Source organism: Chitinophaga pinensis DSM 2588, from assembly GCF_000024005.1.
In the GTDB taxonomy this organism is placed as follows: domain Bacteria; phylum Bacteroidota; class Bacteroidia; order Chitinophagales; family Chitinophagaceae; genus Chitinophaga; species Chitinophaga pinensis.
In genome coordinates this window covers 1-230,686 of the sequence record NC_013132.1, presented here as the reverse complement: position 1 = coordinate 230,686, position 230,686 = coordinate 1, and the positions used below count along the sequence as shown (strand labels likewise).

The 230,686-nt window shown below is 43.5% G+C and carries 175 protein-coding genes, 3 tRNA genes and 4 pseudogenes; 88 read left to right on the top strand and 94 right to left on the bottom strand.

The window, feature by feature from the left end:
- Positions 1 to 46: 46 nt before the first annotated feature.
- The 5 genes from CPIN_RS00895 to CPIN_RS00875 form a co-directional block, all read right to left on the bottom strand.
- Entirely contained in the window at positions 47 to 1,009 is a 963-nt protein-coding gene (locus tag CPIN_RS00895) for a transketolase family protein (RefSeq protein ID WP_012787860.1), read from the bottom strand.
- Between the two features lie 45 nt (positions 1,010 to 1,054).
- Complete coding sequence (galE, locus tag CPIN_RS00890) at positions 1,055 to 2,083, bottom strand: UDP-glucose 4-epimerase GalE (protein WP_012787859.1); 1,029 nt, start codon at positions 2,081 to 2,083, stop codon at positions 1,055 to 1,057.
- Between the two features lie 146 nt (positions 2,084 to 2,229).
- Entirely contained in the window at positions 2,230 to 3,099 is an 870-nt protein-coding gene (rfbA, locus tag CPIN_RS00885) for a glucose-1-phosphate thymidylyltransferase RfbA (protein ID WP_012787858.1), read from the bottom strand.
- A 184-nt stretch (positions 3,100 to 3,283) separates the two neighbouring features.
- Entirely contained in the window at positions 3,284 to 4,288 is a 1,005-nt protein-coding gene (locus CPIN_RS00880; protein ID WP_012787857.1) for an inorganic phosphate transporter, read from the bottom strand.
- Positions 4,289 to 4,339: 51 nt separating this feature from the next.
- Complete coding sequence (locus CPIN_RS00875) at positions 4,340 to 4,993, bottom strand: DUF47 domain-containing protein (RefSeq protein WP_012787856.1); 654 nt, start codon at positions 4,991 to 4,993, stop codon at positions 4,340 to 4,342.
- A gap of 250 nt (positions 4,994 to 5,243) precedes the next feature.
- Here CPIN_RS00875 and CPIN_RS00870 point away from each other — a divergent pair, with 250 nt between their 5' ends.
- The 5 genes from CPIN_RS00870 to CPIN_RS00850 all read left to right on the top strand — a co-directional run bounded on the left by CPIN_RS00870 (position 5,244) and on the right by CPIN_RS00850 (position 12,712).
- The gene (locus CPIN_RS00870; protein WP_012787855.1) at positions 5,244 to 6,080 is read left to right on the top strand and encodes a UDP-2,3-diacylglucosamine diphosphatase; all 837 of its coding nucleotides are present in this window, start codon (positions 5,244 to 5,246) and stop codon (positions 6,078 to 6,080) included.
- 151 nt (positions 6,081 to 6,231) lie between these two features.
- Entirely contained in the window at positions 6,232 to 6,642 is a 411-nt protein-coding gene (locus CPIN_RS00865) for a hypothetical protein (RefSeq protein ID WP_012787854.1), read from the top strand.
- 204 nt (positions 6,643 to 6,846) lie between these two features.
- Entirely contained in the window at positions 6,847 to 9,621 is a 2,775-nt protein-coding gene (locus tag CPIN_RS00860) for a TonB-dependent receptor (protein WP_012787853.1), read from the top strand.
- Positions 9,622 to 9,717: 96 nt separating this feature from the next.
- The gene (locus CPIN_RS00855; protein ID WP_012787852.1) at positions 9,718 to 11,190 is read left to right on the top strand and encodes a beta-helix domain-containing protein; all 1,473 of its coding nucleotides are present in this window, start codon (positions 9,718 to 9,720) and stop codon (positions 11,188 to 11,190) included.
- Between the two features lie 376 nt (positions 11,191 to 11,566).
- Entirely contained in the window at positions 11,567 to 12,712 is a 1,146-nt protein-coding gene (locus CPIN_RS00850; RefSeq protein WP_012787851.1) for a M57 family metalloprotease, read from the top strand.
- 77 nt (positions 12,713 to 12,789) lie between these two features.
- Here CPIN_RS00850 and ppsA read toward each other — a convergent pair whose 3' ends face one another.
- Entirely contained in the window at positions 12,790 to 15,228 is a 2,439-nt protein-coding gene (gene ppsA / locus CPIN_RS00845) for a phosphoenolpyruvate synthase (RefSeq protein ID WP_012787850.1), read from the bottom strand.
- 177 nt (positions 15,229 to 15,405) lie between these two features.
- On the opposite strand from ppsA, the gene CPIN_RS00840 reads away from it, so the two are divergent.
- Positions 15,406 to 15,924 (top strand): Lrp/AsnC family transcriptional regulator, encoded by a 519-nt coding sequence (locus tag CPIN_RS00840; protein ID WP_012787849.1) that lies wholly within the window; start codon positions 15,406 to 15,408, stop codon positions 15,922 to 15,924.
- A 404-nt stretch (positions 15,925 to 16,328) separates the two neighbouring features.
- On the top strand, positions 16,329 to 19,562 hold the full coding sequence (locus CPIN_RS00835; protein ID WP_012787848.1) for a TonB-dependent receptor: 3,234 nt from the start codon (positions 16,329 to 16,331) through the stop codon (positions 19,560 to 19,562).
- Between the two features lie 540 nt (positions 19,563 to 20,102).
- On the opposite strand, the gene CPIN_RS00830 is transcribed toward CPIN_RS00835, so the two are convergent.
- From CPIN_RS00830 to CPIN_RS00815, 4 genes are all read right to left on the bottom strand, one after another.
- Complete coding sequence (locus tag CPIN_RS00830) at positions 20,103 to 20,510, bottom strand: hypothetical protein (protein ID WP_012787847.1); 408 nt, start codon at positions 20,508 to 20,510, stop codon at positions 20,103 to 20,105.
- 46 nt (positions 20,511 to 20,556) lie between these two features.
- On the bottom strand, positions 20,557 to 20,862 hold the full coding sequence (locus CPIN_RS37830; protein ID WP_044217559.1) for a YHS domain-containing protein: 306 nt from the start codon (positions 20,860 to 20,862) through the stop codon (positions 20,557 to 20,559).
- Between the two features lie 26 nt (positions 20,863 to 20,888).
- On the bottom strand, positions 20,889 to 21,122 hold the full coding sequence (locus CPIN_RS00820; protein WP_012787845.1) for a hypothetical protein: 234 nt from the start codon (positions 21,120 to 21,122) through the stop codon (positions 20,889 to 20,891).
- 174 nt (positions 21,123 to 21,296) lie between these two features.
- Positions 21,297 to 23,375: a M13 family metallopeptidase gene (locus CPIN_RS00815; protein WP_012787844.1), complete on the bottom strand. Its 2,079-nt coding sequence runs from the start codon at positions 23,373 to 23,375 to the stop codon at positions 21,297 to 21,299.
- A gap of 143 nt (positions 23,376 to 23,518) precedes the next feature.
- Between CPIN_RS00815 and CPIN_RS00810 the strand changes: the two genes are divergently transcribed.
- Together CPIN_RS00810 and CPIN_RS00805 are read left to right on the top strand one after the other, a co-directional pair.
- Positions 23,519 to 24,049 carry a hypothetical protein gene (locus CPIN_RS00810; protein ID WP_012787843.1) on the top strand — a complete coding sequence of 177 codons (531 nt, stop codon included), beginning with the start codon at positions 23,519 to 23,521 and terminating at the stop codon, positions 24,047 to 24,049.
- Between the two features lie 36 nt (positions 24,050 to 24,085).
- Complete coding sequence (locus CPIN_RS00805) at positions 24,086 to 25,345, top strand: replication-associated recombination protein A (RefSeq protein ID WP_012787842.1); 1,260 nt, start codon at positions 24,086 to 24,088, stop codon at positions 25,343 to 25,345.
- Positions 25,346 to 25,351: 6 nt separating this feature from the next.
- Here CPIN_RS00805 and pbpC read toward each other — a convergent pair whose 3' ends face one another.
- From pbpC to CPIN_RS00790, 3 genes are all read right to left on the bottom strand, one after another.
- Positions 25,352 to 27,745 (bottom strand): penicillin-binding protein 1C, encoded by a 2,394-nt coding sequence (gene pbpC, locus CPIN_RS00800; RefSeq protein WP_012787841.1) that lies wholly within the window; start codon positions 27,743 to 27,745, stop codon positions 25,352 to 25,354.
- Between the two features lie 171 nt (positions 27,746 to 27,916).
- Positions 27,917 to 33,418, bottom strand: a complete 5,502-nt coding sequence (locus CPIN_RS00795) for an alpha-2-macroglobulin family protein (RefSeq protein ID WP_222838177.1) — start codon at positions 33,416 to 33,418, stop codon at positions 27,917 to 27,919.
- A 143-nt stretch (positions 33,419 to 33,561) separates the two neighbouring features.
- On the bottom strand, positions 33,562 to 35,061 hold the full coding sequence (locus CPIN_RS00790; protein WP_012787839.1) for an ATP-binding cassette domain-containing protein: 1,500 nt from the start codon (positions 35,059 to 35,061) through the stop codon (positions 33,562 to 33,564).
- Between the two features lie 155 nt (positions 35,062 to 35,216).
- Between CPIN_RS00790 and CPIN_RS00785 the strand changes: the two genes are divergently transcribed.
- A complete protein-coding gene (locus CPIN_RS00785) occupies positions 35,217 to 35,675 on the top strand; it encodes a GNAT family N-acetyltransferase (RefSeq protein WP_012787838.1) in 459 nt (152 codons plus the stop codon).
- Between the two features lie 151 nt (positions 35,676 to 35,826).
- On the opposite strand, the gene CPIN_RS00780 is transcribed toward CPIN_RS00785, so the two are convergent.
- The 5 genes from CPIN_RS00780 to CPIN_RS00760 all read right to left on the bottom strand — a co-directional run bounded on the left by CPIN_RS00780 (position 35,827) and on the right by CPIN_RS00760 (position 42,896).
- On the bottom strand, positions 35,827 to 36,678 hold the full coding sequence (locus tag CPIN_RS00780; protein WP_012787837.1) for a DUF6048 family protein: 852 nt from the start codon (positions 36,676 to 36,678) through the stop codon (positions 35,827 to 35,829).
- Positions 36,644 to 37,123 (bottom strand): DUF6452 family protein, encoded by a 480-nt coding sequence (locus tag CPIN_RS00775; RefSeq protein ID WP_012787836.1) that lies wholly within the window; start codon positions 37,121 to 37,123, stop codon positions 36,644 to 36,646. The genes CPIN_RS00780 and CPIN_RS00775 overlap by 35 nt, the downstream gene beginning before the upstream one ends.
- Before the next feature lie 97 nt (positions 37,124 to 37,220).
- Positions 37,221 to 40,097, bottom strand: a complete 2,877-nt coding sequence (gene uvrA / locus CPIN_RS00770) for an excinuclease ABC subunit UvrA (protein ID WP_012787835.1) — start codon at positions 40,095 to 40,097, stop codon at positions 37,221 to 37,223.
- A 348-nt stretch (positions 40,098 to 40,445) separates the two neighbouring features.
- Positions 40,446 to 41,708: a beta-ketoacyl-ACP synthase II gene (fabF, locus tag CPIN_RS00765; RefSeq protein WP_012787834.1), complete on the bottom strand. Its 1,263-nt coding sequence runs from the start codon at positions 41,706 to 41,708 to the stop codon at positions 40,446 to 40,448.
- Between the two features lie 111 nt (positions 41,709 to 41,819).
- Positions 41,820 to 42,896, bottom strand: coding sequence for a fatty acid desaturase family protein (locus CPIN_RS00760; protein WP_012787833.1), 1,077 nt, complete (start codon positions 42,894 to 42,896; stop codon positions 41,820 to 41,822).
- Between the two features lie 147 nt (positions 42,897 to 43,043).
- Here CPIN_RS00760 and CPIN_RS00755 point away from each other — a divergent pair.
- Positions 43,044 to 43,132, top strand: a tRNA-Ser gene (locus CPIN_RS00755).
- Positions 43,133 to 43,289: 157 nt separating this feature from the next.
- On the opposite strand, the gene CPIN_RS39555 is transcribed toward CPIN_RS00755, so the two are convergent.
- Complete coding sequence (locus CPIN_RS39555) at positions 43,290 to 43,655, bottom strand: PDDEXK nuclease domain-containing protein (RefSeq protein WP_369126340.1); 366 nt, start codon at positions 43,653 to 43,655, stop codon at positions 43,290 to 43,292.
- A gap of 17 nt (positions 43,656 to 43,672) precedes the next feature.
- Positions 43,673 to 44,245, bottom strand: a pseudogene (locus CPIN_RS37820) (DUF1016 N-terminal domain-containing protein); the annotation flags it as partial.
- Positions 44,246 to 44,475: 230 nt separating this feature from the next.
- Between CPIN_RS37820 and CPIN_RS00745 the strand changes: the two are divergent.
- On the top strand, positions 44,476 to 44,685 hold the full coding sequence (locus tag CPIN_RS00745; protein ID WP_044217554.1) for a hypothetical protein: 210 nt from the start codon (positions 44,476 to 44,478) through the stop codon (positions 44,683 to 44,685).
- Between the two features lie 610 nt (positions 44,686 to 45,295).
- A complete protein-coding gene (locus CPIN_RS00740; protein ID WP_012787832.1) occupies positions 45,296 to 45,625 on the top strand; it encodes a hypothetical protein in 330 nt (109 codons plus the stop codon).
- Positions 45,626 to 45,763: 138 nt separating this feature from the next.
- On the opposite strand, the gene CPIN_RS00735 is transcribed toward CPIN_RS00740, so the two are convergent.
- Both CPIN_RS00735 and CPIN_RS00730 read right to left on the bottom strand, forming a co-directional pair.
- Positions 45,764 to 46,681, bottom strand: coding sequence for a HipA domain-containing protein (locus CPIN_RS00735; protein ID WP_012787831.1), 918 nt, complete (start codon positions 46,679 to 46,681; stop codon positions 45,764 to 45,766).
- 1 nt (position 46,682) lies between these two features.
- Positions 46,683 to 47,012: a HipA N-terminal domain-containing protein gene (locus CPIN_RS00730; RefSeq protein WP_012787830.1), complete on the bottom strand. Its 330-nt coding sequence runs from the start codon at positions 47,010 to 47,012 to the stop codon at positions 46,683 to 46,685.
- A 224-nt stretch (positions 47,013 to 47,236) separates the two neighbouring features.
- On the opposite strand from CPIN_RS00730, the gene CPIN_RS00725 reads away from it, so the two are divergent.
- The 3 genes from CPIN_RS00725 to CPIN_RS00715 all read left to right on the top strand — a co-directional run bounded on the left by CPIN_RS00725 (position 47,237) and on the right by CPIN_RS00715 (position 49,529).
- Entirely contained in the window at positions 47,237 to 47,581 is a 345-nt protein-coding gene (locus tag CPIN_RS00725) for a GAT domain-containing protein (protein ID WP_012787829.1), read from the top strand.
- A 68-nt stretch (positions 47,582 to 47,649) separates the two neighbouring features.
- Positions 47,650 to 48,405 carry a DUF2314 domain-containing protein gene (locus CPIN_RS00720; RefSeq protein WP_012787828.1) on the top strand — a complete coding sequence of 252 codons (756 nt, stop codon included), beginning with the start codon at positions 47,650 to 47,652 and terminating at the stop codon, positions 48,403 to 48,405.
- A gap of 143 nt (positions 48,406 to 48,548) precedes the next feature.
- The gene (locus CPIN_RS00715; RefSeq protein ID WP_012787827.1) at positions 48,549 to 49,529 is read left to right on the top strand and encodes an SDR family oxidoreductase; all 981 of its coding nucleotides are present in this window, start codon (positions 48,549 to 48,551) and stop codon (positions 49,527 to 49,529) included.
- 39 nt (positions 49,530 to 49,568) lie between these two features.
- Here CPIN_RS00715 and CPIN_RS00710 read toward each other — a convergent pair whose 3' ends face one another.
- Positions 49,569 to 50,549 (bottom strand): VOC family protein, encoded by a 981-nt coding sequence (locus CPIN_RS00710; protein ID WP_012787826.1) that lies wholly within the window; start codon positions 50,547 to 50,549, stop codon positions 49,569 to 49,571.
- A 258-nt stretch (positions 50,550 to 50,807) separates the two neighbouring features.
- Here CPIN_RS00710 and CPIN_RS00705 point away from each other — a divergent pair, with 258 nt between their 5' ends.
- Positions 50,808 to 51,869 carry an alpha/beta hydrolase gene (locus CPIN_RS00705; protein WP_012787825.1) on the top strand — a complete coding sequence of 354 codons (1,062 nt, stop codon included), beginning with the start codon at positions 50,808 to 50,810 and terminating at the stop codon, positions 51,867 to 51,869.
- A 196-nt stretch (positions 51,870 to 52,065) separates the two neighbouring features.
- On the opposite strand, the gene CPIN_RS00700 is transcribed toward CPIN_RS00705, so the two are convergent.
- Together CPIN_RS00700 and CPIN_RS00695 are read right to left on the bottom strand one after the other, a co-directional pair.
- A complete protein-coding gene (locus tag CPIN_RS00700) occupies positions 52,066 to 53,379 on the bottom strand; it encodes an alpha/beta hydrolase (RefSeq protein WP_012787824.1) in 1,314 nt (437 codons plus the stop codon).
- A gap of 191 nt (positions 53,380 to 53,570) precedes the next feature.
- Complete coding sequence (locus CPIN_RS00695) at positions 53,571 to 54,389, bottom strand: SDR family NAD(P)-dependent oxidoreductase (protein ID WP_012787823.1); 819 nt, start codon at positions 54,387 to 54,389, stop codon at positions 53,571 to 53,573.
- Positions 54,390 to 54,525: 136 nt separating this feature from the next.
- Between CPIN_RS00695 and CPIN_RS00690 the strand changes: the two genes are divergently transcribed.
- Complete coding sequence (locus CPIN_RS00690) at positions 54,526 to 55,215, top strand: DUF2461 domain-containing protein (RefSeq protein ID WP_012787822.1); 690 nt, start codon at positions 54,526 to 54,528, stop codon at positions 55,213 to 55,215.
- A 43-nt stretch (positions 55,216 to 55,258) separates the two neighbouring features.
- Here CPIN_RS00690 and CPIN_RS00685 read toward each other — a convergent pair whose 3' ends face one another.
- The 5 genes from CPIN_RS00685 to CPIN_RS36195 all read right to left on the bottom strand — a co-directional run bounded on the left by CPIN_RS00685 (position 55,259) and on the right by CPIN_RS36195 (position 60,223).
- Positions 55,259 to 56,296, bottom strand: coding sequence for a DUF6340 family protein (locus tag CPIN_RS00685; RefSeq protein ID WP_012787821.1), 1,038 nt, complete (start codon positions 56,294 to 56,296; stop codon positions 55,259 to 55,261).
- Between the two features lie 119 nt (positions 56,297 to 56,415).
- Complete coding sequence (locus CPIN_RS00680; protein WP_012787820.1) at positions 56,416 to 57,207, bottom strand: MOSC domain-containing protein; 792 nt, start codon at positions 57,205 to 57,207, stop codon at positions 56,416 to 56,418.
- A gap of 41 nt (positions 57,208 to 57,248) precedes the next feature.
- Positions 57,249 to 58,217 (bottom strand): SLAC1 anion channel family protein, encoded by a 969-nt coding sequence (locus tag CPIN_RS00675; RefSeq protein ID WP_012787819.1) that lies wholly within the window; start codon positions 58,215 to 58,217, stop codon positions 57,249 to 57,251.
- 263 nt (positions 58,218 to 58,480) lie between these two features.
- A complete protein-coding gene (locus CPIN_RS36200) occupies positions 58,481 to 59,626 on the bottom strand; it encodes a FecR family protein (protein ID WP_012787818.1) in 1,146 nt (381 codons plus the stop codon).
- A gap of 48 nt (positions 59,627 to 59,674) precedes the next feature.
- Entirely contained in the window at positions 59,675 to 60,223 is a 549-nt protein-coding gene (locus CPIN_RS36195) for an RNA polymerase sigma factor (protein WP_012787817.1), read from the bottom strand.
- Between the two features lie 782 nt (positions 60,224 to 61,005).
- Here CPIN_RS36195 and CPIN_RS00655 point away from each other — a divergent pair.
- The 4 genes from CPIN_RS00655 (at position 61,006) to CPIN_RS00640 (ending at position 71,306) form a co-directional block, all read left to right on the top strand.
- A complete protein-coding gene (locus CPIN_RS00655) occupies positions 61,006 to 64,332 on the top strand; it encodes a SusC/RagA family TonB-linked outer membrane protein (RefSeq protein ID WP_012787815.1) in 3,327 nt (1,108 codons plus the stop codon).
- Between the two features lie 26 nt (positions 64,333 to 64,358).
- The gene (locus CPIN_RS00650) at positions 64,359 to 65,840 is read left to right on the top strand and encodes a RagB/SusD family nutrient uptake outer membrane protein (protein ID WP_012787814.1); all 1,482 of its coding nucleotides are present in this window, start codon (positions 64,359 to 64,361) and stop codon (positions 65,838 to 65,840) included.
- A 53-nt stretch (positions 65,841 to 65,893) separates the two neighbouring features.
- A complete protein-coding gene (locus CPIN_RS00645) occupies positions 65,894 to 68,584 on the top strand; it encodes a sugar-binding domain-containing protein (RefSeq protein ID WP_148230488.1) in 2,691 nt (896 codons plus the stop codon).
- A 79-nt stretch (positions 68,585 to 68,663) separates the two neighbouring features.
- Complete coding sequence (locus tag CPIN_RS00640; RefSeq protein ID WP_012787812.1) at positions 68,664 to 71,306, top strand: alpha/beta hydrolase family protein; 2,643 nt, start codon at positions 68,664 to 68,666, stop codon at positions 71,304 to 71,306.
- A 277-nt stretch (positions 71,307 to 71,583) separates the two neighbouring features.
- On the opposite strand, the gene CPIN_RS00635 is transcribed toward CPIN_RS00640, so the two are convergent.
- Together CPIN_RS00635 and CPIN_RS00630 are read right to left on the bottom strand one after the other, a co-directional pair.
- Entirely contained in the window at positions 71,584 to 71,868 is a 285-nt protein-coding gene (locus tag CPIN_RS00635) for a hypothetical protein (protein ID WP_012787811.1), read from the bottom strand.
- 496 nt (positions 71,869 to 72,364) lie between these two features.
- Positions 72,365 to 73,159, bottom strand: a complete 795-nt coding sequence (locus tag CPIN_RS00630; protein WP_012787810.1) for a DUF4261 domain-containing protein — start codon at positions 73,157 to 73,159, stop codon at positions 72,365 to 72,367.
- 75 nt (positions 73,160 to 73,234) lie between these two features.
- Between CPIN_RS00630 and CPIN_RS00625 the strand changes: the two genes are divergently transcribed.
- From CPIN_RS00625 to CPIN_RS00600, 6 genes are all read left to right on the top strand, one after another.
- Entirely contained in the window at positions 73,235 to 73,534 is a 300-nt protein-coding gene (locus CPIN_RS00625) for a hypothetical protein (protein ID WP_012787809.1), read from the top strand.
- A gap of 58 nt (positions 73,535 to 73,592) precedes the next feature.
- Entirely contained in the window at positions 73,593 to 74,534 is a 942-nt protein-coding gene (locus tag CPIN_RS00620) for an AraC family transcriptional regulator (protein ID WP_012787808.1), read from the top strand.
- 99 nt (positions 74,535 to 74,633) lie between these two features.
- The gene (locus tag CPIN_RS00615) at positions 74,634 to 75,374 is read left to right on the top strand and encodes an SDR family oxidoreductase (protein ID WP_012787807.1); all 741 of its coding nucleotides are present in this window, start codon (positions 74,634 to 74,636) and stop codon (positions 75,372 to 75,374) included.
- A gap of 42 nt (positions 75,375 to 75,416) precedes the next feature.
- On the top strand, positions 75,417 to 76,169 hold the full coding sequence (locus CPIN_RS00610) for an SDR family oxidoreductase (protein WP_012787806.1): 753 nt from the start codon (positions 75,417 to 75,419) through the stop codon (positions 76,167 to 76,169).
- A 37-nt stretch (positions 76,170 to 76,206) separates the two neighbouring features.
- A complete protein-coding gene (locus tag CPIN_RS00605; protein WP_012787805.1) occupies positions 76,207 to 76,560 on the top strand; it encodes a hypothetical protein in 354 nt (117 codons plus the stop codon).
- 77 nt (positions 76,561 to 76,637) lie between these two features.
- Entirely contained in the window at positions 76,638 to 76,961 is a 324-nt protein-coding gene (locus CPIN_RS00600) for a nuclear transport factor 2 family protein (protein WP_052306952.1), read from the top strand.
- A 2-nt stretch (positions 76,962 to 76,963) separates the two neighbouring features.
- Here the strand turns inward: CPIN_RS00600 and CPIN_RS00595 are convergent, their stop codons facing one another.
- On the bottom strand, positions 76,964 to 77,524 hold the full coding sequence (locus CPIN_RS00595; RefSeq protein ID WP_012787803.1) for a flavin reductase family protein: 561 nt from the start codon (positions 77,522 to 77,524) through the stop codon (positions 76,964 to 76,966).
- Between the two features lie 154 nt (positions 77,525 to 77,678).
- Between CPIN_RS00595 and CPIN_RS00590 the strand changes: the two genes are divergently transcribed.
- The 11 genes from CPIN_RS00590 to CPIN_RS00535 all read left to right on the top strand — a co-directional run bounded on the left by CPIN_RS00590 (position 77,679) and on the right by CPIN_RS00535 (position 93,135).
- Positions 77,679 to 78,206, top strand: a complete 528-nt coding sequence (locus CPIN_RS00590) for a peroxiredoxin (protein WP_052306713.1) — start codon at positions 77,679 to 77,681, stop codon at positions 78,204 to 78,206.
- 214 nt (positions 78,207 to 78,420) lie between these two features.
- Positions 78,421 to 79,416 (top strand): hypothetical protein, encoded by a 996-nt coding sequence (locus tag CPIN_RS00585; RefSeq protein WP_012787801.1) that lies wholly within the window; start codon positions 78,421 to 78,423, stop codon positions 79,414 to 79,416.
- A 369-nt stretch (positions 79,417 to 79,785) separates the two neighbouring features.
- The gene (locus tag CPIN_RS00580; protein ID WP_272867910.1) at positions 79,786 to 82,017 is read left to right on the top strand and encodes a TonB-dependent receptor; all 2,232 of its coding nucleotides are present in this window, start codon (positions 79,786 to 79,788) and stop codon (positions 82,015 to 82,017) included.
- Positions 82,014 to 82,430: a thioredoxin family protein gene (locus CPIN_RS36190; protein ID WP_012787799.1), complete on the top strand. Its 417-nt coding sequence runs from the start codon at positions 82,014 to 82,016 to the stop codon at positions 82,428 to 82,430. Before CPIN_RS00580 ends, CPIN_RS36190 begins: the two co-directional genes overlap by 4 nt.
- A 123-nt stretch (positions 82,431 to 82,553) precedes the next feature.
- On the top strand, positions 82,554 to 84,827 hold the full coding sequence (locus tag CPIN_RS36185; protein ID WP_012787798.1) for a histidine kinase dimerization/phosphoacceptor domain -containing protein: 2,274 nt from the start codon (positions 82,554 to 82,556) through the stop codon (positions 84,825 to 84,827).
- Positions 84,828 to 85,019: 192 nt separating this feature from the next.
- A complete protein-coding gene (locus CPIN_RS00565; protein ID WP_012787797.1) occupies positions 85,020 to 87,344 on the top strand; it encodes a histidine kinase dimerization/phosphoacceptor domain -containing protein in 2,325 nt (774 codons plus the stop codon).
- 405 nt (positions 87,345 to 87,749) lie between these two features.
- Positions 87,750 to 89,846 (top strand): histidine kinase dimerization/phosphoacceptor domain -containing protein, encoded by a 2,097-nt coding sequence (locus CPIN_RS00555; RefSeq protein WP_012787795.1) that lies wholly within the window; start codon positions 87,750 to 87,752, stop codon positions 89,844 to 89,846.
- 1 nt (position 89,847) lies between these two features.
- On the top strand, positions 89,848 to 91,293 hold the full coding sequence (locus CPIN_RS00550; protein WP_012787794.1) for a sigma-54-dependent transcriptional regulator: 1,446 nt from the start codon (positions 89,848 to 89,850) through the stop codon (positions 91,291 to 91,293).
- Positions 91,294 to 91,801: 508 nt separating this feature from the next.
- Positions 91,802 to 92,287: a hypothetical protein gene (locus CPIN_RS36180; RefSeq protein ID WP_012787793.1), complete on the top strand. Its 486-nt coding sequence runs from the start codon at positions 91,802 to 91,804 to the stop codon at positions 92,285 to 92,287.
- Positions 92,288 to 92,314: 27 nt separating this feature from the next.
- Positions 92,315 to 92,611 carry a hypothetical protein gene (locus tag CPIN_RS00540; RefSeq protein WP_012787792.1) on the top strand — a complete coding sequence of 99 codons (297 nt, stop codon included), beginning with the start codon at positions 92,315 to 92,317 and terminating at the stop codon, positions 92,609 to 92,611.
- A 167-nt stretch (positions 92,612 to 92,778) separates the two neighbouring features.
- Positions 92,779 to 93,135, top strand: a complete 357-nt coding sequence (locus CPIN_RS00535) for a hypothetical protein (protein WP_012787791.1) — start codon at positions 92,779 to 92,781, stop codon at positions 93,133 to 93,135.
- 1 nt (position 93,136) lies between these two features.
- Here CPIN_RS00535 and CPIN_RS00530 read toward each other — a convergent pair whose 3' ends face one another.
- The 4 genes from CPIN_RS00530 to CPIN_RS36175 all read right to left on the bottom strand — a co-directional run bounded on the left by CPIN_RS00530 (position 93,137) and on the right by CPIN_RS36175 (position 98,829).
- A complete protein-coding gene (locus CPIN_RS00530; protein ID WP_012787790.1) occupies positions 93,137 to 94,198 on the bottom strand; it encodes an ATP-grasp domain-containing protein in 1,062 nt (353 codons plus the stop codon).
- Positions 94,199 to 94,266: 68 nt separating this feature from the next.
- Entirely contained in the window at positions 94,267 to 95,019 is a 753-nt protein-coding gene (locus CPIN_RS00525) for a hypothetical protein (RefSeq protein WP_044217534.1), read from the bottom strand.
- Between the two features lie 88 nt (positions 95,020 to 95,107).
- On the bottom strand, positions 95,108 to 96,349 hold the full coding sequence (locus CPIN_RS00520; protein ID WP_245552069.1) for a multidrug effflux MFS transporter: 1,242 nt from the start codon (positions 96,347 to 96,349) through the stop codon (positions 95,108 to 95,110).
- A 56-nt stretch (positions 96,350 to 96,405) separates the two neighbouring features.
- Positions 96,406 to 98,829 carry a PAS domain-containing sensor histidine kinase gene (locus tag CPIN_RS36175; RefSeq protein WP_052306711.1) on the bottom strand — a complete coding sequence of 808 codons (2,424 nt, stop codon included), beginning with the start codon at positions 98,827 to 98,829 and terminating at the stop codon, positions 96,406 to 96,408.
- Between the two features lie 151 nt (positions 98,830 to 98,980).
- Between CPIN_RS36175 and CPIN_RS00510 the strand changes: the two genes are divergently transcribed.
- Complete coding sequence (locus CPIN_RS00510) at positions 98,981 to 99,661, top strand: YoaK family protein (protein WP_222838176.1); 681 nt, start codon at positions 98,981 to 98,983, stop codon at positions 99,659 to 99,661.
- A 192-nt stretch (positions 99,662 to 99,853) separates the two neighbouring features.
- Here the strand turns inward: CPIN_RS00510 and CPIN_RS00505 are convergent, their stop codons facing one another.
- Positions 99,854 to 102,301, bottom strand: a complete 2,448-nt coding sequence (locus CPIN_RS00505) for a glycoside hydrolase family 2 TIM barrel-domain containing protein (RefSeq protein WP_012787785.1) — start codon at positions 102,299 to 102,301, stop codon at positions 99,854 to 99,856.
- A gap of 185 nt (positions 102,302 to 102,486) precedes the next feature.
- Between CPIN_RS00505 and CPIN_RS00500 the strand changes: the two genes are divergently transcribed.
- From CPIN_RS00500 to CPIN_RS38850, 5 genes and pseudogenes are all read left to right on the top strand, one after another.
- Positions 102,487 to 102,560, top strand: a tRNA-Pro gene (locus CPIN_RS00500).
- Between the two features lie 83 nt (positions 102,561 to 102,643).
- A tRNA-Pro gene (locus CPIN_RS00495) sits at positions 102,644 to 102,717 on the top strand.
- A gap of 87 nt (positions 102,718 to 102,804) precedes the next feature.
- Positions 102,805 to 104,436 (top strand): AAA family ATPase, encoded by a 1,632-nt coding sequence (locus tag CPIN_RS00490; protein WP_012787784.1) that lies wholly within the window; start codon positions 102,805 to 102,807, stop codon positions 104,434 to 104,436.
- A gap of 722 nt (positions 104,437 to 105,158) precedes the next feature.
- Positions 105,159 to 105,644 (top strand): annotated as a pseudogene (locus CPIN_RS39760) (DUF6934 family protein).
- Positions 105,645 to 105,669: 25 nt separating this feature from the next.
- A complete protein-coding gene (locus CPIN_RS38850; RefSeq protein ID WP_012787783.1) occupies positions 105,670 to 105,843 on the top strand; it encodes a hypothetical protein in 174 nt (57 codons plus the stop codon).
- Positions 105,844 to 105,972: 129 nt separating this feature from the next.
- Here CPIN_RS38850 and CPIN_RS00480 read toward each other — a convergent pair whose 3' ends face one another.
- The 4 genes from CPIN_RS00480 to CPIN_RS00465 form a co-directional block, all read right to left on the bottom strand.
- Positions 105,973 to 110,553: an NACHT domain-containing protein gene (locus CPIN_RS00480; protein ID WP_012787782.1), complete on the bottom strand. Its 4,581-nt coding sequence runs from the start codon at positions 110,551 to 110,553 to the stop codon at positions 105,973 to 105,975.
- Between the two features lie 224 nt (positions 110,554 to 110,777).
- Positions 110,778 to 111,308 (bottom strand): hypothetical protein, encoded by a 531-nt coding sequence (locus tag CPIN_RS00475; RefSeq protein ID WP_012787781.1) that lies wholly within the window; start codon positions 111,306 to 111,308, stop codon positions 110,778 to 110,780.
- Between the two features lie 72 nt (positions 111,309 to 111,380).
- On the bottom strand, positions 111,381 to 111,887 hold the full coding sequence (gene msrA, locus CPIN_RS00470; RefSeq protein ID WP_012787780.1) for a peptide-methionine (S)-S-oxide reductase MsrA: 507 nt from the start codon (positions 111,885 to 111,887) through the stop codon (positions 111,381 to 111,383).
- Between the two features lie 102 nt (positions 111,888 to 111,989).
- A complete protein-coding gene (locus CPIN_RS00465; RefSeq protein ID WP_012787779.1) occupies positions 111,990 to 112,751 on the bottom strand; it encodes a response regulator transcription factor in 762 nt (253 codons plus the stop codon).
- A 114-nt stretch (positions 112,752 to 112,865) separates the two neighbouring features.
- Here CPIN_RS00465 and CPIN_RS00460 point away from each other — a divergent pair, with 114 nt between their 5' ends.
- Positions 112,866 to 113,516 (top strand): DUF1349 domain-containing protein, encoded by a 651-nt coding sequence (locus CPIN_RS00460; protein WP_012787778.1) that lies wholly within the window; start codon positions 112,866 to 112,868, stop codon positions 113,514 to 113,516.
- A gap of 80 nt (positions 113,517 to 113,596) precedes the next feature.
- Here CPIN_RS00460 and CPIN_RS00455 read toward each other — a convergent pair whose 3' ends face one another.
- Positions 113,597 to 113,887, bottom strand: a complete 291-nt coding sequence (locus tag CPIN_RS00455) for a hypothetical protein (protein WP_012787777.1) — start codon at positions 113,885 to 113,887, stop codon at positions 113,597 to 113,599.
- A 218-nt stretch (positions 113,888 to 114,105) separates the two neighbouring features.
- On the opposite strand from CPIN_RS00455, the gene CPIN_RS00450 reads away from it, so the two are divergent.
- Positions 114,106 to 116,940 (top strand): outer membrane beta-barrel protein, encoded by a 2,835-nt coding sequence (locus CPIN_RS00450; protein ID WP_012787776.1) that lies wholly within the window; start codon positions 114,106 to 114,108, stop codon positions 116,938 to 116,940.
- A 129-nt stretch (positions 116,941 to 117,069) separates the two neighbouring features.
- Here CPIN_RS00450 and CPIN_RS00445 read toward each other — a convergent pair whose 3' ends face one another.
- From CPIN_RS00445 to CPIN_RS00435, 3 genes are all read right to left on the bottom strand, one after another.
- Complete coding sequence (locus tag CPIN_RS00445; RefSeq protein ID WP_044217528.1) at positions 117,070 to 117,342, bottom strand: Sir2 family NAD-dependent protein deacetylase; 273 nt, start codon at positions 117,340 to 117,342, stop codon at positions 117,070 to 117,072.
- 109 nt (positions 117,343 to 117,451) lie between these two features.
- Positions 117,452 to 119,647 carry a pyridoxal-dependent decarboxylase gene (locus tag CPIN_RS00440; protein WP_012787775.1) on the bottom strand — a complete coding sequence of 732 codons (2,196 nt, stop codon included), beginning with the start codon at positions 119,645 to 119,647 and terminating at the stop codon, positions 117,452 to 117,454.
- A gap of 44 nt (positions 119,648 to 119,691) precedes the next feature.
- Positions 119,692 to 120,423, bottom strand: coding sequence for a hypothetical protein (locus CPIN_RS00435; protein WP_187294732.1), 732 nt, complete (start codon positions 120,421 to 120,423; stop codon positions 119,692 to 119,694).
- A 529-nt stretch (positions 120,424 to 120,952) separates the two neighbouring features.
- Between CPIN_RS00435 and CPIN_RS00425 the strand changes: the two genes are divergently transcribed.
- Positions 120,953 to 121,510, top strand: coding sequence for a hypothetical protein (locus CPIN_RS00425; protein WP_012787772.1), 558 nt, complete (start codon positions 120,953 to 120,955; stop codon positions 121,508 to 121,510).
- Between the two features lie 164 nt (positions 121,511 to 121,674).
- Positions 121,675 to 123,708, top strand: coding sequence for a beta-L-arabinofuranosidase domain-containing protein (locus tag CPIN_RS00420; protein WP_012787771.1), 2,034 nt, complete (start codon positions 121,675 to 121,677; stop codon positions 123,706 to 123,708).
- A 227-nt stretch (positions 123,709 to 123,935) separates the two neighbouring features.
- On the opposite strand, the gene CPIN_RS00415 is transcribed toward CPIN_RS00420, so the two are convergent.
- Positions 123,936 to 124,850 (bottom strand): hypothetical protein, encoded by a 915-nt coding sequence (locus tag CPIN_RS00415; RefSeq protein ID WP_012787770.1) that lies wholly within the window; start codon positions 124,848 to 124,850, stop codon positions 123,936 to 123,938.
- 328 nt (positions 124,851 to 125,178) lie between these two features.
- On the bottom strand, positions 125,179 to 126,006 hold the full coding sequence (locus tag CPIN_RS00410; RefSeq protein WP_148230486.1) for a hypothetical protein: 828 nt from the start codon (positions 126,004 to 126,006) through the stop codon (positions 125,179 to 125,181).
- A 64-nt stretch (positions 126,007 to 126,070) separates the two neighbouring features.
- Here CPIN_RS00410 and CPIN_RS00405 point away from each other — a divergent pair, with 64 nt between their 5' ends.
- The 3 genes from CPIN_RS00405 (at position 126,071) to fusA (ending at position 130,966) form a co-directional block, all read left to right on the top strand.
- A complete protein-coding gene (locus tag CPIN_RS00405) occupies positions 126,071 to 127,225 on the top strand; it encodes an alginate lyase family protein (protein ID WP_012787768.1) in 1,155 nt (384 codons plus the stop codon).
- A gap of 285 nt (positions 127,226 to 127,510) precedes the next feature.
- Entirely contained in the window at positions 127,511 to 128,374 is an 864-nt protein-coding gene (locus CPIN_RS00400) for an SDR family oxidoreductase (RefSeq protein WP_012787767.1), read from the top strand.
- 513 nt (positions 128,375 to 128,887) lie between these two features.
- Positions 128,888 to 130,966: an elongation factor G gene (gene fusA / locus CPIN_RS00395; RefSeq protein WP_012787766.1), complete on the top strand. Its 2,079-nt coding sequence runs from the start codon at positions 128,888 to 128,890 to the stop codon at positions 130,964 to 130,966.
- A 57-nt stretch (positions 130,967 to 131,023) separates the two neighbouring features.
- Here fusA and CPIN_RS00390 read toward each other — a convergent pair whose 3' ends face one another.
- From CPIN_RS00390 to CPIN_RS00380, 3 genes are read right to left on the bottom strand one after another with little or no spacing between them, the layout of a single operon-like run.
- Positions 131,024 to 132,007 (bottom strand): Hint domain-containing protein, encoded by a 984-nt coding sequence (locus tag CPIN_RS00390; protein WP_012787765.1) that lies wholly within the window; start codon positions 132,005 to 132,007, stop codon positions 131,024 to 131,026.
- 12 nt (positions 132,008 to 132,019) lie between these two features.
- On the bottom strand, positions 132,020 to 133,192 hold the full coding sequence (locus CPIN_RS00385) for a pyridoxal phosphate-dependent aminotransferase (protein ID WP_012787764.1): 1,173 nt from the start codon (positions 133,190 to 133,192) through the stop codon (positions 132,020 to 132,022).
- A 35-nt stretch (positions 133,193 to 133,227) separates the two neighbouring features.
- Positions 133,228 to 134,811 carry a flavin monoamine oxidase family protein gene (locus CPIN_RS00380; protein WP_012787763.1) on the bottom strand — a complete coding sequence of 528 codons (1,584 nt, stop codon included), beginning with the start codon at positions 134,809 to 134,811 and terminating at the stop codon, positions 133,228 to 133,230.
- A 124-nt stretch (positions 134,812 to 134,935) separates the two neighbouring features.
- Between CPIN_RS00380 and CPIN_RS00375 the strand changes: the two genes are divergently transcribed.
- Entirely contained in the window at positions 134,936 to 135,934 is a 999-nt protein-coding gene (locus CPIN_RS00375; protein WP_148230485.1) for a tetratricopeptide repeat protein, read from the top strand.
- A 137-nt stretch (positions 135,935 to 136,071) separates the two neighbouring features.
- Here CPIN_RS00375 and CPIN_RS00370 read toward each other — a convergent pair whose 3' ends face one another.
- Positions 136,072 to 138,324, bottom strand: coding sequence for a right-handed parallel beta-helix repeat-containing protein (locus CPIN_RS00370; protein ID WP_012787761.1), 2,253 nt, complete (start codon positions 138,322 to 138,324; stop codon positions 136,072 to 136,074).
- 272 nt (positions 138,325 to 138,596) lie between these two features.
- Between CPIN_RS00370 and CPIN_RS00365 the strand changes: the two genes are divergently transcribed.
- Positions 138,597 to 139,148 carry a hypothetical protein gene (locus CPIN_RS00365; protein WP_044217521.1) on the top strand — a complete coding sequence of 184 codons (552 nt, stop codon included), beginning with the start codon at positions 138,597 to 138,599 and terminating at the stop codon, positions 139,146 to 139,148.
- On the opposite strand, the gene CPIN_RS00360 is transcribed toward CPIN_RS00365, so the two are convergent.
- The 5 genes from CPIN_RS00360 to CPIN_RS00340 are packed head-to-tail and all read right to left on the bottom strand — an operon-like array spanning position 139,145 to position 142,587.
- The gene (locus CPIN_RS00360) at positions 139,145 to 139,876 is read right to left on the bottom strand and encodes a metallophosphoesterase (protein ID WP_012787759.1); all 732 of its coding nucleotides are present in this window, start codon (positions 139,874 to 139,876) and stop codon (positions 139,145 to 139,147) included. The two genes, CPIN_RS00365 and CPIN_RS00360, sit on opposite strands and share 4 nt — an antisense overlap.
- A complete protein-coding gene (locus CPIN_RS00355) occupies positions 139,877 to 140,806 on the bottom strand; it encodes an ADP-ribosylglycohydrolase family protein (RefSeq protein ID WP_012787758.1) in 930 nt (309 codons plus the stop codon).
- A 5-nt stretch (positions 140,807 to 140,811) separates the two neighbouring features.
- Positions 140,812 to 141,354, bottom strand: a complete 543-nt coding sequence (locus CPIN_RS00350) for an RNA 2'-phosphotransferase (RefSeq protein WP_012787757.1) — start codon at positions 141,352 to 141,354, stop codon at positions 140,812 to 140,814.
- A gap of 1 nt (position 141,355) precedes the next feature.
- Positions 141,356 to 141,904, bottom strand: a complete 549-nt coding sequence (locus CPIN_RS00345; RefSeq protein WP_012787756.1) for a riboflavin biosynthesis intermediates N-glycosidase — start codon at positions 141,902 to 141,904, stop codon at positions 141,356 to 141,358.
- 5 nt (positions 141,905 to 141,909) lie between these two features.
- Positions 141,910 to 142,587, bottom strand: a complete 678-nt coding sequence (locus CPIN_RS00340) for an NUDIX hydrolase (RefSeq protein WP_012787755.1) — start codon at positions 142,585 to 142,587, stop codon at positions 141,910 to 141,912.
- Positions 142,588 to 142,778: 191 nt separating this feature from the next.
- On the opposite strand from CPIN_RS00340, the gene CPIN_RS37810 reads away from it, so the two are divergent.
- From CPIN_RS37810 to CPIN_RS00320, 5 genes are all read left to right on the top strand, one after another.
- The gene (locus CPIN_RS37810) at positions 142,779 to 143,045 is read left to right on the top strand and encodes a hypothetical protein (protein ID WP_012787754.1); all 267 of its coding nucleotides are present in this window, start codon (positions 142,779 to 142,781) and stop codon (positions 143,043 to 143,045) included.
- Positions 143,046 to 143,095: 50 nt separating this feature from the next.
- Positions 143,096 to 143,359: a DUF6520 family protein gene (locus CPIN_RS00335; protein WP_143087760.1), complete on the top strand. Its 264-nt coding sequence runs from the start codon at positions 143,096 to 143,098 to the stop codon at positions 143,357 to 143,359.
- 180 nt (positions 143,360 to 143,539) lie between these two features.
- Positions 143,540 to 144,373, top strand: a complete 834-nt coding sequence (locus CPIN_RS00330) for a hypothetical protein (RefSeq protein WP_012787752.1) — start codon at positions 143,540 to 143,542, stop codon at positions 144,371 to 144,373.
- 156 nt (positions 144,374 to 144,529) lie between these two features.
- Positions 144,530 to 145,018 carry a hypothetical protein gene (locus CPIN_RS00325; protein ID WP_012787751.1) on the top strand — a complete coding sequence of 163 codons (489 nt, stop codon included), beginning with the start codon at positions 144,530 to 144,532 and terminating at the stop codon, positions 145,016 to 145,018.
- Between the two features lie 11 nt (positions 145,019 to 145,029).
- Positions 145,030 to 145,989 (top strand): HTTM domain-containing protein, encoded by a 960-nt coding sequence (locus CPIN_RS00320; RefSeq protein ID WP_012787750.1) that lies wholly within the window; start codon positions 145,030 to 145,032, stop codon positions 145,987 to 145,989.
- Between the two features lie 78 nt (positions 145,990 to 146,067).
- On the opposite strand, the gene CPIN_RS00315 is transcribed toward CPIN_RS00320, so the two are convergent.
- Complete coding sequence (locus tag CPIN_RS00315) at positions 146,068 to 146,736, bottom strand: DUF1345 domain-containing protein (protein WP_012787749.1); 669 nt, start codon at positions 146,734 to 146,736, stop codon at positions 146,068 to 146,070.
- A 91-nt stretch (positions 146,737 to 146,827) separates the two neighbouring features.
- Between CPIN_RS00315 and CPIN_RS00310 the strand changes: the two genes are divergently transcribed.
- Entirely contained in the window at positions 146,828 to 148,072 is a 1,245-nt protein-coding gene (locus CPIN_RS00310; protein ID WP_012787748.1) for a DEAD/DEAH box helicase, read from the top strand.
- Positions 148,073 to 148,089: 17 nt separating this feature from the next.
- Here CPIN_RS00310 and CPIN_RS00305 read toward each other — a convergent pair whose 3' ends face one another.
- The 8 genes from CPIN_RS00305 to CPIN_RS36165 all read right to left on the bottom strand — a co-directional run bounded on the left by CPIN_RS00305 (position 148,090) and on the right by CPIN_RS36165 (position 158,910).
- Positions 148,090 to 149,289: a hypothetical protein gene (locus CPIN_RS00305; protein ID WP_012787747.1), complete on the bottom strand. Its 1,200-nt coding sequence runs from the start codon at positions 149,287 to 149,289 to the stop codon at positions 148,090 to 148,092.
- Between the two features lie 418 nt (positions 149,290 to 149,707).
- Complete coding sequence (locus CPIN_RS00300; protein WP_012787746.1) at positions 149,708 to 151,357, bottom strand: NAD(P)/FAD-dependent oxidoreductase; 1,650 nt, start codon at positions 151,355 to 151,357, stop codon at positions 149,708 to 149,710.
- Between the two features lie 178 nt (positions 151,358 to 151,535).
- Positions 151,536 to 152,537, bottom strand: coding sequence for a helix-turn-helix domain-containing protein (locus CPIN_RS00295; RefSeq protein ID WP_012787745.1), 1,002 nt, complete (start codon positions 152,535 to 152,537; stop codon positions 151,536 to 151,538).
- Positions 152,538 to 152,730: 193 nt separating this feature from the next.
- Positions 152,731 to 153,270, bottom strand: a complete 540-nt coding sequence (locus tag CPIN_RS00290) for a hypothetical protein (protein ID WP_012787744.1) — start codon at positions 153,268 to 153,270, stop codon at positions 152,731 to 152,733.
- Positions 153,271 to 153,391: 121 nt separating this feature from the next.
- Positions 153,392 to 156,031: a glycoside hydrolase family 2 protein gene (locus CPIN_RS00285; protein WP_148230483.1), complete on the bottom strand. Its 2,640-nt coding sequence runs from the start codon at positions 156,029 to 156,031 to the stop codon at positions 153,392 to 153,394.
- A 115-nt stretch (positions 156,032 to 156,146) separates the two neighbouring features.
- Positions 156,147 to 157,136, bottom strand: a complete 990-nt coding sequence (locus CPIN_RS00280) for a helix-turn-helix transcriptional regulator (protein WP_012787742.1) — start codon at positions 157,134 to 157,136, stop codon at positions 156,147 to 156,149.
- Positions 157,137 to 157,148: 12 nt separating this feature from the next.
- Positions 157,149 to 158,291 (bottom strand): FecR family protein, encoded by a 1,143-nt coding sequence (locus CPIN_RS00275; RefSeq protein ID WP_012787741.1) that lies wholly within the window; start codon positions 158,289 to 158,291, stop codon positions 157,149 to 157,151.
- Between the two features lie 70 nt (positions 158,292 to 158,361).
- On the bottom strand, positions 158,362 to 158,910 hold the full coding sequence (locus CPIN_RS36165; protein WP_012787740.1) for an RNA polymerase sigma factor: 549 nt from the start codon (positions 158,908 to 158,910) through the stop codon (positions 158,362 to 158,364).
- A gap of 152 nt (positions 158,911 to 159,062) precedes the next feature.
- Here CPIN_RS36165 and CPIN_RS00265 point away from each other — a divergent pair, with 152 nt between their 5' ends.
- The 3 genes from CPIN_RS00265 to CPIN_RS00255 all read left to right on the top strand — a co-directional run bounded on the left by CPIN_RS00265 (position 159,063) and on the right by CPIN_RS00255 (position 163,902).
- The gene (locus tag CPIN_RS00265) at positions 159,063 to 162,101 is read left to right on the top strand and encodes a SusC/RagA family TonB-linked outer membrane protein (protein WP_187294731.1); all 3,039 of its coding nucleotides are present in this window, start codon (positions 159,063 to 159,065) and stop codon (positions 162,099 to 162,101) included.
- A gap of 10 nt (positions 162,102 to 162,111) precedes the next feature.
- Positions 162,112 to 163,473, top strand: coding sequence for a RagB/SusD family nutrient uptake outer membrane protein (locus CPIN_RS00260; protein ID WP_012787738.1), 1,362 nt, complete (start codon positions 162,112 to 162,114; stop codon positions 163,471 to 163,473).
- A gap of 81 nt (positions 163,474 to 163,554) precedes the next feature.
- Positions 163,555 to 163,902 (top strand): hypothetical protein, encoded by a 348-nt coding sequence (locus CPIN_RS00255; RefSeq protein WP_012787737.1) that lies wholly within the window; start codon positions 163,555 to 163,557, stop codon positions 163,900 to 163,902.
- Here the strand turns inward: CPIN_RS00255 and CPIN_RS00250 are convergent.
- A complete protein-coding gene (locus CPIN_RS00250) occupies positions 163,896 to 165,821 on the bottom strand; it encodes a S9 family peptidase (RefSeq protein WP_012787736.1) in 1,926 nt (641 codons plus the stop codon). The two genes, CPIN_RS00255 and CPIN_RS00250, sit on opposite strands and share 7 nt — an antisense overlap.
- A 417-nt stretch (positions 165,822 to 166,238) precedes the next feature.
- Here CPIN_RS00250 and CPIN_RS00240 point away from each other — a divergent pair, with 417 nt between their 5' ends.
- Complete coding sequence (locus CPIN_RS00240; RefSeq protein ID WP_012787735.1) at positions 166,239 to 167,693, top strand: hypothetical protein; 1,455 nt, start codon at positions 166,239 to 166,241, stop codon at positions 167,691 to 167,693.
- 1,464 nt (positions 167,694 to 169,157) lie between these two features.
- The gene (locus CPIN_RS00235; RefSeq protein WP_012787733.1) at positions 169,158 to 169,724 is read left to right on the top strand and encodes a hypothetical protein; all 567 of its coding nucleotides are present in this window, start codon (positions 169,158 to 169,160) and stop codon (positions 169,722 to 169,724) included.
- A gap of 48 nt (positions 169,725 to 169,772) precedes the next feature.
- Here the strand turns inward: CPIN_RS00235 and CPIN_RS00230 are convergent, their stop codons facing one another.
- Positions 169,773 to 170,753, bottom strand: a complete 981-nt coding sequence (locus CPIN_RS00230; protein ID WP_012787732.1) for a hypothetical protein — start codon at positions 170,751 to 170,753, stop codon at positions 169,773 to 169,775.
- Positions 170,754 to 170,801: 48 nt separating this feature from the next.
- Entirely contained in the window at positions 170,802 to 172,274 is a 1,473-nt protein-coding gene (locus tag CPIN_RS00225; protein ID WP_012787731.1) for a hypothetical protein, read from the bottom strand.
- A gap of 154 nt (positions 172,275 to 172,428) precedes the next feature.
- On the opposite strand from CPIN_RS00225, the gene CPIN_RS00220 reads away from it, so the two are divergent.
- Positions 172,429 to 172,920: a thioredoxin family protein gene (locus CPIN_RS00220; RefSeq protein ID WP_012787730.1), complete on the top strand. Its 492-nt coding sequence runs from the start codon at positions 172,429 to 172,431 to the stop codon at positions 172,918 to 172,920.
- Here the strand turns inward: CPIN_RS00220 and CPIN_RS00215 are convergent.
- From CPIN_RS00215 to CPIN_RS00200, 4 genes are read right to left on the bottom strand one after another with little or no spacing between them, the layout of a single operon-like run.
- Positions 172,907 to 173,902 carry an AraC family transcriptional regulator gene (locus CPIN_RS00215; RefSeq protein WP_012787729.1) on the bottom strand — a complete coding sequence of 332 codons (996 nt, stop codon included), beginning with the start codon at positions 173,900 to 173,902 and terminating at the stop codon, positions 172,907 to 172,909. The genes CPIN_RS00220 and CPIN_RS00215 overlap by 14 nt on opposite strands.
- A 42-nt stretch (positions 173,903 to 173,944) precedes the next feature.
- Positions 173,945 to 174,487 (bottom strand): RNA polymerase sigma factor, encoded by a 543-nt coding sequence (locus CPIN_RS00210; RefSeq protein ID WP_187294730.1) that lies wholly within the window; start codon positions 174,485 to 174,487, stop codon positions 173,945 to 173,947.
- Positions 174,488 to 174,531: 44 nt separating this feature from the next.
- Positions 174,532 to 175,662 (bottom strand): FecR family protein, encoded by a 1,131-nt coding sequence (locus tag CPIN_RS36160; protein ID WP_012787727.1) that lies wholly within the window; start codon positions 175,660 to 175,662, stop codon positions 174,532 to 174,534.
- A 36-nt stretch (positions 175,663 to 175,698) separates the two neighbouring features.
- Positions 175,699 to 176,250 carry an RNA polymerase sigma factor gene (locus tag CPIN_RS00200; protein WP_012787726.1) on the bottom strand — a complete coding sequence of 184 codons (552 nt, stop codon included), beginning with the start codon at positions 176,248 to 176,250 and terminating at the stop codon, positions 175,699 to 175,701.
- Positions 176,251 to 176,675: 425 nt separating this feature from the next.
- Here CPIN_RS00200 and CPIN_RS00195 point away from each other — a divergent pair, with 425 nt between their 5' ends.
- The 4 genes from CPIN_RS00195 (at position 176,676) to tnpA (CPIN_RS39755) (ending at position 184,451) form a co-directional block, all read left to right on the top strand.
- Positions 176,676 to 179,903 carry a SusC/RagA family TonB-linked outer membrane protein gene (locus tag CPIN_RS00195; protein WP_187294729.1) on the top strand — a complete coding sequence of 1,076 codons (3,228 nt, stop codon included), beginning with the start codon at positions 176,676 to 176,678 and terminating at the stop codon, positions 179,901 to 179,903.
- An 11-nt stretch (positions 179,904 to 179,914) separates the two neighbouring features.
- On the top strand, positions 179,915 to 181,333 hold the full coding sequence (locus CPIN_RS00190; protein WP_012787724.1) for a RagB/SusD family nutrient uptake outer membrane protein: 1,419 nt from the start codon (positions 179,915 to 179,917) through the stop codon (positions 181,331 to 181,333).
- Positions 181,334 to 181,435: 102 nt separating this feature from the next.
- A complete protein-coding gene (locus tag CPIN_RS00185; RefSeq protein WP_012787723.1) occupies positions 181,436 to 184,084 on the top strand; it encodes an alpha/beta hydrolase family protein in 2,649 nt (882 codons plus the stop codon).
- 157 nt (positions 184,085 to 184,241) lie between these two features.
- Positions 184,242 to 184,451: an IS66 family insertion sequence element accessory protein TnpA gene (tnpA, locus tag CPIN_RS39755; RefSeq protein WP_411914125.1), complete on the top strand. Its 210-nt coding sequence runs from the start codon at positions 184,242 to 184,244 to the stop codon at positions 184,449 to 184,451.
- Positions 184,452 to 184,540: 89 nt separating this feature from the next.
- Here tnpA (CPIN_RS39755) and CPIN_RS39550 read toward each other — a convergent pair whose 3' ends face one another.
- Positions 184,541 to 184,687 (bottom strand): transposase domain-containing protein, encoded by a 147-nt coding sequence (locus CPIN_RS39550; RefSeq protein ID WP_083781045.1) that lies wholly within the window; start codon positions 184,685 to 184,687, stop codon positions 184,541 to 184,543.
- 126 nt (positions 184,688 to 184,813) lie between these two features.
- Here CPIN_RS39550 and tnpA (CPIN_RS39750) point away from each other — a divergent pair, with 126 nt between their 5' ends.
- Positions 184,814 to 185,155 carry an IS66 family insertion sequence element accessory protein TnpA gene (tnpA, locus tag CPIN_RS39750; RefSeq protein WP_044217497.1) on the top strand — a complete coding sequence of 114 codons (342 nt, stop codon included), beginning with the start codon at positions 184,814 to 184,816 and terminating at the stop codon, positions 185,153 to 185,155.
- A gap of 184 nt (positions 185,156 to 185,339) precedes the next feature.
- Here tnpA (CPIN_RS39750) and istB read toward each other — a convergent pair whose 3' ends face one another.
- The 4 genes and pseudogenes from istB to CPIN_RS38575 form a co-directional block, all read right to left on the bottom strand.
- Positions 185,340 to 186,080, bottom strand: a complete 741-nt coding sequence (gene istB / locus CPIN_RS00170; RefSeq protein ID WP_012787721.1) for an IS21-like element helper ATPase IstB — start codon at positions 186,078 to 186,080, stop codon at positions 185,340 to 185,342.
- A 20-nt stretch (positions 186,081 to 186,100) separates the two neighbouring features.
- Entirely contained in the window at positions 186,101 to 187,648 is a 1,548-nt protein-coding gene (gene istA / locus CPIN_RS00165) for an IS21 family transposase (RefSeq protein WP_012787720.1), read from the bottom strand.
- A gap of 328 nt (positions 187,649 to 187,976) precedes the next feature.
- Positions 187,977 to 188,281, bottom strand: a pseudogene (locus CPIN_RS00160) (transposase); the annotation flags it as partial.
- 756 nt (positions 188,282 to 189,037) lie between these two features.
- Entirely contained in the window at positions 189,038 to 189,388 is a 351-nt protein-coding gene (locus tag CPIN_RS38575; protein ID WP_012787718.1) for a hypothetical protein, read from the bottom strand.
- Positions 189,389 to 189,735: 347 nt separating this feature from the next.
- On the opposite strand from CPIN_RS38575, the pseudogene CPIN_RS39545 reads away from it, so the two are divergent.
- From CPIN_RS39545 to CPIN_RS00145, 6 genes and pseudogenes are all read left to right on the top strand, one after another.
- Positions 189,736 to 190,014, top strand: a pseudogene (locus CPIN_RS39545) (transposase); the annotation flags it as partial.
- Positions 189,899 to 190,135 (top strand): transposase, encoded by a 237-nt coding sequence (locus CPIN_RS39745; protein ID WP_411914124.1) that lies wholly within the window; start codon positions 189,899 to 189,901, stop codon positions 190,133 to 190,135. The pseudogene CPIN_RS39545 and the gene CPIN_RS39745, both read left to right, overlap by 116 nt.
- Positions 190,110 to 190,274, top strand: a complete 165-nt coding sequence (locus CPIN_RS39540) for a transposase (RefSeq protein ID WP_148230480.1) — start codon at positions 190,110 to 190,112, stop codon at positions 190,272 to 190,274. Before CPIN_RS39745 ends, CPIN_RS39540 begins: the two co-directional genes overlap by 26 nt.
- Positions 190,275 to 190,897: 623 nt before the next feature.
- On the top strand, positions 190,898 to 192,418 hold the full coding sequence (locus tag CPIN_RS00155; RefSeq protein WP_012787717.1) for a hypothetical protein: 1,521 nt from the start codon (positions 190,898 to 190,900) through the stop codon (positions 192,416 to 192,418).
- Positions 192,419 to 192,524: 106 nt separating this feature from the next.
- Positions 192,525 to 195,626, top strand: a complete 3,102-nt coding sequence (locus CPIN_RS37805; protein ID WP_012787716.1) for an FAD-dependent oxidoreductase — start codon at positions 192,525 to 192,527, stop codon at positions 195,624 to 195,626.
- A gap of 2 nt (positions 195,627 to 195,628) precedes the next feature.
- Positions 195,629 to 196,117, top strand: coding sequence for a TlpA family protein disulfide reductase (locus CPIN_RS00145; protein ID WP_012787715.1), 489 nt, complete (start codon positions 195,629 to 195,631; stop codon positions 196,115 to 196,117).
- Between the two features lie 131 nt (positions 196,118 to 196,248).
- Here CPIN_RS00145 and CPIN_RS00140 read toward each other — a convergent pair whose 3' ends face one another.
- The 3 genes from CPIN_RS00140 to CPIN_RS00125 form a co-directional block, all read right to left on the bottom strand.
- The gene (locus tag CPIN_RS00140) at positions 196,249 to 197,244 is read right to left on the bottom strand and encodes a DUF4407 domain-containing protein (protein ID WP_012787714.1); all 996 of its coding nucleotides are present in this window, start codon (positions 197,242 to 197,244) and stop codon (positions 196,249 to 196,251) included.
- 11 nt (positions 197,245 to 197,255) lie between these two features.
- Entirely contained in the window at positions 197,256 to 197,831 is a 576-nt protein-coding gene (locus CPIN_RS00135; protein ID WP_012787713.1) for a hypothetical protein, read from the bottom strand.
- Positions 197,832 to 198,659: 828 nt separating this feature from the next.
- On the bottom strand, positions 198,660 to 200,948 hold the full coding sequence (locus tag CPIN_RS00125; RefSeq protein ID WP_187294728.1) for an alpha/beta hydrolase family protein: 2,289 nt from the start codon (positions 200,946 to 200,948) through the stop codon (positions 198,660 to 198,662).
- A 513-nt stretch (positions 200,949 to 201,461) separates the two neighbouring features.
- Here CPIN_RS00125 and CPIN_RS00120 point away from each other — a divergent pair.
- A complete protein-coding gene (locus CPIN_RS00120; protein ID WP_012787709.1) occupies positions 201,462 to 201,800 on the top strand; it encodes a hypothetical protein in 339 nt (112 codons plus the stop codon).
- Positions 201,801 to 201,926: 126 nt separating this feature from the next.
- A complete protein-coding gene (locus tag CPIN_RS00115; RefSeq protein WP_012787708.1) occupies positions 201,927 to 202,265 on the top strand; it encodes a hypothetical protein in 339 nt (112 codons plus the stop codon).
- A 23-nt stretch (positions 202,266 to 202,288) separates the two neighbouring features.
- Here CPIN_RS00115 and CPIN_RS00110 read toward each other — a convergent pair whose 3' ends face one another.
- Together CPIN_RS00110 and CPIN_RS00105 are read right to left on the bottom strand one after the other, a co-directional pair.
- Positions 202,289 to 204,118 (bottom strand): glycoside hydrolase family 2 protein, encoded by a 1,830-nt coding sequence (locus tag CPIN_RS00110; protein WP_012787707.1) that lies wholly within the window; start codon positions 204,116 to 204,118, stop codon positions 202,289 to 202,291.
- A gap of 297 nt (positions 204,119 to 204,415) precedes the next feature.
- Complete coding sequence (locus CPIN_RS00105) at positions 204,416 to 205,420, bottom strand: helix-turn-helix domain-containing protein (RefSeq protein ID WP_012787706.1); 1,005 nt, start codon at positions 205,418 to 205,420, stop codon at positions 204,416 to 204,418.
- A gap of 217 nt (positions 205,421 to 205,637) precedes the next feature.
- Here CPIN_RS00105 and CPIN_RS00100 point away from each other — a divergent pair, with 217 nt between their 5' ends.
- Complete coding sequence (locus tag CPIN_RS00100; protein ID WP_012787705.1) at positions 205,638 to 206,915, top strand: PepSY-associated TM helix domain-containing protein; 1,278 nt, start codon at positions 205,638 to 205,640, stop codon at positions 206,913 to 206,915.
- A gap of 47 nt (positions 206,916 to 206,962) precedes the next feature.
- Here the strand turns inward: CPIN_RS00100 and CPIN_RS38845 are convergent, their stop codons facing one another.
- Positions 206,963 to 207,130: a hypothetical protein gene (locus CPIN_RS38845; protein ID WP_012787704.1), complete on the bottom strand. Its 168-nt coding sequence runs from the start codon at positions 207,128 to 207,130 to the stop codon at positions 206,963 to 206,965.
- 181 nt (positions 207,131 to 207,311) lie between these two features.
- Positions 207,312 to 208,355, bottom strand: a complete 1,044-nt coding sequence (locus CPIN_RS00090; protein ID WP_012787703.1) for a helix-turn-helix domain-containing protein — start codon at positions 208,353 to 208,355, stop codon at positions 207,312 to 207,314.
- Between the two features lie 120 nt (positions 208,356 to 208,475).
- On the opposite strand from CPIN_RS00090, the gene CPIN_RS00085 reads away from it, so the two are divergent.
- On the top strand, positions 208,476 to 210,116 hold the full coding sequence (locus tag CPIN_RS00085) for a M28 family metallopeptidase (RefSeq protein WP_012787702.1): 1,641 nt from the start codon (positions 208,476 to 208,478) through the stop codon (positions 210,114 to 210,116).
- Positions 210,117 to 210,200: 84 nt separating this feature from the next.
- On the opposite strand, the gene CPIN_RS00080 is transcribed toward CPIN_RS00085, so the two are convergent.
- From CPIN_RS00080 to CPIN_RS00070, 3 genes are read right to left on the bottom strand one after another with little or no spacing between them, the layout of a single operon-like run.
- Positions 210,201 to 211,067, bottom strand: coding sequence for a caspase family protein (locus CPIN_RS00080; protein ID WP_012787701.1), 867 nt, complete (start codon positions 211,065 to 211,067; stop codon positions 210,201 to 210,203).
- Between the two features lie 10 nt (positions 211,068 to 211,077).
- Positions 211,078 to 212,631, bottom strand: coding sequence for a hypothetical protein (locus CPIN_RS00075; RefSeq protein ID WP_012787700.1), 1,554 nt, complete (start codon positions 212,629 to 212,631; stop codon positions 211,078 to 211,080).
- The gene (locus tag CPIN_RS00070) at positions 212,621 to 213,712 is read right to left on the bottom strand and encodes a caspase family protein (protein WP_012787699.1); all 1,092 of its coding nucleotides are present in this window, start codon (positions 213,710 to 213,712) and stop codon (positions 212,621 to 212,623) included. Before CPIN_RS00070 ends, CPIN_RS00075 begins: the two co-directional genes overlap by 11 nt.
- 248 nt (positions 213,713 to 213,960) lie before the next feature.
- Here CPIN_RS00070 and CPIN_RS00065 point away from each other — a divergent pair, with 248 nt between their 5' ends.
- The 7 genes from CPIN_RS00065 (at position 213,961) to CPIN_RS00035 (ending at position 219,729) form a co-directional block, all read left to right on the top strand.
- Positions 213,961 to 214,545: a hypothetical protein gene (locus CPIN_RS00065; RefSeq protein ID WP_012787698.1), complete on the top strand. Its 585-nt coding sequence runs from the start codon at positions 213,961 to 213,963 to the stop codon at positions 214,543 to 214,545.
- 6 nt (positions 214,546 to 214,551) lie between these two features.
- Positions 214,552 to 215,226 (top strand): hypothetical protein, encoded by a 675-nt coding sequence (locus CPIN_RS00060; protein ID WP_012787697.1) that lies wholly within the window; start codon positions 214,552 to 214,554, stop codon positions 215,224 to 215,226.
- Positions 215,181 to 215,966, top strand: coding sequence for a sensor histidine kinase (locus tag CPIN_RS00055; protein ID WP_012787696.1), 786 nt, complete (start codon positions 215,181 to 215,183; stop codon positions 215,964 to 215,966). Before CPIN_RS00060 ends, CPIN_RS00055 begins: the two co-directional genes overlap by 46 nt.
- Positions 215,959 to 216,618: a response regulator gene (locus tag CPIN_RS00050; protein ID WP_012787695.1), complete on the top strand. Its 660-nt coding sequence runs from the start codon at positions 215,959 to 215,961 to the stop codon at positions 216,616 to 216,618. The genes CPIN_RS00055 and CPIN_RS00050 overlap by 8 nt, the downstream gene beginning before the upstream one ends.
- A gap of 39 nt (positions 216,619 to 216,657) precedes the next feature.
- The gene (locus tag CPIN_RS00045; protein WP_012787694.1) at positions 216,658 to 217,716 is read left to right on the top strand and encodes a DNA topoisomerase subunit B; all 1,059 of its coding nucleotides are present in this window, start codon (positions 216,658 to 216,660) and stop codon (positions 217,714 to 217,716) included.
- A gap of 176 nt (positions 217,717 to 217,892) precedes the next feature.
- Positions 217,893 to 218,924: a type IV toxin-antitoxin system AbiEi family antitoxin gene (locus CPIN_RS00040; RefSeq protein WP_012787693.1), complete on the top strand. Its 1,032-nt coding sequence runs from the start codon at positions 217,893 to 217,895 to the stop codon at positions 218,922 to 218,924.
- Complete coding sequence (locus CPIN_RS00035) at positions 218,914 to 219,729, top strand: nucleotidyl transferase AbiEii/AbiGii toxin family protein (RefSeq protein WP_012787692.1); 816 nt, start codon at positions 218,914 to 218,916, stop codon at positions 219,727 to 219,729. The genes CPIN_RS00040 and CPIN_RS00035 overlap by 11 nt, the downstream gene beginning before the upstream one ends.
- 98 nt (positions 219,730 to 219,827) lie before the next feature.
- On the opposite strand, the gene CPIN_RS00030 is transcribed toward CPIN_RS00035, so the two are convergent.
- The 6 genes from CPIN_RS00030 to dnaA all read right to left on the bottom strand — a co-directional run bounded on the left by CPIN_RS00030 (position 219,828) and on the right by dnaA (position 230,561).
- Entirely contained in the window at positions 219,828 to 221,660 is a 1,833-nt protein-coding gene (locus CPIN_RS00030) for an alkaline phosphatase (protein WP_012787691.1), read from the bottom strand.
- Between the two features lie 187 nt (positions 221,661 to 221,847).
- Positions 221,848 to 223,362, bottom strand: coding sequence for a RagB/SusD family nutrient uptake outer membrane protein (locus tag CPIN_RS00025; protein ID WP_012787690.1), 1,515 nt, complete (start codon positions 223,360 to 223,362; stop codon positions 221,848 to 221,850).
- 22 nt (positions 223,363 to 223,384) lie between these two features.
- The gene (locus tag CPIN_RS00020) at positions 223,385 to 226,777 is read right to left on the bottom strand and encodes a SusC/RagA family TonB-linked outer membrane protein (RefSeq protein WP_012787689.1); all 3,393 of its coding nucleotides are present in this window, start codon (positions 226,775 to 226,777) and stop codon (positions 223,385 to 223,387) included.
- 239 nt (positions 226,778 to 227,016) lie between these two features.
- Positions 227,017 to 227,973, bottom strand: coding sequence for a FecR family protein (locus CPIN_RS00015; protein ID WP_012787688.1), 957 nt, complete (start codon positions 227,971 to 227,973; stop codon positions 227,017 to 227,019).
- Between the two features lie 479 nt (positions 227,974 to 228,452).
- Positions 228,453 to 228,989: an RNA polymerase sigma factor gene (locus CPIN_RS00010; RefSeq protein WP_012787687.1), complete on the bottom strand. Its 537-nt coding sequence runs from the start codon at positions 228,987 to 228,989 to the stop codon at positions 228,453 to 228,455.
- 138 nt (positions 228,990 to 229,127) lie between these two features.
- Complete coding sequence (gene dnaA / locus CPIN_RS00005; protein WP_012787686.1) at positions 229,128 to 230,561, bottom strand: chromosomal replication initiator protein DnaA; 1,434 nt, start codon at positions 230,559 to 230,561, stop codon at positions 229,128 to 229,130.
- Positions 230,562 to 230,686 lie beyond the last annotated feature (125 nt).

Here is a 230,686-nt window from a genome sequence, read left to right as displayed (position 1 = left end):
CATCATTATGATGGCTTTTTTTACATAAAGTTTAATCCGATACAGATTATTTCTTCTTTCTTGCGATTGCTCTTTCAGCAGCAGCAACGATGTGCTCTGTATCCAGACCGTATTTCTTCAACAGGTCCAGTGGTTTACCACTTTCACCGAAAGTATCGTTAGTACCTACGTATTCGATAGGAATTGGATTGTGACGTGCAGCTACCTGTGCGATGCTGTCACCCAGACCACCCAGAACGTTATGTTCTTCGGATGTTACGGCACAACCGGTTTTCTGGATAGAGCGCAGTACTGCTTCTTCATCCAGTGGTTTAATGGTATGTATGTTGATAATTTCAACGCTGTAGCCTTTTTCTTCCAGGATCTTACCAGCTTCGACAGATAACCATACCATGTGACCGCAGGCAAACAGGGTAATATCTGTTCCTTCGTGCAGTATCTGGGCTTTACCTACTTCAAACTGCTGATCTTCCGGTGTGAAGTTTGGCCATTTTGGACGACCGAAGCGGAGGTAAACCGGACCTTCGTAGTCTGCGATAGCGATGGTAGCAGCTTTGGTCTGGTTGAAATCGCAAGGAACGATAACAGTCATACCAGGCAGCATTTTCATCATACCGATATCTTCGAGAATCTGGTGGGTAGCACCATCTTCACCGAGGGTCAGACCAGCGTGGGATGCACAGATCTTTACGTTTTTGCCGGAATAGGCAACTGACTGACGGATCTGGTCGTATACACGGCCTGTAGAAAAGTTAGCGAATGTGGTTGTATAAGGGATTTTACCACCGATGGTCATACCGGCAGCAATACCGATCATATTGGCTTCTGCGATACCAACCTGTACAAAGCGGTCAGGAAACTCCTTAATAAAGGCATTCAGTTTCATCGAACCCAACAGGTCGGCGGTCAGTGCTACTACATTCGGATTTTTACGCCCAGCTTCCAATATACCTTCTCCAAAGCCTGCGCGTGTCTCTTTCTCATTTAACGGTTTAATATCTTTTACCATAGCCTTTTATTAAGAATTGAGTCATAAATGTAAGAAATAAACTTTTTAATTACTAAGCACCCGGTCCCTTAAAGCAACTTCCCATTGCCATGCGGTGCGCATCATATCTTCGATGCCAGTGCTGGCTACCCAGCCGAGTTCTTCTTTGGCTTTGGTATTATTGGCATAGATGGCGATCACGTCGCCTGGACGGCGGGGGCCCAGTTCGTAGTTCAGTTTTACACCTGATATTTTTTCAAACGCCTTGATTGCTTCGAGAACGGTCACACCGTTACCGGTACCAAGGTTGAAAACCTCGCAATTATCCTTGTTCTTTTTAGCCAACAGGTATTGCAGGGCTTTTGTATGGGCATTGGCGATATCCATTACGTGGATGTAGTCACGGATGCAGGAACCATCGCGTGTATCGTAGTCGTGGCCGAACACGGTCAGTTTAGGTAATTTCCCGATGGCAGTCTGTGTGATAAACGGAACCAGGTTATCAGGACGACCGATCGGTAATTCTCCTATCAGGCCGGACGGGTGAGCGCCTACCGGATTGAAATAACGCAGCAGGATGGATTGGGTGTCATTCACCTTGCTATAATCCCGGATCATCTGTTCGCCCATCTGTTTGGTGCGCGCATATGGAGATTGTGCTTCCAGCAGCGGAGAGGTTTCCACTACCGGCAGTTCGGTGGCATTGCCATAAACGGAGCAGGAGGAGGAGAATACCAGGTTAGGAATGTTAAACTCTTTTACGCATTTCAGGATGTTTACCAGCGATGCGAGGTTGTTGTGGAAATAAAATAACGGATCAGCTACGGATTCAGGCACCGTTTTCAGTGCTGCGAAGTGGATTACTCCGACGATGTCCCTGTTTTCGTGAAATACTGCGTGTGTGTCTTCCAGGTTGCAAAGATCTACCTTATAGTTGCGGATTTTTTTGCCTGTGATTTTTTCTACGCCATCCAGCAGCTGAGTGGTGCTGCGTATGTTACTGTCTACCGATACTACGTCAAAGCCATTGTTAATCAGATCTACGATAGTGTGAGAGCCTATATATCCACAACCACCGGTAACTAGAACCTTCATATGTCTTGATTTAATTTATTTTTTTCAGGATTAAGTACAATCAGATGTCTGAAAATATGCCCAATGATGAATTACAAATAGTGAATTGAATGCTATGTTACGAATGTACGTTTCCATATCGATAATTCGTAGCCCATCTCCGATTATCAGCGCTTATGTTCAATAATTTTCTCCAGGTACTGACCATAACCGCTTTTCAGCAATGGTTTAGCGAGTGCCTGCAGTTGCTCACGGGAGATGAAGCCCTGTCTGTAGGCTATTTCCTCGATACAGGCTATTTTAATACCCTGACGTTGTTCTATTACCTGTACAAACTGAGAAGCCTGCATCATGGAGTCGAAGGTACCGGTATCCAGCCAGGCAGTACCCCGTGGCAGGATGGATACTTTTAGCTTACCCCGCTGCAGATATTCTTTATTAACATCTGTGATCTCATACTCACCGCGTGGACTGGGTTGCAGGTTAGCGGCGATCTCGATCACTTCATTATCATAGAAATAAAGACCGGGAACGGCGTAACTGCTTTTAGGCTGTTGGGGCTTTTCCTCGATGGAAACGGCCTGCATTTTATCATCGAATTCTACTACGCCATAACGTTCCGGATCGGATACCTGGTAAGCGTAGACGATACCGCCATCAGGTGTGACGTTATTAGCGAGCTGTGTACCAAGACCGGCGCCATAGAAGATATTATCTCCCAATACGAGGGCTACATTATCCTTACCGATAAATTCGCGGCCGATGACAAATGCCTGTGCCAGTCCGTTGGGTAGCGGTTGTTCCGCATATTCAAGGCGCAGACCGAGCTGGGAACCGTCTCCGAAGAGGCGCTGAAAGGCTGGCAGATCATGGGGCGTGGATATAATAAGGATCTCCCTGATCCCCGCAAGCATCAGCGTTGACAGTGGATAGTAAATCATTGGCTTATCATATACCGGCATGATTTGCTTGCTGATGGCATAGGTAATGGGGTGCAGACGAGTCCCGGAACCTCCGGCCAGTATGATACCTTTCATAGCATTTATTATAATTATGAATAATAGACTTGGTCTTTCAAAAAGCCCTACAAAAATAGGGGGCTCCGCGATAAAAAAAAGGAAAAACTAAAAAAGGAAGAGGTATAAAGAGAAAGCCCTCCGGACATTTCATCAGAGGATGAGGATGCCGGAGGGCTGATTATATCGCGTATTAGCGCTTTGTTTAGATAAAGAGGTCTGCTATAAAGTAAACGACAGCAGCCAGCAGTGCACTGATCGGGATCGTAAGTATCCATGCCCAGAGGAGGCTGACAGTTACCCCCCAGCGTACCGCAGAGAGGCGTTTCGTAGCACCTACACCGATAATAGAACCGGTAATTGTGTGGGTGGTACTTACAGGAATACCCAGTGATTCAGTGAGATAAAGCGTTACAGCACCCGCAGTTTCCGCAGCCACACCTTCTAACGGTGTTACCTTGGTGATACGGGATCCCATGGTTTTAACGATTTTCCATCCGCCGCTCATGGTACCCAGACCAATGGCGATAAAACAGGATAAAGGCACCCAGTTAGGAACGGAGGCAATATCTTTGATTGTACCATGTGCTACCAGGGCAGCAGCGATGATACCCATTACTTTCTGCGCGTCGTTACCACCGTGGGCAAGGCTCAATGCACCGGAGGAAACCAGCTGCAAACGTTTGAACCAGTTTTCCGCCCTGTATGGATTTGCCCTGCGGCATACGTTCATAATTATAATGGTAATCACAAAGGCGACGGCCATACCTATAAATGGCGCCAGCGCAATGAAGTATATGATTGGCATTACTTTAGCGTAGTTGATCACCGCAAAAGATCCGTGTGCAGCTGCAACGGCAGCACCAACGAAACCGCCGATCAGTGTGTGGGAAGAACTGGAAGGTATACCATACCACCAGGTCAGCAGGTTCCACACAATCGCAGCGATCAGGCCACACAAGATAACTTTCAGTGTGATAAACTGCTCAAATACAGATTTCGCGATAGTGTTACCTACCTTGAACTCGCCATAAACATATTTGGAGATAAAGAAGGCTGCAAAGTTGAAAACTGCCGCCCAAAGTACGGCCTGAAAGGGCGTGAGTACTTTTGTCGATACTATAGTCGCAATTGAGTTAGCCGCATCATGAAAACCGTTTATATAGTCGAAAATAAACGCCAGTATGATGATCGTGACAAGTAAGGTCATTAGAATGAAATTTGCATTAAAGAAGCTGGCTGAATATGTATAACCAATTGATTATGCATATTTTATTATGATCGACTCTATCACATTGGCGCAATCCTCACATTTGTCGGTTGCGATTTCCAATGCCTGATACAGTTCACGCATTTTCAGCAGTTCTCCTGCATTATTAGATTCTTTTTCGAATAGATCAGCGATTGCCATGTCGTAGATATCATCTGCGTGGTTCTCCAGACTGTTGATCCTTACGCAGGCATCTGTGATATTACGCATGTTGGACATAGTACGCAGTTCCGGGATTGCTTTGTGCAATTCCAGGGTACCCTGGTAGATCAGGTCTGCCAGTTTGCGTACACTATCATTGATTTCGTGTACTTTATACAGGTCCAGCCTTTTTGCAGATCCATGAATGTAGTCAGCCACATCGTCCAGCGTTGCTGCCAGATGGTGAATATCTTCGCGGTCAAAAGGAGTAATGAAGTTCTGCCCCAGTTCAACAAAAATACGATGAGTAAAATCGTCGTTTTTGTGCTCCAGTCGCTCAATAAGATGGGTTTTATCTTTACGTACAGCCATATCTGTGGAGGATACCAGCTCTACGAGCACTTTACCCATTTCTACCAGATTAGCCGCAACGTCTTCAAATAATGAATAGAAAACCCTGTCTTTCGGTATAAATAACTTTACAAAGGAATTGAAGCCTCCCATACTCTTTGTTTGAAAATTTGGCGCAAAAATAGCTTTCCGCGGGCAATACCGCCAAGAAAAAATTATCCTTAATGATTCCTTAACACTGGATTAATATAAAAGTAATATAGCAATTTTTTCTTTGTATTGTAAAAAAAGACTGACTGAATGCGGGGTGAACCCGCAATAGCAGCGCTTTTAAGCGAACTATACTATATTATAAACTAAACCTAACAACTGCCCGGTTTCTTCGGTTCAATTCTTAAAAAAAATGTCTGATAAGCGCCCTCTCGATATTGTAGTTATATCTGATGTTCATCTTGGCATCTACGGCTGTCATGCGAAAGAATTAGTCCAGTACCTCGACAGTATCGATCCTAAGATATTGGTACTGAATGGGGATATCATCGATATCTGGCAGTTCAGCAAGCGTTATTTCCCTAAAGCCCATACCAAAGTGATCCGTCGCATTCTGAAAATGACCGGAAAGGGGACTGAAGTATACTATCTGACAGGAAATCATGACGAAGCACTCCGCAAATTTGCCGGTTTCGGACTGGGTAATCTGACCATCGATAACAAGCTGATCCTGGAAGTAGACGGGAAAAGACACTGGTTTTTCCATGGAGACGTGTATGACGTGACCATGAAAAACTCAAAATGGCTGGCTAAACTGGGTGGAAAGGGGTATGATCTGCTGATTATTATCAACAGGTTGGTTAATAATATTTTAGAGCGAATGGGGAAGGAAAAGATGAGCTTTTCCAAAAAGGTGAAACATGGTGTGAAACAAGCTGTTAAGTTTATTTCAGATTTTGAGCAGGTGGTAGCTGAAATTGCTGTTGATAAGGGATTTGATGTGGTATGCTGCGGGCATATACACCAGCCGATTATCAAAGAAATGCAGCATAATGGTAAGAACGTGACCTATCTTAATTCCGGCGACTGGGTGGAAAGTCTCACCTCGCTGGAATATACCAGTGGTCAATGGAGTCTCTATCAGTATCCCGTATCAAAAGCGCGTGTTGTATTACCAGAAGAGGAAGAAGATGGCTCAGCCATGCCCTGGGAAGACATTTCCAAGGTCATCAGCTTCCCGCAACAATAACACATATATAAGTAGTTGTTATTTAACATTTATTTATGATATAATAACAACTGCTTAATATTCACTTAATACAGGCCCACTAAGTTTGCATTATTCTTTAATAGTCCAAACGTAAAAGTGACCGACTGGTAATGCTAACACATATAGTAAGATGAAAGTATTGAAGTTACATCCTTTAATGACAGTCTCCCTATTACAGATGCAGTTTCAACGACTGCTCGCCTGTAATATAGCCGTGTATATGCGTAACTCCCCGGCTAACGCATTTGACACTTTACAGGAAGCCGGTTTCCTTGAGCAGATGCTGATCGAATTCCCTATTGATGAAACATTGAGTCTGCGTGAGTTCGAAGAAGAACTGGAAGATAAGTTCAATTTTACCCTGGAACTTTGTAATAAGGATAACAAGCCGTTTACCAATAAGAGTATGCACCTGTTTCAGCTGATCTCTACCCTGAACGATAGTATGAAATTCAACTCAGAGTATAGCGCACAACTGGACATCACACTGGAAAGATTATTGAATAATAATCATCAGGGACCGCAGCAAATAGCCTGCTGACCAATGTTTTAGCATTACCATATCCCTATCCTGATTATACCTTATTATTTATCCTATGCGCCTACACTCTCCCGAATGTGTTAACTATTTTTTAATTATTCCTTAACAATTAACATTCTCGTAACCTTGCTGTAACACTGCGGTAACACGGCGATAATAGTTTTGCATCAGTAATTCAATCAAGTCACTGAATCAGCTTATATCGTGAAACATTCTCTTGCGTCTGCACTGTTATGTGTGTGCCTCCTTTTGAGTACCTTCCTCTCCGCGTTTGCCATGGATAATGGCAAAATCACCGGTAAAGTAACTGACCAGAAAACAGGTGAAGCCCTCATTGGCGTAACCGTTATCGTACAGGGTACCTCTACAGGAGCGGTTACCGATGTTGAAGGTCGTTACACACTGAACGTAGCTCCAGGTACTTACGTGCTGGAGTTCAAGTATATGGGTTATCAAACCAAAGCCGTAAGCGACGTAGTCGTGAAGTCCGGTGTTGCCACCCAGCTCCCCATCATTATGGATGAACCTAAATCCAAAGAATTACAAGAAGTTGTGATCAGAGGTTCATTCAAACAGGAAACTATCAACGCTTTATATACTGCTCAGAAAAATAACGTCGCTGTATCCAGCGGTATTTCTGCTGAACAGATAAGATCTTCCCCTGATAAAAATACCGGCGAAGTACTGAAACGTGTAAGCGGCGCCAGTATCCAGGATAACAAATTTGTTGTTGTACGTGGTCTGACTGACCGTTATAACAACGCCACCATGAATAACGTACTGTTACCAAGTACAGAGCCTGACAGAAAATCATTCTCTTTCGATATCATTCCTTCTGGTCTGATCGATAACATGGTGATCAATAAAACATCTACTCCTGATAAACCAGGCGATTTCGCAGGTGGTCTTATCCAGGTAAATACCAAAGACTTCCCGGATGAAAAGTTTATCACCGCTTCTGCTGGTGTTTCTGTGAATGGCCTATCTACATTCAAAGATGCAAAGACCGGTATGAGAGGTTCTACCGACTACTGGACATTTGATGACGGATCAAGAAAACTGCCTTCTGCTGTTCCTTCTTCTGCTGCATTCAATAACCTGGCTGGTAAAGCAAAAGATGATATCAACAGGTCTTTCAAAAATAACTGGAGAGTATCCAATACAACCGTAGCGCCAGGTACCAGCATTCAGATCACCGGTGGTAACACTAAATACTTTGGTGAGCGTAAACTGGGTTACATTTTCTCTGTAACACATAACCACACTGAGCGTAATCAGTTCGCAGAGCGTAACGATTTCGACATCGATAACAAAGTGTACAGACGTCATAACGTTGATACTTCTAACAGATATTCAAGTGCACTGGGCGCTGTAGCGAATCTGGCTTACAGCTTCAAGAATAACAAAATATCTTTCAAGAACCTGTACAACCGTATACTGGACAATAACACGCTGTTACGTGATGTAGCTGCGGATCCCAATCCTCCTTTCCACTATCTGACACAATCCATGATGCTGACGCTGACACAGCGTTCTATCCTGTCATCTACATTACAGGGTGAGCATAGTCTGAAAGGTGGAAAAGTAGAATGGTTACTGAACTATTCTAAAACTAAGAGAGATGATCCGGACATGCGTATCTCTAACTATACAGACAGTCACGCTATTATTGATCAGCCGGTAAATGGTGGTTCTTCCCGTGGTTTCTTTACTGTAAAAGATAACATCTACAACGGTGGGTTGTCTTATCAGTTCCCACTGCTTCAGAAGAGCAAAGACCATTCACTGAAACTGGGTGTGTTTGAACAATACAGAAAACGTTATTCTATCTACAGACCATTCTCTTACCACTCTTCTCCTGATTTCCCTTATGAGAAGCTGGCTTTATCTCCATATGAACTCTTCTCTAATGAGAACCTGGGAAGCAATGGTATCTATCTGAGAGATGATAAGGATAACACCGGTGAATACAATGCTACTTCTAATCTGAGTGCAGGATATTTCATGTTTGATAATTTTATCACAAAGAAACTGAGAGTAATCTGGGGGCTGCGTTACGAGCGCTACAACCAGCAGCTGAAACCAGTATCGACTGTTGCCAGCTATACAACAGATACTACTTTCAACAGCTTCCTGCCTTCAGCGAACTTTGTATATAATCTGACAGACAAGACTAACCTGAGATTGTCTTACTCTAATACTGTTGCGAGACCAGAATTCAGAGAGCTCGCAACGTTCAGCTTCTTTGATTTCCTGAATGCGGCAACCGTATTTGGTAATCCAAATCTGAAACAGACCCGTATCACCAACATTGATTTACGTTACGAATTATATCCTGCTGCCGGCGAAACATTCGCAGTAGCTGCATTCTACAAGAAGTTTAAAGATCCTATCTCTGAAACATGGTATAGCATCGATAACAACGACCGTACATACATCAACCTGAATGATGCAAATACATTCGGAATTGAATTGGAAGCAAGAAAGAACCTGGAGTTTGTAATGGGCAGATGGGGTAAGAATTCCTTCATATTCGCTAACGGTGCATACATCCACTCTTCAATCAAGAATCCAAACCAGACTGTACGTAACATCAACGGTGAAACGAGAAGTATGCCGGGTCAGTCTCCATACCTGATCAATGCAGGTTTGCAGATTAACAATCCTAACAACGACATGGGTGTAACCGTACTGTACAACAGAATCGGTTCAAGGATCAACATTGTGGGTGACGACAGCAGCAACAAACTGGACGTGTTCGAGAATTCCAGAAACCTGCTTGATCTGCAGCTCAGCAAACGTCTGTTCAAAAAGAACGGAGAAATCAAGCTGAACATTTCAGACATCCTGAACAATCCGTATCTGTTGTATCAGAACAAAGACGATAAAAGATCTTATAAGAAAGGGACAGATTATGTGTTCTATCAATACAAATACGGAACAAATTTCTCTTTAAGCTTTTCCTATACTTTCAGATAATAAAAGGTCAGGTAATAAGTTGACCATTTGTTAACATAGTGCTAATAATCAGCTAACATTTAATTCATTTTTTTGCCAAAAATTCAATTTAATTCTATGAGAAAAAACAAGACATCAGTTCTGCTTATGGCTGCTGCGCTGGCTACAACTTTCGTAGCTTGTAAAGATGATGACAAAGTTGAACCAACTCCTGAACAACCGAAGGCGACTGTTGAATTGAAAGGTAAAATCTCTGCCGACAGAAAGCTTTCAAAGGATACTTTCTATCTGATGAAAGAGTATGTTTACGTTACAAACAACGCTACTCTGACTATAGAACCAGGTACTACTATTCTGGGTGGAAACACAAGTCCTACCTCCGGTGGTACCCTGATCATCACAGCAGGTGCTAAGCTGATCGCTAAAGGTACTGCTGATGCTCCAATCGTATTCACATCTGCTAAAGCTCCAGGTGCACGTGCTAAAGGTGACTGGGGTGGTATCATCCTGTTAGGTAAAGGTTCTACCAACAGACCAGTTGACAAGAGAGTTGTTGAAGGTCTGGCTAACGTAGACGCAACTGTTAACCTGAACTATGGTAATGCAGCCAGCACACAAGGTGATGATGCTGATAACTCCGGTGTTCTGCAATATGTAAGAATCGAGTTCGGTGGTATCGCACTGGCAAGTACTGCGGATAGCGAAGTAAACGGTGTTACTTTCTACGCAGTTGGTTCTGGTACTACAGTTGATCACATCCAGGTTAGCTACTCCGGCGATGACGCTTACGAGTGGTTTGGTGGTAGCGTAAACTGTAAATATCTGGTAGCTTACGGTACACTGGATGATAACTTCGATATGGATAGCGGCTTTAAAGGTAAACTGCAGTTCCTCGTTGCCCTGCTGGATCCTAAAGCTTCTGACGTTGTGAGCCTGTCTAACGGTCTGGAAGTTGATAACCTGAACGGTGCAAACACTTCTACTCCTTTCACTCACCCGATCATTTCTAACCTGACCCTGGTAGGTCCTGGTGCTGCAACCGGTGCTGGTGATTATTTCTACTCTGGTGCAAGATGGAGAAGAGGTGCTAATTTCACTGTAGCAAACTCTGTATTCTCTGGTATGCCAGTTGCTACTGATGTTGAAAGTAAAGTTGCACAGGATTATCTGAGCGATGGTACTTCCAAAATCACTAACTCTATCTTCCAGGCTTCCGGTATCAGCCCTATCTCTACTCAGCGTGGTGCTGGTGCTACTGCAATCGGTCCGGTATTATTTGATGCTGATACTAAAGATGCAAGCTACCTGACTGGTAACGATATCAAAAACCTGATCATGGCTGAAGCGAACACTAACACTACTTACACTGCACTGGCTGATGTTTTTGCTAAGGTTCCTTCTGCTGCTTCTTATAAAGCTACCAACACTGAATTTGCGCTGAAAACTGCTAAAACTGCAGTCTTCTCTGCTGAATTCGATGCTTTCTTCGATAAGGTTAACTACGTTGGTGCGGTAGATCCTGCTAACCCATGGACTAATCAGGCATGGATTAACTGGACTCCAAACGAAACAGTATATGTAAAAGAGTAATTGTTACATAATATAACTGCTTGTCAGAGGGACAGACTTTATAGTCTGTCCCTTATTGTTTGTTAATATTTATATAACATAGTTTGTTCTTTTTTAATAGAAGATATTCCTATTATTGCACTGTCAGTTTTAAGTTGTATACCCGACCATATGAAGCCCGTATTGAGACATGTTACCCGGCCCGCATCAGGTCTTTTGATGATGCAAAATCCGTCTTCTATCTGCATTGACTATACGTGTCTGCCAAAAGGCAATCGTATTTGTATTACGCATTAGAGCCTATTTTATAAAAAATATACCTGTTGCATTTGTGTATAGACAAATGTGCTGGTAGTCTATTGTCCGGAAAATTTGTTAATTAAATCAAATACATCACATGAGAACCCGTATTGCCTCTTTAGCAGTTACCATTACTGCGATGTCTGCTTTTTTATTTGCCTGTAAAAAAGAGGATGCACAAACCCGCAGCCAAGTCCTGGTGAACCATGAAATTCAAGCGCGTGTAGATGAAAAGTATCTGCAGAAGATCCATGATCTCGGATTTGATACATCCGGCGTAAAAAATTATGATTCAATTTTTGTAGTAGAAGGAGATCGTGCTATTTCAAGAAAATTTCTGGATGAATACAACGTCAGAAAGGATGCAAATGCAAAGTACGCAACCGCTACTAATCTCTGGACACTCGGTACACAGATCAAAGTGTTTTTACCGTCAACTGTCCTTGGAGAATCCCGTTATTATAACGGCGCTGTAAAAGCGATCCAGGAATGGAACAGTGCACATTCTGCCCTGAGCTTTTATGCTACCTACTATGCAACTGATCCGGCATACAGTTTCCAGATCGTTTATGGTACCCTGCCTTCAGGTGTGTATGCAATGGGAGATTATCCAGGATTTTCTAACTTCAATGGTGTGAACGGTTATCAGATCATCCTGAACAAAACCCTGATCGATTCACAGAATCTTAGCGCTGACCAGATCGCCTGGCTGATCGCACACGAAATCGGTCACATGATGGGACTGCGTCACAGCGACTGGAATACACAAGGTGAAGGTGTTGCTGACAATGGTCAGGTGATCGGTAACGTCGATCTGCCTGCTTTTACCGAAGCTGATGCTGCCGGTTCAATCATGCGTAAGAACTTCGTACCTTCTACTAATGACGGATTTATACTGTTTAATGAAAGCGGTAAAGATGCTGAAGTAATCAGAGCATTATACCCAGGTTCTGCATGTAACCTTTATCCTCACATCAACCTGCCGGCATCTGGTACACAGGCTACCTATAACAACATTGGTACGCTGTATCCTTCTTACAGAGTAAAACTGTCTGAACTGATTGCTGTAGAGTGGGATATCAAAAACAGCGCTAATGTAAGCGTGGCTACATGGAACGATTCTGACATATCTTTCCATTTCCCTTCCAATCTGCCAAAAGGTACATACAATGTGTTCCACAGGGTAAGGACGACTACCTGTCCTAATGGTACTCAGATTGTAAAACTGATCCAGATTTTATAATATCTTGATTGACATATGCAAACAGAAAGCCGTTCCGCCTTTGGCGGACGACTTTCTGTTTTATTGTGGGCTATATATTATAAAATGTGTGCCGGTGTATGTAAGCTAAGCATTGCTTCTGCTTCATGGATGGCCTTCACTGTTTTCGTCAACGCATCTGGTGTGACTGATATACTATCAATTCCCTGTTCAACGAGAAACTTTGTGAAGTCGGGAAAATCAGAAGGGCCTTGTCCGCAGATACCTACTTTCACATGTTGCTTTTTAGCGGTACTGATCAGCATACTGATCATTCTTAATACAGCCGGATTGCGCTCATTATAGAGATTCGCAATCAGTGCAGAGTCGCGGTCGAGTCCTAATGTCAGTTGTGTAAGGTCATTGGACCCGATGGAAAAACCATCAATATGCGCGGCGAATTCTTCTGCCATAATGATATTAGAAGGTATCTCGGCCATCAGGTATACTTCCAGACCGTTTTCCCCTCTTTCAAGACCATACTGTTTCATGGTACTTAGTACCTTCAGCAGTTCGTCGACTGTTCGGCAGAAAGGGATCATGACGACTACATTCTCCAGTCCCATTTCCTCTCTTACCTTTTTGATGGCTTTGCATTCAAGCGCGAAGGCTGCGCTATATTTCTCAGAATAATACCTGGATGCACCTCTCCAACCGATCATAGGATTTTCTTCTGCTGGTTCGAAGTACTTTCCTCCCAGCAGATTGTAGTATTCGTTGCTCTTGAAATCGGAGAAACGTACAATCACTTTACCTGGATGAAATGCAGCGGCAATCTTCGCAATGCCATAGGCTAGCTTTTGTACAAAGTAGGCTTCTTCATTTTCATATCCTCTGATCAATTGTATGATCTCTGCGCTTAGTGCCGCATCGTTCAATGTTTTATGATGCAATAAGGCAAGCGGGTGTATTTTAATGTAGTTGTTAATGATGAATTCTTCCCTGGCTAGTCCGACGCCCTTGTTGGGAAGATGTGAATATTGAAATGCCATTGAAGGAGAGGCGACATTCAGCATCAGCGATGTATTGATCTCAGGCAGTTCCCGCAGATCAAGCGAAGTTTCTTTGAAAGGCACGATTCCTTCATAAATGATGCCTTCATCACCTTCTGCACAGCTGATGGTAATATCCTGACCGGAACTGAGTAACTCAGTAGCGTTGCCGCAGCCTACGATGGCGGGAATCCCCATTTCTCTTGCTACAATAGCAGCATGACAGGTACGTCCTCCTTTATTGGTCACAATAGCGGCTGCCATTTTCATGATAGGTTCCCAATCGGGATCTGTCATATCTGTAACGAGTACATCGCCGGGTTTGAATTCCGAACCTTCGGTAATACGTTTGTCCAGTGAGAAAAGGATATTCACTTTTCCGGACGCGATCTTATCTCCTACTGCAATCCCTTTTAATAAGGGCGTCGCTTTTTGTTCCATACTATAGGAGGTGATCGTATGATGTTCTTTCTGTGAGTGAATGGTTTCGGGGCGGGCCTGTACGATGAATAATTCGTTGCTGAGCCCATCTAAGGCCCATTCTATATCCATCGGACACCATTTTCCTTTGAGCTGCGAATAGTATTCTTCTATTCTGCATACCCATTCGGAAAGTTGCAAAATCTGTTTATCGCGTAATGAGAATCTTTGCTGATTGGCTTTGTCAAGCGGGATGATCTTGGTGCGTTGGTCATTACTTTCACCATACACCATCATTTTGTCTTTCACGCCCAGGCGTTTTTCAATGATGGGCGCGTGATGCCCGTTGAGCGCAGGTTTGAATACGATAAATTCATCAGGAGATACAGCTCCCTGTACGACCATTTCTCCCAGTCCGAAAGCGGCGTTGATGACAACCACATCTTTGAAACCTGATTCTGTATCCAGGGAAAAGGCGACGCCGGCAGCACCGAGATCTGAGCGGACCATCTTCTGTATACAAACGGATAAGCCTATACTGAAGTGGTCATATCCAAAATTTTGTCGGTAGCTGATGGCTCTGTCAGTGAAGAGAGATGCGAAGCAGTTGCGTACGGCATCGATCAATGCGGCTGGTCCTCTGACATTCAGATAAGTTTCCTGCTGTCCGGCAAAGGATGCATCCGGGAGGTCTTCTGCGGTAGCGGAAGAACGTACGGCTACGTCTGTAATGTCCTGACCATATTCCCGGGAGAGTTCCATATAGGCACTAATGATCTCTGTACTGAGTTCATGCGGAAATTTGGTATTACTGATTGCCTGGCGGATGCGTTGTCCCGCTCGTCTCAGGGTCACCAGCGAGGTAAAGTCAATACCAGCGATCTGTTCCTGGATATAATCTTCCAGGCCACTTTGACGCAGAAACTGATAATAGGCTGTTGTGGTGATAGCGAAGCCGGAGGGTATGTTAATACCTGCTTTGGTGAGGTTGGCAATCATTTCTCCAAGTGAGGCGCACTTACCACCTACGATAGGGATATCCTCCAGGCATAATGCCTGAAGAGGAATTACAATTCGTGTTTCCATTGAAGAGATTAGTTTTGGTGTATGACAAAGTTGGCGTCGGGATAAAGGTCATCATTATTGTAACCAGAAATACAGATACGCGAAGAAGCCGAAAACAAATCTATAATGAGTTGTTAATCACGATTTTTTTTCAGGTACAGCGGTCGAATCTGCGTAATTTTAGTAAAATATTCCCCGATGCATTTCACGTTAGATGAAACCGACCTGCACATACTGGACCTGTTACAGGAAGATGCGCGTCTTACCAACAAGGAGATAGCCGCCAGACTGGGAAAATCAGTAACCTCCATATTTGAACGTGTGAAACGGCTTGAATGTGAGGGCTATATCAAAGGCTATGTAGCCATCCTGGATAAAAAACGCATGGGCAAACACGTAACAGCTTTTGCAAATATTACACTTAAAGAGCATGGGCATGATATCTTCCAACTGTTTGAGGAGAAGGTCAATACCTTTCCGGAGGTGATGGAATGTTATAAAATCAATGGTCCTTATGATTATCTGCTGAAGGTGATGGTTGCGGATCTGGAAGAGTACGAACTGTTTATTACCAACAAACTCTCACGGCTGGATGCCGTCAGCAGGATTAACAGTCTTTTTGTAATAGCGGAGCCCAAACATGAGACTGCCTTGTCATTGACTACAGGGCAGATTATCAAGACATCAAAGCATGGTAAAAGGGAGGAAGGTCTCTGATGAGCCGTGGTCATCTTGCTGCGAAAGTTACATGCTTCAAAAACTTAACATTAGAAATGACCAAAGTTAATATTAGGGTAACACTCCCTTAACACACGCTATATATTTTTGGAAACATGCGAACATATAAGGAAACCTATTACTATCAATACCCTTATTGTTGCCTATAACAAGCTTGTATGAATAATTTTCTATCTGCTTTTCCTGTCATTTTACCTATGTCTATGTCTGGGAATAAGTAAGGAATTAAACAAGCCGAACAGAATAATTTGCTCACATAGCTCAAAACTTAACATATAAGTTATTGAGTGTGATACGTGCGTCTGTGTGTTAACATTAATTTAATATTGTGTTAACATATGCGTAATGTAGCAGGGATACGTTTGCGTCAAAATTGAAAAGACGTGAATAAGCAATTCTATTCATTATTGTTATTTGTGAGTATCCTTGTACTGTCGGCTGCCGGCTTAAGAGCTCAGATCACCACTTCCCAGATCACCGGGAAAATAGTGAGCAGTAAAGGAGAGGCCCTGCCAGGGGTTACAATACTGGCAGTAAACACTTCTACAGGTACCCGTTACGGTGCGCAGACACAGGCAGACGGTCGTTACCTCATCAACAACGTTAACCCTGGTGGTCCATACACAATCACCGTTTCCTATATAGGTTTTAAAACTGAAGAAGCTCCCGGAATTAATCTTTCCCTGGGTAGCTCTACTTTCAATTTCCAGTTGGCCGATGCTTCTACTGCACTGAGCGAAGTAGTAGTAAAAGGCAACACCACACAGAAAGGCGGTTCTTTCAAAATTGGTCAGAACCAGTTGAAAACCCTGCCTTCGATCAACCGTAGTTTCCAGGACTTTACCCGTGCTACTCCACAGAGTAATAACAACTCTTTCCTGGGTACCAACTACCGTTACAATAACGTTACATTGGATGGCGCGATCAATAACGATGCGATCGGCTTCAGCCCTTCCATGGGTGGTCAGAGCAATAGCTCCGGACAGCCTGGTAGCAGTACCCGTTCCAACCCGGTATCACTGGATGCGATCCAGGATATCCAGGTATACCTGGCTCCATATGATGTGAAAATCGGTAACTTTCTGGGTGGTAGTATCAACGCGGTAACCCGTAGCGGTACGAACGAATTCCATGGTTCGGTATACGGTTTTGGCCGTAATGCTGACCTGATCGGTAAAAACAATGCCGGTGACGGTTCCAAACTGCCTTCCAGTTTCCATGACTATCAGACCGGTATCAGATTAGGTTTCCCTATTATCAAGGATAAATTATTCTTCTTCACCAACGAAGAGATCGCACGTCGTCGTGATCCGGTGATCCTGGGTGCTGGTTCAGCTGATATGCCGCTGATCACTGTACAGGAAGCTGAACAGATCCGTCAGCACATGCTGGATCTGGATGTGAGCAAATCTGGTAAGTATGATCCGGGAACTTATGGCAACACTTCTATTTATTCAAATTCCAATAAGTACTTTAACCGCTTAGACTGGAATATCAATGATAAACACCAGTTGTCACTGCGTAACAATACCATTACTTCAGAAGCTACCAACCTGGAGCGCGACCAGCAGAACTTCCGTTTCAGCGGTATCGACTTCAAACAGGTAAACAATCAGTCTTCTACCGTACTGGAGGTGAAAAGCCGTTTTAATAACTCCGTTTCTAACAGTTTGATCGTTGGTTACTCTACCGTTCATGACTACCGTGACCCGACTTCTGATCCTTCCCTGGCACAGATTCAGATCAAATCAAGAGGTGGTACTATTTTCCTGGGTACAGACCGTGAAGCGTCTATCTTCAACATGAAGCAGAAGACTTTTGAATTCACTGATAATGTGAATATCTTCAAGGGTAAACACAACATCACTATCGGTACGCATAATGAGCTGTATAACATCACTTATGGTTTCGTGAACTCCTGGAATGGTCGTGTTGACTATGAAAGCATCAACGACTTCCTGAATGACGCACCAAGCCGGGTACGTGCTAACTTTAACTATGCTAATAATTCCCGTGATTATATCATGGCGAATCCACCAGCTCAGTTCAAAATTGGTATGTATAGCCTGTACGGACAGGATGAGATCCAGATAACTGATCGTTTCAAACTGACTCCAGGTCTCCGTTTTGACTACACAAATCTGCCTAACAGACAGAGCCTGAGTGACAAGACAACGAATGCTCCGGTAGATCCTAACTTCGGTACTACTTACAGCTACACGAAGCCAAAAGATATCAACAACAAATACCTGAACAATATTCAGATCTCCCCCCGTCTGGGCTTTAACTACGACATCAAAGGCGACCAGAGTCTGGTACTGCGTGGTGGAACAGGTCTGTTTACCGGTCGTATTCCATTCGCTTGGTTAGGCTATGCTTACTACAACAACGGTACTACCTATGGTGCATATGACAAACGCTTTACCGCAGCTGCTCCTCCTGCAGCAAACAGCAATCCTGTAAAAGTATCTGACCAGGGTGCAGCGCAGTTTGTAACCGCACAGGGTGTTGATGTACACGATGCATCTGGTGCTACGCAGGTGGATCTGATCGACAACAACTTCAAGATGCCACAGATGTGGAGAAGTAGTGCAGCACTGGACTACTCTACTAAGAACAGATGGAGATTTACTATCGAAGGTATCTATACCAAGACTATCTACGATCTGAAGTTCCAGCAGGTGAACCTGGTAGATAATCCTACCTACAATATCTACGATACCGATAAGCAACAGCCTATCTACAGTGGTACCAAGATCAACTCTAAATTCACCAACGCTTACCTGTTGTCTAATACAAAGAAAGGTTACCGTTATGCGGTTACTGGTCAGGCAAGCAAAGCATTTGACTTCGGCTTTAACTTCAGCTTAGCATATACATATGGTCAGTCTAAAGATATCACGAACGGTATCCGTAACTCTATGGAGTCTAACTGGCAGCTGAACCAGGCACTGAATCCTAACGATCCACACCTGGCTTACTCTAACTTTGACATCCGTCACCGTATCGTAGCAACCGCTAACTACAAAATGGACTGGAATCACAAGGGTCGTTTTGTGTCTAACTTCGCGCTGTTCTTCAACACTTCTTCCGGTCTGCCATTCTCTTATGGTTTCGTGAATGCAACTATCCAGGGTACACCTCAGCAGGTTAGTCTGGCGTACATTCCAAAAGATCAGGCAGAAGCACGTCAGTTCTTCACTCCTGCTAACCAGGCAATGGCTGACGCGTTCTTTGCTTATGTAGAAGGCGATAAATACCTGAGCAGCCGTAAAGGTCAGTTCACAGAACGTAACGGTGGTCGTACGCCATGGAATACACAGGCTGACTTCCGTTTCTCACAGGATTTCAACTTCAAAGCCGGTAAATCCACTCACACGCTGACACTGACTTATGATATCATCAACCTGACAAACCTGTTGAACAAGGACTGGGGTATCCAATACTTCTCTCCAAACACCTTCAACTCAACTGCGAGTGTAGGTTTGTCACAAAAAACTCCAGGCTCTCCTTCTGCTTACCCAGTATACGAGTGGTCTAACCCTGGTACGCCTTATTCCAGAGATTTCTTTGGAAGCAGACACCAGATGCAGCTGGGATTGAGGTATTCATTCTAAAATCTATAGCGCATAAAAAAGCCTGGCTTTATAAAGCCAGGCTTTTTTATGCGCTATAGATTTTAGAAGAATTAGGAATTAAGAATTAAAAATTGGTGTGAAGTGGCCTCTGGCGGTGAGTAATGGGAGGTTTGGGGATAGTGGTTATGTGGTTGTTAGGTGATAGCAGGAGGAGCAGATGACTTTAGATTAGGAATTAACGATAAGAATTGAAATGAAATGAAGTGACTCCAGCGGTGAGTATTATTATGTGAGAGGTGAGAGAATGACTATTATCAGATATACCTGTCAATGGCAATTTTAGTGAGGGTTTAAGGGGGGATTAGGCGGTTTTTCTTAGAATTCTTAATCCTTAATTCTTAATTTTTAATTTTTCCAATTGTTAATACGCAGATAATGTAGGCGTAACAATGGAGTAATACACGGCGGGTAATTTTACAATATAATTTGAACGTAAGCGTAGATTTTCATAAGCTGTTTTAATCGAACGTCCCGGGAATTATCCCGGGACTTTTTTATGTCTTTATTGCTTATGAAGGATTATTTATTGATGAGGATAAACTGACGGCTTATCTGCTCTTTGGTGACGCCTATGAGCCAGTCATCTACCCTGATGCTGGTATCTGTCAATCGTTCTACCTGAAGGTATTGGGTGACAGAGTCCTGGCCGGTGATGATCAGGTTGACCCTTTTACCGGCGGGAATTACTTTATAAGTTCCACTAAGGTGATATGATTTGGCGTCAAAGACGAATTGTCCGTTACGGCCAAATATATAATACGCAGAATCTTTCGGACCTATTGTCTGCCAGGCAGTATCAGGCATGGATAACTGCTGGGATAACTGCCAGGATCCGGTAACATCTATTGAGGGGGTAGCCTCTATGTCATTTTTTTCGCAGCTGCAAAATAACATGAGTAGCAGCAAGCTGGTTAATAGTGATCTCATGCATAGGAGTTTGTAATTAGAACGCAAAAAGTCCCGCTTAGTTACATTATAATCCCAGTTTACCTGCGTATTTCTCAGGATTTTTCTCAAATACACGTTTGCAGGTAGGAGAACAGAAATGTAAAGTATCCGTTTTATATACACTCCACTCTTTGTACATGGTATCATAAGGCATGCCACACACAGGATCCGGCAGTTTACCGGCAACAACTGCATTTTCAGCCGGAGCATGTTCCGCAGGTTGTGTAGTGACAGAATCAGTACCAGCAGTGTGTTGTGTGCCGGAGTTGCCACAGGCAGTCATAAAGGCTGCAAGCAGCAGTATATAGGATGCATTCAGTAAATGCTTCATCGTCATATTGTTAGCGGTTAAAGGAATCAGGCAGCAGCCTCGTTGTCTTTATTAATACGCATCACTAATATGCGGAAGTAGATCTTAAGCGTAAAGGCAAGTACCAGGGAACCTGCCAGGCTCAGAGTAATAATTGATCCGGTAGCAGTGGTCAGCAGGAAAGCTGACAGCTTCGGTAAGTAAGGTGCGATTAACGCCAGCAGGGCGATAATAAATATATTACGAATTTCTGTGCGGTATTGTTTTAACAGGCCGGTCATTGGTTCAAAGATTAATTCCGGTGAATAATATACAAAATTAAGGCATAATGAATAGAATACATTGTACAAATCCCGGAGAATGATGACCGGTTTATGTCAATTTATCAGAACCAGGCATAAAAAAAGGGTCCGCCGTATGGCGAACCCTTGGCTATAATCGTAATGTGATTGTAATTACCAGATAACCACTCTTTTATCGTCAGACAGTACCATTTTACTACCTGGTGTGCAACCCCATGCATCAGCAAATGCTTTCAGGTGAGGAAGCGGACCATTGATACGGTCTCTTGCCGGTGAGTGAGGATCGGTCTGGATCTGGTTGCGCAGGGCAGCATCTGTTGTGTTTGCGTGCCATACCTGTGCCCAGCCCAGGAAGAAACGTTGTTTCCAGTTGAAACCATCAATTAATGCTGGTTCTGGTTTACCCTTCAGGGATTTCTCCAGGGCATTGTAAGCCAGTGTCAGACCACCCAGGTCAGCGATATTTTCACCGATGGTCAGGGCGCCATTGATAAAGAAGCCTTTCTGCACCTCGATACCGCTGAAATAGTTGATATAACGTTTAGCCAGTGCCATGAAATTCTTACGGTCAGCATCTGTCCACCAGTTTTTCAGGTTACCTTCTGCGTCGAACTGAGAACCCTGGTCGTCAAAACCGTGGGTGAATTCGTGTCCGATTACCGCAATGATACCACCATAGTTGATCGCATCATCTGCATTGGCATTGAAGAATGGCGGCTGGAGGATACCCGCAGGGAATACTACTTCGTTATTAAGCGGGTTATAATAGGCATTCACGGTCTGAGGAGTCATACCCCACTCGCTTTTGTCTACCGGTTTGCCGATCTTGTTAAGCGCCTCTTTATGGTCATATTGCGCGGCGGCAACGATATTTTCTACCAGGTTAGCTGGTTTGATATCTATGCTGGAATAGTCCTTCCATTTGTCAGGATAACCGATCTTGTAGGTAAAGGAAGCCAGCTTTTTATGGGCCATTTCTTTAGTAGCGGCACTCATCCAGGTCAGGCTGTCGATACGCTCGCCATATACGGCGCGTACGTTCTCGATCATTTCAGATACCTTCTGTTTGGAGCTTTCCGGGAAATATTTCTTAGCAAATACTTTACCCAGCGGCATACCCATAATACCATCTGTAGCACGGATAGCGCGTTCCAGGCGTGGACGCTGTTGTTTGGTGCCACGCATAACGCTTGCGAAGAAGTGGAAGTTCTCATCATCCAGCTGTTTGTTCAGGAAGCCGGCGAAATGAGACAATACCTGCCAGCGCAGCCATGTTTTGAGTGTTTCCGGAGCAGTACTTTTCAGCAGCGCTGATACTTTGGATACATATGCTTTGTTCTGGATGATCAGGGTATCTGATTTTATACCCTGTGCATTGGTGAACGCATCCCAGTCGTAGTCAGGCGCCAGTTTCTTCAATTCGCTGTAGTGTGCTTTGTTGTAGGTCGCTACCGGATCGCGCAGCTCAACGTTGGAAAGCTGTAATTTAGCCACTTTGGTTTCAAAATCGAGGATGGTCTTACCCGGCTCCGCTTCTTTAAAACCAGCGCTTGCAAATTGTTTGTCAATGTGCTTTACGAATTCGTCGCGCACTTCTTTAGTGCTGGCGTCTGGTCTTTCGTAATAGCTTTTTTCACCCAGGCTCAGACCGTCCTGTCCCTGGTAGAGGGCATTCATTTTACTGTTACGGGCATCTGCTTCAACGCCGAAGTTGATCACACCTGGAATGCCGATGGCTTCCAGTTCGCCGGAAACTTTGGAAAAATCTGCCAGTGTCTGAATACTGTTAATCTTATCGAGATAAGGCTGTAATGGCGTAACAGCCAGTTTCTCGATAGCTGCAGTGTCCAGGAATGAGCGGTAGAAATCTGAGATCTGCTGCTCTTCAGTACCTTTTTTGAGATCTTTCTGATCTGCAAGTGACAGAATAATGCCTTTCAGACGTACTTCCTTGTTTTCCTTATCCAGTACGTTAAATGCGCCCCAACGACTTTCTGTGGAGGGGATGGGGTTGCTTTTCTTCCAGTTGCCGTTTACATACTGGTCGAAATCATCGCATGGTTTAGCGCTTGAATCAATGGAACTTACTTCGAAAGCGGGGACTTTGGTCGTGTCTGCTGCTGCTACAGCTGCTGTATCCTGCGTTTGTTTGGTGGTGTTGCCGCCATTACAGGCTGCCATAAGCGTGACAGCTGCCAGTAATGGAAGTTGCAAAGCGTAAGTGCTCTTCATAAAATAAACAGGTTTAGTTTTTAAATATAACTAAAACATCCCATGCGGCCTTAGCGCTTTTTGACAAATGGTCTGATCGATAGGATGATTGTGGGAGGTTTGCTGACTCTTTAGTAGGTTTGTGGTCTTTTAAAACCGGATACATGAACTTTGGTGTAAAATTATTCAGGGTACTAAATGGCATTGGTATCGTCATGACCAGCTTTTTATTGTTAGCCTTTCTGAGATGGATGTTACAGATTGGATTCATCGGGGCAGGACTTCCTGTCATTTTCCTGGGAGGAGTGCTGATCCATGCCATATTAGCGAACGGTGTTCAAAAAAGCTTGCGGAATCCGGAATTACCCGTAAAAGACAATACACTAAACGGGGTACAGATCCTGGGTTTTTTCCCCATATTGATTGGGCTGTTAGTGGTGGCGACAGCCTCCATGTTGAATAATCCCGACTGGAGGGATCTGGTGGCTAAAGACTTAGCCGATCAGGCAGTAGCCAGCGCGCAAAAGATGCCAGATGGTACCATTGAGTCAAGTATTGTTCTCGGACAAATACTAATGACCGTATATGGCATTATCCTTGTCGGCAATGCAGTAGTTGCAATGATCTACGTGAAACAGTTGAGGGATCGCCAGAACGAAGACCAGAATGGGAATCCGGACGATATAGGCGCCTGATCTGACACATAAGCCCAAATCCTTAATATAACAATAATGGAACCATTAGCTGAGCGCATAAGACCCGAGACCCTGGATGAGCTGGTGGGACAGGAACACCTGACCGGCAAGGACAGCATACTACGTACTGCTTTACAACAAGGCAGAATTCCTTCGATGATTCTGTGGGGGCCTCCGGGTGTAGGTAAAACCACGATCGCCAATATTATAGCACACACACTGGACGTGCCTTTTTATACTCTTTCCGCGATCGCGGCAGGTGTGAAGGAAGTTCGCGAAGTGATTGAAATAGCCCGTAAACAGGGATATGCCGTTCTGTTTATCGATGAAATTCACCGTTTCAATAAGTCACAACAGGATGCATTACTGGGGGCTGTTGAAAAAGGGATCATTACCCTGATCGGCGCCACTACTGAGAATCCCTCTTTTGAGGTCAACTCGGCATTATTGTCACGCAGCCAGGTATATGTACTGAAACCCCTCAGCGAACGTGAATTGCTGCAATTATTACAGCAGGCCATGCAACAGGATGAATGGCTGGGCAGTAAACAGATCGAATTAAAAGAAACAACAGCACTATTCAATATATCAGGAGGAGACGCCAGGAAACTACTGAATCTCTTTGAACTTGTCGTAAGCACGCTGCAAAATGAACGGCCTATTGTCGTTACCGACCAGAAGGTGATGGACATTGCCCAACAGCGGGTAGCGATCTATGATAAGACAGGCGAACAGCACTACGATATTATTTCTGCATTTATCAAGTCTATCAGAGGGAGTGATCCTAATGCGGCCGTGTATTACCTGGCGCGTATGATAGAGGGCGGCGAAGATGTGAAATTCATTGCCCGCCGTTTGCTGATCTCTGCTTCTGAAGATATCGGCAACGCCAATCCTAACGCACTACTGCTGGCGACCAGCTGCTTCCAGGCGGTGACCATGATCGGTTACCCGGAAGCAAGGATCATCTTATCACAGTGTACTACTTATCTTGCTTCTTCGGCAAAGAGTAATGCATCTTATATGGCCATCAATAATGCAATGTCTGTTGTATCTCAGACAGGAGATCTCCCTGTGCCAATGCATATCCGCAATGCGCCTACGAAGATGATGAAAGATATGGGCTATCACAAAGGATATGAATATTCTCATGACTATGAGAACAACTTCTCCCAGCAGGAATATCTGCCTGACCGTATCAAAGGAATGAAATTGTACGATCCGGGCAAAAACGCGCGGGAGGACGAGATGCGTAAGCACCTGCGTAACCTCTGGAAAGAGAAATACGGTTATTAGTCTGCCTTAGTCTTCACCTTTTTTCTCCAGTATCTCAAATGGCACATGTATCTGCACGCCCTGCTCATCTACGAGTGTAAGGGTGTGTTTACCTGCTGGTGGATGTAAAGCCATCTGATGGAATTCCTGCGTCGTTCCCAGGTAGCTGTCATCCATATGCCAGAAGATCTTTTCTGCCGTATTGCGGTGTGTAGCTGTAAATACGGCCTCTCCCGGCTTACCATCTATCTCTATTGGTACATAAATACGCGCATTGGGTCTCGGATAGATCACCTCCATCGGTGCTTTATCCTGACTGAGGGTAGCCAGACATTCCTGTTTATAAGGGGGTAAAGGCAGATAATTATGTTTGGTGCGATAGTAAAATTCCATGGCAGGCGGTAATATAAACCAGGGTACATGCTGCATCTGGGAAGGGGATTCACAGTCGGCTGTCACGCGCAATTGACCGCTATGATCCAGGTGCACCAGCTGATGATAAGGACAGAGTCCTGAACGAAGACCGTTGGCAGGAACGGCGATAGAATCTTTCTCCGGACAAAGATCGCTGGCCCTGTAACCGCTTTGCCGGCATACTTCAATCTTCCGCAGCTTATCGTATGGAGTATTGAACCAGCTACCTGTATGGAGGAGTCTGAATACATCAAACATAATCGGTGCAGCAGTAGACACACCAACCAGCCCTGGTCTTCCTTCTCCATCGGCATTGCCCACCCATACACCGACAATGTATTGTGGCGTCACACCGATTGCCCATCCATCCCTGAAACCAAAACTGGTACCTGTTTTCCATGCAATACGCTGTGAGGAGGAGAATTGTTGCCATAACATCTCCTCTCCCGGCCGCATTACCTCTTCCATTGCCTGAAAGGTATACCAGATCGCGCCTGCATCTAATACGCCTGTGGCAGAAGGGGCAAATTTTGACACCCGTTTAGCATCTTTACGATAGTTCGGTGCATGGATGTCGTCTGCGTCATACTTGCCATTGTATTGCTCAAGATGCAGCAGTGTGCGGGCCAGACTGGCATACATACCTGTCATTTCCCAGAGGGTAGATTCCCCTCCGCCTAATATCAGTGACAGACCATAGTGGTCAGGTGGTTGATTTAATGTTGTAATACCCAGTTTCTTTAGCAATGCGTGCATTCTTTCATACCTGTATTGTTGCAGCATTCTGACTGCCGGTATGTTTAATGAACGAGCCAGTGCCTTACTGGCAGGTACAGCGCCGTCATAACCCAGGTCAAAGTTCTGTGGTGTATATCCGGCTATCTGTGTAGGAATATCCGGTACCAGTGAATGCGGTAGTATAATCCCATCCGTGAGCATGGCCGCATACAGAATCGGTTTCAGTGTACTACCCGGACTACGGGGCGCCTGTATAATATCAACATGGCTTTCCGTCTCCGGATCTTCGGGATGATAAATATTTCCTACATAGGCTAATGCATCACCGGTTTCCACATCCAGTACAACCGCGGCTGCATTGTTGATGCCATTGGCTTTATAAACAGCATGATATCGTTCTACGATATTGCTGACATTCCGCTGAAGTGCGGCATCTAATGTAGTCTGGATACGTGTTACGGCTTTTTCGTCCCTGGTTTTTTGTGCAGGATAATCTCTGCGGAAACGATCCAGCAGATGAGGTGCATCCTGTGGCAATGCTTTGGGCTGATCGGGTAATGGTTCCAGTTCAGCCAGCTGACAGGTTACACTATCAATGGTTTCATTATGCCATAACCTTTCCAGTAACTGATTCCTTTTGCGTAATAAGATCTGCCGGTTACGACCGGGGTGTACCAGGGCCGGACTATTGGGCAATACCGCCAACGCCGCCGTTTCCCCCCATGACAATTGTGTCGCACTACGACCATAGTATCGCCAGGAAGCAGCTTCCAGTCCTACGACGTTTCCGCCGAAAGGTGCATTACCTGCGTATAAGGAGAGAATACTTTTTTTGGAATAGGAAAACTCCATCCTGGTTGCCATCACCGCTTCAATCAGCTTCTGAAAGATATTACGCTCTTTATTGCGGGAGAGGCGTATCACCTGCATGGTGAGCGTACTACCGCCACTCACTACCTTTTTACTGCTGAGGTTCTGTCTGATCGCACGTCCCAATGCCAGTAGATCTACGCCCCAGTGATGATAGAAGCGTTTGTCTTCATACGCTACAATACAGGCAGCAAATTTTTCAGGTACCCGTTTGTCAGCCGGGAATCGCCATTGCCCGTCTGTAGCGATGGTTGCGCTTAGTAATTCGCCGTTACTGTCTTCAATTACAAATGAGGTCGGTGTGGTGAAAAGACGGGAAGGGATACAAAAGATGTAGAGTATAAGGAGTAGTGTTGCGGCAATGAGCCACCATTTACGTTTTCGGAACCAGGGAGACATAAAAACGAAATTAAGAATTAAGAATTAATAATTAAGAATTGGAATGCAGCGAAGATTGCCTGATAGAGAAGTAGATAAGGATATCCACCTGGTGTTCGTGCTATAAATAAGAAGGGCGCCTCATGTACTGAAGCGCCCTTTAGGTATGAACTCTTAATTTTTAATTCTTCATTACTTCACCACTTCCACCCATTTACCTGGCAGGAATGCGTGTATGGTATTATCATACATCGCTTCACAGGATACCGCCGGCAGATAGTAACGGCCGAGGTAGGCTGCATTCAGCAGGACATTATAAGTGCGGGTTTTGCCTTCTTCCAGGTTGAAGTAAGTGTATACCCTGTCATCACGGATGTCTTTGTAAGTAAATGGTGATGAACTGAAGGTGCTGTCATTTTCCAGCAGACGGGTATTGATGATCTCCCATCCGCTCGGGAATATTTCAGTCAGTGCCATCTGCTCATAGTAACCACGTTTGCCAGGGTTATGGATGGTCACTGTTGCCATGAAGTCAGCGCCCTGACGCAGCGTGGCAGGATCCAGTACTTTACCGTCGCGGGTGCTGTATTTCACCTGTATATCCAGTACATCAGGATTGTTTGGAACGTTTGGTTCCTGACCGGCTTCCGGACGTCCCTGAAGGATCAGGCGTGTATACAGTACGTTCTGGCCTTTGTTCTGGATGCTGATATTACCATCACTATTAACAGTAACAGGTACCTGTGTTACGTAAGACGCGGCATTTACAGTATTGCTGCTGCCGTTCAGGGTGTAACTGAAGTTCATTTTGTTACCGCTGGTATTTACACCACAATATTTGGCCACTGCAATGAGTGCGTATGCAGTAGTCTGTGTGCTGTACCAGGTTTCCTGTGAGAGATTAGCAGCGATCTGACGTAACAGTTCGTTAGCGCGGTTACGCTGTCCGAGGATTGTCAGTGTTTCCAGTATCATCGCTTTATCACGCAGGTCGGAACCGAAGGTACCACCCAGCTGATTGAATGGTTTTACCTCTGTTGGAAGGTTTTGTACCAGGCTGTTTGCCAGTTCCGGCTGACCCGATAATTTATAGGCAGCAGCCAGTCTCCATTTCGCTTCAACAGACAGGTACTTAAACTCTCTCAGACGGTTCATAGCACCCAGTTCTGGTATTTTGGCCAGTGCCAGCAGGTAAAGGCGGTATGCCTGTGTGAGGTCGCCACCATAGAAGTTAGTGGTAGACGGCGCCCATGAACCTGCCTTATTACGCTGGTATTTCTTCCATTGGTCGAGCATACCCGCTGGCAGTTCGTATCCTTTTGCCTGTGCTTCCAGCAGGAAGTGACCGGCATAGTTGGTACCCCACTCGTCAGCTTTCGCTTCACCCGGCCAGTAGCTCAGACCTCCGTCAGAAGTCTGGAAGCCTTTCAGGCGTCCGATACCGGCTTTTACGTTTTTCTCGATATTGGCCAGTTCGTTCGGTTTCAGGTCCATCAGCTGATTTAGTGCCAGCTGCGGGAATACGCCGGAGGTGGTTTGTTCTACACAACCGTGCGGATATTGTATCAGGTAGTTCAGGCGTTTCGCCAGATTCAGTGCAGGAATAGTGGATACTTCCAGTACACCGGTGTTGGTGCCAGCCATACCCGCAGGTTTGTAGGCAGTGCTCCAGCTTTGACCCGCCTGTAATGTGGATTCCTGAACGGTAGTGATGACCGGGTTAGGATTACGCACTTCCAGTTCTGTTTCGTCTTCTGCTTTTGCAGCGCCGCTGGTAGCGGTCACTTTCACTTTTGCCACACCGACCTGTGGTTTAACACGTACGTCGAAGTATACGATCTGTTCGCCTGGTTGTGCGAATGTTACCGTTTTGGTACGCTCGCCTACTACTTCCAGCAGCGGACTGGTAGCCAGTGTTACTTTCGCCGAACGGATATTGTTCTCCATACCAAATACAGTTACCGGCAACTGGATCGTTTCTGAAGGACCCAGTACGCGTGGTAATGTAGTCAGCAGCATCAATGGTTTCTTCACCGCTACTGCTTTTTCAGCAGCCCCGTAAGCACCATCCTGTCCTGCTACTACCATCGCTTTCACAGAACCTACATATGGTGGGAGTTTGAAATTATGTGTCTGTTTACCTCCTTTGGAAGTGAATGGTCCCATGAAAATTACCACAGGCTTGAAGCGGTTTGCTTTCGCGCTGCCGGCATTTTTATTCAGTCCCTCGTCACCACCAATGCTGAGGATGCGTTCCATATCGCCGCCCCATGCACCAATTACATAATCGAAGAGATCCCATGTTTTAACGCCCAGTGCTTCACGTGCATAGAAGGCACTATGCGGATCGGGTGTTTTGAAACGGGTCAGATCCAGCAAACCTTCATCCACCAGTGCGATGGTATAAGTCATGGATTTACCGTTTGCTTCAGATACGGTGATGCTGGCATTCTGTTCTGGTTCCAGTTTATCAGGCATCGTGATCACCGGTTTCAGGACGGTATTGGCGTCATTGATCGTGATCGGAATAACACCGTACATACGGATCGGCAGGTCGTTGACTGTCTGTGCATGTTTCTGCAACAGGCTTACGTTGACGTAGATGTTAGGCGACATTTCTTTTTCCGCCTTGAACTTGTAAACGGTCTGTCCTTTCTCGGTGCTGATCCAGAAAGTCTTCAGCACTTTGCTGCCGCTTTCTATGCTTACCAGTCCGCGGCCGCCTTCGCTGCTTGGGATGGTAAGGGTGATATCATCACCTACGTTATACTGGCTTTTATCTGATGTGAATACCAGCATAGCTGCTTCAGAAGGGTTTTCTTTCTGTACCCTTTCGGCCCATCCCGGCCAGTCGATATATACGGCCTGTCCGGTGGTATGACCACTCTTCAGGTCTTTTACACGTACGAGATAGCGACCCCAGTCAGGGTATTTGATCTGCAGGTTCCAGGTGCCTTTACCACCATGTAATGTCATGGTTTCTTTTTTCAACAGCTGGTTGTAGCTATCCTGAGTGAAGTTGCTGAATTCATCTTCACTGTTTTCATCCCACCACCAGCGCCAGCGTACTTTATACAGTTCAACCTGTACATCCTGGTTACCGCTGAGCAGGTTGCCATTTTCGTCTACATTGACAATGCTGATCGGGTGATCTTTATCAGTGAGCAGCATACCTGTCATACGGTCGCCTTCAGGCATTCTGATACCTGCATAGCTGGCGAACGGATTGTATGGCATGGAGAAATGATCGATACTGAAATCACCACCAGGTTCAAACACCTTGATCTCAAAGCTGGCTTTCAGCTGACCAGGCGCCAATTTGCCCAGTGGCAGATTTACTTTTACCGGAGCGGTACCATTTTCATTCAGACTGCTTTCGAAGATTGTCTTGCTTTCTGATTCGAAGTGTGTGATCGGATCATCAAAATGGTAGTTCTGGAAGTTTTTAAAGCTGGTTGTCTGCTGTGTTAAAGAGACGTCTACTTTCGCTTTCAGGTTTTGTGCGGTAGCGCCAAACATCCAGCGGGCATTCAGGGAACCTTCTGTCGCATCTGCTTTGGAAAGTGTTGTGTTCTTACCAAAGTTCAGGTCTATTTTCAGCCTGTTAGGCTTTACGGTTTCGATACGCAGGTTTTTGGTAAATACGGCTCCACCTACTTTTACTTTAGCGGTCCAGTTACCGGTAGGATCATTCGCGCCGGTGGCTGTTGTAAAGCTGTAGAATCCGTTTACAGACTGTAAGGCATTGAGTTGTCTGTACAGTTGTCCTTTCGGATTGTAGAGTTCCAGTGTTACCGGGTGATTTTCCGGCAGTTTCTTTTGTTTGTCTTCCAGTATGAAGGACAGGAACAGGGTATCTCCGGGACGCCATACGCCACGTTCACCATAGAGGAATCCTTTGATACCGCTTTGTACGTCTTCACCTTTTACATCAAAACGACCCAGTGGCAGGGAGTTACCATCATCGAGTTTCAGGTAACCTCTTTCTGCGTCTTTTTTGGCGATCAGCAGGTATGGTTTACGTTTCAGATCGAAAGTAGCCAGACCATCTCCATCACTTTTCGTTTTGAAGATCACCTGGTTCTGGTAATCAAGGAGTTCCAGTTCGACACCGATCATTGGCTTCGTGTCGCGGATATCTGTTACAGCAATGAGCATACTGTTGTCATTTCCTCGTTTAGCGGTCAGACCGATATTGGAGGAGAAGACGTTACGGGAAGCCCATCTGTCTTTATTGTAATAGGAATTGGAGCATGGGTTATCACGCTGTTCCCAGGAATAACCGTAAGGATAATAGCTATCATAACGGCGCCAGAAATCATCGTCTTCATCGACTTTGTCATTGCCGTAGTAACCGCCATAATACTCTTCTTCGCTTTCTTCGCTGTTACTCTCGCTGTCGCTGCCACTATCAGTTGAGGAGCAACCCAGCAGGGAGTATGATTTACGGAAACCGATCGTTACACGATAGATGGCTCCCGGTTCAGTACGCAGCAGTTTCTCCATATCGAGGAAGAAGCGGTTGCGCTTATGCAGGTTCAGGGATTTATCAGCATCCAGGCGAATGGTCTTTTCCACTACGGGACGACCTACGCGGCGCAGTTCCTGACTGCCATCCAGTGAGTTCTGCTGGAGATATTGCGGGATATTGTTTTCATAGATCTTGATGATGGTCACATCTACAGCACTGAGGTTCACTGCTTCGAATGGCATCACCAGTTTATTGCTTTCCGGCAGGATGACTCCTTTGCCCGGAATGGTAACGGAAGGCTGCGTATTTTCGAAGACTACATTCGCAGAAAAGCTTTGCTCAAGTTTCGCATCCGCTACGTTTAGTATGCCTTCATTGACGATGACATTAAAGTTGCCTTCAAATCTGGTCGGACCAAATACTTTTACCTCACTACCATCAATGGAGAAGCGGAGATCGCTTACACCACTTACGCCGATCAGACCATCCAGGGACTGTGCTACGCTGACAGGGTCGGAGAACTGTACCAGGATGTATTGTTCTTCCTCGGCTACCGCACGTACCTCCAGTACTTTAAAGTCGGAGATAGCAGGTACTTCTACCGTCTTTTTACCAGATACATTATCTACTTTCAGCGGTTTACCATCCCAGGTGACTTCCAGCTGACGGGAGCCTTGTCCTTTGTCAGCACGGGCCAGGTTGTCTATGGTGAAGGTAGAGATCTTGTCAGCCGCATTGTGCTGCCAGGTGATCGCTACTTTTTTACCCTGATAGGAAGCGTTGACGATCTTTTCTATCTGTTGTGGATCTTCGGTATCGGCGGTTGTGATGGCGCCGGAGAAAGTCATTTTATTCAGCGTACTGCTGTTAGTAGCTTTCAGGCCGTAATCCTCGATAGCGTAGGAAGGTTTGATGACTTTGAATTCGAAGTCAAATTCTTTCAGGTCACTTTCCACCTTCATGACCTTACCCAGTTTAAAGGTGGCATTATAGGTTTTGCCGGATTCCAGGTTGGCATCCGGTCGGAATTCGATCGTGGTCGCATCTACCCAGTAGGCTTTTCCTTTGATACCAGGACTGAATTTGAACAGATCTTCGTCCACAGGTTCGTTCTGTGTGTGGGTTACATTCGCATTACTGGTTAATTGTACCCGGATAGTGCTCTGCCTGGAAATAACACCGGCGGTATAGGCTTCGATGTATTTCGCCAGTGCAGGGTTCATGACTTTTTTTGTATTTCTACAGGCTGTGATGCAAGAGATTAACAGGCACACAGCAAAGGCGGAGACGACCGCCAGACGTTTTTTGGGACCCATGAGGCTTAAATGCTGTTTAAGATATAAAGGTAAACAAATGCGTTATTAAATTAATATATAACCTTTCCCCTTTCTAGTTTTAATACTTTGGTAACGGCCGATGGAATTTCTTCCTGATAATGTGTAACGAAGATCAGGGTTAGATCCATCACATTACACAGGGTATCTATTACATGTTTAAAATGTTCTTTTTGTTGCTGGTCGAGTCCCTGGCAGGGTTCGTCGAAAATGAGCAATGGGGGTTCTTTTACCAGGGCGCGGGCCAGGAGGGTCAGTCGCTGTACACTTTCGGGTACTCCTTTGAAGGCGTGGGAGGCGTATGAAGCGATATCCAGGATATCCATCCATGCGGCTGCATGTGCCTGCTGTTCTTCGGTACCCGGCTTACTGCTGCCAATGATGTCAAAAAATCCGGAAACTACTACCTGCAGACAATTACTACCTGCCTGGAAGTATTGGTGGAGTTCGGGTGACACAAAACCTATCTTCTTTTTGATATCCCAGATACTTTCTCCGGTGCCACGTTTACGGTCAAACAGGTACAGTTCCTGGGCATAAGCCTGTGGATTATCACCATTGATCAGGCTCAGCAGGGTTGATTTACCAGCGCCATTATGACCTAAGAGGGCCCATTTATCATTGGGTTTCACTAACCAGTTAACATCGTCCAGGATCAAATGTTCGCCATACTGCACTTTTATGTGGTCCATCCGGATGATGGTCTCAAACGGAGATTTCGTATTTTTTACGATCGCCCGGATCTTGTCCTCGTCCACCTGCCAGTCTTGTGTACTGAGTGGCTGTGGTATTTTCAGGTATTCTTCCCGTGTATACTTGCCGGTTACCTGGCCATCCTCTAGTGTCAGTACATGGGTAATATTTTCAGGTACTTCTGAAGGAGAGGTTACCAGCAGGACGGTTGTACCATTGGCGATGATCTTATTCACCATCTCACTGAAATGCTTACGCGTCTGTACATCCAGTCCGGTGAAGGGATTATCCAGCATGAGCAATACCGGTTGCTTCAACAGGGACTTTGCGATCATCACACGACGGGTTTCCCCGTTGGAGAGTTTAATCAGTTCTTTGTCCATCAGTGCCGGGATCCGCAGTGGTTCCAGGATGGGCGTCTGTTCGGGCGTACCACCGGATTCTCCGTAGAGGTATTCCCGTACCGTAGGCGCATCGGAAGAATCCATGCTATTGAACCGCTGCTGATAATAGAAATCCGTTGTGGTATTGGAACGGTTTCTGAAAGTATGATGGTGGCCTACCAGTGCCAGGAGGTCCCGGTAGGTGAAATATGGATCGGTAACAGTATGTTCGCTACGAAAGGTATCGCTGAAATGATGTTGTATACTACCGTTGATAACATTGAATTTTCCTGCGATAGTACTTAGCAGGGCTGATTTTCCGGAGCCGCTGGGGCCAGTAATCGCCCAGTTCTCTCCTTTGTTGATATGCCAGTCCAGGCCGGTAAAAAGGGTCTTATCCAGGTAACGAACAGTGATATGCTTCAGTGAAAGGAATGGCATGGCTTGGGTACTCATAATCTATGCTGTTTCTCGTTAATTCGCGCTAATTTATTATTTATTGCCGGATTCCGGGAGATTGTTTTATGAGTAATTACGATGGATGAGCCTATTATTTCGTGACATTAGTAATTGATTATCTTGCATCTGGGAATCAATAAAATCCTCTTCTTATGATAAAGTGGACCATTAAGACATTTGAGGAGCTGACCACACAGGAGCTGTATGCCCTGTTGCGGCTGCGTAGTGAAGTGTTTGTTGTAGAGCAGAACTGCGTTTTTCAGGACATGGATAATGCAGATCAGCTGGCATTGCATATTCTGGGATATGACGATACACTGAACAATGAACTGGTGGCCTATACACGCATTTTCGGCCCTGGTATTAAATTCGATATGTGCTCAATCGGGCGGGTAGTAACTTCTTCCCGTGCCAGGGGCAATGGTACCGGCAGAAAGCTGATGGAACATTCCATTGCAACTGTGGAAGATCGTTTTGGGAAAGTGCCTATCAAAATAGGGGCGCAACAGTACCTGGATAAGTTTTACAGTTCATTGGGCTTTCAGCAGAGCAGTGAAATGTACCTGGAGGATGATATTCCGCACATCGAGATGATCAGGGAAGCGAATTAGGAATTAGGAATTAAGAATTAAGAATTAGGAATTAAAATGCAGCGGAGATTGGGTTTTGTTTGGGGATTGTCTAAGGGAGCTGCTGTTATAAAGCGAAACGCCCATATTTATTAGTAAATATGGGCGTTTTACATGTAAAGGCTAATATTGGTTATTGTCGTAGTTTCTTTTTCTCCTCTTTCCGCTTCAGCTTTTCCATTCGTTTTGTTTCGTTGAATTTCAGCTTATATAAGGGAATATAGTAGGATAAAGTATAGGTCAGGTCGAACTGAGAGCTTTTAGAGCCGCTGCCAAATCCGGGTATGACAAGCGGATCGAAGTTGTCAGGAGAGCTTTTGCTCAACAATACTTTCTCGCGTACCGCCCAGCCCAGGAAGAAATTGGGTAAGGCTTCCACGCGCATACCAAAGGTAAATTCTATCCAGTGAGCGACCATATTGGTTTTAGGAAAAGAGCCAGGTGTTTCTACATCCCAATAACCGTCTTTGATAAGGTAATTGGGCGCTTCATAACTGTTTCTCGCAAATCCGTAGCGTAATCCCAGGTATACCATGTTCTTTTCATTCGGATCTTTCTTTTTCAGAAAATCATAATCGAATCCGAGCGTGGTATATACACCGCTTCCTTTATAGGTATAGCTTGTGTCGCTGTGAGAAGTACGGTTAAACCCTACTTCAGCGGCTGCATAGATCTTTCTGCCCAGGCGGACATCCCCTTGTACAGCGATGTCAGTCCTGTATGGTTGAAAGGCGTGAATGGCAAACCGGCTGATGTCCAGTCCTAAACGAAGTCCGCCTCCGGTGATATAGAAGGAGTCTTTCCTGGCGGGTTGTAACACCTCGCCGGTCGCTCTAACTGGTTTGCGGGGGGCAGAAGTATCTGTGGCTGTCCTTTTGATACTGGTATCTCCTGCCGCTGGAGCGGGTTTTACCTGTGCCTGTGCGGCTTGGGTCAGCAGGCCGACCAGGCTAATAGATAAAGAATAAAGAAATGTGCGTATCATTCGAACTGTTTACTTCCCTATTGTTAATGTGTATAGAATCAATGGTATTGTAGGTTGTGACCACTGTGTCCAGTGAATAGAAAGTGGCGAAACCACATCCCGGAGATACGAAACTGGGCACTCTTTTGTACCTGAAAGTAAGGGTATCAGGAATAGCGATTGAATCCAGTTGCAGGTAGAATCTGCAGGTATCGTGTAAAGGGTCCAGGGGGATAAATGCGCTGCTTCTTGGCTGCCTTCTGATCAGCACGGAGTCGTTACCAATGGCATATAATGTTACTTTGGGCCAGATCGTGTCTTTGACCAGAAATCCCTGAAGCGTATCCTTTTTAAAGTTCATACCCAGGTCGCTGAGCAAGGTTGAGTCGCATGTCTTAGTCTCATCTTCACAGGCCGCAAACACTGACAGGAGCAGTATTGCTATAATCCCAGAAATATATTTCATGCCTGCAAATTACGAGTTCCTATTTACAAGTTCCGCTTTCTGCTGATGATTAATTTCACCAACAGAAAGCGGAAATATGTAATGTGATATTTGTCTGTTAATTATTCAGTTCCATCTTCAGGAAGCGGGCTGTATGGCTTTCTTTGCATTCAGCCACCTGCTCTGGTGTACCGATGCAGAGGATTGTACCTCCGCCTCCACCGCCTTCCGGACCCAGGTCAACGATATGGTCGGCCATTTTGATCACGTCCAGGTTGTGTTCAATTACCAGGACGGTATTGCCACGGTCTACCAGTTTATTGAGTACGTTCAGCAGCAGCTGGATATCCTGGAAGTGAAGACCGGTAGTGGGTTCATCCAGTATATAAATGGTCTTACCTGTATCTTTTTTAGACAGTTCAGTTGCCAGTTTCACACGTTGGGCTTCACCACCGGACAGGGTCACGGCTGATTGTCCCAGGGTGATATAACCAAGACCTACATCCTGTAAGGTTTTGATCTTACGGTAAATGTAGCTGACAGGCTGGAAGAATTCCACGGCTTCGTCTACTGTCATATCCAGTACGTCTGAGATGGATTTGCCTTTATAGCGGATCTCCAGGGTTTCCCTGTTGTAGCGGCGTCCGTTACATTTCTCACAGTGTACGTATACATCCGGGAGGAAGTTCATTTCAATGACGCGCATGCCGCCGCCTTCACAAACATCACAACGGCCGCTTTTTACGTTGAAGGAGAAACGGCCGGCGTTATACCCTCTGATCTTAGCCTCCGGTACCTGGGAGAACAGCTGACGGATATCGGTAAAGAAGCCGCAGTAGGTGGCCGGGTTACTTCTTGGCGTACGACCGATTGGCGACTGGTCTATTTCAATGACTTTATCGATATTTTCCAGGCCTTTGATGCTTTTGTAAGGCATTGGTTCCAGCTTGGAATCGTAGGCGTGTTTGCTGAGGATCGGATACAGGGTTTCGTTGATCAGGGTAGATTTACCACTGCCAGATACCCCGGTAACGCAGATGAATACCCCGAGTGGCAGTTTTACACTGACATTCTTCAGGTTATTGCCGGTAGCGCCTTTCAGTTCCAGTGCCTTACCATTGCCTTTGCGGCGTTCGGCAGGTACGGGTACTACGCGTTTTCCGTTCAGGTAACCGGCTGTAGGCGTATCGAGTTTCAGGATCTGTTGCGGCGTACCCTGTGCGATGATACGACCACCATGTACACCTGCGCCAGGTCCGATATCTACCAGGTAATCGGCGTGCAGCATGATATCTTTATCATGTTCCACGACAATAACGGTATTCCCCATTTCCCGGAGGTTACGCAATGCGTCGATCAGCTGCATATTATCCCGCTGGTGCAGACCAATACTAGGTTCATCCAATATATAAGTGATCCCCATCAGCTGAGAACCGATCTGGGTGGCGAGACGGATACGCTGACTTTCTCCTCCGCTCAGTGTGCGGGTGGCACGGTAGAGGGTAAGGTAGTTCAGTCCGACGTTCAGCAGGAACCCAAGGCGTTCGCGGATTTCCTTGAGGATATCTTTAGCGATGGTATTCTGTTTCTTATCGAGGCGTTTTTCGATGTCTTTGAACCATACCTGTAATTTATCCAGGTCCATGCCGCCCAGTTCTGCGATGTTCTTTTCGTCTACTTTAAAGAAAAGGCTTTCTTTTTTCAGACGGGAACCGTTACACTCCGGACAGGTATGCAGTTTCATGAAACTTTCCGCCCAGTTGCGTACGGCATCAGAGGAGGTATCGTTGAAATAGCGGCGTACGGTATTGATGACCCCTTCAAACTCGGCGGAATAGGTGGTTTCGGCGCCGTCGCCAAATTCCATGTCCATTTCCAGTGAACCATTCTCGTCTCCGAAGAGGAGAAGGTTCAATGTTTTCTGTGGAAGGTCTGAAAGAGGCGCTGTGAGGGAGAACTTATGTTTCCGGGCCAGCGTCTGTACCTGTTTGAAGGTAAATGTATCACGAGCTTCCCCCAGTGGTGCCAATCCGCCATCATTAAGAGATACGGAGTAATCGGGGATCACGGCGTCCATATCTATCTGATAGATGGTACCGAGACCTTTACAACGGGGGCAGGCGCCATAAGGAGAGTTAAAGGAAAAAGTGTTAGGAGAAGGCTCTTCGTAGGAAAGGCCGGTATCCTCACACATGAGTTGTTTACTGTACTGGCTGACTTTACCGCTGTCGTTATCCATGATAAACAGCAGGCCTTTACCCATCTGCAGTGCTTTCTGTACGCTCTGGCTGATACGGGCGCGGGCATCGTCAAGTACCTGTATGCGATCTACGACCAGTTCGATGTCGTGGATCTTATAACGGTCTACCTGCATCCGTTCTTTGAGATCGAGGATCTCACCGTTGACACGTACTTTCAGGTATCCCTGTTTGCGGAGCTGTTCGAACAGTTCGCGGTAATGACCTTTACGACCGCGGATGAGCGGAGCAAGGATCACGAGTTTCTTTTTCGGAAAGTTTTTGAACATGTGCTCCAGGATCTCTTCTTCGGAGAAGCGGGTCATGCGTTTGCCGGTATTATAAGAATAGGCAAGGCCTACACGCGCGTAGAGGAGGCGGAGGAAGTCATATATTTCCGTGATCGTTCCAACGGTCGAACGAGGATTTTTGTTCGTTGTTTTCTGTTCGATGGAGATCACCGGGGATAGTCCGGTAATTTTATCTACATCTGGTCTTTCCATATCGCCGATAAACTGGCGGGCATATGCGGAAAAGCTTTCCATGTATCGCCGCTGGCCTTCTGCGTAAATGGTATCAAACGCAAGCGAGGATTTTCCGCTTCCGCTGATGCCGGTTATTACTACCAGTTTGTTTTTAGGTAATTGGAGGTCCAGATTTTTCAGGTTATGCGCCCGGGCTCCAAACACTGCTATATGCTCATCTGCCGTAACCGGTGCAGAATCTGGCGCAATTACATTCTCTTTCTTCTTTGCCATATCGGTTTAAAAAGCCATGGAGTAAAGTTGAATTACCACGGACTATTTTAGACTACTAAACTACGGCATAATTACGAGTTTACTAAAAATTTTAGTGAGCTTTAGTACTAAGATGCTGATTATCAGAGATACTGTGCCGGGCGGTACGGGAGGCGGTAAAACGTCTGTAGAAGGGATTACATTAGTCAGATGATACTTATCCTACGTTAATGCTCCGTTTTTCATTGATAGATCAACGAAGAAGAACTATAGTCAGACTAATGGATAGCTATTATTGATTGGAAAGCAAAAAGCGAATTACGACAGCCGGGGCCACGTAATTCGCTTTTTTATTAAAAAGGTAGCTGATTAAGCTTTGTATTTCTTGAATACTACGATCGCATTGTGACCGCCGAAGCCGAAAGTATTGCTCATAGCAACATTTACGGTACGTTCCTGTGCCTTACCGATGGTCAGGTTCAGGTTGGTCGGGATGCCTTCGCCCAGGGTACCGGTGTTGATGGTTGGTGGTACGATATCGAACTGAGTCGCTTTGATACAAGCGATTGCTTCGATAGCACCGGCAGCACCTAACAGGTGTCCTGTCATGGATTTAGTAGCGGAGATATTCACTTTGGTGATATGGTCGCCGAATACACCGGTGATACCTTTCAGTTCGCTAACGTCACCCAGTGGGGTGGAAGTAGCGTGTGCGTTGATATAATCAACATCTTCAGGTGTCAGTTCAGCGTCTTCGAGTGCTCTCTCCATACCGAGGCGCGCGCCCAGCCCTTCAGGGTGGGTAGCGGTCAGGTGGTAAGCATCAGCGGTCATAGCGCCACCTACCATTTCAGCGTAGATGGTAGCGCCTCTTTTTACTGCGTGTTCATATTCTTCCAGTATGATGGCGCCAGCACCTTCGCCCATTACGAAACCGTCACGGTCAGCGTCGAAAGGACGGGAAGCGGTAGCATGATCATCGTTACGGGTAGACAGGGCTTTCAGGGCATTGAAACCTGCGATACCAGCGCGGGTTACAGGAGCTTCAGAACCACCGGCTACGATAGCGTTAGCTTTACCGAGGCGAATATAGTTGAACGCGTCTACCAGGGCGCTGCTGGAGGAAGCGCAGGCAGATACCGTACAATAGTTTACGCCCATGAATCCATATTTCATAGAAATCTGACCAGCCGCGATGTCGGAGATCAGTTTTGGAATAAAGAAAGGATTGAATTTAGGAACGAAATTGGTCTGTGTAAATTCTACGATCTGGTCTTCGAAGGTCTGCATACCGCCGTTACCAGAAGCCCAGATCACACCGATTTGGGTTTTATCAACACCGTCCAGGTGAAGGCCTGCATTTTCAACAGCTTCCTGAGCAGCAACCATGGCATATTGTGTAAACATGTCCATTTTGCGGGCTTCTTTCTTCTCCATGAACTTTTCTATATCAAAACCTTTCAGCTCGCAAGCGAACTTAGTTTTAAACTCCGTAGTATCAAAACGGGTAATAGGACCAGCACCACCGGTACCAGATTTCAGACTATTCCAGAATGTGTTTACATCGTTTCCGATAGGCGTTAAGGCCCCCAGCCCGGTAACCACAACCCTTTTTAACGTAACAGTGCGCATAATGCTTTGACTTTAAAATCGAAAGTTAGAGCGCAAATTTAGTCACTTATTCTTATGATTACGCATATTCATAAGATTTATGTGTCATATAAGTAAAAAGGGAGCCTTATTTTAAGCAATTGCACTAGTGGCTGGTACAGTAGCGAGGTCGATCTTTTTTGTCCGCCCCCTTAAAAAAGCTATAATTTCTTCGTCTGAGCTGTATTTATCCCCAATATTCACAAAATGCCTGGCCAGCAGGTCATACCTTTTGCTCATCAGCCAGAGCCAGACATGTAGAAAATGGATGCCGTCAAATACAATGGCTTCATTATCAATATACTCCTGGAGGGTTTGTTTGAAATAATGCGGGTGTTCCGTCCAGTGCATAGATGGTTTTATATGGTGACTGATATGATAACCATCGTTCCAGCATTTGTGGTTATACTTTGTATTGATACAGGTAATGCTGTTTTTGTAGGAATTGTCCGGGGCATTGACATCGATAAACGCGTGTTGCGCCCAGTTACCCACCATCATAATGATCCTGGAAATCAGGAAAGGCAGCATAAATACTGTAAAAGTGGCCGGAAAATTCACAAAGGAAAGTCCGACGCAAGCGGCAAAGAAGAGAAGTTCCCCTCTGGAGGCTCTTACCAATAATTTTTTGCGGTGTTTTTTTATAAAGTACCTGCACAGGTTAATAACGCCGGCAAAAAAGAAACTCGCCAGGTATTTACTGAAGCCCCGGAAGGAATCCCGCTGGAAAGGCATCGTACAGCTGTCATCGTCAGGCATATTGTTCTCCGGATGGTGCATCCCGATATGATGGCTGTAATATGTTTCCGGCGTCTGACCAAAGAGCGGTCCGAGTACCCAGGGCAGGTAATGGTTCAGAAAATCATACTTTTTATTAAAAAACACCCGGTGACTGGTGCAGTGTAACATTAATCCGAAGGGTCCTTTATACCTGAAATTATTCAGCACCTGATAGAGTACGGCGGCCGTCCACCATGCCCAGGCAGGCAGCGGGAGGTATAAAATGACGGCCAACGGTAATAATATCAAGCTCAGTTCCAGGGAGAGGTAGACAAACGGCAGATCGCGTTCATCCCTGATCATCGACTTGAAAGTTCGCTGTAAAAAAGAGTCAGGGCCTGTTTTTTTTACATATACAGGGTCTGTTATTACATTGGTTAAAGCTTTCATTTACAGTTGTTAGGCGAAAGTGAAGCGAGCTCGCAATTGGTTATATGTAAGGTAAACGAATAAATTCAGTAAATCTTATTAGAAAAAGTTTTTGGATAATTTAAAACAATTCCTATTTTTGCAACCCCTAACGGGGCAAAATGATTCGGTGAGATGCCTGAGTGGCCGAAAGGAACGGTTTGCTAAACCGTCGTACGGGTTAAACTGTACCGAGGGTTCGAATCCCTCTCTCACCGCAACTAAGTAAAAGTGGGTATAATCGAGCAAAAGCGCTTAATTATACCCACTTTTTTTATAGTAATATTTTGCCAGTATTGGACCTATCCCAATTTCCTTTGCTCTTCTTCTATAATCTTTGCTAATTCATCTTCACTGGGCAGATTAATAAGATACTTAGATACAAATACTTGCTGTGGTAAACCGGAAAGTCGCATACCTTACCAAGTTTTCGTTCTTGCTTGCACAGAGTATGATGCCTACCGGTGGATTATCCCCTTCATGCATTTCATTTTCTTTGTAATAGTTCAGATAGACATTCATTTGGCCGGCATCTGCGTGTGTAAATTCGCCGATCTTTAAATCTAAAAGAACATGACACTTTAATATACGATGATAAAATACCAGATCTATACGGTAGTGTGTATTATCAAAAGTTATACGTCTTTGTCTGGCTTCAAAACAAAATCCTCGGCCCAATTCCAAAAGGAAAGTTTGCAGATGAGTAATGATACCATGTTCAAGGTCTGATTCAGTATATATATCCTTTTCTTCCAGCCCTAAAATTCAAGCATATAAGCGTTGCGAAATATGTTCTCAGCTTTCAGTTCCGCTTGTTTCACCTCATTATTTAATACGGCATGTTTATTAATACTTAATCCAGTTCTCTCATATAGCATACTGTTCATTGCCCGTTGCAAATCGCGTACACTCCAGCTATTCTTAATTGTCTCCACTTCATAAAATTCACGTTTCAACGCAGTATCCAATTTAAGCAGCTCAATGAAATGAGAAAAACTAAGTCTTTCTAATAACAGATTTGAGACCGACTTATTATCTGTTCCTGATGCTTCAGATTGAGTTCCTATTGATTTTGCGGACAATAAGCGCAAAATCCTAACACCTTGTGAATCAGATAAATAAAATTTTGCGGACACCGTCCGCAAAATGTCGGAATATGCCTTATAAAAGTCTTCACAAAAGTAAAGATGCCTTTCCCTAAGAGATGTAATACCTCCATTTTTCAGATTTGCCGCAATCTCTTTATAAAGCCTCTGACCATAGACCGCCCTATCATTTCCATGTTGCTCATACTCAACTATATAAAAGCCTATTATCCAGTTACGCAATGTGGTATTGTGATTGCTCTCCCCTACTTTGCTGAAAGCAAAACACTTTCTTTAATGAAAGTCAGAATTTGAGATAAATCCGCTTCAAACTGGTTCGAAAGTTGTCCCCGGTAGCCCGCTGAAAGGCATATCTGCGTCAGCTGGATCTGTCCCTGGACAGGAGCAGATGGACGCCGTGGCAGGAGCTGAAAGATTATTACCGGCAGCAGATTGCCCCGGGCAAGGTTGCTGCGTTGTTGCTGGCGGCAGCTAAACTCACACCGGAATATGTAACAGGAATTAATACCATCGAACGGACCAACTGGCGTATGTTCATCCGTTTTATTGGCTGGAAAGGCAGCGCCCTCACCAAGAATCAGGTGCTGTATTGCTACCAGGTATTAAAGACTTTTGAAAATGCCTGCAGCAGGATTTCCGTGAATATAATGAACAAGAGCAGCTAAGGATTCAGGTATGTAATATGTCGTATCAGGTCGTCGAATACAAACTGAGCCTTGCTGATACAGGCAAAGCCTCCCGTATCGAACATTATTTGCAGCATGAAAATATCGTAACGATCCCCATGGAGCAATTTTCCCGGGGGCTTGTTTAAACTTATTTAACATGAATAAATATTGCTGGTGCAAGCGATTGTATTACGGCGATCATACATCTCAAAAAAGCAGGATAATAAAATGTTTTTCATTTTTATTCATTGTAGCATGTTTTGTGGTGGGATGCCATCCCTGCAAATACTGTAAGTCGCATAACAAAATGCTCGCCCGGATCGACACAACTAAGCCACATCAGTATTGGGGAAAGATGTGTGTAGCAAGTATAAAAGACACGCTGTGCGAAAGGGATAGCGGAGTAGTATATTTAGATATTTGATGGCGTTACAGGTAGACGGACTGATAATGGGGTGATATTTTTTACGGTACTGATACGCTTCCATTCCGCTTTTAATCCAGATCTTTCTCTTTCCTGTTATTCAACTGTACATTCGATTAAATTCGTGGATGATAACTTACAGTTAATTTGAATAGCATTCTTACACCTTAAATCATCAATTATATGATAGACCGCCAATTTTGTGATATGCTGGCATACCGGCTTTGTGATGCATTTAAATATGCAGGAGACAATAACCTGAGCGCTTTCTGGTGTGATGGCATATTATTGCCGGAGAATGTATCAGTAAGTGGAAAACGCACCGTTGTAATGAAAGCATTCATCGATAAATCAGGACAAACGGCTTATCGTATGACCTTGAAATTGGGCAATAAGGCATTAAGTAGATATACAAGAGGTTTGCGCATTGAGGAGTGTATTCCTGATGAAGGTTTTGATAGCTGGGTCTGGGTGGATACGATAAATGAAGAAATTGAAGTACAACTCAATTGATATGTATAAGCAATTGCTAGCGAAGGGATCGTATGGTGATCGCCAATATCTAAGTCAGTTCACTACATTAGCAAGCTATTGTGGGCCTGACATCGGTTCTCTTGTCAGCATCCGTTGCATACTTGTACAATTGCTATGCTACTCTTCGAATATCTGTTGCTTTTTGCTCCATATCTCCCAATAACTTACTTTCGCTTTTACACTCAAAAAAGAAGCATTGATCAAGTCGTATACGGCTGTATTATGAGATGTAAACGTTCTGTAAACATCCGATCTGATCTTTTCCGGAATATTTAATATAGTTCCCAGTGCTTCGAAGTCTCTTCGTTTGATATTCTTTTTCTTCCCGTTTAACAATAATGCTGTTTCTTCTTGGTCTTTGGGGAAAACAAGGTTTACATTTAAGAGGTCATAAGCAGGACTCAATATAATATCGTTTTCAAGATGCAGCAAGGAGAAGTTTTTAAGATGCATATCGTTATTTCCTGTGAGAAAACAGAACACCAGTCGCTGGAAATAGTTGCGTACATCGGATCCTGAAGTTGTACTATATTTCAGTATTAATTTCCCCGCCCTTTCATAAGATCCTTTGTATTTGCTTTCGGTTGGTAGTTCCGATAGCTGACAAAAGTCTTCCATATGTAGCTTCTCTCCTTTCACTCTATCAAAACGTTTGGCGACATAAACAAGAGTGCCGTCAGATGATCTGAGCAATGTATGTTTACAAACAGCAATGCCAAATATTGCTGCAAGATGCATGGTGAGATCTTCTGTCTCAGGTACGCCGGCTAATACGTCGTGCTGCGGTTTCAGTATATAATCGCTCCATAATCCTACAGTTATAGGAATATTAGTGTCTGCTAATGTAACCGTTAACTTAGGTTGTACACCCGTGACTGCTACATGCATATCAACAGTCTTTTCTGCCAGCTCTTTTAATAGTTGTTTGTCTGTTTTTAGTTCAGGTAAAACATCCATATTAAAAAATAGGATCGCACAGTGACTATGATACTCCTGGTCTCCTGCATCTTTATAACAAAATAAGCAATTGGGCATGTTATTCAATTTCGTTTACCGGAATGATACTTACTGCGCCTATAGCATCTTTACAGGTAAGTAATAATAATGCAAAGCGGTCATTGCCTTTCACTTTCCAACGCTCTTTCGCGATATCCAATAACCAGCCTTCCGGAATCAGTCCGTCGAAAAAAGGAAACAGTGTCGTGCTGTGATATGCTTCTTTTCTCAGCGGCAGGGTGAGGCTTATAGGTTTAGAAAATGTTTGGGCCAGGTAGTCTGCATCGTATATAAACTTATAGCCGGTGTCTGATGCTATGATAACGCCAGCAAGCGAATTGCCATAATATACCTTGGCAGTTTTATGCATGATTCCCTGATTTTAAGTATAGATAAAAGTTTTATCCTGAAAGGAGATCGGATTCAACCGCTTTCTTTTCTCCCGGATTTGATAACCTGGAACAAAACAGTATTTTTATACCTTTCGTGGCAAGAAGATAATATAATCTTGTGAAAAGATAGAATGCGCTCTCCTGAGCAAATCCATCTGATTATTCCCTGGGGGCAATTATTGTTTTGTTTAACACTATTAATATGAAAGATTTATATCCAGCTTTAGCAACGTATATATTCAGGTATTGTGAAGAATTTCAAACCCATCATGAAGTGATGGCTTATAAAACAGCACTTTTTTACAATCTTTCAGATACCCCCGCTCATTTGTTGCAGCAGATGAAAGAAAGGGGCGAGATAAGCGATGATCCTGAGGTACTGGCAATGATGGTTAATGGACGTGACGCGTTGAGAGACAGGATTGTGGAACGTATCTGGCAGGAACACCGGGAGGAATTATCTTTAAACCTCTGCCCTGTCTGTGGTAAGATTGCCAGAACCCCAAAGGCCCGGCAGTGTCAATTCTGCTACTATAATTGGCATTAAAAATGCTTGTAGGTGTCAGGAAAATTTTTCATAAAAACACATCTTCGTATAACCATATAAAGCAGCCCATGGCAGACAATTCTATTTTTTACGCGAAAGGCGATTCTCCTGAAATGATTCAGGCTTTTGAGCATGCAAGAAAGACATTTAAATATTTTTGGCGCGAGCTCAGCTGGGAAGCAAGGCGTATTGTTCCCGGTGTAGATCTTGCCTGTGTAAAAGTCGCATTTGCCCAGCAATTTCCCGGTGAAGAAGAACCAACCATAGAGCATATGTGGATCAATGACGTGTATTTTGACGGTGATACTGTCAGCGGTACACTGATCAATGATCCTGAGTCACTGACGAATGTAAAGAATGGCGATGCTGTTACGGTTCCGCTTGAGCAGGTAAGCGACTGGCTAATGTTGAGTATGGGAAAGACCTATGGAGGCTTCAGTATTCATCAGTTACGTTCAACGATGTCTCCGGAAGAAAGAGCGTCACACGATGAAGCCTGGGGGATGGATTTCGGCGATTATAACAATATTGAAGTCGTTCGTGATCAGGATACGCACCCGGAACACCTGGTAGAACATCCTATGAGCATCAATATGAAAGATGGTTTTGTGAAATTCCTGCAGGATTATCCGCAGCAAATGATCAACGCAGATGAACAGGGTTATACCTTATTGCATAGGGAAACAATTGCAGGTAACAAGACCTCTGTAGTGCTACTATTGCAGCAGGGCGTAAATACAGGTAGCAAAACAAACAGTGGCAAAACAGCCCTTGATTTTGCAAGACAATTGGGATGGGAGCACATCATTCCATTGCTGCATTGATCACCATCTTTTGATAATTTATTTTACCCAAAGAGAAAATAGCGAAAAGTTTATTTCAATCACTGTATTGCGATCATTAAAACAGTGTTTTAATGATCAGTATGCTTTCTCTATGTTGGCGCAGCATTTGAGTGCTGATAACTATGAGAAATCAGATTGCAAATAAAGTCGTGGTAATTACCGGTGCTTCCAGTGGTGCTGGTCGCGCAACAGCTTTTGAGCTGGCAGAAGAAAAAGCATTTCTTGTACTGGCATCAAGGAATGAACAGGTATTGGAAGAACTGGCGGAAGAATGCCGGAAGATAGGATGTGAGGTATTGGTGGCGCCAACAGATGTGACTGATAATACGGCGATGCATCGTCTGGCTGTGAAGGCATTTGAATGGAAGGGTCGAATTGACGTGTGGGTCAATAATGCCGGTGTGCTTGCCGCCGGCACTTTTGAAGAGATGCCCTGGGAGGCTCATCAGAAAGTGATCAACACAAATCTGCTGGGTTATATGAGTGGTGCACATGCAGTCTTACCGTATTTCAAACGTCAGGGAGAAGGAATACTAATCAATAATATTTCTATAGGCGCTTATGTGTCTGTACCATATGGTGGGGCCTATACTGCCAGCAAATTTGCACTGAGGGGGTTCTTTGAATCACTGAAGGGAGAGTTGACTGGTTGGTCCGGTATCCATATTGTAGATTTGTTCCCCGCGTTTCTTGATACGCCCGGAATACAACATGCCGGCAATTACACGGGAAAGGTGCTAAAACCTTCCCCTCCTGTTTATGATCCACGCATTGTGGCACATAGCGTAAAATCGTCTATTCTATATCCTAAATCAACCCGTTATCCGGGTGGGGCTTCGTTATTATTTAAGATCGGGCATTCATTAGCTCCGGAATGGATGTCGAAGATGACAGGATTGCTGATGAAAGGTTATTTTAAAGTAGCGGACCCCGCTGAGAAAACTGATGGAAATCTTTTTCAGTCAGTAGATTTTTCAATGAGTACGAATGGTAATTCCCGTCCAAGGTTAACTCCCCACGGAAGAAGAATGTTGGGACTGGGACTTGCAGGAGCCGCCATAGGATTGGGACTATATATGCTAAGTGGAAAACGTAATGCATAAAAATGGCCATTCATTGAAGAATGGCCATCTAAGCGTGTTTTATTTAGCTTCATCAACAAATACATACAGCTTCTGTACTTTACCGTTTTCAATTACAAACAGGTCCATTCCTGTTACCGCGTCTGGTTTTTCTTTAGGTCCGAATTGCCAGAACAGGCGTGCAATATTATGATGTGCGTTGATTGCTTTTACATGTGTAAAGCGGGCAGATGGATTATCTTTCTGTAGTTTATTAACAAACTCATTGATACTGTCATAACCAGTAGCAGTGAAGTGTCTGTCTACCATTTCAATGTCTGCTGCATATACCTTTTGAGCAATTGCACTGCGTTTAGCGGCATCTTTTTCATTCCATATCAGCAGGTGTTGTTCAACGATTGCGAGAAGATCTTTTGTATCCATAGTAATTGTATTTAAGTTATTAACAGCTGTTTTAGGTGACCACAGTAATTCTTTTGGATGATTCTTTTCATATTCTTTACCTTCCGGATAGGATACCAATTCCATTTTAGCGCCCCATGGTGTTTCAAAGTACACCCATGTTTCACCAGCAGTGTCGCCCATTGTTGTGTGGAATGGTTCTCCCAGCATTTTGACATTTTTTGATTTCAGGTAGGCCACCGCAGCATTAATATCTGTGGTGTAAAATGCGATGTGAGTAGCGCCGGCATCATCACCACCTGGTTGTTGTTGTGCACCTTTATTATTTTCATAGTAGAATAGTTCAATATTGGCGCCGCTACCTGCATGTACCATTTTGATGGATACGGCGCCTGTACCTGACTGCATGTGATTAGCTGTTTTCCAGGCATCGTTCAGTGGTATGGGTCCTATCTGCGTAACAGGTGTGAAGCCCAGTACATCGGTAAAGAATGCGACTGCCTGTGACATATCCGGAACGTTGACACCGATGTGATCTATTCCCAGAATACCAGCTTTTGTTTGTGCAGATGCTTTTTCTATTGAGCCTAATGTCAATGCTGCTACCAGTATTATAATGCTATGCTTTAAGCCTTTCATGATTCTTTGTTTTTATTTTTTGTGTTGTTATTGTTTGTGCTATTGATAACACAAATGTCCGCTGTTATGAAGGATTGGTACATTGACATATGTCTGAAAAAACCATTGACAAAAATCAATGAAACGGGCATAGTTATTTCGCCCCTTCCAAATGAGCGTTCACAGCTTAAATTGATTGTTTTACCCGGATTACCTGTTTCAGATGGGATAAATCCTCTTTCTTTACAGTGCTAATGGTATTTTAAATCGCATTGTACTATGAGACCTCTTTTACTACTTGCATTGTTCCTGTTTTTTGCCTGTTCTAAGGGCACTCAGAGCGAGCCGGTTGCTCCAACGGTAGATACTACAGTTACTTCTATTGATGATGATCTTGACGGTCCTATTGGCCGCCCGGCAACGGGGTATGGCAAGGATGGCAGTTATACTGTGGCGAAAGTTAGTTTTGCCAGTCCGACCTATGCGGGTAAGCAGGTGGAGATCTTTTATCCAAAAGAAGCGACAGGCAGCCGGCCAGTCATATTTTATTCACATCCTTATGGCGGAGAAGAAAGCGCCTATAACATAGGTTTATATGAGTTTATCGCCAAAAAAGGGTATGCTGTTGTATTTGCTCCATATCCGACAACAGGTGTTACAGTAGATGAACGATATAATACACTCTGGCAGAGTTTCAAGGCAGCAGTGAAGAATCATCCGGAAATTATCGATACCCGTAAGGTGGGCTTCATGGGACACTCTTTTGGAGGTGGCGCATCATTCGCATTGGGTTATCGTGCTTTTACAAAGGAAGGCTGGGGCAAAGATGGTCGGTTCATTTTTTCTATGGCGCAATGGTATTCCTATCAGCTTCCTGATTCACAGTTACAACGCTTCCCCGCTAATACGAAACTGATCACGCAGGTATATAATGATGATGTTACAAATGATCACAGGATGGCGATAGATGTGTTTAAACAGATCAACATACCTGCGACAGAAAAGGATTTTATTCTTGTAAAAAAGAGTGTATTATCCAGTTATACTTATACTGCCGCACATGATCTGCCTAATACGCGGTCTGCATACGATGCGTATGATTATTACGTGATATACAGACTGCTGGATGCAATGATCGATTATAGTTTTAATGGCAATACGGCTGCGAAGAATGTAGCGTTGGGAAATGGTTCTGCGGAGCAGGTGACATTACCTTCTTACAGGGGACAAGCCTTGACACCTTTGGAGGTGACAGATAATCCCAGTCCGTCATTTTTACAGAGTAAATACACATTTCCCTGTAACTCAGCAGAGAATCCAAGGGTTAGTAATTGTCAATAAACGACTGGTATAAACGGGACTTCTGAAAGCGCTCAGTTGTAGGAGTGTTGCATAAGGGCTGCACAGTTGAAACTGCGAGCCCCAGATGATCATTTCCATGACCATAGGTACCAATGTAATCCCTTTTTCTGTGATACGATAGATCAATTTTGATTTTTCGTCTGTTGCCCTTGTTGACAGGTAACAGCCTCCTTATTTACAATCTGTTTTCGAGAAAATTTTTGATATCTCTTTGCTTGGGATAGTCTGGTAGGGTGGGTGGCAGATCATTCAGAAATTCCAGCATAGACCGTTTTACAATCTGGTTGTTGTTATGCAGCCCATTCCAGAGGATATGTCCTGCATTTTTGATGTATTGGCTACGTGTGATATTCGGATTAATAGCCAATAGATCCATAGGCGCATTCCTTTCAATATAAGAGCTTTCGCCGAGCATCAGCATGGTTGGTACATGTACTTGTTTATAGTCTTCCACAAGATGCTTATCATACGATGGCACCTGTTGCGGAATGATCCCTACTATCGAAAAGTTGATGACACTGATATCAACTTTTGGTATTTGATTGCTGTCGGCCGCCGGGAATGAATTACGGAAGATTTTTTGTGTAAGGTCTGTATGCGCAGCGAAATAGTTAATAACCTCGTTTTGTGGAGTGAATTCTCCTGTTGGATTTACCACGAATCCCAGAAATATCCTGAAGGGCATATCGACATTGTCTTTCAGTGCATTGGGTGATTTGGGATATACAGGGTGCTCTGCTTCCTTTACGGTAGTACCTGGTTCTATAATAATCGCTTTTGCTATCCTTTTGGCGATAACGGCGTTAGCCGTCAGTTGAGCAAGCATGGATGCGCCATAAGATTGTCCGATCACAATATATTGCCGTGCATTAATCTTATTCAGGATCGCTTCAAAGTCCTGAATATTCCGTTTATGTGAATATGCTGATTTAGGTAGTTGTCCGCTTCTGCCCGCTCCTACCTGATCATACAGGTAGACATCGTAACCTTCTGCTGTAAATGTGGAGAAGAAGTCGAGTTCCAGTTGTCTTACATAAGCCCCAGGACCACCATGAATAAAGATAATGGGCGTCTCTTTCTTGGCGACACCAGGTTGCGCATTGAACTGATAATAGGCAATCTTGCTACCCGTCTTTAGCAACCAGTATTTTGTAGTGACACCGGGTAAATCAGCGGGCATTTTTATGGCCTCATCTGATGCAACGGGGATAATTGTATAAACGACAAAGACTATAAATGTCAGTAAGACAAACAGGCAGGTGAACAATCTTGTTCGGGAAGATAGCCATCTTAGTCTGTGAAATAACCAGCCGGTGGTGAGTACGATAAGAAAGGTGATACCAGCGGCCAGTTTTCCCTCGCTGACGCCGTTTGTAAAGACGATGCAGAGACCATAGAGAATTATCAATACAATCAGTGTCAACAGGAGCTTCAGTAGAAATGCAATACGGCTTCTGGCCCTCTTTTTCCAGGAGATTACTTGTGTCATATACTAATGGTATAAAAATGATAAAATATTATTTCTACCTGGATGTAGGTCTCGTTTAGTGAGCGGATATATAAGGAAACACGAAATTATTGCATGTTTTTAATATTTCAAAAAGGGAATGGAGAAACAGCAGCCGGATGGCGCAAGTCATCTCCTCAGCTGCTGTTTGTGAATGTGTTTCGGGGAATGGATTATCCGTGTGCAGCTACTGCTACATCGTTCCATTCTTCCCAAAGGGACAATCTTTGTTCGTACACCTGCTTTACGACAGGTAACGCTACTTTACCCATAAAGAGGCGTAAAGGAGGATTCGGGCTATCTATCAGTTTCAATAATGCCTCATTGGTAGCCTCCATTTTTCCGAAATGCTCCGGTTTTACATTTGTCTTAATGGCTTCCCTTAATGGTTCGTACAATGGTGTGTGTTCGGTTTGTGCATAAGAGGAACCGCCCCAGAATTCTGTCGCATAACCGTTAGGTTCTACCAGTGATACATTGATGCCGAATGGTTTTACTTCAGCTGCCAGTGTTTCGCTAAGTCCTTCGACCGCAAATTTGGATGCGGTGTAAACACCTAAGGTTGGTAATGTCGCATGTCCGAGGAAACTGGATACCTGGATAATATGTCCGCTTTTCTGTTCTCGTAGCACAGGTAAGGCAGCCTGACTTACCCATAATAAGCCGAAGAAGTTTGTTTCCATCTGTTTACGCGCCTGTTCTTCTGTTGTTTCTTCTATCGCTCCCTGCAGACCGAAACCAGCGTTATTGATGACTACATCAATACGGCCAAAATGTGCCTTTGCTTTTTGGATGGCAGCAAAAGCTGCTTCTCTGCTATGTACGTCGAGTTGTAACGGTAAGATAGCGTCACCGTATTGTTTCACCAGGTCATTAAGTGAGTTGGTATCTCTTGCTGTGGCGGCAGCTTTATCACCGCGTTTCAGCAGGGCTTCAGCCCATGATTTACCGAAACCTCTGGATGCGCCTGTTATGAAAATGATCTTTGACATTGTTTCTTATTTTTAAATTGATAGGACAAAGCTACGGGGGCTATCGGCGGGAAAATGACGTAAAAGTCGGATTTACTTATACATTTTTACGTGACAGGGATATTGTACCTTTATCCGGTTATTTAAAAATGGTTTTATGGCAAAACAGGCAGTTGTTAATAAATCGGTATTTGATTTTCTGAATAAGTTAAAGAACAATAATAACCGGGAGTGGTTTAACGCTAACAAGGATACATATCTGGGAGAGTTAGCCACTGTAGAGCAGTTTGCAGAAGGGTTGTTGCAGGAGCTGAAGGCGCATGATGAAATAGAAACTTTATCGGGGAAAGATAGTTTGTATCGCATTTACAGAGATACCCGTTTCTCAAATGATAAAACGCCATATAAACAACATCTGGCGGGTAGTTTTAAAAGGGCTACAAAATACCGCCGGGGAGGTTATTATTTTCATATAGAGCCAGGTAATACTTTTGTAGCAGGTGGTTTCTGGGGTCCTAGTACGGAAGATCTCAGACGTATCAGAGATGAAATCGCTTTTGACCCTGCTCCTTTGCGTAAGATACTGAAGGCAAAAACGTTTGTAGCTACCTTCGGTGGTTTACAGGGCGAGCAGTTAAAGAAGGCGCCGAAAGGATTTGATCCGGCACATGAAGCGATTGATCTGTTGCGCTACAAACAGTTTATTCTGAAGAAAGATTTTCCGGATGAAGTGGTGTTAAGCGGACAGTTTCTGAAGGAGATGAACAATGCATTTAAGCAGATGCGTCCTTTCCTGGATTATATGAGTGAGGTATTGACGACTGATATCAATGGAGAGTCTTTATAGGTATAGGTGATGGCGGTATCATATAACGCCATCACCTTTATATTTATAGTTGCTGCTGGTATTTCAGCAGGTTGTTATTTTCTTTTCTGTTTTTGAGGATGTTCACATAGCGGAGGGCGAGTTTGTTATTATAGTTTTCATAGGCTTTTTGCGCCCATTCGATCGCCTGATCGAGTTGCCCGTTTATTTCGCAGATAATGGCCATATTATAACATGCTCTACCAGCAATTTTACTGCTGGCGGCAGTCGTTTCTTTTTTCCACAGTTCAGCTGCTCCATCCCAGTTACCGGTTTGTGCTTTACGTTTAGCGATGCTGAAGTTATCGGTTCCTTTTACATAGTAGTCTCTGTTGACGCGTATCCAATACGGGATTAATCTGAGAGCATAATCTTGTCCGGCTTTTCTGCTGACGTCTTTTACCGCGTCTTTGCGGTTCAGTATAGCACCGGCAGCAACTACGGGATTGATCCCTTTTCCAGACAAAGTGATGTCTTTGGTGATTGGGTATTCATCCAATATCAGTTTTTCAGCAGGATCATAGATTCTCCATCCTGTCTTCACAGTGGTGAGCATACTTGCCTGGTGTTCGATACCAGGAATATTACCGAGTGGTGTTTTCATAGAAACAGGAACGGCGTTGTAGCTTACTTTGGAATCTGTGTCAAACAGTTCCAGAGAGAATAAGGCATCTATGCGTTTTTCATGGCAGATCTTTTCAACGATATCCCAGGAGAGCGGCGCCTGGAACTGCCCCGGAATGGTGGAGTGCAGGTCAATGGTGTTGAATACTGTGACATTTGAGAAACGGTTGTTTTTGATCAGTTCATCCGCCAGTCCGATCGTACTTGCGCGGGATGCTTGGATGTCGAGACTATCCCCTTCCATTGTCAGTACTTTATCGACCACATCGAGTACCTTATTTTTTTCAGTTACGATGCTTCTGTTGACGATGCCGACATTTTTGATGTCAGGTGAGATGGTAACCGGAGCAGGTTGTTGTACGCTGATGTAGACAAGATTAGTTGAACTACAGGAACAGAGCGTTAGTGAAGCCAGTGCGATGGCATACAGTTTTTTCATAGATAGGTAATTTCTCCCGAACGTTATAGTGTACAATGCAAAGATTAGTTCCCTGATATAACAGGTAATTCAATATTGGGGATTAAGATAGCAATTAAATTAATATTTAATATAATGCCTTATTGCTGGAGGTGAAGTATATCGCCGGTGTGAATGGCGCCCTGGCCATTATGCAGGAGGTTTTGTCCGAAGAGGACTTTTTTATTGTGTGTTCTGTAACGGGCGAGTGTACGGAGCGGTTCCTGACCTTTGATGGCTGTTTGTTGATCGACGGTGGTCATCACACAACGTCCGCAGGGTTTAACGCCGTAGAAATTGATATCCCCGATTTTGAAATGGTGCATTTCATCTTCCTGGAAGGGAGTGCCGCCGATAAATACGATGTTGGGCCGGAAGCGGTCCATAGGAACAGGCGTTTCCAGGCGGTCATTCAGTTCATCGAGAGAGGATTGTCCGATGATCAGGAAGGGATAACCATCTGCAAAAGATACGATCTCTTCATGCTTAGCGTATGCTGCTTCTACTTTTCGGTGGCTGTTATCGGGCATGTATACGAGTCGGACAGGAAAGCCCATTCTTTCAGTAAACCATTGATCAGCTGCCGGACTGACGATCGTGGCGGTGCAGGTATCATCCCAGACAGTTACCTGTTCGGTGATGGTAGTGAGTGGTTCAAAGGGGACGGTAAACGCGTCGCTTTTAAAGTGGACGAGGATCCCTTCGTTTGCCAGTTGTAGTTTAAACAATGCCATTACCGGATGTTCCCTTTGTGTAAGGAAACGGTTCTGGTCATCAATTAGCATCCAGCGGCGGTCATATCTGAAACCACGGTCTGTAATATCTGCTTTCTCCAGGGCGATGCCGCCGAGAGATTTTACAGGATAGATGAATAATTGGCTGACTTGTAACATAGCCGCGAAAGTACAATTAATCCATCATTTCCCGGAAGAGATCAGGATGCCGGTACGAATGTGCCTTTAACGATCCTGGTGATGGTAAGGAATAGCAGGTAAACGATGACAAAGGAGGTGACGGCAAGTAATGATCCGGCGACCAGCTGGTGACCGATGGCCATTGTATGCCTGGTATAATTAAGCGTGGCGATGGTCGTAGCGGCTAATGGGAAGCTGACGGACCACCAGGATACGCGGAAGGGACAACTTTTGGGAATGAGTATGATTTTGCTGGCGAGTAGCAGCAGGAGGAACAGGTTGAAATAAAGGAATATGGCGGCTGTGATATCCAGGGTACCTGAAAGGCCGATATAGCTGTTGAAGGCGAGGGCGAAAGGGCCGGTAAGGATCAGTAAAGTGGGTTGTACTGGTTCTGGAAGAGGTGGTTGGAAGATGAGTCGGGAGATGATCACGACCAGCAGGATGACGGCAAAGAGAAGACCGATGCCGAAGAAGAGGAGGCATATTTCCCGGGAGCCTGGGAAAGAGAAGCGGTTGCCGATGATAGGGACATCCAGTGTGCCTACAACGGGGAGTACCCAGGCGGGAGCTGCACTACCAGGATCCTGCTGATGGTCCAGCCATTTTTTCAGTACAAACCAGGCGAAGGCAAACATCAGGATAGCGCCGAGGGCCCACATACCGAGGGCCAGTTGGGGGCTATAGTTGAGTAGTATGCCGGGAAGCAGCAGCAGGGATATGATGAAGGTGGCAAAGAAGCAGATAGAGGTAGGGTGATTGAATTCTGTTTTTATGAGGGGCATGTATCGGGTACATTTCACGCCATAGGTGATGGTGAGGGCAATGAAGGCGGCAACAGCTATAATGCCCAGTATTTCGCTTATTATGACCGGAACCTGCCAGACTTCATGTGCGATGCGCCATGCGAACGTAAGGCCGCAAAGGCCCATTACACCGCCGAAAAGAGAAACCGGTAGGAATTGCAGGAAAGAAGGACGGGAGGACATATACAGCTGATTTGTTTTCAGGAGGAGGATAATAATGATGCCGTTATTGTGGCGTGTTGATTATTAGTGAATTAGGTGGGGTGTATGGATGAAGTGGCAGCGATATATCGCTGATAAGTGAAGATAAAGCGGGATTTCGATAAATGGAAATGGGGTACAATGGATGAAATGAACTCATCTTTGTTGGGGAACGTAAAAGAGATATTCTTTAAACTTTAAAGGGGGAAACTGTGGATGAAGTATAGAGATGGCGATAAATAGCTTTATTTAATGTGGAAGGCGCCGTCTTTATCGATGTAATAGTCGATACCGTTGGTGGCTTTTAGTGCTTTCAGCACATTTTCCACGGGTTGGTGTCTGTCGATTACTCCTGAAAAGCGTTTATTGGCTACTTCTTTATTATCAAGTTCAAGAGATATACCATATAAGCGGGGAATGACCCGGCATACTTCTTCCAGTCTTGCGTTGCTGAAGAGGAATTTACCTACTCTCCAACTCAGGACGTCAGTTTCATCAAAGACGGAGGTACTTAGTTTGCTGGAGGTGTACACTGCTTCCTGGCCGGGCGATAGCTGCAGGCTGTCCTGTGCGCCAACGATTTTTACGGCGCCCTGTACGAGGGCTACTTTAGCGACACCGCTATCGTAGGTATTGACGTTGAATTCGGTACCTAATACTCTGACGGTGGTATTGGGGAGGTGTACGGTGAATGGCTGGCTGGCCTGTTTAGCTATTTTCAGGTAAGCTTCCCCGTTGATGTACACTTCTCTGTTTTTACTGCTGAAGGCGAGCGGGAACCTGATGGAGGTGGCGGCGTTCAGTTGTACTTCTGTCCCATCGGATAAGCGTATGGTATAATCTTTTCCCGGGGGAACGGTAAGTGTGGCGAATTCAGCGGCGTTGGCTGACGGATTGGTTGTGTACGTCAGGGTTTTGTTGCTGGATTGCATGGTAACATTACCGGCAATGACCTGGCTGGTATCGGTGTTGAGGTTGACTACCTGTCCACCGGCGAGGTGCAGCTGAATATTTTTATTATTACTCACCTGTGCTGCCTGGCTGGTAGTGATACCGATGTTCGATGACTCCGGTTTAAACAGATGTGGAATAGTCAGGAGTGCGATCACGGCAGCGGCTGCTGAGGCAGCGATGGCGCTGATGGCAATAACTTTCTTTCTTTTCTGGCGGTGTATACGGTTAATAATAGCGTCGGCAGGATCAGTAAATGGTTGGCTCCTGATTTTGTCAACAATTGCTGGTGTGAGTACCTGTAACATATCGTCACGCATTTCGCGTGCGTCTTCGTTAACAGTTATTTCATTGAATAACGTCTCCCTTCCGGCGTCTGTGAGGGTTCCGGATATTTCCTGCAACACTAGTATTCTGATATCTTCGAGATTCGTATTCATCTGTACTATAAAGTAATATTTAAGTAATAGGTAACCTTCCCTTTCCAATTATTTTGCTGCGTGTAATTTTTCCCGCAGGATTTTCAGTGCTTTACTGATATTATTTTTTACGACCTGGAGGCTGATGTTTTGTTCGGCGGCGATTGTTTTCTGGCTTTTGTCTTCCAGGTATAATTTGATAAAAGACTTTCTTGCAGCTGGAGGGATATGTTCTATTGCATGTTGTAATTGTTTGGCCAGTTCAGCACTTTCGAATGGTTTCATGAGCGTACTGGACTCAAGGAAGTAATTATATCCGTGTTGTTTTTTATCCCTTGTTTTATCTTTTTTTATTTTGATAATGCTTTCGTTGCGGGTGGCACGGATAAGGTAAGCGAGGAGAGAAGGTTTCAGTTCTATATTTTCTTTCACGTTCCAGAAGCGGATAAACACTTCCTGCACGATATCTTCGGCCTCATCCATATCCCTGAGGATGTAATAGGCTTCCATGACCATTTGTGGCCGATAGAGGTCTACTAGTTCTCTCAAGGCGGATTCATCACCTTTTTTCAGACGATATAATATGTCGGCTTCGTTATTTAGCTTCTCTTCTTTCATAGATCCGTCTCAACAGTATGGTGACTATTTATGAGTCATTAGTTTAGGTACTTACAACAAATAGTTTACCAGGCGAGTTATCTTTATAGCGGACAACAAACCTGGTGTAAGTAATATATTCCTGTTATGGTTATTGGTGGAAAAGAAGAAGGACGATGTACCGACCACTGGTCATCCCTTATAATTCCCTGATGTGAATGTTCTGGCTGAAGTTAGTTAAAAGGTAATACATTTTTAATGATGAGCTAACTTTATTTTTTTATTGAGATGGAAAATAATATCGCTTTGTAATAAATGAAATAATCAAAATACGACACTTCTTTATATCGGGTGTGAAAATCTACGGCTGATTTATTTGAATGAAAAAACTATTCCCCAATATGGGAAAAGATAAGGAGGGTAAGCACTGCGAAAATTTCTCACAAAAAAAGTTTGCTTATGAAGGTTACCTTAATGTTAAGTTTTACTTTATGGAGATGTACATAGGGAACAATATCTGATAAGGAATGTTCGATCGACGTTTTATTATACCTATTGAAATCGGCTAAAACAACTAGTGGGCAGCAACGATGCTCAGATTGCTTTTATCATAGGATTTCCCAGTAACCAGGACACCCTCATTATCACAATAACGACAGAGTAAATTGCCAGATTTATCTGGGTCGCTCTTATTGTGTTCAGGGTGTTTTGTCCCATTTATATGTGGTGCGAAAAGCGCTGCGAGGAGGTTTATTGGGTATACATGACCAACCATTTTACTAACCAAAATTGCTGTGCAAACTATGCAAAAGATTGTCAAACTCAACCGCGTCGTCCTATACTGTTGTATGGTTGTTCTGTTCTGTCTGCAACATAGGGTTTACGCTGCTCCGACTCAGGGGAAACCGGTGAGTCTAACGATTAAGAATTCATCTTTAGCGGAGGTATTACGTCAGGTGTCGAAGAAGAGCGGGCTGTATATTTATTTCCAGGATGCAGATCTGGCGGGTCATCGGAATGTGTCGCTGGATGCGAAGAATAAGCCGGTCGAGAGTGTTTTGCATGAGTTATTGGATGAGCGGGGGTTTTCGTGGGTGGAGGTGAGTGAGAATACGATTGCGGTTAAAAAAAAATTAGAGAGAGAGGAAGGAAAGGTTGAGATGGATACGGTGAGTACGATAACGGTGACGGGGAAGGTGGTGGATGAGAAGGGGGAGCCGGTGATTGGAGCCACGGTGGTGGTGAAGGGGGGGAAAGTTGGGACAACCACAAATGTGAGAGGAATATTTGAACTAAAAGGAGTTAAAACTAATTCTTCATTAGTTATATCTAACCTTTCATTTTTATCTAAAGAAGTTGCTGTTAAAGGTCGATTGGTAATAGGTGAAGTGCAACTAAAAGAATATGTTGGAGTATTAGATGAGACCGTAGTCATTGCATACGGGACTACAACAAAACGTTTTAATACTGGAAATGTAGCTTCTGTTAGTGCTGCTGAAATTGAAAGACAACCGGTTAACAATCCGTTATACGCATTGCAAGGAAGAGTTGCCGGACTTCAAGTAACACCAACAACCGGTTTAGGTTCAGGAGCTGTTAGTATTCAGATTAGAGGCAGAAACTCCTTAAGCTTCCAGTCTGACCCATTAGTAGTTGTGGACGGGCTTCCTGTTGCCAATAATATAACAGGACTGGGTCATGGTAGCTTGCTACAAATTTCAGCTTTGAGTTTTATCAACCCTAACGACATAGAGTCAATTGAGGTATTAAAAGATGCAGATGCAACATCTATATATGGAAGCAGGGGGGCTAATGGTGTTATTCTTATCACAACCAAAAAGGGGAAAGTTGATGATGTCAGAATTGATATAAATATTCGAAATGGATGGTCTGATGTTCCACGAAGAATGAAAATGCTAAATACGACACAGTATTTGGATTTAAGGAAAGAGGCATATGCAAATAGTGGAATCGATATATCCAGCTTGGAGTTGTCAAGAAGCAATGTAGATGTTAAATATTGGGATAAGGATCGTTACACAGATTGGCAGAAGGTATTAATTGGTAATCATGCCAAATATAATGACATACAAGGAACTCTATCGGGAGGCTCTACACAAGTTCAATACACGTTAGGTGGAAACTATCATAATGAAACAACTGTGTTTAGTAAAAACGACTATGATAGAAAGGGGAGTGCTCATATGAGTATTTCCGGTACAACGACTAATCAAAAATTTAAAGGTATTGTTAGCGCTAGTTATTTAATAGATAACAATAGGCTTCCTATGACCGATTTTACTAGGAGCGCATTGACATTGTCCCCTAATGCCCCAAGTTTGTATACGTCCGAAGGAGCGTTAAATTGGGGACCAATGCCTAATGGTAGTCGCAGTTGGGAAAATCCTTATGGAGAATTATTTAAAAGTTATGAAGCTCGTCTTAGTAATCTTATATCTAGTGCAACTTTTAGCTATTCATTTAGCGATGCTTTTACGGCGAAAATTCAAATGGGTTATAATGAGTTGAGAGGGAATTCATTCCGTAAGACATATCCTTTTGCCGGGCGAGCCCCAGAGTTTTTAAATGAGCCAGGTAACGCCTCATTTAATGCAAGTAATATGAAAAATTTGAGTTTCGAACCGCAATTGAACTATAAATTCAATTTGAAAAAAATAGATTTTGACATTCTATTTGGTGGTTCTATTCAAAATACCACAAAGGAGGAGCAGTTTATTTTTGCTCAAGGTGCGACCAATGATGCCTTATTAAAAAATCTAGCAGCAGCAACATATTATTATTTAAATAATAATTCTTCTCAATATAAATATGCTGCAGCATTTGCACGAATTGGATTCAATTGGGATAAAAAGTATATATTAAATTTAAGCGCTCGTCGGGATGGAAGCAGCCGTTTTGGTCCTAATAACCAATTTGGGAACTTCGGATCAATAGGAGCAGCATGGTTATTTGGCCAAGAAGATTTTTCAAAAATAGTATTTCCTTTTCTCAGTTTTGGAAAGATTAGATTCAGTTATGGGACATCCGGAAATGATGGAATCGGAGATTATCAATATCTAGAGCGATACGATCCAATAGATGTATCTGATCCATATCAAGGTGTTAGAGGATATCGTACTAGAGGGCTTTTTAATCCATATTATGCTTGGGAAGTAACAAAAAAAATGGAGTTAGGCTTGGAAATTGGAGTTCTAAAAGATCGGCTTTTTTTAACGACTAGTTTTTTTAGAAATCGATCAAACAATCAATTACAAAATTATCCCTTTTCAAGTATAGTCGGGCCTGGAGGGCCATTATATAATATTGGAGCTTTAGTACAAAATCAAGGAATTGAGGTTTTAATCAATTCGGAAAATATTAAGAATAAAAAATTTAAGTGGTCTACATCATTTAATATAAGCAAAAATAGAAATAAATTATTGTCCTATCCCGATATTGAGAACTCCGCCTATTACCAGTCAATAATTGGGCAGCCATTTTATGGAGAAGTAAGAGCATATAATTCAACAGGAGTGGACCCGGCAACAGGCAAATATTCTTTTCTTTCTGTTGATGGAAAGATTGTATCGGACCCTATAGATCCTAATCGTCAAGATTATGGTCAGTATTTAAGGATTTTAACAACCCCAAAGTTTTTTGGTGGGATGGGTAATACCCTTTCATGGGGAAACTTTACACTTGATATCTATCTCCAATTTACTAAGCAAAACGGAATGAATCCTATGATGGATTTTATTTTCTTAGCCGGATCTCAAAATAATTTACCTGTTGAATTTTTAAATAGATGGCAGAAGAGCGGGGACAAATCCGATTTTCAAAAGGTCTATAATGTTCGTCCTGATGATTATAATACTGCGTTGGATAGGGTTGCGGGTAGCAACTATTCTTATACAGATGCGTCTTTTATTCGATTAAAGAATATGTCTCTTTCTTATAGTATGTCTAACGACTTAGTGAAAAAAATTCGATTGAAAGATTTGCGGTTATATTTTCAAACACAAAATTTATTCACTATTACTGGTTATAAGGGATTGGATCCCGAAACTCAAACAATTGGTTCATTGCCTCCGTTGAGAACAATGACAGTAGGAGTGCAAGTGGGATTATGATTTTTTAATTTAATAAAGCTTCTTTGATGTTACCAAATCATCTATTTTCTATATGGGAGATTTCGAAGAGAATAATTGTCCTCATTTTATTGGCGATAGGCCCGATAGGGTGTAAGAAGTTAATTGAGGTCGATCCGCCTGTTAATTCAATTATTGGAAATGAAATATATAACTCTGATGCCACGGCGTCGTCGGTATTAACTGGTATCTATACAGACATGAGTAATGCTGGAGTTTTTTGTGGGTCAAATTCAATATCACTTCGTGCAGGATTATCAGCTGATGAATTAGTAGCTACTACAGAGCCATCAGATATATTGAATAGGATTTATACTAATTCACTAACTAATAATGGGGATCAGCTTTTTTGGACTGATTTGTACACTTATGTTTTTAGAGTAAACTCTGCAATTGAAGGTATATCCCAGTCGCAAAATATAACTCAATCTACTAAACGCCAATTGTTGGGAGAAGCGAAATTTTTGCGTGCGTTCTTTTATTTTTATTTAATTAATTTTTATGGAGATGTTCCTCTTTTACTTAGCACAGATATAAAAGTTAATAATGTTGCATCTCGGACTTCGACTGACGAAGTTTATAAGCAGGTAATTGCTGATCTTATTGAGGCAAAAGAGTCTTTAAGCACCATGTACTTAGCAGCTAATCTTTCTACTGAATCGAATGAACGTTTAAGACCCAATAAATTTGTTGCTAGTGCTTTGCTTGCCAGAGTGTATTTATATGTGGAAAAATGGGATTTGGCTGAGCAGGAAGCAAATTTTGTCATTGATGGCACTTCTAAATACACGCTGGAATCTTTGACAAATGTCTTTCTGAAAGATAGTCGTGAAGCGATTTGGCAGTTACAACCTGTGAATGCAGGTATGAATACATTTGATGCAGCAGTATTTGTATTAGCTGCTGGCGACGGAAGACCTGAAGGTCCTGATGGACAGGCATTTAGTCGTCCTGTATATTTAAGCAATCAGCTATGCGAGAATTTTGAATTAAGTGATAGAAGGAAGCTCTTATGGATTGGTAATGCAAACAGCAATGGCCGCGTTTATCCTTATGCGTTTAAATACAAAGCGTGGATTTTCGGAGTAGAGCGGACTGAGTATTTAGTCGTATTTCGTTTAGCTGAATTATACCTAATACGCTCAGAATCAAGATTGATGCAAGGAAGGTTAACAGGCGACAATTCTGCAGAAACAGATTTAAACATAATTCGGAGGAGAAGCGGTCTTGAAAATTTACATTCTTCAGATAAGTTAACCATGCTTACTTATATTTTAAATGAAAAAAGATCTGAATTTTTTACAGAATGGGGGCATCGTTGGTTAGACTTAAAGCGAACAGGGAAAATCGACCAGGTAATGATTCTGGCAGCACCCCTGAAAGGTGGTAGTTGGACCTCTTATAAAGCTCTCTATCCAATTCCTGTGAATGATATCAAGCGTAATCCTAGTCTAAGAGGACATCAGAATCCAGGGTATCCTGAAATTTAAGATACTATTGTAGAGCACATATTTATAATATTGATAAAATTCGATTACCAAACATGGTAGTAAGAATGAATAATGTAAAAAATTGCAGAATGAATAAGTATTGTTATGCCTTAATATTTACGATATTTTCTTTTTCTAAATATGCCGTTAACGCACAAGTTGCTAAGACTGTTTTTCTCCCAAAATGTGGGATTCCAACTCGTTGGGCTTCACAAGTAGATGTTGAACATCCTTTACCCGATTATCCTCGGCCTCAAATGCAAAGGGATAATTGGATCAATTTAAATGGTTTGTGGGACTATGCAATTACAAATGAAAGAAACGTTCTACCAGATATTTATAGTGGGAAAATTTTAGTTCCATTTCCAATTGAATCATCCCTTTCGGGTGTTCGAAAAGGACTAACACGGTCTCAAATATTATGGTATAAACGTAACGTTAAAATATCTGGCATAAAAAGCGACGAGAGATTATTACTCCACTTTGGAGCAGTAGACTACAAAGCTACTATTTATGTTAATGGAAAATTAATTGGAACTCATGAAGGTGGATATACATCGTTTTCTTTGGATATATCCCATGTTGTCAAACGAGGTGATAATGAGATTGTAGTAAAGGTATATGATCCAACAGATGATGGGATAAATCCACATGGAAAGCAATCGTTAAATCCAGGAAATATATATTATACCGCAAGTTCTGGTATTTGGCAAACTGTATGGTTGGAAAGAGTTCCATCTAGTTATGTTTCCGACGTAACTATTGCTTCAGATATTGATAGTGGATATGTAAAAATAAATGTTGCAACTGTTGATTGTTTGGGCAAGGGAGATTCAATAAAGATTAGTTGTTCTGATGGCACTTCCGCGATTGGAGCTTTGAAAGGTGATATGAAATTGTTAATTAAATCGCCTCATTTATGGACCCCTGATGATCCATTTCTTTATGATTTGAATATATCCCTAATACGAAATAACAAAGTTATTGATGTTGTTAACAGTTATTTTGGGATGAGAAAGATTAGTGTAAAAAAAGATTCAACTGGGGTCGATCGTATATTTTTGAATAATAAATATGTGTATAACTTAGGCGTTCTAGATCAAGGTTTCTGGCCGGATGGATTATATACTGCCCCAACTGATGATGCGTTGAAATTTGATATTGCTATCTGTAAGAAAATGGGATTTAATACTATAAGAAAGCATATTAAGATTGAATCTGACAGATGGTACTATCATGCAGATAAGCTCGGTGTGATTGTTTGGCAAGACTTTGTAAACCCTAATGTTAAATTATTACCGAGTGCTAAAAAGGCTTTTGAAGATCAGGTAGAAGAAACAATAAAACAATTATACAATCATCCATGTATTACCACTTGGGTCTTATTTAATGAGAAGTGGGGGCAGTATGATCAACAACGTTTAACTAGATGGGTCAAAGAAAAAGATCCATCTAGATTGGTCAATGGACATTCAGGAGAACTGTTATATGTGAATAATCAACTTAGAAGTCCTGCTCCTGATGCATATATTGATGCTGATTTAACTGATATACATTCATATCCATATCCTAGAAATGCACCCAGCCTAGATGGTAAGGCTCGCGTTTTGGGAGAGTATGGGGGGATAGGCGTTTCTGTGGATGGTCATAAGTGGAATGATCTTGAAACTGGTTGGGGCTACGATGGGACTATTAGTCCTTCTGCTATGCTCAGTCAATATGAAGATATGATGGATTCTATTATCATATTGGAACGTGATGGTTTAAGTGCATCTATATATACTCAGCCATTTGATGTTGAGTCTGAACAGAATGGGCTAATCTCATATGATCGGCAGGTGGCTAAAGTCCCACTAGAGAAGTTACAAGCTATAAATAATAGAATTCTGAATAGGATATCGTCGATAGGAGCGACACACGAAAACATAATCATTGATGTTATGGATACAACAGTGGTAAGTTATAATGTGCGAATGGACGAATTTAAAAATGGCAGAAATGATTCCGTATTTCTACGTCGGCTTACTGTTGAGGCTAATAAGCGTTCGCAGTTAGATGAGGTTCAGCTAATAGCCAATCGCTACTTAAAAGGATTAAAAAATCCCTTTGCAGAAGAGAATTTACGTTTCATTACAAAATTCACCAAAAATGTCAATGACACTGGATTCTCTATTTTATATAATAATGTTAATAGAGTTAATGCTATTCTTGGGCCTGATGAGGCGGAGGCATGTATTACAGCGTGTATTGAAAACAGCGAGATTAAGCCGTATATAGATGAACAGAAGCATCCAGAATGGGATGAAATTAAAAAACGCATTTCTAGATTCGGTCCTTTGGGTAAGGAAACTTTACTTCAAGCACAAGTTTTTTACTCCATTAATTTAAAAGATTATAATTTATTTAGCGAAGTGGCTTCTGAATGGTATAATACATATGGTAAGAATAGAAAGTGGGTTACAGATTTTTTGATTAATACAATGTCCTGGTATTTGTTCTTGGATTGTAAGGATACTAGTGCGTTGACAATTGCAATTGCATGGATACAAAAAGTTGTTGAGAGATCACCGTCGCCTGATAATTATGATACCTATGCTAATCTTCTTTATAAAACTGGAGAAAAAGACAAAGCAATCGAAATCCAAGAAATAGCTGTGAAATTGCACACTGGGGACGGGAATATATCCGAACTAATTACACATTTGGAAAAAATGAAAAAAGGAGAACCGACGTGGGATAATTGATGACAATTGTAAACTGGACTGCAGTTGTATTGCAGATGATTTTTATAAATTGCCCTTTTTGGTAAATTTTAAGGATAAGATGAGGCGAATATTACCACTAACAACAGTGTTTGTGATTATATTACTCTTACTGGAAGGTATAGAAGTAGTGGCCCAAAGTAAGGTAATTAATGAAAGTACATATCAATCATGGCCGATATTAGGTAGTTCTGCAATTAATGGGAATGGTAGATATGTAAGTTATTTCGTGAAAAATTATTTTTCACCAGAATCCAATTTGCATATCTCATCTTCTGATGGAAAAAAGCGAATCCAGATTAATAATTGTCATTGGGCAGAATTTATATCAGGAAATAGGATTGTATTTTTGCAAAATGATCAAAATTTATCATTTGTAGATCTTAAAGAGTTTAAGTTAATTAAAAAAATATCTCGAGTTGGAGACATGAAAATTATTGGCAATACACTGAATAAATTTTTATTATATCGATTACAAGGTAGCGATTCTATTTGTTTGTTCAGTTTGCTAGATGGTCGAGTTACATGGTTTGGAGGAATAGATTCTTATGATGTTAGTAAAGATGAGAAGTTCTTACTCTTGAAAACTAAGTCACAATTAAGTCGAGAAGGTAGTGAAATAACTTACTTTAATGTCAATTCAAAAAATGAAAAAAAGATTCGAATAGCAGGTAATGTTATTAGCATGGCCATACAGTCAGATGATAAGGGAATGGCATTTGTGAGTGAAGAATTTGCAGGTTACGGTCGTAAGCTATGGTTTTATAATGTAGCTCAAGATCACTTGCAACTCTTGCTTGACAGTGTAGCTACCAAAAATTTTTTTAGTTATGAATGTTCTATTTCTGGTAATAGTATAACATTTAGTGATATAGGGGATAAGATTTTTTTTAATATTGACAGAAAGGGTTCTTCTAAACAAGAAAGGAGAAGTGGAGAAGTAATAGTATGGTCATATAAAGATAAGATATTGGAGTCTCAAAAGATTTGGCTAGGATATGGATTAGAGAAAGAAAGTATTTATTGTGTATTCAATTTGAAGACTAAAACATTCTTGAAACTTGATGAATCTGCAGATATTATTAATGTAAAAGGCATGTTCAATAGATACGCAGTTGTTTTGCCTAATAAGGCGACCTTATGGTTTCAAAATATAGAATCTCCAGATTCGCTATTTATTATTGATACTGATTCTGCCTATGGTTCTAAGGAATACTTGCCTGCATCTATATACTCTGATCCAATATTGTCCCCAGATGAACGCTTTGTTGTATGGTTTGACAAAAAGACTTTAAAATATTATTCTTACGATATTCGAAATCATAAGATACATAACATAGATAAATCAATTCCTACACTTCTATATGATCAAGATGCTGCTAAAATAAGGAGAATTGGAACTTGGGGAATCGCTGGATGGATACCGGAGGAGAAATCGATCTTGGTATATGATCAATTTGATATCTGGAAATTAAGTTTAGAGGATTCTCAGTCTGCGGTAAATATTACTGAGGGAGAAGGTAGGAAAAATAGAATAACGTTGACTATTAAAGGGAGAAACTATTTAGATACCTTTTCTCGGAAGCAAAACTTGATAATAATTGGGTATAATAGAGAAAATAAAGATGGAGGGTACTGGAAGCTGCAATTAGGAAAGAAATTTCGTTTAGCCCCAGATCATTTAAATCCATTCTCTGTATCATCTAGGACTCCATATGGAATATATTATAGTGCAAGCGGTGATGTGATTTCCGCAAGGAACGCCGATATGCATATTGTAGTTCGTGAGAGTGCTGCCGAGTCATCAAATATTTATATAACAAGCGATTTTAAAAGTTATACTAAACTATCGAATGTTAATCCAGAAAAGGAATATAAGTGGATGACAAGCGAATTAGTTGAATGGAAAGCATTTGATGGAAGAATATGCCAAGGCCTTTTGTATAGGCCCAGTGATTTTGATTCCACCAAAAGGTATCCTTTGATTTTAAATTATTATGAGAAGAGAAGTGACGAGTTGCATAAATTTATTATTCCTGATTACTCCAAGGATAATTTAAATATACCAAGTTTCGTTGATGCAGGATTCTTAATCTTTGTTCCAGATATTTATTCGACGCCAGGTTTTAATGGAGAAGGTACTTATAATTGTATTGAATCTGCAACAAAATTTCTTTCAACATTTTCGTATGTTGATTCTAACAAAATCGCTTTGCAAGGGCATAGCTATGGTGGTTGGCAGACGAATTACATGGTAACTCATTCTAATAGATATGCTGCTGCCTGTGAGGCTGCTGGGGTTGCTGATCAAATAAGTGGTTATGGTCAATTGGCATACAACTTTGGCGGAGATAGACAAATGTTTTATGAGCTCAATAGCCAGGGAAGTCCATATGGATTAGGTATCACTCCCTGGACGAAACCTGATTTATATATTAAGAACTCTCCTATTTTTAACGTTGGTAATATTGTTACGCCACTCCTAATGATGCACAATCGCGATGATGAGGCTGTCCCTTTTAGTCAAGCTGTAGAGTTTTTTTTGGCATTAAGGAGAGCGAGTAAGAAGGTTTGGTTGTTGCAGTATGTCGGAGAATATAGTCATCAAGTAACAGGACCGGCTGCGAAGGATTATCATACGAAAATGCTACAGTTTTTTGAGCACTATTTAAAAGGTGAAAGCTGTCCATCATGGATGCAATGACAAGATGAAGTTGAAGAGGAGGAAAGTACTTATATATTGTATTTATGCGCTTGAGACTGATTGATTTTCTTTAAATGTTTTCCGTAGTCAATGTTATTCGAAGTCTATTTCACATTTTGAGTATGAATATAAAGGGTTTGAATTTTTTTTGTACTTACAATGAGAACTATTTTTATCAACTACCAATATTTGAAGCAAATTGCAATTGTGGGTAGCGAACAAAACTAAAAGCCGCCTTAGTTATTTCTAAGGCGGCTTTTAAAATATTTGATATTAACTATTCAGCAGCAGTTGTTGCCAAAGTCAATACAGAAGCTGTACAGATATTGGAAACGCCTTGTACTGTAGTCTTCGTTGTGTAGAACGTAGACAGTGCACCTGAATTTGTCAGGCGAGCGTTAAGAGCTGCTGGACAAAGAGGGTAAGAAATACCATTGATTGTTGTAGTACCAGTTCTTGCGAAATATACAGGAGCTGTGAATTTGGATGCTGCAAACGCAAACGCACCACCAACTACTGCGAACAATGCAACTGCAGAAAGAACGATTTTTGCTTTCTTCATAACTTTCTCGCCTTTTAAAATCAAAAGGCTAAACTTAGGAAATTTGGATTAACGCCTACTCTCTTCTAATGGTTTTCGGCTTCCCCATTAAGTAACCTCAAAACGAGGTCATATGCCTGATCAGGACAATAAGTTTTATGCGAAATGAAATACCAGATGAACAGGTTTCTCAAAGTGACATACTAAGCAGTATGCCGGTTATTTTCATTTGGATAATCGTTTACGGGTAACAAGTTAATTTTCATGAATGCCTTCTTTAACAGTAATGGTAGCATGATGATTAATGGTGAGAGACTTTTTTGTCGTCGTCTCTAAGTCAAAGATAGCACCATCGCGAAGGCTTTCACTTAGGAATCAGGGCCGGAAACTTTGGAGATCATGAAATTCATCGGAAAACAAAGAAGCGAAAGTACCATCAGTGATAGCACTTTCGCTTCGAAAACCTGGAAAAAATGGAGAAAAGGTAAAAACTACTGCAGCATGTCCGCAACATGACCTAGGATATACTGATTACTTCTCTGTCCGGGGCTACCAGGGATACCGAATGCTGACAGGTCAACTTTGAGCCTGGCGTGATCCCTTCGACAGTATCCCCTTCCTGAATAACATCCCCTTTGTCAAAGACGTAGTAAGCGAAATTCCAGAGCAGTGTTGCCACTGTTGAGGGATTTTCATTGGTAAAACGGATCTCAAAGTCCGGCAGACCGAAAGTATGCAGTCCGATGGTGTCCATGAGCATTTCCTTGTTGGCAGAATTCGAGATATTGAACAGGCGGACATTCACCAGTGTGTCTAATAAGCCCTGTTGTTCAAATATCTGGTTAGGAGGAAGGAGTTTCTCTGCAGGGAGGGAGTAAACCACGTCCGGTTGGGTGGCGATGATAACAGCCCTTAAAAAGTGCATAAACAGCTCATGTCTGGCTTTATAGGGTAAAGGCCTGGTCATGAGGTCGTTGATCAGGAACTCATACTGACACCCGGAAGCTACTTCCGCGGCGGCGGACCAGTGCCAGTTTTGTTGTAAAACCTGCTCCGGTATCAGTCCCAGTTTGTTTACCGGCATGATCGCACACTGTGCGTGTACGGTGGCGTCGGAGAACTCAACCGGCAGATTGGGGAAGGTAAATAACATATTCCCGGTGTTTTCTACCGCAGGATAGGATTTTTGCAGCTCTTCCAGTATGCGGGCGTAATTAATGACGGGTTGTTGCTTAAACAACAATCGGCAGCCCAGCATAGCAGGCATATTGGCTACCGCCATAGGTGATTCAGGTGTGTTCGGAAAATTCATAGGCGACTAAATTAGTAACATCTTGTCACGTTTTTCTTTTCCCGGCTGTCTTAATATCAACAAAAGATAATTTATATGATAGTCGTAAAAGTAACTTATACGGTAAAAGACAGCTTTGTCGCACAGAACAAGCAGAATATCAATGCTTTCCTGCGGGATTTTAAGAAAATGGACCGAGATTTCCGGTATACGGTATATACAAAGGAGAATACCTTTATCCACTTGTCCCATTTTAAAGACCAGGATATCCAGACTGCCGTACTGGAAGTACCATCATTTAAGGCTTTTCAGTCAGCACGGGATGCTAGCGGACTCATAGGCGCACATCACCTGGAAGTATTGGAGCTGGAGGGGACCACTGGCGATATTTTCTAACATATTGTGTCGTAGGGAAGGTTTTGTAAATTAGCAATGTCCAAATCCATGACGGCACATGAGTAAGCATAAACAAGTAGACGCACCTCCCGTTTTTAATAATCTGGTAGAAAATTATGACCACCTCGGACTGCCGGTCGAATTGATAGATCCCAGGAATGACTTTACCATTCATAAACTGAACGATATTCACCATGAGCTGCCATATAAATCCCCGGTTTACAGGGCGAATTTTTACTCTTTCCTGTTCGTAAAGAACGGACATGGAAAGTATACGACCGATGAACTGGAGTTTTGCACGGAGCCAGGAACTATCTATTTCACTAACCCCGGACACTATAAATCCTTTGAGTGGAGTAGCCTGGAGGAGGTTTTCCTGGTTACCATGAGCGAATCCTTCCTCAAAGAAAACGTCCACGCCAATATCTTCGAGGAATTCCCTTTCCTGCTGGCAGAAACAGTGCCTCCAAGGGTACTGAAGCCCGAAGTATATGCGGAAATTGAGCCTTTATACCAGCAGATCTATAAGGAGTACTTCTCCTCCTCACCCTATAAGAATAAAGTGATGGGGAACCTCTTTGTCGTGATCCTGTTGAAAATAAAAGAGTACTTCTGGGAAGATTATAACCCTATATATGAAGGTAACAGAAGCTCCCAGATCGTAAAAACGTTTAAACGTACCCTGGAAAAACATTACCGTGACCTTAGCACCGGTAAGGCTACCAAAGTCTTCCGGTCGCAGGATTATGCTGCTGAACAAAACCTCCATCCCAGTTATCTTAATAACGTGATTAAATCCAAAACGGGTAAGTCCGTTACCACCTGGATCACTGATAAGACGATTACTGAAGCTAAGTCCATGCTACAGAATTCCAATACACCTATCAAACAGATAGCAGATCAACTGGGCTTCGCAGAATCAGCGCATTTTAGCAACTATTTTAAGAAATATACCGATATGACACCCATATTATATAGAAAACAACTCTCCAAAGGCTGACCTTAGTTTTTTACAACTAATAGTGTAAAACTTGTATTTTTTTGGCGCGCTTATGTTTCACCTTTGTTATGTCGACGATGACAATAAAAACAAAGAAACATGAACACACTAAACGAAAAAGTAATCTTAGTAACAGGCGCTTCAAGAGGTATTGGAGCTACAATCGCAGCCAAACTGGCTTCAGAAGGGGCAAAAGTAATTGTTAACTACGCCGGTAATAAAGATGCAGCAGAACAGGTGGTTAACGAGATTAAACAAAACGGTGGAGACGCTATCGCTTTACAGGCTGACGTTAGTAAAGCCGGCGATGTAAAGCAACTGTTTGATAATGCTATTGCACACTATGGCAGAATTGATGTACTGGTGAACAATGCCGGTATTATGATCAATAAACTGCTGAAAGATACCACTGATGAAGACTTCGACCGTATCTTCAATATTAATGTAAAAGGTACCTTCAATACTTTACGTGAAGCCGCTACCAAACTGGCTGATAAAGGATCCATTATCAACTTCTCTACATCGGTTAACCGTATCATGTTGCCTACATATGCCACTTATGTAGCTACGAAATCAGCAGTAGAGCAACTTACCCGCGTATTTGCAAAAGAAATCGGCCCAAGAGGTATCAACGTGAACTCGGTATCTCCTGGCCCTACTAATACAGAGCTGTTCACTACAGGTAAATCTGATGAACTGATCGGTCGTCTCGCTTCCATGTCTGCGTTCAACCGTATTGGTGAACCAAATGATATTGCTGAGGTAGTCGCCTTCCTCGCCAGCGATGCAGCCAAATGGATTTCTGCACAGAATATCGGTGTAAACGGTGCTATGGCTTAATAGCACCGCTCATTTCTTAAATGATTAAATCAAGTGTCAATCATGAACAGTTTAAAGAATAAAGTAGCAATTGTTACAGGATCAGCAAGAGGATTAGGTAAAGCCATCGCAGAACGTTATGCCGCACTTGGCGCTGATATAGTAGTGAACTACTCCAGAGATAAAGCCTCCGCTGATGAAGTAGTAGGCAATATTAAAGCCATGGGCGGAAGAGTGATCGCCGTACAGGCAGATGTAAGTAAGGTTGCAGATATCGAGCGACTGTTCAGTGAAGCCAAAGCAGCTTTCGGAAAAGTGGATATCGTAGTGGCAAATGCGGGTATCGAACTGGTAGAAACACCCGTAACAGATTTCACAGAAGAACAGTTTGACCGCGTATTCTCTATCAATACCAAAGGCTCTTACTTCACCATGCAACAAGCGGCCAGACAGGTAGAAAACAATGGACGTATCATATATGTTGCCTCCAGCACCACCTCCTTCCCCGTACCTGGTATGGCCGTATATGGTGGCAGCAAGACCACTCCCCGCTACATGGTAGATGTACTGTCTAAAGAAATCGGACACAGAGGCGTAACGGTGAACTCTATCATACCTTTCGCTGTTGATCATTCTGGTATCTTCGTAGACCCCGCAGCATATCCTGAACTGAGAAAGCAATTGCTGGATAGTTGTCCGATGGGGCGTCTGGCAGAAGTGGAAGACGTTGCTAATCTCGCGGAGTTCTTCGCAAGCGACTTGTCTTCATTTGTTTCCGGTCAGCATTTGCTGGTAAATGGTGGAGCTACAAACTAAGTTTCCCCGCGATCTGTTGATGTAAAAAATAGCAACTATGATCATCAGAATTTTCAATGCCCTGCTGGTTCTCTTTATCGTATTCATGGGCGTCAAACAGGGATGGGCCATGGTCTCCGGTAAACCGGAAATGGTGCAGATGCTCGGCCGCTTTCAATTCAGCCGTAACGTTATCCTGATAATGGGACTTGTTACCTTGCTGAGTGCTGTATTGATCTTGTTCCCAGGAACCTTCGTTGCAGGCAATTTCCTGATGGCCGCCTCCATCCTGCTGATTATGTGTTGTGAGTTATCATTAAAAGATATAAAAGGCGCCGCTGTAGAACTCCCCTTTCTCCTGATGAACCTGGTCGCTATTTTTCTACAGCATCCGCTCGCTAAAGCAGATTAATAATGAAAATATTCCTGAGTATAATCGTGTGTGTAACATTTGCCCTGACTTCGTTCGCGCAAACAACATCCAAGACAATGAATACTGATAAATTAACCAACACGACCGTCAGAAAGGCGATAGACGCACTACAAAGTGCCGACAGCAAGGCATGGTTTGCATTGTTTACTGCAGATGCAATCCTGCATGATGATGGTAATAAAATGAATTTCCGTAGTTTCTTTGAGAAGGCATTAGGACACGACCGCTTTACCAGTATCGACAAGGTAGAGAATAATGGTCTGGACATATATGGCCATATCCACAGTGATCACTGGGGCGATTTTAAAACCTATTTCAAGTTCCAGATCAACAGTGAGGGTAAAATCAACCGCCTGGATATCGGACAAGCCAGTTACTGATCTTACAGGTTCTGAGATTTGAATTTGCCGGGATATGAAAGATTCCTGCCTGAGATCATAAACGTCGCATCCCCTCTGTAATGTACCGTGCGGGGATATTTAGGAGAAACCGCAACATGCGCTTTCACCACTTCAAGCACAAAGAAGTTATACTTTGGTAACAGGTGTTCGTCAATCACCTTACACTCAAAATTGGCATAGCATTCCTTTATGAGGGGTGCTTTTACCTTTTCAGCTGCTACCGCCGTTAACCCAAATTCACTGAATTTATCTATTTCTTCACCTGTGCTGTTCCCTATGCCTATAATCTCATCGATCATGTCATGGGTCGGAATATTAATCACACACTCTTTGCTTTTTTTGATCAGCTCAAAACTATAATTAGCCGCTGTGATCATACAGCCGATCATCGATGGAGAAAACTCCATTACTGTATGCCAACCCATCGTCATGATATTCGTATCATCTTTCCAGTGAGAGCTCACCAGTACAGTTGGTCCTGGTTCCAGGTATCGCCGGATCTCCGCCACCGGCAGGTCTTTTTTTCTATATGGCTTTTTCATATTCCCAAAGTTATCAGGTAATTATATGATGATTGCTGGTTTCATTACACAATTACCAGACCAGCGTCATTGTATGCGCTGATGCCAGTCATCATTCCTACAGCTGACAGCGCCTACTTTCGCATTGTCATTATTTCACAATCAACCCACGAACATGAAACAGGTAAAAATGCTACTAACCCTTGCCCTATTGTTTGCCGCCAATGTGATATACGCACAGTCTTCTCTCAAAGCTGGAGACAAACTGCCCTTGTTTGTTTTGAAAGACCAGGATGGAAATGATTTTGTGGTGAGTGAATATATAGGAAAACACAAGCTGGTCATCTTTTTTTATCATAAAGACGACAGTGAGATGGCTGTAAAGGAAGTCTGCGGTTTCAGAGATAGTTATCCGGATTTCAAAGCCGCCAATGCCATGATCATCGGTATTGGCAATGGTAGTGTTGAAAGTCATAAGGCTTTCCGGAAACAGCATAATCTGCCGTATGTGCTGCTGAGTGATCCTCAGAATGACGCATTGAGGCTGTTTGGTTCGAAAACTGGATTCTTTCACGATATGAGAGACACATTCATTACAGATCTGGGTGGGAATATCACATACACCTACCGTGGCCATTTTAAAAAAGGAGAAATCTACTCTGAGAAAGTGCTGAGTTATCTCAGAACTGACGGAGTCAACTAATAACTACCTATCCTATACCCTATACACGCCTGCTACTGTGAAAGACCGTTGAGCAGTTCCTGTGAGAAAAAAAATAAGGTCGATTAACAAAAAAAGCAGGCTCCCCGGGCATATTCATCCCGGGGATTTCTTTTTTTTGTGTAAATTAATGGGGCCAACTGGAAATTGTCACCGGTAGCTCATGAGGGTCCGATTTGACAAGTTAGAAAACGATATGAGAAAAATACTATTTATCCTACTGATTCCTTTCACCGCGTTTGCGCAACAGGTTGTTATTACAGGACAAGTACCGGACAGCCCGGATAGTATGGACGTCTTCGTCTATAAACCCATAGGAACTTATTTCAATTCCCAATATAAACAGGGTGTAGGCAAGGTGGTTGAACACCAGTTTAAGTTAGTTGTACCAATGACTACACCCGGTTTCATTACCATCGAGAATAAATATGTAAAGTCGGTACTCTTTGTAGAACCAGGCGATTATGTAGATATTGGTATCAGTCGGGAAGGAAGCCAGGGAAAGAAATTATATAAGGGGAATAACGCCGCCGGACATGAATTATTCAATAATGATACCCCCTTGTCCGAAGATAAGATGGCGGGTCTGATGGAACAGGTCCTGGACACCGCTAAAACAGTCAACGGCGCACTATGGGGAATGCGTAATAACCTGTCAGAACTTAAAAGTCCCTTACTGGTATACCTGAGAAAAGGGGACATTTCGGTAGGATTCTATGAGAATATGGTTACCACGCTCGAAAGTCGTCTGCTATATAATTTCCTGAACGCTGTGGGCAACCGCCTCGATAAACCTGAAACCAGGAAAAATAAAACGCTGACGGAAAAAGAAATGAAGCAACTGCTACAGGACGTCGTAGATCTCTTCGATCCGTTTGACGAGAAATATACCTCCAGCCCTGAGGCCAGTCAGCTGGTGGCAAAAAAATGCTACCTCCTGAAAAAAGGATATCTCCGTGGACCAGCCCCGATGACAGATTTCTGGCTGCATTTTGAAGAACCTTCCCGTATTTACGCATATGCCCCATCCGCCCTGCTCGAAATGAATGCCGGGAACGAGTTCATGGCATATCTTAATAAACGCCCTTCCGATAAAGCCAAACAGTCCGCCCTGCTGGACTATTTCAGATATAATTTTCCCAGAAGTGCATATCTGCCGGTCGTTGAAGAACTGATGACCAAAAAACGCTGATAACCTGCCATTTGGAAACGATATAGAAGCTGTCCGCCGAAGGCGCGACAGCTTTTTTTGCGCTGTATCTTCCTTAAAAGGCTATTAATCAATCACCTTATTAATATGTCATTATGCCGCTATTTGTCCGTTCAGGAACGGATAAATAGCGGCATAATAGCGATGTAATAACGGTATTATACGAACAAGTATAGCGACTTCCGGGATCCCAGGTAAACCTGATTGCTAATATTACTAATTCATGGAGCGGTTAATTTTAAATAATTTATTAGATTTGTCTAAAATAATAATTTAGATAAGACTAAATAATATTACGAAATGATCCGTATTTGTACTTTAGTGTATTTAAAAATAACATTACTTGTTTTATTGGCATTCCCCTCGGCAGCTCAAACGTCTGCGCCTAGCGGCGCTATCAGCGGGAGTGTGTCGTCTGATGGGCAGCCTTTATACCTTGCGAACGTCATTCTGGTAGAAAGTAAGGCTGGTGCCGCTACTGATTCAACTGGGTATTTTCATATAAATAACCTTAAACCAGGCACTTATACCCTGAAAGCTTCCGCAACAGGATATACTGTTTTTACACGCAAGGTGACCGTGACTGCCAATGGAAAAGCCAATGTCCAGATCCGCTTACAGGCCGATGTTACCAAACTCAACGACATCGTAGTAACCGGTACCCTGAAACCTGTCAGCCGTGCTGAAAGTCCGGTGCCGGTAGAAGTGTATACCCCTAAATATTTCCAGAAAAATCCTTCGCCCTCCCTGTTCGAATCCATCGGTATGGTGAATGGGGTACGGCCGCAGCTGAACTGTAACGTCTGTAATACCGGCGATATCCACATCAACGGTATGGAAGGGGCATACACGTTGATCCTGATCGATGGGATGCCCATTGTCAGCGCTTTATCCACGGTATATGGACTGAGCGGCATTCCTATGAGTATGGTAGAACGGATCGAAGTGGTCAAAGGCCCCGGTTCTTCTCTTTATGGCTCTGAAGCCATGGGCGGTATCGTTAATGTGATCACTAAAAATCCTGTGAAGGCGCCCTTGATAAGTGCCGATGTCTATAGCACCTCCTGGGGGGAATATAATGTAGACGCTGCCCTGAAAATCAAAGCCGGTAGTGCACAGGGACTCATAGGTGTCAGCTATTTTAACTACCAGCAACCAAAGGATAATAATAAGGACGGCTTTACCGACCTCACCCTGCAAAACCGTATCTCTATATTTAATAAATGGGGCTTTCACCGGAAGGATGACCGGCAGGCCAGTATTGCCGCCAGATATGTATATGAAGATCGCTGGGGTGGAGATATGCGCTGGAATAAATCCTGGCGTGGCAGTGACAGCATCTACGGCGAAAGTATCTATACCAAAAGAGTAGAACTGATCGGTATGTACCAATTGCCTGTGAAAGAGAAGATCATGCTGCAGTACTCCTATAACCGGCATGAACAGAACTCCTACTATGGGAAAACACCCTATATGGCTACGCAACACGTAGGCTTTGCACAACTCTACTGGGATAAACAATTAGGGGAAAAACACAATCTGCTGACAGGCGCCTCCTATCGTTATACCTGGTATGATGATAATACGCCGGGTACACTTTCTGAAGATGGAAAAGAAAATATGCCGGCTAAAACACCCCTGCCGGGTGCTTTTATCCAGGACGAATGGTCTTTTGCAGATAAACATAAGTTGCTGTTAGGCTACCGCTATGACCATGATAAATACAATGGAAGTATTCACTCTCCCAGGATTGCTTATAAATGGGCGCCTGATACAGACAATACCCTGCGCGCCAGCTTCGGAACGGGATTTCGTGTTGTGAACCTGTTTACAGAAGATCATGCCGCGCTGACTGGTTCCCGCCAGGTCGTAATCGCGGAAGCCCTGAAGCCGGAGAAGTCTTACAATGCCAACCTGAACTACGTACTGAAGATACCTATGAACAATGCGTTCCTCAACCTGGATGCTACTGGTTTCTACTCTTATTTCACCAATAAGATCAACGGAGATTTTGATGTAGATCCCAATAAGATCGTTTATGATAACCTCCGTGGACACGCAGTATCCCAGGGAATCTCTTTAAATGTGGACGCAGCTTTCGCTTTCCCCCTGAAAGTACTGGCAGGCCTGACCTATCTGGATGTCTACCAGGTACATGAAGACGATGCCGGCATCCCGCAGAAAAGCCGGCAGTTATACGCGCCTAAGTGGGCTGGTACATTTACAATCGGATATAGTTTCCCTTACAACTTCGGCCTGGACCTGACCGGCAACTGGAATGGTCCTATGCGATTACCGGTACAGCATAATGACTTCAGACCTGATTATTCACCCTGGTTCCTGCTGGCAAACGTACAGGTAACAAAGAAGTTTGCCAAAGGATGGGAAGTTTATGGGGGGGTAAAAAACCTCCTGGATTATGTGCCTGAATATGCCCTGATACGGCCTTTCGATCCATTTGATAAATATGTGAACGACCCTGTGAATAATCCGAATGGTTATACTTTTGATACAGAATATAATTATGCTCCCTTACAGGGCGTCAGAGGATTTCTGGGCATACGATACAATCTCTATCAATGAAAACAGCCGTATTATCCATCACCTGTCTGATATGCAGTCTTGTGCTGTTCCTACCGGCTCATGCACAGCATGGGCCGGTAACTTTTGCCCAACTGAAAGACAGCATGGCCCTGCAACCCCGTCCTGTTGTCATTGAACTGTATACCACCTGGTGCAGCTATTGCAGGATCCAGGAAAAACAGATAAAACGTTCCCCCGCCTTACAGCAACTTTTATCCGAAAAGTATTATTTTGTCAGCGTAAATGCCGAAAGTGCCGACTTTGCTGCTTTTAATGACATCTTAGATCCCGTAGCATTCCAACGGATGTCTTATCCTGCCTGGATCATACTGGATACTCATTACCGGATGAAAGATTTCCATGCCGGACTGCTTAAATCCGAGGTATTAGAAGAATGGCTGAAAGTGAAATAAATATGTCAATTGCCCTATTATCGAACCTATTGTATATATCATCGAAAGGCGGGAAATATTAAAAACATTGTCGGATAATTGTACTTCGCCTCCGGCTGCAGAGAGATATTTAAACGTTGATCTATGAACAGGCTTTTGCTGGTCCTCCATTTCATACTGTTGGGCATACTACCCGGTATGGCCCGGCAGCAATATGGGGTATCCATTCCTGTATTACAACGTTCCCTGGAAAAAAGCGCGACCGATACCGGAAAGATCCGGTTGTCACTGGCCATTGCAGAAGCCTATATCCGTCTTCCAGGCAACAGCCAGAAAGATATGGAGAGCGCCTTCCTATATCTGAAACAGGCCACCTCCCTTAATGCACATACCCGGATTCCGCGGTGGGAAGCCCGTAGTGATTACCTCTATGCAAAAGCATATCGTGAAAAAGGTCTTTATACCGAGGGCAAAGCCGCTATCGTTAAAGCCAGACAAATACTGACAGCCCTTAATTGTCCCGGTGACATGGCAGACGTACTCATGGAAACAGGTCATTACTATAGCATAGATGTAGAAGCTGAACTCAAGGAAAAGATACACTTATATGAAAGTGCCGCTATTCAGTATAAAATAGCCGGCAACACAGCCGAAGAAGCCTATGCCTGTAAAATGACAGGTGACTGTTATCATTGCTGGGGGAAATACGACGAAGCACTGCAATATCTCAATAAAACACTTACCCTGTATAAGAAAACAGGACGTAAAGACTTACAAGGCATCTATGACCTATTGGGCACAATTGCCACCGGAAAAGGAGATTATAGCCAGGGATTGACCTATGGTTTGCTGGCCCTGAAAACCGCTGAAGAACAAAAAGACAGTTCACTGCAGTTATGTACGATCCTGAACCGGCTCAGTGTTACCCTATACGAACTGGGCGACTATCAACATGCACTGGACTTCGCAGAGCGATCGCTGAAAATAGCCAATCACTATAAGGATACGACCGCTATTCTTACCGTAAGTACGAATTTTATTACCATTTACCTGAGAGATAATCAGCCGGCAAAAGCACTGGAACTCCTGAACAGAATTGTCGAATTATATAAAGAACCCGTTCAGAAAGATCGTATCTGGATCTCTACAAACCTGATCAGGTGTTATGTACAGTTGCAACAGCTGGATAAGGCTGCTGCTTTTGTACCTGGTTTGCTGACCACTTCCGCAAACATGTCAAAGTATAATTATTATCAGACTATGATCTATTCGTCCCTGGTAATGTATTATATACATGCAAAGCAATTTGAAAAAGCTGCGGGATTTTGTGCGTTACAGGCAGAAGTCTGTAAGCAGATCGGTCAGTTAAATGGACTGTCCCACAACTATCTGCAATGGTTCCGGGCTGATTCCGCTTTGGGAAATTATCCGGCGGCGATCCGGCATTATAAAGACTATAAGGTACTCAACGATTCCCTGTTCAGAATCTCCAAAGCAGGTGAAATCGCCAGATTACAGGTACAGTACGACTTTGACCAGAAGAATAAGGATATCACACTGAAGCAGCAGAATATAGAATTGCTGACCCGACAGGGCCTGTTACAAAGAGCTGCTTTGAAAGAAGCCCGTCTGACCCGCAACATTATCATCTTTGGCGCTGTCATGTTGTTGCTACTGTTGATATTAAGTTACAACCGCTATCAGCTGAAGCAGGCCAGTAACAAACGGTTGCAGCAAAAACAGGAGGAGATCTATTTGCAGAATCAGTCCTTACAAGGGCTGATAGACGTACAGGAAAAGTTGCTGGAAGAAAAAGAATGGCTGGTAAAGGAAATACATCACCGGGTGAGGAACAACCTGCAGATAGTAATGAGTCTGCTAAACACACAGGCAGCCTACCTCCATAACAGCGATGCACTGGAAGCCATCAGTGAAAGCCGGTATCGGATGCAGGCTATTTCACTGATCCATCAGAAATTATATCTGTCTGCCAACATGGCCCTGATCGATATGCAGAATTATACCCGTGAACTGATAGCTGGTCTGAAAGACAATTTCGGCGGCTTACAACAGCTCTATTTCGATATCAATATCGCCCCGGTAAAACTGGATGTATCCCAGGCCGTACCCGTATCCCTGATACTGAATGAGGCACTGACCAACGCTATCAAATACGCTTTCCCAAAAAATGAGAACGGCATCATCTATGTCTCACTCCAATACACAGAGGAAGCACAATTATTATTACGTGTAGCTGACAGCGGACATGGTTTTCCTGCCGGCTTTGACGTCTATTCACATGGAACAATGGGTATCCGTCTCATAGAGACATTAACAGAACAACTGGAAGGAATACTTGAGATAAAAGAAGCGCCAGGAGTGTCTGTACAAGTGTCGTTTAAACAGCAAAAGAGCTGATTAACCCTACAGGCATTGACAGATACCTGAAAATTATGTACTTTCACGCGGTCTCAACCTACTATGCCATATTTTAAAAGCCACATTCCTGGCGGGACCTACAATGAGCAAATACCGATAAACAGGAAAATAAATTGCTGTACAGACAGCATGGGGTCTGTCAGTGGAAACAGATGTACTAAAAAACGATTTATGAACAGGTTACTATTGCTTATCTGTTTAGTAACAATAGGTGTTTTGCAATGTGTTGCACAGGATAAGACGCCACTACAGGATAAACAGCTCAGCGTCTTGCTGATGAAGGAAAAGCCGGACGAAAAGGATATTAAACAGCTTTTTACCTGGGGAGAACAATACATTAACAGACCCGGCATATTGCCAAAAGATTTAGATAGCAGCATTCTATGCGCTAATAAGATACTCAATGCCGGTATAAAACAGCAAAATGACGGCTGGCAGGGACAGGCCTGTATGATCTATTCCAAGATATTCAGGGAAAAAGGAGAACAGACAAGAGGGAATGAATATGCCCGGAAGGCGCAAAAGCTATTTCAACGTGCCGGCCAGGATGAATACCAGGGAGATGCATATGTCGAATTGTCAAGATACATTTCTTATGAGGATGCAGAAAACTTACCGGAAGCCATACATGATCAGGAAATGGCGGTTAAACTGTATGAAAAAACAGGTAATCACAAGAAACAGGCAGAGACACTTACCTTACTGGCCGACTATGTAATCGGTATCCCGGATATGTACAGAGCGATTGACCTCTTGCACCAGGCAGAAGTAGTATATAAGAAGATCGGTTATACCCATCTGGGTGCTGTATATGATCTCCTCGGACTGGCATACAGATCGACCGGCGAGTTAAGCACGGCCCTTGACTACCAGCTGCGGGCCATTAAAGACATAGAAGCAGTTGGTGATACGACACAGTCGCTGTCTACGGCCTATAATGGTCTGGGTATGATGTACTATGAGATGGAGACTTTTGAACAGTCAGTCGATGCTTACAATAAAGCATTTACGATTGCTGAAAAACTGAAGGATACTGCCTCCATGCAATATATCACCGGTAATCTTGCCAACTCCTATATCCGCCTTAAAAACGGTGTTGCCGCCTTACGTGTATTGAAGCGGGAAGAGCGCTTTTTCCCTCCGGCAGGGGCCCGGCCTAAAATATTGCTGGAGGTAGCCATGGTACACGCATATCTGGCAGAGGACAAAGCGGACGCAGCACGCCCTTATATCGCCAGGATCGTTGAAACAGAGAAAACTATGGACCGGAACGATATAGGGAGATTTCACCTGCTGACTGCTACTGCGACCTTCTATTATGTGTCAAAACAATATGAAAAGACGATCCGCGAATGTGAAGAAGTAGGTTATATCACAAAGAAATATAACATGCTGGGCCCGGAGGTAAGAAACTATCGTTTGTGGTACAAAGCAGATTCTGCCAGAGGAGATTTAGCTGCTGCTATCCGGCATTTTCAGTTGTATAAGTTTTATAGCGATTCGTTGTTCAGTGTCAGGAAAACCAGTCAGCTTAACCAGCTACAGGTAAAGTTCGATACTGAAAAGAAAGACCAGGCCCTGCAGCTAAAACAGAAAAGTATAGAATTGCTGACCAGAGACAGTCAGCTGCAAAAAGCAGAATTAAGAAGGGCCAGATTCACCCGGAATGTGATCATTCTGGGGGCAGTCATGCTGATCATCGTCCTTTTGCTGGGGTATAACCGTTACCAGCTGCGACTACGTAGTAACCGTCAGCTCAAGGTACAGCAGGATGAAATTAATCAGCAGAATCTCTCCCTGCAGGCGCTGATCTCCTCACAACATAAACTGCTGGAAGAAAAGGAATGGTTAGTAAAAGAGATTCATCACCGGGTAAAGAATAACCTCCAGATTGTTATGAGCCTGTTGAATACACAGGCGGCTTTCCTGGATGACAAAGACGCCCTGAATGCGATCAGGGAGAGCCGTTTTCGGATGCAGGCGATTTCCCTGATTCACCATAAACTCTATCAGTCAGAAAATATGGCCCTGATCGATATCAACGTCTATATTCACGAACTGATCCATTTCCTGCAGGATGGCTTTACAGGCGCCAGCAGGATCCGGTTTGATATGCAGATAGCCCCTGTAAAGCTGGATGTGTCGCAGGCGGTGCCTATCGGACTGATTCTGAATGAAGCGATTACCAATGCGATCAAATACGCATTTACTGATAATGGTACTATATTGATTTCCCTGAAATTTACCGGACTGAATCAGCTTACACTGGTGATAGCAGATAACGGTAAAGGATTTGCGATGAATGCTGTCACAGGTGTCGGAAAATCAATGGGACTGATGCTGATGCACACCCTGAGTGAACAACTGGATGGCGCCCTGGATATCCAGAGTGAAAATGGTGTGGTAATAACAGTCAACTTCAGGTATCAGGAGCCTGAATCAACAGAAGAAACAGCGGAATCAACACTGACGTCCTCCTACGGGATCATGTCTTAAAATTATCTTAAATGATGATTTATCCCTATGTTATTGGTGGTCTATACGGTCTTAAAAAAATATCGTATTTTCAGCTGTCAATCATACAATTAAGCCAACAGCCATTTCTTGAGAAATAACAATTGCTGACAAACCGATCCTTAGCGTAACAAGAAAACAACATTAAAAGTAAAATTCAGATGCTTCCCTACAGCGTTGCAGGATATTTATTGCCATATGTTGTCCGGAACAGCATAGGGCTGTCTGCCGGAGAAAAGGTGGACTTGATACGTACTTCATGGAAACATTTGCAAGGGATATTGAACATAGAGAGCAGGATCGGTGTAATAATTACAGTCAACTTTACATACCAGGAGAAACAAGCTTTTACCGGATCGGGAGTACTGGAGCAGGAAATCTCAGACTATGCCTGACACCATGGGGGACTATATCAATTTTTACCGGAAAATGCTACGCTGGTGCTGTTGTGTACTGTTTTGCATCTGGACGGATCATACATCCGCACAACAAAATACCTTGTCGCTATTTTCACTGCCTGAACCAGTGCACTATCCTGTTACCGAGGGTATAGCAGACGCCTGGATGAAAGTGGCGCTGGACTATAACATCTATTCAGAGAAAGAACTGGCGCAGCGTATTGGCTGTTATGAGCAGGCTGTCCGGCTTTACCGTAAGTCGCTAAACCGCCGGAAGGAAGCAGACGCATTACAGATCCTGGGAGATTGTCATAATCACCAGGGAGCACTGGTGCCGGCTGAAACAGAATTGTTAGCAGCCCTTGCTATCTATCAGGAAATAGGGTATACCGCTTTGCAGGGCATCTATGATCTTTTGGGAAATGTAAATGGGCAAAAGGCGCATTACGATGTGGCATTGAAGTATGGTTTTCTGGCCGTCCGCACAGCAGAAGCACAACAGGATTCCAGTTTGCAGTTATGTACTATCTACAACAGGCTTGGGCTGACTTTATACCACCTGGCGGAGTATCACAAGGCGTTGATATATTTCAACAAATCATTGAGTATTGCATATAAGTGGAAGGATACTGCATCCATATTGACGCTGGTCCCGAATATAGGCAGTACCTACTGGCGGCTGGGTCAATCCGGATTAGCGATTGATATACTGACATCCACAGAGAAAAGATATCCGCTTACTTATGATGAGGACAGGATCACTTTCGCGGCAGGATTATGCATCAGTTATGTCAGTCTTGTACGATACGATGAAGCAGATGTATATGTGAAAAAACTGCTGAACTTATCCAGTAAGTTTGATCGCTATAATTATATACAGGACGTCGTATATGTAGCACTATTGAACTATTATCAGGCGATAGGCGATTATACGTCTTTGCGGTATTATGCGCGCGCCTACGAAGAATATTGCCGGCGTGGCGGATATGCTTATGAACTGTTGAACGATTACGCGTATCTTTTCCGCGCAGATTCTGCACTAGGTAATTTCCCGGCTGCCATTGACTATTACAAGCAATATAAACTATTGCAGGATTCTCTCTATGGAGAAGAAAAAAGTCACCAGATCGCGCAATTGCAACTGCAGTATGAGACGGAACGTAAAGACCATGATCTGCAGCTGAAGGAAAAAAGCATTCAGCTGCTGACAAGGGAAGGGCTGTTGCAGCAGTCTGCGTTGGAACGTGCACGTCTGGAAGGGAATATGATTATCGGCGGTACGGCTATGCTGGTGCTGATGCTGGTGTTGGGATATAACCGTTATCAGCTGAAACAACGTCTCAATCGTGACTTAACTTTGCAACAACGGGAGATTAATCAGCAGCATCAGTCACTGAATGTATTGGTCAACCGGCAGCGGAAACTGGTGGCAGAAAAAGAATGGCTGATCCGGGAAATACATCACCGGGCGAAAGATAATCTTCAGATCATTGTACGTCTGTTAAATACACAGGCAGCCAATGTAGATGATCAGTCAGCGCGGGCTGCAATCCGGGAAAGCCGGCACTGTATGCAGGCCGTCTCCCTGATTCATCAGAAATTATATCAGGAAGATAATGCAGCAGAACTGGATATGGATATATATATCCGGGAACTTGTTGCATATTTTAGAGACAGTTTCGACGGATTACATCAGATTTCATTTGATTTGCATCTCACAAACGTATACCTCGAAGTATATCAGGCGGTGCCTGTCGGATTAATCCTGAACGAAGCCATCACAAACGCCTGCAAGTACGCTTTCCCCGAAGGACGAAAAGGCGTCATCACTGTGGTGCTCAATTATGTGGCGGAAAATTATCTGCTGCTGTCTGTAAAGGATAATGGTACAGGACTACCGGCTGATTTTGAGATACGGAAGCGTGCATCTATGGGAATTACATTAATGGAAACCCTGACAGAACAACTGGAAGGTCATCTATCCATGACAAACAAAGATGGCGTAAGCGTCATCGTAATATTTAAACCACAACATAATAGGGAAACGATTCCCGGCTTACTGAAATTAGTAAATAAAACTGCGTAGTATGGAAGAAAAAATCATGATCGTAGAGGACGAACTGATTGTAGCAGGTGATATACGATTAACGCTGGAAAGAGCGGGATATAAGGTATCAGGCGTCGCCCGCTCTGTACACAGAGCACTGGAGATTATCGACGTGGAAAGACCTGATCTCGTATTACTGGATATCTATCTGAAGGGCGACCAGACAGGCATTGACCTGGCGGTTGAACTGAATAAACATAACATACCTTTTGTGTATCTGTCCGCTAACTGCAACAGACAGGTGCTGGAAGCTGCAAAGGTGACCCAGCCTTATGGCTTTATTGTGAAACCATTCAGGGAAAAAGACCTGCTGGTAACGCTGGACATTGCCCGTTACCGCTATGAACATCATCGTGTTTTAAAGGTAAAACCAGGCATTGTATCACAGTCCGATGATCTGCGGTTACCTGCATTACCTGTACAGCAGGCGCCGGTACCGGAAGTAAAGAAGGAAGTAGTGCCTCCTATTCCTAATTTTGAGGGCATTATTGGCAGCAGTATTCCTATGCAGCGTGTGTTTGAACTGATCCGTCAGGTGGCGCCGCTGGATACTTCAGTATTGGTATTGGGAGAAACAGGCACAGGTAAGGAAGGTGTGGCAAATTGTATTCATCACCTCTCTCCCCGTAAAGCCAAACCATTCGTCAAGGTAAACTGTGCGGCATTGCCTACACACCTGATAGAATCAGAGTTATTCGGACATGAAAAAGGGGCCTTTACCGGTGCGCTGGAAAAGAGGATCGGTAAGTTTGAACGTGCTGATGGCGGTACTATTTTCCTGGATGAAATAGGCGATATGCCGGCTGATCTGCAGGTGAAATTACTGCGTGTATTACAGGAAAAAGAAATAGAAAGAATAGGCGGTAACGGGCCTATAAAGGTGAACGTACGCATCATTGCCGCAACTAACCGTAATCTGGAAAAGGAGATTGCAGAAGGACGTTTCCGCCTGGATCTCTATTACCGGTTACACGTGTTCCCTATCATGCTGTCTGCATTGCGCGAGCGCAGAGATGATATTCCTTTGCTGATTGCTCACTTCATACGCTTATACGCATCAGCAACAGGTAAAGGAGTATCAGATATAGCGCCTGCTGCATTAAGACAGCTGATGGATTATGCCTGGCCGGGTAATGTGCGTGAATTACAGAACCTCATTGAAAGAAGTGTATTACTGTCGCGCGAAAGTATTATCAGAGAAGTGATACTGCCTGTGAGTGTGAAGAAAGAAACAACCGTTGTGTCTACTGAAACAGATATTAAAACAATTGTGGAATTAGAAAGGGAACACATACTTACTGTACTGAAAAAGTGTAATCATAAGATATCCGGTCCAGGCGGAGCCGCAGAGCTATTGAATCTGCCGCCATCTACCCTGGCATCAAAGATGAAAAAACTCGGTATTGTAAAAAGACATACATTATAAAGTTCTCCATAAAAAGTACAACAGAAGAGTTGATTAGGCAATTGACTTTCGGGCGCTGTGTAAGTAGATTTGTAACAGAATCAGCAAGCGAATAAAAAGAAACAACAGCGTGGATTAAATAAGCAGAATAGTCGAAGAAACAGTTGCAAGGTTTTAAGTGAAGATAGTCGGCAATTATTAGCTTATAGGGGATAGGGAGCAGTCTGTAGACGATAGGCAATAGTTCAGGTGGCACAACGCACATAGAACGAATAAAAGCTTAATCGGACATAGTTAAAAGACAGGACATACAAACACCCGTGTTTTGCTATGAACTATAGTCTATCGACTATGGACTGCTAACTAAAAGTGAAAAGCTGAAGATATTAAAGCGTATATCCTTCCTTTTATTCATACAGTGGAGCTTGATTGTTAATGGCCGTTTCTCTCCAGGAACGGTCCTTTTTTTCGTAAGGGCCGAAGGGACGCAGTTCGTATATTTGCTACATAACCCACAATCCCTCCGATAATGAAAGACAAGTCAATCATAGCTGACCAGTTGAATGATCTGGAAGAATTAATGATCCCCCGCAGAAAAGAATTGCTGACCTGGTGGCTGAAGTTTTTCAGTGCGGTTTTTGTCGTGACCGGTATCCTGGGTGTATTCAGTTATCCATATATGTTTCTGACAGACAGCGATCCGGGAGTGGCCCTTTATGGATTGGAAAGTGCTGATCGCACTTCATTTCTCATGTTAGTGATTACCATGCTTTTTATATTGAAAGGGATTGCTGCCTTCGGACTGCTCGCAGAGAAGGAATGGGCGGTAGATATAGGTCTTGCAGATGGATGGGTGGGTATCCTGGTCTGTTTATTTGTGATGATCTATAATTATTTTGGTCCGGCACATGTGTTTGCGCCACTGGGACTTGAACTGTTATTGTTGTCAGCGTATGTGGTAAAGCTGCAGAAAATACGGGCTGACTGGAAACGAGGGCGCGGCAGAGTAAACTAGTTTTTCACTCATTCAAAATAGACGTTTATGGAGCATCATTATGACACTGTCGCTAATGCAATCAATGCCTTGAAAAGCCAGGGATTTACGGTTGATTTTAACCTGGAAGGGAATTACCTGGTGAATGGAGTGCATAAGATCGCACTTAGTGAATTCAATATTGTAGATGTTTATCGGTACGAAGGCGATACGGATCCCTCTGATGAAGCGGCAGTGTATGCAATAGCTTCAGCGGATGGCGTAAAAGGCGTGTTAGTGACTGCCTATGGTCCCTCTGCAGATACCCTGAGTGAGGAAATGCTGGAGAAGTTGAAGATCAGATAGGCTCCCCGGTGCGTGGTCGTTTGTCGACAATTGTTGCAAAGAAGGGTTCGCTCGTGGTGATGTTATTTTAACCATTGTTTGACTTTTTATATCTTTTATTTTAAAGAATCGTACATGTCTGTGGATTGGTGTAATATTTGAAATTACTTTTATCCGATATATATAGTATGTACGAACTCCTACAGATAAGAGCGCAATTGGAGACTATACAGTATAAGAATACCGGTAGTCTGTTTGAATTGAGGTTGGTATTAATGAATACCGGTACCTTGCTGACTTCCAGGCATCTCGCAAATCAGCGGGGTGAAAAGGATGTAATGACTTCCAAGTTATTATTACTGACCTTTCGTAATGTGCGGAACTATTATCATATACTGGAAACGACCAGAGAGGCGCATGAACAGTGTTTTAAAAACATTAAGGAACTGGCATTACAGGATCTGGTGAGTTTATTCAGGAAATTACGTACGTCTAACGTGGTCAACATGTCACAGGAACAGCCTTTAATGAGTGCCGTCCGTTAAACTACATCCGCCATTGCTGGCGTAGCATATTTTCCAGCAGATCGGCAAAGGTCCAGCCTATCTTACGGGCTGCCAATGCTGACAGGCTATCCTGGTCCATCCTATGCGGACGGGAAGCGCCGGTCATATTAGGTTTCATATTCAGGTCAAACAGGAAATAACGTCCCTGTTCATCCTGGCGGCAGTCAATTCTCACAGGAGCCTTTGCTCCGACTAATGCCGCAGCAGATTCACATTGTTTACATAAGGTGATGATAGCAGGCGATTGCAGCTGTGCATCGTCCAGTACCTTGCTGTTGTTGACAACAGCGACAGTGCCATTATAAGGTGCTACGCCATCCTCGTGATTGAAACGTTCTACCGGTGGTAAACTCCAGTAATTGATCTTTTCCTGACAGATATCTCTGATCATATATTTACCTGGTGGCATGACTGTAATGGTCACTTCTCTGCCAGGAAGGAACTTTTCTACGTATACGGCGGTACCGTATTTATCTTCCGCAAACATCTCTTTAAGTACCTTATGCAGCCCGTCTGCTGTATCTACGACCTGCACGCCGTCACTGCCTCTGCCACGGATAGGTTTCGCTACTGCCGGAAAGGAAAAATGCAGCTGGTAATCGTGCAGATTGTCTTTGTTGATCAGGATGGCTGGTGGAATGGGGAGGTTGTTTTTTTGCAGGAGTTTATTGGTGGTCCATTTGTCATCGTAAAGATCAGTATTGCGGGGTAATTGTCCGACAGCGGCGATTCCTTTTTTCAGAAATGCTTCTACCGGATGGCCGTTATACAGGATGGTATTCAGCCATAATACCTGGGCGCCTTTTGAGAGTGCATGGAGTATACCCGCCTCCGTATCGGGAAATACCCAGTCAAGGTCGATCATCAGCTGGGGATGGATCACAGGAGTGCTGACCGGTACTTGTTTTTCACGCAGTGCATAGGCAATATCCGCTCCGCTGTCTGAATAACCTCCGGGCTTCATAGGTTTCAAAATGCCGTTCCTGGCTGGTGGTTGCTGCGCCTGATAGAGCAGTGCGACTGGGGTACCGGTTACTGACATGGTCAACTGTTTAAAACGTGAATGTAAAGAAAAATACAATCTCCTCACAGCAGTGCAGGTACGGGTATTTATGGTTGGGCAAGTCGTCTGCCCAGGCGTTCATAACGGGCCGGTTGCACAAATACCAGGCTGTTATGATCTTCATATTTGACCAGCCTTTCCTTCATTTCAGTACTCATCAGCACCTTATTCAGCAGCAGGTAAATGGCGTGATTATCGGGCATACATCCTTTCGTATTGGAAAAGGTAATGGTATGCAGCATGTTGTTCAGTTTAGCATAGATCGTGTACTTGATCTCAAATGTGGATAGTTGTTTGAATCCATAGCAGACTTCCAGTTTAAGATGATTATCCGCCAGTATGTCCTTCATGGATGTCATAATCAGATCGCTGTAGTTTACTGGCTCACCGGCACACTCATTCAGTAATGGTGCAAATACCTTGTTATATTCCAGGATAGCTATTTCCTGGGTTGGAGCTGTCTTTTTCAGGTAATCGCCCGGTGGTACCAGTTCTTTCCGGAAGGTTTCCATTTCATTCACAATCCTGATATATTCCTGTATGTTATACCTGGCAGGCATCAGGTTGGCGATTTCTTTTTCCCCCTCGGAAATAGGACTGCCGGATCTGATCAGTTCCTGGTCCCAGCTTTTGGCAATATTCTGCTTCAGGACATGAAATTCTTCTTCCGTAACCGGATGGCTGGTGTATTTATAAGTACCGGCATCAACATTGATTTTCAGGTCGAAGTTCCTGTTGGCAGAGTGACGGTTACACTGAAAGCTGAATATGACAAGCAGGAATATGATAAACTTTTTCATAGGATATATGGCTGGGGCTAAGATAAAAAAGAACGGCCATATGATCATGGCCGTTCATGTATAGTCATATTTTTTATGTACAGTTCTTTTAGTGGAGTACTACCGTATCGCCGCCATCATGCAGGAAAACGGGATTGGTAATACGTAATCCTCCCAGGAACAATATAGCAACTGATATCAGTGCTGTTGCTGCCATCAGCATGGTCATAGGAACAGGAGATGTTGCATGGAACAAACTGGCCACGGTGGAAGCCAGTCCGCCGATACCCATCTGTAATGCGCCCATCAGTGCCGCTGCGGTACCTGCATTTTTCTTAAACGGTGCGATACTCAGTGCAGACGCATTCGGATTGGCAAATCCCAGACAGCTCAGATAGAGGAATAACATAATAATCGTCGATGTCAGTCCGAACCATCCCAGGTAACTGCCGGCAAAGAAAACGATACCGATCAGTGCCTGTCCTATCAGTGCAATACGGATGATCTGTTCACTGCGGAAATAGCGTAAGGTCAGACTGTTCAGCTGACTGGAACCGATAAACCCAACGGATAATCCCGCGAAGATCCATCCGAAATGTGTTTCAGATACACGGAAGATATTCATGAATACCACGGGGGAAGACGATACATATACAAACAGGCCGGAGAATGCAAATGCACCCGTCAGTGCATAGGTATAGAATTGTGGTTCCCGCATCACGGCCCAGAATCCGTTGATAATAGGACCCGGTTTCAGTGACATGGAAGTATCCGGCTGATGGCTTTCAGGCAGAAAGGCAAAGCAGGCGATCATCAGCAGTAACCCCATCCCACCCAATACGATAAAGATAGCCTGCCAGTTCCAGGCAGCTGTAATATAGCCACCAATGGTCGGAGCCAGCATAGGAGAGGCGCCTACTACTAACATAAGTAGTGCGAAAACTTTTGCACTGTCTTTTATCGGGAATAAGTCGCGTACCATGGCAACAGAGGCTACAGCCGCCGCACAGCTACCGATGGCCTGAATAAAGCGCAGGAGTACAAAAGACTCCAGTGATCTTGCCGCAATACATCCTGCAGAGGCGATCAGGTAGACGATCAGTCCGGCATAAAGCGGTTTCTTTCTGCCAAAACGATCCAGTAAGGGGCCGTATAGTAATTGTCCCGCAGAGATACCGATAAAGTAACTGGCGAGTGATAACCCGATGCGTTCTGTAGGGACATGCAGGTCTTCTGCGATGGCCTGGTATCCGGACAGATACATATCTATTGAAAATGGCCCTAATGCGGTCATGGTTCCCAGGATTAAAATCAGGGACCAATACTGCCGGGCTGGCATTGTTGTTTCCATTAATCAGTATTTGAGAGTGCAAAGCTATTTAAACATATCGGGAAATCCCAATTTCCCTATCGCGTGATAGGAATAAGGATGTGGAAGCTGGCGCCTTCATTGACTATTCCTTTGGCATAGATCTTTCCGTGGTGGTTGCTGACCACTTTTTCGCAAAGAGCGAGACCTATGCCGGTACCGGAGTAGACGTCGCGGGTATGTAGTCGTTGAAAGATGGTAAAGATCTTCTCTGCATAACGTTGTTCGAAGCCGATACCATTGTCGCTCACGATGATTTCATACCACTTCCATGATGGATTCAACTGTGGATGCGTGGAAATTTCTGTTGCGGGTACGGAGCGGCCGCTGATATTGACGATTGGAGTAAGGTCCTGCCGGGAAAATTTGATAGCGTTACCAACAAGGTTAAAAAAGAGTTGCCGTATTTGTAGAGGTACGGCAGCTATCTGCTGCAGGGGCGAGACATTCAAAATTACCTTTTTTTCTTTAATAGCAAGTTCAAAATCTTCTTTTACATCTTCTATGATAAGGTTGAGATCAGTGGGGACAAAGGTATTTTCGGCTTTATCCAGTCGGGAGAAATTCAGCAGGTCATTGATGAGTGCCATCATTCTGTTGACGGACGCGTCAATTTTATTCAGGTATTTGCGGGTGAAGATATCTGCTGTATGATCCGTTCTATTCTGCAGGATGTCGGAGAATATTTTGATTTTTCTCAGTGGTTCCTGGAGGTCATGACTGGTCACGTAGGCATATTGTTCCAGGTTGTTATTGACTCTTTCCAGGGTCTTATTCGCTTCTTTCAGTTCGATATTGGCGATGCTGAGTGCACGGGTTCTTTCATTGACCAGTCTTTCCAGTTCCTGTTGCCGTTGCCGCTGTTCGGTGACGTCCTGGGTGATCCCAATGATCATATAGGGTTGGCTGATATCGTCCAGGAAGACTTTTCCGGAGGTATGCATGACCCGTTTTTCACCTGTTCTGAAGTTCGTGACTTCATAGTCGACATTGATCATCCTGTCAGCGCCAGGTTGTAACGCACGTTCAAGGGCGTTGGTCAGAATAGAAGGGTCGGTGATGCAGGCAGTGGCTTCTTCAATAGTGATGGTTTCACCAGGTGAGGCGCCAAACCATTGCTGTATGCGATCAGCGAGGACGACTTCCCCGGTCTGCAGATTTATTTTCCAGTCACCCAGTTTTGCTACTTCAATAGCATTCCGCAGGTTCTCTTCTGCTTCCGCCAGTTTTTGCCGTGCTTTGACCTGTTCGGTTACTTCCATAGCGGTATTCATAACCGCATAGATTTCTCCCTGTTCATCCCGGAGCGCCTTATAGGTGAAGTTGTAATAGGTAGGCGATAGTATGCCGTCCCGCATCAGCATGACCTTTTCCTCTACGGCTTCGTATGTTTCGCCGGTGTCATAAACCCTGTCCAGGATGTCGAAGAATGGCTGTCCTTCCAATTCGGGGATTGCTTCACGGAAGGTTTTACCGACCACGGAAGCGTCTTTTTCCCAGGCTTGCAGGATGGCATCGTTGACAGTCTGGATCCGTAGTTCTTTCCCTACGTATATACCAATAGGTGTCGGGGAATGGGCGACGAAACTTTTGAATTGTTGTTCGCTTTGTTCTGCCTTTCTGCGCTGCATGACAGAAGGCGTAACATCGATGGCGTGTACGAGTATCTGTATCACCTTTCCTTCCGCGTCGCGGATAGGCTGGTAAATAAAGTTGAAAAATACGGGTTCCCTTTCACCGGTGCCTTTACGGTCGAGACCTACTTCTATTTCGTGACCGATGAATGGTTGTCCTGTGCGGTATACGTCGTCCAGTAGTTCAAAGATCCCCTGATCTGCCAGTTCGGGGAGGGCTTCCCGGATCGGTTTACCTACGATATTACGATCGATCCCGATCGTTTCCATATACAGCTTATTCGCCAGCATGTATACATGTTGCGGACCGCTGAGTACGGCAATAACTGCCGGTGTGTCCATGAGCAGCTGATAGAAGTTTTCCCTTTCAGCAGCAGATTCGGGTGTGGCAGGCCGCGCATTGGCGGTTTGTGTTACAGTTGGTACGCTTTGCTGCGAATGTTCGATCGCCATCACAATGGTGCGGGCGACCAGGCGAATGAAATGCAGTTCTGCGGGAGTCGGTTGTCTTCCGGATTTATAGCTGATTTCAAAACTTCCAAGGGCATTTCCTTGTTTTCCTGTCAGCGGAGTGGTGCAGCAGGCTGTACCCATATGTGTGGATGCCTGACCAGCCAATGAAATGCTGGCGATTATTTCCTGGTCAGTTTGTTGTATCCAGGTAATGATCTGTGTAAGTATATCCTGCAAGGGGATGCCTGCCGACAGCATTTCCATTACATCCGTCTGCTGTTGTAGTAGTGCCTCCAACCGGATTGCGTCTCCGGAACGTTCATGCTGTTCGTCATGCTGATGAAGGGATGTCTGCTCATTTGCGGTGCTGCTCATAGTATCAGGAACGTGGCTTGGCGTGTTCGTGAAATAAAGATAATGGAAAAATACTGGCATTACTATTGTCCAGACCATCAACAATCTCAAACCCCGAATTATTTATATGTTACGTGAAATACCCGGGCAGCGAAGCCTTAAAAAAAATCTGATGCTGGCCTCGTCAACGGCCTCTGTGGCAGGCATGACAAATGTGGTAGGTGTGATGGCTTTTCTTTCGTTTGTATCCAATATTACCGGTCATGTGGCGACATTGGCGGGGAAGATTACGGAGCAGAATATGGCAGAAGTGTATACGGTCGCTTACTGGTTATTCATGTTCTTTTTCGGGGCATTTATCTCCAATTTTATTGTCAGGTCTTTCGATTATAAGAGCACTTATTTTGCGCATGGTATGCCGATTATACTGGAAATCGTCATTCTGTTGGGTGTGGCGGTTTATGGGAATGATGTATATAATGGCAGTGAGTTTCAGCGGGAGGCGGCCACCGGCGCCGTGCTGTTTTGCATGGGGCTCCAGAATGGATTGGTATCCAGGATTTCTGGCGGATTAATCAAGACTTCTCACCTGACGGGGATGGTGACTGACCTGGCGTCTGAATTGTCGGAGCTGGTACATCCGCATGCGGAAAAGACGCGTGCATTGAGGGAAAAGATTTATATCCGTCTGACGGTAATCGGGTTCTTCATTGGAGGGGGGATTTTGGGAGGATTGTTATTCAATATGATCGGTATGGCTACTTTTTTTGTTATCCCATTGGTGCTGATTACAATATTATTGTATGATGTATATCCGGTTATACTGCACCGGATGTTGAAAAGTTTTAAATAAACATATTCAGCTGCGGTCGCTTGTGTGTGGATCTTTGTTAACTTATGCTTTGATATAATAATGGTTTGATACCGCTTAGATATTAGTTATCCTTCATTCATCCTTCGTTGGATGAACGAAAGATGAACGAAGGATAACAAATGTTCAACAACACATTAACCGTGTATTCATCATTCGCAGCAAGAGAAATCCCTATTTCGTTTTAATATCAATTTTGGCCGTTTTCAGCCCCTTACTCTTTACTTCGACGCTAATATTACCTGGTTGCTCATTTGCCCTTAAAATGACCAAAGCATACCCTTTATAGCTATTTATTTTTGGTTGCTGGAAGCTGGCCGGGCAATCCGGACAAGCATTTCCTGCACCTGCGAGAGAACCGTTTCCACTGATGCTGATCTGTAGCGGTAAATTGGCATCAGGTACTACCCTGCCCTGATCGTCAGTTACTTCCACTTTCACATAGGCCAGTGACCCGTTACCGGCGGCAATCGTCGTGTGATCAGCAGTCAGTCTGATAGCAGTGGGTGGATTGGCAGTTGCTATTGCTTTAATCCCTATTTCATTGCCTTTGCTGTCATACGCAAATGCGGTTAACTGACCAGGAGCATAAGGAACGTCAAAGGTGACGGTCAACGGTGTACTATCAGACACTTCTTTTGTAGCGACCCTGAAATCATTCAGGATCAGGTCAATTTTTCTGGCGCGTGTAAAGACCCGTACCTGCATATTTTTCCCGTTCATACCCCGCCAGGTCCAGGAGTCGGATTCATCCGGCCATCCCCAGCGACTTACTTTCTCTTTTTTCCCTTCGGGAACAGGTGCGTGTACGAGCATCTCTACGGGACTATTCCGCCATACTATGTCCCGGTAAAAAGATTGCGGTTTTTTGTTGCCTATCAGGTCTATATCGCCGCAGAAAGCATTGATCCAGGGAAAGGTGCGTCTACCCTGAGCCGTGCGGGTGTAAGTGGAATGTCCGATACCGGCTTCTCCGAGATAATCCATGGCGGTCCATACAAAATCACCGATGACGAAGGGAAGTCCCTGTACCTGGTTCCAGGTGTCATACAGGTCGGCGGGCAGTGTTTCTGTGCCTACCATTACACGGCCGGGCACACGTCTTTCGTCGAGTGCATAGTTTTTCCACTGGTAGTTATAACCTGCTACATCCAGCAGGGCAAATACCGGATCTGCTGCCTGCCACTGATAGGGACGTTCCCAGAATTCAGGGACCGCCTCCGTGATAGCCCGGGTGGTGTCATACTGGCGTACGGCGTGGATCATTGCTTTGGTAATAGCGAGTCCTTCTTTGTCAGCCCTTTCGGGAATCTCATTGCCGATGCTCCACATGATGACGGAAGGATGGTTTCTGTCGCGCAACAAAACGCTGCGTAAGTCCTGTTGCCACCATTGTGCGAAGAAACGGTGATAATCCTGCGGATGTTTCTGTTCTGTCCACATATCGAACAGTTCGTCGATGACAAGCATACCCAGGCGGTCACAGGCCTCCAGGAATTTTTCAGATGGCGGGTTATGACTGGTACGGATCGCATTGAACCCGTTTGCTTTCATGAGTTCCACTTTTCGTTCTTCCGCCCGGTCAAAAGCGGCTGCCCCCAGCAGGCCATTGTCGTGATGCAGACAGCCCCCTTTCAGTAATACTTTTTCTCCATTGAGCAGGAAGCCTTTTGTTGCGGTGATACTGATCCGCCGGATACCAGTAGGGAAGCTCAGCGCATCTAACACCTTTTCTTTGGCTATTTTAACGGTGTCAGACAGCTTAATTTCGGTTGTATAGAGATAGGGTCTGCCAGGCGACCAGAGCGCCGGATTCAGCACCGTAAGCTGTTTTATGAAGGAGATGGTATCTTTTGCTTTTAACTGGATAGACTGCGCAGCGGTTGCAACGACCTGACCACTGCTATCCCTGAGACTGATCTCGACTATTCTGCCGGCATCCTGTTGACTGATAATAGCCGCTGATACCTGTACAATCGCTTTGGTTTTTCCCGCTTCCGGGAAAGTGATGAAAGTGGCTTCCTTTACCAGTTGATCTGCCGGCAGCACCTCGAGGTGCACATGACGGTAGATACCTGCACCGGTATACCAGCGGGAATTAATTCCTTCATTCTTCACCCTGACCGCCACCACATTCTTTTTACCCGGTGCAGCCAGATAGGGTGTCAGATCGTAGGTAAAGGGCGTATACCCATAGGGGTGATTACCGAGATAATGTCCGTTGATCCAGACGTCGCTGTCCATATAAACACCTTCAAACCGGATGGCAACGGTTTGTCCGGCGGGAATAGCCGGTAACGCAAAAGACTTCCGGTACCAGCCGGTACCCCCTACAACATAAGCGCCGTGCTCCTGTGCCGGGCTATACTTGTAAAAAGGGCCGATAATGGTACTGTCGTTCTGTCCGGGCAGGTCTTCGATAGCCCAGTCGTGCGGCAGGTGGAGTGTCTTCCAGCCTGTCTCCGGGAAGTCTGTTTTTTCTGCGCCCGGCAGACTATCTTTTTTGAAAAGCCAGTGATCATCGAGTAACTGCTCACGGAGTAGCGGCAGTTTTTTTGTTTGTCCATAGGAGGCTAAAGAGAGCAAAAGGCTACCCGATAGCAAAATTTTTTTCAGACGCATGAAATTTGATCTTTTTCTTTGTCAGCAAGCCTTTTGGCTATTTTTCATTAAGCGTGCCGGAAAGTTATTTCAAAAAATCTTATATTTTTTCTGAAAGTTTTTTGGCTAAATCAAAAAACTGTATACCTTTGCAATCCCAAACATCGAAAGCGATGGCAACAAAGCAAAGATGTTTAGTCGGGTCTCGGGGCGTAGCGTAGCCCGGTATCGCGCCTGCTTTGGGAGCAGGAGGTCGCAGGTTCGAATCCTGCCGCCCCGACTGAAAAAGGAAAAGGATAACAGCAATGTTATCCTTTTTTATTTATAATATAGAGGGCTATGTGTTTTGAAATGTGAGGAATTCGGGGCGTAGCGTAGCCCGGTATCGCGCCTGCTTTGGGAGCAGGAGGTCGCAGGTTCGAATCCTGCCGCCCCGACCGGAAAAGAAAAAGGAGATCAGAGATGATCTCCTTTTTTGTTTTATGGGTAAACCGTAATTATCTGGATTATATTATTTTTGGTTCATGCGTATTACAAAACTGAAACTCCGGAATTTTAAGAGGTTTTCTGATCTCACCATTGATCAAATACCCACTAGTTCAAAACTGGTACTTTTAATTGGCGCTAATGGCTCCGGTAAATCATCTGTTTTTGATGCCTTCGATTTTTTGGAAAGGAGTGCTGCTGGGCGATATCATTTTAATAGTTACGACCCTACTACTAAATTATATTACGGTAAGAATAATGTTGTTCCGGACGTAGAGGTTGCTTTGGTTTATAGTCAGGGCGCTATGCTTATAGGTAACAAACTATTAAGACCAATAACAGAATTGAGAAACAAGTTTATTGGTAGAAGTAGTGTAAGGATTGTACCCAGGATTTCTCGAGAAGGGTCCAGCGAAGCTATCGCTCATAATGCAGATGCTCCCAATACATTTATAGACCCGGACGCAAGATTCAATAATGATCTCGCTCAATATATACAACAGATCGATAATGCATTAAGAGAACCGGTTTTTAGTGGACGCTCCGCAGATACACTACAAATATTCAAGGATTTTATTCAACCGTTAAATCAATCCTTAATCAATATTTTGGGTGGAGATGAGCTCACTACAATACAGCTTGCAGAATTTAAAAATGCAACGACCCAGGAAAGTGCCAGACTGATCTTCAAAAAAGGGGATTCTAAAATTAACTACGACCTGCTCAGTCATGGAGAAAAACAGATAATAATTCTTCTTTTGAATTTTATAGTGAGAAAGGAACAATATAAAGATGCAATTATTTATATCGATGAGATGGACTGCCACCTTAACACAGCTCTTCAGGCTAGGTTGTTGGCTGAAATCGTTGATGTTTGGATACCTGAAGATGCACAATTATGGACTGCCTCCCATGCATTAGGTTTCATTGATTTTGCGAGACATGCGGATAACGCAAGTATCATTGATCTGGATTCCCTGAATTTTGATTTACCACAGCAATTACTTCCGGAGCCTAAAGAGAACTTGGAAGTTTACACTATTGCTTTGCCAAAGGAAACTTTGCAAAATATCCTTCGTGATTACCAATTAGTAGTAGTTGAAAATCAAAATGCGGCGCATTATAATCTGGCTTTAAGTGGAAAGAAGTATCTATTTCTTCCAGAGAAGGACAGTAGAGATGTATTTCTAAATATCAAGGGAGATCCCGGCAAATTGGGTATAAGGGATAGAGATTATATCATGGATGATGAGATAACGAGGCTTCAAGACAAACATCCTAATCTCCGCATACTTCATTACTATGCTTTCGAGAATTATATTTATCATCCTAATAATATCGCTGAACTTGTCGGCTCCAGTTTTGATAAAGCAGCGTATATCAAAGAAATTACAAATCAGAAAAATGAAAAATTAATTACCATAGCTGCTAGTGTTGAAGTGGCGCGGCAAGGGTATAGTGATTTTAAGGATGGTGTTCAAAAGAACAAAGATATAGCGCCTATTCTACAGGCATTAAAAAGTGATGATTTTGAAACCTTTTATCCTTTTTTCAGTATGAAAACTTACTATAGTAAAGTGTATCTTCAATCTATACTTAATAAATATACGGTTAGTGATCTGGTTAAAACTAATTGGTTTAGAAGTAAGATTGAAGAACTGCTACGGTAATGAAAGCATTTTATACTCCCAAGTTTGATCAAATCATTAATAAAATAGTTCGATAATAGTCCTGCCGCCCCGACCGGAAAAGAAAGGAGATCAGAGATGGTCTCCTTTTTCTTTTCAAATCAAATAACTGATTTGACGATGGTAGATAGTTAACTTGTTGTTGTTGAGTGATTATGTGATTATGGTCAAGTTAATTCTGGTCTTTCTTTTATTTCGTCAAGCGTGGATTGATTGTCTCAGGACCATTTCCAAGTTTTTGCTCTATCGGAAAAAACTACCTACAATGAAATATCTAGAATTAATTTCTGTCTCGTCAGTTGACAATGTCAGGAGACCGGTAGTTTGATTAAAAACAATCCTCATACCAGTCTAAATTATATTCGCTTGTAAAGTTATCTAGCAGTACTTTCGATTCTTCATTGCATTTCTCAGCACAACTGCAATAATCAACCTCTCCGGTTATAAATAGCTTTTTCTTTCTGTTAGATGGCAGCATTGGAATGATTTGAAAAATAATGAATAATCAAGCGAATTATATCAGTTAAGTAATCGCAAATGATACATCGCAAGTCAAATTAACTTGACAAATAATGTGCTTTAAAATCGACAAGTAAATGAAAGTACATACGAATTTAAGCACAATAATAATCCATGTTAAAGTAATGCCACCCAAAGTGACAATGATGACGGTGTTACAATAGAATGAACAAAATGAATAAAATTTGGATAGTATCACAACCTACATTTGTGACGCTCTGAATACAGAGAAATATCCTTATATAAAAGCCAACATTTCTGCACAATTTGAATTTGAAAGCATAGGCCCGAATGGCGCGATAAAAAAGGTGGTGACATATGAAATGATGGGCGAATTAGAAGATGGTATACCGCTTTTCAATCTCGGGTTTGGCGACTATAATGAGTCTGAAAAATCTTTTAATGATCTAACGATCTCCAACAATTAAGACAGACTTAAGATTTTGGCCACCGTCGCAAGTACTGTACTTGATTTTGCGGCACCTTACGAAAAGGTAGCTATATACGCAGTTAGGAGTACTCCTTCCAGAACCAGGCTTTATCAAATGGGTATTAATAGTTACAAAGAGGAAATTGAAGCCCATTTTAAGATTCTTGCATCTAAAAATAGTAGATGGTATGAATTCAAATCTGCTGAGAATTTTGAGGCATTTCTGGTAGTAAAAAAATAATAGTAACTTCGCATAAATAGGAAAAATGGGACATAAATTTTCCAAAAAAATCAAAGACAAAAATGAGCAACTTACCGGTCAGCAGGAATCGACCCTGCCAGATCCGCGGAAGAGCCCATTTTTCATTAAACAATTAGAAAAGGCAAAGGAATTTATGAAGAATAATCCAGTGCCTGTTGAGCTATTACGAACTAAATAAATGATGTAATTAGCAGGCTTCACATTCCTGCTGACTAAAATACTGATAGGAAGCCAGGCTAATGCTTGGCTTTCGTTTTTCAACAATTCGCTTAATCTTCGATGGATAAGTCCATTAAAATTGGGGCATTCAGACTAGATTTTCCAGCACACGTTCAGTATCTGTTTTGAATCGGAAATCTTTAAGAACATTGTCAAAGGCAATTATCAATTTCATTCTCACAGAGCCGCTTGCTTGATCATTCTTGACTAAGCTATTGAAAGCACTAACGATAAATTTTGTACCGGATTCTGAAGAATGAATTCCGGTATGATCCGTTTTCCTGAATTTATTTCTTGCCAGTGCACGATTGAAAAGCTCGACGGCATCTAATGGGTAATGATTACATTGGAACGTCAGATATTCGATAAAAGAATCATTTATTGTAAAATAGGGTGATTCGATGTATTTTTCTAAGAAGTGTTTTATGTCTATCAGTTTCAGATGTAGCGAATTAGCAAAAGTCCATGAAATATGGTCAAAATCTTCTTCTGTCAATTTTTCAAGGACGAAGTTCAATAACTGATCGTTCTTGTGTTTGGTTCCCTCGATCGTGTAATAGTTCTCCATTATCTCGTTAATCGCCGATAAACTAGCATATTTATTATCTGCAACCAGTTTGTACAACAGTTCGTCTGCACCAGTCTTGTCGAACAAATAAGAGTCGTATAGGATAGTAAAAAGCCATTGGCTATCATCACGACCAAGATTTTTAGCTAAAACCAATCGCTCATAGATGGTTTTCAGCTGTTCAAAATCATAGTTGCCCATATATTGGAGTGACCAGATAGAAGATGCCAAAACATGAACATCATGCTCGCCTATCAATGCTTCTTTAAAAATTTTAAATGCTCTTGTGGGATCTACGTTCATCAAATATGCAAACTTAAATAGCACTGTTGCCCTGGAGTAGTCTGGTCCGATAGTAAGAATTTTCTGTAGGATGTCAAAAACTTTATTTTCATAAGTTTTATCCTTTATGTATACAAGGCATGATGCCGCAAATCCACTAAACTTATTTATTCCTTTTGTGACGAGATTATTGATCGAGGTTTCCTTTTCATCTTCGATTTCAATAGCCTCCTCAGATCCAAAATCGAGAGCAGCATCAATGAGGAAGTTGATTATGGTATCATCTTCCTTTTCTCGCCCCATAAGTTCTTTTGCAATATGGAGGCAGTAGTATCGAAGAGACTTGTTTTTAGCAATAGCTAATATTTTGCTGAACAGAGGTATTACCGAATCTGGATCTGATCCATTTTCTGACCAGCCCCAGATCCCTTGAATAGGATATATGGGCATTACCTTGGGATCTGCTAATGCTGCCTTAATGATTTCAAGTTTTTCTGGTGAAGGATCGATCTTTACGATTTCTTTGAATGCAGTAGAATGTTCATTGATATCCCCTTTTGTAGACTGTCTTTGAAAACATCCGATAGTCCCGTCATATTTTTTAAACGAGGACAGCCACTGCTCTTTGTTCATAAATTTGTAGGCATTTTTCGATAATGGAGAACGAGAGATGCTTGCAGTAACTCTTTCAGTTCCCTCCTTGTCAATAAAATTTGGGAATCTTCTGTTGAGTTCCTGATAAGCAGTTTTCAGGTCTTTATCTTGCAGGATGGTTGTAATAGGAAGTCGTTTTATCCAGCTATATTTGGTAATTCCCCATGAAGAGTATATCCAGGCTTTCTCTGTATCAGTTTTACGCCTGAACGAAATTTCGTGTTTTGATACAATTTGTTTTATTAGCTGGATGCAATCCATCTTTTGTTGATCAGAGAAAAATAAAAATGCCTTTTCAAAAACAATCCGGTTTTCTACGCCTAATGTTGAATCATACTGAAGGTCATTTAAAGCAAGCAAATAAACCGTCAACTGATATATCTGATCCGGGTATCTTTCCTCATTCGAGCGAAATGCAAATATGAGTAATTTTAGTATTGGTTTGTGTTTACTGCTTTTGTGCATTTTAAAAAAATCTCCGAACTCGGGGGCACCGATAGTGGCGGATCGCTTGAGACAGAGCCCTAATAGGCGAAAAAGATAGTTGTTCGCGGTTCGCGTTTCCGTATCATGTAAGTCGATCCGCATATACTGATAATCTACTACGAAATGCTTTTCCGAGATTATTTGATTTAGCTCGTTGCTGACTATATCAAAAAGTAAGGGAAAAAGCTTTTCAGGTGCTTTTTCGGCGAGCGTCTTTAATACGTCTAATTCTTTATAGTCTCGTGCTGAATTTTTATTTGGGGGTTTGCTTTCAAGATGCTGAGCAAGTTTTTCTAGCGCATATTTCGTATTCACTCTTGCTATATTGTCAATAATATCATAGTAACGGTAAGGATCAATATCTACAAGGTTTTTGCAGCGCTCAAAAGCTTGATAAGAGAGTGGATTATCCCAGTTGCTGATCGTGGAAAATATATTCCTGATGTAGGAATAATCATTGAATCCCAAGACGAATTCCCAAGCACCAGTGTAGTCGTTTGTTACTGCATTTCTGAGAAATAAGAAGATTGCATTCTTGAGGTAAGAGAGCTCTCTTGGATCAGTCCCCTTAATTTCGGTAATCTTTTTGTCGTCAGAATTCAAAATGTCGAGTAGCTTCCTTTCGAGTGCGAAACCGAACCAATAAGCAGACTTGCCTTGATCAAAAAATAGTACGCATAAATAAAAAGAGCCGGAGATTGCAGCTGATACGATATCTCTTTCACCGGAGGTAGGTTGTTCATGAAAAAGAACAGACGAGAGGGCCATATGTTTGATATGAAACAAGATCTCGTCATCGCTGAAGATGTTAGCCAGCGTTTTCTCATAAGATAAGGAAGAATACTCTCTTAAATAATTCAACATCATCTTCACCGCTGATCTTAAAAGCAATGATTGTCCATTATCCTTGATGTAGCATAGTAGGTCTTCCCCGTTTTCAATAAATTGTTTTGCAAATACAAAGTCATAAAATGATTGATGGAAAAACTGAAGTTGATATCCTTCTTTCTTGATCAATCGCTCACTTTCCAGATAGCTTAACTCTTGACTATACTCGTCAAATTGTAATTCGCTAACCGCTATCTGCTGATCAGAGAACATCTTATTGGCAATCTTATACAAGAGTTCTTTGGTCAGTCGTTTGTCTATGGCTCCGTTACGTGTGAGACCATTTATTTTTTGTTTCCAAAGTTCCTGGTACATATCCTGGAGTGTATCAATCCCTAGACAGGTTTGGTTGGAATTATAGATCCGGGAGAACACACTGAGTTGATTGGGTATTTTCAATAAATTTAGCAGCTTATCGGTAACCATGGTTTTATCGATGCCCAGTTTGCCTACCTGCTGAAATACTTGAGATTCGGTTAAGGGTTTGACCGTTATGCTTTCTATGTCCTTGTATAATCTGAGAGATGGATCATAATGGAGGTCGAAGATTCTAACCGAGACAATGATCCGAACGTTTTCATCATAAAGGTATTGGTCTACGAGATCTTTGAATACCTGGAGATAAGATCTGTCTGAGGACATAGATTGAGAAAGGGCATCAATCTGATCAATAACAAGGACTGTAGTTTTAAACTTCTGTTTACATATTTCTATAAATTCATAAACAGGTAAGGAAAGCCCAATTTTGTCCTGAAGTTCTTTAACGCTGGAAGAGGCCAGTTTGTCTGCTTTGAGCCCTAAGGTCGCAATCTGTGAATCTACAAGCCTGTCATAAAGATCTTTCAGGATAACAGTTTTCCCCATTCCAGCGTTTCCTGCTAGTAGGCAAAAGTTTAATACCTTTCCAAATTTATCCTTTTTTAGTTCGCCATTCACCCAGTTGAATAACCTTTCGGTTTCTTCCCGCTCAATATGTGAGTCCGGAATTTCGGAGAATTCGTTTCTTTCAGATCTTAAGCTTATAGAACCTCTACTCAATTCAATATTAAGCTTTTCAACATTGATTTGTTTTCCTGACAACAACTCGTTGATCTGCTGCTGGAGTTCTTTTATCTGGCTGTTGTCGACAACTGTCCTGACGTCAAAAAAAAGGCTATTTAAGTACCTGCTGTTTTCATTATTTAGATATCTGTCAAGATCGCTAGGGATGATTTTTTGTACAGATATCCTTGACAACACATTCCTCGCTTTTTGTAAAGTTTCATTAAGTTGTAGCTTTAACGGAGCTAGAGTGACATACTTTGTCATATTGAAGTTGATCCAGTTTTCCAATGAGGGCTCAGATATAACTTCATGGCTAAACGAATCAATAAAGTCACTACACTCACCCACAAATCCCTTGGAAACAGCTATATAATAGAAAAATGTATCGGGGTTAGGTAATATTTTATTTTCGAGTAAGCTGTATAAAAAGAATTTTGTAATCTCCTTACCAAATTCATCCTTTGAAAGGTTTTTTTCATACTTTTTACATTGTATTACACCCTTCGAATATCCATTTTCGAAAAGTGCACAATCACGTCCTTTTTCGCTTACTCCGGACATTAAAGCTATAGAGTCGAACTGGCTGAACTCGCCATTATCTAGTTGATGTTTCACTAGACTATAAACCAACTCTTCAAATCTTCTATCACTAGAAATTTGATTATAAGGATATGACTGATTGGAAAACGCTAATGGCTTTTCGGTACTTTCTAGTATTTCGGGGGTATCGTAAGAGATTTCTGACATATATTAACATCGAATTAATAAAGATAATAAATTACTAACAGGCAGATACCCACTCCTTACAGGTGAAGTGAAAATAAGTGGTACACCTTACAATATGACAATCAATGCGGGCTCGTACTTTATGTTAACAACAACGGATACAACTTACCTATTCGCTGATCACGGGGACAAATTTCTGAAGTATTTCCTTTCAGGACAATATCGGGGAGAGTAAATACTGCTGATTATTCCCATATATACTCTTTCTCCGTCAGCGTTTTTGTATCAATATCATACGTAAAAGGTACAAATACATCTTCGTAATAGCCTGTGTATGTCATGGCCAGACCAGTTATAATACTACCCTTGACACGCAGCTCTTTAAAGTCCCAGAAAGAAATAGCGCCCGTATTCCAATGTGTGCCATCAGGGTGTATAATACTGAGATGGCTGTTGCCCTGTAATATGATACGGCCATCTTCCATTGGAATAGCATTTACATAATACTCCCCGAATGACTCTACAGGAGATGTATGATCCGGGTGCATGACATAACAGATTCCACCTGCAATGACAAGTATATGCGCTGAGTCTCTGAGTGGGAGTACTTCGTTGTATTTTGTAGATCCCGGTGCAAAGTTGCCTACCCAGTCCGTTCCATCTGTTCTGAAGAACCGCACGGGAAAGCCTGCGGAATAGTAGGAGGAACCGTCTTCGGTGACGGCGATTGGCATAGGGCCATATGGAGGCAGGAATTCAAGTATCTCGAAACGCATGAGTACAGCTATAAAAATAGCCCGTATGGGGGCTTAAAACACCATACAGGCTCTGAAGTATATAAAGTCAGATTATTTACCTTCTGAAGTCGCTAATTGCCATTCCGGGCGGATAAAGTGACAGGTATATCCGAAAGGATGTTTCTGCAGGTAGTTCTGGTGTTCTTCTTCTGCGTCCCAGAAATCAGCTGCGGGTACTACTTCGGTCACGATCGGATGCTTGTAGATACCGGCGGCATTCAGTTCTTTTATCAGCTCAACCGCTGTCTGCTGTTGTGCTTCATCCAGGTAGAAGATGGCGGAGCGGTAGGAGGTTCCGATATCATTTCCCTGCCTGTTGCGGGTGGTAGGGTCGTGAATCTGGAAGAAGAATTCCAACAATTTACGGTAAGAAAGGACATTCGGATCAAACTCAATCTTGATCCCTTCCGCATGACTACCATGGTTACGGTAGGTTGCGTTAGGCACATCTCCCCCCGTATAACCTACTATAGTTTTGCTTACCCCGGGCAGTGCACGGATGAGCTCCTCTACACCCCAAAAACAACCACCGGCGAGTATTGCAGTTTGTATTGACATATCATCTATTTTGACTGTTAAGCGCATCTATTGTGCCAGATAGAACTGGCCGTCATTTTAGCAGGAACAGCTGTTATAATGGGCTGTTTTGTCAGGAAATCCCTATAATAACTCAATTGCTTCGGCGATCCGGCAGGCTTCTATGGAGTTCTTTACGTGCAGTTTCTCCAGTATGTTCTGGCGGTGCCGGCTAACGGTGTTTATACTGATAGACAGCTGGGTTGCTATTTCCTTACTGCTTTTGCCATTTCTGATCAGCTGCAGCAATTGTTTTTCCCGGAAAGAGAGAATCTTGCTGAAGCGTTTGTTATCCGTTGTAATCACCTTCCCCGTACTGGTATTGACGATCATACCCTGGTATTGGTCAGCAGGATGTGGATTGCCGGCAAAGTTATACAGGCACAAAGCCAGATTAATGCTCCCGTTGCTATTACTGTGCAGATAAAACATCCGGTGCTGGACAGGGACATAGTCGCCGGCAGCATCCTGCATCTGTAAATAACTGTTCACCTGGTAATCGCAGCGTTCCGCAACAGGTACACCACCCACCAGGTGGAAGAATTTCAGTTCCAGTAAGTGCTTTTCCAGCAGATGATCCGGTTTGATCCTATTGAAGATCTCTCCTTCCCAGATAGAATCGATCTCTTTCATAGCGGGATGCGCAGCAATGCCCAGGGCAGGCGCTATCTTACCTGTATAAATGTAACTTCTATTGTTCTGGAGATCACTTAAGACGCTGATGGCATTTTCCAGCCGGGCATACATTGCAGCAATTGACTGGCAATATGCCAGTGCAGCTGCCGTATCCTGACCGGCAAAGTTCTGTTGCAGCAGATTGGTATTGAGTTTCTCTAATACATTCATCTCTAAAGTATGGTTATTTTTAACCATTGTGCGATATCTGGCGGGACTCTACCTTTGTAAAGGTAACTATTAAACATGGTTATTTGTCTTTCAAAAACTTATAATATCTAATAAATGAAGAGAATCATTTTTGGGCTGCTCATGATCACCGGTATGAAGGCCGCTTCCGCGCAAACGCTAGAGAAAATGCAATGGTATAACGAACCTGCTGAATGGAAGATCAATAACAAAACATTTACCATGTTTGTTACTCCGCAAACGGATTACTGGCGTATTTCTCACTACGGATTTACGGTTGATGATGCGCCTTTCTATTACACAACGTATGGTGGTGAATTTGAAGTGAAAGTGAAACTAACAGGCAACTACAAAGCCAGATTTGATCAGATGGGACTGATGATCAGAACAGATCACCAGAACTATATTAAAAGCGGTGTGGAATTCGTAGATGGTAAACTCAATGTCAGCACCGTTGTAACACATACAACAAGCGACTGGAGTGTTACTCCGCTGGATAAAGTACCCCCTTTCATCTGGATCAAAGCAATCAGGAAACTGGATGCTGTAGAGTTCTACTATTCATTTGATGATAAGAACTATATCATGACGCGTAATGCGCCTTTACAGGACAACCATCCGGTAATGGTGGGACTGATGGCTGCATCTCCCGACGGACAAGGATTTGAAGCTAAATTTGAGGAGTTTACAGTAAAACATCTTGCTGATCAGCGTCGTGTGATCTGGTTGAAAAATCACGCAGAATAATAAGAAAGATCTACTCAACATTATGAGTAAATAAGCCGTCCCGTCATTTGCCGGACGGCTTATTTTTTCCTAAATACCTTTTAAGGGTGCGTGTATAACTGATATACCAACGTACCGGATGGAGGTACTCCGAATCCGCCATCAGTATACCCCAGCGCTACCAGGGTACCATTCACCGGATTGGTATCCGCATTACTCACAATTTCAGCATTCGCCAGCGTACTCCAGGCTACAAACTGACCGGAAGGCGTGTACCAGGCATAGTTCACAATGGCAGGTTGTACTTGTTGCTCCTGCTTAGGTGAAAATGAACTGAACAGCAATAATAGCGTAAAAAGTGGCAGTGAAAGAAGGGCTTTCAAGTTTTTCATGTGTAGTCATATTAACGATTAACAAATAGGGGGTATATCCTTTTAAAGATAACAAACAATTGATGAAAAGTCACTGCTTTTTATCCGCTTACTCAAGTATAAAACGGTGTCTGTCCTAACCGTTTAATAGTCATTCAGATCTATTAACATGCTCTTAGCATTTTTTGCAGTAACTTAATGTGCAAAGGGACTAATAACCTAACATTTCCTGTACCGCCTTGAAAGCCATTCTGAAATATCTGCTTACCATATGGCTGACTGTGTTGTGTGTGTCTGTAAAGGCACAGCAGAAGGATTCATTGCCCGTCGGTAATGTATCAGGCATCACCTTTGACTCTACACACAATTATGTGCTGAAAAATGCCAGTATAACGATCTATAACATTAGAAACGAACTGCTTGCATATGGTCTTAGTAATGCAGAAGGTGCGTTTTCCCTACCCAAACTCCCCCTGGGACAAAACTTTAAACTGGTCATCTCTTATCTCGGCTATGCCACATGGACTAAAACCCTGCGGCTTGACACGGAAAATCCCATAAGCGACCTGCATTATGTCAATCTGCTGCCGGAAAATACTGCGCTGAGCGAAATCGTCGTCACTGCTCCCCCTCCCGTACGCATGAATGGCGATACGCTGGAGTTCAATGCAGGCGCCTTCACTTTGGATAAAAACGCAGTTGCAGAAGAACTGCTGATCCGCCTGCCCGGTGTCGTTGTGTGGTCGGATGGAGCGATTACCGTTAATGGAAAGACCGTTTCCCGCGTACTGGTTGACGGAAAGCCGTTTTTTGGCAACGAGGCTGCTATTGCCACACAAAACATCCCCAAAAACGCCATTGAAAAGATACAGGTCTATCAGAAGACGAGGAAGGAGGAGCAGGTCAACCCTCATGACTCCATTCCCGAAATAAATATTCAGCTAAAGGATGATATGCATGAAGGACATTTTGGCGAACTATCAGCCGGATACGGCTCCCGAAAGACCTATGAAGGCAGCATGAATATCAACTTCTTTTCGCCTCGTAATCAGTGGGGACTGTTTAGTATTGCCAATAATGTGAATAAAACAGCAGGTGGTATTACAGACCTGTTATTAAATAGTGCTTTTAAAAGTCTGAAAGGGGATATTGATAATCAACCGGACTTTGGTAAAGGCGGTTTAAATCAGTCCCTGGGCGCCGGCGTATTCTATCACCACGACTTTAAACATGATGGTCGCGGACCAGCCTACCTGCCGGCTGAAATTGGCGCTGATTATTTTCTCAAAAGAGATAAAAATAACCACCTTACTGATATCAGTAGTCTGACCTCCCTGGGGCCGGATAGTGCCATCCTTCAGAAAAGCAATGTCACCGTCAAAGACAACCAGATCAATCAACAGCTGGATATTCACCAGATAGAATTGCTGGCGAAAAAGAACGTAGAACTGGCCATTAAGCCTTCTCTTGCTTACACGACCTATGACAATGTCACCAGTAGCCATGCCAGCAGCTTTTCTACTAAAACAGGATTGCAGAGTATGAGCAGTGTGGAATCTGAAAGCCATGCCCGGAATACTCACCTGGCCGTCAATGCGAGGTATTCTCATGATCTGGATAATAATACCTCCTTATCAATGGCCTATTCTATCGATTATAACCGCGACGAAAGCAATAGGTATAGTAAGTCCATTTTTACCTCCTTTGCGAAGGCCAGCGACAATCAGCACGTAGAACGAAAATCGCTCAACACAAAATCTGATGTGAGACACCGGATGGACGCTGCCTGGGGTAACATCGCTCCACTGCTGTTCGGCCGTGGGAATTTCCTTTCTACCGTACATATCGATGTGGAAAATGCACTGGAATATTCCTCACAGGTCGCGGACAATAGCGCCTTGGACAACGACACGGCTGCAAAGAATTTCATACATGACCCCTATCTCACCTATCGTAGCAGATACAGGGTGGTCAACGAAAACCCGGCTATCAAGTTTTCCCGGACCTTCGAACGTACACGGGCCGATAAGTATACCAAGTCATTGTCTGTTTTCCTAAACCTGCAGGAACAGATCTATTTACAGCAGAACACCTCTTCTCATACCTTCCAGCAGTTTAACAGGAACTACCAGCGCTTCGTGCCTTCGGTTAGTTTATCGTATGTAAATGAACAGATAAGCCGTTTCAGCAACAGCTATCACCTGGCCTTTAAACGCTCCTTCGAGTACGCGACCGTGGATATGTTATATCCTATTGTGGATAGTACCAATTTCTATTACCTGACAGAAGGCAATCCCGACTTAGCGCCCGCTGAGACAAAAGAGCTTAATTTTCGTTACAGTCATAACAGCAACCGTATTGAATACGGTCTTGTAGTGACCGCCATTACTACAGATAATTTCTTTGCAGGTAGTTCCTATATCAATGAAAATGGTACCACTATCACCAAAAACATCAATCTCGATGGCCGGCGTAGTATCGAACTGCGGGGAGAAGTACAGAAACCCCTGAAACTGAAAAACGGGGATCAGCTACAGTTCGTGGAAGAACTTTCCTTTATCAGGTCACATAGTCCGAATTACCTCGTGCGGAATGATGAACAGCAGGATGTGATGAATGTCTCTTATGCAAGTCAGCTGAAAAATAAAATCAGCATATACTTTATCCACCTGGATAAACTGGCCATTAATCTCTCTCAAAACGCCAGTTATTACTTGTCCAGACAGCGTGGGTTGAATGACGCCCGCATCAGCTCTTACGAATACAACACTTCATTGAGCGGTGGTTATACGCCTACGAAGCGGTTTACCATCAGCAGTAATGTTACCAGTAATATGGTTGTTTCCTCCGCTGCCGAACAGGTTATTTTTACTATCTGGAATCTGAGTGCTGCCTACCGGCTCTTACCAGGTAATAACCTGGAGCTGAAATTCTCCGCGTTAGACCTGCTGGGACAGAACCGGAGTATCAATAACTACGGCAACAATTATGTATTGACACAAGAATCACATAATGTGCTCAAGCAGTATTTTATGCTCACACTCACTTACTTTCCAAGGAAATTCGGGCGCTGAAAAACTCCACCAACTCAGGCAGTATGTCACTGCTTTTCCCCTTCAATACATACCCGTTTTTCTTCTCTTTCGCTATATCTGAAAAGTAATTATTGTTTGGGTTGATATCGATGATCATGCCCTGGCGGCTTAATACCGTTTCTGTGATCCTTCTCGGCAGATTTGTAGCGCCGGAAGGAACCATTTCCATACTTCCAGGGGTTTACGCCAGAACATTTCATAGGTACCCATTTCCTGCGCTGTGTAATTGTCGGAGCCCACCGTCCAGAAACCATCTTTATCTCTGAAAGTAGGGATACCGCTATCGGCAGAGAGACCGGCGCCGGTTAGTACGGTCAGTTTTCCTGGTGTAGACAGAAAGTGGGCAAGGCGCTCCTGTAAGGCAGGGTCTAAATATGTCATCGTTTTCGACTAAAGTTGCACAATCAATATGGTAAGGTAGGATAAAAAGGCCACATCATCTCTGATGCGGCCTTTTCTGATGACACCCTTTATGTTTCCTGAGTACTTACTATGCGAGTTCCATTGCTCCTACTACTTTTTCAACCTGTTCCAGCACCGTCTGACGTAATGCTTTCACCAGTTCAGGAATGAAGTTACCATCTGCGGTATCTGTCAACCATGGATTCATGGTGGTGGAGATCAGTATATTCACCGGTTCATCATTATCTGTAGATATGCCCAGTCTTTCCTTATAGCTGTTCACAAATGATTTACCATAAGAGTCATTGTCAAACTGTGACTGTGTGACATACATCGGTGTTTTAGACGGATGGTCATGTTCTCCCGGAGAAAGACTCAGTGCCTGGAAGATGTTCAGGTTCAGCTCATTCAGTTTGTCGACATCTTTGTTTAATACACCATTTTCCTTGAAGTTGAAGGTGTAGGTAATGATGATCTGATCACTGCCCAGTTCCGGCAATAATTCTACAGCTTCTGCATTGGACATGATCTCCTCATTGGTTTTTGGAACGATCTCGTTTTTGATGAAATCATATTGTTCCTTTATTTTCTGCGGATCTTCCCCGTGCTTTTCAGCCGGCAGACGCTGGAATGGTACAATGATAAACGGATCATCCGGTTCTGCCATCGTAATAAAGGCACTGTACAGGCGTTTACTGTTGAATAAGCATTTACCAAGTATCTGTCCGTAACCACTCTGGTCCAGCGGAATCACCTGGTGACTCAGATAAGCAGCAGCTGCAGCGGCGCCAGGTTTGGAGCCTTCCAATCCGTAGATGCCCACTGTAGGATCAATGCCCCCATGATATACCACCGGCGCCGTAAAGGCTACCAGGTTACGCATAGCGCCGTTTTTATAACACAGCCCACCGGCAGGATAAGGAATATATCCCGCTTTATGCGGATCGATCGTAATAGAGTCGCACTCCTGAATATTCGCATACTGCTCGGTGACATAGTCATTCATGGTGAGCGTAGGCGTATACAATAATGCGCGTTTGGAAAGTACCTCGTGTTCCGGTTGTCTCAGTATAGACGCGAAATATCCACCCCATGCAGCATCGCCGTGTATGACGAAGTTCAGTCCTTTTTGTCTGAACTCTTCTCTTACAGCCACGATGTCTTTCAGCGGATCAACTGCACTTTCTTCTGTGCTGCCGATTACCGCTACCACCATCAGTACCGGACTTTTCCTGTCCAGTGATTTTTGCAATTCTTCTCTCAGTCGACCAATATGCAGCCGCGCATTTTCATCTACATATACCTTGATCAGGTTATTAGCCCCCAGACCCAGTACCGCCGCTGATTTAGGCCAGGAATAGTGACAGGTAGAAGCTGCCATCATAGATGGTGACTGAATGCCACTATCCAGGAATTTATTGATACCATCAAATCCGATGTTCTGTATACTGTAGTTGTTCAGTATCTGTGTGAGCAGATCGAGATTGATATTGAACTCAGATTGTAGTCTGTCGGGAATACTTAATACTTCATCCACGGAAAGATTCAGCAGATCCCAGCTGCTGGCTGCGCCAATTGTGGTAATAGTACCATTGGCCAGTGTTAATTGCAGGGCACCGGCCTGGGATAATTCAGGCGTATCCTTGATAGCGGCGGCGAGACTGATGGAATAATATTTCAGGTTACGGGCTGCCCACATCGCCTCGTTATTGGCAATAGAACCATCACAGGTAATATGCCCCCAGGCTTTCGGTATAGCCGGATTATTATCAGTGATGTTGTAACCAAGCATCTTACACAGTTCATCCCCAACGATCATCTCCAGTACCGTTGTTACCGGTGATGCTTCTGCTGCCACGTTATTCGGATTGTACAACATCGTGCCGAAGTAACCAACCATACTAGGTAAGGTGGTATCCCAGTTCATATGCGACTGCCAGCGATAGCTCCAGAAAGGTACGGAGCCTTTTAATTCTTCCAGGAGCACGTCCAGTTTATGTTGTAATACCCTGACTGTTTCCTGATATTCAGGTGTCTGTTTCATTTCTTCTGTTACATACACCGGGTCATTAGGATACAGGTTTTTACGGTCATTACAGTGATTGTCCATAGCACGCTGGATCAAATGGTGTAATAACTCCGTGTTTTCTGCTTTAGGGCCAAGGAACCAGCCGGCCAGGTCATCAGAACCAGTGCCTTTGACGCGTAGTTTGGATAGAATCTCGTTTTGTTGTTGTTGCAGCTGACGTGCAAATAGTTTCTTCGAATTAGAAGGTTGTTTCATGATAGTGGTATTTTAAGTGGGGGAAATGCGTGCAACTGTATACACTAATAAGTGTAGAATCCTTTCATGGCGTGTTCTTCCATCGGTACGTTTACAATTTCTGTATCGAAGAAGATGTTGTCTCCGACCTGTAGTTCGTATACCTGATCCTGTCCCTGGAAAGTAATTTTATAAGTGCCGGCTGATAAAGGAGGATTTTCCGGCATTGGTGTACCCGGCATACCGATGAAGCCAGCATTCGCAGAAATAGCCAGTTGATCTACAGGTAACCATGCTGGCGTCTCGCTGAGTGAGAGAATATTGAGAAAGTCTTCTTCTTTTGTCAGATAGTGATCGAGGAATGCTTCTTTCTCGTTACCGAAAATGATGTAAGTCATCTCTTCCGGATAAGGTATGCTGTAATCGAAATGACGTGCATATATGATGCGGGTGATGGTAGTCTGCACGTTATGGATAAGTGGTGTATCCGAATTAGGGTCCTGCGGCATACCTCTGAAAATATCTGCCTGAAAGTTTTTAATCTTTCCCAACATGACATCAGGAATGGTGAAGAGATCTGTTTGCAGATTACCTAACACATAGAAGTTGCCAGGATTGGATTGTCTGTCTGCAAGGTATTGTGCGAGAGCATCCGCAGGAATAGTTATTTCCAGTGTTACCTGGTACATGTGATTAGGCATATTGAACATAGGCAGATGACAAACGTATAATGTCTCTGTCCCGTTCAGAATAAACCCATGTTGGTCGGGTGTGTTTTGAATTGGATTTTTCATCATTCGGGGAATTAAGGTGTTTAGCGATTTTGATTTACAGGATAGCATGACATACACATTCCGGCGGGTGTTATACCGGTCATTACAAGCACATTGATTTGCCAGGATGTATTATATCCTTTGTTGTGTAAGATTAGCAGCTAAAAAAGTAATTTCCGGCGACGGCCTTGTAGTAGATTTAATTAAAGGTCCTTTTGAGGTTGTTTGCACGATTAACGCATGTTCACAGTTGCATAGTCAAGTTAAACTATATTTCGAACTCACAAAAATCTTTTTTAAGGTGGATAATGCTATATTAAAGTAGATGGCGGACGGCCTGTGATCAGTCTGGCGTCTTTTGAAAAATGAGCCAGATCTGTGTAGCCTTACCCGTTATCATGATATTGTTATGTATACATCAAAAATGTTTCCCTGTATGGGCAATACTGGTGTAAGAATCTTCCAATATTGATAAAGTCTTAACAATAAACCAGGTGTCATGATAAGAATAATTCGAATATTTCCTTTAATTTTCGCCCATAATTCATTTTAAATGCGAAACCAGCTTATCACAATGGCAGCATGTCTGTCAATTTTCTCATTCACTGCTTGCCAGCAGTCCCAAAACGCACAAAGTGCAGAGAATGACACTACCCAACAAGCAGCACCTGACACGACTGCTACTGTAGCGGAAACACCAGCAGCAGATACCAGTGCTGCAGCAGCCCTGACAACCGTAATGTCTGCCCCTGAAAAAGTAAAAGCAGGTGCTCCGATCATGGTGAAATTTACAGTAACCAACAATTCCGATAAGGAAGCTGAGTTCTGTAAATGGCACACACCATTCGAAGAGAAATTCCTGAATTCCTTCTTCGAGATCCAGGACAGCAAAGGGGAGTCTGCGCAGTACCAGGGTGTAATGGCAAAAAGAATCATGCCTCCTCCGGCAGAATCATTCATTAAAGTGCCTGCAAAAGGAACTGTATCTGCAGAGATTGATCTGACCAAAGGTTATAAGATCTCCGCTCCTGGTACTTACAAAGTAGCCTACCAGGGTGACGGTATCAGTGGTCTGAAGAATGTAAACACAGTATCTGTGACTGTCGAGTAACTGATCTTACTGATATAAGGCAAGGGGGGCGTTCATCAACTGGTGAACGCCCCCTTTTACATTTCGTACTATTCATAAATCGCTATAATAAACTGCCAATAAATTATATTTTCGTTCTTTCCTGGCGAATAACCCGCCCATCTTTCATCTTCTAAGAACGTAATATGAAGATCACTGCTATTATTCCACTATTTGTTATGGGCTTCTCCTGCGTCGTTACAGGTCAGACGAGGAGGCATACCACACAGGTCCAACAGTACATTGCTAATCGTGCTCCACTGCAGGAAAAACCTTACATCGAACTGCCCCTTGGTTCCATTGAACCACAGGGATGGCTGCGCACAATGCTTGTTAATCAGAAAAACGGCGCTACCGGACAACTTGATAAGTTGTACCCCCTGGTCATGAATCACAGAAATGGCTGGCTGGGTGGTGATGGCGACCAATGGGAACGTGGTCCTTACTGGATTGATGGTTTATTACCATTGGCTTACATCCTTAAAGACACCGCGCTGATCGCCAAAGTAAAGCCCTGGATTGAATGGTCTATCAGGAGTCAGCAACCGGACGGCTACTTTGGTCCTGCTACCGATTATCCGGCAGAACCGGGCCTGCAACGCGATAATAGTCGCGATTGGTGGCCCAAGATGGTCATGCTCAAAGTGCTGAAGCAATATTACTCGGCTACAGGCGACAAACGTGTGATTACCCTGCTGACCAACTATTTCCGCTATCAGCTGAACGAACTGCCGAAACATCCGCTTGATCATTGGTCTTTCTGGGGAAAGTACCGTGGTGGCGATAATCTGATGGTCGTTTACTGGTTGTACAACATCACCGGAGATAAATTCCTCCTGGATCTCGCAGAGCTGGTGCATAAGCAGACCTTCGACTATACCGAAGCCTTCCTGCATGGCGATCTGTTGCGCAGACCATTCAGTATCCACGGTGTTAATCTGGCACAGGGTATTAAAGAACCGGGTATCTATTATCAGCAACATCCGGAGAAGAAATATTTGGATGCCTTGCAGACGGGCTTCAAAGATCTGCGTTTTTATAACGGGATGGCGCATGGTCTGTATGGTGGTGATGAAGCCTTACATGGTAACAATCCTACACAGGGTTCAGAGCTTTGTACGGCGGTAGAGATGATGTTTTCCCTGGAAAGCATCCTGGAGATCACCGGAGATGTGGCCTATGCAGATCACCTGGAGAAAATTGCCTTTAACGCTTTACCTGCACAGGTCTTTGAAAACTTTATAGACCGCCAGTATTTTCAGCAGGCCAATCAGGTAATGGCGACCCGTTACGTGCGTAACTTTGATCAGAATCATGCAGGCACAGATGTTTGCTATGGTTTGCTGACGGGTTATCCCTGCTGTACTTCAAATATGCATCAGGGTTGGCCGAAGTTCACACAAAACCTCTGGTACGCTACGGCTGACAAAGGCATTGCCGCATTAGTTTATGCACCAAGTACGGTGACTACCTATGTAGGTGAACAAACACCGGTGTCTTTTAAAGAAGAAACAGCCTATCCATTCGGGGAATCCGTTCGTTTCACTTTTTCTACCAGTAAGAAGACAAGTGCAGTTTCCTTCCCGTTTCATCTGCGTGTACCTGCCTGGTGTAAACAGGCTACCATCAAGGTAAACGGGCAGGTATTCCAGCAGTCGCCAGGTAATCAGATCGTAAAAATAGAGCGTAGCTGGAAATCGGGAGACATCGTAGAATTGATACTTCCTATGCATATTTCACAAAGCAGATGGTATGAAAACTCGGTGTCTGTTGAACGTGGTCCGGTGACTTATGCATTGAAGATGGGAGAATCTGTTAAGAAAGTGGCCGTTGAGAAAGAAGCGGTGGCATTTGGTAACGCTTATTATGAAGTGCATCCCACTACACCATGGAATTACGCGTTGCTGGAAGTACCGGAAGATCAGCTGCAACTATGGTATGCAGTGGAAAAGAAGGACAGTCTGGTCAGCTATCCATGGAATCAGGAACATGCACCGATAGTGATCCGTACAAAAGCGAAGCGTATCCCTTCATGGAGTCTTTACAATGAAATGACGGGCCCTGTTCCATTCTCTATGATGTGGGGATTGGAGACAATGCCGGCCGAAGAAATTACACTTATTCCATACGGTTGTACCAAACTGCGTGTATCGCAGTTCCCGATGGTATGGAGGCAGTAGGGAGAAATTAAGAATTAAGAATTAAGAATTAAGAATTAAGAATTAGCAAGAAATATTGCTAATGGTATCAGCATAGTAAATATCCATACAAAAGCGGTTGTCTCATTACGAAACAACCGCTTTTGTATGTAGAACAAGGATAAGCGCAATAACCAATAAGATTCAATAATTCCCGAGACTGACATTTGCAGCAAATTCTTAATTCTTAATTCCTAATTCTTAATTGATTAAATAGTGCCAATCTGTTTGGTATTACCGAAGTCACAGGCGCTGCAACCATCCTGTCCGAACGGACCATCGGTACCAGAACAAGCCGGGAAGTTCCAGTAAGATCTGTCGCGGAACAATGGTCCTTTACCTGGATCACCCCAGTTACCGCTGAAGTTAAACTCGAATGCGCTACAGCTCATTTGTACCAGTCTGTTGCCGGTCAGCACTTCATCCTGTGTACCATTCGGGTTTCTGTAATCACCCCAGTAAGCACATTCGTAACCTGGTAAGGTGACAGAGCTGCCGAAGTGGTACATACCATGTGCAAATTTACCTACCCATGCCTGTACCCTTGTACCAGCTGCTTTACTTCTGTAGTCTTTGGTGTAGTAACCGCCATGCTGGAAGTATGTAACGGAAATGATACGTTGTGTAGACTGTCTGAACTGGATAACAACGTGCTCCAGGTCATAATCATGTCCACCGAGATTGGAGAAACAGTTTTCCTGGCGTTTGTACGCCCACCAGTAGTCGATGAAGATCCTGTCTGCATCGCTTGGGTGTACCTGTACATCGAAATAGGTAGGAAAATCTTTTGATCGCGGAACTGTTCTTTCTACCAGTACCAGCTTACCGCCACATGCAGCGGAAGAAGGATCAGAACTGGCGAAAATGTTTTCTACCGTAGTCGGATAATCCGGTGATGCACGGTCAAATTTGATCAATGGTGCAAACTGTGTTGCCCATGCCTGAGCGGAGGTGCCGCTTACCTTCGTGGAACTTTCAGAACAGGCGCATGGAGTGGCAGCTGCGACAGCAGCTACTTCCGTTTCGTTCTTCATTTTTGGCGCCATTTCTTCGTCAGCTTTCTGACATTGTGTTAACAGTAATAAGCTACAGCAGCTTAACAGGAAGAGGGTTGTTTTTTTCATTTATTATAGGTTTTTAAGGAAAAACGTGGATGGTGAATAACTGTCTTTCTGCTGCAATACCGGGTCAAGGATACTTATTTTCTCCGCATTTCAACTGCCGTTAAAATGCTTAAGTGCTGTATGGATTTTTTTACAGCGTTAAGCAATTCGCATACCTTATAAGGTTGTACAATGATGCTATAAGGTGAAATGGGCGGGAGCAAAAATATAAAAGGGTTTGTGAGTGTATGTTATGAGAATATTAATAAAATGTCATCTTTATGAAGGGGGCTTATTTACTTGTTTAAATAATAAGAGCTGGCTTTGCGCCAGCTCTCTGAAGTTTTGATTACAGATAGATCGCTACTTTATACAGATACCACCCCCTGCCTAATTTTCTTACCATCATCACTTTATCAGGTCGTAGTTCAGGCAGATATTTTTCATCTGGTGTATACAGATAACCTACCTGGTCATAAAGAATATGAAAGTCGATACATTGTGCCGGGAGGAAACCTCCTGTGGTGATATTACTGATCAGTAAAGGACGGTATGCCGGTGTTTTTGTATTGACCAATGAATTGTATTCATCGTGTGGTTGCTGGAGCGCCTGTCTGGCTGCTACCAGCAGATTGTCAAATGCAGGGCGATATTTATTGAAATGTGCGATCAGGGTGTCGTCAGGTGCTAATTTCAACTGCAGACTATTAACAATAAAATCAAACTCTTCCCTGGTTTTATATTCCGGATCGGTATACTGTTGCGCTTCCCGTAGTGTACTGTCAATGGCTGCTTCTGATAATGCCTGCATAGCCCGTAGTTTCCTTACATGGAGCTGTGCCAGTGTTGGCGTACCAATACCCGACAGCTTCCAGCTGCCGCTGTCTTTTGTGAAAAAGAGATACTTATCGATGATAAGATTGCCTTGCCGGAGGTTGAGCGCTACGGCACTATTTTCACCACGTTGCTGTAAGAGCAGAAAGGATCGCTGCATATCGGCAGGAAGATCACGTCCGCTTGGGCTACCACGATAATCACCGGTACTGTGGGCGTTGATGAATTTTTCATCTGCATTCACCTGGAAGATCTTTTTTGCTACCATAACAGGTTGAAGCGATGACTGGGCACAGGCGCTGAGCAATGCAGCCAGCAGGATAAGCGGGAGTTTGTTCATCATCCGGGCAAGTTAGGGAAATATCAGCCGAGTTTTGTATTATGTGATCAGTTCACGTTAATAACCCATGAAAAACTTAATCCTATTACTGCTACTCCTCTGCTGCGGTGCATTTATACCATCTCCGCCTGATAAATCCATTATTGCAATATTGCGTAAGCAGGTATTGAGAGAAGCTGCCTGGGCTTTACAACAAGTCCCGGAAACGGTAACAGCACAAAGCTGTGTACGCAGCGCCGGTGGTAAACACGACTTTTATTCAGAAGGTGATTACTGGTGGCCGGTCGCTGGTCAGCCGGACAGCCCCTATGTACAAAGAGACGGTATGACCAACCCGGATAATTTTGTTGCACACCGGCTGGCCATGATACGGTTCAGCCGTATTATCGGCGCTCTGGCTTCCGCTTACCGTATTACCGGCGACCAACGATATGTCATCGCCGCACAGGTACACCTGAAAGCCTGGTTTACTGATACAGCGACGCTTATGCATCCTAACCTGTTATATGCACAGGCTATTAAAGGGCGTTTTACCGGCAGGGGGATTGGTATCATTGATACGATTCACCTGATGGAAGTGGCGCAGGGAGTATTGGTGATGCAGGAAGCCACTGTTTTCGATAAGACCTTACTGGCGGATATCAGGCGTTGGTTTGTGGATTATCTGCAATGGCTGACCAGCCATCCCTATGCAAAGGATGAAATGAATGCAAAGAATAACCATGGTACCTGCTGGGTAATGCAGGTGGCCAGTTTTGCCCGTTTTACCGGAGATACCACCTTATTACAGTTCTGCCGGAAAAGGTACCAGGAAGTCCTTTTACCTAATCAGATGGCTGCGGATGGCAGTTTCCCGCTGGAACTGGCCAGAACGAAACCTTATGGGTATTCGCTGTTTAACCTGGACGCCATGGTCACCATCTGCCAGATCCTCTCGGATGAAGAGCATTCCCTCTGGACATATCAGCTGCCTGATGGCAGGACGATCCATAAGGGAATCGAGTATTTGTATCCCTATGTGGCAGACAAGCGTAAATGGCCTAAAAAGCCCGATGTAATGTATTGGGAGGAATGGCCGGTAGCACATCCATTTCTGGTATTTGGAGCAAATACCTGGCAGCAGCAAACCTGGTTGGATACCTGGAAGAAGCTGGATCACCAGCCTTCCAATGCAGAAGTAGTGAGAAATTTACCTATCAGGCATCCATTGATATGGTTATAGCTGATATATGTTGTCGCTGTTCAGATAGTACGCCTGTATACACCTTTAATAAGCCTTCTACTATCGTCACACTATACTCATCTTTCGTTAATGCTACGTTGAAAAGGCAGCATTATGGTAAGATAAGTACCTTCTGAGTATAGTTATATGAGAAGATCAGCGGGGTCGTTTCATTGACATTTATCAACGAAATTAACGAATATAAGTCAATGGAACAAGGGGCTGATATGATGCAATTTTGTGTTGTAAACAAAGCAAAAAATTAACAACAAAAATATTGTAATCATGAAAAAGATAATACTGATCACAGGCACAAGTACTGGTTTTGGTAAATTAATGACCCTTACACTGGCGAAAGCAGGACATACTGTTATTGCTGCCATGAGAGGCGTTACAGACAAAAATGCGGCAGCAGCAAAAGAACTGAGTGAAGTACCTAACGTAGATGTAGTAGAACTGGATGTAACAGACGATGCTTCTGTGAAGAATGCGGTGAATACTGTATTGGCAAAACATGGCAGAATAGATGTACTGGTAAATAATGCAGCCGTATCCGGCTTTGGATTACTGGAATCATGGTCCATCGATCAGATCAAAAAGATGGAAGAAGTCAATGTATATGGTGTGATACGTACTTATCAGGCGGTATTACCTGCAATGCGCAAAGAAAAGAACGGATTGATCATCAACCTCACATCCGGCGCCAGCGGTTTTACCTTGCCTTTTATGGTGCCTTACCTGATGGGTAAGTTTGCTGTAGAAACGATCACTGAAGGAGCACAGCATGAGTTAAAACAGTACGGTATCGAAAACGTATCTATACAACCAGGTGTGTATCCGACTGAGATGAATAACGGTGGAAAGGCAGGCGTACATGCAGATAAAGAAAACATCACTGCTGAATATGGTGAGCCGGCACAGCAATTGTTTGGATCTATCGGTGCGGCTTTATTTGGTAAGATGGCCGAGTTTAACATGGATCCGCAGGTAATTGCTGACGGTGTACTGGCACTGGTAAATATGGAAAAAGGCACTCGTCCGCTGCGCTATCCACTTGATGCAATTGCACAGGGAACAGATAAAGAATTTGTCGAAACCAGGGCGGCGATTAAAGAAAAATGGACGGCGAGTTATGGTCTTTCTCTTTAATGAAATTAAACGTGTATCATTCAATCAGTTAGTGTTGCGTTAAATGCGTGTTAAAGCAATACCTTGCATCGATTGATTTTTATATCGAAATTCTTCGTACATTTGTACACGATTTTTAAAAGCAATTAATCACAATGAATAACATTCTTACATATCAATCAGCGTTCAACGCAAGTGCTGCAATAAGAGCAGTAATTGCCAGTACCTGTATTGTCTTAATTAAGAACGGGGAGGCAAATCCTTGCCCGGATGTAAGAGGTTAATTATTGTGTCTGGATATTCTTCAGAGGCCCCTTCATCCGAAGGGGCCTTTTTATTTTGTCTCCCCCATTCTCCCGCTATTTACAGTTCATTTATAACATTATTTATCACAAGCAATATGAAAGCTGTTATCAAAACATTGACAATTTTATTTAAACCGCTAGTCCGGTAACGTCAGTGCTTTGCATATTGCGAGAAGCCTTCCGTTACCAGAACGGAAGGCTTTTTTATTTGGCTTTAAAATCAACTACAATGAAACGATTGGATAACTTCAGAAATATAGGAATCATGGCGCATGTCGATGCAGGTAAAACCACTGTTACTGAACGCATGCTTTATTATACAGGTCTTACACACAAGCTGGGTAGCGTTGATGAAGGAAATACCGTGATGGATAGCGATCCGCAGGAAGAAAAAAGAGGTATTACCATCTCTTCTGCTGCGATCACGACCTACTGGCAATTAGATAATAATAAATACCAGGTGAACATCATTGATACGCCCGGTCACATTGACTTCACTGCTGAAGTAGAACGTTCCCTGCGTGTACTGGATGGCGCTATTGCTGTATTCTGCGCGAAATCTGGTGTGCAGCCGCAATCTGAAACAGTATGGCAACAGGCGAACCGTTATAATGTACCCCGCATTATTATGATCAATAAGATGGACAGACAAGGTGCTGACTTCCGTCGCGTAGTAAACGAGATCCGTGATATGTTGCACGCAAATGCAGTTCCTGTGCAGATACCGATTGGTGCAGAGGATGATTTCTCTGGTGTGATAGATCTGATCGCAATGAAGGCGTATGTCTGGAGTGGTGATGATGGTAAGTCTTATTCCGTTACAGATATCCCTGCGCATTTGCAGGAAGAAGCGATGCAGGCACGTGTGGTCTTGTTAGAAGAGTTGTCTTTGTATGATGAAGTGATCTTCAATAGTTATACGAATGATCCGGCTAGCGTAGCAGCGGAAGATATCTATCGTGCCTTACGTCAGACTACCTTACAGATGCAGGTAATACCTGTACTGGCTGGTGCAGCTTATCGCAATAAGGGCGTACAGCCTTTGCTGGATGCTGTTGTACGTTATCTGCCTGCGCCGGTTGATATGCCGCAGATACATGCAGTGGATGTTGAAACAGAAGAAGCTACAATGCTTACTGCCAGTGAAGAAAGTCCGTTTGCTGCCTTAGCATTTAAGATCATCTCTGATGATTATGCCGGTAAACTGACAATGGTCAGGGTGTATTCCGGTGTATTGCGTACAGGTGACTCCGTGTGGAATAGTCGTACTGGTAAACATGTGCGTATCAGTCGCCTGATGCGTATCATGTCAGATAAATATGAAACTGCGGATGCGATCACTGCCGGGGATATTGGCGCGGTGGTAGGGTTAAAAGATGTGCGCACAGGCGATACGCTGTCTGATCCGGATCAACCGGTATTACTGGAAAAGATCAGTTTCCCTGAACCTATGATCGGCTATGCGATTGAAGCAAAAGTGGCAAAAGATGTGAGTAAGCTGAGTGAGGCACTGTCAAAACTGGTAGAAGAAGATCCTACGCTGAGTGTAAGTGTAGATCCGGCTTCAGGTCAGACCATCCTGAAAGGTATGGGCGAGCTGCACCTGGAAGTTGTACTGGAAAAACTGACGAGCAACTATCATGTTGAGATCAGTAAAGGTCAGCCACAGATTGCGTATAAGGAAGTGTTCACGCAGGCGATTGAACACAAGGAAGTGTATAGTAAGCAGAACGGTGGTTCTGGTAGCTTCGCAGAGATTGTGTTTGAATTGTCGCCACGTGAAGACGGACAAGCAGGTCTTGAGTTTGTGAATGAAGTGACTGGTGGAGCAATTCCCCGTGAATTCATTCCTGCTGTGAAGAAAGGATTTGAAGAGGCGATGAAGACCGGTGCATTGGCGGGTTATCCGGTACAATCCATGAAAGTGCGTTTGCTGGATGGATCTATGCATGTAAAAGACTCTCATGCGCAGGACTTTGAACATGCTGCTATCCTGGGCTTCCGTCATGCTGCACTGAAAGCCGCTCCCCGTTTACTGGAGCCTTTCATGAGCGTAGAAGTGACCTTGCCTGAAGAACATACCGGCGCTATCACCGGTGATCTGAACAGACGCCGTGGTGTGATCAAAGGAATGGAAATGAAGGCGAGTGCCCAGTATATCAGGGCCGAGGCGCCTTTGTCTGATTTGTTTGGATATGTGAACACCCTGCGTGCATTGTCATCCGGCAGAGCCGCTGCTTCTGTCACTTTCCAGGAGTATCAGCTGGTGCCTAATAATATTGCCGGTAGAGTACTGGCAACAATCTGATAAAAAAAGGCAGTTCACTGTGAGGTGAACTGCCTTTTATCGTTACAGATACCTGGTTTATTTCTGCAAAACCATGATATTATTCATCATGAAGGCGTCTCCACCTTCTGCGATGATGTTGTATACCGGTTGTTTTCCACCGGCAGACTCCGTTTTATTAACAACAGTATATGTGACGAGTGTATTGGTGTGTTCATCCATACAAAGCAGCTGGTCGCCGGTCGTAACCGCTCCCATTTGTTTTTTCCCGGCTACCGTCAGTACCGGATGATTCGGCGTAGCCTGTAATACTTTGTTTGATAACAGTACTTCATGCATACCGGCAGTATTGTTTTCAATTGTGTGCATGACCAGCAAACGGGTGATGGCATAGTTTTCTGCGGTATGTTGTACCAGCTCTTTTACCCGGATGGTGCTGGTCCGGTGTGTATTGGCATCCGGACTGATAATCTCGTCTCCCGGACGGATATCACGTAAGGCTTTCTGTGCGCCATTGGCCAGATTGACCATTTGATCGCCAGGGAAGCAGATGTCTGTGCCATAAGTGCCCGCTTCTTCTTTCACATCTTTACCGGCATTCATGGACTTGTACAGCTGGTAACTGAATTCTTTGGACAACACATAAGAGAGTTTCAATACATAGTTCTTCTCCACTTTGTCGGTGGCATGAATGTCTTCAAAGTATTGATTCCAGATATCAGGGTTGCTGTTGAATAAAGGCATGACAGCTGTGTATAACTTCCCGGCTTCGTTGGTGTAGAAGATGACGGTGGCAATGTCCAGCATACTGTCTTTGGCGACAAGCCGATAGAGGTCAATTCTTTTCTTCTGACCGTCATCGCCTGTAATGAGATAGGGTTTACGCATCTCATAGCGGTCCAGTACGTATTCATTATTGAACTTAACATAGGTATCGTTATCGAGATCTTTTACGGTAAATGATTTTGCCTTTACATATTCCGCCATTGTCATGGGGCGGGATTGCGCCAGCAATTGCAGTACGAGGAAAGAACAGAGTAATGTCAGCAGATATTTTTTCATACAATGATTTTGTTAAGATAATTCCTTGAATGCGGCTGCGAATGCCTGCATTTCATCCATTCGTCCGATGCTGATCCTGCACCAGTGACTATTATTCATTTTCCAGTTACGCAGTCCGACACTCCGTTTCATCATTTCTTCCTGGAAGCGTTCTCCGTCCATTTTGAGTGGGAACATGACAAAGTTGGTATGCGATGGGATGTATGAATAACCTTCTGCTTTCAGCGTGTCGTACAGGAATTGTTTGCTTTCAATTGTTTTAGCCACGACTTCTTTCATATAGGCTTTGTCCTGGTAACTGGCCAGGGCGCCGCTGATAGCTGGAGCGGAAAGAGCTGCCCAGCTACAGGAGGTATTCGGTTGTAACCTGGCAATGATGGCAGGCGGTGCAATGATATATCCGATACGTAGCCCTGCCAGACCGTATACTTTAGAAAAGGTACGTGCTACGATGATGTTCTGTCCTTTCTTGACATTGCCGATAAGCGTGGTACTATCTGCATCCGGCAGATAATCGATGTAAGCCTCGTCAACGAATACGGTGGCTTTCTGAGATACCCTTTCGCAGAAAGCTTTGAGTTTATCTTTATCAACGATGGTACCAGTAGGATTATTTGGATTACAGATGTACACCAGTTTGGTGTCAGACGTGATCGCCCGTTCCATCGCGTCCAGGTCGTGTGTATAGTCTTTTGTTAAAGGTACCCTGACCCATTTTGCATTGACTTTTTCACAGCGGGTAGGCAGATCGTCGTAGGTAGGATCGGCGGTGACGATATTACCGCCACTACCTAACAGACTTACGGCAGTACCTAACAGCAGTGGAGAGGAACCGGAGCTGATCATGAGCATATCAGGCGTGATACCTTCATAGGCGCAGATCTTCTCTTCCAGTTCGGGAATCAGTCTGATGGGGTATTGATAACTGGTTGTTACTGCCTCCATAATGGCCTTTTTAGCCGCCGGAGAAGGCCCGAAAGGGTTTTCATTGGCAAAGAGCCGGGCTTTCAGATTGACCGGCAATTTGGGCGAAATGGTGAAGTCTGTGGCATAAGCAGTGCTATTGCTGGCGACAGGTGCTGCCTGCAGCCGGCTGAGGACTGGCGGAAGCATGGTGAATCCCCCGGTAAACAGCGCTGTTGTTTTCAGCCAGTTACGTCTGTTCATGGAGTTGGTGGTACTCATAGCAATTCGTTTTGGTTGTAAAGAATATCTATACGTCAGCTGCCGGTGGCAGTGGGATAGGAAATACGTTGATCTGTTACGCGTGCGTGTATATCAGCTACCGTTCTTCTGGCCGATTCGAACGCACCTGCCATCCAGGCATTGAGGTAGGTGGTATGTTCACCTGCGAAGTATACCTGTTTGTCAGGTTGTAATAAACTTTTATAATGCGTTTGCCGGGTGGCGCCGGTATATAAGCCCCATCCGCCCATGCTGTAAGGCGTCTTATGCCAGCTCACAGAAAAGGAAGATTCAAACTCTTTCCGGTATTGGGGGTGTATCAGACTACCTTTTTCCATGGCTAGTTTTTCTCTTTCGGCGTGTGTCATGTTCCCAACCCGTTTTGCTTTATCATGGAAATTGTAGTAACCCAGCAGAATGCCTTTTTTACTGAGGTAGTCGTAAGACGGATAGAAGATCTGGGTGAGTTCGTTATTTGTATGGGTGATTCCTCCGAAGATCTGTTCATCTTCTTCCCAGAACCTTCTCTTGAACTGCATACCGATCTTTCCGGTAATCATGTAAGGGACGTAGTCAATCGCCCGGCTCACATCGGAGGAAAAATTATGCCTGATGTTACTTAATACCGGGAGTGGCAGGGTACAGATACAGAGGTCTGCCTGTATGGCTCCTTCGCCTTTTTTATCCTTATAAAGAACCTTTACTCCTTCCGGCTGATTGAGGATATCCGTCACTTCACAGCCGTACCGGATCATCTTACCCAGTCGTTGCTCAAATGCTTTGGCGATATTATCCATACCACCTACGGCCTGGAACATGGTCATCTGGAGTTCATACGTATACTCAGCCACGTTATAGAAGTCGGGATCGGCGAGTCCGGAGGAAATGATATCCGCCAGTTTATGTGGATCTCCTATTTTCCCGGGTTTGTCTCCGGCGCCCGGTTGTTCGGCAAAACCTCTTCTGTCGGAAGCCTTGTAAAGTTTATCTATATCAAGGCCGCCTTCTGCCCGGAGGTATTCCAGTATTTTCCGGGTATCTTCTTTGGAAAGCGCCGTATCGATCTTTTGCTGATCAACCGCTTTAGCCAGGAGCTCCATTGTATAACCACGGAGGTCATTATGGATTTCCCGGGCCCTGATCTTTTTATTGGAAAGGGGGCCTTTGCCTTCGGCGAAGAGGTAAGTAGCCTCGTTCACGTTATTGTACACCTGTATAGGTACCTGTAGTTCCCGACAATAGTGCATGGTCAGTTCATGATGATGCGGGATACGGGAGGGACCGGCATTAAAGTACATGCCTTCGTCAAACCGGGCGGTTTGCGGAGGGATATCTGTTTCCTGGTGGACGGTTCCTTTCCGGATACTCCAGCATCTGCCTCCGGCCCTGTTCCTTGCTTCCAGCAGGGTACACTGATAGCCCAGTTTTGTGAGTTCGTAAGCGGCTGTAAGTCCGGCGAGGCCTGCGCCAAGGATAACAATACGTTTACCGTTCCCCGTGCCCTGAAGTGCGAAGGCGTGGGCAGGTGCGGGAGGCAGCATTCCTAATGCCAGCATAGCCGGATAGGCAGCCGCTACTTTCCCGGTTTGGGATAAGAAGGCTCTTCTTGAGATTGACATTCTGGTTGATATATGAAAAAATATGAATACTTCGCTTCCTTCTCTAATTTAAAAATATTTGTTGACTGAGGGTGAGAATTTATTCAAATGGTATAATAAATAATATGTATATAATTTATATATCTTGCGGAACAATACAGCTATATCGACTATGGGCTTTTTCGCTAATCTATTTGGCCTTCGAAACAACAAGAAAAGGCGGGCCGTTCCCGCGTCAGCATTGACAGACATTGATATTTTTGACAAAGAATTCCTGGCCGCAGCTTCCCGTTATACCAGCCGGCCAAAGGGGGAAATGAATATGCGGGTACGTTCGGAAGAGACAAACGAGGTGATTCCATTCGCTTTGGCCTTTCCGGAAGCATTTGAAGAATGGAAACAGGTAAAATCAGTTTGGGACAAAAGGGGGATCATTTACAAGGTATTAGACAACTCCATCGGAGAGTCACTGAAGCTCTGGCAGGTAATTGAGCGTTATAATATTGATCGCTATCCGGAGCACGCATTAAAGATCGCGGCAGAACATGCCACGGGACCAGATCTGACTGACGCCAATTTCCATATGGCGGTAGCCAGGGCGTATTTTATCCTGACCCGGTACAAAGAGGCCCAGGAAAGGGCTGAAAAGGCACTTAGTCTGGTACCTAATCATATGAAGGCGAAGATCCTGCTGGGAGATATCTGGCACCATACCCACCAACAGGAACGGGCCGACGATATGTATAGTGAGGTATTAAAGATTAAAATGACAAGTGATACCAGAAAGTCGCTAACTATTCACGAACTGGTAGGGTTTGATAACGATCTTGTACATTCTCCCGTATATGCGGTGGCCATGCTGAGAAGAGATGCTGCTGTTACGGAATCCCTCTGGGATAGTCTTGCCTGTGAATTCTATCATTATCCACATTTCCGTTCTGCACACGCCACTTATCTTGTGCAGCAAGGTGATTATATGAAAGCCTTTTCGAAATTCATGACCCTTAGCCGGGAAATGCCCTGGTTCAAAGAGGGAGTTATTAATACTTATAGTCTGATGCAGCAGCTGGGACTTGAGCCACAGATGATAGAAGATAAAGTGCGGTTGGAGGAAATCATCCGTAAAGAACACTGGACGGTGTGAAATTAGGAATTAAGAATTAAGAATTAAGAATTAAAATGCAGCGAAGATTTTGGCGAATAGGTTGGAGCTGTATACTATCTATAGGTCGTTCTTCTCTATGTTAATTCTTAATTCTTAATTCTTAATTCTTAATTTTTTTACTGCTTCACCACTCTTAATGTTTCATTGTTCCCATTCCGCTCTACCCTGATGAAGTAGACCGCTTTGACTAATCTGCTACAGTCAACATTGATCTGGTTGTGGCCAGCAGGATAGCGCTGGTTGCTCACATTGTTGATTAATGCGCCGTTTGCATCAAATATCTTCACTGCTACTCTTGTTTCTTTACTGTTATAGAAGCTGATCGTAGCGTTATTCACTACAGGATTCGGATAAATCTTTGCTGCTTCGCTGATAGTAGCTGTTTCTGCTGCTTCGTATTTATAAGATAAATTGTTCAGCAGTGCGCTGCCACAGGTGCCTGCAGCCGGATTATTCCCTGTTACTTCCAGCCAGTCGATATTGGCAAATTCTGTTGAAGAAGTAGTCTCTATACGTACCGTATTTGTACCGGCAGCCAGCGTTGCTGTAACTGCGGCTGTCGTTGTCCAGGATGTCCATGCGCTTGTTTTGGGGAATGATACATTGGATACAGCGGTGTTGCCATTTACCAATAGTCTTGCAGTTGTAGAGACGTTTGCACCACCATTGGCATATCTCCATACAAAGGAATAAGTACCGGCAGCTGGCACTGTAATAGTGTAATTCACACCTTTGGCTGCGGAGTTAGACAGGTTGATATAGTAACCGCCATCAGCGCCGCTATAACTGTTCTGGCGACTACCATCAGCGCCACAATAGCCGCTGGTAGTGGTAGCTGCGTCATCGATGCGCAAGGTGTTACCACCGCCGTTATTGGCAGTAAAGTTCGCTGTAACAACCTGGTTACTGTTCATGGTCACTGTGGTGGTGGCGGAGGTACCACTGGCAGCACCACTCCATCCGGAGAAGGTATAACCACTGGCAGCAGCAGCTGTAAGCGTCACTACCGTACCTGCTGTGTAGGAGGAGGCATTCGGACTGGCTGTAACAGTACCGCCGGCAGACGGAGACGCCGTGATGCTCAGCGAATAGGTACCTGGATTGGTAGTGCTACCTGATTCACGGGCGCCTATATCCGGTGCAGAACCGCTGTAAGTAATGCCGCTGGTAATAACACCGGCATTGATCATATCGCTGCCGGAAGCCAGGGCCAGGAAGTTGCCCAGATTCGGACTACCATCCGTGTTTTTGCCTACGGATGGAGAGGTAGCAATAAAGTCGGCGCTGCTCACTACAAGACCACCACTGTTAGTGCTGACATTGTTTTTCCACCATACATTACTGCTCCCTACTTCCGTACCATTACTCTTGTCACTGGAGCCTGCATTGAAAGACAGGTTATTACGGAAAGTGGCCGTACTGCCTTCTCTGAAGTTGAAATTAGATTCCGCATTATTGTAGCTGGTATTATTAGTCACTTCGATATTACCGGGGTTATTGTTATCGGTAAATCCGTGGTGGCCATTGTTAAATGCTACGCTACGGCGTATGATATGATTCACGGCAATACCGGATCCACCGAGTTTAAAGCCGTTTTTATCACCATTACCGGAAGTGCTGCCTGTGCTGAGCGTACCATTGCTATAGGCTACGCAGTTGTCAATGGTCACCGGACCGATAGGACCTGTATCATCTTTTGCATAGAGATCCCATCCGTCATCAATGTTATGATGGGAGATACAGCCTCTGAAAACATTACCGGTACCGCATGTTAATTTAGCGGCGAAACCATCCGCATCTTCATTATCAGGATCCTGGTTGTCAAATGCTTCACAGTTTAAAATGAGGTTGTTGGATGGCCATGAACCAATCGTTGTGTTACTCGTTACATAGCGGCTGAGTTGTAATCCGCTGTCATGGTTTTTACTGAAGATACATTTCTCAATGATGTTGTTATTGCCTGCGAGTAACATACCGTTGTCACCTGCGCCCGTGATGGTTATACCGGTGAAATGCCAGTAATCACCATCCAGTACTAATCCACGGTTGGCATCAGCGATTGCCTGTGCGGAGAAGTTCAATACGGGGACTTCTGTGCTATAGGCAACAACATTTTTGTTGGCCGAAGCGGTACCGTTGTTGGTGGCAGGAATAATGACAGATGCGGATAAACTATAAGTGCCTCCTCTCAGATAAATGGTACCGCCAGCGGGAATAGTCGCCAGTGCATTGGCGAGTGTAGTCGGTGCATTGATGCTGGTACCGGGGTTGGAGGCGGAGCCGCCGGGAGCAACATACAAAGGGGTTTGTGCATAGGTCATACCTTCTCCAAGAAGGCACGCGAGTGCCAGTAGTAGTTGTGTTCTCATAACGGGACGGGGGTTTTTATTTCATCCTGAAATTACAGGATTTGATAGCTGAGCGCTCAGAAGTGCGGGTAAATATTTACGCAAACGTTCCCACTCTAAAATGGACAAAAAAGCGGTATTCTTAATAAATAAAGTGATACTTTAGTCTTATAATTCGTAATTCATGTGAGATGCAAAGATCCCTTTATGCCTTAGGTCTCCTTTTTTTATCAGCATGCCATTCCACTGCAGAGTCCCCCAAAGAGAATGTTAGTGCAACGACAGTAAGTAATATGGCAGAACCGCCTATTGATACGGGTATAATGACGCTGGATGCTCCTCCTGAAGAGTTACAGCTGATACCGGATACTGTGCATATTTTAGGTGATTTTGACGGCGATTTCAGACAGGATACCGGGTATGGTGTTTTTTACGCAAAGAGAGGTAGTGAGGGAAATGGAGAAGAAGTTGAATCGGATATGGAATATCAGTATATCGTACGTTTTTCAGCTGCCGATATCAAGGCGATGCCGGTGATTACGGGCAGACACATCCGTCTGGTAAATGAAGGAGATCTGAATGGGGATGGTAAAGATGAAATATCTGTTTTTGAGCAGTCAATGCGTGCGTGTACGTATACTGTCAGTACCTGGTCGTATAGCGACAGCAGGTGGCTGCGTATTTCCGATTATTGGTATATCCCCACCGCCTGTGAGTACATCAGCGATGAGGATCTGGAAAAAAGGATTGTGCTGGAAGATGGTACTGTTTACTATTATGAAACAGACGTCAACGACAGCGATTTTCCACTTGTAAGAAAAGAGTTGCGATTACTACGGAACTAACGGTTCCTGCCTTTTTCATTTGGATATAATTCCCTTACCGGATCGCTTTGCCAGAACTTTTTTGTTGCGATATCCATCGCTGTCAGTTTACCGTAGAATGCTGCACCGGTATCCACATTCCATACGTTACATCCCTGCATTGGCACATCTACATCATAGTTGATAGTAGGTGTATGGCCAATATAGATTTCATGATACAACAGCAGGCGTTTTGGAAAGAGTTTTGAATCTTTTTTGATCCGCTTGTCCATGGTACAAGCCATTTCCCACAAGGTTCTGTCCCACCTGGTACTTGCTTCGTAACGTTCCATTGCCGGACCGTGCATAGAGGTGAAACCTGCATGTATAAACAGCCTGTTTTCCGTGTCAATGACGTAGTCCTTCATCCTGTTGTAGAAAGCGATGTGTACATCTTTTTGCTCGGGAGAAAGGCCTGCATAGCTTTCAACAGTAGCCTGACCACCATTGAAGATCCAGGTTGGATCAGGAAGGGAACCCATTAACCAGGATTCACACCAGGCGTCATGGTTCCCTTTGATGAAAATGCATTTATATCGTTTTTCGAGTTGCATGAGGTAGTCGATCACCTGCGCGGATTGTGACCAGCCATCTACATAATCGCCCAGAAAAATAAGCGTATCAGCAGCTTTCGGCTTGATTTTGCCGATCACCTGTTCCAGTGCTTTCAGTGCGCCATGAATATCCCCAATTACAAACGTCCGGGCCATTTACCTGTAAATTTTGGCCTGCAAGTTAGTAATCAGTACGTCAATTGCATCCCTTTTTGCCAAAACATTTAGCCAGTCCGCCGGAATTGTGGCCCATCCGTAGGTCAATCCTGCCAGTCCGCCGGTAACAGCACCTGTTGTGTCTGTATCTTCTCCCAGGTTGACAGCAGTCAGGACGGCGTCCGCATAAGAGCTGGTATGTAAAAGACACCAGACAGCTGCTTCCAGCGAGTGTACGACATAGCCGCCACCCCGGATATCAGTGTCGGCACAATCCCGTAGATGGCCGAACAGTACGCGGTCATAGTAATATATCTCGTCGTTTTTGAGGAACGGCGGAATGGTGTCACAGATCGTCTGATATGCCTGTTCAGGTGTTTGTCCCTGTAAGATGGCCCGTGCCATTTCAAGGTAAATAAAACACCCGTTAATGGAGCGTTGATGCCTGTGTGTCAGTGAGGATACTTCCTGTGTGTGTCGGTACCGCTCTTCTATCGACATGTCTTTGATATAAAATACCAAAGGAAGAATACGCATGAGAGATCCGTTACCGTTACTTTGTTCGTGGATACCACCTGCCATTACAGGAGAGACACCCCGGCCCAGGTTAAGGATGGCGTCGCGGGTAGCAAAACCAATGTCAAATACTTCGCCATGTGGTGTCCAATAGCCATGCTGCATCCAATTCACGAAACGGTTGGCCAGGTTTTGCAGGTCGTAATCGCCGCAGAGCATTTCTGCGAGACAGAAGGTCAGCGAGCTATCATCTGACCAGGTACCTGCCGGTTGACCGTGCGTACCATAGCTCCGCATATTGGTGACCGGGTTTTCTAATAGGGAGCGCCGTGACCGGAATTCTACCGGTACACCTAAGGCATCACCGGTAGCGACACCTAGGAGGGCGTCTTTGATATAATCTTTGTAACTCATGGCGGTTAAATTTCAATGTAAGCAGGAGGTACATGGTCCGTCAGCCATACGCCATTGTCTGACAGGTAAAACAGGAAGCCATCTCTGTGCATCTGCCCTGTTCTGATGGTCAGGATGTAGGGCGCACCTCTGCGGCTGCCCACATTGACAGCGGTTTCTCTGTCTTTGCTGAGGTGGAGGTGTTGACGGCTCATTTTCTGCAGGCCTTCTTTTTTGATACTGTCCAGGAATCTGGCTACGGTACCGTGATACAGGTATTCAGGCGGCGTTACCGGGTCAAGGCCCAGGGAAACGTCTACAGAGTGGCCCTGGCTGGCGCGTATTTTAGTACCGTCTTCACTGAAGGCGAAACGTTTTTTATCATTGGTTTCGACTACTTCCTGGAGCTGTGCTAATGTGATCGGGTGTTTGTGTTGACTCATCCGGGTTAACAGTTCCTCTACATCTGTCCATCCATTTTCATCCAGTGTGATCCCGATGGTCTCGGGTTGATGTCTGAGCACCAGACTCATAAACTTACTGATGCTTTTTGTTTGTTTTTCGTTCATCTCATTGTTGTTTTAACTGGTCTCTGACCTCCATCAGGGCGTAGCCCAGGAGGTTCTGACCTTTCCATAGTAAAGGGTTGGCCGCGTGTTCGTGATTTGCGCCCATGCCGATACCCCATATTCTATCGAGGGGACTGGCTTCTACGATGATGCTATCGCCTGTGCTGAGCAGGAATTCCTTCATTTTAGGGTATTGAGAAAATTTCAGGAGGTTCCCTTGTACAACGAGGGAGAATTTTTCAACATCCCATAAGGCGGTATCAAAGTTTGCCACTTTTCTGCCTAGTTTTTTGGCAGTAGCAGGGTCTGAGGTCTGTAATATTTCCTGTTCCATAGCGGGGTCTTTAAACAGGCGTGCTTTGCCAGCCATCATCCAGTGTTCAGCGGTCGCATAGGTATGTGTACCATCTGTAAAAGCGGAGGGCCACCATTGACTGAAGCAGCTTTTTGTCACGTTGCCGGGTTCACCTTTATGTCCCCAGAAGAAGGTGAAGTTTAATTTTTCTTTCGTCTTGTACTTGCGGATTAACCAATCATTATTGTATTTCATCGGTATCATACATTTATCTGGAAGCTGTTCTTTTTCAGCTTCTTATTGAATTTATACAGATCGGGATGTCTGTTTTGTGCACCTTCCCGTTTATTCCCGGTGTTAATAATGTATTCAGAGTCCATGATCTTCCTTCTGAAATTGCGGCGGTCGATCGTGGTATCCAGGATACATTCATATAGTTCATGCAGCTCGGGCATGGTGAACAATTCGTCCAGCAGTTCGAAGCCTACCGGGAAATAGGTAATCTTAGAACGGAGCCGTTGCAGGGCGATTTCAAAGATGGCATGGTGATCGAAGCCCAGTTTGGGTAGTTCCTTGATATTAAACCAGGCTACGTCATTGGCCATATTGCCGGCTGAAATGGCTACACGCGCGGGGTTAACCAGAGCATAGTAGGCGACGGCAATGGCGCGTCCACGGGGATCACGTTCCGGTTCGTCAAAGGAGTACAGCTGTTCCATATAGACATCATCCATACCTAGCTTGGTTTTCAGTACCCTTGAACAGGTATCACGGAAGCGTTCTTCCATTTGCAGGAAGGCTCCGGGCAGTACCCAGCAGTCTTTAAACGGTTCTTCTTTCCTGTTAAGCAGCAGGACGGCAAGCTGTTGTTTGCTATAACCGAATACGACCAGGTCCACTGCGAGGGAGGGGTTCTGATAACTGTGAAAGGACTTCATGTCAAACTTTGTGTTATTCTGACGCAAAGGTAAGGAATATTATAATATCAATTTCACAACTGCTGTCGGGATGCAGCAGGTTATTATATCTTCGTTGCACCAATGAAGGAAAGACGGCCTTTTATCATCCATGAAAATTTCGGTATCCTGTTTTATTCTTGTTAACCCTGTCACCCACAAAATGTAAACCCATGAGACTTAAAAAAGTTAGATGCTCATTTTTAGTACTGGCTGTAATTCTTGGCGCCGGTTCGGCATTAGCGACCACTGTAAAAACAAATACTCTTCGCGAGGTAACTCAATATTACTGGAATGGCAGCGGTTATGCTGTTGCTGGTGTAGAGGGATATGACTATGTATGCGAATGGTCTCAATTCGGTACCTGTACATATGTTTTTGACAGTGCTACTGGTACGTACAAAAGAAGTAAGTACGGTAAGATCTCGTTCCTGAGATAAAACATATTCTTCCGCTTGCTAGCCCCATCACCTGCAAAATCAAACCTATAATGAAAAAATTAAGATTCTCATTAATGGCGGTAGCCGTTATTCTTGCTGCTGGCACTGCTGTAGCGACTAACATGCAGACAAAAGCTGCGAAAGCTGAAACCAAGTATTTCAGATCCAGCAACGGCCAGTTCTATGAAGCTGGTATCAGAGACTATGATTACATCTGCGAATGGGCACACTTCACTATTTGTACATATACGTTTGACAGCGTAAGCGGTACTTATAAAGAGAGTGAGTCCGGTCGTATCCTTTTCCTGCGATAGGAAGAGAACGATTGAAAGAAATTGAATAACGGATGAGCTGCAACCCACAGTTCATCCGTTGATTTTCTGTTGTTTGCGTATTTATACGTAGTAAAACAGGTGTTTTTGCACTTGATGGGAAGCGTTAATTAATGGAATTTTGAATCATCAATTTCATTATTAACCACAAACCCCAAAAAAATGCGTAAACATCTATTGTTCGCAGGCGTAGCTGCGTTGGCTACCCTGTCGCTATTCTCCTGCAAAAAAGAACAGCAAACTAATCCACAGTCATCTGATAATTCCACGACTGATGCCGGTGGCAGGACGGCAGGTACAGATGAACTGGACGCTATCCTCAAAGACCTTTCTCCGGAAACCTACCTGTTAGCCTGGGATGGTTTACCAGCAAACAATTACATCACCAAAGCAACTTACGGCAGTTTATCTGACGAGACACAGTATTTCGGACCTGGTGGTCGTCCGCCATTCCCTGAACTGGCCAAGATCGGTTATGAAAGAATTCCGTTCAGAAAGATCTGGATCAAGACCTGTCCTACTATGATCCCTTACGAGGACATCGCTAAACGCGTAGGTGCGCTGGCGCAGAAGGTGGATCCTAAACAGCTCTTTGATCTGGGGATATATGAAGTAGGTAAAGGACAACAGTTGCTGGCTACCAAAACTTTCCTGACAGCTGGATCCCGTTTGTTGCCTGACGTGGTAGATCAAAAAGTGATCGGTACCTCTTCCCTTTCCAAATTCCGTTTATCCATTCCCGCAGGTGCTTATCCTTATTTTACCCGTGGTTTCTACGGTACGGCAGATATTACGCAATTCCCTGCCGGCGCCCGTGTAACTGTTTACAATGGTCTGAAATGGGAGGATATCCTGAGAAAGAGATTTCCGAATCTGATCGGTTGCTTCGATCCTCAGATCTTAAAAGATATCCGTAGCAGGTTTGCAAGACTGGATCCAAGGTTTGATAAACTGGCTATTGAGGAAGTAGCTGGCGGTGCGGTGATTGGATTCTAAATCAATTAAGAATTAAGAATTAAAAATTAAGAATTGTATTTGGTAATGCTCTTTCTCTCAATGAAAAACCGGATGTGAGTTTATATCTGATTGTTGTGATAGAGGCGGTCAACCAATTCTTAATTTTTAATTCTTAATTCTCTTAATTTCTTTTTTATGCTTACAATAAAACAACGCGTCTGGCTTTGCATTGCGTGCTTTCATCTTATGGTGGTGGCTTTACATGCTGCACATCTGGAAGAGTGGACGAGTGATAAGCCCTGGTTGCTGAAACAGATCACTACTTACGGAGACTTTACCGGTAGCGGGAATATTTTCAGCTTCTTTGCACCGCATGTAGGGAACGAGATCGCGGTAGTGTATACCCTTGGTGATGGAAGTCACCAGGAAGTGACAAGACTGGAAGGTCCTAATACAGAGTGTAACCGCCGTATTCAGACCATTTACAATTTTTTTAGTATAGAAGAGGCGCAGTCCCTGCTGGCAAAGAGTTGTGCAGCCTATATGTTACGGCAGCATCCAAGTAGTAACGTCGTGCGTGTAACCGTCATTGATAAACGTGTGCCGGCCATGGCGGCATACCGTGCTGGGAGTGAACCTAAATGGGAGCCCTTCCTGGTAAAAGACTTCAGAGTAACCCGATAAAACCTTCCGTTATGATAAAACGTTTCTTTCTCGCTCCTTCTACCGGTGAGCCACTGGCTTTTTTCAGGATTGCGATTGCGCTGTTAGGGCTTATACAGGGCGGCTGGCTGATAGGCAGTATCGCCATGTTATATGGCCCTGATGGACTGATCCCCTGGTCCGTCAGCAGTGGGATTGTTGACCCCTATATGCCCCAATTATCCTGGTTAAAACCCCTTGCTCAGCTAACAGGTACCGCTGCCACGACATTGGTGTATGTGCTGATGGGTACTTATCTGTGTAGTCTGGGTGCTTTACTGATCGGAAAGTTTACCCGGTATGCGGCGTTTATCGCCTGGGCGATCCAGTTTACTTTTATTAATACCGGTTTTATGGGCGCGTATGGTGTGGAAACGTTCATGCATATTGCCCTGTTTTACTGCATCATTATGCCAGTGGGAGAAGTCTTTGCATGGGACAAGCTTTTCCTGAGTACCAAACCGGTGGAGAGTGAATGGAATACGCTCTCATTAAGGGTATTGCAGATACACCTGTGTGTAGTGTATGTGGCTTCAGGAGCAGAAAAGGCCATGGGTATCCAGTGGTGGAATGGAGAGGCTATCTGGCAGACGCTGATGCAGGGACAATTTGCGCGGTTTGATATGCGTTGGATGGCCAATTATCCTTTGTTTGCGAAGCTGTTGTGCTGGAGTACATTATTACTGGAAACAGGTTATCCTTTCTTTATCTGGTGGCGCCGCAGCCGCCCTTATGGCTATGTAGCCATTGTATTATTACACACCAGTATTGCCATCTTTATGGGACTGCAATTGTTCTCTACCATCATGATCATTTTCAATACGGCTGCTTTTGGATGGCCTTATCTTAAACAGGCGTATTATTCGCTGATACACCCTCTGCGGGAGCGGAAAAAACTACACCGGGCAGGTATGCTGGCCACCCAGGCATTTTCGCATGAGTTTGAGATGTAGTATGTTCGGATAGCAGGAGAATTATCTATGTTAAGGAACATACTCCGGGCAGCTGTTATACTGGGTGGCTTGGGGAGCTTAGTTTTTTAGTCCGGCGATGATGTTGATTGTCATAGCGACTATAAAGGTATTCAGCAAAAAAGAGATCAGGCCATGCAGCAATCCTATACGGCGTAGTTTGCGTGCGCTGATCTCCACATCAGATACCTGGAATGTCATTCCTATTACAAAAGAGAAATAGGCGAAATCCAGGTAATCGGGATGCTGTTCTTTCGTGAATTCCAGGCCGCCGGCATGTTTCTTCGCATCATTTTCATCGTCATCATAGTAGATATGCGCATAATGAAAGGTGAACATGGTATGTACCATTGCCCATGATAGCAGTATCCCGGCTACGGCTACCACCACATACAATATTTTTCCCGCGTCCTGGGCTTCATCAGACAACATCAGCAATAATACCATCAGCATACTGGCAAAACACGCCAATAAGATGACAATGAATACAAAGATGCGGCTGCCATCTTCGGTACGCGCATATTTCCGTATTTCCTCTACAGAACGGCTGAAAATGACCACCCAGCAGGTGATATTGTAGACAAGGGCAAATACGTCCCATAGGAGTACGCCCCGTATGAGTGGCGTCAGGGAGACTGCCTGTGTGAGCAGAAATACGGCTCCGGCGAGGCCGGCACTGATAAGGACGCGATGGATGGGATGTAATTTGACAAAAACGTTATTTCTCATGGGGGGAGCGGAATTGTCTTTAAAGGTAGCTTATTCACAATTAGTGCGCCAGTACACCGCAGCATTGTCAGCTTTAGCCTATCTTTGCCGCATGAAGTTTGAGCAGTACCGTATTTCCGAGGAAATTAAGAGAAGTTTAGAAGAATTAGGCTTTAAACGTCCTACGGATATTCAATTTAAGGCGATCCCCTCCATACTGAAGGGTGACGATGTATTGGCCATTGCACAGACAGGAACGGGTAAAACAGCTGCTTTTGCTATTCCTGTGTTGCATAAGCTGCAACAATACCATCCCCGGAAGACCAAGGGAGAGGTTCGCTGTGTGGTAATGGTACCTACCAGGGAACTGGCTGTTCAGATCTCAGAAGTGTTTGAAAGGCTTGCAAAATATACCAAACTCAATATACTGGGCTTACATGGTGGTGTGGACCAGGCGCCGCAGCTGAAAAAGCTGGCGCAGGGGGTAGACGTGCTGATTGCAACGCCGGGTCGTATGTTTGACCTGATCAGTCAGGGCTTTATTGACCTGAGTCAGACCGGCATCCTGATCCTGGATGAAGCGGATCATATGCTGGACCTTGGGTTTATCAGGGATATCCGGGATGTATTGAAGCATCTGCCAAGGAGACACCAAACACTCTTCTTCTCAGCGACGATCGACGAGGATATTAAAGACCTGGCTTATTCTGTGGTAAATAACCCGATCAGGATCCAGATCTCTCCGCAGGACCCGGTGTCTAAGAATGTACAGCACGCGGTGGCCTATGTGGGTATGGATGACAAACGTTTTTTCCTGGAAAGACTGGTGAAGGAATTCCCGGAGAATAAGATCCTGGTATTCGTACGTACGAAGGTGCGTGCGGAACGTGTGGCTGCTGCTATGGAGCGTGTGGGTATTAAATCCCTGACGATGCATGGCGGGAAAGAGCAGGATAACCGTTTGCAGGTGATGGACGAGTTTAAGAAGGGCGATATCAAACTGTTGATTACCACCGATGTGAATGCACGAGGTATAGATATCCCGGATGTGGAGTATGTGGTGAATTATGACCTGCCGGATGTGCCGGAGAACTATGTACACCGTGTAGGACGTACAGGCAGAGGCGTAAAGAAGGGGCAGGCTGTTTCTTTCTGTAGCGACGAGGAAAAGCCGGTATTAGATGCTATCCAGCAATACCTTGGTAAGGAGATTACGGTGATGAAGATCGATAAGAATGATTACCGGGAGACGATCAGTTTCTCAGAAGATATCCCGAATGATAACTGGCAGCTGTTGCTGGACGAGCACAACAAACAGCAGGAGTTGCTGAAGAAGAAGAAAAAGAAAAAGAAGTAAACCGCGAACAGTGCGGTTTACTGTTCCTTTCTCAGCTGGAAGGTTTTCCTGACAAGGGAGTGTGCCAGATCTTCCATCTTTTTATAAGTTTCCGGAGAAATGTGGTAGTAATGTGACTGGAATAAGTTTCCTTCGAATGCTTCTTTCTTTTGAATGGAGAAGCAGAGGGAAATGACCCGGAACACATCCTGCATGTTCCTGTTTTCCACAATTCCCGCTTCTTTTAATATCCTGAATAAGGCTGCCAGCTCCGGTAGTGTCAGGGAAGTTTGCAATTTGAAATTTTCAGGCAGGCTTTTGAATTTCTTCACGCTGCCGGAAGAACTGCGTTTCAGTTTGATCTGCAGGTGTCTTGTTTCTACCTGTAGCCATTCTTTCAGCAGGGAGATGATGGAGGGCGCGTCGTGACTATAGGCTAGTCCGGTTTTTACAGGCAACTGGCAGAGTGTTTTATGGATAAAGGACAGCAGGTCCAGTTGCGTGTGTGCGTCGGGTAATTCCATTAACTGCTGGCTGATATAGGAGGTACAATAATGATAATAGTCGGTGCTGTTGTAGTTGAGTGTGAACAGCAATTGCTGTAGTGAGCCGTGATCGAGCGTATTATCTTCCTGTGCCCAATATTTCAGGAGGGCTTGTTGTAGTTCGCGGAGAAAATCGAGCTGATAGTGGTTCATCCTGTTGGGCGTTTCCGGATCAAAGGCGTCGTACAGGCTGAGGATCATCTGCTGTAATTCCCGGCAACTTTCATCCGTTTCACTAAACCAGTTCCGGATGACGGAAAGACCGGGAGCGATGCGTTGCCGCATCAGTTCCCGGTACACGTTGGGCGTGATTGCCATTTTGTTATAGTACTTGGCATAGGTAAACATAAGGTAGAGAATGAGGTCTTCCAGCTGGTGACAGAGGTCATTGCAGAGGTAGCGCCACTCGTCGTATTCTACGGGGGCTGCGGTTTCTACTTCGAGCCAGTTGAAGGGGACGTCATTACAAAGCGCAGTGATCTTTTCCTGGCAGATGCTTACATATTTTCTGATGGTGGGTTCGCTGACACCTGCGGCGAGGCATTCTTCAAAAGCGAGGGTAATATCTTCTATAGCGGCAAGGGATTGTCTGTGCATAAAACTGGCAATTTCATAGGCGTCCGGATCGTCGGTTTGTGGCGGGTGCTGCAAGCTGTCCAGCAGCTGTTGCAGCGGTAACAATGGCGTTCGCATAATATCAATTAGGAATTAACAATTAAGAATTAAGAATTAGGAATCATGTTTACGGATCAGGAGATTAGAATGGAGGGTATAAATGAATAGAGAAGGAATTTATTATACCAATTCTTAATTCCTAATTGTTAATTCCTAATTTATTTTTGTGCAGGAAAAGTGGCCCGGGTATGTGAGCCAGGCCAATTGTCCTACAGCCGGGTCAACGATCAGCGTAATCGCGATGCTGAACGAAACAAGTGGTATGAAGCGCCGGATAAAACCTTTAAGTGGTTACAAGGGGAATTTATTTCTGTTAACCTCGCATTAACTTATTTACGTTATGAAAGGCTTATCATTGCATCCTGATTGAATTTTTTTAGTCTGTATACATGTAGCCGGGCACTCCTGTCCGGCTAATTTCATGTTATACGACTGATCAGGCTGTTTGCCCCGTTTTTTCAGTTTTCTCTTCGTGATATTCCTGTTCGGTATTGATGGACCAGATATTGTCTTTTCCCGTTTCACCAGCGATGATATTATCGACTGATACCATGGCGGTCAGCATGGAGTGGTCTGCATTGTTGTATTTGTGCATACCGTTTCTGCCCACCAGGAAGAGGTTCGGGAAGGTATTGACATATTGTTTTACCTCATCAAATCTTTCATAGGCGCCGAAGTAAGCGGGGTATGTTTTTTCTACACGCAGTACGGTAGAATCGAGTACATCGCTTGCGTTGGCGAGGCCTATTTTCTGTAATTCACGAATTGCGAGAGCGGCGATCTTTTCATCCGGCATCTTCCAGAAATCATCTGTTTCATTGCAGAAGAATTCCATACCTACCCAGGCCGTATTGGGGTCTTTTACCAGGTATGGGCTCCAGTTGTTGAACAGCTGCAAACGGCCCACTTTTACATCTTTTTCCTGAATGTAGATCCAGGTATCTTTCAGTTGGAGCGGCTTCCATTTACCGGAGCGTTTATCCTGTTCGGAAAGATTTTTCAGGAGGATACCTACGGTGATGAAGTCGCGGTACTGGAGGCCAGCGGCTACTTCTTTTACATTTTGTGGTACATCAGCTTCCAGGCTGGCGATGAGCTCTTTCACCGGCATGGTGCTGAAAAAATAGTCTCCTTTAAGTTCTACCGTCTGGAGGTCGTTCTTGTTAAATGCCTCGATGGAAACTATTTTTCCATCCTGCGCGTTTACGGATATTACGTCGTGGTGCATGAGAATGGTACCGCCCATTTCCTGTACCTGGCGGGCTACTTCTTCCCATAATTGGCCGGGGCCGAGTTTGGGGTAGAGGAACTGTTCGATCAGGCTGGTTTCGGTATCTTTCTGAGAGATATCTTTTGATTTTTTCTTTTTCACAGCAGCTTGTACCGCGTGTTGTATGGCTTTACGAATGCTGACACCTTTGATACGTTGAGCGCCCCATTCAGCGGGGATCTCGTGACAAGGTACACCCCATACTTTTTCTGTGTAGTCTTTGAAAAAGAGGTTGTACAATGTTTTACCGAAGCGGTTGATCATAAAATCTTCCAGGCTGTTTTCCGGTTTGCGCGGAGACGCCTGTGCCTGCAGATAGGAAACCAGGATGGAGATGGTGGTACCCACTCCCAGTTTCCTGAGTGTATCGATAGAGAGTTGGATCGGATACGTAAAGAATTTACGGAGGAAATAGATACGGGAGAGGCGTTCTCTCACCAGCATTACTTTGTCGCTGTCGTGGGAGGTGATACTTTCTCCCGGTGCTACCTGCCTGGATTTATTCTGGTAGCTGATGGTGAACTGGTCATTCCCGGTATCCTGAGCAGGCAGTATATTCAACCACCAGTTCATGACACGGTCTGATTTGGAAAAGAAGCGGTGGCCACCGATATCCATGCGGTTACCTTTATAATTAATGGTTTTTGAGATACCACCAATGTCGCCTGATTTTTCCAAAATCACAGGAATGATGTCTGATCTTTTCAGTAATTCATACGCGGCTGTTAATCCGGCGGGACCGGCTCCGATAATAATGGCTTTTCTTTTTACAGGAGCTTCGGTATTCGTTTGTGGTATTAAAATAGGCTGATCCATGGGCTAACTTTTGGAGAACTCTAAAATGGTAGTAACGCAGTTTTCGTACGTTTCAAAGGTAGGAGAGGCGGTGAGAAGTGAACTTAGGAGATGGGGAGAAAAACTTAGGAGGGAGGGTGAAAGGGCTATAATGCAGAAAGCCCCATAAAGGAGCTTTCTGAAACAATGCAAAATGAAGTTACATGCTTCTACGCAGCGCAGCAATGTTGCAGTTGTAGTACTTTTCTACTTCGCGTACCAGTTCGTCGATGGTTTTATACCCGGCTGTATGGGCGACCTCTTTGAGTGATACGCACTGCTGCATTAGGCTGTTATATGCCAACATCATTTTGAGCATGTGAATAAAAGCGTTGATACCAACGCTGAACTGGTGCCGGAAGGCGGTGGCCAGTTTAACGCCTGACATATCGAACATTTTTGCGACCTGGTCAGCGGTGTGGGGTTGATGGGGGTGTTCGACCAGGTATTCGAAAATGTCATGATAGAGGCGTGCCTGTGCTTCATTGGGGATTCTCACTTCGTCGGATATAGCGTCCTGTTGTGCGAAGTTGAGGAAGAGATCCAGGCAGCAGCGTTCGAGGTAGTGACGGGCCTGGGATTCAATATAACGGCAGGAAACAATATTCTGGATCAGCATATTACAAACCGCGTTGATACGATACGGTTTTTCGTTAATGATGCTGGAGTGTTTTTGTAGTCTTTTATTGGCTAAGGACTGTAGTCCTGGGTAGACCTGTACCAGCTGCATAAACGCAGACGGCAGGATATTGATATGAAATGATAATATTTTCTGGCCGGCGAACATAGGCACCCGGTGCATATCCGCATAGAGGTTAAAGAGATTACATTGTTTTTCCTCTAAGGTGAATCCGTTTGTTTTAAAGGTCACGGCTCTGAGGGTATCTTCATACATGAAGTGTAAGGCCCAGAGGTGGAAGGGTGCGTATGGGCATAGCACAATGTCTTTGCGGGCAAAGACATCATGCAGCCACAATGAGAAAGGGCCTAACGGTACATGCTGTGTAAGCATGTTAAAATCGTTGTCCTGCTCATAGTATAAGCCAGCATAAGGTATGATAAGGGGCAGATATTCAGTCGGAATGTATGTTGCCGGGAGATATGACTGTTCGAGGCGGTCTATCAGCAGCAACTTGTTTTCTTCAAATAACGTTGGGTACATACATAATCGCGTTTTAACGGTCACTTTTTGATGAAACACATGAGCTAAACAATGAGCCAGACGGTTGATCTGCTGGCTACGGGAACAATGCTAATTCAGTACCGGTAATGTGATGGATTTCAAGGTGAAATGCCGTCACAACATTCACTTTTTCTTTATGGAGCTAAGCTAATAAATTGGGAAGGGAAGTTAGTTAATGAGATGTTAACGAGTGGAAAAAAGTATTGACAGTGAGGCTGGACAGGAATGAATACACTTCTTCGAGGGTGCTGAGGATGGTTGTGGTCTCATTGCCGGGGCGGGCGGCGATGTGTAGAATGGTGCTATCGCCTTTTATTATTGGCTCCTGGCCTGGATAACGGCTGATCAGGTGGTTTTCGTAATGGTTCCAGGAATGGTCGTCAGGGACGCTTATTTCAATATTGAATGTATGTAATGGATCGGTTGCATTGGAGGCAAATCCGCCCGTAATGGTGATGTTGGGCATGAACTGGTCGTAGGTGAGTTCGAGTCCTTCCATGTCAGACCATTGGTCGTCTGTTGTGATAGTGGTGATGGCTTGTTTAAGCTCATGTATGCGTTTGCATTGTATGTTCAGGATACGTTTGTTGTATGCCTGGTAGAGCTGGATTAAAGTGTCGATCTGGCCGGCGTTGTCGTGGAAAAAATTGGCAATGTCTTCGATGGGGAGTGCGTCGAAATCTTTGATAAAGTTGGTATAGTGATTCATCATAGTAGGGATGGTTTATACTAAGCTAATAAATGAAAACTAAAAAGAAGTTAATATGAGGTTAATGTGAAGCGGCTCACCGATAGGTGAGCCGCTAAGGGGTATTTAGGAGTTAAACAGCGTGCTAGTTCCAGGTTTTTTCACCGCGTTTCATTTTTTCGAGGGTTTGAGTGAACACGTTGGGGCCAGGTTGCATGTCAACTGCTTTTTGTTCCCATTCAACCGCTTCCTTTTGGCGCCCTATCTTATGTAACAAGTTAGCATAAGTGTCATATTTATCAGGGCTGATCTCATCTTGAAGACTAGCTCTACTCCATACTAGTGCTTCTTTCAGCAGACTTGTGTCAGAAACATTCTCAAAAATTGTCCAGGCATAGTTGTTTAAAGTAGTGGTAGACATGTTTTGTCCATATTTATTTACCAGAGCAGATGTGGAAGCTACAAAATTCGGCCAGTCCTTTCGATTTAACATATGTGTAGATTTCGCTGTTAGTAGTATTTCCTCCCCAGGAGCATTATATTTATTGACTAGTTTTTTTTCTAAGACATTCCAATCTGGATTTATTTTGATGTCTGACACATAAGGCTTTATTTCGTCTTCAAAAATGCATGATTTTAATATGTCGTTTACCTTTTTGTATCCGAGAATTTCTATGGCTTTCTCTTTATTTTTTTGTATAATATTAAATCCTACATCATTTATTGAAAATGTAAACCGGTCAATAAATGTGAGTGTGTTTAATGTCATTGGCTCTGAAAGTTGAGATAGATAAGTATTGCAAAGTTTATACATGTTTATGTCGTCTTTTAAACGAACTGCCATTAATGTTAGGTCTCTTAAGAATGCAGAATCTTTTTTGCCATTTTTAAATTGTTCGAGAAGTGTCGCATATTGTAAATCAGGATTTGCGGTATCTGCAATTTTTGCCTGAAACACCCCAATAGTAGCTGCATAGTTTTTCGCCTGGGCCAATATTTGACCGTGTATATTTCTTAGCTCCTCAGGTGCGACTTTGATCACTTCTCGGTCATATGTCATCATGCCATTCTCTTCGGTTTCTACATCAAATGGTTCTGTATAAATTGATCCAGAAAGCCCCTGTTCTTCAAACTTTTTTAAGTTTTTGATCAGGGAATCATATTTCATTTTAAATGCCGATGCAGGTACCTGAATGTAGCCCCATCCTTCCATATCGTTCCATTGATGTTTCAACGTAGGTACTCTTACACCTCCCCATTCTCCAAGTACTCGCGCCTTACCAGGTAAGGCTGGCGGAATACCAGGTCCCGGATAATCATGAATATCAGTCAAGTCACTACTCGCCCATTTCTGAGATACGTCCTGTGGTGCATCTCGGTCATAGTTCTCACCAGTATGTCCATTTACAATGCGAGATGGATCTTCTTTCTTCATCCACTCTGTCAAGCGCTTCTGGTCATAACGCGCCCACCCTTCATTAAACAGCACCCAAATAACAATACTTGGATAGTTATATAACTGCGCAATATTCTCTTTGTTTTCTTTTTCGAATGCAGCTTTCGCCTCAGGCTTATCATTCGCACAAGTCACCATATCCTGCCATACCAGCATACCAGCTTTATCCGCATGATAATACCAACGTGCAGGCTCCAGTTTAATATGCTTACGAATGGTATTATACCCCATGTTCCTGATAGCCATAATATCAAATTGTAAGGCATCATCAGTTGGAGCCGTATATAAACCTTCTGGCCAGAAACCCTGATCTAAAACTCCTAAGTGATAAGTGTACTTGTTATTCAGGAACAGGCGATCAACACCTTTCTCGTCCTTCTTTACTTCAATCTTGCGCATTCCAAAGTAGCTGCCTATTGTATCTACAACCTTTCCTTTATACAACAGTTTTACATTCAGATTGTATAAATTGGGTTGATCTGGACTCCACAGCTTTGCGTCTGGGACTGGTAATAACAGCTCTGCATTTGGTTTGCCTTTCACCCTTTTACCATTCGAAGCAATAGCCTCAACAGTATAATCGCCCGTCTTTCCAGCAGTCAGTACTTCCAACTTCAGGCTACCTTTATCAATATCCGGTGTAAGGCGAATGTTATTAATATAAGCGGAAGGGACAGTCTCCATCCAAACCGTCTGCCAGATACCGCTACTGGCTGTATACATTATATTCTGTGGGTTTAACACCTGCTTTCCATGAGGGTTAATACCCTGATCTGTAGGGTCGAATACAGCGACTTCCAGCTGGTTTGTACCGTCCTTCAAAGCATCCGTAATATCAAAAGAGAAGTTCTGATAGCCGCCAGTATGTCCACCGACTTCTTTACCATTCAAGTAGACTTTTGCATCCCAATCCACAGCACCAAAATGAAGCAGCACACGTTTGCCAACTGTTACATCAGGTTTACTGATACTACGTTTATACCAAAGTCTTTGCGTTGGTAATAAAGGCTTCTGTACACCAGATAAGGCTGATTCAATAGGGAATGGCACTAATATCTGTCCGTCGAATTGAGCAGGCTTTGCAGCATCTTTGCCTGTAATGGCATACTCCCACAGTCCATTCAGGTTCTGCCACTCACTTCTCACCATCTGGGGACGTGGGTACTCTGGCAATACATTCTGGGGGGTGACATTCTTCGCCCACCTGGTTTGGATGCTTACTGGTTGCATTTTCCAGGTAGCATTATCGGGGTTTGCCTGCGCATAACTATTATCATTTGCCGCGCAGCAAAATGCAATGGCGACCACTGCAGCATACATTCTCTTCATCGGGAACTGATATTGAGGTTCACATACCCATCTTAGGGGATATGCATAACAATAATTTAACGCCATATAGTTGCGCTGAGAAGAGAATGGTAATATACCCGCCAAATATTGATTCCTACTTTTTCAATTTGAACGCGTAATAATTCTCCAATGCCGCTGCCAGCTCATTTGAATGGCTGAAACCGGTTGCGTCCGCAATCGCGTCCAATGACCAATGTTTCTGATGCAGCACATTAAATGCCATCATCATCTGCACCATATGTCCGAAATCCTGGATGGAGACGGAATAATGCTGCAGAAATCCTTTTTCCAATTCTGCAAAAGGAATATCAAACATCAAAGCTAATTCTGCTACGGAGCAGGGTTTATGCGGATGCTCGATCATAAAATGAAACAGCTGCCGGTAAGCGTCCTGGTGTGCCAGACTGCTAAACAGGAATGGCTCATGTGCATATGCCTCCTGTGTGGCGAAGTTTAACAGCAAATCAAGGCAACAACGGTAAAGGAAGAGATGCGCTTTTTTACCCGTGTATTTACAGGTCAGGATCTTCTGAATTAAATAGTCACATACCAGGTTAACATGATGCGGATGTGCATTCAAAGCGCTGCTTTGCGCAGCCATAGGGCGATTTAGTAAATCCCTCATTTGAGGATATTTCGCTGCCAACGCTGGAAGGAACTCTGGCCGGATGTTAATATGGACGGACAATACTTTCGTATTATCTGCCATAGGAATACGATGTAACCCCGGGTACAAATTGAACAGGTTACATTCCCGTTCTTCGAGTGTATATGGGGAATTGAGATTGCCTTCCACAATCAAGGAATCTTCATACATGAAATGCAATGTCCAGATATGATACGGTGTATAGGGTAACAGTATCATTTGTTCCTTCGCAAAGATATCATGCATCCATAGGGAGAAGGGACCTACATTGACATGCTGTGAAAGAATTTCACATGCGGCATCTGCCCGAAAATATAATCCGGCGTAAGGGATAATGAGCTTGAGATATTCTACAGGCAGACTACTCGCTGGTAGATAAGCTTGTCTGTTCTTCTCGATCAGCAGTAATCTGTTCGCTTTAAATAAGGTAGAACGCATAGTGTTGATGGTTTACGGTCTGTATGACAAATGCAAAACGCTGTCGCCCTTTTCGAATTGATAATCTATTTTAACAATTGATTTTAAACGTGCCAGGAATTTTTCAAGGTCTTCCTGTTTTTCTAATCGCGAGGAGTATAACTGCTCCCCTGTTGCTACATTATCAAGGATCACTTTCACCCTATAATTCCGCTCCATCACTTTACTTACCTCTTTTATTGGGGTGGCCTGGAAGGTATAATATCCTCTCTTCCATGCTAATGCTATTGCGGTATCCACATCATTGATAATTGGTACTTGTCCTGGTTGATATTTTACCGCCTGACCAGGATGTAAAAGCACATCCCCATCCGCTGTCAGCATTTTAACAGCCCCGGTTTCCAATAGTACCTGTTCCTGCCGGGCCTCATAAGTGTTCACATTGAATGAGGTGCCCAACACCTGCACTGTGCTGTTAGGCAGATGTACCTGGAATGGTTGATTCTCTTTTTGTGCTACCTGTATATATGCTTCTCCACTAATCCTGATATCTCTTTTGCTACCAAAGGTCAGCGGGAAATCCATCCGGCTATCCGCGTTCAATATGACCTCAGACCCATCCGCCAGCTGTACAGTGTAGTCCTCGTCCGGTGGAACAATTATGGTAGCGAGCTGGGATTCGGTACCTCCACCGGACCAGGACAGCTTTCCGGCTGTTTCCCGGAAATTGGTCCCACCCGCCTTGAACTGCTGCTGCCCGCTGCCCAGTAAGAAATACGCTCCGTTGGGCAGCTGCAGCATAACAGATTTGAGGGCAAAAGATGGGATTGCGCCCGGCGAAACTGGCTGGAACGCCGGGAACAATAATTTATAGCATACAGCAGCCGTCAGCAACAATACGGCTGCTGCGCTCAAACTCGTTTTTACCAGTATCTTCCGCCGTTTACGTTTACCAGCCACAGCGATGATCTGTGACGCAGGCAGCGTATTCGGAAGGTTTTCTCGTATGGATTGAATATGATTACCTGTCAGTTGTCTGTGCATATTCAGCCAGATAGCATATGCATCAGCGTCATTTTCCAGGAGATCTTTGAGGGTGGTACTGTCTTCAGGAGAAATGGTTCCCGCTATTTCTTCCAATACCAATTGTTCAATGTATTCGGGATCTACCGGCATGATAATCCTAGTAATGTGATAAACGCACTTATATGTAGTAACAGAAGGGGTAAAAGTACTGGGGAGAAATTTAATTTTTTTTCAGGCGCTTGCGTAAGATCTTCAAAGCCTGCTGAATGTGGTTTTTAACTGTCTGTACTTTAATATTCAGAATGTTTGCAATCTCCTTGCTGGTCTTTTTTTCGAGATATGACATCTCAAACGCTTTTCTGCTGGTTGGACTCATAAAAGACATGGCGCTCTGTATCTGCTTATTCAGCTCCTTCGTTTCCAGTGGAGATGTACCTGTCACAGACGTCGTCATGGAAGCATAGGTCTGCTGCCGGTACCTGAGACTGACTTCTTTCCGTATCAGGTCCGCACAACGCTGCCGTATGGCCCCGGTCAGGTATGTTTTAATGCTGGTTCTGATTTCCAGCGTTGCGTGGTTATTCCAGAAGTAAACAAGTACATCCTGTACCGCATCTTTAGCGAAGGCATCATCCTGTAGCTGATAATATGCATGGAGGTACAGCAGGTCAACATAACGGGCATAGAGAACGCCAAAAGCAGCTTCATTTCCCTGTTGAAACAGTAAAAATAGTTCGTCTTCTGAATGGTTGATATTCAAGGAATTCATAATAAAGACTCTATTTTCTTTATGAGTAAAAGTATTTTAAACTGATATACGGTTGAGTTAACTCGTTGTTAAGGGAAAAAAATAGTTAGGGTGAGTACTTTTCCCTTTTTACCGCTACTTATTACATAATAGCCACAACTTCCAATATGGGGATGCCCGAACGCACAAAATGCTGTACGCTCTTCCTCCTGCTCTATACCTGTTGTTTGTTGCAGGTACATGGACAGCAGGGACGAAACAGTGTATCCATCAGTGGCCGGCATTTATCGCTGCAACAGCTCTTCAACAAGATCCAGGAACAGACCAGCTATTACTTCAGTTACGGCGCAGATGTCGACCTTTCCCGCACCATAAATGTCGATTTCAAACAAACAACACTGCAAACTGTCTTGAACACTATCCTGGCAAAAGACTACTCCTGGGAATTCGACGGACGCTCCATCAACATCCGGATGATCCCATCTACAACACTACCACCCAACCCTACTCATACACCCGTCTCAGACAGTCCTACACTGATCCAGGGAAAGGCGCTGGATGAAACGGTCATCATCGCCTATGGTACTACCACACATCGTTTTAATACTGGTAATGTCACGGCTATCAAAGGCGAAAGTATCGCCGGACAGTCAGGCACTAACCCGCTATTAGCCCTACAAGGGCGTGTACCCGGCTTGCTGGTCACGCAAACAGGTGGTATTGGTGGTATGGCGATGAAAGTCCAGCTCCGGGGTCAAAACAGCCTTGAAAATGGTACACAACCTTTATTTATTATTGATGGTATTCCTTATAACCCTATCCTCAGCGGCGGACTCGGATCGCAGATCTGGGGTGAAAAAGCATCCGCTTTTAATTTTATCAATCCTGAAGACGTTGAAAGCATCGATGTATTGAAGGATGCGGATGCAACCGCTATCTACGGCTCCCGTGGCGCCAACGGTGTGATCCTGATCAATACCCGCAAAGGGAAAGCAGGTAAGACGGTGCTTCGATTCAATATAGCCACTGGCCTCACCCATACCGGCCGTCATGTGCAGCTGCTCAATACCCAGCAGTACCTGGAAATGAGAAATGAAGCATTCAGGAATGACGGTGTTAAACCAACCGAACGCAATGCCCCTGATCTGCTAAAATGGGATCCTGCGCGTTATACCGATTGGCAAAAAGCACTCATTGGCGGTACTGGTAAGAACATCAGCACTCAAGCTTCTATGTCGGGAGGCAGCAACACTTACCAGTACTTAATAAGCGGGCACTACCGCCGCGAGACTATGGTATTCCCTGGTTCGTTTGCAGATACACGTGGCGGACTTCATCTCAGTACAAACGCGAACTCCACCGACCAACGCTTTTCTGCCACTTTTACCGGGAGTTTTCTGGCAGATAAAACGACACTTCCGGGCTTTGATTTTACCAGCAGTATACTATTACCTCCTAATACTCCTCCCGCCTACCTGGAGGACGGTAGCCTCAATTACAGCTGGTTAAACCCCTATATCGGATTGGTCGGGCCTTTATTTAATGCGGATGTAAAGAACCTGCTGGCAAATATCGGCTTGCAATACCGGCTTTTACCTGGATTAGTCCTAAAAACAAATGTGGGTTATAACTGGCTTACTGGTCGCTCTAGCTCATTGACGCCACTCGCCATCTATGCGCCTGCTATTCGTAATACACGTACAGGGTCTTCCCAGCATTTTCACTATGAAGGCATCTCCCGCATCATTGAACCACAGGCTACCTATACCCTTGATAAATGCGCTTGGCACCTGCAATTCCTCGCAGGTGGTACGCTCCAGGGATATAACGAAAACCAGGATGCACTATACGCGGATGGATTTAAAAGTGATGCGCTCTTAAACAATATCTATTACGCCGATACCGTATATGGCAAAACAGAAACGGCCGCATACCGTTATGTCGCGCTCTTCGGCCGGATGGGGATCAACTATAAAAACCGTTATCTGCTTAATCTCAGCGTACGCCGCGATGGCAGCAGCCGTTTCGGTCCGCGTAAACAGTTTGCTTCCTTTGGCGCCATCGGCGCTGCCTGGATCTTCACGGAGGCGCCTTTTGCAAAGCCTTTACAGCGCATCCTGAGCTTCGGTAAACTACGTGCCAGTTACGGTACAACCGGTAATGATCAGATAGGCGATTATCAATATCTCGGGCAGTATAAGAACGTGGATGGTACTTATCAGAACGTTACCGGACTCCGGCCTGCCAGTTTGTTCAATGCAGATTTTGCCTGGGAGTTGACACGCAAATCGGAGTTCGGACTGGATATGGGATTTTTACATGATAAAATCCTGCTGTACGCCAGCTACTACTTATATCGCTCGAGTAATCAACTTGTATCTTATCCACTACCTGATATTACAGGCGCAGGAAGCATTATTGGCAATCTACCTGCTGTTATCCGTAACAATGGATTGGAACTCGTACTATCCGCACAGCATATCCGAAATAAAAACTTCGAATGGGCTTCTTCATTTAATATCACTTTCGGGCGCAATCAACTACTGCGTTATCCCGATCCTACTATTCCAATGCAAAGTTCAGTGGGATTTGTAGAAGGTCAGGCACTTTCCCAGTTATATGTGGCTACTGCTATGGGCGTAGATCCTGCCACAGGTACGTATCAGTTTGCCGATGCCAATCATCATCCTGTGCCGGCTAATAAGGCGGTAGAAAGTAAACCGATAGATATGGCGCCTGTTTGCTATGGAGGCTGGCGGAATAACTTTCAATGGCGTGGCTTCGGACTAGAAGTATTACTACAATTCACAAAACAACGAGGGCTGAACACAATTTTCGATCCTAATTATATGCCAGGCTATCTGCAAAACCAGTATGCAGTCGTATTATCCAGATGGCAGCAAGCGGGAGATATCGCTACTTATCAAAGATATACACAGACGGGGAGTCTCCGGGATGGATATCGACAAGCCATTGAGAGTGATCTGGGATATACAGACGCCTCTTTTATACGTTGCCGCTATGTGGAAGCCAGTTGGTCATTCCCCAGCAAACTATTACAAAGCCTGCATTTGCAGGAAGGGAAATGTTACCTGCAGGGACAAAATTTATTCACATGGACAAGCTATAAAGGACTTGACGCTGAAACACAGTCAAAGACAACACTGCCGCCATTGAGGATGGTCAGCTGCGGATTAAAAATAGCATTATAAATCTTGTATTATGCGATGGAGACAATGGCTGTTCATTGGAATGTTGCTGCTCAGTAGTTGTCGCAAATTACTGGATGTTGGTTCGCCAATAGATAACGTTACCACTAACTCAGCCTTTAATTCGGACGTCACAGCTGCGGCGTTGATGACCGGACTATATTACGATATGAGTAACGGAGGCGCTTTTATGGGCAGCAAAGGAATCTCTTATTGCTGTGGATTGTCTGCCGATGAATTCCTGCTGCAACAAGAGGAAGAATTGTCATTATCTCTTTATCGCAACCAGATTCAAACGACAGTCGTTCCTTTCTGGCGGGTTCTTTACCAATACATTTATCGTGTGAATGCCACTATAGAGGGCCTGCAAGCCGCTACAAAGCTTACGCCTATTATCAGACAACAACTGATGGGAGAAGCGAAATTTACCAGGGCTTTTTGCTATTTCTACCTTGTAAATCTTTTTGGAGATCTCCCCCTGGTTATCGGTACGGACTATAAAGTCAATGCAACGTTGTACCGTACCTCCGCCAGTAAGGTGTATGACCTGATTCTTGCAGATCTGAGGGATGCACAGGAATTACTGCGGACAGACTACTTACAGGCGGATATGGTGTCAGTGACGAGAGAGCGGATAAGACCTAACAAATGGGCGGCTGTGGCTTTAAAGGCAAGGATACAGCTGTATCTGGAAAACTGGCAGGAGGCGATTAATGCCGCGACATTGGTAATTGATCACCATGACCTGTATGACACCAGTAATATCACGCAGGTATTTCAACCCGATAGCAGAGAGGCGATCTGGCAGTTACAAACGGTGGATAAAACATTTACAGATGATGCGGTACTTTTCATCCAGCAACGTTCCGTACAGATCAGTCATGCGTTGCTGTTGTCATTTGAGAAAGGAGATTTACGCAGACGATATTGGTTGAGCGGAACAGGCGCGGACCTGTACCCTTATAAATATAAAAAAGTTGATGGAACGGGTGTCCCCAGGGAAAACCTGGTAATATTAAGATTGGGCGAGCAATACCTGATCAGGGCCGAGGCGCGGCTGGGAGCAGGCGACGTCAATGGCGCAAAAGCAGATCTGGATGTCATCAGATCCCGCTCAGGTTTACCTGGTATTACCTTTACAACTTCGGATCAGCTGCTACCCGCCATTCAGCAGGAGCGGCGTATTGAGCTGTTTGCTGAATGGGGCCATCGCTGGCTGGATCTCAAACGGACGCACTATATTGACGTGGTCATGGAAAGTGCAGCAGCCGCCAAAAGTAGCAGCTGGGCCAGTTATGCACAATGGTATCCTATCCCCCGGAGTGAGATCATACTGAATCCGCATTTGTTTCAAAACGAGGGGTACCATGATTAATCGCTATCTCCAAATTTCGTTTTTCCCATCCTACATTTTTTCCATTTTAGTGATTTTACCTTTAGCGTAAAACACTTTGTTATGTATAAGGCCAGGTTTATTTTAATGATTATCGCCTTGTTGGCAATATTGGGAGGGACGATGTCTTTCAAGGCAGGAAAACGCCGTCAACTTAGTAACCTCTTCTATCCTACTACCGGAGATTTTACACAGAATGGCGCTTCACGTAATCTCACATATGCTTACCTGGCGCCTTATCGTACGTTCCGGACTGATATTTATGAATTCCCTATTAATGTCACTCGTCCGCTGTATACGGGTACAACACAGTCGACAACGACCGTCGGAGGAGCGTTTTACTTTATCACCGTTGTGACCGGTCCTGCCTGGATCACCCTGAATGGGATCTATGATGATGCCGGTCAGTGAGCTTTCATCCAATCTGGCATTGGTTTGTCTTTGAGGTAATGATCAAAAAACTGCTGTTGCCGGATGGTGAAATCCAGTTTATCCGGATCCCGGAATAACTGATGTCCTTCATTACGATATTGCAGCAACCAGACCTTCTTTTGTAAGCGCCGTAGGGCTGTGTACAGCTCGATACCCTGTGCAAATGGTACTGCATTGTCATTGTCATTATGCATCAGTAGAAGCGGTGTGTGCACCTTATTTACCCGAATAACAGGAGAGTTCTTCAGATACAGACGCGGTATCTCCCAGGGCGGACGTCCCATCTTATTTTGCCCCTGTTCATACAATTGTTGCATCGCAGTTCCCGTACTTTTCCTGATAGCGCCGTACCCACTGATAAAATCTGTTGGTCCGGCTGAAGCCTGTGCTGCTGCAAACAATTGTGTATGTGTAATTACATAATTGGTGACATATCCCCCAAAACTATGTCCCTGCAATCCCATTCTTTCCTTATTCACCCAGCCAAATGTCGAAAGATATTTCGCTGCGCGGATCACTGCGCGGGCAGCACTTCTGCCCGGATGTCGCTGCTTAGTGATGATGTGTGGGACAAACACCATATATCCATTGCTTACATACCAGGGAATATTTAGTGTGCCTTCGCTTAAAGCGGGCGTTATAAACCGGTGCAGATAATCTTTACTGCCTTCATAGTAATGGAAGATGACCGGATACTTTTTCGCCGGATCAAAATCCTGTGGCTGATATAACAGTCCGTGTTTTGTCAGGGTTACCCTTAGCCAATTATAGCGCTCTTCCGGATGAATCTTTGTGAATGATGTGAAATGTTGGAAATCTTTCGTGACAAATAAATCAGGACTCGTCCCGTCCCTCATACCCGTTACAAGATAGACACTGGTGTCTTTCGCTTTTACGGGTGGATATTGGTCTAAGGGATAGACGGGCATATAGAAAAGGCGGTCTTCCATGGTGCAAATGTGCAGTTTCCCCTGCTCCCATTTCCAGAAACCATTTGCTTTGGTACGGGTGTCAAATGATACAAAGATATCAGGATAGACTTGACGGAAGATCATATGCTGCTGCTTACCATTGGTCAACTTTACCGGCGGGCGTTCTCCGGAAGGATCTATCTGCCAGACATCGCGGTCACTGTGTATGAACACAACACTATCTTTGGCAGACCATTGTGCTACTCCGATTCCCTTTATCAGTTTCCGGATATGCCCGGACGCAATTTCATAACTGTAGATAGCCGCTGTTGTATGGTCATACCAGGTCATGAACCGCTCATTAGGGGAGATGGAAGGCTGTAGTAAAAGCTTGTCCGTATTCGCAGTAATCTTTTTTTGTATTCCTGTATGTGTATCGACCAGGTACAGGGTATTGATTATTTTTTTATTCCAATAATATTCCTGGTGATTCACACTGTTTTGTGTGATGATATAGCGTCCGCCGTGTTGCCAGGCGATCTGTGTGCCGGGTAAGTTAACTATAAATGATTGTCCGCTTGCTAGGCAAACGATCATCGTGGTGGGGATAGCAGGTGGTGTTTGCAGATAATAGTCCTGGTAATTCCAGATACGGAGCTTTTCTGTCGGCGCCGGGACTGGTAGGGATAGTTGATATTGCAGATATTTGCCGTCGTTGGAGAATTGTAATCCGCCGGCACAGTGTTGATCTAATACAATCGCGCTGTCCATGCCTGGTTGGTAATATCGTAATGTAGTGTCTGTAAAGAATGCCAGTTGATGTCCATCAGCTGCTAGCTGATTGACGGAACCTGGCCATATAAAGCGGGTATGTCCGGTCTCAAGGTCAATCCAACGGAGCGTATCTTCCTGCTGTAACAGTAATTGCTCGTGTGCAATGGTGTATGCTTTTACTCCCGGGACCTGTTGCAAACTATTGTTTGTCATAATGCACAGGGTATCGCCTGGTAATTGAAACAAGAAATGCTCACCGGAAAATATGGGATTAAAACCATGTGGGAACGCTCTGCGCTGATGCTTGTCAAGGGCATGGTAACATAAGGTATCCCCTGTTGCAGGACTTCCATACTGATACCAGCAGTAGCGGCCGTCATCCCGAATGCCATATTGGGGGGAAAGCGTGGTCCAGGTCCGCCAGCTATCATTGGTGAGTACTGGTCTTTGTGACCAGGCCGGGAGTGAACAACAGCAAAGCAGTATGATGAGTCGATAGCAGATTAACACGGGGACGCTTTTGTAAGGTTCCCATAAGTTAGCATTTAACTATTAACTTTAAAGCAGCTCAAAAATATTCTCTATCTCCAAACTGTTGAATTGATCTCCCAGTTTAAATTCCTGCATATTATGAGAATGCAATTTAAGAGATACATATACCTGGCAATGTTCACCATGCTGTTACAGTTCATTGTCTTCAAGTATTTCTACCCGTTTCCCAACTTTATGCAGGATTCTTATAATTACCTGCGTAGTGCTGCTGCAAATGTGGATGCAAATATGTGGCCGGTAGGATATGCAAAGCTGATCAGCGTTGTAGGTTTCTTTACGCATAGCGATACTATACTTGTTTTTATACAATATTGCTTTTATCATATCTGTGCGCTTTATTTCTTCTATACTTTACAAGACCTGACATACGTGCATCGCTGGGTACGCCGGATTGTCTTTTGTATACTGTTCCTCAATCCAGCCATTTTGTATCTGAGTAATTATGTGACCAGCGATGTTTATTTCATCGGTATCAGTCTGGTGTGGATATCGCAGTTATTCCGGCTTGTATATCAACCTTCGAAGTGGTTGTTGGCGGCTCACTTACTGGTGTTGATGCTGGCATATACAGTGCGGTACCATGCTTTAATCTATCCGATCATCAGTATTACAGTCATCGTCTTCTGTCCGTTCTCTGTAAGGGTAAAAATTGCCAGCGGTATGATTATGGCCAGCGTGATCGGTGGTTTTATGCTATACACAACAGCTGTTAATCAGCAAGTGATGGGAACCAGGCAATTCTCTGCTTTTAGTGGATGGCAGATGGCCAGTAATGCTGTTTATGCCTATGCGCATATGCCTGAAAGACCGCCTTTGGATGTACCAGCGCAGTTTGTAGCTATCCATGCTAAAGTAGTCCCTTACCTGGATTCACTACAACGGGTGCCGATGCCTCAGCGGCCGGATGGATGGCCGATGATGGCATTCTATTTATGGGATCCTGGTTCTCCGTTGCAACCATCGCCTGGTGCCGTGAATATAGCAGATAATGCGATGCATCTTCGTCAGATGGCAGCGGTGGCGCCATTGTACAATGATTATGGTAAATATCTGATCAGTCAGTATCCGCTGCAATATTTCCGTTATTATCTGTTACCTAACTTTTTTCAATATGCTTATCCACCAGTAGAGAACCTGGCCGTGTACAACGATGGCCGTGATACGGTGTGGCCGGTTGCACAGGCCTGGTTCCACTATCCTTCCAATAAAGTCTATACACGATCCGGTGTACGTGAATTGGTGATCTTCGACTGTTACCCTGCTTTAATGCTTATCGTTATCCTGTTTTTTATTTCCGGCTGGATCGCTTATTACCGGGTTGGAGGACCGTCATTTGCAGATAACAGATTCAGAAGTGCGCTGCGGATCGGTACGTTTTACTGGATTGTACATTATGGTTTTAGTGTGCTGGCATCTCCGGTGGTGCTTCGGTATCAGTTGCTGAACATGATTCTGGGAGCAGCATTTGGTCTGCTTTTGTGGCAGATAAATATTCTCCGTATCCCGGCGCACCGAAAACATTCAGCAGCCTAATTGCGCCGGTTTTAAACTGTTTATCCTTGTCGTAGCAACTGATTGCCAGGAATACAAATAAATGGTCCGGTACTTCCTGGCCAATAAGCGCTTCCATTTTTACGCCGGAAAATTTATTCCCTTTTACCGGTATCAAAGCAGAAGATTGCTGATAGCACCTGAAGGTAAGTTGTTCAAAGTCTATTTCGGCTACGCCGATATTGATCTCAAAATCAACAACACCCGGAGGTAATACTTTTCGAATTATCTTAGGATATAACATCGTGTGGTCTAAGTAGTGTGTTGCATCCCGCATATTGCATTCAGTCATGGCGTAATTGAAAATGAAAAGATCATCCAAGGCAATTCCTGTATTTAATTCTATGCCTGTTAACAGATGCAGTAATCCGGGCCTGATGTTGCGTTGTCCGGGAGGGGCATCAGTGTCTGATTTTATTATCTGTGAGAATGTTTTAGTGAGCGTAGTATGCCTGCTTCTGTCGTGTACGGGCTGTTGCATACTTTCCATGACGGTACGCATCAGCTTTGCATAGCGGGCTGCCCTGGTAAAATCCTTCCAGTTGTCGCGAACGCGTTGAAATCTTTTATCGTTGTGCAGTGTTTCTTTTGAATGACTGCGGACTCTTTTAATGACGTGTCTGTTTTCTTTAGGTGATGTCATGATATTAGTGTTTTGTACCGATACTCCGATACAAGCAAATACGCTATCAGGTAGCGCAGCATAGCTGTACCTGGATTACGGCGTTTGAATTATTTGTCAATAAGTAAGATGGGTGATATTCCCTTTTAATGGTCCTGGGGATGGACACTGCGATCAGGTGAAAAGTCCTGAATCCGCAAGCCTATAGCGTGGCAATCGCATGCAGGGAACGAAGTCGTAGGGGAGAAAGTCGTAGGATACTAAGTCGAAGGAACAGGGACGTGCAAATATGATTATCTGACTGCGGTTTACCAGAAAGCAAATGCAGTCGATCTACGAGATCGGACAATCGGGCAAAGTGTGCGTTTAAGCACATCGTTCGTAAATTTTTCATGTTATGTGTTTTTATTGGGTTGACTGTTATCAGGCTGGGATCATCGTTTCCAGGATAGTTAGTTCTTTGGACACTGTTATTGCGGCTAGTTCTGTCTTTATGCTTTGGGTCTACAAACAGCTAATAAGAGTCGGTTATAAAATGATACTTATACTAAGTTAAGTAAAATACTTAAACGGCAGTGTCGAATTGATATAAATATTTTCAGCAAAAGTCTTCCTACCGTTCGTCCCTGCTTCACCGCGTCACCGTCGATGCGTTGACGCGGTACCACATATTGTAGCTTCCCCTGCGTGTCGCTTTGCCGTAACATTGTATTGTCAACCGCCACATCAGGGCTGCGTCAGGAATAGGAGAGAGACGCCTTCTGTTTCACCTGGAGCGGTGGTTACAATGAAATGATTTTCTTAAACTTTAAAACTTAAAAACAATGGCTAGATCTAATAATAATCCGTTGACAAAAGGTGCTTCAGGCACTATTGCAGATTTATTGACTTTCAGAACAAGGCGCTCGGGCCGCGTGGTAATGAGTGCAAAAAGAGGTGAAAGTAGTGTGCCGCCTACCGCAGAGCAGTTGGCCATTCAACGCCGCTTCAAGAGAGGTGTGATTTATGCCAAGGCCGTATTGAAAGATCCTACATTGAAAGCTTATTATACTGCGCTTGCAGGACCTGACCAAAGTGCTTATAATATGGCTTTGAAGGACTTCATGAGACCTCCTATTATTGAGTCAATCGGTACTGACGATTATCATGGCGCAGTAGGAGATCCGATTCTTATCCTGGCGTATGACGACTTTAAGGTTGATAGCGTCAGGGTGGTCATTCGTAATGCCGCTGGTGGTGTCATTGAGCAAGGAAATGCTGTTTTGCAGGTCAATGGACTTGATTGGGCATATACTGCTACTACTGAAAATTTAGTATTGACAGGAACGATTATTACCATCATTGCTGTGGATACACCAGGCAATGAAGTGACGAAAGAATCAATTTTGTAGGAATTATTGATTGTTAAAGCCTCCGCAATTTTGCGGAGGCTTTTTCTATTAGTTTCTTTGCGCAGCAACTTTGATATTATAATATGCTTCTATCGCTTGAATCATCCTTTCCGTGTCCATTCCAATCCGCACTGCGATATCACCAAAGGATTGACCATGTTGTATAATCAGATCAAAGGCGGTCATCATCTTCAGCATATGACTGCAATCATGTATGCTGATGGCAAAATAGCTCAGGAAGCCTGCTTCCATCTCATGTTCTGGTATGTGGAACATCCGGGAAAAATATCTCAGGTCACAGCGGGCATGAGGGTATGTCCGCATGTATTCGAAGACTTTATTGTAGTTGTCGTTTTCTGCTGGAGGAACGACCATGGCCACATTATACTGGCGACAAAATATACGGAAGAGATCGGCGCAGCATCTTTCCAGGAATACAGCGGCGTCATCCCGGAGATAACGGCAGGTCAGTATTCTGGAGATCAGCATCCGGTTGACAGTTGTTACGGTAAACGGTTGTTTGTTGATCACCTGGTTACCTAAGCGATGTTGCTGCAGTCGTTTGTGGAGATCCGGAAAGTCTTTTGTCAGCGCGGATATATGTTCGGGTAATATGTTGATTAATACGGATAATGCCTTCAGATCTTCTTCCAAAGGCAGCCGGCTTACGCCTGGTTCAAGATAAAAGAGATTACAGGTGTCTTCTTCCAGGTGGAACGGTTCCGCATCCGGCGTTCTTACGTCCAGTCCGCTTTCAAACATATAATGTAGTGTGTAAAGCGGGTGCGGCACATAGGGAAGAATGTCTTGCGCCCCATCTGCTACAACATCATGGATCCATAGGGAGTAGGCCCCCAGTAACATATGCTGGGACAATACATACACCTGGCCATTCTGCCAACAGTGTACATTGGCGTAGGGCAATAATAATTGAAGATACTCTTCGGGTATTCGGGCGGTATTCGTATTACCAATACGCTTTCCTTCCAATGGAAGCAACCTCGCATCTCCATGTGAAAATGCTGACATTTTATGGTGGTTTGCTTTATAACAAGGAACGTCGCCCAATGGTTCGGTTTATTCTTTCTTTGTAGCCTCTTTAATGAGATATTCCATAAAGAGGAATGCAAAGGAGGTCATCACCAGGATCGGGAACAACTGGAAGCGGAGGGCGATCGGCGAGGCGAAGACGCTAAAGCCGAAGTTGGTCAGCCAGAGGCAGACAACCAACAATAATCCTTTTCCCATGAGCGGGTGCTGTTTATAGCCCTGTAGTAAGAGGAAGCCGATCATACCCAGGAAAAAGATCACATTCATTGTTCCTACCAGGATGGGGTAATAGTTCAGGATATCGACCTTAAAGTCCTTGAATTTTGTTTCGATCTTATTGCTTTTGTATTCAAACCAGGTCTGGGCGATGGGATGGACGATCTCCTGGCCCGTGCTGTAATATTCCAGGAATTCAATGGGAGGGGCGTAATATTTTAGGGCGTTAGGGAGCAAATAGAATTGGGCGAATTTCCAGGGGTATTGCATGATGATATATTTGCCATATTCTTCATACAAGGGGGCTACACTGGCCCATCTTTTTAATTCCGGGGCAGTACTGTCCTTTTTGAACTGGTTCTGCATATAGGTCCGTAATGGGGCGCCAGGCGTCCACATGTAGATCGTACTGGCGACCAGGTTTTCCTCCGGGTGCCGGGGATTACCGACCGTGCTGTCAAAATACTCCCTGATCATCCTGTCGAGTACCTGGTACTTTTTGGGGACCGGTTTACGCTGTTCTTTAGGCACAAACTTATAGGCATACATTGCATTATTGGCCATCTGCCAGCCGGTAAACGGTGTGAAAATGCTCTTTTTGCTCAGTTCGTAGTATTGGTGTTTGTTGTATTGAATGAAGCTGCCGATCAGGATCACACAGATCGCCAGGCCCAGTATTTTCTGCAGCAATGCCTGCCGGGACAGCAGGAAAGCGATGCCGGCTATCAGCGGATAGTATAGTGCGTTGTATCGCACAGTAAAGGCGAGAAACAGGACTAATGCGTGATAGATCATCAGTTTCCTGGAGTGGCGGTAGACGATCCAGAGTAAGATCGTAAACCAGGTCAGACTAAGGGAGAGAAACAAGGTATCGCTGGATACATAATTAGCGAGATAGAGGAAAGCCGGGTTAAACAACATAAATCCGAACAATCCTATCCTGGTATATCTGTGCGGGTTATAGAAGTAGAATAAGGTAAAGACCAGCGATAAGATGCTTGCCTGTAACATCAGGTATTGAAAAACGACCAATGCCGTATCAGAGTGGGTGAATACACTAAATAACCGAATGAACATAGAATACCCGACAGGATAGGTATTGATGGATAAGTTCAGGTGTGCGGTCTCCATGTAGGCGTAGGAGTCGCCATTAATATAACTGGCAAAGGGATACAGGTATTTAAAGAATAACAACTGCAATAAGATTCCGATAATGGCAGTCCATACGTAAGGGCGGTTATTGGGATCTTTAAAGATGTAATCTTTGAGACTTGGGTTACTCATGAGGGCGCTGATTGTGGTTAACGGGTCTTTTAAAGTTAGGTGGTACGTCGGGAGGAATAGTTAGGAGATAAAGACAATTTCTGATAATCGCTATCTCCTAAGTACTATCCCGGTGAATGCATTTATATTACCCGTCGTTAACCATCTATACGATATGAAACAGCTACTCCTTTTGTTTGCCCTGGGACTCGCCAGCTGTACTCCTGCTCCTCATGCCGACGATATGCCCAAAGATCCCAAAGCCTTACCTCCCATTGTGTTGTTAAAGGGAGATACGGTGTCGAAGTTCAGTACTGACAGTCTGGCGAAAGGACGCCCTACCTTGTTGTATTATTACGGCCCTGGTTGTTTGCCTTGTGACACTTTCACACAGAAAATGATAGCAGCGATGGATACGTTGAAGGATATTAACCTTTTGTTCATCAGTGCTGGTAGTTTTCATGATGTGAAATTGTACCAGGAGAAGTATAACGTGGAAAAATTCCCGAATGTGAAACTGGGGTTAGATTATAATAATACGTTCTTCCGCTATTATGGCGGACAGGCATATCCGCTGCTTGTATTTTATGATAAAAACAGACAGATTAAACGTGCGAATTTAGGATCGTTGCCATTGGATACGGTCCGTGCGATCATTGATATGTAGCACTTCGGCTACAGGAGTAATAATCGGCTACCTGCATCATCATGTTCATCACATTGGGGAATTCCGAGATTTTGGCAATTTCCGACATGGCCGTTTTTTGTTCCTGCATCATGTCATAGATCATCATCATCCTTGCCGTGTGCATAAAGTCATGTATAGATACGGCAAAGTGCTGTTTGAATTCGAATGACAATTTCTTAGGTGTGGTATCGAACATGTAACCGAGTTGGGTGATGGTATTTTTCTTGAAAGGATGTTCCCTGATGTAGTTCAACAGTTGGTGGGTACTTTCAGTGTTCAGCACACTGTCAACCATGAGCGGCTGGTGTAAATTCGCTTCCTGTGCCGCGATATTTCTCAGCAGATCGATACAGATCCTGAAGATATATGGATATGCTCTTTTCACGGTGTATCTGCAGGAGAGCATTTTCTCTATAAGGAAATCGCAGATAGGATTGCTGTTGTAGGGATGTGCGTTTAATGCGCCCGCTTCTTTCCTGTCTAATTTTGTTAAAGCCTCCAATCCAGGAAATTCTTCTACCATTGCTTTCAGTACTTCCTGTTCGACATTGATATGTACGGACAGGATTTTTTTTCCTGCCGCCATCGGGATGCGGTGTAAACCAGCCGGAAGATTGAAGAGATTAAATTCTTTTTCTTCCAGGAGATAGCTGGGTGCAGACGGACTTTCAAGATGCAGGCTTTCTTCATAGAGGCCGTGCAGGGACCAGATATGTGACGGAATAAAAGGACAGAGTACAATATTTTCTTTTGCCCAGATATCATGGATCCAGAGTGTAAAGGGACCAAAGTTGATGTTCTGGGATAATATTTCCGCTTCTGCATCTTCACGAAAATAGGCGCCCGCTGCCGGAATGATCAGTGATTCAAATTCCTCCGGGATATCGGTTGGTAATACATAGGAGGGATTTAATCTTTCGAATAGTAGTAGCTTATTAGTGCCAGAAAGTGTAGTACCCATATATGGTTATTTAGTATCCGTAAATAGACGGGATGTGTTGCTTCAGACAACTTCTCTCAGACGGGTACGGATCACTTTCAGTGCACGGCTTGCCTGGTTTTTTACTACCTGTGGCTGGATGTTCAGATCCTGTGCTATTTCTTTATGACTCCAGTCCTGCAGATAAAGTAGTTCAAATACTTTTCTGCAGGCAGGCGCTGACACATAAGTAGCGGCCTGACGGATTTGTTGGCCCAGTTCCTTGTTCTCCAGATTTTGAGGAAGGGCAGCATCCGTGGCTGTGTAGTAGGTGTGTGTTACGAACTTACGCGCTACTTCATTGCGTCGGCATTTATAGGCATATTGCAGATGTACGGCTCTGAACAGATAGTGTTTCAGAGAGATATTGATCGTCAATTGTCTACGTCGTTGCCATAAAGAAGTAAAGATCTCCTGTACCATATCTTCCGCTTCATGTTGGTTGCGTACCTTATGGTATGCTTCCGTCAATAATTGCGGGCGATATTTCTCGTAGAGTGAAGCAAAAGCATTTGCATCCCCGTTTTTCACTGACAATAATAATTCTTCCTCGTGAAATAACATCATTTTAGATTCAAAACTGCATAACAAAAAATAAAGATCCTGTAACGTCATCTGATGTGTAAGACACTGTCATTATCAAAATAATAATTGAAGTGTCCAGTGAACTCTAAGTCATCCAGGAAATGCCGCATGGGCCTGGATTTGTCGATGTATCCTGTAAAGCGGCGCTGGCCGGTATTCGGATTGTCATAAACGACTTTTATTCCGTACCATCTTTTCATCACTTTGCATAATTCGTCTATAGTCGTTGCCCGAAACACATAAGTACCCACCCGCCATGCTAAAATTTCTTCCGGATCAAAACGTATCATCTGCAAATTCTGACCTTGTTGATATCTTACTGAGAATCCTGGTTTCAACATGAGCGTCGTAGAATCAGTCTTGAGTTTGATTGCACCTTTGATCAGCGCAATTTGCTCGTATGTTTTATCGTAGGTATTGACATTAAATTCCGTTCCGAGTACGTGAATAGTACTTTTAGGCAGATGGACGATAAAAGGTCTTTTGACATCTTTGGCGACGGACAGATACGCTTCTCCTTCGATGGTGACTTCGCGTGTTCTGCCGTTGAAAGAAACGGGGAATAACATTTTTGAATCAGAGTTGAGTTGTACTTCTGTACCGTCTGCGAGTTTAATTTTATAATCTTTTCCTGAAGGGACAGTGATTGTGGCGATGCCTTTTCCTGATTTATTGGCTTTGATAGAGAGTTGTTTTTGTTGTGCGTTGAGGGTGACATCACCAAGGGTAACTTGTTGCTGCGGGCTGCCCAGATTGACGATTTCGCCATCGGGCAGCTGCAGCGCAACAGTTTTCAGGGACAATCCATGGACGTTTGCCGTGCGCTTATCCAGCTTTTCCGGCTTGATGAATAATATGTAGATACTCGGGGCTGCCAATGCCAGGAGTACGATGGTCAGTGTTGTGCGTACAATAACGCGGATCCATTTTCTTTTACGGATCTTTGCCCATACTTGTTCAAGGGGCAGATTTTCAGGTGACAGCGCCAGGAAGGCCTGTTCCTCAGGACCTGAAAACTGGTCGTAGATGGCGTTTCGGATAATACGCGCTTCCGGTTCTTCTTCGAGCAGTTTTTTGAGGGTGGCACTGTCTTCCGGGGTTATGATACCGCCTAGTTCATCCAGTACCAGTTGTTCTATCTGGGTTTCGTCTATCATAGCACTTTTAGAGTCGGAAAAAAACTCAAAAGGTACTTATGATAAGCTGTGTTTCAGATTTTCACGTAGGACTTTCAACGCGCGGTGGATGTGGTTTTTTACCGACTGAACGTTAATCTCCATCTGGTCTGCGATTTCTTTCAGGCTTTTTTTGTGGAGATACAACTGTTCAAAAGCCAGTCTGCTGGCAGGTGTGATGCTGTCAATAGCAATGGCCAATTGCCTGCCTAGTTCTTTTGTTTCTATAGGCGAGGTGGTAGTATAGGTATCCGCCAGCCATATGTATTGTTGCTTTTTCCCCCTGGTACTGGTCTTTTTACGGATCAGGTCGACACATTTATTCCTGACTACCTGTATCAGATAAGCCTTCAGACATTGTGGTGTATCCAGCACACGGCGTTTATCCCACAGCCAACAAAAGACTTCCTGGACAATGTCATTGCCTTCATCTTCATCTTGTAGCTTACTATATGCTTCAATGTATAAGCGACGGCTGTAACGGCCGAATATAGTGTTGAAGGCGATTTCATTGTCATCCTGCAGGAGGGTGAAGAGATGTTCATCGCTGTAACCGTCTAGTGCATGCATACCAATATCAGAATGAATAGTTATACAATAAGCTGTATACGGAATTCAAGGGATAATAATTGATTTGAGGATTCACAGACAATGATGAACTGTATTTTGTACGCTTGCTAAACTACTGAATCTCAAATTGCGAGAAGTTAATGCCGTGTTAACGTGAGTAGATTTTTTGTAACATCTGGAGGTGTTTAAATTTCTGTTAAATCTGGGGAGTACTTTTTATTTTGATCGCCGACTGACTTTGGGAATGGCTCAATAGTTCCAATCAACCAACCAATTTTTTGAATTACTAGCTTGAATATTATCGTTGTGAGTGTGTGAATTTGTCGTGTATCTGAACGGCGCTTATTGCTATGCTTTTTATTTAAAACTAACACCAACCATCTATGTACATCTCTACGCCTCGCAGTAACCTGCTAGTCAGGTTTATGTCTGTCTTTTTATTATGGTTTTCTTTTTCTGCGTTCTCTGAGATAGATCAGACCGGGAAGCAGAAGGTGACGGTTATTGCGAAGAATGAGACGTTGGAGAGTGTGTTTAAGCAGATAGAAAAGCAGACGGGACTAAGATTTATGTATTCAACTGATGCCGTTAATGTAAATGAGATAGTGAGTGTTGAGTTTGAAAAAATGATGTTAGATGACGTGTTGAGAGAAACGCTTGGAAGGAGAGGCATTAGGTGGGTATATCGACAACATATAGTCTCTCTTATATCGCTTGATACGCAATTTACGACGAAACATTCAACTAGTGATAAATATGTGAATGTTTCAGGAAAAATCATAGATAATAAAGGAAACCCGATACCCGGAGCGACAATATTGATTAAAGGAAGCAATAAGGGCACTAAATCAGATAGTGACGGGAGCTTTTTGTTGGTGGGGGTAAGTGATAATAGTATGCTAATAGTTCGTCACATAGGATTTGGATATAAAGAGGTAGAAGTAACTCAGAAAACGTTGATTATTCGTTTAGATGAATTGCCTGGAGTACTTGATGAAACTGTAGTAGTTGGGTATGGAATAATTACGCCAAGATTTAATACTGGCAATGTTATTTCAATAAAGTCCGATGAGATCGCTAGAAGCCCGGTATCAGATCCTTTATTAGCTTTACAAGGAAAGGTCCCGGGAATGGTTATTACACAGACTACAGGACTATCTGGGGGACAGGTAAAAGTTCAGATTAGGGGGCAAAATAGTTTGAAAAATGGAACAATACCGTTATTTATAGTAGATGGAGTACCTTATCAACCTGTTGTTTCTGCTCCTGTTGGAGGAACTTATGGAGCCTTGGGAACGGTCATTTCCGCATTGAATTTTATCAATCCGAGAGACATTGAAAGTATAGATGTTTTAAAAGACGCTGACGCAACTTCCATTTACGGTGCTAGAGGAGCGAATGGCGTTGTACTGATTACCACGAAAAAAGGAAGGATTGGTGAAACAAAAATTGACGTAAGTTTAAATAGGGGATTACAAAATCTTCCCAGGAAAAGGAAATTATTAGATACTCAGCAGTATCTAGATATGAGAAGAGAGGCATTTAGAAATGATGATATGGCTCCTTCTTTGCAAAATGCGCCGGATTTAATTTTATGGGATACAGCGAGTTATGTTGATTGGCAAAAGGAATTGTTAGGCCGAACAGCCAGCTATACAGATGGACAACTTAGTTTTTCTGGAGGGGTAAGCTCTGTTCAGTATCTTCTTGGAGGAAATTTTCACAGAGAAACAACAATATTTCCAGGAGATTTTTCAAGTAATCGAGGAGGTGTCCATTTTAATATAACAGGTAATTCTCCTGATCAAAGATTAAGAGCATCTATTACAGGAAACTATACCATAGACAAAACCAATTTTCCGGGATTTGATTTTGCAACTAAAATAAGCTTACCACCTAACGCTCCTAGTGGGTATAATCTCGATGGCACTCTTAATTGGGCGAATTCAACTTGGGATAATCCATATGCGCAATTAATGACGAATATGGTTGATGGCAAGGTTAATAACTTGGTTGGAAATATTGACTTAAGTTACAGAGTTATTGAAGGACTAGTTTTAAAGGCAAATTTAGGTTACACAGAAACAAGGAACAATACATTTTCTGCTTATTTAATTGCTGGGCTACCTCCTGAGCAAGCTTCGACGGCTACAGCGTCTGGAGCATACACAGATGTTAAATCCACCAACTGGATTACAGAACCGCAACTTACTTTTCATAGAAGTCTTGGTAAAAGTCAGATAAATATTCTGTTGGGAGCAACGTTACTTGGAAGTTCCTCAGATGGTAAGTTGCTATATACCGACGGTATTTTACAGGATGCTCTTGTTCGTTATCCTGGTGCGGCAAAGTCATATACAATAAGTGGTATAGGACGTAAGTATAAGTATTTAGCTTTCTTTGGACGATTTGGATATAACTTAAGGGATAAATATATAATTAATTTTACGTTGAGAAGAGATGGAAGCAGTCGATTTGGTCCACGAAATCAATTTTCGAATTTTGGATCATTGGGTATTGGGTGGCTATTTTCTGAGGAGAGTTTAATTAAAGAAAATTTTTCAATATTGAGTTTTGGAAAGTTAAGAGGAAGCTATGGTATTACAGGTAATGACCAAATTGGAGATTATCAATATTTAGATCAGTATAAATTTGTGGAAAATTTATATCAAGGTGAAAAAGGCTTGCGTGTTCAAGGACTATATAATCCTGATTTTGCGTGGGAGCGTACACGTAAGACTGAAATAGCGTTGGAATTAGGTTTTTTGAAGGATAAAATTCTTATAAACTCGAGCTATTATAATAATTATTCGAATAATCAACTTTTAAGCTATGATGTTCCCATTATATCAGGAGCCTCTACACTTACGGGAAATCTTCCTATAGCTATTCGTAATAGTGGAATCGAACTTGTGCTAACTAGTCAAAATGTTAAATCCCAAAAGATTGAATGGGCAACGTCAATTAATTTTTCTAGAAGTCGAAATAAATTAGTGACTGATTATCAGAATATTTTGGGCACTAAGCGGATTGGTAGGCCTTTGTCAGAGATTCTTACATATAAATCACTGGGTGTTAATGAAGAAACAGGGGCTTATCAATTTGCAAATAGTGAAGGTAAACCTGTAGATGCGATAGATGCTGATGGGGGATATAGTCTTATTAATCCAGCTATTGATTTTTTTGGAGGGATACAAAATAACATAAAGATAAAACAATTTCAGATTGATGTTTTTTTCCAGTTTACAAAGCAGGTAGGCAGAAATAGTGAATATGACCCTAATTGGATCCCTGGCGAAATTAGAAATCAGCCGCAATCAATAGTTAACAGATGGCGTAAACCTGGCGATGTTGCTGTTTTTCAAAAAGTTAGTCAAAACCTTGCTCTGTATGATAACTATGCATTCTGGGTTCGTGCAAGTAATAGTGGATATGCAGATGCCTCTTTCCTGAGATGTAAGAATGTTATGTTATCATGGTTAATGCCTGAGAAATTGCTCAATAACTTACATTTAAAGATGTGTAGAATATACATTCAAGGCCAAAATTTATTTACTATAACAAAATATAAAGGATGGGATCCTGAAACTCAGTCCGTAGATGTAATCCCTCCACTTAGAGTATTGAATGCAGGATTTCAGATGAGTTTTTAAAATCACTAAGTATGAATAATATAGTTAAGATACTTTGCATTGCTATTTTATGTCTATTTATTTGTGCATGTACTAAATTTTTGGATGTTGGAGATCCGCCTGATAAAGTAGCCGCCAATTTTGTATATTCATCTAATAGTGGAGCAGCAGGAGTATTGACAGGTGTTTTTTTTGATCTACAAAGGCAAGGAGAAGGATTTGCACAAGGAAGAACAGGAATATCTTTATTTTGTGGACTGGCTGCAGACGAATTTAATGCTTTGCCAATTAGCTCATTTAATGATATGTATACCAATACATATCCGTATGATTTTTGGTCGGTATATTACAAGTTTATTTATCGTATTAATATCGCGCTGGAGGCTATTGGATTTTCCGAAAAATTGTCTCCTGATGTTAAAAAACATCTTCTAGGGGAAGCGTATTTCTTACGTGGATTTATTTATTTTTATTTAGTGAACATGTATGGAGATGTACCTTTACTTCTCACTGGAGATTATAAGTTAAATAGTAAAGCGGCACGTGTAGATAGAAATAAAGTATATGACCAAATCATTAAGGATCTTCTTGATGCAGAGACTTTTTTAAGCAGTAATTATTTGGAAGCTAATGTCAGAAATATTAGTATTGATCGAGTTCGACCTAACAAATTTAGCGCAAAAGCCATGCTTGCTAGAGTTTATTTGTATAAGCAAGATTGGATAAATGCTGAATTAAAATCTACTGAAGTACTAAGCCAAAAATCTTATTATGATACAGTAGCTTTAAATGAGGTATTTGCTAAGAATAGTAAAGAATCTATATGGCAGCTTCAACCGGTGTCAGATGGAATTCGATTGAATACATTAGATGCTGAAATGTTCACTTTGATAAATGGTAAACCAGATCAGTATTTTAATCCTGTTTGGGTAAGTGATTTCTTAAATCACGCATTTGAAATAGATGATCAAAGAAAGAATAAATGGCTAGGAATTGCCCAAGATACATCGACAAAGACAGAATATTTGTATATATCAAAATATAAGTATTACAGTAGAAATGATGTATCCAAAGAGTACTTGACTGTTCTAAGAGTCGCAGAACAATATCTTATAAGAGCGGAGTCAAGGGTGCATTTAAATAAATTGTCACAAGCAAAAGCCGATCTGGATATTATTCGTATTAGAGCTGGCCTTAAAGAAATACAACTAGGTTCAACAGATAGGTTATTAAATCAGATTTATCATGAGCGACAAGTTGAGCTTTTCGCTGAATGGGGGCATCGTTGGTTTGATCTGAAAAGAATAGGTGAAATCGATCAAGTAATGACTGGCGTCTCACCTCATAAAGGAGGTACTTGGGTTTCTTATAAACAGCTTTTCCCAATTCCATTATATGACTTGCGATACAATGTTAACCTCATTCAAAATGCTGGTTATCCTTCAAACTAAAATTTTTAAATAAACTCGATTTTAGAAAATAGTTGCTATTTCCAAACTAATTTTTACACTTGGTTATGATATTGGGTATTTAAATTCTATTTTATTTTTGATATGAAGATCGCGTCTTGTTATTATAAGGTTCAATATAACCCAATAGTTCTGTTTATTATTCTTTTTTTTGCTTGCTCTAATGCGGTTGCGCAAAAATTAGTTTTTGACTATGAGTCAATTAAATCTTGGCAAACTCTTGGACAATATGATATTTCCAATAATGGAAGATACATTTGGTATGAGAATCTATCTGCGGTGGGTGATTCTCTTATTATCTTATCACGTGATGGGACTTCTCGAAGAGCCTTTGATGATTCTCGAGGTGCCGTTTTTTCGATTGATAGTCGATGTGTGATTTTTAGGCATGCAAAATCTGTGAGCGTATTTGATTTGGAGAGAAATAAGTTGCATGGGTATCAAAATGCAAAGAGTTTTATATGTTCTCCCCAAAAAAAATGGGCAGCTATTTTTTTTGATACCTGTATCATCGTGAAGAATTTGATAAATTATAAAGAGCAGATTTTTAAGAAAGTTAGTAGATTTCAATTTGATATTAATGACGATGCTTGTTGGGGACAAATCAATGATAGTCTTTTTTATTTTAATTTAAAAAATGAGAGTAAGACATTTTGTAGCTATGAAGTCATTCAAAGTGATATATCTTTTAGTGAAAAAGGAGATTTAGTTGCGTTTAATTCGAAGCTTGCTGATAGTAATATAGTATCTATATATAAAAAAGTGAATGGGCGTATTGAAAAGTGTGGTATCATTAAAATAGCAAATTTTGCAAATGGCTATTATATATCAGATGAAAAGCCCTGGTTTGGCAATGATGATAATTTTTTATTTCTTAAATTGAGAAGAAGAAAAAATGAGATAATCAATCAGAAAATTTTTACTGATAGGTTGAATATTTGGCACTATAAAGATCGGTGGTTACAATCTCAACAGCTTTTGCATTTAAATGAGGAGACATCTCAATCTTATATTGGTGTTTGGTTACGTAAGGAGAAAAGGTTCATCCAACTTGAACATTTGGATTCTACTTTGGTGAATTATCCTCGCGGGAATTATGTTGTAAAAAGAAGAATAACAAATGAAGATGATGCTTATTGGAATAATGAGGAAACGTCATATTGTCGATTATTTGACATTTCTAGAAATAAGGAAATTCGATTCATGCCAGATTCTTCTAGGTATGGTTATTGGGATATGTCGCGTTCTGAAAAGTATGTATTGTATATGGATACAATTACGCAACATATTTATTGTTATGAGATCAATAGTAAGAATACGATAGATCTAACGGAAGGAATATCTTCAAGAAGGGACTTCAGAGATATGGGTCTTCGTCGGCCAATACAATTTGATTTTGGAGGATGGACTAAGGATGAAAACGCCGTAATAATATATGATAGATATGACCTATGGCTTGTCGATCCGAAAGGAAATAATAAGGCAGTCTGTTTAACGGATGGCTGGGGGACAGAGCAGAAAGTGGTATTAAGACTAGCTTGTAAACTTGAGAATTTTAGTCTAAATGATTCTATTCTCATATCTGGGCTCAAAGAATCTAATAAATGGAATGGGATTTTTAAAGCAAAATTGAGCTGGAATAAGAGTAAGTTAAATGGTGAGTTAGGCCCATATGTATATTATTTTCCGGCATTGTATTTTGGTTCACCTATGCCTCCAATAAAGGGAGGCAACTCTAATATATTTCTTTTGCAGAAGCAGAGTGATACACTAGCATCTAATCTTTTTTTAACCCAAGATTTTCACTTTTTTAAGCAACTCTCTTTTTTTTCTCCTCAAAAGACATATAATTGGGTGACTTCTAAATTGATACAATGGACAGCATTGGATGGCTCAAATAGAATGGGGATACTCTATAAACCGGAAAATTTTGATAGTACGAAAAAGTATCCAATTATATTTAATTATTATGAATTGAGAAGTAATGAGTGCTTCAAGTTTCTTCGACCAGGTTTAAGTGTAGGAGGATTGAATATTCCTTGGTATGTTAGTCGGGGGTATTTGGTTTTTGTGCCAGATATATGGGGCCATTCCATTTATCGTGGAGAGAGTGCCTTATCTTCTATTGTATCTGCAGCTAATTACTTAACTGCAAAATATAATTGGATTGATGCAAAAAAAATGGCTTTGCAAGGTCATAGTTTTGGAGGGTTCGAGACAAATTATATTGTTTCTCATAGTGATCTTTTTGCGGCAGCTCAAGCCTCTGCTGGACCATCGGATTTTATAAGTGGTTTTGGCGCAATTGGTTTTGGTGGAAGAAGTCTCGCAAATTTGCATGAAGAAGGCCAACTTAACTTGCGTGCAACTCCGTGGGATAGACCAGACATCTATGTGGAGACCTCGCCGTTGTTCAATGTGAAGAAAATTAGTACCCCTTTGCTTTTAATGCATAATACACAGGATTTTTCAGTGCCGATTGCTCAATCTATTGAGTTATATATGGCTATGAGAAGATTGAAGAAACGAGTATGGTTATTGGAGTATGATCAAGAAGAACATACTCTAAGTAATATTGATAATATGCTGGACTTTACCATCAGACAACAACAGTTTTTTGACTATTACTTAAAACAAAGCTTTCCTCCGTATTGGATGACAACAGGTGTTCCTGCTAATGTTAAAGGATATATTTCTGGACTTGATTTAGATTCTTCAAAAGCCCAACCTTAAATTGGGGGTGTTAAGACATCTGTAAAGGTTAAAGATACATTCCCTTGAATTGTAATATTGGAATTAAAAATTGAGAGTGTTAAGATATATCCCCACGAGCAACAGCATCTTCTCCTAATTATCGGAAGTGATTAGTTTGCGCTCATTATGATCCAAGATTTATCACAACCAAGAGAAGAAGCAGCGGTATGTATGTCTGTCACTGAAAAAGAAGCGGTTACTTTCAGAATGGCAGCAAAGTAACCTGAAGATGAAGGTATTCTGTGAACAAAAACAAATATCAGTAAATGCGTTGAAGAACTGGATAAAGCAGTTCGATATTGGACGTAAGAGAAAAGTATGCCTACGAGCAACTGCATCTATGTAATAATTCAGGAGTGGCTTAACTTCGGTCAAGTTTCCAGTTATGAGGTAAGTATCCGGTAGACAGCATCTATGTGATGATCTTTGAGATTGTTACTTTTGCTTTGTGATCCAGATATGCGGAAGAAGTTCTTTGATTCTATTAATGGGATGGTCGTTGATGACTGTTAAAACATGTTTCAGCCAAAGGCTGGGATTAATATTGTGCAGCTTACAGGTCGCGTTCAGGCTGTAAAGCATCGCGATTCGTTTTGGTGACTCATGGCTTCCGGCAAAGAGGTAATTCTTCCTTCCGATCACGTAAGCATCCGGTAGACAGCATCTTCGGCATGTGAATCTGAGGCTTTACGTTTACATTGTTTAAATATGCCCTATATGCAATCATCCAATAATTCCACGATACGTTCGTTTACAATATCAGAGAAGAAGAGTATCGCAATGCAATGGAGCCAGTCGAATGTAAAAATGCAAGTGTTTTGTGATAATCATGGAATCACGCTGTCTATGTTAAAGAACTGGAGGAAGCAGTTTTCTGCTCCTGCAAAGGTTCCCCGCTGGAAGCATTTTATTCAGGTCAAACCTGCGAAGGCGGTTGTCCCAGATGTGACACTCCCATTTGCTGAGATTATATATTTATCAGGCACCAGGATCATTTTTCATTCAGCTGTCAACACAGACGTGATAAAGGGGCTGTTAAACACTAAGTAAATGCTGGCACTATCATCCTCATGCAGATACTTTCTGTATGCCCAGCCAGTCATGATAAGTAGCAGCTTTTATAAGCTGGCGGCTGTAAATTCTGGTCATGTTGACCCACTATTCTGGGATGTTGACCCACCTGCGAAGCAGGCAATAAAAGTAAGAGCTTGATGCTGTGTAAAAATACGATGTGTTACTGATTCTCAGATGCCTTTTTTCTCCTCATAGAGTCTCCCTTTAGTTCAATACGATGTGCATTTGCTGTCATTCTGTCAAGGATAGCATCAGCTAACGTTGGATCATTAATGTACTCATGCCATTTAGAGACTGGTAGTTGTGATGTGACGATGATACTTTTCTTACCATAACGATCTTCAAGCAGTTGCAGCAAAGTAAGCCGGATTTCCTGTGTCATTGGCGTTAAGCCAAAGTCGTCCAGCACGATTAAGGTTTGTCGTTCCAGGTGATTAAGCAGTTTAATGTAGGAACCGTCAAGTTTAGATAAGGTAACCTTCTCAATAAGGCGGTTCATGTTCAAGTAAGTTGTTTTATAACCCTGAAGGCATGCCTGATGCCCTAAGGCACAGGCCAGATGGCTTTTTCCGCAACCAGTTGCGCCTGTAATCAGTACATTCTCTCCGTGCTGTAAATAGCGGCCTTCGCTTAGTAGTGCGAGCTGCTGTTTGCTTAAATTGCGTCTGGGACTACAATCTATTTGTTCAATGGTTGCAGGCAGACGCAGCTTGGCCAGCTTCAGATAATATGCGGTCTTCTCATTAATACGATTTTGCTCTTCTGATTGTACCAGATGGGCAATCAGGTCATGACCTTCAAGTTGTTGATTCATGGGTAGGTCTAATTGAGTTTGATACGCCTGGAACATGCCCTGTAGGCGAAGTGATTGCATTTGTTGAAGTGTTTGTGTCGTGTTCATTTTTGTTTATTATTTAGTGATTATTGATAGTGGTCTTTACCTCTTATATTATCATGTAGAGGTATAGATGATGCTTCTGAAGCAGGAGCCGATTTATCCATTCCTCTCTCAAGGATGTTTTTAATGAGCGTATAGTTTACGCGAGTGCCAGTCAATGCTCTATTGCAGGCTGCCTCTAACCTGTCTGAACCATATTTCTTCTGCAGCATCAACATTCCGAAACAGGCTTTGTAATTCTGCTCGATATAGATACTGTTTTCAAGCATTAGCCCTGCTGCCTGATGGGTCGATGTTCCAATACGAGCTGCCTGTTGCAACAGATCCTCGCGGTTCCATCCTTTGATCAGTTGCATACGCTGGTGATGAGGCGGCATATGTTCGGCTAGCGTTGTATATGCTTTATTGTGACCGTCTCTTCGATGTAGTGCAATGCGTTGGTGATCCAGATAGACTTCCACCGTCCGTTGATCATAAAGTACTTTAACCTTTTTACCGACATGGACATAGGGAACACTATAGTATCTGTGGTCTTCTGAGAGCTGAACGTGATAGTTACGCTGAACAGTGAGTTGCACCACTTTTTTGGCACTAAATGGTTGTGGCGGTAGTGGCTTCAGAGAGGATTGTTCCTGCTGTTCAAAATAATGCCAGCGACTGTATGGGGTGCTTTTGTAAGGTTTATTATTGAGTAGCAGCAGTTGCTCGTGCACAGCCGCATTAAGTGCCTTAAGATTGGTAAACTCCCGTTTCCTAAGTGGGCCATATACGTTGTTATATATGATATTTACAGCTTTCTCGACCATCGCTTTATCACGTGGGCTGTATGGTCTGGTCGCACTAAAGGTAGTGGCATAATGCTCACTGAGTTGTGTACAGATATCAGTAAACAATGGTTCATAGCGATTTGGCTGCTTTACAGCGGTTCTTAGGTTATCACAGAGAATCGTATTAGGAGCTCCTCCATAGAATAATAGCATAGCGTTGATGCAATGAACAAAGTCGGCTGTTTGCTGACTATGTACTGCCTCGCAGAAGATAAGCCCGCTAAAAGGTAGAATTGCGATAAATACTTCCCATTCGATCAGTTCTCCGGTAGCAAGATCAATATAATGGAGCTTTTTACCTGCAAAGTCGATCATGATCATATCAGCAATGGAATATTCCATATGCATTGTCACATCCAGTTTCTTAAGATACTGGTTAAGGTGATGACAATAATGGCTGTAAGCGTATCCATCAGGATGCTGCTGTAAGTATTCCCGCCAAAGCAGTTGACGGGTGACTCCAACTTTGCCTAATTCTCCCTGCGCGTATTTCAAATGGACAACCAGTTGTTCAAGTCGATGCATATCGTGAACGGTATTGTCATTGGTATACGCCTTTTCAGCAAGAGCTTTATTATCCGGATGCTGTTGCTGAGTAGAATCATCAGAGAGTAGACACAGATATTTACGCACGCTATTGCGGCTAATACCTATGCGGCGTGCCATCTCCCGTATTCCAACTCCATCATTGTGAAGTTGTAAAAGCTGTCTTAATTGTTCCATTGCAATGGGCGTTTGTGTCATGCTCCCACATTTTTAGGAGCAAATAATAACAAAAGCCCTTACTAATGACTGTCCGCAGGTGGGTCAACATGCCAGAATGGCAATCCGAGCTGTGAACACAGCAACCCAAGGTGGGTCAACATCCCAGAATTATTCGGCAATTAGCTATTTTATTAATAATTATGGGTGGGTCAGCATCCCAGAATGGTGGGTCAACATGAATCAGAACGGTGGGTCAACATGGTCCAGAATCTACATCAAAGATCATCACATAGATGCTGTCTACCGGATGCTTACCTAAAACAAGCAGCTTAATAATTTGTCCATTTTTTTGTTGCAAATCCACTTCAATTAAATAATTAGCTCGTTCCCTTTTCTGAGAGGGCTTTAGAACTTTTTTGTTAGTATGTCCTTTAACATAGCATGATCAAGACTTAGATCAGCATATAGCTTCTTTAAGCGAGCGTTCTCTATCTCTAAATCCTTTAGACGCTTAAGTTTCTGGGATTCCATCCCACTGTATTTTTTGCGCCAATTGTAAAAGGTAGCTTTAGAAATGCCATGTTCGCGGCAAATGCCAACAACGTCTCGACCGGAGTCGAACTCTTTCAGTAAGTTCAGAATTTGAGTTTCTGTAAATGTGCTCTTTTTCATATCGGGGTAGCTTAAAATTACAAAATTTGTCCATTTTAAGCTGTCCTATTTTCCGGGATGTCTACACCATCATTGAATGGAAAGACGCCCAATGAGGTTATTGAATGTATGCGTAATCCCCAGCGCCCTATTGGTAATGTACTTGCTTTGAGTATGAACTCAATATAATTGCGTGATAATATTTTATATTTTTAATTGTAATGGTAAAATTGGCTAATGATTTTATTAAAAAGATTATTTAATTAAATAATAATCCTATTATGATGCTATATTACAGCTGTCGTATAAACAGATTCTATAAAAAAAACAAGTGTGCAACGGGATTGTTTTTGTAAATATGCTTGACGTTAGTGTTGTGATAGTTGTATTTGACGCTAATGTGAGGTAAGTGCTGATTGGAAATTGTGTTGGATTCGGGCGAACTATTGTCAAATAGACTGAAGTTGTATTAATACAAAAAGACGCGTTGCCCGGTAATTTATAAGTAATGGTACCTTGTATATAAGCACTTGTCCAGGCATACATTTTTCCTTCTTCAGTTCTTGCTTTAAATGCAAATATTCCTCCGCTCAGAGCTAGTATGCATATAATAGCGAAGATGATTTTTGCTTTTTCATGTTTTAAATTTATTTTAAGCGGAGATACTCTTATCTAAGAGTATAAATTTGTTGATGTTTTGTGAGATGTGAGATAACTGGCTATAGAGATTTTTCATATAGCCAGTTATTTTGTTGACATTGTAATTCAATCACAATATTATATCACAACTGTTGTGTATACATTTTCAGTGAAAACGCATGTGTGGTAAGGAATTGTTTTTGTGAATGTTCCTGATGTTAGTGTAGTAATGGTAGTGCTTGGTGCAGTTGTCCTATAAGTACTGGTAGGAAGTTGTGTAGGATTGGGTCTTACATCTGTTAAGTTAATTGCTGTAGTGTTTATACAGAAAGAACTAAGACCTGGTAATTGATAAGTAACAGTTCCTTGTACATAGGAGTTCGTCCATAGATAAGATCTACCTATTTCTGTTCTTGCTTTAAAAGCAAATGCTCCGCCTACTAAAGCGAGAATGCTGATGCTTGCTAGAATGATTTTTGCCTTTTTCATTTTTTTCTTTTTTATTGTTTAAGTACCTACTCTCTTATACTGGTTTTCGGTTTCCCCATATCCGGATATTTTGATATTAAAATCAGATACTTTCTAATAAGTATTCTCTAAAGAATGCAGTTCTATGGGTTTTAAACCAAGAAGTTTTTATATGAAAATTTCTAAAAACTATTTTTTTTCTCGCTTTTTAATGCTTAACGCTGTTTTAATAAATGATTTTAGAATTTCTTTCGATTGTTGATACAAAAATAGATGCCTGATTTGTTTTGTTATTTGTGAGGTGAAGTTTTTAATTAGTAGATATAGGATTTTGTTCGTAACGACCATGTTAATGTGTAACTGTATGCCTTAATAATAATGGTTATAAGGAAATATTAGGGATGTGGATCTGTCAAAATGAAAGCGCTGTGTTCTGGAAGAGTGTATTGACTAATCTAAGGGCTCGTGTAGTCGAAGATATTTTGATCACAAGTACTGGTAATCTGAAAGGCTTTGTTGACGCGATCAAGTCTGTGTATCTCCGGAAAAACTCAGGTCTGCATAGTTCATCAACTAAGGAACTCACTAAAATTTGTGGTCTGGAAAGACAAGAAGCGGTCCACTATTGCTTTATGCGAGATCTATAGTGCTCCAGACGGTGATATAGCACTGGCAACCCTACAGCACTTGATGATAACTGGGGTGCCAAATATTCCTACATCGTCAAATTCTGGCATAGCAATTGGGATTATCTATCAACCTTTTTGAGTTTTCCCTGAAAATTTTTAAGATTATTTATACGACTAATCTGATTGAAAATGTAAACCGGGGAATCCGAAAATATACCGAAGCCAGAAGCATATTACCGGGTGAACAGGCTGTCGAAAAGTGGTCTATCTCAGTCTGATGCAGGCTCAAAAAAATGGACCATGCCTCAAAGAGACCACCCCATTATGTTAATACAGTTTATTAATCTTTTGGGTCAAGAGCGATGCAACTTACAAATATGGTCAGGACAAACAATTTACACAGTTATCTTAACGCTCCACTTTTCTTACTGTATCCATTGCGGCTGTTAGGGTGCTCCACACCTTCTGGTGCAGGTTTCTCGTAACCTAATAGCTCCTCCATTTCAGCTTTGAGCATCTCCTGAATACCCAAACGGTACATTTCATGGAAAGATCGGAGAGATCTTTACTGGATTTGATTTCACCGTTTTTCGGACGGTTGGCCAGCTTTCTTGAATGGCTGCTGTAGCTTGTCCACCAGATAACTGATTAGTTTAGAGATAGGATTTTAATCAGAGAATGCTGGCAATTCAAAACAGCAGCCTCTGCATGGCCTCTTTAACCTTCACAGTTATCTTAATACTCCCGGTCAAGAGCTATGCAATTTACAACCATGACCAGCGCGTACAGCTCACACATTTGTCTTAACATGCTCTGTTGAAATATTCTCTATCTCGTAACTTATAACTCTATCTCCTTAACTAACTTTCCTATTAAAATTAACGTGTTAACCTAAGTTTATATGAAATTTAAAGCCCCATTATTTTCTAAAGCTTTTGTTTATGATATTTTAGATAGAAAAGATAATAGATGGTTATTGTTCGGCTCTACTATATTGGCGATATTTTTTCTAATATTAATTCTTCGGCTTTATCCTTATCCCAACTTCCTCCCTGATTCTTATTCCTACATAGACGCCGCACTCAATAACGTCAATATCAACATGTGGCCAGTCGGCTATTCAAAATTCCTCCGGTTTATAAGCGTCTTCAATAGATCTAGTGCAGGACTGGTTATTTTCCAATACATGCTATTACAATTCTCAATACTATTCTTTTTATTTTCAATCAAATATTTACTAGCGCCTGGTAAATGGCTCATTGGTACATTGTTCGCTCTACTAGTACTGAATCCCCTCTGGCTATACATCTCTAACTTTGTATCGAGCGATGCACTATTCGCGACCTTCAGCTTACTCTGGCTAACTACCCTGTTCTGGCTCATTTATGAACCCAATATAAGAATGTTCGTATTTCATGCACTAATACTAGGTTTTGTATTTTCTGTGCGATATAACGCTTTATATTATCCAATTATCAGCATCTTGGTGATTTTTATGACCAAAGGCGTACTAAAGGAAAAGTTGTTGAGAATAGCTATTGTATTACTCCCTGTGGCCTGGTTCGTCACATATACTACCTTGACTTTTAAAGAGCAACTCGGTGTTTCGATATTCTCCCCTTTTGGAGGCTGGCAAATGGGCAGTAATGCATTGTTTATGTATGCCCATGTTCCCCCTAAACGGACAAACATCCCTAAACAATTTGTGAAGCTGCATAATTTCACTATACAGCATATGGACTCGCTTAGTAAACTCAAGCAACGTCCTGACGGCGAACTTGGGATCTATTACTTATGGGATGAAAAGGCGCCTTTAAAGCTCTATTTAGCCGACAAGTATAAAAAAGACAGCACTACGCCGTATCTAAAGCGTTGGGCTTCTGTATCGCCTCTATATGGCCAATACGGTACATGGTTGATCAAACAACATCCCGGTGCATTTCTGAAATACTATATCTGGCCTAATTTTTTAAATTACTACTCACCTCCAACTGAGTTCTTGGGCATTTACAACATGGGTAGCGATACTGTTGATCCTGGTGCAGTCAGCTGGTTTGGATACAAATCCAACAAGGTTCATCATTTCTCCAAAAACAAAAACATCATACTCACTGCTATATTCCCTTTGTTACTAGCCATGATCAATGTGATCTTCTTCTTCGGATTCATCGGTTTTGTAATACTGGGAGGTTTTTCAAAAGTCAGCCCATACTACCGGAAAGTCCTATGGGTAATGCTAATGATCTGGCTAGGTAACCTTGCGTTTAGTGTACTGGCGTCGCCAATAGTATTAAGATACCAGGCATTTCCATTTATATTCACGCTGACTTTCGCAGTGCTATTATTAGGTTTTGTCATCCAAGAAAGCCGGCAAGAATCAAAGCCGGCCGAAGAAAACCCAATTCCCGACCCAGCCATATAATTATCCGCTTTCTCCTAACAAATGAGAATAAATACTGTGGTATTTTAGAACAGTTAACCAATGACCCTCTTGAGGCGCCCTGTTTCACATTTATCAATACCACATTATGGAGTCAAAAAGAAAAGCCATTATCATTGGAGCAGGTCCTGCTGGATTGACTGCTGCTTATGAGATGTTACAGCGTACTGATATTATCCCTGTTATATTAGAGAAAAGCGGAGATATAGGTGGTATCTCAAAGACAATTAACTTTAAAGGCAACCGTATGGATATCGGCGGCCACCGTTTTTTCTCTAAATCAGACAGAGTGATGCAATGGTGGTTGAATATACTGCCATTGGAAGAAGGGAATGATACACATAAGATCTCATATCAGAATAAAACGAGAGAAATAAATAGAAAAGACTTCCCTGGCATTAAGAGCGATGATCCTGATAAAGTGATGCTGGTGCGCAACCGGCTTTCCAGGATTTACTTTTTGCGGAGGTTCTTTACCTATCCTATTACATTATCCGTAGACACTTTGAGGAAGCTAGGTGTTGGCCGGACGATCGCCATTCTCATATCCTATTTATGGGCGCAGTTATTCCCTAAGAAGCCAGAGAAGAGTCTGGCTGATTTCATGATTAATCGCTTTGGAAAGACTTTATATAATCTCTTTTTTAAAGACTATACGGAGAAAGTATGGGGAGTACCATGTAATGAGATCCCTGCAGAATGGGGGGCACAGCGTATCAAAGGGGTAAGCATCCATAAGGCTATTGAACACGCAATACAGGAATTATCAAAAAAGAAGACAAAGAATCAGGGGGATGTCGCACAGAAAGGAACAGAAACGAGTCTGATAGAAAAATTCTTCTATCCTAAGCTAGGACCAGGACAGCTGTGGGAGGAGGTAGCGAGACAGGTACAGGAAATGGGCGGTATTATCCACATGCATTGTGATGTAAAGAATATTTATACAGAAGATAATAAGGTGACAGTGGTAACGGCTGTAAACAGGCAGACTGGTGAAGAAATGAGATTGACAGGTGAATACTTCTTCAGTACAATGCCTGTTAAGGAGTTAATAGGCGGCATAGTAGGTGACGTACCGGTTCCCGTGAGAGATATTGCATCTAAACTCCAATATAGGGATTTCATTACGGTGGGTATTTTGTTAAGGAGATTATCTTTCCTAGATAAGCACACCGGTGAATGGAAGCCTTTGAAATTAGAAGATACCTGGATATACATCCAGGAGAAAGACGTGAAAGTAGGCCGTCTACAACTATTTAACAATTGGAGCCCATATATGGTTAAGGACCCTGACACCGCCTGGGTAGGAATGGAGTTCTTCTGTAATGAAACAGACGACTTTTGGAAACTACCAGATACTGAAATCGCCGCTCTGGCAATCCGGGAGTTAGAGAAAATAGGTTTGGCCTCCACAGACAATGTATTAGATAGTACTGTTCTGAGAGTGGAAAAGACTTATCCTGCATATTTCGGTGCCTACGAGCAATTTGATAAAGTAAGAGCTTATACAGATAAGCTGGAGAATATATTCCTGGTAGGACGCAATGGTATGCATAAATATAATAACGCAGACCATTCCATGCTTACTGCTATGGTCGCTGTGGATAATATCATTGCTGGTGTCACAGCCAAAGACAATATCTGGGCAATCAATACCGAACAAGAGTATCACGAAGAGAAATCCGGTGAAGAGGTGCCTGTTGCTACCGCCCCTAAAAAAGTCCCTTCGTTTAAGGAGTTTATATGGGAGCAACCCTGGAATAAGGCATTGATCTGGTTGGCAGGACTAGCAATCATTCTTCAATTCCTGATATTTAAACATTTCTATCCATCTGCAGGGTTTATTGATGGTGATTCTTATGTTTACCTGGAATCTGCATACGGCAATTTTAGCATCAATACCTATCCAATTGGCTATTCGAAATTTTTAAGATTCTTCAGCACTTTTACTATTTGGGATACAGCATTAGTGGGCTTCCAATACCTGCTGCTACAATCCAGTGCGCTAATGCTGGTATTAACACTGGCTTATTTCTACAAACCTGGGAAAGTGATATTTGGCTTGTTATTAGCAGGAATGCTTTTTAATCCCGTATTTTTTTTCATCGCTAACTATGTATCCAGTGATGCGCTGTTTCTGAGTCTAAGTCTGATCTGGTTTACATTGTTGTTATGGATATTACATCGACCTAATAAAGGGTTGATCATCTGGCACGCTGTAATTATCCTGTTGGCCTTTACTGTGAGATATAACGCGCTGTTTTACCCAATAGTGGCAGCTATTGCATTTCTAATTAGCCGACAGCCATGGAGAATGAAGGTAGTCGGCATGTTGTCAAGCATGGTCCTGATAGCAGGATTTGTCTGGCATACCAGCAATCAATATGACCGGCTTACTGGTATTCGTCAATTCTCTCCTTTTAGCGGCTGGCAGATGGCCAATAATGCCTTGTATGCTTATCGCTTTGTACAAGACGAACCTCCACCGCCCATGCCTGCGAAGTTTAAACAACTCGACAAGATGGTGCGAACTTACTTTGATACAACCCGCAACATCTTCATGCATCAACAAGAAATGATGATTGCAAATACCTGGTATATGTGGGATCCTAAGTCTCCGCTGCAGCAATATATGTATCAAAAGTTCAAGAAAGATTCCACAGCGCATATATTGAAGAAATGGGCGTCCGTAGGACCACTGTTCTCTGAATATGGTGCTTACCTGATAAAACAGTATCCAGTTACGTTTACCCAATACTACCTGGTTCCTAATACCATGAAGTACTATGCGCCACCGGTCGAGTTCCTGGATACCTATAATATGGGTAAAGACAGTATTGCGCCTATTGGCCAACAGTGGTTTGGATTTGAATCCCGCAAGTTAAAAACTCATTTCAAGGATCTGAAAGTCACCATTCTCAACTTCTATCCTATTCTTGTAGGAATGATGAACGTTGTTTTCATATTCAGCTTGTTTGGTTTTGTATTGCTGAAAGGATTCAAATACAATAAATCCTTGTCAGTCGGCTTACTGTTGGCCTTCGGTTTATGGATCATCAATTTTGGATTTAGCGTATTCGCATCCCAGATCGCCTTGCGATTCCAGATGCTGCCGATATTAATATTTTTCTCTTTCGGACTGTTACTGATAGATTATATCTGGAAAGCAGCCAATAATAAAATATCATAAAGATGAGAGTATTGTTTGTAGCCCTGTTATTGATAGGGATATTTAGTTGCGAAAGACAACGGCCTTTGCCGCCAGGAATCGGCAGGAAAATGCCCGATTTCAAAATTCAACTGTTAGATACCGCTGTTAAGATCAACACTGCATCTATTCCTAAAGGCAAACCAGTGGTATTGTTTTTCTTCGGACCTGACTGTCCATATTGTCAGGCATTAACAAGAGAATTGACAAAACGGATGGACGAACTGAAGGATACCCGGTTTTACTTTGTGACTGTAGCTGACTTTAAAGAGATCCAGATGTATGACACATTGTTCAAGCTGGATAAATTCCAAAATGTGACGATTGGAAAGGATGTTGATGGCTTTTTCTTTAGTTATTATAAAGCGCCAGGGTTTCCTTATCTAGCGGTATATAACAAGAAGAAAGAGTTTAGGGAAATTATCATTGGTGGTATCAATGTTGATTCGCTAAAGAAGGTGATAAGGAGCTAATTGACGTTCTATAATAAGAAATCTCAATAGCATGAAGTAGGTTCATAAATAGTGCTTACCCTAAGCTATTGAGATTTTATGGCAATAAGCAGAAATTGGAATCTTCCTATAATTCTTCTACTTATTAAAATTTAATATTTGTTTGTGGTTCTATCCATTAGTTCCAGTCGTTTCAGCCGAAGTGCCATTTGATGTTGGATTGTCGCATCGTAGTCATTACGTTTTTCTCCCATTTTACTGAACATAATTAGTAATTCCAATCCTAGTAATAGTAAGAACCATATTATCCATACAATTAGCGCTGCGCTGGAATCGGTTAGCAGTCTTTTCATGATATCCAGCTCGTCCAAAAAGCCCACTTTTGAGCTGATATCTTGTTCTAAGTTCGCTCTGAGTTGGAGCAGAGCTGAATCCTTTAGTTTTTTTTGATCACGAAGATATTTGATCTGATCATTTATAGGTGTAATTAGCTCTTGTTTGGGATTGGGAATCGTAGTGACGGTAACTGATGTTTGTGGTAATGTTCTAATTATATTCGATGTTCCAGTAGAATCCAACATAGTAGTCGGTACGGGTATGTTTGTCCTTTGTGTGGTTACTACTTTTGTCGTGGGATTCTTTGCAAGATCTTCGTTCAAAACATTCACATCTGATTCTTTCTTGAAAATAGTTGAATCAATTTCTGCGATTTGCCTTTTAAGTTCGGCAGCACGAAAACCATACACTTCGTTAACTTTGTTTTGTAGTACTAGAATTTTCTTCTGTTCGATGTCTTCTTTGAAGAGGATTTGATCTATAATAATCGAACCAATAATCGCCATCATTAATGCTATTGTGCCTCTAAATATAAAGAGGAGTTTGTTCTTATTCAATGCGAGTATGATCTGGCGTTCAATCTGTATGACCAAAATGATTAGAATGAGCGCGCCAATTATTGCTTGCCAGGTATTGCCTTTTATATAACGCGTAGTAAAACAGTAACCAATAAATGCCCATAGGATACACATGATAATTAGTGCGGATGTGTATTTTTTTACTGTTTTTGCAACAACTTCACTTGTTGAGCTGACAATGCTATAGTTGTATCCCGTTAAGAAGCACCCCGATTTAATCCACCAATCTTTCATGTTAATATTATTTATAGTTTTTTGCGAATAATATTATGATGTGAGATGGCAGCAAGCCCATTTTTGAATCCACGTGTATAGCTTAAAATTAATCCTTGGCTATCCCCTTGGCCATTCTTTGCATCAATTTCTATATCTTGTATTTTTTGAACATGATCCTCTGCAATCTGTTTTTTCATAATTAATTCTTCGACTGTGTCGATCATTCCGCTACGGCTACGACTGTCAATATGAAAGTTTATCTCTCTTATAAAGCTGTCATAGAATATATTTACTTTTTTTATGGTGCGATGTAAATCATTCTTTATAGATGCAATGTTCTCGTTTAAATTTGTAATATCAGGGTTAATCAGTGCATCCTCATATCCCTGATTCTCAAGGTTTCTGTCTAGAAACCGAAAAAGTAGGTCAATGTTATTGTCGATCTTTTCTTCCCTTTCTAAGCCAGTCTTGGCTGGAGTAAGATTAGTATCTATAAAGATATTTTCTGGTATTTCAGGATGTTGGCTGTTGACTGATGCTGTGACATCCTCTGAGTTTGTACCATTGAGTGATGGTGTGTTTCGATTGAAGTTCATGAAGCTCATAATACTAAAATTTGATAGTAGGGACTTTGTACTTTTTATGGCCACGTTGATGGCATCGCTCGCATAGAGTGATCAGGAGGTGATTCGAGTAGTCCCAGGGAGGTTTGAACTTACCTAACTGGGTGTCAAAATGATATTGTCTATGATGGACATGTAGATTGTCCTGAGATTGACAAATTATACATTTTTGTTGATCCCGAGTCAATATCTCATTCCTTTTTGCCTTCCATTGAGGATCAAATAACAATGTTTTGTAACTGCCATGCACGAATTGTTTTGTATTCTCAGAAGCAAGAGACTTTTCAGGAATATGTCCAGTTAACGAACTTGCTTTTATATATCTTCTATGTTTATCTGTTAATGATAGGTATTTGTAGGAAGAATTGAGTGGCATAATTCTATTACATCATTGGTTAGAAGTAAAAAGGTGAATGATAAAATGCCTACTGAATTTAATTTTTATTGTCAAATTTCAGTAATTACCGGACGGCCATCTTTGGTTGTCCGGTAAAAAACTCAAGATGCTCTGACTAAGACCCATGTTGCTCCATGTCCGCCACCTGATGAGCAAGGAGGGAATTTTTCTCCTTTAGATAATGGAATTTCATTTGAGGAATGATTAGAGCAGCGATAGATGCCGCTTTGCTGACAGATTTGTCCTGTAGTTCCATTCATAGTGTATTTTTTTTGGATGAATAATTACTTTAATGGGTTCTGAAATGACAGCTGAGTATGATTACTTAGTTGTAACTATTTCATAGGCCATTTGGTATTAGAAGTTGCAAAGCGAAACTGATAATAACATTCCTCTGAATAAATTTATTGAACTTAGTTATGTTTTGAAAGATTTGTATAAGGTAAATCTCCTTTGAGATACCTCCCAAAGAACTCCTCCTGCCTCTTCGTAAAATCCACCTGACACTCCCAATCATACAACACATGTCCTTCCCCTTTATATTCCAACAACCACACCGGCTTCCCCAATCGCCTCAATGCCGTAAACAATGCGACCGACTGTGAAAACGGCACCGCTCCATCTTCTTTATTATGCATCATTAATAATGGCGTATTTATTTTATCCGCAAACAATACCGGGGAACCATCTATATAAATTGTAGGATTTTTCCATGGTGCAACACCTTGATTAATCTGCCCCACTTCAGAAATAAAATGATAACTGCGCCCACTGAACCCGAGCCCACCATGCAGACCAAACAACTCCGCAGGTCCGGCGGAAGATTGTGCTGCAGCAAACAAATTAGAATGGGCGATAATGTAATTGGTTTCATAGCCACCGAAGCTATGCCCCTGTAAGCCTAGTTTAGCTGCATTTACATATGTGCGAAGAGAAAGAAACCTCACGGCCGATTCAACAGTCTGAAGAATGGCAGTGCCACTTTTCCCCGTAGGCCGATAAATATCAGGCACGAAAACAAGATATCCGTTGCTTACATACCAGGCAATCGTCAAGGTGCCTGAGCTGAGGCGGACATGCGGAAAGATGTTCAATTCATTACTCCGTTCCTCATAATAAGTAAAGATGACCGGATATCTCTTTGTACTATCAAAGTTTTCGGGTTTATATAGGATACCTGTTCCGGTGAGACTATCTGATATAGGCCAATGTACTAACTCGGCTGTTAACCAGTTAAAGTTATGTTGAGGTTGTATATCAGAAAAAGGTGAAAAGGTTTTAAAATCTGTAGTGATGACAAGATTGGGCGCCTGAGTAGCACTTTGCCGCTGTAGCAAGTATATATTTGCCTGCCTGGCTTTTATCGGCGGAGGTGGCTCAAAGACAACCAGCGCGGGGAAATGGTATACAACGGGATCCATCTTTATAGGTGCAGCCGCCGGATTGGTCCCAAGTGTAATAGACATGAAGCCGTTATTCTTGTTGCGATCCAGGCAAGTAAGTAACACAGAATCGCTAACTGACAATATTGACAGCTGATGTGGATAAACGACCCGCACGACCGTTTGATGTTGGTGGCCGTAGTGATTAGTAATATTTACGGGTGCTGTTTGTCCCGAGGGATCCAACATCCAGATATCATATTCATCATATATCAGTACCCGCTGATCATTTGCCAACCAGCCTGCAATCCCGTAAGTGAAAATCTCCTTCCGGTTAATCCGCTCACGTATGAATGAAACGGTTATAGATTCCGTAAGACAACGGGTTTTTCCAGTAGCGATTTCATAAGTAAAATATTGTTGACCAGTAATATCATACCATATCACAAACAGCTCTCCTGGTGAAAGTTGGAAGTCTCTTACTTGCTGAGGAGCATGGATAATATTCTTTTTCAGCCCATTAGAAAGAGATATAAGATCATAGCTCCTGATCTGCTGATCATTCCAATAGCCATCTTCTTCATTTACCACATTAGAAACTAGTGCATATTTATTACCTGACGTCGACACCAGCGTAGTATCAATATTCTCAAGATAAGTGACAGTACCTCCGCTAACAGGAACAACCGCCGTATAAGGACTATATGGATCAGGCGCAGACTGTGACTGTAACCGAACATCCCGATAATCCCAGATGCTTACCTTGCTATAAGAAGATTCGTGCTGCTTATCTCGCACCTTGACTGTTTTGAAAAACAGCAATTGATCATCCTCGCTGAATTGTAAAGGCATATTCGCTAGTGCAGGAGCGTTAATAACATACCTTCCACTATCCATACCGTTACTAAAATAATGTAGTTGTACATCCGGCTGTGTGCCGCTTGTAAAAGCAATGGCTGTATCAGCATGTGCAAATACGAGATTATCAATATTAGAACGGGAACTGATCTTTCGCAGATGCATAGTTGCTAAATTCAACCAGACAAGACTATCTCTGAAATTGAGCAATAGGACACTCCCAGATTCATTGAACAAAGAAGACACAACCCCTTTGAATGCGTATTCTTTAGTAGTGTGTAGGTCCTTTAATACCAGCGTATCGGAGACCTTGGCCGTGATCCATTTACCACCTGCAGCTAAAGTATAATTACTCAATCGCTTATCATATGTAATAGTATTATTACGAAGCTTTAGTATGCCCAATCCCTGTGGAGAGGAGAAAACAAGATGTTGATTATCTGAAGTAAATGCAGCATCCATTACCCCGGAGAATATCCGGCTGTAATTCCCATGAACAGATCGTACCACCAGCGAACTCCCTGCCACCTCCGATCCGTAAGTATACCAGATGTATTTCCCATTGTCGGAGATATTATAATTCAATAGCATGTCCCATCCTTTGTAAGTCATATTAGTGATGGGAGGCTTCTGGGCATTGACAACAGAAAGTGTACAAACGAGCAGCAGCAGGATAAACAGATATCTCATAATGATGGAGTAACTTTAAAGTAGCTTGAAGATGCCGTATAACGCTTAGTAGATAGCGATAATTCGTAGCAATTATTATACCTCAGTACTATGTACCAGTATTAATAAAATGGGGATCTTTAGGGAATCGAACATTTTGAGAAGACCTGTATTCAAATACATTCCTAGCTAAATATTTCATTTCCATTTCATCTTACGTTAAAACATTGCCGGCCGGCTTTATGGGTATGCCGAAAACCATCAGAAAAGAGTAGGCACTTTTTGAGAATGATTTAATCCCTCTATATGAAGAAAGCCAAGATCATCATAGTGCTGATCGCATTATTTGCTGTTGCCGGAGGTATGCTGGCATTTAAGGCAAGGTTTACAACCGATCAGGTATTCGTGACTACCACCATCGTTACCGTAGAAAGAAACGGTATTGTTTATTATGTCACCGGTAATCTCTGTACATCAACCAACAGATGGGTACATACGCAGCTGGGTGTATTCACTACTGTCTGGCATCTGCTGACCGTGCCATATACCACACTTACATTAACACAAATAGGAGGTCCTTTAACCATGACCTTACCATTCTATCCTTGTGTGACAACATTCACACGTACCACTACTATCATTTAGTACGATGCAGGGCTTGTCGTTACGGATAAGCCCTGCTTTTTAATATCCGCTATATCCAAAGTAAACCTGCCATGTGGAAAGTATCTTCGAGCGTCTCCACATTAATCACCATCACAAAATTCCAGTATGAAAAAAGCTAAGTTTTTGTTGGCCGCTCTGCTTGTACTATCAGTTAGCGCAGGCATCTTTGCATTTAAAACAAACCGGTTTACCAGTATTTCCGCCTGGAAGTATACGACTATGGTAAGAAGTGGTATTTTACCATATTATACAACCACCTTTTTCTGCACCTCATTGGCAGACGTATACTATATCACTAACGGTGGTAGCTTGTATACGACCACTTTTTATAGTGTAGGTTCTCCAACCGGCGTAATTACTCTGGTGGCCCCTAACGGCGCGGCTATTACAATAGCTGATCAGCCTTGTTCTGTAACAACTACTTATCTCACGACCGCATTTTAATCGAACCATCTCAGCCGGGCCTATTACTGCCCGGCTGTTTGATGCGTCAGCGTCTGATTCACCTTCCGCATCTCTTCCGCCTTTATCTTCATCACCGCCCTGTCATACGTCATAAAACCATTCTCCTCCGACTCTACATCATACGGCTGGGTATAGATAGCCCCTGACAATCCCTGCACCTCATACTTCTTCAGCCGCTCCATCATATACGCATACCGCTGTGCAAACCGGTCAGCCGTTACTTGTATATAACCCCAGCTGGTCGCAGGCGCCCATTGATGTCCTGGCGTCGGCACACGTACGCCTCCCCATTCTCCTAGTACCCTGGCTTTGCCAGGCAGCGCCGGCGAGATATAAGGCCCTGGATAATAATGCACATCTGCCACCTCACTACTGATCCAACGATCACTGACGGGTGTATCGCTGTATTCATCCAGGTTTTCCCCGGAATGACCATTGATAATACGGGAAGGATCACTTTGTTTCATCGACTCTGTGAGTGTTTGTTGATTGTATTTCCCCCATCCTTCATTAAACAGGATCCACATAACGATGGAAGGGAAGTTATGCAGCTGACGCAGGTTCTCCGCATTTTCCTGCTCGAATTGAGAGGTGGCGTAGTAATCGTCATCCGCACAAGGAACCATATCCTGCCATACCAACATCCCCAGACTATCCGCATAGTAATACCAGCGGTCGGGTTCCAGTTTGACATGTTTCCGGATGGTATTGAAGCCCATATCTTTAATGGCTTTGATATCGTATAATAAAGCAGCATCAGTCGGCGCGGTATACAGCCCTTCCGGCCAATACCCCTGATCCAGTACGCCCAGATGAAAGGTATATTTGTTATTGAGGAATAACCGGGGCATACCGCTACTATCAGCCTGCACATTAATTTTCCGCATCCCGAAATAGCTCTTGACCGAATCAATGACACGACCATCCCGTAACAGACGAACAGTCATATGATAAAGAAAAGGATCTGCCGGACTCCAGAGACGTGCATAAGGAACACCCAGGTCCAGCATACTGCCTGCCCGGCCTTGCGTATGACCAGCAACGACAATACCGGCATAAGCTGTGACGTCAACAGTAACGCCGGTAGTATCCGACGTATTGACCCGCAGATTCAGGCAATGGGCATCGATATCCGGAGTGGAATAAATGTCTGTGATATAAGTAGGTGGAACCGTTTCCAGCCAGACCGTTTGCCAGATGCCGCTGACGGCGGTATATAAGATCTTCCTGGGCCGCAGGCTCTGTTTCCCACAGGGATTAGGACCGAGATTGGAAGGATCTAGCACGGTGACGACCAGCTCATTATCTCCCTCCTGCAAAGACGCTGTAATATCAAAAGAGAAATGTTGATAGCCTCCCATATGCCTCCCCAGGAGTTTTCCATTCAGGAAAACGGCTGCCCGCCAGTCGACCGCTCCAAAGTGCAGCAATACGCGTTTGCCACCATGGGTATCAGGTTTGCGAATGTTCCGCTTATACCAGAGTCTTTGCGTCGGCAGTAATTGTTTCTGCACACCAGAGAGGGCTGATTCAATCGCAAAAGGTACCAGTATCTCTCCATCGAATTTATGCGGCATACCGGCATCCCAATGCGTAATCGCATAGTCCCAGAGACCATTTAAATTCTCCCACTGAGAGCGTACCATTTGTGGACGTGGATATTCCGGTAGCGCATTGGAGGGAGAGACGGCTGTTGCCCATCGCGTCTGGACCGGTACCGGTTGCATAGACCAGCGACCCGAAAATCGATCGCCCTCACCAATGGCAAGGGCGATCTGGAAATAGGGGAAACATAGGGTAACAAACAAAAGCGTGCTTTTAAACGGTTTCATGTACCTGGGTTAAGTATGTTTAACGGGAGTGTAATCAACGTAAAGAGAATTTAACTGGCATATGACAACTGGTATATGTTGCGATATAATTGAAATGGTAACATTGCAAGAAAAAGGTCCCGGCTAGACAGCCAGGACGTTGTTTTCCTCAATATACCATTAAATGTTCTTGTCGTATTTTAGATCGTTATGGCAACGAAAACGAATAATATTGTTCTTTCTGTTTTAAAGTTACGTCATGCCTGTACGATTCATGTTAGGAGTTCTACGACGAACTTTGGAAAAAAAGAATTTCTCTCAAGAGTTGATACTGCTGTTTTTCCGAAGCTCTCTCGGACTCAATGAAAATCGCTTCTTGACCGCGTAAGAGAAGCTGGAATAATCCGTGTAACCGAATTCTTCCGCAAGATCCTGCAAGGGTACAGTCGTTTCCGTGAGTTTGCGGTAAATGATACGCATACGTGCATTCTGGAAGAAGTCGTATACCGTAATACCGTGACGACTCCGGAAAATTTCTTCCAGTTTCTTTTCATTTGTACCGGCAAATCTTGAAAGCTGTTTGAGGGTTGGAGGTGATGGCTGCTGTAGATGTTTCAGCAGGTGTACTTCTGTACGCTCACCTCTTTCGTGATCGGCGGCACTCAGGCCGTTGGCATCTGTTAAATAACGTGTAAGCATATCAAGTGATTCAATGATGAATTCTCCTGTTTTCTGTTCTCTGTATTTTTCGCTGGCAGCTTTAGGTAACTGGCGTTCTGTTATGTCCTGTATAATGTTGCGAAGCCGCTCATGGGCAATCATATTCTGATCCAGGAGAGTAATGGTATTTTCATTCGATAATTTATTGAGTAATTCCTGTACGACGGGGAAACTTTCCTGATAACTTCTTAGCTCTTCTATGGGTATCTGAATTTCCAGGGCGACGTACAGACCAGGTGATTTAAACCTGACCATGTGACGAAGACGCGGTGTTACGACAATGTTCATCTGATGCTGAAAAGTTTCGCTTTCGTGGCCATTCAGCTCGTAAAACATATTTCCCTTTAAAGTATGGTGGAGCAGCAAGTCGTCCACGTTTCCTTTTACTTTGAATGCTGTCGGTTTATTAATGATATAATGACTCATCCACGCCTTATAGTTGTGATTGGCTACCTGCTGGAACAGGATACAGCCAAAGCTGTCACTCACCGCATAATACGGCTGGGTGCCCTGCAGCGCGTAGCTGGAATAGGCCGCAGGCAGGCCGGGGGTAAACAATATCGGCTGCCCTATTTGGGTTGAAATGGACAATGGTAGGGTCATCGTACTACCAAATTATAGAACGGTACTGCAGCCTCATTACCAGTGTTCAATTTTTTATTTTTCCGTTTTGCGTAAGTCAAATTCCCGTTTCGTCTTGTTTTTCCATTTTAGCTCCCCGACTTTTGTCCCTTAAATCGGTAAGGAGACTCTATGCGACTGATGTGACCGGCCCCTACCGTACGGAAGCAACTCATTCTTAACATTTTTTGTCTGCTACATGGGGAACAATACGCAAGCAAACGGCAAGAAAAAAGGCCCATCCTGGAGAAAAAAACTCAATGCCTGGTTACACCTCTGGCTCGGACTGGCATCCGGGATTGTCGTATTTATCGTCGCTTTGACCGGCTGTATTTTCGTGTTTCAGAAAGAAATCAGTGAATGGGTACACCATGATATTCTGTTTGTCACCCCTGCTCAGCAGCCAGCACTTCCCCTAAGTGTATTACAGGAAAAGGCCCAGGCTGCTCTTGGAGAGGAATTTCCGGTACTCAGCACCTTTACCTATCGTCAGCCTGATCGTGCATGGGAATTTATTACGTACAAAGACGGCGACGAAAATGCCCTGACGCTTTTTGGTACCACCGCATATTATAAAACAGCATATGTCAATCCGTATACCGGTCAGGTAACCGCCGTGCGTGATATGAAGAAAGATTTCTTCGTGATCGTGAAGTACCTGCACTGGAGTCTGCTATTGAATGATAAATACGGCCAGCCGATAGTAGGCTGGAGCACCTTTATATTCGTTATCCTGCTCATTACCGGACTCATACTCTGGTGGCCTAAGAAATGGTCGAAAAAAGCCCGCGAACAGAGCTTTAAGATCAAATGGTCGGGCAACTTCAAACGCGTCAATTACGACCTCCATAATGTTTTAGGTTTCTATGCCATGGCTGTAGCCCTGGTAATCGCTCTGACAGGGATGGTATGGGCCTTTAAATGGTTCCAGACGACCGTCTATGTGGTCGCTTCCCGTAGCGTTACGCCGCCGAAACATAAAGAAGTTTTTTCTGATACCCTGGCGCTGCCACTGGCCAATGTTAAACCATTGGATATTGCTTATGCTACGGCTGTAAAGCAGTTCCCGGAAGCCAGACGTATCGGTATACGGGCAACACCTGCCGCAAATAAGGCGACTATACGGATGTCTGTATACTGGGGAAAAGAAACCTACTATGACCGGGATGACCTGCAGTTTGATAAAACCACAGGTCAACTGTTGTTACACGAAACAGCAAAGGATAGAAATGCCGGTGAGAAACTGATCGGTATGAACTATGATATTCACGTAGGCGCGATCGCCGGATTACCAGGCAAAATCCTTGCATTCTTCGCAAGCCTGATCTGTGCAAGTTTACCAGTTACCGGTTTCCTGGTATGGTGGAATAAGGGAAAGAAAGAGAAGAAAGCGGCCAAACACAACAAACAGCATCACAAGAAAATACATCATGCGCATGCCGGAGAAAATGTCGTATCAGATGTAGCTGCACATTAATAACACTTAGTAATAGCCCACATACACATGGAAAAGCGCTCCGGAAATTACCGGGGCGCTTTTCTTTTGCTTGTATGCTTATTGGGGTTAGATCGGGAGCTGGCAGCCTGGGGATAAACAGGTACCACATGATCTTTTGCGGCAGTGGCAATGATTTTCCTGATAATCTTTTTATCAATCTGTTCCAGGTGATGTGTAAGTAATGCGGGGTCCATGAGCGTAAGGATTAAGGTGACGGGGTGTTTGTACAGTACAAATGTAGCCTCAGAATGAGGCATCAGACAATGGGAAATACACGGTTTCAGGGGAGGGTAATTTTCCCGTAGGAAAATGATAGAAAATGAAAAAGCCTTTCACGTACTACGTGAAAGGCTTTTTCATAAAAAATTACAGTACTCAGGATACCCCCGCAAATACTTCCAGTTGCCGTTTCAGCGCTTCTTCCGGTATACCGGTCAGTGCTTCCGCTTTCTGGGCAGGGATGACTTCTTCTGCCATCAGTCTACGGACCATCCTGTCGAAACGTCCCGTCTTTTCCTGGCCGGTATAACATCCCAGGCCGGTTTCGTCCTTGTTCTCCGCGATCATACGAAAGAAGGGAGCTGTTTCTTTCCGGTCGATGATGTCTTTGAAGATGGCGTGCCGCATAATGACCTGCATCGGAAGACCATACTGCTCCTTGATGCAGATCAGTTCTCCGGGAGCAATGGCCGTCCTTTTAGCGCCCAGCAGTGATTCCAGCGTGTCGCCGGGCAGCAGCATGGCGGTCGCAAAAGTCTGACAGATCCTGTCTTTGTCGGCAGTCTCCGGCACTGTCAGTAACAGTTGACCTAATTCATACAGTGCGTAATAACGCTTGATGTCGGCCAGCCGGTCCTGATGCAGTACGATCAGCGGTACCTTGTCAATCCAGGCGCCCAGGGCGTCGAATGTAACAGGTGCATCTACTTCAATGACGCGGATAGACTTTTCTTCCAGCATCCCTGTAATGTTGTGAATAGGGCCTTTGCCCAGGTCCCACTTATCCAGTAGCCTGACAGCAATAGCAGCCGCTGCCGTCTCATCCGCTACCGGAAAGGTCTTGAGTGGATTGCTGAATCTAACCGGCATGTTGAGCAGAGATTCTGCCTGCAGATAACGCTCAAGTACGCCTTTCACCTTCTCCTTAATACTGTCGATCTGTTTAGATGGTACGTTCCCTTTACGCGGAAATTCAAAATCCGGCAGTCTGAATGCCGGTTGTCCTTCAAAGTAACCTGGTTTTACCCCCAATGCAGCTGATAACAACAATAAGATCTTACGGGAGGGATGCATTACATCAGCTTCATATTTACTCAGCGCCTGTTTTGTAATGGAATTGGCTGTCTGATTGGCCAGATCCTGCAGGGACCAGCCTTTAATTTTACGTGCGGCTTTTAATCGTTCTCCGAAATATTGCATACAGTTTAGATTTAGGGAGGGGTGTGGTCGGCAAACATATAATTATTTACGCAAAGAGTGAACATCCGCAGGTAGGACCTTTCATGAATTTAATATCTTTAGCGGAAATACAACTTGCTCATGAAAGACCTGCGTTCTCTTTTACTCCTGGCTACACTGGCCGCCGCCTGTAATACAGGCACAAAGCAGACGGGCCAGGGAGACGACTCAACCGCCATTAAAGCCATTGACTCCGCTGGTCTGGTACGCGACATCGCCGTACTGGCTTCCGACGAATTTCAGGGCCGTAAACCCTTTACCATAGGTGAAGAGAAAACCCTCGCCTACCTGGAAAAACGATTTAAGGAAATCGGCCTGGAACCGGGTAATGGTACCAGTTATCTACAGGATGTCCCTATGGTGGAAATCCTGTCCAAGCCGGAAGGCGACCTCCGGATCAAAGGGAAAACCGGCGATCTGAAACTGTCTTACCTCGATCAGTACGTGGCCGGTACCAAACGTGTACAGGACCAGGTGTCTATTAATAACTCCGAAATGATCTTTGCCGGGTTCGGTATCGTAGCGCCGGAATATAACTGGAATGACTATGCGGGACTGGATGTAAAAGGTAAGACCGTTGTAGTAATGGTGAATGATCCGGGCTTCTATGACAGTACGCTGTTCAAAGGAAAGACCCGCACCATGACCTACTATGGCCGCTGGACATACAAATTTGAAGAAGCTGCCCGTCAGGGAGCCGCCGGTATCCTCATTATTCATGATGTGTTGCCCGCCAGTTATGGCTGGACCGTTGTGCGCAGCGGCTGGTCAAAACCTAAACTGGACCTGCAGACGGCTGATAATAACATGAGCCGCGCGGCGATTGAAGGATGGCTCACCCAGGAATCTGCCAGGAAGCTGTTCCAGCTGGCAGGTGTATCTGACACGATTATCAATCAGGCGAAACGTCCGGGATTCAAACCGGTATCTTTAGGGGTAAGCGCTTCCCTCACGCTGCATAACAAGACCCGTAAATCTGTTTCCCACAACGTAGCCGCACTGCTGCCGGGAACAGACCGGAAGAATGAATACATCATTTACTCTGCTCACTGGGATCATCTGGGTGTAGGCGAAGCCGTGAAAGGCGATACCATCTATAACGGGGCACTCGATAATGCATCTGGTGTATCAGGGCTGCTGCAGCTGGCCACCGCCTTCAAGAAACTGCAACATCCTCCTAAACGTTCTGTATTATTCCTGGCACTGACGGGTGAAGAACAGGGTTTACTGGGTTCAGAATATTATGCTACACATCCCATCTTCCCGATCAAATCCACCGTCGCGGATATTAACATGGATGTACTGAACTTCTTCGGTCGTACGAAAGACATTACCATTATCGGAAAAGGACAGTCTGACCTGGATGACTATGCGGCAAAAGCTGCCGAAAAACAAGGTCGTTTTCTCATACCTGAAGCCAATCCTTCCGGTGGATGGTTCTTCCGCTCTGACCACTTCAATTTCGCTAAAGTGGGTATTCCTGCATTGTATCCAGGTAGCGGTAACCAGTCGTTGACTCATAATTCTGCCTGGGCGCCGGATCATGCTGCTATGTATGGCCGTGACCATTACCATTCTCCGTTTGATGAACTGGATCCCAGCTGGGAACTGTCTGGTATGGTGGAAGATGTGCGCTTCCTCTTCGATGTGGGGGTAACTTTGTCTAACGAAGACAAGTTCCCGCAATGGAAAGAAGGTTCAGAATTCAAAGCAAAGAGATAAGGTTATTAAATAACTGATGATCCGGAAGTCCCGATTGACAGGGCTTCCGGATTTTTATTTCCAGTAGGATGGTCAGCAATAAGCCTATTCCGCTTTTACGCCGGCATCGGACTGAATAGAAAATGGTACCTGTGACAGAAATTCATAGGTCTTGTTGCCATAGTGGAACAGGTTAGGATGCTGTTCGGTGGAAAATCCCCGCTTGATAGCAGTGAATAGTTCCGTATAGCTATTTACAGGCTCATTCAGGACCTTTTGCAGTTTTGCGGTAAACATACCGTTCCCCCATACTTCCCTCGCTAATTCGTCATCCTGGCAGGCGCCAAATTGAACGACGTAAGCTTTGATGTCTTCCGGTCGTGTGTGGAGTGGCGCCTGTATACTATCATATTCCGCCTTATGCGCATTATAGGTACGTATCATGGTACCCAATGGCGCGAATCTGGCCCGGGTATAAGTAGCGGGATCTATAGGTGCATTGTTATTAACAGGAGCGGTGTTTTTTGCGACAGAACCGGAATGACAGCTATCTGAAAAAAGCAGGATACGTACGCCCTCTTTGAATTGACCGAAGCAGGCAAACAGTTCGTCGTCTATCAGTTGCCGGTCGTACAGGCACCATGTTTCATCAAATCCATCCATCTCACCGAAGTTGTTCGTCTCGTCTTTGTTGGTATCTGCCAATACGCCCCCGTGACCGGAATAGGTCATCAGAAAAAGATCGCCCGACTGTAACTGTCCGGCTGCCGTTTGCAGATGCTGCAATACGTTAACTGCCGTCGCTTCTTTTGTCAGTAATGAATAGATCTGTTGGAAGCCGGCTTTTTCAGCGATTGCTCTGTATACCGCAGCGTCATTCTCACAGGCAAACAATTCCCCGTTCCAGCCTTCATAACTATCCGGATTAACTGCGTTCAGACCGATATGTACTGCGTAGCTGTTTGGTGTCATGTGTGTGATGTTACTGGATATTCTTCAGTTTATTGATATTGCGGAGTGTAAATTGCTCCGGCTTACTCTCAGCATCTTTAATGCTTTCGGAAAAATTGAGGATATGCTGTACTGTTTTGCGTACTACATTGGGAGGGATTTGTAATCTGGTCGCCAGGTCATTGACATCCAGTTCGTGATCCAGTTTGTCAATGTAATACAGCAGGGTACTCACCGTCTGCGATTTTAATAAACGCTCCCCGATTTCCTCCGGCGATTTTTCATTGCCGATAATCTTTTCTACTACACTGAAAATGCTGGAAGTGACTTCACTTTGCGGAGCAGCCATGGATTCCAGTATCGGCTCCGGTATCGGTGCCGGCTGATAGGAAGTCCAGACCATGTCGTTGTATAACTTGTCGGTAATGTCTTCTAACAGACTATCATCCACAATCACATCCGGCGCTTTAATAGAAGCCCTGATAATCGCGCGGATACCTGCCAGGAACATACAAGGCGCACTTAATGAAATGGGTGGAATCGGCTCCCGGTAGTACTGGGCGGCCATGATCTGTAGGGCTTGTACATCCGGGGTGTCCTGTCCCAGGAGGATGGGGATATCCTGTGTGACATTCCTGAATAATTCCTCATTATCCAGCTCCGGACTACTAAAATAAACATAAGCAGCTAAGAGTCCTTTCATCGGAGACGTCCATTGACCCTGTTCAAATTCGAGTAGTACTTTCTCCGGGAGAATGTACACACCGTTGTGAAACTTATGCCGGAGTCCGTCTATCCGATAGTTCCCTTCATCGTCATTCACAAATCCCTGTTTGCGGGATGCGATGAAAATGCTCATGGAAGGGAAGATCGGACCATAACCAAAGGTGAGAAAGACTTGTGTCTGCCAGCGTTCACCTGATAATCCTTTCAGTTGATCGCTGGCTTTGAATACCTGGATGGGTATTTCACGGGCAGGCAGATCCTGGTCATCAGCTATGCCTGGCTTACCTTGATGTCCGGTATAATGCAGGTAATAAGTTCCTTCCTGCAATACTGCGTGAAAGGCCAGCCAGCCGGCGTCTGTATCTTCTTTGATGTTGTTGCCTTCCAGTTTGTATATGACGTTCCTGCCTGCGTCAAGCAGCGAGAATCCTTGTCCGAGGGACTGCTGTTCATTATTCAGTTCTCTTCTTTTTTCCACATCCGTATACCGGAAAAAGAGGAAAATTGCGCCTCCTTCCTCCGTTGCATTTCCGACGGTAGGCTCAAGGCTATATTTATGCGCGTTGGTCGCATAATATTCATGTGAGGACTTAAACTTATCCGCTACCAGCGAGGCATACACCGGTGGTGTCGGGATCTGGAAATCCATATCCTGCGTCAGGCGTACATGTTCCTTGATGATATTGCCATCCAGTTTAAGGGTGATACTGTATAAGCCAGGTTTCAGCTCCAGGTTCAGTTGTTCATATCCTCTGGCGATATCTTCCAGGAAGCCGTTGTATACGGTGAGATGGGCAAAATCTGACATTACACCAACGGCGGAGACGGTGAGTTTATAAGTAGGCGTCTCAGAAGTCATAATTCATAGATTTAAGTGTACCGTCTATGGTGATGAAAGCGGAAGACCGGGTTGTTTTATTGGTAATCTGGTGATATCCTTTACCGAGTGGTACCAGCCAGGAATCGCCTGCCTGCACCGTGCCAGATTTGATGTTGTTCAGGTCGGGACCGTCCAGGGCGATATCGCCGGCGGATTTAAATGTGATCGTCAACACCGTGCCGGGTACTCTGCCAGTGCGGTGGAACACGTAGTTTAGTCCGTTTTTGTTGTTCCTGATATCGGAACGGACGGTTTGCGTCTGGTTGCGTTCCTGTGCATATGACTCTGTTTTCTCGCGGACGTAGTCAATGAAACCGGATATCGTAATATCGCCATTGTTATTGACCGCACCGCCGTTCAATGCCTCCATCAACGCACGGGAGAAATAGCCATGTATCTGCAGATTACCATTGTTGTTCATCAGACCTTCCCAGGCCGGATTTTCGTATTCTGCCGCATACAACACGACTGCCATGGTGTTAGCGCCACCTGGACGTTCGCCGCCCAGCATAGAGTGTAATGGCTTGGTGTTGATCTTCCTGTCGCGGCAGCAGTCGAGAAAGAAATACACTTCCTGGAACAGGTCCTGTTCTACCAGCAGGTCCAGATAGGCTTTTGAGGAGAGCGCCGCATTATAGAAACTGGGTGACCAGATGGGCAGACACATACCATTTACCTCCCAGTTAGACCCGAAGCCATGACCGGAGAAGTAAAAATAGAGCCGGCGTGCTGGTTTGGCGGTGGCCATCTGGATGATGTCAGATAATGCTTTGTCAATGGCCAGCTGGTCGGGCGTATTGCTGCCAGGAGCAGATGGAATGAAGAACACATGTTTTGGATCCATATTGCCACCATCGGCTTTTATCAGCCAGTTTCTCAGCCGGCAGGCGTCTGTAACAGGCGCATCCAGCGGTGCAAGACTGAGATAATGACTGACACCTACAATGACCGCATAGTCTTCGTCATTGACAGGGAGTCCTTTAGACAGATTCTCATTAATGGCCTCTTCACACAGGTCTGTGGCAGTTGGTGTTTCGGATATTACAGTCACGGGGTCCATGAGGGGGTGTTTTGGGGTGTTGTATCTGATGATAAAATTACGCTACTGGCGGAATGTGAACAAGTTTTATTGACATATTATAAGAGGTTATGTATTGATAATTAGTTTACTGTGTGATGGGAGGGGCGTTTTTCCCGGGTATAAACTTCTTTTCCCCGTTTTTGTTAGTTGGGTGTTGTTGAATGCTTTCAGGGAGGTAACTTGCCTGTGATAATTTAACCTCAATAACACACCAAATCCCAAACAACATGAACTTTATTGCCAGTACCGATGAATTTGTTCAAAAGGAATCTTTTGCAGGCCCCTTTCTGCCGGAATTCGACAAACTGACGCCTGAAGAGAAAGATCGTTTTGTGTCCTCATTCATTTACACACGATCTTCCAAAGAAGGGCTTCGTCTACCTTTTACTATTGCAAAAACATGCATGTATTATTATCTCAACGCTATGGGAACACACGGTTTCCTCATCAGACCATTTCCGATTCCCAATATGATAGTCCCTAAGATTCGGCAAATCACATACGCGGAAGATTTTAATGCCGTTGATTTGCAAAAGTTTGTGTCAGAAATACTGATTGAATTGGAGAAAAAAAATGCTGGCTGGGAGCATTATTTTAAACTGGTGTTGGGTATGTATACCCCCGAAGTATTGATAGAAATAAAAGATCTCTATCCTCATGTTGACGTATCCAAATTGGAAGACAGGACGACGATTTTTGTTGTACCCTATTCTTTGTCTCCAGCGCTCCCTGTAATTCCGGGGGTTCCTCCTCCTCCTGTTGAAGAGTATCAATATCCGATAGTATACGATTTTGGCGGTCTGCAACCCTGATTTACCATGACATTAGACCTATTTCAGTATTTTCAGTTGTTAAGCCTCCTTGTAGCAATCATCTGCTACAAGGGGCTTTCTCATTGCCGGATTGTCCTGTTTATCCCTTTGCTATTGTTAACCAACATAGTAGAAATAGTCGGCACCAATTATCGTTTGTTAGGCTGGACACGCAGTGACTTTATCTATAACTGGTACATCCTGATGTCTACACCACTGACGCTCTATCTGTATGGTATGATGCTACGCCTCCGGCAAAATGAAAAGCCTATTTATATCATTATTAGCCTGCTTTCCATACTTTTTATTTTTATCAACTTTTTCTTCCTGCAAGGTCGTCAACAGTTCAATAATATTTCTGTTATTCTGATTGAAATCCTTAATATTGTTTTCTCTTGCTTTGTGTTACTCAGGTTAGCGCTTCATGGAGATATACAATCAGGTATGTTCAAAGACCCTTATTCCTGGATCAGCGCCGCTAATCTTCTGTTTGGCCTCATTACGCTTGTATTGCTCGGATTGCAGCAATATATAAGAAGTAATAATATTGTGATTGGTAACACCAGCCTGTATCGTGCGATTTTGCCTGTAGTTAATATTATTCTCTATTCTTCTTATTGCGTCGCATTTGTATTATGCAGGATTCGAATCAACAGATCGTTATTATCATCATCGCAGTAATAGCCGTATTACTGTTCCTGGGTATCTTATTGCTGATCATGATCTGGGCTTATAATAACCGCCGACAGCAGGTGGCAGCAGAAAGAATGCAGATGAAACATGCCTTTGACCGGCAATTATTGCAGGCTACCCTTGAGATCCAGGAAGAAACATTCAATAATATCAGCCAGGAATTGCATGACCATGTCGGGCAGTTGCTAAGTTTAGCGAAAGTACAGCTCAATATTATCGGGCAACGCGCCGAACAACCGGATGCCGGATTGCAGGAAGTAAAGGATACGATCGGTCAGGCAATGAGCATTCTCCGGGATGTAGCAAAAGGTTTAAGTACAGAGCGGGTGCAGCTATTCAGTTTTGCAGGTAATATTGACCAGGAAATAGAACGCATTAACCGGAGTGGCGTCACGCAAGTCAGTCTCCTGGTGGAAGGAATGGAAAGACCCATGGAAGAACAGGTAAAACTGATCCTCTTCCGCATCATACAGGAATCCCTGCAGAATGTACTCAAACATGCTGCTGCAACAGAAGTGTTGATCACCTGTCGCTATATGGATACGGCGTTGTATGTCAGTATCTGTGATAACGGATCCGGATTTCATGTAGCAGAAGCCCTCAGTAAAAAAAGCGGACTCGGATTACAACATATTACCGGCAGAGCCGCAATATTGGGAGGACAGGCCGATATTACCAGTCAGCCCGGAAAGGGAACTATCATTACTATAACCATACCCCATGTCTAAGAAAAAATTCATTGCTGTTGTTGACGATCACACGATGTTCCGTAGAGGATTGTCCGTGTTGATTAACCTGTTCCCCAATTATGAAGTATTGTTTGAAGCTGCCAGTGGGAAGGAACTGATTGAAAAGATGACCATTGAGCAGTTACCTGATATCGTATTGCTGGACGTTAATATGCCGGATATGGATGGTTACGCTTCTGCTGAGTGGTTACATCAGCATCATCCTGATATCCGTATACTGGCTTTAAGTACCATGGATGCCGAAACAGCAATCATAAAAATGATCAGGCATGGCGCTAAAGGATATATACTAAAAGATGCAGAACCCAGTGAACTGAAACAGGCATTTGATGATGTAATTACATTGGGATACTATTACAATGATACGGTCACCCGTAAGGTGATGCAGTCAATTAATGCGCTGATAGACGACAAATCAGCATTGAATGCGATCACCAAACTCAGCGACAGGGAAATGGAATTCCTACGGCTTGCCTGTAGCGAAAAAAGCTACCAGCTAATTGCGAAAGAGATGTTTGTCAGCGAGCGCACTGTTGATGGATATCGTGAGGCATTGTTCAAAAAACTCAGCGTTTCAACACGTGTAGGACTTGTATTGTATGCGATAAAGAACAAACTGGTGGTGGTGTGAAATGATTGCTTTACTTTGCAGAAAGTAAAGCAGAAAAATATGAACGGACGGCCTTCTCTTCCTGTTATTGAATCTATCCGCAATCGACCGGTGATGTACCTGGGATCGGTGAACAGTTATGGCATCAGACGTCTGATGAAAATGCTGATCACTGATTATCTGGAAGATGTAACAGGCTTATCTACCGTAGAGATCACGTTCAATCCTGATAGTTTTGTGAGTGTGGTTCTTTCAGGTATGCCGGTGGATGAATTATTACATGAGGTCGCCTTTTTGCAGGAAATCTCCTCCGGAAAGAATTTTAAAATTGCATTACTCATCGCCATCAGCCGCTTTGTGCTGGTACGTATTGTGGTAAATGGAGAGATACATTCTATCACCTCTCATGCCGGCATATACGAAGTAGAAATGCATCCGGCTGACGGAGAGCCGAATGGTATTAAAGTGGACTTTCAGTTAGAAGAGCAGATTTTCAAGCATAACCAGGTGGCTTATATTCCTATGAATATCATGCTGCAGCAGCTGGCTTATCTGAACCCCGGACTGAAAATAATCAGTGTGGATAACCGGGGGGAATTACAGCGGAATGTGTTTTATTTCAGAACGGGGATCTCTGAATTATTCAATGACCTGCTGGATAAACACGATTATGGCAGTATGAATGCCTGGTTGCCGATTGAACTGAAAACAGCGATCAACGGTTATATCTTCCATGTTATTCTTAGATATCATCATATTTATACGGTTTATCCTGCACCATATATACGCTCCTTCGCTAATAATGAAGCAACTAAAGGACACGGCTCCCTGGTGGAAGGTGTGTTAAAAGGGCTGGAGGATGCTTTTGTGGAAGTGGGTGAAAAAGAAGGCGTGGAACTGAAAGTGAACAAAAAGCGGATCGGAAAAATGCTCGTGCTGTTTGCTGCTGTAAAGGGGGAACCGCTGACGTATGATGGTCGCAGTAAGGATAAACTGGATATGCCGGGGTTGAAAAAAGATGTGCGGAAGTTTGTGAAAAGAGGGGTGTTGAAGTACCTGGAAAGCAATTCCGGGGACAGAAGAAGAGTGTTGGAAAAGTTTATAAGGAAAGACAGTTAGTTAGGAATTCGAGAGAGGTTCCCTTATATAAAGATTTTTCGTTTTGTTCAATAAATAAGCCTTGTTCATGAATCATGAACAAGGCTTATTTATTGAACAAAATTCATGGTTATTATGAGGATGTTCATTATTTTTGATTGTTCATGAATAAGGGGTAGCCAGACAATAATTGACTTATGAGAGAATTAAATATTGAAAAAGACATTCTTAATGAAGGAGTTAAGGTGCTTCGTGATCTTATCGGTGTTAAAATTAAGACTTCTTATGTGGCGAAAAAGATTCCCAAACAGGATGCTATAATAACATTTGATTTCGGAGGTGAACATCACTTTAATGTGGAAGTAAAAGGTGAAATAAGACAGAGCCACGCTTTGTCTATCATTGAACGATTTGGGCGTAATAAGAACCAATGGCTACTAATATCAAGATATATTCCACAGCCACTGAAAGAACAATTTAGAAAATTTGGAATAAACTATCTCGAATTAGCCGGAAATTGCTACATAAGATCCAATGGTATACTTATTTATGTAACTGAACAAAAGGTAACACCGACACGCGTTAATGTTGTAGGGAAGCTTTGGAAGCCTTCTGGCCTGAAATTTTTGTTGGCAATCATAAATACACCAACCCTACTGCAGGCCTCTTATAGGGACATCGCTTCTGCTGCGGGGATCGCCTTGGGAAATGTTGGACTATTATTAGGCGAACTACAGAATAGTGGATATACAAAAAAGGTAGGTAATGTTGAAGAAATCATCAACTATGATCAATTGGTTATGCGGTGGACAGATATGTACCATGCGACATTAAGACCTAAGCTATTACTGGGAAGATTTAGATTTTTAAAGCCTGAAAGTATGTTTGGCTGGGAACACTTTAGCCTTTCTGAAACCTATTGGGGAGGAGAGCCAGGGGCTGCAATCCTCACAGGGCATCTCACACCTGAGCAGTTTATTATTTATACAAGAAAATCTCCCAATGAATTAATAAAGATGTTAGGAATCATTCCTGACAGCAACGGTAATATAACAGTATTCGACAAATTTTGGGGGGAACCCCCTCATAGTTCTGAAAATGTTACATTCAGTGAAAAAAAGCATGTGGTACCACCGTTGCTGGTATATGCTGATTTGATTAACGAGGTTGATAGTCGTGATTATGAAGTAGCAGGGAGAATAAAAAAACATTACTTAAATGGAAAGTAAGTTCTTTAATGAAGGGGTATTGGAGATGTTAACGGCGCTGCAGGAAGTATTGAAAAAACTTAATATAGACTTTTATCTCGTTGGTGCATTAGCCAGGGACATTAGCTTATCGCATGATCCCAATTTCGCACCTAAAAGAAAAACTAATGATGTCGATATTGCAATTCTTCTGGCAACCGAAGAGCAATTCTATCAGGTGAAAAATACCTTACTTGAATCTGGAGACTTCACAGCACATGAAACGGAAGCTGTTAAATTATTCTATAAAAATATTATTGAATTAGATTTATTACCATTTGGTGATATTGAAAATGAGAACAGGGAAACTAAAATAGGGCAACCGAGATTGTTCATAATAGATGTACCTGGTTTTATGGAGGTATTTCCTGAGGCTGAAACTTATTCACTAGGTGAAGGTACGACGCTAAAGGTGTGCCCAATTGAAGGACTGGTATTGCTGAAGTTAATTGCAAATGACGACAGGCCAGGTAGAATAAAAGATATAGGTGATATAGAACACATAATTTCTGTATACTTTGATTTGAAGACAATAGAGATTTACGAGGAGTATTTAGAAGTTATGGATCTTTATGAGGCACATGATCGCGAATATTTGAAATTAGTTAGTTCTCGCATTATAGGGCGAAAAATAGCTGGTATGCTTGTTGGCTCACCTCAATTAGGTGATCGGGTCATTGGTGTTCTTGAGAAAAGGAAAAGTGGATTGTATTGGTTAGAAATATTGGAAGGCATAAAAGAAGAACGTGAGAGAATTAATTCAAAAGCCGTTTCCGTATCATTATAATTAGAGTGTTTTTACAGGATTTGTTTCAAGAAACTTTATTAATATAAGAACGGCTGCTCATGTATTATGAGCGGCCGTTCTTATATTAATAAAGCATATTACTGCAGCAGTGCAATAATTTTTGCAAAGATCTCTGTATTCTCATAAACCCCTCTGAAATCCAGTGAATGAGGACCATAAGCAAATACAGGTACCATTACAGCGCTATGATCATTGGTACTGAAATGACCGTCTACGTAGCCTTTAGAGATATTACCATCCAGTAAGGACAAACCACCTGTTTCGTGATCGGCAGTTACAATTACCAGTGTATGACCGTCTTCATCTGCAAATTTCATAGCAGCACCGATCGCTTTATCGAAATCCATCATTTCAGTCGCTACATAAGGTACAATGTTCGCATGACCTCCATAGTCAATCTGTGCGCCTTCAGCCATAATAAAGAAGCCTTTATTTTGTTTACGCAGGGAAGCAATCGATTTTTCCAGTGACTGTGTCAGGAATTCGCCTCTGCCTTTCAGCATGGAGCGTTCTGCAAGGCTGTCCAGTACGAGGTATTTATCAGACTGGATATTGTTCAGTTCAGCGAGGTTGGTGCTGAAGGTATAACCTTTATCGTGTAACAATTTAGGCAGGTCTTTGCCATCTTTGCGCTGGTTGAAGTGTTTTGCACCACCGCCAATCATAATGCTTACCGGGCTGTTAAGGAAATTAGCGGCAATAGAGTCTTCCATACTTCTTTCCGGCACATGTCCGTAGAATGCGGCAGGAGTAGCATCTGTAATGTCGCCGGCGCTGATCAGCGCGCTGTTATATCCTTTGGGGGCGATGATATCAGGAATGGCAGGGATGCGTACAGCGGTAGCGTCTACACCTACATAGCGATTGTTCGTCTTTTTGCCACTCGCCATTGCGGTGCCACCTGCTGCCGAATCGGTAATGTAGCTATCAGAAGAGTAGGTTTTAGAGAAACCGATATTCTTCATTTGCAGGAGATTCAGCTGGCCATGGTTACCGGTGAAACCGGCATAAATCTGGGCAAGGCCCATACCGTCACCGATCAGGAGAATAACGTTGGTCACTTTACCCATGCTGTCATTATTTACATAACGGGCATTGTACAGTGTATGAGGAGCGGCAGTGCCGTTGTATTCAAGGTTTTGTCTGTTGCTCAGGAAGTTGGCCATATCTTCCACGAGGTCGGTGCCGAGAAAATCAGCGCCCATATTCATCTGGGTTTTCCAGGTGTTCACATTGTCAGCCATGCCCCAGAAACGCACTTTTTTGCCAGCCTGGTGTACGCTATCGACCCATTGCTGAATTTTTACTTTTTCTTCTTTTACGATTACGCCTTTACCATTCCAGTTGGTAAATTGTTTGATGTCTACACTGTACATCGGGATACGTTTTTCCTGTGCAGCGGTGTAGGTGAATCCGCGTTTCCCGTCGAAGTGAATGTAGTCAGGATACTGGCCCCAGAGTCCAAGAGCCGGCTGGTCGCCACTGATGGTGATGACTACTGTCGGATTCTTTGTGATATCCGGATAGCGGTCCAGGATCTTTACGAGTGCTTTCATGGTAGGCACGCCGGTGGTCTTGAAATCGATCATCAGCTGTAAAGTATCCTTACTGTTTTTATAGGCGGTACCTCCGTTATTTTTGATCTGCTCCCGTAAAGGATGCAGGTACAACTTCTCCAGTGTACGTTCCGGACGGATCGCTTCTTCGGTATGAGCGGTGAACAGTTGACCGTTGCGTTCGAAAACATCTGCTTCTATTGATCCGTAATGACGGAAATAAGCCGTCAGGAACGGAATCGGATGTTCATAGTCATTATGCGAATGTGCATTGATCGGTGCATAGGTGCTGGTCTGAGCGGTAGCTGTGATAGTCGTTAGTAGAGAAAGAGAAAGCAGGTAAGATTTAAGCATACTGTTGAAAATGTATAAGTATTAAAAAATTAAGAATTAAAAATTAAGAATTAAGAATTGCGAATCGGCAAATTCCTGCATATTCTCATATAGTATGCTAATGTGAATATGCAGGAATTTACAATGCTTCAAATGATTTACAAAGTAAGGCAAACCAATTCTTAATTCTTAATTCTTAATTGACTGACTATTCCCAGCCGCCATTCTGTTTTACTACTCCACCGCTACTGGTCACTTCACTTCTTGGCACAGGCCATACGTTGTGAATAGCAGGGTTGAAGGTACGTGCAGGCCAGATCTCATTGCCGTTAACACCGTGTAATGGTTTAGCGTAGGCGGCCTGTGCATCTCCCCAGCGTACCAGGTCGAAGTGATGGTTCGCCCATTCGCCTGCCAGTTCTGCACGACGTTGTTTTTTCAGTTCAGCCAGTGTAGCGCCGGTTACATCTTTCAGACCAGCACGATGTCTGATCATATTGATTTCCTTATCTGCATTTTTACCCTGCATGATTTCAGCTTCCGCTTTGATCAGCAATACTTCTGCATAACGCAGCAGTGGCAGGTTCAGGTCAGTAGTAGGATGGTCTCCGTTAGGGCTCAGGTGCTGGCCGGCAGGATAAGAGAATGGTTCCATGTATTTACGGAACTGGTAGCCTGACAGACTGTTTGTTGAAGAATAGGTGATGTCTTCTCCGTAGAAGGTAACGTGATCACCTGGTTTCAGGATAGTCGCTTCTCTTCTGATATCGCCTTCTTCATAAGAGTCATACAGTTCTTTGGTAGGCATATAATATCCCCAGCCATTATATTTACCCCAGCCTTTGTTCTCCAGCATTACACCTGGCAGGATGCTGCCCCAACCGCTCGGGCCTTGTGAATTGGAGTATACAGACCAGATATATTCACTGCTCCAGTTGTTAGCAATGGTGAATACGTCTGCAAATTTATCCAGCAGTTTGTGTTTACCACTCAATATTACAGAGTCAGCATATCTTTCTGCATTGGCATAGTCCTTTTTGTACAGGAACATTTTGCTCAGGAATGCGAAAGCAGCTGTTTTGTGCGGACGGCCATAAATATCAGCAGAATAGGTGTCGAAATAAGGCAGCAATGCAGCGGCCTGTTTCAGTTCCTGTTCAACGTAGTCATATACGAGGTTTACGTTAGCAGAACGGGGAATTGGTTTGTCGCCGGTTAAGCTGTCACGTTTTACGATAGGTACACCGGCACGGGCATCACCATAAGTATAAGCCAGTTCGTAGTACATCAGACCGCTGAGGAAGTACGCTTCACCCAGGAGACGGTTTTTCAGTTTCGCGTCCATTGGAATGGAAGGTACATGCATGATCACATCGTTTGCACGTTTGATCACGATATATCTCATTTTCCATTGTCCTTCCGTATAGGAACCACCGATAAAGTTGCTGTTGAAGTTTTTGATGTTATCGCCTTCTGCTTTTACACGACCAGTCACCATATCATCGCTGGCGTTGATAAACCACCAGTAGCCGCGGCCATAGAAGTTTTCATCGTCAAACAGGTTATACATGGCGTTAGCGCCGGAGATGGCATCGGTTTCCGTCTGCCAGAAGTTACCGGAGGTAGGCGCACCTTCCGGTGTAATATCCAGCTTTTTGTTACAAGCCGCCAGCAGGGAAATACCCGCCAGGGAGAGGGTGATATTTTTTATGAGTTGCTTCATTGTAATCGTCAGTTTGTGTTGATTAGAAATTAACGTTCAGACCAATCAGAACATTCTTAGCCTGTGGGTAACGGCCTTTATCGATACCTAATTCGTCCATACCTACTTCAGGATCGTATCCTTTGTATTTGGTGATGGTGAACAGGTTGGTCGCTGTTAAGTACAGTCTTACAGCACCTACATGTGCACGGTTGCTCAGCAGCGCAGGCAGTGTATAACCCAGGGTGATGTTTTTGATACGCAGGTAAGAACCGTTTTCGATATACCAGTCAGATGTGTTACCGTAGTTGCCGTTTTTATCGGTAGAGATGATACGTGTTACATCTGTGTTGGTGTGTGTTGGCGTCCATGCATCCAGGATACCGGTCAGCATATTGTAGTTAGTACCGATGCTGGCGTTCATGTTGGTGTATTTCAGTGCGTTGAACAGTTTGTTGCCCTGTACGCCCTGTGCGAATACGTTCAGATCAAATCCTTTGTAAGCAGCATTCAGACTCAGACCATAAGAGAAAGAAGGGAACGGGCTTCCTACGATTTCTCTGTCGTTGTTGTTGATGGTGCCGTTACCATCTTTATCGACGAATTTGCGATCACCTGGTTTTGCGTTTGGCTGGATCAGCTGACCATCTTTGTTTTTATAGTTGTCAACCTCTGCCTGTGTCTGGAAGATACCGGCAGTCTTGATCACGTTATATGCATAGATCTGGTTGCCTACGCGGGTTACGATCGGGTTCAGCGTACTACGTACGTTGATATTAGAAGAAGATACTACTTCGTTTCTGCCATCTTCCAGTTCCAGCAGTTTGTTATTCACTTTGGTCAATGTAGCACCGATGCCATAAGTGAATTCTTTACCTGCACGACCGTTATAGTTGATACCAAGTTCGATACCGTTATCGCGGGCTTTACCCATGTTTTTATACATACCGGTGCTAACACCTGCAGTACTTGGCGGGTCTACCTGCAGGATCATGTTCTCGGTAGTTTTGATGAAGTAGTCAGCGGTAAGGGACAGGCTGTTTTTGAAGAAAGCGAGGTCGGTACCGAAGTTGATCTGGCGGGAATCAGCCCATGTCAGGTTCGGGTTAGACAGTGCGTCTTCAGCGAGGCCGGTTGTCTGGGTACCATTTGCACCAGTGTAGATATTCACTGATTTCAGGTTAATGTTGATGGCGTTAGCCGGTAAGCTACCCAGGTTACCCAGTACACCATAGCTTGCACGTACTTTAGCGAAGCTCAGTACGGAGCTGTTAGGAATGAAATCTTCCTGTGTCAGTACCCAACCACCGGATACAGAGTAGTAGTTCTGATATCGGTTCTGTGGCGCTACGAGCGAGCTACCATCACGACGGCCCAGTATGGTGAACAGGTATTTGCTTTTGTAGTCATAGTTCACACGACCCAGGAATGATTCTACAGCGGTCTGTGATCTGCCGCTGGATGGTTTTGCCCAGGTACCGGCGTTATCGAAGTAACGGTATACATCTCTTTCATCACCGAAGTTGCTGGCAGATACAAAGAGGTAGGTGTAATCATCGTGCTGATAAGTATAACCAGCTACTGCATTAACGTTGTGTACGCCGTTGAAAGTTTTGGTGTAAGTCAGGGTCTGTTCAGCCAGCAGGTTGGTACCATTGTTTACTGATTCAGACAGGCCGTTGCTGGTGTTGATCTTACCGATCTCCAATGCACGTGTAGAGAATGATTTCTGGTCAGTCAGTGATCTGGTGAAAGCAAAGTTGGAACGGAACACGAGATCCCTGGTGAAATAGATCTCAGCATATGGGTTGATGTTGATGTTGGTAGTCGGCGTTTTGTTATCCATTCTTTCCAGGATTGCAACCGGGTTTGCCAGGTCGCCATAAGAACCAGCGTAATCAACAGGCATACCGCTGAATGCACCGGTAGGTGTACGTGGAGCGATATGACGAGGGTAACCCAAAGCAGTGAAGATCGCACCAGTATAAGGGCTGGTGGTGTTAGCACCGTTACCGTTTGTATAGGTGAAGGACAGGTTCTCACCTACTTTCAGCCATGGTTTTACCATTGCATCAGAGTTCATGCGGAAGGTATAACGTTCTGCCTGTGTATTCAGGAGGATACCTTCATTACGACGGTAACCGAAGCCCATGTAATATCTACCTTTATCGGTACCACCTTTTACGTTCACGTTATAATCGTTGATCTTACCGGTACGGAAGATCTCGTCCTGCCAGTCAGTACGGGTGATCTGACCATCAGGGTATTTAGTAGCATTGAATGCGTCAGCGAGTGGCGTACCAGCAGCAGCATAAGCGATGTTTTCTACATCAGCGAACTGTTTTGCAGTGAGTACATCCAGTTTCTTAGCCGCATACTGCCAGCCCATTTTAGCATCTAGGGATACGCTTGCAGCACCTTCTTTACCTTTCTTAGTAGTGATGAGGATAACACCACCGGAAGCTCTTGCTCCATAGATAGCGGCAGCCGCATCTTTCAGTACGTTGATAGATTCGATATCATTCGGGTTGATCGGACCGCCTGTGTAGATGGAACCATCCACGATTGTCAGGGCAGATTCACCGTTGATACCACCCATACCACGGATGTATACTTTGGGAGAAGAGGTTGGATCACCACCGTTGTTCTGAACGGTTACGCCCGGAGCTTTACCCTGTAAAGCCTCGTTTGCATCACCCAGGGAACGGGAGTTCAGTTTATCCAGTTGTACATCAGCGATAGCGCCTGATACGGTGCTTTTACGCTGTGTACCATAACCTACTACTACCAGCTGGTTCAGGTTCAGACTGTTTTCAACCAGTACAATCTGAAAGCTGTGCTGATTGCCAACAACGATTTCCTGTGTTTTAAAACCGATCATGCTTACGACCAGTACCAGGTTATTTACGGGTTGAGCTACTGACAGTTTGAACTGACCAGCTGCATCTGTACCCGTACCGTTAGTGGTTCCTTTTACCATCACAGTAGCACCGATCAAGGGACCGTTCTTATCAGATACGGCACCGATCAGGGTTACTTTTTCCTGCGCCTGCTGTGCTGCAATACTGATAGTCGGAGCATCAGCGCTATCATAGATTAATACGGTATTATATTTTTCTTCAAATTTCAGAGAGGATTGACTTAACAGATCCTGGAGGATACTGATAACAGATTTTTTCTGATAAGTCTCTGCGTGTACCTGCATTTTCCGGAGGGCAGCTTCGTCATAGGCGAGGCTGATCTGCGCAGTAGATTCCAGTTGTTTCAGGGCAGCGGACAGGCTACCTTGTTTCACCTGGAAACGCTGGAGGACTTTCTGTAATGCCTGAGAACCTGTTGGCAGGGCAAAGGCGGTAGATGCCAGCACGAGCATCGACAGTCCCGTGAGGAATACTGAGCGAAGCCGTGAAGAGAAATGTAGTTTGTCTTTTTGCATATATGTCTGTGTTAAGGTAAAGGCAATAGTGTGTCAGGTCCCTTGTGAAAGGGACGGCCTATGGAGGAATTAAGAATTAGGAATTAAGAATTAAGAATTGGTTAGCCTGACGAGTTAACGGTTCCTTTTTAAGATCTGTAAGAAGGTATGATTTAAATTTTCTTTCAGAATCTTCTGAGGCCGTTTTCATGTGTTGATGGCAATTGAGAGTACAATTCTTAATTTTTAATTGTTAATTCTTAATTGACTATAAGTTGTTTGTCTTGCATTGTAAATTGAATTTTTGGTCTGTAACTGATTTTTTCAACGATGTCCAGGACTTCCTGCAAGGTCATTGTAGCAGGGATGTGCAAATTGTAATTACCCTGGTTTGTATTCAATGCGGTAGTGGTTGTAATGCCGTACTGGTTTTTGATGGTCAATAATAACTCCTGCAAGGTTGCATTGCGCAGAATGATCTCTCCATTTGTCCACGCGAGGAGGTCAGTAGCTGCGATACTGTCTTTTTCAATTGATTGTTCACGGAATGTGAGTCGTTGTGATGGTCCGAGTACAGCGGTGGCGAAGCCTTTCTGTTCCACCTGCACTTTACCGGTAGCGACTGCTATCCGGGAGATGTGCATGCTTTTGCTGGCTTCTACTGTAAAGGAGGTACCGAGTACAGTGGTGCGGACACCGCTGTTATCTTCTACGCTGAAGGGGCGTGTGTCTTTAACGACGTCGAAGAAGGCTTTTCCTTCTCTTATTTTTACTGGTCTTGCGTCATCAGGAAAATGCGTAGGATATTCGATGGTGCTGTAAGGACCAACGACTGCTACTGACTGATCCGGTAGTACTATTTTCTGTAATTGTCCACTGTTGTTTTTTACTGTCTGCCATGCCATGCCAGCAGGTGCTAAGCGATGGTTACGATGAAAGAACCTTTGTACAAAGTATCCGGAGATAACAAGGGGTACTATTACGGCGGCTACTCTGGCGATGCGTAATCCTATGCGACGGTAGCGGTTGACAGTCTTCGGCCATATCTGCTCCTGCATGTTCATTTTGATTGTTTGTATTTCATCAGCAGATAATGCCGGCAGGGTGTCTTCTGCATCCAGCGCATCCAGCCATTTGTACAGCAGGGCCTCTTCTTCGGGAGAGCAGGCCCCTTGCCGGAATTTTTCAAGTAATAATAATAATGTCCCTTTGTCCAAACTGTTCTGTGGTTTGATAGTAAGACACGGGAAATGAGGAGGATAACTATTGGGGGAGGGGGGCTTAACAATTTGGTAACGTTGGGAGGAAACAGAGAAAAAAAATTAAGAATTAGGAATTAAGAATTAAGAATTGGAATGCAGCGGAGAGTTGTGGGAGATAAATAGATAGATAGATAGATAGATAGATAGATAGATAGATAGATAGATAGATAGATAGATAGATAGATAGATAGATAGATAGATAGATAGATAGATCAAGCTTATGAAGGTAGTTAGTGAAAATGATTAGGTCGGGTTGGCGAGTTGTTGAATGAAAAAATAGAAATGTCAGATGCGATAGCATGAATTAAATAAATCAGGTGACTGATAAATGCTTTGTTAATCAATGTTATGATTGAGCTGTGATCAATATTTCATTGAGATATAAGTTATAGGGAAGGCTAACTAATTCTTAATCCTTAATTTTTAATTCTTAATTAAACAAAGGTTGTTTTCAACCTTTGTATGGCGGTGCTGATCTGATTTCTTATTGTTTGTGGGGAGGTACCCAGTTTACAGGCGATCTCGGCAACGGAGAGATCTTCTATACGATGCAGATAGAAGACATCTTTCATTTTGCCGGGGAGGCGGTTGATGGACTGTAACAACTGTTGTTCTGTTTCTTTGAGGTGTAACGGTTCTGCGGAAGAAGGGGAATTGGTATCGACGACCTGTGTGAAGAGGTCTACGTGTTTCTGATAGACATGTTCATCACGGAGGGCGTTCAGCAATCTGTTTTTAAGTGCGCTGCGCAGATATGGCAGGATGGCAGTAACATCGGGAAGGCTGTCACGTTTTTCCCAGATATGTATAAATAGGCTTTGTACACTGTCCTGGGCCAGAGAATGATCGATGGTGATACGACTGGCATAGGTGAACAAGGGCTCCCAGCATTCTTCGAATAACTGGCGGAAGGCGGTTTCATCGCCTTTCCTGATAGCACTCCATAAAGTGTGTTGACCTTCTTGTGGCATATTGTACAGTAGCACAAAGTTATTAGTTGTTATGAACTGCTGTATCTGCCGAGAATTATGAAATTGTTAAGCAGCGGGAAATAAAAAGTCCCGGGTGAGTTACCCGGGACAAAAGAGCTTGATTGTATAGGGGGCATCTTACATGGCTGCCAACTGCACTTTCTGTTGCAGTTCAATGACATTATCGCGAAATGCGTTATCTGTATCCATCAGGTCTTTTACGGTCTGGCAGGAGTGGATCACGGTAGTGTGGTCACGTCCGCCAAAATGTTCTCCGATAGTTTTCAGTGAATTCTTGGTAAATGATTTTGCCAGGTACATGGTGATCTGTCTGGCCTGTACAATTTCACGTTTACGTGTTTTTTGCAGCAGCTTATCATAAGGCACATCGAAGTATTCGCATACCATTTTCTGGATGCTTTCGATAGTGATTTCTTTTGATGAAGTTTTGACAAAAGATTTCAGTACACGTTTTGCCAGTTCCAGGTCAATTTCTTTTCTGTTAAGAGAAGATTGAGCGAGGAGAGAGATCAATGCGCCTTCCAGTTCACGTACGTTGCTCTGAATGTTATAAGCAACATATTTTACTACTTCTTTGGGCATTTCCAGACCATCGTTACGCATTTTCATCTCCAGGATTTCCATACGTGTTTCGAAGTCCGGCATTTGCATGTCGGCACTGAGTCCCCAGCGGAAACGGCTCAGTAATCTTTCCTGCAAACCATCGAGGTCTTTAGGTGGTTTATCTGAAGTTAAGATCAGTTGCTTACCGGATTGATGCAGGTGGTTGAAGATAGCAAAGAATGCATCCTGAGTTTTTTCTGCACGCGCAAAAAATTGTATATCATCTACGATCAATACATCAATTAACTGATAGAAGTGAATAAAGTCATTGATGATACTATTCTTCGAGTGATCGATGAACTGATTGATGAATTTTTCTGCGCTCACATATAACACCGCTTTATTCGGATGTATACGTTTAACCTCATTACCGATCGCCTGTGCAAGGTGTGTTTTACCGAGACCTACAGCGCCATATATTACCAGTGGATTAAAGGAAGTACCACCTGGTTTTTCGGACACCGTTTTACCTGCCCTGCGAGCTACGCGGTTGCAATCACCTTCAATATAAGATTCGAACGTGTAGTGAGGATTCAGCTGTGAATCGATTTGTACGCGTTTGATTCCTGGTATTACAAACGGATTCTTTACAGGGTTCTGTATGGTTAACGGAAAATCTACTTCGCTGTCCTTCTTACTTTTGGTAAACTGCCCTGGCATGTTTACGGTTTTTGGATGCTGATGCGGTGTGCCGTTTTCCACTACAATACGATACTCAAGCCTTGCGTCTTTTCCTAGTTCGCGTTTGATTGTCTTACCCAATAGTCCCACATAATGTTCTTCAAGGTATTCGTAAAAGAATTGGCTTGGTACCTGAATGGTTAAAACATTGTTTTCAAGTTGGATGGGTTTAATCGGTTCGAACCAGGTTTTAAATGGTTGCCATTCCACAATATCCCTAATTATATTAAGACACCTTTCCCAAACTTGTTCGCAAGTTTTATTCATTGAGCTAATGTAAATTAATGTTGTTCTTAAATTAAGGATTGTTCTCGAATTGTAAATCTAACCAACGTGGGGGGTTGATAGATTTTCAGACAGGACGACGAATATCAGTAGAAAATGTTGAAAAA

Excerpts from the sequence above, each read along its gene's own strand:
- CPIN_RS00230 (WP_012787732.1), bottom strand. The coding sequence starts at position 170,753 with ATGTCAGCATTTTCACATGGAGATGCGAGGTTGCTTCCATTGGAAGGA.
- dnaA (WP_012787686.1), bottom strand. The coding sequence starts at position 230,561 with ATGAATAAAACTTGCGAACAAGTTTGGGAAAGGTGTCTTAATATAATT.
- CPIN_RS00680 (WP_012787820.1), bottom strand. The coding sequence starts at position 57,207 with ATGTTACAAGTCAGCCAATTATTCATCTATCCTGTAAAATCTCTCGGC.
- CPIN_RS00140 (WP_012787714.1), bottom strand. The coding sequence starts at position 197,244 with ATGAAAGATTGGTGGATTAAATCGGGGTGCTTCTTAACGGGATACAAC.
- CPIN_RS36165 (WP_012787740.1), bottom strand. The coding sequence starts at position 158,910 with ATGAATTCCTTGAATATCAACCATTCAGAAGACGAACTATTTTTACTG.
- CPIN_RS00650 (WP_012787814.1), top strand. The coding sequence starts at position 64,359 with ATGTTACCAAATCATCTATTTTCTATATGGGAGATTTCGAAGAGAATA.
- CPIN_RS00780 (WP_012787837.1), bottom strand. The coding sequence starts at position 36,678 with ATGATACGCACATTTCTTTATTCTTTATCTATTAGCCTGGTCGGCCTG.
- CPIN_RS00315 (WP_012787749.1), bottom strand. The coding sequence starts at position 146,736 with ATGAGAAATAACGTTTTTGTCAAATTACATCCCATCCATCGCGTCCTT.
- CPIN_RS36195 (WP_012787817.1), bottom strand. The coding sequence starts at position 60,223 with ATGAAAGAAGAGAAGCTAAATAACGAAGCCGACATATTATATCGTCTG.
- CPIN_RS00235 (WP_012787733.1), top strand. The coding sequence starts at position 169,158 with ATGGCTAGATCTAATAATAATCCGTTGACAAAAGGTGCTTCAGGCACT.
- CPIN_RS00790 (WP_012787839.1), bottom strand. The coding sequence starts at position 35,061 with ATGAGTACCCAAGCCATGCCATTCCTTTCACTGAAGCATATCACTGTT.
- rfbA (WP_012787858.1), bottom strand. The coding sequence starts at position 3,099 with ATGAAAGGTATCATACTGGCCGGAGGTTCCGGGACTCGTCTGCACCCC.
- CPIN_RS00720 (WP_012787828.1), top strand. The coding sequence starts at position 47,650 with ATGGCAGACAATTCTATTTTTTACGCGAAAGGCGATTCTCCTGAAATG.
- CPIN_RS00190 (WP_012787724.1), top strand. The coding sequence starts at position 179,915 with ATGAATAATATAGTTAAGATACTTTGCATTGCTATTTTATGTCTATTT.
- CPIN_RS00070 (WP_012787699.1), bottom strand. The coding sequence starts at position 213,712 with ATGGACCCCGTGACTGTAATATCCGAAACACCAACTGCCACAGACCTG.
- CPIN_RS00475 (WP_012787781.1), bottom strand. The coding sequence starts at position 111,308 with ATGCGTTTCGAGATACTTGAATTCCTGCCTCCATATGGCCCTATGCCA.
- CPIN_RS00690 (WP_012787822.1), top strand. The coding sequence starts at position 54,526 with ATGGCAAAACAGGCAGTTGTTAATAAATCGGTATTTGATTTTCTGAAT.
- CPIN_RS00365 (WP_044217521.1), top strand. The coding sequence starts at position 138,597 with ATGGCAGAACCGCCTATTGATACGGGTATAATGACGCTGGATGCTCCT.
- CPIN_RS00410 (WP_148230486.1), bottom strand. The coding sequence starts at position 126,006 with ATGATGAACAAACTCCCGCTTATCCTGCTGGCTGCATTGCTCAGCGCC.
- CPIN_RS00760 (WP_012787833.1), bottom strand. The coding sequence starts at position 42,896 with ATGAAAGCTTTAACCAATGTAATAACAGACCCTGTATATGTAAAAAAA.
- CPIN_RS00125 (WP_187294728.1), bottom strand. The coding sequence starts at position 200,948 with ATGGATGCTGCATTTACTTCAGATAATCAACATCTTGTTTTCTCCTCT.
- CPIN_RS00740 (WP_012787832.1), top strand. The coding sequence starts at position 45,296 with ATGATAGACCGCCAATTTTGTGATATGCTGGCATACCGGCTTTGTGAT.
- CPIN_RS00875 (WP_012787856.1), bottom strand. The coding sequence starts at position 4,993 with ATGGGAGGCTTCAATTCCTTTGTAAAGTTATTTATACCGAAAGACAGG.
- CPIN_RS00065 (WP_012787698.1), top strand. The coding sequence starts at position 213,961 with ATGAACTTTATTGCCAGTACCGATGAATTTGTTCAAAAGGAATCTTTT.
- istB (WP_012787721.1), bottom strand. The coding sequence starts at position 186,080 with ATGAACACGACACAAACACTTCAACAAATGCAATCACTTCGCCTACAG.
- CPIN_RS36160 (WP_012787727.1), bottom strand. The coding sequence starts at position 175,662 with ATGATAGACGAAACCCAGATAGAACAACTGGTACTGGATGAACTAGGC.
- CPIN_RS00610 (WP_012787806.1), top strand. The coding sequence starts at position 75,417 with ATGAACAGTTTAAAGAATAAAGTAGCAATTGTTACAGGATCAGCAAGA.
- CPIN_RS00725 (WP_012787829.1), top strand. The coding sequence starts at position 47,237 with ATGAAAGATTTATATCCAGCTTTAGCAACGTATATATTCAGGTATTGT.
- CPIN_RS00075 (WP_012787700.1), bottom strand. The coding sequence starts at position 212,631 with ATGACTTCTGAGACGCCTACTTATAAACTCACCGTCTCCGCCGTTGGT.
- CPIN_RS00695 (WP_012787823.1), bottom strand. The coding sequence starts at position 54,389 with ATGTCAAAGATCATTTTCATAACAGGCGCATCCAGAGGTTTCGGTAAA.
- CPIN_RS00285 (WP_148230483.1), bottom strand. The coding sequence starts at position 156,031 with ATGAAGAGAATGTATGCTGCAGTGGTCGCCATTGCATTTTGCTGCGCG.
- tnpA (WP_044217497.1), top strand. The coding sequence starts at position 184,814 with ATGCCCTATATGCAATCATCCAATAATTCCACGATACGTTCGTTTACA.
- CPIN_RS00335 (WP_143087760.1), top strand. The coding sequence starts at position 143,096 with ATGAAAAAATTAAGATTCTCATTAATGGCGGTAGCCGTTATTCTTGCT.
- pbpC (WP_012787841.1), bottom strand. The coding sequence starts at position 27,745 with ATGTCTCCCTGGTTCCGAAAACGTAAATGGTGGCTCATTGCCGCAACA.
- CPIN_RS00090 (WP_012787703.1), bottom strand. The coding sequence starts at position 208,355 with ATGCAATATTTCGGAGAACGATTAAAAGCCGCACGTAAAATTAAAGGC.
- CPIN_RS37830 (WP_044217559.1), bottom strand. The coding sequence starts at position 20,862 with ATGAAGCATTTACTGAATGCATCCTATATACTGCTGCTTGCAGCCTTT.
- CPIN_RS00385 (WP_012787764.1), bottom strand. The coding sequence starts at position 133,192 with ATGAGTACCACCAACTCCATGAACAGACGTAACTGGCTGAAAACAACA.
- CPIN_RS00085 (WP_012787702.1), top strand. The coding sequence starts at position 208,476 with ATGAAAGACCTGCGTTCTCTTTTACTCCTGGCTACACTGGCCGCCGCC.
- CPIN_RS00320 (WP_012787750.1), top strand. The coding sequence starts at position 145,030 with ATGATAAAACGTTTCTTTCTCGCTCCTTCTACCGGTGAGCCACTGGCT.
- CPIN_RS36175 (WP_052306711.1), bottom strand. The coding sequence starts at position 98,829 with ATGAGCAGCACCGCAAATGAGCAGACATCCCTTCATCAGCATGACGAA.
- uvrA (WP_012787835.1), bottom strand. The coding sequence starts at position 40,097 with ATGGCAAAGAAGAAAGAGAATGTAATTGCGCCAGATTCTGCACCGGTT.
- CPIN_RS00775 (WP_012787836.1), bottom strand. The coding sequence starts at position 37,123 with ATGAAATATATTTCTGGGATTATAGCAATACTGCTCCTGTCAGTGTTT.
- ppsA (WP_012787850.1), bottom strand. The coding sequence starts at position 15,228 with ATGGAAACACGAATTGTAATTCCTCTTCAGGCATTATGCCTGGAGGAT.
- CPIN_RS00585 (WP_012787801.1), top strand. The coding sequence starts at position 78,421 with ATGAGAAAAATACTATTTATCCTACTGATTCCTTTCACCGCGTTTGCG.
- CPIN_RS00250 (WP_012787736.1), bottom strand. The coding sequence starts at position 165,821 with ATGACAAACAATAGTTTGCAACAGGTCCCGGGAGTAAAAGCATACACC.
- msrA (WP_012787780.1), bottom strand. The coding sequence starts at position 111,887 with ATGTCAATACAAACTGCAATACTCGCCGGTGGTTGTTTTTGGGGTGTA.
- CPIN_RS00275 (WP_012787741.1), bottom strand. The coding sequence starts at position 158,291 with ATGCCGGTAGATCCCGAATACATTGAACAATTGGTATTGGAAGAAATA.
- CPIN_RS00435 (WP_187294732.1), bottom strand. The coding sequence starts at position 120,423 with ATGATGAAAAATCCAATTCAAAACACACCCGACCAACATGGGTTTATT.
- CPIN_RS00030 (WP_012787691.1), bottom strand. The coding sequence starts at position 221,660 with ATGCTTAAATCTTACCTGCTTTCTCTTTCTCTACTAACGACTATCACA.
- CPIN_RS00795 (WP_222838177.1), bottom strand. The coding sequence starts at position 33,418 with ATGAACCCTGCACTGGCGAAATACATCGAAGCCTATACCGCCGGTGTT.
- CPIN_RS00715 (WP_012787827.1), top strand. The coding sequence starts at position 48,549 with ATGAGAAATCAGATTGCAAATAAAGTCGTGGTAATTACCGGTGCTTCC.
- CPIN_RS36185 (WP_012787798.1), top strand. The coding sequence starts at position 82,554 with ATGAACAGGCTTTTGCTGGTCCTCCATTTCATACTGTTGGGCATACTA.
- CPIN_RS00060 (WP_012787697.1), top strand. The coding sequence starts at position 214,552 with ATGACATTAGACCTATTTCAGTATTTTCAGTTGTTAAGCCTCCTTGTA.
- CPIN_RS00685 (WP_012787821.1), bottom strand. The coding sequence starts at position 56,296 with ATGAAAAAACTGTATGCCATCGCACTGGCTTCACTAACGCTCTGTTCC.
- CPIN_RS00785 (WP_012787838.1), top strand. The coding sequence starts at position 35,217 with ATGATAAAGTGGACCATTAAGACATTTGAGGAGCTGACCACACAGGAG.
- CPIN_RS00710 (WP_012787826.1), bottom strand. The coding sequence starts at position 50,549 with ATGAAAGGCTTAAAGCATAGCATTATAATACTGGTAGCAGCATTGACA.
- CPIN_RS00700 (WP_012787824.1), bottom strand. The coding sequence starts at position 53,379 with ATGACACAAGTAATCTCCTGGAAAAAGAGGGCCAGAAGCCGTATTGCA.
- CPIN_RS00020 (WP_012787689.1), bottom strand. The coding sequence starts at position 226,777 with ATGCAAAAAGACAAACTACATTTCTCTTCACGGCTTCGCTCAGTATTC.
- CPIN_RS00530 (WP_012787790.1), bottom strand. The coding sequence starts at position 94,198 with ATGTCAGTAACCGGTACCCCAGTCGCACTGCTCTATCAGGCGCAGCAA.
- CPIN_RS00330 (WP_012787752.1), top strand. The coding sequence starts at position 143,540 with ATGCGTAAACATCTATTGTTCGCAGGCGTAGCTGCGTTGGCTACCCTG.
- CPIN_RS00625 (WP_012787809.1), top strand. The coding sequence starts at position 73,235 with ATGATAGTCGTAAAAGTAACTTATACGGTAAAAGACAGCTTTGTCGCA.
- CPIN_RS00805 (WP_012787842.1), top strand. The coding sequence starts at position 24,086 with ATGGAACCATTAGCTGAGCGCATAAGACCCGAGACCCTGGATGAGCTG.
- CPIN_RS00615 (WP_012787807.1), top strand. The coding sequence starts at position 74,634 with ATGAACACACTAAACGAAAAAGTAATCTTAGTAACAGGCGCTTCAAGA.
- CPIN_RS38845 (WP_012787704.1), bottom strand. The coding sequence starts at position 207,130 with ATGGACCCCGCATTACTTACACATCACCTGGAACAGATTGATAAAAAG.
- CPIN_RS00895 (WP_012787860.1), bottom strand. The coding sequence starts at position 1,009 with ATGGTAAAAGATATTAAACCGTTAAATGAGAAAGAGACACGCGCAGGC.
- CPIN_RS00045 (WP_012787694.1), top strand. The coding sequence starts at position 216,658 with ATGAACGGACGGCCTTCTCTTCCTGTTATTGAATCTATCCGCAATCGA.
- CPIN_RS00115 (WP_012787708.1), top strand. The coding sequence starts at position 201,927 with ATGAAAAAAGCTAAGTTTTTGTTGGCCGCTCTGCTTGTACTATCAGTT.
- CPIN_RS00540 (WP_012787792.1), top strand. The coding sequence starts at position 92,315 with ATGGAGCATCATTATGACACTGTCGCTAATGCAATCAATGCCTTGAAA.
- CPIN_RS00850 (WP_012787851.1), top strand. The coding sequence starts at position 11,567 with ATGAGAACCCGTATTGCCTCTTTAGCAGTTACCATTACTGCGATGTCT.
- CPIN_RS36190 (WP_012787799.1), top strand. The coding sequence starts at position 82,014 with ATGAAAACAGCCGTATTATCCATCACCTGTCTGATATGCAGTCTTGTG.
- CPIN_RS00010 (WP_012787687.1), bottom strand. The coding sequence starts at position 228,989 with ATGCCACAAGAAGGTCAACACACTTTATGGAGTGCTATCAGGAAAGGC.
- CPIN_RS00350 (WP_012787757.1), bottom strand. The coding sequence starts at position 141,354 with ATGAACGAAAAACAAACAAAAAGCATCAGTAAGTTTATGAGTCTGGTG.
- CPIN_RS36180 (WP_012787793.1), top strand. The coding sequence starts at position 91,802 with ATGAAAGACAAGTCAATCATAGCTGACCAGTTGAATGATCTGGAAGAA.
- CPIN_RS00555 (WP_012787795.1), top strand. The coding sequence starts at position 87,750 with ATGCCTGACACCATGGGGGACTATATCAATTTTTACCGGAAAATGCTA.
- CPIN_RS00280 (WP_012787742.1), bottom strand. The coding sequence starts at position 157,136 with ATGCGTTCTACCTTATTTAAAGCGAACAGATTACTGCTGATCGAGAAG.
- CPIN_RS00640 (WP_012787812.1), top strand. The coding sequence starts at position 68,664 with ATGAGGCGAATATTACCACTAACAACAGTGTTTGTGATTATATTACTC.
- CPIN_RS00655 (WP_012787815.1), top strand. The coding sequence starts at position 61,006 with ATGCAAAAGATTGTCAAACTCAACCGCGTCGTCCTATACTGTTGTATG.
- CPIN_RS00645 (WP_148230488.1), top strand. The coding sequence starts at position 65,894 with ATGGTAGTAAGAATGAATAATGTAAAAAATTGCAGAATGAATAAGTAT.
- CPIN_RS00300 (WP_012787746.1), bottom strand. The coding sequence starts at position 151,357 with ATGGATCAGCCTATTTTAATACCACAAACGAATACCGAAGCTCCTGTA.
- CPIN_RS00595 (WP_012787803.1), bottom strand. The coding sequence starts at position 77,524 with ATGAAAAAGCCATATAGAAAAAAAGACCTGCCGGTGGCGGAGATCCGG.
- CPIN_RS00405 (WP_012787768.1), top strand. The coding sequence starts at position 126,071 with ATGAAAAACTTAATCCTATTACTGCTACTCCTCTGCTGCGGTGCATTT.
- CPIN_RS00635 (WP_012787811.1), bottom strand. The coding sequence starts at position 71,868 with ATGAAGAAAGCAAAAATCGTTCTTTCTGCAGTTGCATTGTTCGCAGTA.
- CPIN_RS37810 (WP_012787754.1), top strand. The coding sequence starts at position 142,779 with ATGAGACTTAAAAAAGTTAGATGCTCATTTTTAGTACTGGCTGTAATT.
- CPIN_RS00820 (WP_012787845.1), bottom strand. The coding sequence starts at position 21,122 with ATGACCGGCCTGTTAAAACAATACCGCACAGAAATTCGTAATATATTT.
- CPIN_RS00400 (WP_012787767.1), top strand. The coding sequence starts at position 127,511 with ATGAAAAAGATAATACTGATCACAGGCACAAGTACTGGTTTTGGTAAA.
- fabF (WP_012787834.1), bottom strand. The coding sequence starts at position 41,708 with ATGCGCACTGTTACGTTAAAAAGGGTTGTGGTTACCGGGCTGGGGGCC.
- CPIN_RS00465 (WP_012787779.1), bottom strand. The coding sequence starts at position 112,751 with ATGAATGTATTAGAGAAACTCAATACCAATCTGCTGCAACAGAACTTT.
- CPIN_RS00055 (WP_012787696.1), top strand. The coding sequence starts at position 215,181 with ATGCAGGATTCGAATCAACAGATCGTTATTATCATCATCGCAGTAATA.
- CPIN_RS00865 (WP_012787854.1), top strand. The coding sequence starts at position 6,232 with ATGAAAGTATTGAAGTTACATCCTTTAATGACAGTCTCCCTATTACAG.
- CPIN_RS00705 (WP_012787825.1), top strand. The coding sequence starts at position 50,808 with ATGAGACCTCTTTTACTACTTGCATTGTTCCTGTTTTTTGCCTGTTCT.
- CPIN_RS00135 (WP_012787713.1), bottom strand. The coding sequence starts at position 197,831 with ATGAGCTTCATGAACTTCAATCGAAACACACCATCACTCAATGGTACA.
- fusA (WP_012787766.1), top strand. The coding sequence starts at position 128,888 with ATGAAACGATTGGATAACTTCAGAAATATAGGAATCATGGCGCATGTC.
- CPIN_RS00050 (WP_012787695.1), top strand. The coding sequence starts at position 215,959 with ATGTCTAAGAAAAAATTCATTGCTGTTGTTGACGATCACACGATGTTC.
- CPIN_RS00840 (WP_012787849.1), top strand. The coding sequence starts at position 15,406 with ATGCATTTCACGTTAGATGAAACCGACCTGCACATACTGGACCTGTTA.
- CPIN_RS00295 (WP_012787745.1), bottom strand. The coding sequence starts at position 152,537 with ATGTACCCAACGTTATTTGAAGAAAACAAGTTGCTGCTGATAGACCGC.
- CPIN_RS00630 (WP_012787810.1), bottom strand. The coding sequence starts at position 73,159 with ATGAATTTTCCGAACACACCTGAATCACCTATGGCGGTAGCCAATATG.
- CPIN_RS00880 (WP_012787857.1), bottom strand. The coding sequence starts at position 4,288 with ATGACCTTACTTGTCACGATCATCATACTGGCGTTTATTTTCGACTAT.
- CPIN_RS00255 (WP_012787737.1), top strand. The coding sequence starts at position 163,555 with ATGTATAAGGCCAGGTTTATTTTAATGATTATCGCCTTGTTGGCAATA.
- CPIN_RS00305 (WP_012787747.1), bottom strand. The coding sequence starts at position 149,289 with ATGCGAACGCCATTGTTACCGCTGCAACAGCTGCTGGACAGCTTGCAG.
- CPIN_RS00445 (WP_044217528.1), bottom strand. The coding sequence starts at position 117,342 with ATGACATATTTAGACCCTGCCTTACAGGAGCGCCTTGCCCACTTTCTG.
- CPIN_RS00145 (WP_012787715.1), top strand. The coding sequence starts at position 195,629 with ATGAGAGTATTGTTTGTAGCCCTGTTATTGATAGGGATATTTAGTTGC.
- CPIN_RS00225 (WP_012787731.1), bottom strand. The coding sequence starts at position 172,274 with ATGAGTAACCCAAGTCTCAAAGATTACATCTTTAAAGATCCCAATAAC.
- CPIN_RS36200 (WP_012787818.1), bottom strand. The coding sequence starts at position 59,626 with ATGAATACGAATCTCGAAGATATCAGAATACTAGTGTTGCAGGAAATA.
- CPIN_RS00105 (WP_012787706.1), bottom strand. The coding sequence starts at position 205,420 with ATGACCCTACCATTGTCCATTTCAACCCAAATAGGGCAGCCGATATTG.
- CPIN_RS00035 (WP_012787692.1), top strand. The coding sequence starts at position 218,914 with ATGGAAAGTAAGTTCTTTAATGAAGGGGTATTGGAGATGTTAACGGCG.
- galE (WP_012787859.1), bottom strand. The coding sequence starts at position 2,083 with ATGAAGGTTCTAGTTACCGGTGGTTGTGGATATATAGGCTCTCACACT.
- CPIN_RS00210 (WP_187294730.1), bottom strand. The coding sequence starts at position 174,487 with ATGATGTTATTTCACGAGGAAGAATTATTATTGTCAGTGAAAAACGGG.
- CPIN_RS00345 (WP_012787756.1), bottom strand. The coding sequence starts at position 141,904 with ATGAAATACAATAATGATTGGTTAATCCGCAAGTACAAGACGAAAGAA.
- CPIN_RS00360 (WP_012787759.1), bottom strand. The coding sequence starts at position 139,876 with ATGGCCCGGACGTTTGTAATTGGGGATATTCATGGCGCACTGAAAGCA.
- CPIN_RS00025 (WP_012787690.1), bottom strand. The coding sequence starts at position 223,362 with ATGAAGCAACTCATAAAAAATATCACCCTCTCCCTGGCGGGTATTTCC.
- CPIN_RS00815 (WP_012787844.1), bottom strand. The coding sequence starts at position 23,375 with ATGAAGAGCACTTACGCTTTGCAACTTCCATTACTGGCAGCTGTCACG.
- CPIN_RS00525 (WP_044217534.1), bottom strand. The coding sequence starts at position 95,019 with ATGAAAAAGTTTATCATATTCCTGCTTGTCATATTCAGCTTTCAGTGT.
- CPIN_RS00155 (WP_012787717.1), top strand. The coding sequence starts at position 190,898 with ATGAAATTTAAAGCCCCATTATTTTCTAAAGCTTTTGTTTATGATATT.
- CPIN_RS00855 (WP_012787852.1), top strand. The coding sequence starts at position 9,718 with ATGAGAAAAAACAAGACATCAGTTCTGCTTATGGCTGCTGCGCTGGCT.
- CPIN_RS00480 (WP_012787782.1), bottom strand. The coding sequence starts at position 110,553 with ATGTCAGAAATCTCTTACGATACCCCCGAAATACTAGAAAGTACCGAA.
- CPIN_RS00425 (WP_012787772.1), top strand. The coding sequence starts at position 120,953 with ATGCGAAACCAGCTTATCACAATGGCAGCATGTCTGTCAATTTTCTCA.
- CPIN_RS39550 (WP_083781045.1), bottom strand. The coding sequence starts at position 184,687 with ATGCTTTACAGCCTGAACGCGACCTGTAAGCTGCACAATATTAATCCC.
- CPIN_RS00240 (WP_012787735.1), top strand. The coding sequence starts at position 166,239 with ATGAGAATGCAATTTAAGAGATACATATACCTGGCAATGTTCACCATG.
- CPIN_RS00510 (WP_222838176.1), top strand. The coding sequence starts at position 98,981 with ATGCTGGCCTCGTCAACGGCCTCTGTGGCAGGCATGACAAATGTGGTA.
- CPIN_RS38575 (WP_012787718.1), bottom strand. The coding sequence starts at position 189,388 with ATGAAAAAGGCAAAAATCATTCTAGCAAGCATCAGCATTCTCGCTTTA.
- CPIN_RS37805 (WP_012787716.1), top strand. The coding sequence starts at position 192,525 with ATGGAGTCAAAAAGAAAAGCCATTATCATTGGAGCAGGTCCTGCTGGA.
- CPIN_RS00265 (WP_187294731.1), top strand. The coding sequence starts at position 159,063 with ATGCCCGAACGCACAAAATGCTGTACGCTCTTCCTCCTGCTCTATACC.
- CPIN_RS00370 (WP_012787761.1), bottom strand. The coding sequence starts at position 138,324 with ATGAGAACACAACTACTACTGGCACTCGCGTGCCTTCTTGGAGAAGGT.
- CPIN_RS00730 (WP_012787830.1), bottom strand. The coding sequence starts at position 47,012 with ATGCATAAAACTGCCAAGGTATATTATGGCAATTCGCTTGCTGGCGTT.
- CPIN_RS00620 (WP_012787808.1), top strand. The coding sequence starts at position 73,593 with ATGAGTAAGCATAAACAAGTAGACGCACCTCCCGTTTTTAATAATCTG.
- CPIN_RS00520 (WP_245552069.1), bottom strand. The coding sequence starts at position 96,349 with ATGGAAACAACAATGCCAGCCCGGCAGTATTGGTCCCTGATTTTAATC.
- CPIN_RS00460 (WP_012787778.1), top strand. The coding sequence starts at position 112,866 with ATGAAGAGAATCATTTTTGGGCTGCTCATGATCACCGGTATGAAGGCC.
- CPIN_RS00195 (WP_187294729.1), top strand. The coding sequence starts at position 176,676 with ATGTCTGTCTTTTTATTATGGTTTTCTTTTTCTGCGTTCTCTGAGATA.
- CPIN_RS00185 (WP_012787723.1), top strand. The coding sequence starts at position 181,436 with ATGAAGATCGCGTCTTGTTATTATAAGGTTCAATATAACCCAATAGTT.
- CPIN_RS00870 (WP_012787855.1), top strand. The coding sequence starts at position 5,244 with ATGTCTGATAAGCGCCCTCTCGATATTGTAGTTATATCTGATGTTCAT.
- CPIN_RS00120 (WP_012787709.1), top strand. The coding sequence starts at position 201,462 with ATGAAGAAAGCCAAGATCATCATAGTGCTGATCGCATTATTTGCTGTT.
- CPIN_RS00040 (WP_012787693.1), top strand. The coding sequence starts at position 217,893 with ATGAGAGAATTAAATATTGAAAAAGACATTCTTAATGAAGGAGTTAAG.
- CPIN_RS00735 (WP_012787831.1), bottom strand. The coding sequence starts at position 46,681 with ATGCCCAATTGCTTATTTTGTTATAAAGATGCAGGAGACCAGGAGTAT.
- CPIN_RS00220 (WP_012787730.1), top strand. The coding sequence starts at position 172,429 with ATGAAACAGCTACTCCTTTTGTTTGCCCTGGGACTCGCCAGCTGTACT.
- CPIN_RS00830 (WP_012787847.1), bottom strand. The coding sequence starts at position 20,510 with ATGAGATCACTATTAACCAGCTTGCTGCTACTCATGTTATTTTGCAGC.
- CPIN_RS00290 (WP_012787744.1), bottom strand. The coding sequence starts at position 153,270 with ATGATGAATCACTATACCAACTTTATCAAAGATTTCGACGCACTCCCC.
- CPIN_RS00310 (WP_012787748.1), top strand. The coding sequence starts at position 146,828 with ATGAAGTTTGAGCAGTACCGTATTTCCGAGGAAATTAAGAGAAGTTTA.
- CPIN_RS00535 (WP_012787791.1), top strand. The coding sequence starts at position 92,779 with ATGTACGAACTCCTACAGATAAGAGCGCAATTGGAGACTATACAGTAT.
- CPIN_RS00355 (WP_012787758.1), bottom strand. The coding sequence starts at position 140,806 with ATGAGTTACAAAGATTATATCAAAGACGCCCTCCTAGGTGTCGCTACC.
- istA (WP_012787720.1), bottom strand. The coding sequence starts at position 187,648 with ATGACACAAACGCCCATTGCAATGGAACAATTAAGACAGCTTTTACAA.
- CPIN_RS00260 (WP_012787738.1), top strand. The coding sequence starts at position 162,112 with ATGCGATGGAGACAATGGCTGTTCATTGGAATGTTGCTGCTCAGTAGT.
- CPIN_RS00600 (WP_052306952.1), top strand. The coding sequence starts at position 76,638 with ATGAATACTGATAAATTAACCAACACGACCGTCAGAAAGGCGATAGAC.
- CPIN_RS00455 (WP_012787777.1), bottom strand. The coding sequence starts at position 113,887 with ATGAAAAACTTGAAAGCCCTTCTTTCACTGCCACTTTTTACGCTATTA.
- CPIN_RS00490 (WP_012787784.1), top strand. The coding sequence starts at position 102,805 with ATGCGTATTACAAAACTGAAACTCCGGAATTTTAAGAGGTTTTCTGAT.
- CPIN_RS00080 (WP_012787701.1), bottom strand. The coding sequence starts at position 211,067 with ATGACACCAAACAGCTACGCAGTACATATCGGTCTGAACGCAGTTAAT.
- CPIN_RS00325 (WP_012787751.1), top strand. The coding sequence starts at position 144,530 with ATGCTTACAATAAAACAACGCGTCTGGCTTTGCATTGCGTGCTTTCAT.
- CPIN_RS00505 (WP_012787785.1), bottom strand. The coding sequence starts at position 102,301 with ATGCGTCTGAAAAAAATTTTGCTATCGGGTAGCCTTTTGCTCTCTTTA.
- CPIN_RS00415 (WP_012787770.1), bottom strand. The coding sequence starts at position 124,850 with ATGAAAAAAACAACCCTCTTCCTGTTAAGCTGCTGTAGCTTATTACTG.
- CPIN_RS00200 (WP_012787726.1), bottom strand. The coding sequence starts at position 176,250 with ATGCATGCACTAGACGGTTACAGCGATGAACATCTCTTCACCCTCCTG.
- CPIN_RS00340 (WP_012787755.1), bottom strand. The coding sequence starts at position 142,587 with ATGAAGTCCTTTCACAGTTATCAGAACCCCTCCCTCGCAGTGGACCTG.
- CPIN_RS00440 (WP_012787775.1), bottom strand. The coding sequence starts at position 119,647 with ATGAAACAACCTTCTAATTCGAAGAAACTATTTGCACGTCAGCTGCAA.
- CPIN_RS00605 (WP_012787805.1), top strand. The coding sequence starts at position 76,207 with ATGATCATCAGAATTTTCAATGCCCTGCTGGTTCTCTTTATCGTATTC.
- CPIN_RS00590 (WP_052306713.1), top strand. The coding sequence starts at position 77,679 with ATGAAACAGGTAAAAATGCTACTAACCCTTGCCCTATTGTTTGCCGCC.
- CPIN_RS00420 (WP_012787771.1), top strand. The coding sequence starts at position 121,675 with ATGAAGATCACTGCTATTATTCCACTATTTGTTATGGGCTTCTCCTGC.
- CPIN_RS00675 (WP_012787819.1), bottom strand. The coding sequence starts at position 58,217 with ATGTCCTCCCGTCCTTCTTTCCTGCAATTCCTACCGGTTTCTCTTTTC.
- CPIN_RS00565 (WP_012787797.1), top strand. The coding sequence starts at position 85,020 with ATGAACAGGTTACTATTGCTTATCTGTTTAGTAACAATAGGTGTTTTG.
- CPIN_RS00810 (WP_012787843.1), top strand. The coding sequence starts at position 23,519 with ATGAACTTTGGTGTAAAATTATTCAGGGTACTAAATGGCATTGGTATC.
- CPIN_RS00380 (WP_012787763.1), bottom strand. The coding sequence starts at position 134,811 with ATGTCAATCTCAAGAAGAGCCTTCTTATCCCAAACCGGGAAAGTAGCG.
- CPIN_RS00100 (WP_012787705.1), top strand. The coding sequence starts at position 205,638 with ATGGGGAACAATACGCAAGCAAACGGCAAGAAAAAAGGCCCATCCTGG.
- CPIN_RS00110 (WP_012787707.1), bottom strand. The coding sequence starts at position 204,118 with ATGAAACCGTTTAAAAGCACGCTTTTGTTTGTTACCCTATGTTTCCCC.
- CPIN_RS00215 (WP_012787729.1), bottom strand. The coding sequence starts at position 173,902 with ATGGGTACTACACTTTCTGGCACTAATAAGCTACTACTATTCGAAAGA.
- CPIN_RS00390 (WP_012787765.1), bottom strand. The coding sequence starts at position 132,007 with ATGAAAAAATATCTGCTGACATTACTCTGTTCTTTCCTCGTACTGCAA.
- CPIN_RS00550 (WP_012787794.1), top strand. The coding sequence starts at position 89,848 with ATGGAAGAAAAAATCATGATCGTAGAGGACGAACTGATTGTAGCAGGT.
- CPIN_RS38850 (WP_012787783.1), top strand. The coding sequence starts at position 105,670 with ATGGGACATAAATTTTCCAAAAAAATCAAAGACAAAAATGAGCAACTT.